The sequence below is a fragment of the Pseudescherichia sp. genome (genome assembly GCF_031979925.1).
GTDB lineage: Bacteria > Pseudomonadota > Gammaproteobacteria > Enterobacterales > Enterobacteriaceae > Pseudescherichia.
Window position 1 is genome coordinate 1 of record NZ_DALZFB010000005.1, and the last position, 227,255, is coordinate 227,255.

General features: G+C 56.0%; 213 protein-coding genes, 4 tRNA genes, 1 other RNA gene, 1 pseudogene and 1 riboswitch. Of the genes and pseudogenes, 123 read left to right on the top strand and 96 right to left on the bottom strand.

The window, feature by feature from the left end; genetic code table 11:
- The first annotated feature begins 206 nt into the window (after positions 1–206).
- Together RTM13_RS10250 and RTM13_RS10255 are read left to right on the top strand one after the other, a co-directional pair.
- Positions 207–1,661, top strand: coding sequence for an NAD-dependent succinate-semialdehyde dehydrogenase (locus RTM13_RS10250; protein WP_312211942.1), 1,455 nt, complete (start codon positions 207–209; stop codon positions 1,659–1,661).
- A 45-nt stretch (positions 1,662–1,706) separates the two neighbouring features.
- Positions 1,707–1,985, top strand: a complete 279-nt coding sequence (locus RTM13_RS10255; RefSeq protein ID WP_312211943.1) for a barstar family protein — start codon at positions 1,707–1,709, stop codon at positions 1,983–1,985.
- A 67-nt stretch (positions 1,986–2,052) separates the two neighbouring features.
- On the opposite strand, the gene yhcN is transcribed toward RTM13_RS10255, so the two are convergent.
- Both yhcN and argR read right to left on the bottom strand, forming a co-directional pair.
- Complete coding sequence (gene yhcN, locus RTM13_RS10260; protein ID WP_312211944.1) at positions 2,053–2,316, bottom strand: peroxide/acid stress response protein YhcN; 264 nt, start codon at positions 2,314–2,316, stop codon at positions 2,053–2,055.
- Positions 2,317–2,694: 378 nt separating this feature from the next.
- Positions 2,695–3,165 (bottom strand): transcriptional regulator ArgR, encoded by a 471-nt coding sequence (gene argR / locus RTM13_RS10265; protein ID WP_103821383.1) that lies wholly within the window; start codon positions 3,163–3,165, stop codon positions 2,695–2,697.
- Between the two features lie 423 nt (positions 3,166–3,588).
- Between argR and mdh the strand changes: the two genes are divergently transcribed.
- Entirely contained in the window at positions 3,589–4,527 is a 939-nt protein-coding gene (gene mdh, locus RTM13_RS10270) for a malate dehydrogenase (protein WP_312211945.1), read from the top strand.
- A gap of 66 nt (positions 4,528–4,593) precedes the next feature.
- Here mdh and degS read toward each other — a convergent pair whose 3' ends face one another.
- From degS to zapG, 3 genes are all read right to left on the bottom strand, one after another.
- Entirely contained in the window at positions 4,594–5,661 is a 1,068-nt protein-coding gene (gene degS / locus RTM13_RS10275) for an outer membrane-stress sensor serine endopeptidase DegS (protein ID WP_312211946.1), read from the bottom strand.
- 88 nt (positions 5,662–5,749) lie between these two features.
- Positions 5,750–7,120: a serine endoprotease DegQ gene (gene degQ, locus RTM13_RS10280; RefSeq protein WP_312211947.1), complete on the bottom strand. Its 1,371-nt coding sequence runs from the start codon at positions 7,118–7,120 to the stop codon at positions 5,750–5,752.
- A 171-nt stretch (positions 7,121–7,291) separates the two neighbouring features.
- Positions 7,292–7,690 carry a Z-ring associated protein ZapG gene (zapG, locus tag RTM13_RS10285; protein WP_312211948.1) on the bottom strand — a complete coding sequence of 133 codons (399 nt, stop codon included), beginning with the start codon at positions 7,688–7,690 and terminating at the stop codon, positions 7,292–7,294.
- Between the two features lie 193 nt (positions 7,691–7,883).
- Here zapG and zapE point away from each other — a divergent pair, with 193 nt between their 5' ends.
- From zapE to sspB, 5 genes are all read left to right on the top strand, one after another.
- The gene (gene zapE / locus RTM13_RS10290; RefSeq protein WP_312211949.1) at positions 7,884–9,011 is read left to right on the top strand and encodes a cell division protein ZapE; all 1,128 of its coding nucleotides are present in this window, start codon (positions 7,884–7,886) and stop codon (positions 9,009–9,011) included.
- Positions 9,012–9,237: 226 nt separating this feature from the next.
- Complete coding sequence (rplM, locus tag RTM13_RS10295) at positions 9,238–9,666, top strand: 50S ribosomal protein L13 (RefSeq protein WP_024551131.1); 429 nt, start codon at positions 9,238–9,240, stop codon at positions 9,664–9,666.
- A 14-nt stretch (positions 9,667–9,680) separates the two neighbouring features.
- Positions 9,681–10,073 (top strand): 30S ribosomal protein S9, encoded by a 393-nt coding sequence (gene rpsI / locus RTM13_RS10300; protein ID WP_003025138.1) that lies wholly within the window; start codon positions 9,681–9,683, stop codon positions 10,071–10,073.
- Positions 10,074–10,385: 312 nt separating this feature from the next.
- Entirely contained in the window at positions 10,386–11,024 is a 639-nt protein-coding gene (sspA, locus tag RTM13_RS10305) for a stringent starvation protein SspA (protein WP_312211950.1), read from the top strand.
- A gap of 5 nt (positions 11,025–11,029) precedes the next feature.
- Positions 11,030–11,530 (top strand): ClpXP protease specificity-enhancing factor, encoded by a 501-nt coding sequence (gene sspB, locus RTM13_RS10310; protein ID WP_312211951.1) that lies wholly within the window; start codon positions 11,030–11,032, stop codon positions 11,528–11,530.
- 42 nt (positions 11,531–11,572) lie between these two features.
- On the opposite strand, the gene RTM13_RS10315 is transcribed toward sspB, so the two are convergent.
- A complete protein-coding gene (locus RTM13_RS10315; protein ID WP_312211952.1) occupies positions 11,573–12,211 on the bottom strand; it encodes a TetR/AcrR family transcriptional regulator in 639 nt (212 codons plus the stop codon).
- Positions 12,212–12,376: 165 nt separating this feature from the next.
- Between RTM13_RS10315 and RTM13_RS10320 the strand changes: the two genes are divergently transcribed.
- From RTM13_RS10320 to RTM13_RS10340, 5 genes are read left to right on the top strand one after another with little or no spacing between them, the layout of a single operon-like run.
- Positions 12,377–13,165 carry a 3-ketoacyl-ACP reductase gene (locus RTM13_RS10320; RefSeq protein WP_312211953.1) on the top strand — a complete coding sequence of 263 codons (789 nt, stop codon included), beginning with the start codon at positions 12,377–12,379 and terminating at the stop codon, positions 13,163–13,165.
- Positions 13,166–13,181: 16 nt separating this feature from the next.
- The gene (locus RTM13_RS10325) at positions 13,182–14,333 is read left to right on the top strand and encodes a Gfo/Idh/MocA family oxidoreductase (RefSeq protein WP_312211954.1); all 1,152 of its coding nucleotides are present in this window, start codon (positions 13,182–13,184) and stop codon (positions 14,331–14,333) included.
- 9 nt (positions 14,334–14,342) lie between these two features.
- The gene (locus RTM13_RS10330) at positions 14,343–15,176 is read left to right on the top strand and encodes a sugar phosphate isomerase/epimerase family protein (RefSeq protein WP_312211955.1); all 834 of its coding nucleotides are present in this window, start codon (positions 14,343–14,345) and stop codon (positions 15,174–15,176) included.
- Between the two features lie 57 nt (positions 15,177–15,233).
- Complete coding sequence (locus RTM13_RS10335) at positions 15,234–16,475, top strand: MFS transporter (RefSeq protein ID WP_312211956.1); 1,242 nt, start codon at positions 15,234–15,236, stop codon at positions 16,473–16,475.
- 9 nt (positions 16,476–16,484) lie between these two features.
- Positions 16,485–18,563, top strand: coding sequence for an FAD-binding protein (locus RTM13_RS10340; RefSeq protein ID WP_312211957.1), 2,079 nt, complete (start codon positions 16,485–16,487; stop codon positions 18,561–18,563).
- Positions 18,564–19,384: 821 nt separating this feature from the next.
- Here the strand turns inward: RTM13_RS10340 and gltD are convergent.
- A complete protein-coding gene (gene gltD, locus RTM13_RS10345; RefSeq protein WP_312211958.1) occupies positions 19,385–20,803 on the bottom strand; it encodes a glutamate synthase subunit GltD in 1,419 nt (472 codons plus the stop codon).
- 9 nt (positions 20,804–20,812) lie between these two features.
- Positions 20,813–25,273: a glutamate synthase large subunit gene (gltB, locus tag RTM13_RS10350; protein WP_312211959.1), complete on the bottom strand. Its 4,461-nt coding sequence runs from the start codon at positions 25,271–25,273 to the stop codon at positions 20,813–20,815.
- A gap of 671 nt (positions 25,274–25,944) precedes the next feature.
- On the opposite strand from gltB, the gene RTM13_RS10355 reads away from it, so the two are divergent.
- The 4 genes from RTM13_RS10355 (at position 25,945) to mtgA (ending at position 30,943) form a co-directional block, all read left to right on the top strand.
- Positions 25,945–26,868, top strand: coding sequence for a TIGR01212 family radical SAM protein (locus RTM13_RS10355; protein ID WP_312211960.1), 924 nt, complete (start codon positions 25,945–25,947; stop codon positions 26,866–26,868).
- A gap of 124 nt (positions 26,869–26,992) precedes the next feature.
- A complete protein-coding gene (arcB, locus tag RTM13_RS10360; protein ID WP_312211961.1) occupies positions 26,993–29,332 on the top strand; it encodes an aerobic respiration two-component sensor histidine kinase ArcB in 2,340 nt (779 codons plus the stop codon).
- A gap of 232 nt (positions 29,333–29,564) precedes the next feature.
- Entirely contained in the window at positions 29,565–30,215 is a 651-nt protein-coding gene (gene elbB, locus RTM13_RS10365) for an isoprenoid biosynthesis glyoxalase ElbB (protein ID WP_312211962.1), read from the top strand.
- Positions 30,215–30,943, top strand: a complete 729-nt coding sequence (mtgA, locus tag RTM13_RS10370) for a monofunctional biosynthetic peptidoglycan transglycosylase (RefSeq protein WP_312211963.1) — start codon at positions 30,215–30,217, stop codon at positions 30,941–30,943. The genes elbB and mtgA overlap by 1 nt, the downstream gene beginning before the upstream one ends.
- Here the strand turns inward: mtgA and yrbL are convergent.
- The 12 genes from yrbL to RTM13_RS10430 all read right to left on the bottom strand — a co-directional run bounded on the left by yrbL (position 30,918) and on the right by RTM13_RS10430 (position 39,589).
- Positions 30,918–31,514, bottom strand: coding sequence for a PhoP regulatory network protein YrbL (yrbL, locus tag RTM13_RS10375; protein WP_312211964.1), 597 nt, complete (start codon positions 31,512–31,514; stop codon positions 30,918–30,920). The two genes, mtgA and yrbL, sit on opposite strands and share 26 nt — an antisense overlap.
- A 174-nt stretch (positions 31,515–31,688) precedes the next feature.
- Positions 31,689–31,961 carry a PTS phosphocarrier protein NPr gene (gene npr / locus RTM13_RS10380; protein ID WP_103821363.1) on the bottom strand — a complete coding sequence of 91 codons (273 nt, stop codon included), beginning with the start codon at positions 31,959–31,961 and terminating at the stop codon, positions 31,689–31,691.
- Positions 31,958–32,812 (bottom strand): RNase adapter RapZ, encoded by an 855-nt coding sequence (gene rapZ, locus RTM13_RS10385; protein ID WP_312211965.1) that lies wholly within the window; start codon positions 32,810–32,812, stop codon positions 31,958–31,960. Before rapZ ends, npr begins: the two co-directional genes overlap by 4 nt.
- Positions 32,813–32,857: 45 nt before the next feature.
- Entirely contained in the window at positions 32,858–33,349 is a 492-nt protein-coding gene (ptsN, locus tag RTM13_RS10390; RefSeq protein WP_144817462.1) for a PTS IIA-like nitrogen regulatory protein PtsN, read from the bottom strand.
- 82 nt (positions 33,350–33,431) lie between these two features.
- Entirely contained in the window at positions 33,432–33,719 is a 288-nt protein-coding gene (gene hpf, locus RTM13_RS10395) for a ribosome hibernation promoting factor (protein ID WP_312211966.1), read from the bottom strand.
- A gap of 22 nt (positions 33,720–33,741) precedes the next feature.
- Positions 33,742–35,175, bottom strand: a complete 1,434-nt coding sequence (gene rpoN, locus RTM13_RS10400) for an RNA polymerase factor sigma-54 (protein ID WP_312211967.1) — start codon at positions 35,173–35,175, stop codon at positions 33,742–33,744.
- 47 nt (positions 35,176–35,222) lie between these two features.
- Positions 35,223–35,948, bottom strand: a complete 726-nt coding sequence (lptB, locus tag RTM13_RS10405; protein WP_103821359.1) for an LPS export ABC transporter ATP-binding protein — start codon at positions 35,946–35,948, stop codon at positions 35,223–35,225.
- A gap of 6 nt (positions 35,949–35,954) precedes the next feature.
- Positions 35,955–36,503 (bottom strand): lipopolysaccharide ABC transporter substrate-binding protein LptA, encoded by a 549-nt coding sequence (gene lptA, locus RTM13_RS10410; RefSeq protein ID WP_312211968.1) that lies wholly within the window; start codon positions 36,501–36,503, stop codon positions 35,955–35,957.
- On the bottom strand, positions 36,472–37,047 hold the full coding sequence (lptC, locus tag RTM13_RS10415; protein WP_312211969.1) for an LPS export ABC transporter periplasmic protein LptC: 576 nt from the start codon (positions 37,045–37,047) through the stop codon (positions 36,472–36,474). Before lptC ends, lptA begins: the two co-directional genes overlap by 32 nt.
- A complete protein-coding gene (gene kdsC / locus RTM13_RS10420; protein WP_312211970.1) occupies positions 37,044–37,610 on the bottom strand; it encodes a 3-deoxy-manno-octulosonate-8-phosphatase KdsC in 567 nt (188 codons plus the stop codon). The genes lptC and kdsC overlap by 4 nt, the downstream gene beginning before the upstream one ends.
- Positions 37,611–37,623: 13 nt before the next feature.
- On the bottom strand, positions 37,624–38,610 hold the full coding sequence (kdsD, locus tag RTM13_RS10425; protein ID WP_312211971.1) for an arabinose-5-phosphate isomerase KdsD: 987 nt from the start codon (positions 38,608–38,610) through the stop codon (positions 37,624–37,626).
- Between the two features lie 13 nt (positions 38,611–38,623).
- The gene (locus RTM13_RS10430) at positions 38,624–39,589 is read right to left on the bottom strand and encodes a calcium/sodium antiporter (protein ID WP_312211972.1); all 966 of its coding nucleotides are present in this window, start codon (positions 39,587–39,589) and stop codon (positions 38,624–38,626) included.
- Between the two features lie 223 nt (positions 39,590–39,812).
- On the opposite strand from RTM13_RS10430, the gene mlaF reads away from it, so the two are divergent.
- The 7 genes from mlaF to murA all read left to right on the top strand — a co-directional run bounded on the left by mlaF (position 39,813) and on the right by murA (position 44,609).
- Positions 39,813–40,625 (top strand): phospholipid ABC transporter ATP-binding protein MlaF, encoded by an 813-nt coding sequence (gene mlaF / locus RTM13_RS10435; RefSeq protein ID WP_312211973.1) that lies wholly within the window; start codon positions 39,813–39,815, stop codon positions 40,623–40,625.
- Positions 40,626–40,632: 7 nt separating this feature from the next.
- A complete protein-coding gene (mlaE, locus tag RTM13_RS10440) occupies positions 40,633–41,415 on the top strand; it encodes a lipid asymmetry maintenance ABC transporter permease subunit MlaE (RefSeq protein WP_312211974.1) in 783 nt (260 codons plus the stop codon).
- A 4-nt stretch (positions 41,416–41,419) separates the two neighbouring features.
- Complete coding sequence (mlaD, locus tag RTM13_RS10445; protein WP_312211975.1) at positions 41,420–41,974, top strand: outer membrane lipid asymmetry maintenance protein MlaD; 555 nt, start codon at positions 41,420–41,422, stop codon at positions 41,972–41,974.
- A gap of 13 nt (positions 41,975–41,987) precedes the next feature.
- Positions 41,988–42,623: a phospholipid-binding protein MlaC gene (gene mlaC, locus RTM13_RS10450; protein WP_312211976.1), complete on the top strand. Its 636-nt coding sequence runs from the start codon at positions 41,988–41,990 to the stop codon at positions 42,621–42,623.
- Positions 42,623–42,916, top strand: a complete 294-nt coding sequence (mlaB, locus tag RTM13_RS10455; protein ID WP_312211977.1) for a lipid asymmetry maintenance protein MlaB — start codon at positions 42,623–42,625, stop codon at positions 42,914–42,916. The genes mlaC and mlaB overlap by 1 nt, the downstream gene beginning before the upstream one ends.
- Positions 42,917–43,041: 125 nt before the next feature.
- Complete coding sequence (gene ibaG / locus RTM13_RS10460; RefSeq protein ID WP_042390090.1) at positions 43,042–43,296, top strand: BolA family iron metabolism protein IbaG; 255 nt, start codon at positions 43,042–43,044, stop codon at positions 43,294–43,296.
- A 53-nt stretch (positions 43,297–43,349) separates the two neighbouring features.
- Entirely contained in the window at positions 43,350–44,609 is a 1,260-nt protein-coding gene (murA, locus tag RTM13_RS10465; RefSeq protein WP_312211978.1) for a UDP-N-acetylglucosamine 1-carboxyvinyltransferase, read from the top strand.
- A gap of 72 nt (positions 44,610–44,681) precedes the next feature.
- On the opposite strand, the gene sfsB is transcribed toward murA, so the two are convergent.
- Both sfsB and ispB read right to left on the bottom strand, forming a co-directional pair.
- Positions 44,682–44,966: a DNA-binding transcriptional regulator SfsB gene (gene sfsB, locus RTM13_RS10470; protein WP_312211979.1), complete on the bottom strand. Its 285-nt coding sequence runs from the start codon at positions 44,964–44,966 to the stop codon at positions 44,682–44,684.
- Between the two features lie 211 nt (positions 44,967–45,177).
- On the bottom strand, positions 45,178–46,149 hold the full coding sequence (ispB, locus tag RTM13_RS10475) for an octaprenyl diphosphate synthase (RefSeq protein ID WP_312211980.1): 972 nt from the start codon (positions 46,147–46,149) through the stop codon (positions 45,178–45,180).
- A 260-nt stretch (positions 46,150–46,409) separates the two neighbouring features.
- Between ispB and rplU the strand changes: the two genes are divergently transcribed.
- The 4 genes from rplU (at position 46,410) to cgtA (ending at position 49,243) form a co-directional block, all read left to right on the top strand.
- The gene (rplU, locus tag RTM13_RS10480) at positions 46,410–46,721 is read left to right on the top strand and encodes a 50S ribosomal protein L21 (protein WP_042390095.1); all 312 of its coding nucleotides are present in this window, start codon (positions 46,410–46,412) and stop codon (positions 46,719–46,721) included.
- Positions 46,722–46,741: 20 nt separating this feature from the next.
- On the top strand, positions 46,742–46,999 hold the full coding sequence (rpmA, locus tag RTM13_RS10485) for a 50S ribosomal protein L27 (RefSeq protein ID WP_017457338.1): 258 nt from the start codon (positions 46,742–46,744) through the stop codon (positions 46,997–46,999).
- Between the two features lie 93 nt (positions 47,000–47,092).
- Complete coding sequence (locus RTM13_RS10490) at positions 47,093–48,058, top strand: DMT family transporter (RefSeq protein ID WP_312211981.1); 966 nt, start codon at positions 47,093–47,095, stop codon at positions 48,056–48,058.
- Between the two features lie 15 nt (positions 48,059–48,073).
- On the top strand, positions 48,074–49,243 hold the full coding sequence (gene cgtA, locus RTM13_RS10495) for an Obg family GTPase CgtA (RefSeq protein WP_312211982.1): 1,170 nt from the start codon (positions 48,074–48,076) through the stop codon (positions 49,241–49,243).
- Positions 49,244–49,339: 96 nt separating this feature from the next.
- Here cgtA and dacB read toward each other — a convergent pair whose 3' ends face one another.
- Positions 49,340–50,773, bottom strand: a complete 1,434-nt coding sequence (gene dacB, locus RTM13_RS10500) for a serine-type D-Ala-D-Ala carboxypeptidase (RefSeq protein ID WP_312211983.1) — start codon at positions 50,771–50,773, stop codon at positions 49,340–49,342.
- Positions 50,774–51,022: 249 nt separating this feature from the next.
- Between dacB and greA the strand changes: the two genes are divergently transcribed.
- Positions 51,023–51,499, top strand: a complete 477-nt coding sequence (gene greA / locus RTM13_RS10505; RefSeq protein WP_042390099.1) for a transcription elongation factor GreA — start codon at positions 51,023–51,025, stop codon at positions 51,497–51,499.
- A gap of 154 nt (positions 51,500–51,653) precedes the next feature.
- Here the strand turns inward: greA and yhbY are convergent, their stop codons facing one another.
- Complete coding sequence (gene yhbY, locus RTM13_RS10510) at positions 51,654–51,947, bottom strand: ribosome assembly RNA-binding protein YhbY (protein ID WP_042390674.1); 294 nt, start codon at positions 51,945–51,947, stop codon at positions 51,654–51,656.
- A gap of 125 nt (positions 51,948–52,072) precedes the next feature.
- On the opposite strand from yhbY, the gene rlmE reads away from it, so the two are divergent.
- From rlmE to RTM13_RS10605, 19 genes are all read left to right on the top strand, one after another.
- Complete coding sequence (gene rlmE / locus RTM13_RS10515; RefSeq protein WP_042390101.1) at positions 52,073–52,699, top strand: 23S rRNA (uridine(2552)-2'-O)-methyltransferase RlmE; 627 nt, start codon at positions 52,073–52,075, stop codon at positions 52,697–52,699.
- 102 nt (positions 52,700–52,801) lie between these two features.
- Positions 52,802–54,733, top strand: coding sequence for an ATP-dependent zinc metalloprotease FtsH (ftsH, locus tag RTM13_RS10520; protein ID WP_312211984.1), 1,932 nt, complete (start codon positions 52,802–52,804; stop codon positions 54,731–54,733).
- 95 nt (positions 54,734–54,828) lie between these two features.
- On the top strand, positions 54,829–55,677 hold the full coding sequence (gene folP, locus RTM13_RS10525) for a dihydropteroate synthase (protein ID WP_312211985.1): 849 nt from the start codon (positions 54,829–54,831) through the stop codon (positions 55,675–55,677).
- Positions 55,670–57,007, top strand: a complete 1,338-nt coding sequence (gene glmM / locus RTM13_RS10530; protein ID WP_312211986.1) for a phosphoglucosamine mutase — start codon at positions 55,670–55,672, stop codon at positions 57,005–57,007. The genes folP and glmM overlap by 8 nt, the downstream gene beginning before the upstream one ends.
- A 156-nt stretch (positions 57,008–57,163) precedes the next feature.
- On the top strand, positions 57,164–57,865 hold the full coding sequence (locus tag RTM13_RS10535) for a type IV pilus major pilin (RefSeq protein WP_312211987.1): 702 nt from the start codon (positions 57,164–57,166) through the stop codon (positions 57,863–57,865).
- 66 nt (positions 57,866–57,931) lie between these two features.
- Positions 57,932–59,833 carry a type II secretion system protein gene (locus RTM13_RS10540; protein ID WP_312211988.1) on the top strand — a complete coding sequence of 634 codons (1,902 nt, stop codon included), beginning with the start codon at positions 57,932–57,934 and terminating at the stop codon, positions 59,831–59,833.
- 31 nt (positions 59,834–59,864) lie between these two features.
- Positions 59,865–60,227: a TcpQ domain-containing protein gene (locus RTM13_RS10545; RefSeq protein WP_312211989.1), complete on the top strand. Its 363-nt coding sequence runs from the start codon at positions 59,865–59,867 to the stop codon at positions 60,225–60,227.
- Positions 60,228–60,242: 15 nt separating this feature from the next.
- Positions 60,243–61,697, top strand: coding sequence for a type II and III secretion system protein (locus tag RTM13_RS10550; RefSeq protein WP_312211990.1), 1,455 nt, complete (start codon positions 60,243–60,245; stop codon positions 61,695–61,697).
- A 16-nt stretch (positions 61,698–61,713) separates the two neighbouring features.
- Positions 61,714–62,256 carry a pilus assembly protein gene (locus RTM13_RS10555; RefSeq protein WP_312211991.1) on the top strand — a complete coding sequence of 181 codons (543 nt, stop codon included), beginning with the start codon at positions 61,714–61,716 and terminating at the stop codon, positions 62,254–62,256.
- 3 nt (positions 62,257–62,259) lie between these two features.
- Positions 62,260–63,168, top strand: a complete 909-nt coding sequence (locus RTM13_RS10560) for a hypothetical protein (RefSeq protein WP_312211992.1) — start codon at positions 62,260–62,262, stop codon at positions 63,166–63,168.
- Complete coding sequence (locus RTM13_RS10565; RefSeq protein ID WP_312211993.1) at positions 63,156–63,644, top strand: hypothetical protein; 489 nt, start codon at positions 63,156–63,158, stop codon at positions 63,642–63,644. The genes RTM13_RS10560 and RTM13_RS10565 overlap by 13 nt, the downstream gene beginning before the upstream one ends.
- A gap of 38 nt (positions 63,645–63,682) precedes the next feature.
- A complete protein-coding gene (locus RTM13_RS10570; RefSeq protein ID WP_312211994.1) occupies positions 63,683–65,179 on the top strand; it encodes an ATPase, T2SS/T4P/T4SS family in 1,497 nt (498 codons plus the stop codon).
- Positions 65,163–66,188, top strand: a complete 1,026-nt coding sequence (locus RTM13_RS10575) for a type II secretion system F family protein (protein ID WP_312211995.1) — start codon at positions 65,163–65,165, stop codon at positions 66,186–66,188. Before RTM13_RS10570 ends, RTM13_RS10575 begins: the two co-directional genes overlap by 17 nt.
- A 14-nt stretch (positions 66,189–66,202) precedes the next feature.
- On the top strand, positions 66,203–67,072 hold the full coding sequence (locus RTM13_RS10580; RefSeq protein WP_312211996.1) for a hypothetical protein: 870 nt from the start codon (positions 66,203–66,205) through the stop codon (positions 67,070–67,072).
- Positions 67,073–67,078: 6 nt separating this feature from the next.
- Complete coding sequence (locus RTM13_RS10585; protein ID WP_312211997.1) at positions 67,079–67,909, top strand: A24 family peptidase; 831 nt, start codon at positions 67,079–67,081, stop codon at positions 67,907–67,909.
- 71 nt (positions 67,910–67,980) lie between these two features.
- Positions 67,981–68,661, top strand: coding sequence for a M23 family metallopeptidase (locus tag RTM13_RS10590; RefSeq protein ID WP_312211998.1), 681 nt, complete (start codon positions 67,981–67,983; stop codon positions 68,659–68,661).
- A 232-nt stretch (positions 68,662–68,893) separates the two neighbouring features.
- Complete coding sequence (secG, locus tag RTM13_RS10595) at positions 68,894–69,229, top strand: preprotein translocase subunit SecG (protein ID WP_312211999.1); 336 nt, start codon at positions 68,894–68,896, stop codon at positions 69,227–69,229.
- A gap of 9 nt (positions 69,230–69,238) precedes the next feature.
- Positions 69,239–69,325: transfer RNA gene (locus tag RTM13_RS10600), tRNA-Leu, on the top strand.
- Between the two features lie 132 nt (positions 69,326–69,457).
- Positions 69,458–70,117 (top strand): metallophosphoesterase, encoded by a 660-nt coding sequence (locus RTM13_RS10605; protein WP_312212214.1) that lies wholly within the window; start codon positions 69,458–69,460, stop codon positions 70,115–70,117.
- Positions 70,118–70,142: 25 nt separating this feature from the next.
- On the opposite strand, the gene RTM13_RS10610 is transcribed toward RTM13_RS10605, so the two are convergent.
- Complete coding sequence (locus tag RTM13_RS10610; RefSeq protein WP_312212000.1) at positions 70,143–70,892, bottom strand: SDR family oxidoreductase; 750 nt, start codon at positions 70,890–70,892, stop codon at positions 70,143–70,145.
- Between the two features lie 100 nt (positions 70,893–70,992).
- Between RTM13_RS10610 and RTM13_RS10615 the strand changes: the two genes are divergently transcribed.
- Complete coding sequence (locus RTM13_RS10615) at positions 70,993–71,352, top strand: helix-turn-helix domain-containing protein (RefSeq protein ID WP_312212001.1); 360 nt, start codon at positions 70,993–70,995, stop codon at positions 71,350–71,352.
- A gap of 89 nt (positions 71,353–71,441) precedes the next feature.
- Positions 71,442–72,683 (top strand): bifunctional glucose-1-phosphatase/inositol phosphatase, encoded by a 1,242-nt coding sequence (agp, locus tag RTM13_RS10620; RefSeq protein ID WP_312212002.1) that lies wholly within the window; start codon positions 71,442–71,444, stop codon positions 72,681–72,683.
- A 133-nt stretch (positions 72,684–72,816) separates the two neighbouring features.
- Here the strand turns inward: agp and argG are convergent, their stop codons facing one another.
- The gene (argG, locus tag RTM13_RS10625) at positions 72,817–74,163 is read right to left on the bottom strand and encodes an argininosuccinate synthase (RefSeq protein WP_312212003.1); all 1,347 of its coding nucleotides are present in this window, start codon (positions 74,161–74,163) and stop codon (positions 72,817–72,819) included.
- A 353-nt stretch (positions 74,164–74,516) separates the two neighbouring features.
- Between argG and RTM13_RS10630 the strand changes: the two genes are divergently transcribed.
- The 12 genes from RTM13_RS10630 to mtr all read left to right on the top strand — a co-directional run bounded on the left by RTM13_RS10630 (position 74,517) and on the right by mtr (position 88,228).
- A tRNA-Met gene (locus RTM13_RS10630) sits at positions 74,517–74,593 on the top strand.
- Between the two features lie 207 nt (positions 74,594–74,800).
- Positions 74,801–75,253, top strand: a complete 453-nt coding sequence (gene rimP / locus RTM13_RS10635) for a ribosome maturation factor RimP (RefSeq protein ID WP_312212004.1) — start codon at positions 74,801–74,803, stop codon at positions 75,251–75,253.
- A 28-nt stretch (positions 75,254–75,281) separates the two neighbouring features.
- The gene (gene nusA / locus RTM13_RS10640; protein WP_312212005.1) at positions 75,282–76,769 is read left to right on the top strand and encodes a transcription termination factor NusA; all 1,488 of its coding nucleotides are present in this window, start codon (positions 75,282–75,284) and stop codon (positions 76,767–76,769) included.
- Positions 76,770–76,793: 24 nt separating this feature from the next.
- Positions 76,794–79,511, top strand: a complete 2,718-nt coding sequence (gene infB, locus RTM13_RS10645; protein WP_312212006.1) for a translation initiation factor IF-2 — start codon at positions 76,794–76,796, stop codon at positions 79,509–79,511.
- Positions 79,512–79,593: 82 nt separating this feature from the next.
- On the top strand, positions 79,594–79,995 hold the full coding sequence (rbfA, locus tag RTM13_RS10650) for a 30S ribosome-binding factor RbfA (protein ID WP_103821331.1): 402 nt from the start codon (positions 79,594–79,596) through the stop codon (positions 79,993–79,995).
- A complete protein-coding gene (truB, locus tag RTM13_RS10655; protein WP_312212007.1) occupies positions 79,995–80,942 on the top strand; it encodes a tRNA pseudouridine(55) synthase TruB in 948 nt (315 codons plus the stop codon). The genes rbfA and truB overlap by 1 nt, the downstream gene beginning before the upstream one ends.
- Before the next feature lie 152 nt (positions 80,943–81,094).
- The gene (gene rpsO, locus RTM13_RS10660; protein ID WP_004385056.1) at positions 81,095–81,364 is read left to right on the top strand and encodes a 30S ribosomal protein S15; all 270 of its coding nucleotides are present in this window, start codon (positions 81,095–81,097) and stop codon (positions 81,362–81,364) included.
- 242 nt (positions 81,365–81,606) lie between these two features.
- The gene (gene pnp / locus RTM13_RS10665) at positions 81,607–83,742 is read left to right on the top strand and encodes a polyribonucleotide nucleotidyltransferase (protein WP_103821329.1); all 2,136 of its coding nucleotides are present in this window, start codon (positions 81,607–81,609) and stop codon (positions 83,740–83,742) included.
- Positions 83,743–83,854: 112 nt separating this feature from the next.
- Positions 83,855–84,739: a lipoprotein NlpI gene (nlpI, locus tag RTM13_RS10670; RefSeq protein WP_042390165.1), complete on the top strand. Its 885-nt coding sequence runs from the start codon at positions 83,855–83,857 to the stop codon at positions 84,737–84,739.
- 108 nt (positions 84,740–84,847) lie between these two features.
- Positions 84,848–84,928 (top strand): protein YrbN, encoded by an 81-nt coding sequence (gene yrbN / locus RTM13_RS10675; RefSeq protein WP_131406004.1) that lies wholly within the window; start codon positions 84,848–84,850, stop codon positions 84,926–84,928.
- A complete protein-coding gene (locus RTM13_RS10680; protein WP_312212008.1) occupies positions 84,921–86,849 on the top strand; it encodes a DEAD/DEAH family ATP-dependent RNA helicase in 1,929 nt (642 codons plus the stop codon). The genes yrbN and RTM13_RS10680 overlap by 8 nt, the downstream gene beginning before the upstream one ends.
- Positions 86,850–86,983: 134 nt before the next feature.
- Positions 86,984–88,228 (top strand): tryptophan permease, encoded by a 1,245-nt coding sequence (gene mtr / locus RTM13_RS10685; RefSeq protein ID WP_312212009.1) that lies wholly within the window; start codon positions 86,984–86,986, stop codon positions 88,226–88,228.
- A gap of 45 nt (positions 88,229–88,273) precedes the next feature.
- Here the strand turns inward: mtr and RTM13_RS10690 are convergent, their stop codons facing one another.
- The 3 genes from RTM13_RS10690 to RTM13_RS10700 all read right to left on the bottom strand — a co-directional run bounded on the left by RTM13_RS10690 (position 88,274) and on the right by RTM13_RS10700 (position 91,241).
- The gene (locus RTM13_RS10690) at positions 88,274–89,281 is read right to left on the bottom strand and encodes a luciferase-like monooxygenase (protein WP_312212215.1); all 1,008 of its coding nucleotides are present in this window, start codon (positions 89,279–89,281) and stop codon (positions 88,274–88,276) included.
- A gap of 80 nt (positions 89,282–89,361) precedes the next feature.
- The gene (locus RTM13_RS10695; protein WP_312212010.1) at positions 89,362–90,255 is read right to left on the bottom strand and encodes a U32 family peptidase; all 894 of its coding nucleotides are present in this window, start codon (positions 90,253–90,255) and stop codon (positions 89,362–89,364) included.
- Positions 90,246–91,241 carry a peptidase U32 family protein gene (locus RTM13_RS10700; RefSeq protein ID WP_312212011.1) on the bottom strand — a complete coding sequence of 332 codons (996 nt, stop codon included), beginning with the start codon at positions 91,239–91,241 and terminating at the stop codon, positions 90,246–90,248. The genes RTM13_RS10695 and RTM13_RS10700 overlap by 10 nt, the downstream gene beginning before the upstream one ends.
- A 236-nt stretch (positions 91,242–91,477) precedes the next feature.
- Here RTM13_RS10700 and RTM13_RS10705 point away from each other — a divergent pair, with 236 nt between their 5' ends.
- Both RTM13_RS10705 and RTM13_RS10710 read left to right on the top strand, forming a co-directional pair.
- A complete protein-coding gene (locus tag RTM13_RS10705) occupies positions 91,478–92,002 on the top strand; it encodes an SCP2 domain-containing protein (RefSeq protein ID WP_312212012.1) in 525 nt (174 codons plus the stop codon).
- Complete coding sequence (locus tag RTM13_RS10710) at positions 91,996–92,499, top strand: N-acetyltransferase (protein WP_312212013.1); 504 nt, start codon at positions 91,996–91,998, stop codon at positions 92,497–92,499. The genes RTM13_RS10705 and RTM13_RS10710 overlap by 7 nt, the downstream gene beginning before the upstream one ends.
- Here RTM13_RS10710 and RTM13_RS10715 read toward each other — a convergent pair.
- Complete coding sequence (locus RTM13_RS10715) at positions 92,486–92,788, bottom strand: GIY-YIG nuclease family protein (protein WP_312212014.1); 303 nt, start codon at positions 92,786–92,788, stop codon at positions 92,486–92,488. The two genes, RTM13_RS10710 and RTM13_RS10715, sit on opposite strands and share 14 nt — an antisense overlap.
- 53 nt (positions 92,789–92,841) lie before the next feature.
- On the opposite strand from RTM13_RS10715, the gene RTM13_RS10720 reads away from it, so the two are divergent.
- The gene (locus RTM13_RS10720) at positions 92,842–93,279 is read left to right on the top strand and encodes a YhbP family protein (protein WP_312212015.1); all 438 of its coding nucleotides are present in this window, start codon (positions 92,842–92,844) and stop codon (positions 93,277–93,279) included.
- Here the strand turns inward: RTM13_RS10720 and RTM13_RS10725 are convergent.
- Positions 93,265–93,783: a type 1 glutamine amidotransferase domain-containing protein gene (locus RTM13_RS10725; protein ID WP_312212016.1), complete on the bottom strand. Its 519-nt coding sequence runs from the start codon at positions 93,781–93,783 to the stop codon at positions 93,265–93,267. The two genes, RTM13_RS10720 and RTM13_RS10725, sit on opposite strands and share 15 nt — an antisense overlap.
- A 124-nt stretch (positions 93,784–93,907) precedes the next feature.
- Here RTM13_RS10725 and RTM13_RS10730 point away from each other — a divergent pair, with 124 nt between their 5' ends.
- Positions 93,908–94,555: an NAD-dependent epimerase/dehydratase family protein gene (locus tag RTM13_RS10730; protein WP_312212017.1), complete on the top strand. Its 648-nt coding sequence runs from the start codon at positions 93,908–93,910 to the stop codon at positions 94,553–94,555.
- A 75-nt stretch (positions 94,556–94,630) separates the two neighbouring features.
- The gene (locus RTM13_RS10735; protein ID WP_312212018.1) at positions 94,631–95,671 is read left to right on the top strand and encodes a permease; all 1,041 of its coding nucleotides are present in this window, start codon (positions 94,631–94,633) and stop codon (positions 95,669–95,671) included.
- 86 nt (positions 95,672–95,757) lie between these two features.
- Here RTM13_RS10735 and dolP read toward each other — a convergent pair whose 3' ends face one another.
- The 4 genes from dolP to RTM13_RS10755 are packed head-to-tail and all read right to left on the bottom strand — an operon-like array spanning position 95,758 to position 99,402.
- Entirely contained in the window at positions 95,758–96,333 is a 576-nt protein-coding gene (gene dolP, locus RTM13_RS10740; RefSeq protein WP_312212019.1) for a division/outer membrane stress-associated lipid-binding lipoprotein, read from the bottom strand.
- 9 nt (positions 96,334–96,342) lie between these two features.
- The gene (gene diaA / locus RTM13_RS10745; RefSeq protein WP_103821315.1) at positions 96,343–96,933 is read right to left on the bottom strand and encodes a DnaA initiator-associating protein DiaA; all 591 of its coding nucleotides are present in this window, start codon (positions 96,931–96,933) and stop codon (positions 96,343–96,345) included.
- Positions 96,934–96,952: 19 nt separating this feature from the next.
- A complete protein-coding gene (locus tag RTM13_RS10750) occupies positions 96,953–97,351 on the bottom strand; it encodes a YraN family protein (protein ID WP_312212020.1) in 399 nt (132 codons plus the stop codon).
- On the bottom strand, positions 97,309–99,402 hold the full coding sequence (locus RTM13_RS10755) for a penicillin-binding protein activator (protein WP_312212021.1): 2,094 nt from the start codon (positions 99,400–99,402) through the stop codon (positions 97,309–97,311). The genes RTM13_RS10750 and RTM13_RS10755 overlap by 43 nt, the downstream gene beginning before the upstream one ends.
- Positions 99,403–99,464: 62 nt before the next feature.
- Here RTM13_RS10755 and rsmI point away from each other — a divergent pair, with 62 nt between their 5' ends.
- Positions 99,465–100,325: a 16S rRNA (cytidine(1402)-2'-O)-methyltransferase gene (rsmI, locus tag RTM13_RS10760; RefSeq protein WP_312212022.1), complete on the top strand. Its 861-nt coding sequence runs from the start codon at positions 99,465–99,467 to the stop codon at positions 100,323–100,325.
- Between the two features lie 91 nt (positions 100,326–100,416).
- Here rsmI and garD read toward each other — a convergent pair whose 3' ends face one another.
- A complete protein-coding gene (gene garD / locus RTM13_RS10765; RefSeq protein ID WP_312212023.1) occupies positions 100,417–101,988 on the bottom strand; it encodes a galactarate dehydratase in 1,572 nt (523 codons plus the stop codon).
- Positions 101,989–102,397: 409 nt separating this feature from the next.
- On the opposite strand from garD, the gene RTM13_RS10770 reads away from it, so the two are divergent.
- The 7 genes and pseudogenes from RTM13_RS10770 (at position 102,398) to RTM13_RS10800 (ending at position 110,003) form a co-directional block, all read left to right on the top strand.
- Complete coding sequence (locus RTM13_RS10770) at positions 102,398–103,729, top strand: MFS transporter (RefSeq protein WP_312212024.1); 1,332 nt, start codon at positions 102,398–102,400, stop codon at positions 103,727–103,729.
- Between the two features lie 26 nt (positions 103,730–103,755).
- Positions 103,756–104,526 carry a 2-dehydro-3-deoxyglucarate aldolase gene (gene garL, locus RTM13_RS10775; RefSeq protein WP_042390201.1) on the top strand — a complete coding sequence of 257 codons (771 nt, stop codon included), beginning with the start codon at positions 103,756–103,758 and terminating at the stop codon, positions 104,524–104,526.
- 30 nt (positions 104,527–104,556) lie between these two features.
- Positions 104,557–105,447, top strand: coding sequence for a 2-hydroxy-3-oxopropionate reductase (gene garR / locus RTM13_RS10780; protein ID WP_312212025.1), 891 nt, complete (start codon positions 104,557–104,559; stop codon positions 105,445–105,447).
- 61 nt (positions 105,448–105,508) lie between these two features.
- On the top strand, positions 105,509–106,654 hold the full coding sequence (gene garK / locus RTM13_RS10785; protein ID WP_312212026.1) for a glycerate 2-kinase: 1,146 nt from the start codon (positions 105,509–105,511) through the stop codon (positions 106,652–106,654).
- Positions 106,655–106,686: 32 nt separating this feature from the next.
- An RNA gene (gene rnpB / locus RTM13_RS10790) (RNase P RNA component class A) lies at positions 106,687–107,069 on the top strand.
- Between the two features lie 267 nt (positions 107,070–107,336).
- Positions 107,337–108,664, top strand: a pseudogene (locus RTM13_RS10795) (hypothetical protein).
- A gap of 34 nt (positions 108,665–108,698) precedes the next feature.
- Positions 108,699–110,003: a serine dehydratase subunit alpha family protein gene (locus RTM13_RS10800; RefSeq protein WP_312212027.1), complete on the top strand. Its 1,305-nt coding sequence runs from the start codon at positions 108,699–108,701 to the stop codon at positions 110,001–110,003.
- Between the two features lie 43 nt (positions 110,004–110,046).
- On the opposite strand, the gene RTM13_RS10805 is transcribed toward RTM13_RS10800, so the two are convergent.
- The gene (locus RTM13_RS10805; RefSeq protein WP_312212028.1) at positions 110,047–110,745 is read right to left on the bottom strand and encodes a pirin family protein; all 699 of its coding nucleotides are present in this window, start codon (positions 110,743–110,745) and stop codon (positions 110,047–110,049) included.
- Between the two features lie 104 nt (positions 110,746–110,849).
- Between RTM13_RS10805 and yhaJ the strand changes: the two genes are divergently transcribed.
- A complete protein-coding gene (gene yhaJ / locus RTM13_RS10810; RefSeq protein WP_312212029.1) occupies positions 110,850–111,746 on the top strand; it encodes a DNA-binding transcriptional regulator YhaJ in 897 nt (298 codons plus the stop codon).
- A gap of 36 nt (positions 111,747–111,782) precedes the next feature.
- Here the strand turns inward: yhaJ and RTM13_RS10815 are convergent, their stop codons facing one another.
- From RTM13_RS10815 to RTM13_RS10860, 10 genes are all read right to left on the bottom strand, one after another.
- Complete coding sequence (locus tag RTM13_RS10815; protein ID WP_312212030.1) at positions 111,783–112,769, bottom strand: glutathione S-transferase family protein; 987 nt, start codon at positions 112,767–112,769, stop codon at positions 111,783–111,785.
- A gap of 81 nt (positions 112,770–112,850) precedes the next feature.
- Positions 112,851–113,243, bottom strand: coding sequence for a DoxX family protein (locus RTM13_RS10820; RefSeq protein WP_312212031.1), 393 nt, complete (start codon positions 113,241–113,243; stop codon positions 112,851–112,853).
- A 232-nt stretch (positions 113,244–113,475) separates the two neighbouring features.
- Positions 113,476–113,736: a YqjK-like family protein gene (locus tag RTM13_RS10825; RefSeq protein ID WP_103821416.1), complete on the bottom strand. Its 261-nt coding sequence runs from the start codon at positions 113,734–113,736 to the stop codon at positions 113,476–113,478.
- Positions 113,737–113,771: 35 nt separating this feature from the next.
- A complete protein-coding gene (locus RTM13_RS10830; RefSeq protein WP_312212032.1) occupies positions 113,772–114,170 on the bottom strand; it encodes a phage holin family protein in 399 nt (132 codons plus the stop codon).
- A 2-nt stretch (positions 114,171–114,172) separates the two neighbouring features.
- Positions 114,173–114,484 (bottom strand): YqjD family protein, encoded by a 312-nt coding sequence (locus RTM13_RS10835; protein WP_042390221.1) that lies wholly within the window; start codon positions 114,482–114,484, stop codon positions 114,173–114,175.
- A gap of 32 nt (positions 114,485–114,516) precedes the next feature.
- Positions 114,517–114,885: a DUF1090 domain-containing protein gene (locus tag RTM13_RS10840; RefSeq protein ID WP_312212033.1), complete on the bottom strand. Its 369-nt coding sequence runs from the start codon at positions 114,883–114,885 to the stop codon at positions 114,517–114,519.
- A gap of 151 nt (positions 114,886–115,036) precedes the next feature.
- A complete protein-coding gene (gene mzrA / locus RTM13_RS10845; RefSeq protein ID WP_312212216.1) occupies positions 115,037–115,399 on the bottom strand; it encodes an EnvZ/OmpR regulon moderator MzrA in 363 nt (120 codons plus the stop codon).
- A gap of 22 nt (positions 115,400–115,421) precedes the next feature.
- On the bottom strand, positions 115,422–116,084 hold the full coding sequence (yqjA, locus tag RTM13_RS10850) for a DedA family general envelope maintenance protein YqjA (protein WP_312212034.1): 663 nt from the start codon (positions 116,082–116,084) through the stop codon (positions 115,422–115,424).
- Positions 116,085–116,335: 251 nt separating this feature from the next.
- A complete protein-coding gene (exuR, locus tag RTM13_RS10855) occupies positions 116,336–117,112 on the bottom strand; it encodes a transcriptional regulator ExuR (RefSeq protein WP_312212035.1) in 777 nt (258 codons plus the stop codon).
- A gap of 135 nt (positions 117,113–117,247) precedes the next feature.
- On the bottom strand, positions 117,248–118,552 hold the full coding sequence (locus RTM13_RS10860; protein ID WP_312212036.1) for an MFS transporter: 1,305 nt from the start codon (positions 118,550–118,552) through the stop codon (positions 117,248–117,250).
- A gap of 468 nt (positions 118,553–119,020) precedes the next feature.
- On the opposite strand from RTM13_RS10860, the gene uxaC reads away from it, so the two are divergent.
- Together uxaC and RTM13_RS10870 are read left to right on the top strand one after the other, a co-directional pair.
- The gene (gene uxaC / locus RTM13_RS10865; RefSeq protein ID WP_312212037.1) at positions 119,021–120,433 is read left to right on the top strand and encodes a glucuronate isomerase; all 1,413 of its coding nucleotides are present in this window, start codon (positions 119,021–119,023) and stop codon (positions 120,431–120,433) included.
- Positions 120,434–120,450: 17 nt separating this feature from the next.
- Positions 120,451–121,938, top strand: coding sequence for an altronate dehydratase family protein (locus tag RTM13_RS10870; protein ID WP_312212038.1), 1,488 nt, complete (start codon positions 120,451–120,453; stop codon positions 121,936–121,938).
- A gap of 119 nt (positions 121,939–122,057) precedes the next feature.
- On the opposite strand, the gene sstT is transcribed toward RTM13_RS10870, so the two are convergent.
- The 4 genes from sstT to RTM13_RS10890 all read right to left on the bottom strand — a co-directional run bounded on the left by sstT (position 122,058) and on the right by RTM13_RS10890 (position 126,298).
- Entirely contained in the window at positions 122,058–123,299 is a 1,242-nt protein-coding gene (gene sstT / locus RTM13_RS10875; RefSeq protein WP_312212039.1) for a serine/threonine transporter SstT, read from the bottom strand.
- Between the two features lie 208 nt (positions 123,300–123,507).
- A complete protein-coding gene (locus tag RTM13_RS10880; RefSeq protein ID WP_312212040.1) occupies positions 123,508–124,476 on the bottom strand; it encodes a TerC family protein in 969 nt (322 codons plus the stop codon).
- A 249-nt stretch (positions 124,477–124,725) separates the two neighbouring features.
- Positions 124,726–125,727 (bottom strand): Gfo/Idh/MocA family oxidoreductase, encoded by a 1,002-nt coding sequence (locus RTM13_RS10885; RefSeq protein ID WP_312212041.1) that lies wholly within the window; start codon positions 125,725–125,727, stop codon positions 124,726–124,728.
- A gap of 67 nt (positions 125,728–125,794) precedes the next feature.
- Positions 125,795–126,298 (bottom strand): YgjP-like metallopeptidase domain-containing protein, encoded by a 504-nt coding sequence (locus tag RTM13_RS10890; protein WP_268109169.1) that lies wholly within the window; start codon positions 126,296–126,298, stop codon positions 125,795–125,797.
- An 86-nt stretch (positions 126,299–126,384) separates the two neighbouring features.
- On the opposite strand from RTM13_RS10890, the gene rlmG reads away from it, so the two are divergent.
- Complete coding sequence (gene rlmG, locus RTM13_RS10895) at positions 126,385–127,521, top strand: 23S rRNA (guanine(1835)-N(2))-methyltransferase RlmG (RefSeq protein WP_312212042.1); 1,137 nt, start codon at positions 126,385–126,387, stop codon at positions 127,519–127,521.
- Between the two features lie 101 nt (positions 127,522–127,622).
- Here rlmG and RTM13_RS10900 read toward each other — a convergent pair whose 3' ends face one another.
- Positions 127,623–129,641 (bottom strand): NADPH-dependent 2,4-dienoyl-CoA reductase, encoded by a 2,019-nt coding sequence (locus tag RTM13_RS10900; protein WP_312212043.1) that lies wholly within the window; start codon positions 129,639–129,641, stop codon positions 127,623–127,625.
- A gap of 148 nt (positions 129,642–129,789) precedes the next feature.
- The gene (ygjG, locus tag RTM13_RS10905) at positions 129,790–131,169 is read right to left on the bottom strand and encodes a putrescine aminotransferase (protein WP_312212044.1); all 1,380 of its coding nucleotides are present in this window, start codon (positions 131,167–131,169) and stop codon (positions 129,790–129,792) included.
- A gap of 433 nt (positions 131,170–131,602) precedes the next feature.
- Between ygjG and RTM13_RS10910 the strand changes: the two genes are divergently transcribed.
- On the top strand, positions 131,603–133,123 hold the full coding sequence (locus tag RTM13_RS10910) for a methyl-accepting chemotaxis protein (protein ID WP_312212045.1): 1,521 nt from the start codon (positions 131,603–131,605) through the stop codon (positions 133,121–133,123).
- 254 nt (positions 133,124–133,377) lie between these two features.
- On the top strand, positions 133,378–134,940 hold the full coding sequence (locus RTM13_RS10915) for a methyl-accepting chemotaxis protein (protein ID WP_312212046.1): 1,563 nt from the start codon (positions 133,378–133,380) through the stop codon (positions 134,938–134,940).
- Here RTM13_RS10915 and RTM13_RS10920 read toward each other — a convergent pair.
- Positions 134,937–135,452: a PadR family transcriptional regulator gene (locus RTM13_RS10920; protein ID WP_312212047.1), complete on the bottom strand. Its 516-nt coding sequence runs from the start codon at positions 135,450–135,452 to the stop codon at positions 134,937–134,939. The two genes, RTM13_RS10915 and RTM13_RS10920, sit on opposite strands and share 4 nt — an antisense overlap.
- A gap of 173 nt (positions 135,453–135,625) precedes the next feature.
- Between RTM13_RS10920 and RTM13_RS10925 the strand changes: the two genes are divergently transcribed.
- Entirely contained in the window at positions 135,626–136,396 is a 771-nt protein-coding gene (locus RTM13_RS10925) for a siderophore-interacting protein (RefSeq protein ID WP_312212048.1), read from the top strand.
- A gap of 5 nt (positions 136,397–136,401) precedes the next feature.
- On the opposite strand, the gene RTM13_RS10930 is transcribed toward RTM13_RS10925, so the two are convergent.
- From RTM13_RS10930 to RTM13_RS10940, 3 genes are all read right to left on the bottom strand, one after another.
- On the bottom strand, positions 136,402–137,571 hold the full coding sequence (locus RTM13_RS10930) for a DNA repair protein (protein WP_312212049.1): 1,170 nt from the start codon (positions 137,569–137,571) through the stop codon (positions 136,402–136,404).
- A 75-nt stretch (positions 137,572–137,646) separates the two neighbouring features.
- Positions 137,647–138,285, bottom strand: coding sequence for a hypothetical protein (locus RTM13_RS10935; protein ID WP_312212050.1), 639 nt, complete (start codon positions 138,283–138,285; stop codon positions 137,647–137,649).
- Between the two features lie 11 nt (positions 138,286–138,296).
- The gene (locus RTM13_RS10940; RefSeq protein WP_312212051.1) at positions 138,297–139,049 is read right to left on the bottom strand and encodes a PD-(D/E)XK nuclease family protein; all 753 of its coding nucleotides are present in this window, start codon (positions 139,047–139,049) and stop codon (positions 138,297–138,299) included.
- Between the two features lie 130 nt (positions 139,050–139,179).
- Here RTM13_RS10940 and RTM13_RS10945 point away from each other — a divergent pair, with 130 nt between their 5' ends.
- A complete protein-coding gene (locus RTM13_RS10945) occupies positions 139,180–140,229 on the top strand; it encodes an NAD(P)-dependent alcohol dehydrogenase (protein ID WP_312212052.1) in 1,050 nt (349 codons plus the stop codon).
- A gap of 89 nt (positions 140,230–140,318) precedes the next feature.
- On the opposite strand, the gene RTM13_RS10950 is transcribed toward RTM13_RS10945, so the two are convergent.
- From RTM13_RS10950 to RTM13_RS10960, 3 genes are all read right to left on the bottom strand, one after another.
- A complete protein-coding gene (locus RTM13_RS10950) occupies positions 140,319–140,678 on the bottom strand; it encodes a glycosyl transferase family 1 (RefSeq protein WP_312212053.1) in 360 nt (119 codons plus the stop codon).
- A gap of 1 nt (position 140,679) precedes the next feature.
- Positions 140,680–140,970 carry a DUF6516 family protein gene (locus RTM13_RS10955; RefSeq protein WP_312212054.1) on the bottom strand — a complete coding sequence of 97 codons (291 nt, stop codon included), beginning with the start codon at positions 140,968–140,970 and terminating at the stop codon, positions 140,680–140,682.
- Positions 140,971–141,081: 111 nt separating this feature from the next.
- Complete coding sequence (locus RTM13_RS10960) at positions 141,082–142,131, bottom strand: NAD(P)-dependent alcohol dehydrogenase (RefSeq protein WP_312212055.1); 1,050 nt, start codon at positions 142,129–142,131, stop codon at positions 141,082–141,084.
- A gap of 111 nt (positions 142,132–142,242) precedes the next feature.
- Between RTM13_RS10960 and RTM13_RS10965 the strand changes: the two genes are divergently transcribed.
- Entirely contained in the window at positions 142,243–142,623 is a 381-nt protein-coding gene (locus RTM13_RS10965) for a helix-turn-helix domain-containing protein (RefSeq protein WP_312212056.1), read from the top strand.
- On the opposite strand, the gene RTM13_RS10970 is transcribed toward RTM13_RS10965, so the two are convergent.
- Positions 142,620–143,021 carry a hypothetical protein gene (locus RTM13_RS10970; protein ID WP_312212057.1) on the bottom strand — a complete coding sequence of 134 codons (402 nt, stop codon included), beginning with the start codon at positions 143,019–143,021 and terminating at the stop codon, positions 142,620–142,622. The two genes, RTM13_RS10965 and RTM13_RS10970, sit on opposite strands and share 4 nt — an antisense overlap.
- Positions 143,022–143,259: 238 nt before the next feature.
- Between RTM13_RS10970 and RTM13_RS10975 the strand changes: the two genes are divergently transcribed.
- From RTM13_RS10975 to RTM13_RS10990, 4 genes are all read left to right on the top strand, one after another.
- On the top strand, positions 143,260–143,523 hold the full coding sequence (locus RTM13_RS10975) for a hypothetical protein (protein ID WP_312212058.1): 264 nt from the start codon (positions 143,260–143,262) through the stop codon (positions 143,521–143,523).
- A gap of 382 nt (positions 143,524–143,905) precedes the next feature.
- Positions 143,906–146,266 carry a class I SAM-dependent DNA methyltransferase gene (locus tag RTM13_RS10980; protein ID WP_312212059.1) on the top strand — a complete coding sequence of 787 codons (2,361 nt, stop codon included), beginning with the start codon at positions 143,906–143,908 and terminating at the stop codon, positions 146,264–146,266.
- Positions 146,266–147,660 carry a restriction endonuclease subunit S gene (locus RTM13_RS10985; RefSeq protein WP_312212060.1) on the top strand — a complete coding sequence of 465 codons (1,395 nt, stop codon included), beginning with the start codon at positions 146,266–146,268 and terminating at the stop codon, positions 147,658–147,660. The genes RTM13_RS10980 and RTM13_RS10985 overlap by 1 nt, the downstream gene beginning before the upstream one ends.
- Positions 147,657–150,905: a DEAD/DEAH box helicase family protein gene (locus RTM13_RS10990; protein WP_312212061.1), complete on the top strand. Its 3,249-nt coding sequence runs from the start codon at positions 147,657–147,659 to the stop codon at positions 150,903–150,905. The genes RTM13_RS10985 and RTM13_RS10990 overlap by 4 nt, the downstream gene beginning before the upstream one ends.
- Before the next feature lie 71 nt (positions 150,906–150,976).
- Here RTM13_RS10990 and RTM13_RS10995 read toward each other — a convergent pair.
- Positions 150,977–151,052, bottom strand: a tRNA-Ile gene (locus RTM13_RS10995).
- Positions 151,053–151,177: 125 nt separating this feature from the next.
- Between RTM13_RS10995 and mug the strand changes: the two genes are divergently transcribed.
- Positions 151,178–151,684: a G/U mismatch-specific DNA glycosylase gene (mug, locus tag RTM13_RS11000; protein ID WP_312212217.1), complete on the top strand. Its 507-nt coding sequence runs from the start codon at positions 151,178–151,180 to the stop codon at positions 151,682–151,684.
- Positions 151,685–151,768: 84 nt separating this feature from the next.
- On the opposite strand, the gene rpoD is transcribed toward mug, so the two are convergent.
- The 3 genes from rpoD to rpsU form a co-directional block, all read right to left on the bottom strand.
- Complete coding sequence (rpoD, locus tag RTM13_RS11005; protein WP_312212062.1) at positions 151,769–153,616, bottom strand: RNA polymerase sigma factor RpoD; 1,848 nt, start codon at positions 153,614–153,616, stop codon at positions 151,769–151,771.
- A gap of 149 nt (positions 153,617–153,765) precedes the next feature.
- Positions 153,766–155,511, bottom strand: a complete 1,746-nt coding sequence (gene dnaG / locus RTM13_RS11010; protein WP_312212063.1) for a DNA primase — start codon at positions 155,509–155,511, stop codon at positions 153,766–153,768.
- Positions 155,512–155,647: 136 nt separating this feature from the next.
- Positions 155,648–155,863: a 30S ribosomal protein S21 gene (rpsU, locus tag RTM13_RS11015; protein WP_001144069.1), complete on the bottom strand. Its 216-nt coding sequence runs from the start codon at positions 155,861–155,863 to the stop codon at positions 155,648–155,650.
- 240 nt (positions 155,864–156,103) lie between these two features.
- Here rpsU and tsaD point away from each other — a divergent pair, with 240 nt between their 5' ends.
- Positions 156,104–157,117, top strand: coding sequence for a tRNA (adenosine(37)-N6)-threonylcarbamoyltransferase complex transferase subunit TsaD (gene tsaD / locus RTM13_RS11020; RefSeq protein ID WP_312212064.1), 1,014 nt, complete (start codon positions 156,104–156,106; stop codon positions 157,115–157,117).
- Positions 157,118–157,157: 40 nt separating this feature from the next.
- On the opposite strand, the gene plsY is transcribed toward tsaD, so the two are convergent.
- Positions 157,158–157,790 (bottom strand): glycerol-3-phosphate 1-O-acyltransferase PlsY, encoded by a 633-nt coding sequence (plsY, locus tag RTM13_RS11025; RefSeq protein WP_312212065.1) that lies wholly within the window; start codon positions 157,788–157,790, stop codon positions 157,158–157,160.
- A gap of 107 nt (positions 157,791–157,897) precedes the next feature.
- Between plsY and folB the strand changes: the two genes are divergently transcribed.
- Together folB and bacA are read left to right on the top strand one after the other, a co-directional pair.
- Positions 157,898–158,266 (top strand): bifunctional dihydroneopterin aldolase/7,8-dihydroneopterin epimerase, encoded by a 369-nt coding sequence (gene folB, locus RTM13_RS11030; RefSeq protein WP_312212066.1) that lies wholly within the window; start codon positions 157,898–157,900, stop codon positions 158,264–158,266.
- Between the two features lie 107 nt (positions 158,267–158,373).
- A complete protein-coding gene (gene bacA, locus RTM13_RS11035; RefSeq protein ID WP_312212067.1) occupies positions 158,374–159,192 on the top strand; it encodes an undecaprenyl-diphosphate phosphatase in 819 nt (272 codons plus the stop codon).
- An 18-nt stretch (positions 159,193–159,210) separates the two neighbouring features.
- Here bacA and RTM13_RS11040 read toward each other — a convergent pair whose 3' ends face one another.
- Together RTM13_RS11040 and RTM13_RS11045 are read right to left on the bottom strand one after the other, a co-directional pair.
- Positions 159,211–160,452 (bottom strand): multifunctional CCA addition/repair protein, encoded by a 1,242-nt coding sequence (locus RTM13_RS11040; protein WP_312212068.1) that lies wholly within the window; start codon positions 160,450–160,452, stop codon positions 159,211–159,213.
- 67 nt (positions 160,453–160,519) lie between these two features.
- The gene (locus tag RTM13_RS11045; protein ID WP_312212069.1) at positions 160,520–161,137 is read right to left on the bottom strand and encodes a TIGR04211 family SH3 domain-containing protein; all 618 of its coding nucleotides are present in this window, start codon (positions 161,135–161,137) and stop codon (positions 160,520–160,522) included.
- A gap of 209 nt (positions 161,138–161,346) precedes the next feature.
- On the opposite strand from RTM13_RS11045, the gene RTM13_RS11050 reads away from it, so the two are divergent.
- Genes RTM13_RS11050 through hldE form a run of 3 tightly spaced genes read left to right on the top strand, consistent with a single transcriptional unit; the run spans position 161,347 to position 166,992 of the window.
- Positions 161,347–162,648 (top strand): inorganic triphosphatase, encoded by a 1,302-nt coding sequence (locus RTM13_RS11050; protein ID WP_312212070.1) that lies wholly within the window; start codon positions 161,347–161,349, stop codon positions 162,646–162,648.
- Positions 162,649–162,672: 24 nt separating this feature from the next.
- A complete protein-coding gene (gene glnE / locus RTM13_RS11055; protein ID WP_312212218.1) occupies positions 162,673–165,522 on the top strand; it encodes a bifunctional [glutamate--ammonia ligase]-adenylyl-L-tyrosine phosphorylase/[glutamate--ammonia-ligase] adenylyltransferase in 2,850 nt (949 codons plus the stop codon).
- A gap of 45 nt (positions 165,523–165,567) precedes the next feature.
- Positions 165,568–166,992, top strand: a complete 1,425-nt coding sequence (gene hldE, locus RTM13_RS11060; protein ID WP_312212071.1) for a bifunctional D-glycero-beta-D-manno-heptose-7-phosphate kinase/D-glycero-beta-D-manno-heptose 1-phosphate adenylyltransferase HldE — start codon at positions 165,568–165,570, stop codon at positions 166,990–166,992.
- 51 nt (positions 166,993–167,043) lie between these two features.
- On the opposite strand, the gene ubiK is transcribed toward hldE, so the two are convergent.
- Complete coding sequence (ubiK, locus tag RTM13_RS11065; protein WP_312212072.1) at positions 167,044–167,376, bottom strand: ubiquinone biosynthesis accessory factor UbiK; 333 nt, start codon at positions 167,374–167,376, stop codon at positions 167,044–167,046.
- 134 nt (positions 167,377–167,510) lie between these two features.
- Positions 167,511–167,671: riboswitch (FMN riboswitch) on the top strand.
- A 106-nt stretch (positions 167,672–167,777) separates the two neighbouring features.
- Here ubiK and ribB point away from each other — a divergent pair.
- Positions 167,778–168,431 carry a 3,4-dihydroxy-2-butanone-4-phosphate synthase gene (ribB, locus tag RTM13_RS11070; protein WP_312212073.1) on the top strand — a complete coding sequence of 218 codons (654 nt, stop codon included), beginning with the start codon at positions 167,778–167,780 and terminating at the stop codon, positions 168,429–168,431.
- 53 nt (positions 168,432–168,484) lie between these two features.
- Here the strand turns inward: ribB and zupT are convergent, their stop codons facing one another.
- Positions 168,485–169,261: a zinc transporter ZupT gene (gene zupT / locus RTM13_RS11075; RefSeq protein ID WP_312212074.1), complete on the bottom strand. Its 777-nt coding sequence runs from the start codon at positions 169,259–169,261 to the stop codon at positions 168,485–168,487.
- Positions 169,262–169,457: 196 nt separating this feature from the next.
- On the opposite strand from zupT, the gene ygiD reads away from it, so the two are divergent.
- Positions 169,458–170,246, top strand: a complete 789-nt coding sequence (gene ygiD / locus RTM13_RS11080) for a 4,5-DOPA dioxygenase extradiol (RefSeq protein WP_312212075.1) — start codon at positions 169,458–169,460, stop codon at positions 170,244–170,246.
- A 47-nt stretch (positions 170,247–170,293) separates the two neighbouring features.
- On the opposite strand, the gene RTM13_RS11085 is transcribed toward ygiD, so the two are convergent.
- The 3 genes from RTM13_RS11085 to tolC all read right to left on the bottom strand — a co-directional run bounded on the left by RTM13_RS11085 (position 170,294) and on the right by tolC (position 173,779).
- Positions 170,294–171,454, bottom strand: coding sequence for a glutathionylspermidine synthase family protein (locus tag RTM13_RS11085; protein WP_312212076.1), 1,161 nt, complete (start codon positions 171,452–171,454; stop codon positions 170,294–170,296).
- 5 nt (positions 171,455–171,459) lie between these two features.
- Positions 171,460–172,134 carry a DUF1190 family protein gene (locus RTM13_RS11090; RefSeq protein WP_312212077.1) on the bottom strand — a complete coding sequence of 225 codons (675 nt, stop codon included), beginning with the start codon at positions 172,132–172,134 and terminating at the stop codon, positions 171,460–171,462.
- Positions 172,135–172,315: 181 nt separating this feature from the next.
- The gene (gene tolC / locus RTM13_RS11095) at positions 172,316–173,779 is read right to left on the bottom strand and encodes an outer membrane channel protein TolC (protein WP_312212078.1); all 1,464 of its coding nucleotides are present in this window, start codon (positions 173,777–173,779) and stop codon (positions 172,316–172,318) included.
- Between the two features lie 204 nt (positions 173,780–173,983).
- Here tolC and nudF point away from each other — a divergent pair, with 204 nt between their 5' ends.
- The 7 genes from nudF (at position 173,984) to RTM13_RS11130 (ending at position 179,215) form a co-directional block, all read left to right on the top strand.
- Complete coding sequence (gene nudF, locus RTM13_RS11100) at positions 173,984–174,616, top strand: ADP-ribose diphosphatase (protein WP_312212079.1); 633 nt, start codon at positions 173,984–173,986, stop codon at positions 174,614–174,616.
- The gene (locus RTM13_RS11105) at positions 174,613–175,035 is read left to right on the top strand and encodes a DUF1249 family protein (RefSeq protein ID WP_312212219.1); all 423 of its coding nucleotides are present in this window, start codon (positions 174,613–174,615) and stop codon (positions 175,033–175,035) included. The genes nudF and RTM13_RS11105 overlap by 4 nt, the downstream gene beginning before the upstream one ends.
- A gap of 28 nt (positions 175,036–175,063) precedes the next feature.
- Positions 175,064–175,891, top strand: coding sequence for a 3',5'-cyclic-AMP phosphodiesterase (cpdA, locus tag RTM13_RS11110; protein ID WP_312212080.1), 828 nt, complete (start codon positions 175,064–175,066; stop codon positions 175,889–175,891).
- Positions 175,891–176,466, top strand: coding sequence for an esterase YqiA (gene yqiA, locus RTM13_RS11115; protein WP_312212081.1), 576 nt, complete (start codon positions 175,891–175,893; stop codon positions 176,464–176,466). Before cpdA ends, yqiA begins: the two co-directional genes overlap by 1 nt.
- A 41-nt stretch (positions 176,467–176,507) precedes the next feature.
- Positions 176,508–178,400 (top strand): DNA topoisomerase IV subunit B, encoded by a 1,893-nt coding sequence (gene parE, locus RTM13_RS11120; RefSeq protein ID WP_312212082.1) that lies wholly within the window; start codon positions 176,508–176,510, stop codon positions 178,398–178,400.
- Between the two features lie 133 nt (positions 178,401–178,533).
- Positions 178,534–178,866: a DUF1971 domain-containing protein gene (locus RTM13_RS11125; protein WP_312212083.1), complete on the top strand. Its 333-nt coding sequence runs from the start codon at positions 178,534–178,536 to the stop codon at positions 178,864–178,866.
- A gap of 10 nt (positions 178,867–178,876) precedes the next feature.
- On the top strand, positions 178,877–179,215 hold the full coding sequence (locus tag RTM13_RS11130) for a DUF1869 domain-containing protein (protein WP_312212084.1): 339 nt from the start codon (positions 178,877–178,879) through the stop codon (positions 179,213–179,215).
- Between the two features lie 5 nt (positions 179,216–179,220).
- On the opposite strand, the gene RTM13_RS11135 is transcribed toward RTM13_RS11130, so the two are convergent.
- Entirely contained in the window at positions 179,221–180,060 is an 840-nt protein-coding gene (locus RTM13_RS11135) for a helix-turn-helix domain-containing protein (protein ID WP_312212085.1), read from the bottom strand.
- 168 nt (positions 180,061–180,228) lie between these two features.
- Between RTM13_RS11135 and RTM13_RS11140 the strand changes: the two genes are divergently transcribed.
- The 3 genes from RTM13_RS11140 to RTM13_RS11150 are packed head-to-tail and all read left to right on the top strand — an operon-like array spanning position 180,229 to position 184,559.
- The gene (locus tag RTM13_RS11140; RefSeq protein WP_312212086.1) at positions 180,229–182,040 is read left to right on the top strand and encodes a DUF2264 domain-containing protein; all 1,812 of its coding nucleotides are present in this window, start codon (positions 180,229–180,231) and stop codon (positions 182,038–182,040) included.
- A 45-nt stretch (positions 182,041–182,085) separates the two neighbouring features.
- On the top strand, positions 182,086–183,339 hold the full coding sequence (locus tag RTM13_RS11145; RefSeq protein WP_312212087.1) for an oligosaccharide MFS transporter: 1,254 nt from the start codon (positions 182,086–182,088) through the stop codon (positions 183,337–183,339).
- 32 nt (positions 183,340–183,371) lie between these two features.
- Positions 183,372–184,559, top strand: a complete 1,188-nt coding sequence (locus RTM13_RS11150; RefSeq protein ID WP_312212088.1) for a glycoside hydrolase family 88 protein — start codon at positions 183,372–183,374, stop codon at positions 184,557–184,559.
- A 42-nt stretch (positions 184,560–184,601) separates the two neighbouring features.
- Here RTM13_RS11150 and RTM13_RS11155 read toward each other — a convergent pair whose 3' ends face one another.
- The 4 genes from RTM13_RS11155 to qseB all read right to left on the bottom strand — a co-directional run bounded on the left by RTM13_RS11155 (position 184,602) and on the right by qseB (position 187,641).
- A complete protein-coding gene (locus tag RTM13_RS11155; protein ID WP_312212089.1) occupies positions 184,602–184,916 on the bottom strand; it encodes a putative quinol monooxygenase in 315 nt (104 codons plus the stop codon).
- A 30-nt stretch (positions 184,917–184,946) separates the two neighbouring features.
- Positions 184,947–185,528 (bottom strand): NAD(P)H-dependent oxidoreductase, encoded by a 582-nt coding sequence (locus RTM13_RS11160; protein ID WP_312212090.1) that lies wholly within the window; start codon positions 185,526–185,528, stop codon positions 184,947–184,949.
- A gap of 107 nt (positions 185,529–185,635) precedes the next feature.
- Positions 185,636–186,985 carry a quorum sensing histidine kinase QseC gene (gene qseC / locus RTM13_RS11165; RefSeq protein WP_312212091.1) on the bottom strand — a complete coding sequence of 450 codons (1,350 nt, stop codon included), beginning with the start codon at positions 186,983–186,985 and terminating at the stop codon, positions 185,636–185,638.
- Positions 186,982–187,641: a quorum sensing response regulator transcription factor QseB gene (gene qseB / locus RTM13_RS11170; RefSeq protein ID WP_312212092.1), complete on the bottom strand. Its 660-nt coding sequence runs from the start codon at positions 187,639–187,641 to the stop codon at positions 186,982–186,984. Before qseB ends, qseC begins: the two co-directional genes overlap by 4 nt.
- Before the next feature lie 150 nt (positions 187,642–187,791).
- On the opposite strand from qseB, the gene RTM13_RS11175 reads away from it, so the two are divergent.
- From RTM13_RS11175 to RTM13_RS11195, 5 genes are all read left to right on the top strand, one after another.
- Positions 187,792–188,199: a NirD/YgiW/YdeI family stress tolerance protein gene (locus tag RTM13_RS11175; protein ID WP_312212093.1), complete on the top strand. Its 408-nt coding sequence runs from the start codon at positions 187,792–187,794 to the stop codon at positions 188,197–188,199.
- A gap of 118 nt (positions 188,200–188,317) precedes the next feature.
- A complete protein-coding gene (parC, locus tag RTM13_RS11180) occupies positions 188,318–190,576 on the top strand; it encodes a DNA topoisomerase IV subunit A (RefSeq protein WP_312212094.1) in 2,259 nt (752 codons plus the stop codon).
- Between the two features lie 182 nt (positions 190,577–190,758).
- On the top strand, positions 190,759–191,496 hold the full coding sequence (locus RTM13_RS11185) for a 1-acylglycerol-3-phosphate O-acyltransferase (RefSeq protein WP_312212095.1): 738 nt from the start codon (positions 190,759–190,761) through the stop codon (positions 191,494–191,496).
- Between the two features lie 51 nt (positions 191,497–191,547).
- Positions 191,548–192,960, top strand: coding sequence for a cell division protein FtsP (gene ftsP / locus RTM13_RS11190; RefSeq protein WP_312212096.1), 1,413 nt, complete (start codon positions 191,548–191,550; stop codon positions 192,958–192,960).
- A gap of 147 nt (positions 192,961–193,107) precedes the next feature.
- Entirely contained in the window at positions 193,108–195,282 is a 2,175-nt protein-coding gene (locus tag RTM13_RS11195) for a YgiQ family radical SAM protein (protein WP_312212097.1), read from the top strand.
- Here the strand turns inward: RTM13_RS11195 and RTM13_RS11200 are convergent.
- The 3 genes from RTM13_RS11200 to yqhD form a co-directional block, all read right to left on the bottom strand.
- Complete coding sequence (locus tag RTM13_RS11200) at positions 195,279–196,751, bottom strand: DASS family sodium-coupled anion symporter (RefSeq protein ID WP_312212098.1); 1,473 nt, start codon at positions 196,749–196,751, stop codon at positions 195,279–195,281. The genes RTM13_RS11195 and RTM13_RS11200 overlap by 4 nt on opposite strands.
- A gap of 190 nt (positions 196,752–196,941) precedes the next feature.
- On the bottom strand, positions 196,942–197,769 hold the full coding sequence (gene dkgA, locus RTM13_RS11205; protein ID WP_312212099.1) for a 2,5-didehydrogluconate reductase DkgA: 828 nt from the start codon (positions 197,767–197,769) through the stop codon (positions 196,942–196,944).
- 104 nt (positions 197,770–197,873) lie between these two features.
- The gene (gene yqhD / locus RTM13_RS11210) at positions 197,874–199,037 is read right to left on the bottom strand and encodes an alcohol dehydrogenase (protein ID WP_312212100.1); all 1,164 of its coding nucleotides are present in this window, start codon (positions 199,035–199,037) and stop codon (positions 197,874–197,876) included.
- Positions 199,038–199,229: 192 nt separating this feature from the next.
- On the opposite strand from yqhD, the gene RTM13_RS11215 reads away from it, so the two are divergent.
- Positions 199,230–200,120: an AraC family transcriptional regulator gene (locus tag RTM13_RS11215; protein ID WP_312212101.1), complete on the top strand. Its 891-nt coding sequence runs from the start codon at positions 199,230–199,232 to the stop codon at positions 200,118–200,120.
- 55 nt (positions 200,121–200,175) lie between these two features.
- Here the strand turns inward: RTM13_RS11215 and yghB are convergent, their stop codons facing one another.
- Both yghB and metC read right to left on the bottom strand, forming a co-directional pair.
- Positions 200,176–200,835: a DedA family general envelope maintenance protein YghB gene (yghB, locus tag RTM13_RS11220; RefSeq protein WP_312212102.1), complete on the bottom strand. Its 660-nt coding sequence runs from the start codon at positions 200,833–200,835 to the stop codon at positions 200,176–200,178.
- Positions 200,836–200,966: 131 nt separating this feature from the next.
- Positions 200,967–202,154 carry a cystathionine beta-lyase gene (gene metC, locus RTM13_RS11225; RefSeq protein WP_312212103.1) on the bottom strand — a complete coding sequence of 396 codons (1,188 nt, stop codon included), beginning with the start codon at positions 202,152–202,154 and terminating at the stop codon, positions 200,967–200,969.
- A gap of 331 nt (positions 202,155–202,485) precedes the next feature.
- Between metC and RTM13_RS11230 the strand changes: the two genes are divergently transcribed.
- The 5 genes from RTM13_RS11230 to RTM13_RS11250 all read left to right on the top strand — a co-directional run bounded on the left by RTM13_RS11230 (position 202,486) and on the right by RTM13_RS11250 (position 207,449).
- Entirely contained in the window at positions 202,486–203,865 is a 1,380-nt protein-coding gene (locus RTM13_RS11230; RefSeq protein WP_409456036.1) for a glycoside-pentoside-hexuronide (GPH):cation symporter, read from the top strand.
- 12 nt (positions 203,866–203,877) lie between these two features.
- The gene (locus tag RTM13_RS11235; protein ID WP_312212105.1) at positions 203,878–205,407 is read left to right on the top strand and encodes a family 43 glycosylhydrolase; all 1,530 of its coding nucleotides are present in this window, start codon (positions 203,878–203,880) and stop codon (positions 205,405–205,407) included.
- Positions 205,408–205,568: 161 nt separating this feature from the next.
- Positions 205,569–206,303: a tol-pal system-associated acyl-CoA thioesterase gene (gene exbB / locus RTM13_RS11240; RefSeq protein ID WP_312212106.1), complete on the top strand. Its 735-nt coding sequence runs from the start codon at positions 205,569–205,571 to the stop codon at positions 206,301–206,303.
- 6 nt (positions 206,304–206,309) lie between these two features.
- Entirely contained in the window at positions 206,310–206,735 is a 426-nt protein-coding gene (exbD, locus tag RTM13_RS11245; RefSeq protein WP_312212107.1) for a TonB system transport protein ExbD, read from the top strand.
- A 180-nt stretch (positions 206,736–206,915) separates the two neighbouring features.
- Positions 206,916–207,449, top strand: coding sequence for a hypothetical protein (locus RTM13_RS11250; RefSeq protein ID WP_312212108.1), 534 nt, complete (start codon positions 206,916–206,918; stop codon positions 207,447–207,449).
- Between the two features lie 64 nt (positions 207,450–207,513).
- Here the strand turns inward: RTM13_RS11250 and RTM13_RS11255 are convergent, their stop codons facing one another.
- Genes RTM13_RS11255 through RTM13_RS11265 form a run of 3 tightly spaced genes read right to left on the bottom strand, consistent with a single transcriptional unit; the run spans position 207,514 to position 209,312 of the window.
- Entirely contained in the window at positions 207,514–208,410 is an 897-nt protein-coding gene (locus RTM13_RS11255; protein ID WP_312212109.1) for an SDR family oxidoreductase, read from the bottom strand.
- A gap of 43 nt (positions 208,411–208,453) precedes the next feature.
- Complete coding sequence (locus RTM13_RS11260) at positions 208,454–208,906, bottom strand: cytoplasmic protein (RefSeq protein WP_312212110.1); 453 nt, start codon at positions 208,904–208,906, stop codon at positions 208,454–208,456.
- Positions 208,899–209,312, bottom strand: a complete 414-nt coding sequence (locus tag RTM13_RS11265; protein WP_312212111.1) for a hypothetical protein — start codon at positions 209,310–209,312, stop codon at positions 208,899–208,901. The genes RTM13_RS11260 and RTM13_RS11265 overlap by 8 nt, the downstream gene beginning before the upstream one ends.
- Positions 209,313–209,415: 103 nt before the next feature.
- Here RTM13_RS11265 and RTM13_RS11270 point away from each other — a divergent pair, with 103 nt between their 5' ends.
- The 3 genes from RTM13_RS11270 to RTM13_RS11280 all read left to right on the top strand — a co-directional run bounded on the left by RTM13_RS11270 (position 209,416) and on the right by RTM13_RS11280 (position 213,235).
- Positions 209,416–209,937 (top strand): ESA_00282 family adhesion-associated protein, encoded by a 522-nt coding sequence (locus RTM13_RS11270; protein ID WP_312212112.1) that lies wholly within the window; start codon positions 209,416–209,418, stop codon positions 209,935–209,937.
- A gap of 71 nt (positions 209,938–210,008) precedes the next feature.
- Positions 210,009–210,905, top strand: a complete 897-nt coding sequence (gene yghX, locus RTM13_RS11275; RefSeq protein WP_312212113.1) for a YghX family hydrolase — start codon at positions 210,009–210,011, stop codon at positions 210,903–210,905.
- 689 nt (positions 210,906–211,594) lie between these two features.
- Positions 211,595–213,235: a methyl-accepting chemotaxis protein gene (locus RTM13_RS11280; protein WP_312212114.1), complete on the top strand. Its 1,641-nt coding sequence runs from the start codon at positions 211,595–211,597 to the stop codon at positions 213,233–213,235.
- Here the strand turns inward: RTM13_RS11280 and RTM13_RS11285 are convergent.
- From RTM13_RS11285 to RTM13_RS11295, 3 genes are all read right to left on the bottom strand, one after another.
- A complete protein-coding gene (locus RTM13_RS11285; RefSeq protein ID WP_312212115.1) occupies positions 213,232–214,209 on the bottom strand; it encodes a sensor domain-containing diguanylate cyclase in 978 nt (325 codons plus the stop codon). The two genes, RTM13_RS11280 and RTM13_RS11285, sit on opposite strands and share 4 nt — an antisense overlap.
- 131 nt (positions 214,210–214,340) lie before the next feature.
- Positions 214,341–215,207, bottom strand: coding sequence for a glutathione-dependent disulfide-bond oxidoreductase (gene yghU / locus RTM13_RS11290; RefSeq protein ID WP_312212116.1), 867 nt, complete (start codon positions 215,205–215,207; stop codon positions 214,341–214,343).
- Between the two features lie 61 nt (positions 215,208–215,268).
- Positions 215,269–215,829, bottom strand: a complete 561-nt coding sequence (locus RTM13_RS11295; RefSeq protein ID WP_312212117.1) for a thioredoxin domain-containing protein — start codon at positions 215,827–215,829, stop codon at positions 215,269–215,271.
- Between the two features lie 475 nt (positions 215,830–216,304).
- On the opposite strand from RTM13_RS11295, the gene RTM13_RS11300 reads away from it, so the two are divergent.
- The gene (locus tag RTM13_RS11300) at positions 216,305–216,541 is read left to right on the top strand and encodes a hypothetical protein (protein ID WP_312212118.1); all 237 of its coding nucleotides are present in this window, start codon (positions 216,305–216,307) and stop codon (positions 216,539–216,541) included.
- Between the two features lie 749 nt (positions 216,542–217,290).
- Here the strand turns inward: RTM13_RS11300 and RTM13_RS11305 are convergent.
- The 4 genes from RTM13_RS11305 to RTM13_RS11320 form a co-directional block, all read right to left on the bottom strand.
- Positions 217,291–219,282 carry a DUF262 domain-containing HNH endonuclease family protein gene (locus tag RTM13_RS11305; RefSeq protein ID WP_312212119.1) on the bottom strand — a complete coding sequence of 664 codons (1,992 nt, stop codon included), beginning with the start codon at positions 219,280–219,282 and terminating at the stop codon, positions 217,291–217,293.
- On the bottom strand, positions 219,275–220,774 hold the full coding sequence (locus RTM13_RS11310) for a DUF262 domain-containing protein (protein ID WP_312212120.1): 1,500 nt from the start codon (positions 220,772–220,774) through the stop codon (positions 219,275–219,277). Before RTM13_RS11310 ends, RTM13_RS11305 begins: the two co-directional genes overlap by 8 nt.
- A 366-nt stretch (positions 220,775–221,140) precedes the next feature.
- Positions 221,141–221,216: transfer RNA gene (locus tag RTM13_RS11315), tRNA-Phe, on the bottom strand.
- Between the two features lie 105 nt (positions 221,217–221,321).
- Positions 221,322–222,038, bottom strand: coding sequence for a DUF554 domain-containing protein (locus RTM13_RS11320; protein WP_312212121.1), 717 nt, complete (start codon positions 222,036–222,038; stop codon positions 221,322–221,324).
- Between the two features lie 407 nt (positions 222,039–222,445).
- Here RTM13_RS11320 and RTM13_RS11325 point away from each other — a divergent pair, with 407 nt between their 5' ends.
- Entirely contained in the window at positions 222,446–224,581 is a 2,136-nt protein-coding gene (locus RTM13_RS11325; protein WP_312212122.1) for an ornithine decarboxylase, read from the top strand.
- Between the two features lie 46 nt (positions 224,582–224,627).
- Here RTM13_RS11325 and mltC read toward each other — a convergent pair whose 3' ends face one another.
- The 3 genes from mltC to mutY are packed head-to-tail and all read right to left on the bottom strand — an operon-like array spanning position 224,628 to position 227,123.
- A complete protein-coding gene (gene mltC, locus RTM13_RS11330; RefSeq protein ID WP_312212123.1) occupies positions 224,628–225,716 on the bottom strand; it encodes a membrane-bound lytic murein transglycosylase MltC in 1,089 nt (362 codons plus the stop codon).
- Between the two features lie 59 nt (positions 225,717–225,775).
- A complete protein-coding gene (locus RTM13_RS11335; protein ID WP_042390388.1) occupies positions 225,776–226,045 on the bottom strand; it encodes an oxidative damage protection protein in 270 nt (89 codons plus the stop codon).
- A gap of 25 nt (positions 226,046–226,070) precedes the next feature.
- Positions 226,071–227,123 carry an A/G-specific adenine glycosylase gene (gene mutY / locus RTM13_RS11340; protein ID WP_312212220.1) on the bottom strand — a complete coding sequence of 351 codons (1,053 nt, stop codon included), beginning with the start codon at positions 227,121–227,123 and terminating at the stop codon, positions 226,071–226,073.
- Positions 227,124–227,255: the final 132 nt, after the last annotated feature.

Below are 227,255 nucleotides of genomic sequence, written 5' to 3' on the forward strand. Positions count from 1 at the left end.
CGCGGGGATCGATAAGGGGGCCGCGGTGGCCCCCTTATCCCGTTCACGTGTGACGACCATTATATGTGGTGCCCGGCATGAGGTGAACGGAACAGATTCACTGGAGCCATATACTTCCCTTTTCCCCCAGCTAACGACGCCAGAAGCGTCGGTTTTTTTGTAGCTATACTTAGCGGAGTCATTCATTAACGGGGATCGGAGGACGCATGGCAACCCAGGCACTTCAGGACAATGCGCTTTTTCAGACAGGCTATTTTGTAGACGGCGTATGGAAAACGCTGGAAAACACCTTTGACGTCACTAACCCGGCAACCGGCGAGGTGATTGCGAAGGTTGCTAAAGCAGGCAAAAAAGAGACCGAGGAGGCAATTGCCGCTGCCGCGCGAGCGTTCCCTGCCTGGCGGGCTAAAACCGCGAAAGAGCGCTCCACTATTCTCTACCGCTGGTACTCGCTGATTATTGAGAACAAAACCTGGCTGGGGCAGCTGATGACCAGCGAGCAGGGCAAGCCGCTGAAAGAGGCAGAGGGAGAGGTTGAGTACGCCGCCAGCTTCATTCAGTGGTTCGCCGAAGAGGCCAAGCGTGCCAACGGTGAGATCATCCCACAAATTAAACCCGGATCGCGCATTCTGGCGACCCGCGAGCCAATTGGCGTGGTTGCGGCTATAACGCCGTGGAACTTCCCGATGGCGATGCTTACCCGCAAGCTCGGTCCGGCGCTGGCCGCAGGCTGTACCGGCGTCATCAAGCCTGCCAACAACACCCCGCTTAGCGCGTTTGCTCTGGTACAGCTGGCGAAAAAAGCGGGCGTTCCGGACGGGGTACTCAACGCCGTAGCAGGCACTACCGCTGAGATCAGCGATGCGATCATGGCCAGCCCGCAGGTGCGTAAAATCTCCTTCACCGGCTCGACGGCGGTCGGTAAAACGCTGGTGCGTAACGCCGCTGAAACCATGAAAAAGGTATCGATGGAGCTGGGAGGCAATGCGCCCTATATCGTCTTTGACGATGCGGACATCGATGCCGCCGTCGAGGGGGCGATTGCCAATAAATTCCGCAACGCCGGGCAGGTGTGCGTCAGCGTTAACCGTTTCTATATCCATGAAGCCGTCTATGACGCGTTCGTGAACAAGCTTGCCGAGCGGGTTAACGCCCTGAAAGTGGGTAACGGCATGGAGGAGGGCGTCGTTGTCGGGCCGCTTATCGAGTCGGCGGCGGTGGATAAGGTGCGCGAACATGTTGAGGATGCTATAGCGAAAGGCGCAACGGCGCTGGCAGGCGGTAAAACTCACGCGCTGGGGGGCAACTTCTGGCAGCCAACGGTGCTGACTAACTGTAGCGACAGCATGAAGCTGGCGTCAGAGGAGACCTTCGGTCCAGTAGCCGCCTGCTTCCGCTTTACTACCGAGGATGAAGTCATTCATCGCGCCAATGATACGCCGTTTGGCCTGGCAGCCTACTTCTATACGCAAAACCTACAGCGCGTCTTCCGCGTCTCACAGGCGCTGGAGGCCGGGATGATTGGGGTTAATGAATGTGCGGTATCTACCGAACTGGGGCCGTTTGGCGGGGTGAAAGAGTCTGGCCTGGGCCGCGAAGGATCGGTGCTGGGGCTGGAAGAGTACCTGGAGGTTAAAACTCTTCATCTCGGAGGATTATAAACGCTGGGGCGGCACAGGCCGCCCATCCGGGCAGGGTGGCGAATAATGAATATCTACACGTTTGATTTCGACGAGATTGACGATCAGAACGCCTTTTATCGCGAATTTTGCCGTACGTTTACTATCGATCGGACAAAGGTGAATAATCTGGACTCGCTGTGGGAGGTGGTAACCGGTGAGGATAATGCTCTGCCGATGCCGCTTGAGATCGAGTTTGTGCACCTTCATGAAAAACAGCGTCGCCGTTTTGGTGCGTTGATCCTGCTCTTTGATGAAGCCGAAGAGGAGCTGGGAGGTATGCTGCGCTTTAACGTGCGCGCCTGAGGTCATCAGCAGGCATAAAAAAGCCCCCGACAGGCGGGGGCAAGTCGTAGGTTATACGACGAGGGATTTATTTGTAGAGTTCGGCAGTGGCGTGCCAGTGATCGCCGGTACGTGCTTCGATAATACGGTATGAAGATGCGCCGTTGGCCTGCGCTTTTTCATTCAGCGCGTCGCGCATGTCCATTGGTGAGGAGCTGATTGCACCTACAGAAACCGTACCGATTGCCTGACGGCCTTGAGCCTGGTCAGCGCTGATAGAGTCGGCGGCAAAGGCACCGAAAGAGAGTGCGGAAAGGATGCTCAGAGCGGCTACAGTTGTTTTGATTTTCATGATATCTACCTCGTCAAATTCTTATTCACTGGGGTCTTATTTCGTGACCCTCATCACAAAATCAAGTATACACTAATCACCGCAAAAATTAATACCATGCTAATGGTTTCACAGGTTATTACGTCACATAAATTTAACTTCTTATAACGCAGGAGAATAAAAACGGGGTTTTAAGAGGGGTGGATGACAGTTATGTCTAAGAAAATCATATGGATATGCATTTTTAACGTTTTGTGCGATCTACAAGGTTAGATCAACTGGATGACAAGGGTATGACAGAGGATCGCACATTCTGTTAAAGAGACAGGCAGTGGTTTATGGGGGTAAGCGGGTTAACAGAGGAAGATTCCCCTCGGCAACGCGCGAGGGGAGAGAGGATCACAGCTCCTGTTCGAACAGGACCAGAATGGCGTCGTAGAGATCCTTCACGGTAAAGCCGCTGGCAGGCGTAGTGAAGATGGTATCATCCCCGGCGATGGTGCCGAGAATGCCTTCCGATTTCCCTAACGAGTCCAGCAGACGCGCGATCAGCTGCGCTGCACCCGGGCTGGTATGGATAACCACCACCGCATCGTTATAGTCGATGTCCAGCACCAGGTTCTTCAGCGGGCTGGAGGTAGTCGGCACGCCAAGCTCTGCAGGCAGGCAGTAGACCATCTCCATTTTAGCGTTGCGCGTACGTACCGCACCGAACTTGGTCAGCATCCGGGAGACTTTGGATTGATTAATGTTATCAAACCCTTGTTCCTGAAGGGCCAGAACGATTTCGCCCTGGGAGCTGAACTTCTCTTCTTTAAGTAGCGCTTTAAACGCCTTAACTAATTCTTCTTGTTTTGCCGAGCTTCGCATAAGTCACCCGTGGAATGGCGATTGAAACAACATTATTATGCATATATATGAATTTTTATGCAAATAGTCTGCCATTATTAAGGCTGAAATAATGTTATGAAAGCCGCGGATTTTATCAAAATAACTTATCGAGAAACATGCCTGTGTCACGAGTCACAAATAAGATTAAAAGTAAAATAAATGTTATTAAAGTGCTGTTGTTTTGCTAGCTTTACAGGGTGTATTGTACCGCCTGCGCGGGCATTGCTGGTGTTATGAAGGAAATGTTCATGCTGCCGGAAAGGGCAACATAAAGTAGATGATGCTAAACGCGTGTTGAAGCGCGTTTTTTCTGCAGGAAGATCGCTATCATTTACCCTATGTTGTAATGTCCTTAGCAACGGAGTAACGGTATATTTCGCTAACCATAATAAGGAGTTTAGGATGAAAGTTGCAGTCCTCGGCGCGGCAGGCGGTATCGGCCAGGCGCTAGCCCTTCTTCTCAAGACCCAACTGCCTTCAGGCTCAGAACTCTCTCTGTACGATATCGCGCCGGTCACCCCTGGCGTAGCGGTTGATCTTAGTCATATCCCTACTGCAGTAAAAATAGAGGGCTTCGCCGGTGAAGATGCCACCCCAGCGCTGAAAGGTGCGGATGTGGTACTGATCTCCGCAGGCGTGGCGCGTAAGCCAGGTATGGATCGCTCCGATCTCTTTAACGTCAACGCCGGCATTGTCAAAAATCTGGTAAATCAGGTAGCGAAAACCTGTCCGCAGGCGTGCATCGGTATCATCACTAACCCGGTCAACACCACCGTCGCTATCGCCGCTGAAGTGCTGAAAAATGCCGGCGTCTACGACAAGAACAAGCTGTTCGGCGTCACCACGCTGGACATCATCCGCTCAAACACCTTTGTGGCTGAGCTGAAAGGCAAGCAGCCTGACGAGGTTGAAGTCCCGGTTATCGGCGGCCACTCTGGCGTCACTATTCTGCCGCTGCTGTCGCAGATCCCAGGCGTTAGCTTCTCCGAGCAGGAAGTGGCCGATCTCACCAAACGTATCCAGAACGCGGGCACGGAAGTGGTCGAGGCGAAGGCCGGTGGCGGGTCTGCAACCCTGTCAATGGGCCAGGCAGCGGCGCGCTTTGGTCTCTCGCTGGTACGCGCCCTCCAGGGTGAGCAGGGCATCGTTGAGTGCGCCTACGTCGAAGGCGATGGCGAACATGCTCGCTTCTTCTCCCAGCCGCTGCTGCTGGGTAAAAACGGCGTTGCTGAGCGCCAGCCTATCGGCACCCTGAGCGCTTTCGAGCAGCAGGCAATGGAAGGGATGCTGGAGACGCTGAAAAAAGATATTCAGCTCGGTGAAGAGTTCGTAAATAAGTAATACAGAACCGTAGGCCCGGTAAGCGTAGCGCCACCGGGCATTATCACAATGCCCGGTGGTGCCGTATTAGTTCGTAGCCGGGTACTCCTGAATCGTCACGTGCAGCAGCAGTTTTTTCTCCTCACGCATCACCTCTACCGGGATCTCTGAACCCGGACGGATCTCCGCCACCTGATCCATCGTCTCCAGCGCCGAAATGGCTGGCTTACCGTTCACCGAGACAATCACGTCGTTGACCTGAATACCTGCGCGCGCCGCCGGGCCGTCCGGAGCGACCTCATTAACTACGATCCCCTGAATCTGATCGATACCGCCACCCTGAGCATGCAGGGGGGCGATCTCTCTGCCGCCAATACCGATATAGCCGCGGATCACCCGGCCATCGCGGATCAGCTTATCCATAATCTTGGTTGCCAGCTGAAAGGGGATAGCGAAACCGATCCCCTCCGGCGTCTCGCCATCATTGCTCTTATCAAACGAGAGGGTGTTGATGCCCATCAACTCGCCGAGAGAGTTAACCAGCGCCCCGCCGGAGTTACCGTGGTTGATAGAGGCGTCGGTTTGCAAGAAATTCTGCCGCCCGGACGGATTGAGGCCGATACGGCCGGTGGCGCTGATGATCCCCTGGGTGATGGTCTGCCCAAGATTATAGGGGTTGCCGATCGCCATCACTACATCGCCGATGTGCGGCGTGCGTTGGCGGTTGATGGGGATCACCGGCAGGCCGCCGGTGGCATTGACCTTTAGCACAGCCAGATCCGTTAGCGTATCGGAGCCGACCAGCAGCGCCTCAAAAACGCGGCCATCCTGCAGGGCGACGATGATCTGATCCGCATCGTTAATCACGTGCTTGTTGGTAATGATGTACCCGCGCTGGTCCATTATCACCCCCGAGCCAAGGGTGCGGATCTCCAGCTGGTTATTCGTCGAGCTGGCGGCGCTGCGGTTATAGACGTTTACCACCGCAGGCGCAGCCCGGCGCACCGCCTGGTTATAGCTCACCGGCGTTTCGTCGGTGCTGTCAAACTGTGGGGTGGAAGAGGCGCCCAGCTGACGTAGCGAGGGCAGGGCAGCCAGCAGCAGGCTACCTACAATTAGGCCAATACCGACAGATCGTAATAGCTTCACTAACATGATGCGGACGTCGTTAAACAGGGTGCGGGCAGCATAGCACGACTTATCCGGACATCACACAGGGGCGGTGATGTCCGGCAGGCTGGGACTAGCGCAGTAATAAATAGAGCGTATCGTTGCCGCGTACCACGTGCAGAGCGATGATATTTGGCTTGGTCTCCAGGACCTTACGCATCTCGGCGATGGACTGTACCCGCTCGCGGTTAACGCCGATAATCACGTCGTCTTTGTGCAGGCCAGCCTGGGCGGCGGGACTGTCTTTGGCCACCTCCTCAATCGTGATGCCTTTGGTACCATCTTTCAGCTGACCGTCGGCCAGGCTTGCGCCCTGTAATGCCGGGGAGAGGCTCTCCGCGCTGGCGGAGGAGGCGGTGCTCTTATCCAGCGTGACTTCCACTTCCTGGCCTTTGCCATCGCGCAGCAGGCCAAGCTTCACCTTCGTGCCGGGCGCGGTGGTGGCGATGCGCGAGCGCAGTTCAGCAAAGCTGTTCAGCGGTTTGCCGTTGAGGCTGACGATCACGTCGCCCGATTTAATTCCGGCCTTGGCTGACCCGGAGCCAGGCAACACTTCGCTCACGAAGGCTCCGCGCTGCACGTTGAGGTTAAATGCTTTGGCAATATCGGCGCTCATCTCCATGCCTTTGATACCCAGCAGGCCGCGCTGAATTTCACCGGACTGGATCAGCTGCTGGGCGAGGGTTTGCGCCATGTTGCTGGGGATAGCAAAGCCGATGCCGATGCTGCCGCCGGTGGGCGCAAGGATAGCGGTGTTGATGCCGATCAGCTCGCCGTTGAGGTTGAGCAGCGCCCCGCCGGAGTTGCCGCGGTTAATGGAGGCGTCGGTCTGGATAAAGTTTTCTAACCCTTCGAGATTCAGCCCGCTGCGTCCGAGCGCCGAGATGATCCCGGAGGTAGCGGTCTGGCCGAGGCCGAACGGGTTACCCACCGCGACGGCAAAATCACCTACCCGCAGCTTATCGGAGTCGGCAACGGCAATCTGCGTCAGCCCGGTGGCATTCTGCAGCTGCAACAGGGCGATGTCGCTCTGGTCATCGCCGCCGATCAGCTTCGCTTCAAACTCACGGCCGTCATTAAGCTGGACGTTGATCTTCTGCGCCTGGTTAATGACGTGGTTATTGGTCAGCACATAGCCTTTAGCGGCATCGATAATCACCCCGGAGCCCAGTCCTTCAAACGGCTGCGCCTGACCCTCTGGCAGCTCGTCGCCGAAATATTTCTTCAGCTCCTCAGGGATTTTCTGCTCAGGAGCGACTGCCGTTCCCTCTACCTGCACGCTTACCACTGCAGGCAGCACCTTCTCCAGCATTGGCGCAAGGCTAGGCAGCGCGGGCTGGCCGGGGATCTTGGCGGGCAGCGAGGCCGTCGCCGGGAACGGTGCCGAGAGAGATAATCCGACACTTAACGCTAATGCACTCAACAGCGGGTTTCGTTTCTTCATCGATGCATGCTCTCGTGACCTGAAGTGTAAGGAAAAAAATGCCCCAAAACGGATCGATGTTATTGAATTTTCAACCGGGTAACAATGAGGTGAATGATTAAATAATAGCTGGGATGGTGAAAGAAGAGGCGGGCGTACCCTGTACGCCCGTAAAAAAAGTGGCTGTGGCGGTCAGCCGCGCTTCGGCGCACCGCGCAGCAGGCCCGACGCGCTGTCAGAGTAGTCGCGTGGCATCTGAACCGGTGCCTGATCGTTGCCGGCTTCGGATTCAGCAAGGCGGTTGCGGAACGGATTATCTTCCGCTGACATCTCCGGCAGCAGCTGGCTGGAACTTTTTGCCATGTGCTGATAAAGCTGGCGATAGTCGTGGGCCATGTTATCAAGCAGCTCAGCGCTGCGGGCAAAGTGGCCGGTAAGCTCTTCGCGATACTCTTCCAGCTCGGCTTTGTTCTTCTCTAACTCATACTGTAAGGCCTGCTGCTGGCGAAGCTTGCGGTTTCCAAAGCGCATGCCCACAGCACCAATGATAATGCCGACGACTAATCCAATTAGCGCATATTCCCAGGTCATGAACATCTCCCGTTGTGTTGTAGGTCCGTAGGGTGTAGGCGGCGAGGCTCCTTGCCTGTACCTCATTATGCCACTATAACCGCTAAATCCGTATAAGTGGAATCCTGGCACAGCATCGCGTAGTGTAGAACGGCCTTTTTTTCACCAGCCAGGACCTGCGGCAAATAAATTATCAAGGAATAACAATAGCATCATGCAGAGCCTTACCCCCACATCGCGTTATCAACTGGCCCTGAAAGAGGGCAGCCATCAGCCTGACGATGTCCAGCGCGAAGCCGTTAACCGGCTGGAAAACATCTATCAGGCGCTAACAAATCGTACAGAGACGCCCGCTCCCGGCGGCGGTCTACGGGCAGCGTTTGGCAAGCTGCTGGGCAAGCGGGAGGCACGCCCCGCTGCGCCGGTGCGAGGTCTGTACATGTGGGGCGGGGTCGGGCGGGGGAAAACCTGGCTGATGGATCTCTTCTACCATAGCCTGCCAGGCACGCGTAAACAGCGGCTGCATTTTCACCGCTTTATGCTGCGGGTCCATGAGGAGCTGACCCAGCTGCAGGGGCAGAGCGATCCGCTGGAGATTGTGGCTGACCGCTTTAAAGCCGAGACCGACGTGCTCTGCTTTGATGAGTTTTTTGTCTCGGATATCACTGACGCTATGCTGCTGGGCGGCCTGATGCAGGCGCTGTTTGCCCGCGGCATTACGCTGGTGGCAACGTCGAATATTCCGCCGGAGAATCTCTACCGCAACGGTCTGCAGCGCGCGCGTTTCCTGCCCGCTATCGAGGCGATCAAACAGCACTGCGACGTGATGAACGTTGATGCCGGGATTGATTACCGCCTGCGTACCCTGACCCAGGCGCACCTCTGGTTGTCGCCGCTCAATGACGAGACGGCGCAGCAGATGGAGACGCTGTGGCAGGCGCTGGCAGGAGCGAAGCGGGAAAACCACCCGCAGTTGGAGATAAACCATCGTCAGCTGCCGACGCTGGGGGTAGAGAACCAGACGCTGGCGGTCTCCTTTAGTACGCTGTGCGTGGATGCCCGCAGCCAGCATGACTATATCGCCCTCTCGCAGATGTTTCATACCGTGCTGCTGTTTGACGTCCCGGTGATGACCCCGCTGATGGAGAGCGAGGCCCGGCGCTTTATCGCGCTGGTGGATGAGTTTTACGAGCGCCACGTCAAGCTGGTGGTCAGTGCCGAGGCGGTGCTACATGAGATCTACCGGGGCGAGCGGCTGAAGTTTGAGTTCCAGCGCTGCCTGTCGCGTTTGCAGGAGATGCAGAGCGAGGACTATTTAGCCCGCGAGCACCTGGCCGGGTAAAGGCGAAAACCTCGTCGAGAAGTATAAAAAGGGGTCGATCTTTGACCCTGACTTCTCTATAATCTTGCGACCCCACGTTACGAGAAGGTTTTTTTCCCAAAACTTTCTATGTGCTGGCATTTGCTATTCGAAGGGGTAGGTTTGCCGGACTTTGTCGTGTGAGCCTCAACTGACTAAACGTTTGGGTGTTCACCAACGTGTAACTTATTACTTGGGTAAGCTTTTAATGAAAACTTTTACAGCTAAACCAGAAACCGTAAAACGCGACTGGTATGTTGTTGACGCGACCGGTAAAACTCTGGGCCGTCTGGCTACCGAACTGGCTCGTCGCCTGCGCGGTAAGCACAAAGCGGAATACACTCCGCACGTAGATACCGGTGATTACATCATCGTTCTGAACGCTGACAAAGTTGCCGTAACCGGTAACAAGCGTACTGACAAAGTGTACTATCACCACACTGGCCACATCGGTGGTATCAAACAAGCGACCTTTGAAGAGATGATTGCCCGCCGTCCTGAGCGTGTGATTGAAATCGCGGTTAAAGGCATGCTGCCAAAAGGCCCGCTGGGTCGTGCTATGTACCGTAAACTGAAAGTTTACGCGGGTAACGAGCACAACCACGCGGCACAGCAACCGCAAGTTCTGGACATCTAATCGGGATTATGGCAATGGCTGAAAATCAATACTACGGCACTGGTCGCCGCAAAAGTTCTGCAGCTCGCGTTTTCATCAAACCGGGCAGCGGTAAAATCGTTATCAACCAACGTTCTCTGGAACAGTACTTCGGTCGTGAAACTGCCCGCATGGTAGTTCGTCAGCCGCTGGAACTGGTGGACATGGTTGAGAAACTGGATCTGTACATCACTGTTAAAGGTGGTGGTATCTCTGGTCAGGCTGGTGCGATCCGTCACGGTATCACCCGCGCTCTGATGGAGTACGACGAGTCCCTGCGTGGCGAACTGCGTAAAGCAGGCTTCGTTACTCGTGACGCTCGTCAGGTTGAACGTAAGAAAGTCGGTCTGCGTAAAGCACGTCGTCGTCCGCAGTTCTCCAAACGTTAATTTGTCTCTGCTTACGCAGAACGAACGGCGCAAAAACCCGGTTTATGCCGGGTTTTTTTATGGACAAAAAATAAGATATCCACAGTAACCGTTGATTTTTTCCTGATTTACAGCATTTCCGGAATCCCCTCACCACAAAGCCCGCAAAATCTGGTAAACTATCATCCAATTTTCTGCCCAAATGCCGGGGATTGCTCATTTTTTGCTGCTTTTTGCACAAATGTGTCTCTTCGGGTGGATGGGTCACCTTACATCTGGCTGGTCACTCTGTGGCTCGCAGCAGTAATATTCTGAATATACCTGGAGGTTTTCATGGCTGTCGCTGCCAACAAACGTTCGGTAATGACGCTGTTTTCTGGTCCTACTGACATCTATAGCCACCAAGTCCGCATCGTGCTGGCCGAAAAAGGTGTGAGTTTCGAAATCGAACACGTGGAAAAGGATAATCCGCCTCAGGATCTGATTGACCTCAACCCGAATCAAAGCGTACCGACGCTGGTGGATCGCGAGCTGACCCTATGGGAGTCTCGCATCATTATGGAGTACCTGGACGAGCGCTTCCCACACCCGCCGCTGATGCCGGTCTATCCGGTTGCGCGTGGTGAGAGCCGCCTCTATATGCACCGTATCGAAAAAGACTGGTACACGCTGATGAACGTCATCGTCACCAGCTCCGGTGCCCAGGCGGATGCCGCCCGTAAGCAGCTGCGTGAAGAGCTGCTGGGTATCGCCCCGGTCTTTACCCAGAAACCTTACTTCCTGAGCGATGAGTTCAGCCTGGTAGACTGCTACCTGGCACCGCTGCTGTGGCGTTTACCGCAGCTGGGCATTGAGCTGAGCGGTACCGGCTCGAAAGAGCTTAAGGGCTACATGACCCGCGTTTTCGAACGCGACTCCTTCCTCGCTTCTCTGACAGAAGCCGAACGCGAAATGCGCCTCGGCCGGGGTTAATACGCATGGATTTGTCACAGCTCTCTCCACGCCGTCCGTATCTGCTGCGCGCATTCTATGAATGGCTGCTGGATAACCAGCTCACGCCGCACCTGGTGGTAGACGTGACCTTGCCTGGCGTGCGTGTGCCGATGGAGTATGCCCGTGACGGGCAGATCGTTCTCAACATCGCCCCGCGCGCGGTAGGCAACCTTGAGCTGGCGAACGACGAGGTGCGTTTCAACGCGCGCTTCGGCGGCGTTCCGCGCCAGGTTTACGTGCCGCTGGCCGCCGTGCTGGCGATCTACGCCCGTGAAAACGGCGCAGGTACCATGTTTGAGCCGGAAGCGGCCTACGATGGCGACGCGGTTACCGTTAACGACGATGACGAAACGGCAACGGCTGAAAGCGAAACCGTGATGTCGGTGATCGACGGCGACAAGCCTGACCACGTTGACGATGACAACGATCCAGATAACGATCCGCCGCCGCGCGGTGGTCGTCCGGCGCTACGCGTCGTGAAGTAATCTCACAGGCCCCTCGGGGCCTGTTTTTTTTGCCCGTTTACCTCATTTCGCCGCCAGCCAACAGGCGATGGTCTCCCGCATCACCGCCAGCCGGGCGTCGAGGGCGGCGGGCTGCTTGAGATCCTGCTGATAGAGGATCGACAGCGTCGACTGGTTAATCAGATAGAAAAAGCCCAGCGCGGAGATGCTGATATTGAGCTGCATCGCATCGATGCCCGGGCGAATCGAGCCATCCTGCTCGCCGCGATCGAGGATCTGCTGGGTGATGGTTATCCAGCTGCGGTTAATCGGCACGATACTGTCCAGCTCCTTCAGGTGACGGCCTTTAAGCTGGTTCTCGCTGTTCAGCAGACGAATAAATTCCGGGTTCGCCAGGTAGTAGTGCCAGGTAAAGTCCACCAGCGCCAGGATAGCCTCCCGGCCGCTCAGATGATCCAGCTTCAGTGCCGCCTCTTTGGCGCGAATATCCTGGTACGCCGCCTGCAGCACATGGGTAAACAGGGTGTCTTTATTGTCGAAATAGTAATAAAGCATCTGCTTATTCACCTGCGCCACGGCGGCAATCTGGTCAACTCTGGCCCCGTCAAAACCCTTCTCAGCAAACTCTCTTTTCGCCGCCGCCAGGATCAGCCCACGGGTCAATTCCGGATCGTGTCTCCGCTTCCCCTTGATATCATTCATTATTTCTCCATTAAAATCATCGCGTTACCGGCTGCTACTTAATTATTAACTAATTAGTTGATTTTGAGAAGTCGATCATTATTTTCTTTTTGCTCGCTTCCTATACTGCTTAACGGTTATCAACCATCTAGTTGAAATCTACTATTCAGCCTTTGGGAGTCGTCTATGAGCCATTCACAACGCCCGGTCGCCCTCGTTACAGGATCCACGCGCGGCATAGGCAAAGCCTGCGCACAGGCGCTGGCGCAGCAGGGATTTAACGTTGCCATTAACGGGCGCGATAGCGAAGAGGGCCGTGCACGCCAGCAGAGCATGGTGGCTGAACTGCAACAGTTTGACATTGAAGCACTTGCGGTGCCAGGGGACGTTGCCGATCTTGCGGTCCAGCAGCAGATGCTCGACCAGGTGATGGCGAAGTGGGGGCGGCTGGACTGCGTGGTTAACAACGCGGGGACGGCGGCAAAGCAGCGTGGCGATCTGCTGGAGGTTACGGCGGAAAACTATGACTACTGCCAGGAGGTGAACACCCGCGCTATGTTCTTCTTCTGCCAGCGTGCCGCCCGGATCATGCTCCAGCAGGGAGAGCGGGATGCTCACCACCGCTCCATTATTAATATCACCTCCTGTAGCGCCCACAGCCTCTCTATCTCCCGGGGCGAATACTGCGTCTCGAAAGCGGCAGCCAGCATGGTCACTCAGCTCTTCGCGCTGCGTCTGGCCGAGGAGGGGATCGGCGTCTACGAGATCCGTCCCGGCATTATCGAAACCGATATGACCAGCACCGTGAAGCCAAAATATGACCAGCTGATTGGCGATGGGCTGGTGCCGATGAAGCGCTGGGGGCAGCCGAAAGATATCGCCACCACCGTCAACGCGCTGGCTTGCGGGCAGCTTCCCTTTACCGTCGGCCAGATTATCGATATCGACGGCGGCCTGAATAAATCCCACTTTTAACCTCTAAGGAAAAGATATGGCGACTCAATCTGTTGGCATTATCATGCATGGCGTAACCGGGCGGATGGGGAAAAATCAGCATCTGATCCGCTCGATCGTGGCGATCCGCGAGCAGGGCGGCGTTGAGCTGGCAAACGGCGATCGTTTGATGCCGGATCCGATCCTCATTGGACGTAACGAAGAGAAGATCGCGGCGCTGGCGAAGAGCTACGGCATCACCCGCTGGGGAACCGATCTCGATGCGGCGCTGACCAACCCGAACGACACCATCTTTTTCGATGCGGCCACCACCCAGGCGCGTCCGGCGCTGCTGAAAAAAGCCATTGCGGCGGGTAAGCACATCTACAGTGAGAAACCGGTAGCGGTGAGCCTCGACGAGGCGATGGAGCTTTACTACTTTGCCGAGCAGCACGGCGTCTGCCACGGCGTAGTGCAGGATAAGCTCTGGCTGCCGGGGCTGCAAAAACTCCAGATGCTCAACCAGTCCGGCTTCTTCGGTAAGGTGCTCTCAGTGCGCGGCGAGTTTGGCTACTGGGTCTTTGAAGGCGATCTGCAACCGACCCAGCGTCCATCGTGGAACTACCGCGCCGAGGACGGCGGCGGCATCATCCTCGACATGATCTGCCACTGGCGCTACGTGATCGACAACCTGTTCGGCGAGATCAAAAGCCTCAGCTGCCTGGGTGCTACCCATATTCCTGAGCGCTTCGACGAGCAGGGCAACGCCTACCAGGCCACCGCCGACGACGCTGCTTACGCCACCTTCGAACTGCATAACGGCACCATCGTGCAGATCAACAGCTCGTGGTGCGTGCGCGTGCGCCGCGACGATCTGGTGACCTTCCAGGTGGACGGCGTCAACGGATCGGCAGTAGCGGGCCTTACCGACTGTCTCACCCAGTCCCGGGTCAATACGCCGAAGCCGGTATGGAACCCGGACGTGCGTCAGACCCATAACTTCTTTAACGACTGGGTGCCGGTGCCGGACACCACAACCTATGACAACGCCTTCAAGGTGCAGTGGGAGCTGTTCTTACGCCACGTTCATGGTGAGGGCGAATTCCGCTGGAACCTGCTGGAAGGAGCAAAAGGGGTACAGCTGGTGGAGCTGGCCCTGCAAAGCTGGAAAGAGCGCCGCTGGCTCGATGTTCCGTCCCTGTTACGTTAAGGAGCCATGATGCAAAAGCCTGATGCACAACGTCTGTCGCTCAACACCGCCACGGTGCGTAAGCAGTGGACGCTAGACCAGATTATAGAGGGCTGCGCCCGCCACCAGATACGGGGGATCTCTCCCTGGCGTGACCAGGTGCAGGCCCTCGGCTTGCAGAAGACCGCTCAGCTGATCCGCAGCAACGAGCTGGCGGTCAGCGGCTACTGCCGTGGCGGCATGTTCCCCGGCATTGACGACGCGGCCCGCCGGGCTGCCGACGACGACAACCGCCGGGCGGTGGATGAGGCGCTGGCGCTCAACGCCGCCTGCCTGGTGCTGGTGGTCGGCGGCCTGCCGGGAGAGTCCAAAGACATTGCCGGGGCCCGCAGCCAGGTACGCGACGGTCTTGGTCGCCTGCTGGAGTACTCCCGGAAGGCGGGTATGCCGCTGGCAATCGAGCCGCTGCACCCGATGTACGCTGCGGATCGCGCCTGCGTAAACACCCTGGAGCAGGCGAACGATCTCTGCGACGAGCTGGGGGACAATGGCCTCGGGATCGCCGTCGATCTCTACCACACCTGGTGGGATCCGAAGTTTTATACCGAGATTGAGCGGGCGGGTCGCAAGCGCATTTTAGGGTTTCATATCTGTGACTGGCTGGTGCCCACCCGGGATCTGCTCCTCGATCGCGGCATGATGGGCGACGGGGTGATCGATATCCGCGCCGCGCGCCAGGCCGTTGAGGCTTTGGGCTATGAGGGGGCGCATGAGGTAGAGATCTTCTCCGAGCACCACTGGTGGCAACGCGACCCGGATTCGGTTCTGGAGACGTGCAAGGCTCGTCATCAAAGTCACTGTTAGTCAGATTTTAGCGGTATCTGGTTTCTCGTCACACTTATCAGGTTAGTCGAGGGAATTATGCAGACAGATACAAAAAAGATGGTGTTGGTATCGGTGCTGTGCGGCCTCGGGTACATGATGTACTCCGTGGATCGCATGACCGTCTCATCGGCAATCGGGCTGATCGCTAACGACTTCGGCCTTGAAAAAGGCCAGTCCGGCATTCTGCTCAGCTCGTTCTTTTACGGCTTCATTGGCTTTCTCTTTCTCTCCGGCATCATTGCCGACAAGCTCAGCGGTAAACCGGTCCTCATCCTGGGGCTGATGATGTTCTCCGTGGCGACCATGCTTACCGGCATCGCGGGCAGCATGACCTCGCTGATCTTCTACCGGGTCATGACCGGCATCGGCGAGGGGGTCTTCTGGCCCGCGGCCTCGCTGGAGGTGGCCAACGTCACTACCGAGAAGCAGCGCACCACCGTGATGTCGCTCTACTGGATGGGCTACCCCATCGGCGGCTTCTTCGGCACCTGGCTGGGGGCGATGCTGGGTCCGCTATATGGCTGGCGGGTGGTCTTCTACGTCGCGGGCGGGCTGGGGATCCTGGTGGCGCTGGCCTACGCGGTGCTGGTCAAGTCCGAGCCGAAAAAAGTCGTAGCGGCTACCACGGTGAAAGAGAAGGTTCCGTTGGGCCAGCTGTTTCGTAATAGAGCCGTCATGCTGATCGCCTTCTACTACTTCCTGCTGCTGAGCGGCTGGTGGATTGTCCTGCTCTGGGCACCGACCTTCCTGATGAACATGAAGCAGCTCTCCATCGGTATGGCGGGTACCATCGCCAGTCTGTTAGGGCTGACCGGCGCGCTGGGCGGATTCCTGCTGGGCCGCTACTGCGACGGTGGGGACTTTACCCGCAAACGCAAAGTGCTGATTGGCGTCACGCTGCTGAGCAGCCTGCTGATGGCGGCGATGGTGATGGATCTGCCGGTGTTTGCCGTGGTGATCCTCGTGCTGTTCCTCGGCCTGCTGGGCTACCCCATTACGCCGATGGTGCTCTCCTTTACCTCCGAGCTGGTGCCGCCTCAGCTGCGCGGTGCGGCCATTGGCCTGGTGATGAACATCGGCATGACCGCCGGGGGCATTTCGCCGGTGCTGGCGGGATATTTTGCCGATCGCTACTCCATGAGCACGGTATGGTTCTTTGCCGCCTGCGTCATGCTGGTCAGCAGCGTCCTGCTGCTGGGCGTGCGCAAAAGCACCCAGCCCGTGACGCACCGGCGGGTTGCCGGGCTGGCGTCAGATATTTCAACGAGTAAACAGTAGAGGTTAACAATGACAGCAGCGATCCCGCAGGCCATTCTGGAGAGCCTGACCAATGTTGCCATGCCCCATCACGTTGCCGAGGCGCAGCCGCAGCAGATGTTGACCCTCGGTGAGTATCGCATCCCTGTCTATGACAGCGAGGCGCTGGTGGTGGGCAGCGGAGCGGCGGGGTTACGTGCAGCCGTCGAGCTAAAGCGTCGGCGGCTTAACGTGCTGGTGGCGACCCAGACGCTGTTCTGGGGAACCTCCGCCTGCTCCGGCTCCGACAAGCAGACCCTGCACACGGCCTCCACCAGCTTTCGCGGAGATGACTTCACCCGCCTCGCCGGAGCGCTGGGGGCAGGGGGCGCAATGGATGGTGACACTGCCTACGTTGAGGCGGTCGGCTCCGTTGAGGCCTTTATCGGGCTGAAAAGCATGGGACTGCCGCTGCCGGAGGATCGCTATGGCGCGGTGCTGCGTTATCAAACCGATCATGATGAGGTTGGCAGGGCGACCAGCTGCGGGCCGCGTACCTCCCGCCTGATGGTTAAGGTGCTGGCGGAGGAGGCGGCGCTGGTGAGCGTTCCCTTCCTCGATCACGCGACGGTGATCCGCCTCCTGACCTCTGGCGAGGGAGCCGGGCGGCGAATCAGTGGGGCGATTGCGGTCGTTAAAGGGGCGAAGAGTGCGGAGAATCCCTGGGGACTCTGCCTGCTGCGCAGTCCGGCGGTGGTGCTGGCCTCCGGCGGGCCGGGCGAGCTGTTTCGCGACAGCGTTTACCCTAAGCGCTGCTTTGGCGCGCTGGGGCTGGCGCTGGAGACGGGTATCGATACGGTCAACCTCACCGAACACCAGTTTGGTATTGGCACACGGCGGGATGAGTTCCCGTGGAACCTCTCCGGCACCTACGTGCAGAGCATGCCCTATATCTACTCGGTAGATGCTGAGGGGCAGGAGCACAACTTTCTGGCCCGCTACTACCGCACCACCCGTGAGCTGGCCTCCAATATTTTCCGCAAGGGCTACCAGTGGCCGATCCATGCCACCCGGACGCTCGATTTTGGCTCCAGCCTGGTGGACCTGGCGATCTATAACGAATCGCAGGCCGGGCACGCCATCTATATGGATTTCAACCGCAACCCGCTGCCGGTTCCAGGGGACGAACCGTTTTCGGTGCGTAACCTGGACGAGGATGTCTACCAGTACCTGCGCAACAACGATGCCTGCCTGGAGCAGCCCATCGATCGTCTGCGGCATATGAACCCGCTGGCTATTGAACTGTATAAGCACCACGGGCATGACCTGACCCAGCAGCCGCTGGCCTTCAACGTCAACCATCAGCATATGAACGGCGGCATCGCCGTGGATATCTGGGGTCACACCTCGCTGGAGGGGTGCTACGCGGTGGGCGAGGCGGCGGGTACCCACGGGGTAACGCGTCCCGGCGGCGCGGCGCTGAACGCGGGGCAGGTATTCGGCCTGCGCTGCGCCAAGCACATTGCGGCAGCGGCGCGCACACCAGGCGAGCCGCAGGGTGAGGCGGAGCTGAAGAGCGTGATTGCCCAGATCCAGCGGGACAGTGCCAATCCAGCGGCGCTGGAGATCGAGCAGGTCCGGATGGAGATCCAGCAGCGGATGAGCGATCGCGCCGGGTTTATCTGTGAGGCGGAGAGCGTCAACGAGGCCCGGGAGGCGGCGCGCCAGCTCAATCAGCGCATTGCCGCCTCGGGGATCGCTATCAATCACCCAAACCGGACGGCATTTAGCTTCCAGTGGCGGCAGATGGCGTTGGCTTCAGAAGCGATCCTTACCGCGCTGCAAACCTACGTGGCTGAGGGCGGAGGAAGCCGGGGCGCACGCATGATCTGTTCCCCTGAGGGAGACGCGGTACCGCAGACCCGAGAGGGAGCATTAACGCGTTTCCGTTTTCTTTCGGAAAAGCCAGAGCATAAGGCGGAGCAGCTGCATGTTCGCTGGCAAAACGGTGCGTTTAGCATCGAGGCGAAGCCGCTTCGGGCATGTGGAGATCTTACCGCGCTCTACTTTGAGAAAAACTGGCCGGACTATCTGACGGGGGAGATATATAAAACGCCGCGGGAGGAGTAAAAAAGCCCCTTTGCTAGCAACGCTGGACAGATAAAAGAAATATGTGGCTCAAGCACATGTGTTCCGTTCACCTTATGCCGGGGAGAACTTGTAACGCACGTCACACGTGAACGGGATAAGGGGGCCACCGCGGCCCCCTTATCGATCCCCGCGGCCCCGCAGGGAAACCGGTGCTGCGCACTGCGCTCACCTCCCGTCCGGCTGACCGACGGCCGGCTCGACTCGACGTCGTGTCTCGTTTCGCCTCTGGCCGCCCTCCCTGGCGTCCAGTCCTTGTCATCCGGTCTCCGGTTCGCCGGTTTCAGCGGGGACTCAACACCTCGCTGTGAGACCTTACTCCACAGCAACAAAGAAATCGCTGTAGGCTCGGTGTTAAAGCGAGGTGTTGGGTCCGGCTGAAAATCGCCGAGGCGTTCACTTCTGGCCGGGGCAGCCCGCATGGATGCGGGCTGAGGGCGTGCCTTACAGGGAAGTTACCTCACGCCCGACCCGGAAGCCGGAAGGGATAAGCCGAGGACAAAATTGCCGGGAGCAATTTTGGACAGCGCTTGCGCTGGCCCCGAAGGGGTGAGCCCCAGGGATGGGGCGAGCAATCCGCAAAGCGGCGATTTTCCCTGCCGGGAGCCCGGGTCGCCAGGGTGGTGGCGGCGAGCCACCCTGGCACGTTCACGTGTGCAAGTTTTCCAGAGAGGCACAATCCATGAGGTGAACGGAAAGCATCGCGGGCCTGCATATCCTTACCGCACTTTCCATAACGAAATGCCAGTCAGCGTTAACTGACTGGCATTATTATTTATCCGGCGAGATAAAGGGGCGGATGATTACACTTCGAGGTAATTCATAATGCCGTCGGCGGCTTTACGCCCTTCAGCAATCGCCGTCACTACCAGGTCTGAACCGCGCACGATGTCACCACCGGCGAAGATTTTTGGGTTGCTGGTCTGGAAGGCATTTTCGTTGCCTTCCGGGGCGATGATCCGGCCCTGAGAGTCCAGCTCAACGCTGTGCTGTGCCAGCCAGGACATGCTGTGCGGACGGAAACCAAACGCCATCACCACCGCATCAGCCGGTACCACGTGCTCGGAGCCAGCGACGATCTCAGCCCGGCGGCGGCCGTGCGCATCCGGTGCGCCCATCTCGGTACGCGCCATCTTCACGCCGCTCACTTTGCCGTTAGCGTTCACTTCGATACCCAGCGGCTGGACGTTGAACTGGAACTCCACGCCCTCTTCACGCGCGTTTTTCACTTCGCGGCGGGAGCCTGGCATGTTCTCTTCGTCACGGCGATAGGCACAGGTCACATGCGTTGCGCCCTGGCGGATGGAGGTGCGTACGCAGTCCATCGCGGTATCACCGCCGCCCAGCACCACTACGCGCTTGCCTTCCATGCTGACGTAGGGTTCGTCAGCAGTCTCACCAAAGCCCATGATCTGCTTAGTGTTAGCAATCAGGAACGGCAGAGCGTCAAATACGCCGGAAGCGTCTTCGTTCTCCAGGCCGCCGCGCATGGACTGATAGGTACCGACCCCGAGGAACACCGCATCGTAATCCTTCAGCAGATCGTCGAGCTGCACGTCACGGCCCACTTCAGTATTGAGTTTGAACTCAATGCCCATGCCGGTGAAGATCTCCCGACGGCGGGTCATTACCTCTTTCTCCAGCTTGAAGGCCGGAATACCGAAGGTCAGCAGGCCGCCGATCTCCGGATGGCGATCGAATACCACCGCCTTCACGCCGTTGCGGGTCAGCACGTCGGCGCACGCCAGGCCAGCCGGGCCAGCGCCGATAATGGCGACGCGCTTGTCGGTCTGCTTCACGCCGGTCAGGTCCGGACGCCAGCCCATCTCAAACGCTTTATCGTTGATATAGCGCTCAATGTTACCGATGGTCACCGCGCCGAACTCGTCGTTCAGGGTGCAGGAGCCTTCACAAAGGCGATCCTGCGGACAGACACGGCCGCACACTTCCGGCAGGGTGTTGGTCTGGTGCGACAGCTCGGCGGCTTCAAAAATACGCCCCTCGTTGGCCAGCTTCAGCCAGTTCGGGATGTAGTTATGCACCGGGCACTTCCATTCACAGTATGGGTTGCCGCAGGAGAGGCAGCGATCTGCCTGTGCCTTGGCCTGGCCCTCTGAGAACGGCTCATAGATCTCAACAAATTCGATTTTACGGATCTTCAGCGCTTTCTTAGGCGGATCCACGCGCTGTAAGTCGATAAATTGGTACACGTTTTGGCTCATTGCTACCTCTTACTGCGCCTGCACGCGCAACTCTGCGGCGCTGCGACTACGGTGACCCAACAGGGCTTTAACATCGCTGGACTTCGGCTTAACCAGCGCAAACTTCGCCGCGAAGGCAGGCCAGTGGGCCAGAATCTCTTCCCCACGCGAGGAGCCGGTATGCTGTACATGCTCGGTAATGAGACCGCGCAGGTGCTCTTCGTGGATCGCAAGGTCGTCAACGCTCAGCACTTCCACCAGCTCCGGGTTCACGCGGTTGCGGAACTCGCCATCTTCATCCAGCACGTAGGCGAAGCCGCCGGTCATGCCCGCGCCAAAGTTGACGCCCGTCTTGCCGAGAATACAGACGATGCCGCCGGTCATGTACTCACAGCCGTTGTCGCCAATACCTTCCACCACGGTGATTGCCCCGGAGTTACGCACCCCGAAACGTTCGCCCGCGCGGCCTGCGGCGTACAGACGACCACCGGTCGCGCCGTACAGGCAGGTGTTACCGATAATGCTCGCCTCGTGGCTGCGGAAGGCCGAGCCGACCGGCGGACGCACCGCCAGCAGACCGCCCGCCATGCCTTTACCGACGTAGTCGTTGGCATCCCCGGTCAGGTACAGCTCAACGCCGCCTGCGTTCCACACGCCGAAGCTCTGGCCTGCGGTGCCGCTGAAGTGGGCTTTAATCGGATCCGACGCCAGGCCCTGATCGCCATGCGTCTGGGCAATGTAGCCGGAGAGCGATGCGCCCACCGAACGGTCAGTGTTGCGAATATCAAACCAGAAGGTTTTGCTCTGGCGATCGTCGACAAACGGCTTGGCCTGGTTCAGCAGCTGGGCGTTAAGCACCCCGTTATCAAACGGCGGGTTGTGCTCGGTGCAGTGGAGCGCTTTGCCCGGATGCGGCTCGGCGGTCTCCAGCAGCTTCGACAGATCCAGCTTCTGCTGTTTGGCGGTGAAGCCCTCCAGCGCGGTAAGCAGATCGGTACGGCCAATCAGGTCCACCAGGCGGGTCACGCCCAGCTGCGCCATCAGCTCCCGGGTCTCACGGGCGATAAATTCAAAGTAGTTGGTCACTTTGAACGGCAGGCCGTGATAGTGGTTCTTACGCAGCTTGTCATCCTGAGTTGCAACACCGGTTGCGCAGTTGTTCAGGTGGCAAATGCGCAGGTATTTACAGCCCAGCGCCACCATCGGGCCGGTGCCGAAGCCGAAGCTCTCTGCACCCAGAATCGCCGCTTTGATGATGTCCACGCCGGTTTTCAGGCCACCGTCCACCTGCAGACGGATCTTGTGACGCAGGCCGTTAGCCACCAGCGCCTGCTGGGTCTCAACCAGCCCCAGCTCCCACGGGCAGCCCGCGTATTTCACTGAGGAGAGCGGGCTTGCACCGGTGCCGCCGTCGTAGCCAGCAATGGTGATCAGATCCGCATAGGCTTTTGCCACGCCGGTAGCGATGGTGCCTACGCCCGGCTCGGAGACCAGCTTCACGGAGATCATCGCCTTCGGATTGACCTGTTTCAGGTCAAAGATCAGCTGGGCCAGATCCTCGATGGAGTAGATATCGTGGTGCGGCGGCGGGGAGATCAGCGTCACGCCCGGGACCGAGTAACGCAGCTTAGCAATGTACGGGGTGACTTTATCCCCCGGCAGCTGGCCGCCTTCCCCAGGCTTCGCGCCCTGGGCCACTTTGATCTGGATAACGTCCGCGTTTACCAGGTAGGCCGGAGTCACGCCGAAGCGGCCGGAGGCAACCTGTTTGATACGCGATACTTTATTGGTGCCGTAGCGAGCCGGATCTTCTCCGCCTTCGCCGGAGTTAGAGTTGCCGCCGATGCTGTTCATCGCTTCGGCCAGCGCCTCGTGGGCCTCCGGGCTCAGCGCGCCGATAGACATCGCTGCGGTATCAAAGCGTTTAAACAGCTCGCTGGCTGGCTCCACGTCGTCAACGTTTACCGCGTCCGCAGGCGGGTTGATGCGCAGCAGATCGCGCAGCGTGGCCGCCGGGCGCTCGTTGACCAGCTTAGCGTACTGCTGATAGTCGCTGTACTCGCCGCTCTGTACCGCCTGTTGCAGGGTGCGCACCACGTCCGGGTTGTAGGCGTGGTATTCACCGCCGTGAACGTACTTCAGCAGGCCGCCCTGTTCCAGTGGTTTACGCGCCAGCCAGGCACGTTTCGACAGGTTCAACAGATCCTGCTGGAAGTCGGCAAAGCCTGCGCCGCCGATGCGGCTGATCACGCCCTGGAAGCAGAGATCGGCAACCTCATCATGCAGGCCAACCGCTTCAAACAGCTTCGAGCAGCGGTAGGAGGCGATGGTAGAGATGCCCATTTTGGACATGATCTTGTACAGGCCTTTGTTGATGCCGTTACGGTAGTTCAGCATCACAGTACGGTAGTTCTTATCGATGGCGTGCGTATCTACCAGCTTCGCCAGCGTCTCATAGGCGAGGTACGGGTAGACGGCCGTCGCGCCGAAGCCCAGCAGCACGGCGAAGTGGTGCGGATCGCGGGCGCTGGCGGTCTCAACGATGATGTTGGCGTCGCAGCGCAGGCTCTTCTCCACGAGGCGGGTCTGGATAGCCCCCACCGCCATCGGAGCCGGAACCGGCAGGCGATCTTTAGCGATGTTGCGGTCAGAGAGCACCAGCAGCACCGTGCCGTCGCGCACCATCTGCTCTGCTTTATCACAGAGCGCGCTCACCGTGTCTTCCAGCGAGGCTTCGTTGACGTCAAAGGTGATATCCAGCGTGTCGGCGCGGTAGTGGTGCTCCGACATAGTAGTCAGCTGTTTAAAGTCCGAATAGAGCAGGATCGGTGACTTAAAGGTCAGGCGATGCGCCTGGCCTTCGGCTTCACAGAAGACGTTCATCTCCCGGCCGATGCTGGTGGCCAGCGACATGACGTGCGCTTCACGCAGCGGATCGATTGGCGGGTTGGTCACCTGCGCAAACTGCTGGCGGAAGTAGTCATAAATAATACGCGGCTGGCTGGAGAGCACGGCGAACGGGGTATCGTCACCCATTGAGCCGACCGCCTCCTGACCGTTTTCACCCAGCACGCGGATCACTGAATCCAGCTCTTCGGCGCTGTAGTTAAACTGCTTCTGGAAGCTGGCGAGCAGATCGTCGCCCATCTCACGGCTGCCCACTGCGTCATCCGGCAGATCTTCAAACGGCACCAGACGGCGCACGTTCTTCTCCATCCACTCTTTATAGGGGTGGCGGCTCTTCAGATCGTTATCGGTTTCACCGGAGTGCAGAATGCGGCCGCCGCGGGTGTCGATCACCATCAGCTCGCCCGGTCCGACGCGGCCTTTTTCCACCACTTCGTCCGGCTGGTAGTCCCAGATCCCCACTTCGGAGGCGCAGGTGATCAGCTTATCTTTGGTGATGACGTAGCGCGCCGGACGCAGGCCGTTACGGTCCAGGTTACAGGCGGCAAAGCGGCCGTCGGACATGACGATGCCCGCCGGGCCATCCCACGGCTCCATGTGCATGGAGTTGAAGTCAAAGAAGGCGCGCAGCTCGGGATCCATATCCGGGTTGTTCTGCCAGGCTGGCGGCACCAGCAGGCGCATGGCACGGACGATGTCCATCCCGCCCGCCAGCAGCAGCTCGAGCATATTATCCAGCGAGCTGGAGTCGGAGCCGGTTTCGTTAACAAACGGCGCGGCGTCGTGCAGATCCGGGATCAACGGCGTCTTGAATTTATAGGTACGCGCGCGCGCCCACTGGCGGTTACCGGTGATGGTATTGATCTCACCGTTGTGGGCCAGGTAGCGGAACGGCTGGGCCAGCGGCCAGCGCGGTACGGTGTTGGTGGAGAAGCGCTGGTGGAACAGGCAGATGGCCGATTCCAGACGCAGGTCCGCGAGGTCCAGGTAGAAGCGCGGCAGATCCGCCGGCATACAGAGACCTTTATAGATGTTCACCAGGTTGGAGAGGCTACAGACGTAGAACTCTTTGTCCTCCTGGAGGCGTTTTTCGATACGGCGGCGCGCAATAAACAGACGGCGCTCCATATCACGCGGACGCCAGCCCGCAGGGGCGTTAACAAAAATTTGCTCAATACGTGGCAGCGAGGAGAGGGCGATTTCACCGAGCACCCCTTCGTTGGTCGGCACATCGCGCCAGCCCACGATAGACAGGGTCTCTTGCTGAAGTTCTTCTTCGACGATGCGGCGCGCAACGGCGGCCTTTTCAGCGTCCTGGTTCAGGAACAGCATGCCCACGGCATAATTTTTGGCTAAGCGCCAGCCGCGCTCTTCGGCAACCAGGCGGAAGAAACGGTCAGGTTTTTGCAGCAGCAGGCCGCAACCGTCGCCGGTTTTACCATCGGCAAGGATCGCACCACGGTGCTGCATTCGGGCCAGTGCGTGAATAGCGGTACGCACTACCTTGTGGCTAGGTTCGCCTTCTATGTGGGCGATCAGGCCGAAACCACAGTTATCTCTCTCAAGAGATTTATCGTACAACATATCAGTGAACCTCCCCAGGCTCTACGTGACTCTCTCATGACCGTGGCGCACAGGCGCAGAAAGGGCGTGGCGACGGAGCCTACAGGCCTCGCATGTCGCCCTCTATCATCCTTTTCGCGTAGGTCAAACAAGTGTTGAGGACTTGCTTCAGAGGGAATCTAAATTACTGCATAAATATGGTGAGCAGACTGCTCACCCAGAAAGCTTCCAGCGGATATCCAACTTATCGGGAATCGACACACAGGTCAAATCACAATCTTATTTATGCAAAAATGTGCTAACACAGAGTTAACTTTCTGATTTTTAAGTGTAATTAGCTATTTTACAGGCGTGTGACAGCGACGGCAGGCGGTGGCAGAGTGTGATCTCTCTCACTATAAGAAAGCGCTATTGTTATTGGTATTATCTGTTTTTTCACATTTAGGCGCTATTTTTCGCTGGTTGCGAAGAGTAACCCGCATAAAGACACTGTTTTACGCATGAGCAAAAATAGTAGAAAAACAGGACAGCAATATAAGGAAAAGTAATCAACCCAGTGGTGAATGAAATAGCGATAATTGTGCGTGGTTATGCAATGGGTGTGGCCCCGCTATGACGATTGATCCAGGTCATCGCCGACGGAGATTAAAAATGGCAGGCTTAGCCCTTTCTTCAGGGCGGCCTTTCAGATTATGCAGTTACAAAAATTAGTCAACATGTTTGGTGGCGATCTTGCCCGCCGCTATGGTGAAAAAGTCCATAAGCTCACCCTGCACGGTGGCTTTAGCTGCCCGAATCGCGATGGCACAATTGGTCGCGGCGGCTGCACCTTCTGTAACGTTGCCTCCTTTGCCGACGAGACCCAACAGAATCACTCCATTGCCGAGCAGCTCGCTTACCAGGCTAAGTTAGTCAACCGCGCCCGGCGCTACCTGGCTTATTTCCAGGCCTATACCAGCACCTGGGCCGAGGTACAGGTGCTGCGCGCCATGTACCAGCAGGCGGTGAGCCAGGCCAATATTGTCGGGCTGTGCGTCGGGACGCGCCCGGACTGCGTCCCGGAGGCGGTGCTGGATCTGCTTAGCGAATACCAGCAGCAGGGGTATGAGGTCTGGCTGGAGCTGGGCCTGCAACCGGCACACGATAAAACCCTGCACCGCATCAATCGCGGCCACGACTTCGCCTGCTATCAGCGTACCACCCGGCAGGCCCGCCAGCGTGGGCTGAAGGTTTGCAGCCACCTGATCGTTGGCCTGCCGGGGGAGGGGGAGGCGGAGTGCCTCACGACGCTTCAGCGAGTGGTAGAGACCGGCGTTGACGGCATCAAGCTGCATCCGCTGCATATTGTTACCGGCAGCACGATGGCAAAGGCCTGGCAGGCCGGGCGGCTGACCGGTATCGAGCTGGATGCCTACACCCTGGCCGCCGGAGAGATGATCCGCCATACGCCGCCGGAGGTGATCTACCACCGCATCTCCGCCAGTGCCCGCCGGCCAACCCTGCTCGCGCCGCTGTGGTGCGAAAACCGCTGGACCGGCATGGTCGCGCTGGATACCTACCTCAACGCCCACGGGGCGCAAGGCTCCGCGCTGGGTAACCCCTGGGTAGTCGCATAACGTCGGATGGCGGCGCATGCCTTATCCGGCCTACAGGTTAAATCCCACACTTTTTTGCACAACCTTCAACGCTTTGCTCAGAATTGAGTATTATTGTGCGACGTTGTGGTGAAGGAACTCGTTAATGAAGCAAATCCGCTTACTCGCGCAGTACTATGTCAATCTGATGATGAAGCTTGGCCTGGTGCGCTTCTCCATGCTGCTGGCCCTCGCGCTGGTGGTGCTGGCGATTGTCGTCCAGATGGCCGTTACCATGGTGCTGCATGGCCGGGTTGAGAGCATCGACGTGATCCGCTCAATCTTCTTCGGGCTGCTGATCACCCCCTGGGCGGTCTATTTCCTGTCGGTAGTGGTTGAGCAGCTGGAGGAGTCCCGCCAGCGGCTGTCGAAGCTGGTGGAGAAGCTCGAGGAGATGCGCGAGCGCGATCTCAAGCTCAACGTCCAGCTTAAAGAGAATATCTCCACGCTCAATCAGGTGATCAACGATCGCGCTATCGCCGAGGCCGAGCGCCAGGCCACCTTTGAGCAGCTTAAAATTGAGATGAAAGAGCGCGAGCAGACGCAGATCCAGCTGGAGCAGCAGTCCTCGTTTTTGCGCTCGTTCCTCGACGCCTCGCCGGATCTGGTCTTCTACCGCAACGAAGATAGAGAGTTCTCCGGCTGCAACCGGGCCATGGAGCTGCTGACGGGCAAAAGCGAGAAGCAGCTGGTTAACCTGAAGCCGGACGACGTCTACTCGCCGGAGGCGGCGCAGAAGGTCAACGAAACCGATGAGAAGGTGTTTCGGCACAACGTCTCCCTGACCTACGAGCAGTGGCTGGAGTACCCTGACGGGCGCAAAGCCTGCTTTGAGATCCGCAAGGTTCCCTACTACGACCGGGTGGGTAAACGCCACGGGCTGATGGGCTTTGGCCGGGATATTACCGAGCGCAAGCGTTATCAGGATGCGCTGGAACGCGCCAGCCGGGACAAAACCACCTTTATCTCTACCATCAGCCACGAGCTGCGTACGCCGCTTAACGGCATCGTCGGCCTGAGCCGTATTCTGCTCGACACCGAGCTGAGCGACGAACAGGAGAAGTACCTGAAGACCATCCACGTCTCTGCGGTAACGCTGGGTAATATCTTCAATGATATTATCGACATGGACAAGATGGAGCGCCATAAGGTGCAGCTGGACAACCAGCCGGTGGATTTCACCAGCTTCCGGGCCGATCTTGAAACGCTCTCCGGTCTCCAGGCGCAGCAGAAGGGACTGAGCTTTGTCGTCGAGCCGACGTTACCCCTGCCGCATAAGGTGATCACCGACGGCACCCGGCTGCGGCAGATCCTGTGGAACCTGATCAGCAATGCGGTGAAGTTTACCCAGCAGGGCCAGGTAACGGTGCGCATTCGCTATGACGATAACGAGATGCTGCGCTTCGAGGTAGAGGACTCCGGTATCGGCATCCCGCCGGCGGAGCTGGATAAAATTTTCGCCATGTACTATCAGGTCAAGGACAAGCACGGCGGCAAACCGGCTACCGGGACGGGGATTGGCCTCGCGGTCTCGCGGCGGCTGGCGAAAAGCATGGGCGGCGATATCACGGTCAGCAGCCAGCCGGGCAAAGGCTCGCGCTTTGTGCTGACGGTGCACGCCCCTGCCGTGGCAGAAGAGGTGGAAGATGGCTTCGAAGATGACGATATGCCGCTTCCGGCTCTCAACGTGCTGCTGGTTGAGGATATCGAACTGAACGTAATCGTAGCCCGCTCGGTGCTGGAGAAACTGGGCTGTAGCGTCGATGTTGCCATGACCGGGACAGAGGCGCTGGCGATGTTTACGCCAGGGGAATATGACCTGCTGCTGCTGGATATCCAGCTTCCGGACATGACCGGGCTGGATATCTCTCGTCAGCTGACGCAGAACTACGCCCGGGAGGATCTGCCTCCGCTGGTGGCCTTGACCGCCAACGTGCTGAAAGATAAAAAAGAGTACCTTGACGCGGGGATGGATGACGTCCTGAGCAAACCGCTGGCCGTCCCGGCGCTGACCGCGATGATCAAGAAGTTTTGGGATACTTGCGACGACGAAGAGGAGAGTGCGATGGAACCTGTCGATAACGATAAGGCACAGACGCTGTTAGATATTCCGATGCTGGAGCAGTACCTTGAAATTATCGGTCCAAAGGTGATCGTCGACGGCATCGCCATGTTCGAGAAGATGATGCCAGGCTATATCGCTATTCTCGAATCAAACCTCACCGCGCGTGACCAGAAGGGGATCGCGGAGGAGGGGCATAAGATCAAAGGCGCGGCGGGATCGATTGGTCTGCGTCGCCTGCAACAGCTGGGCAAGCAGATCCAGTCTTCAGATCTACCGGCGTGGTGGGATAACGTGGGCGAATGGATTGAAGAGATGCGCCTGGTCTGGCAGGACGATATTGCGGTGCTTAAGGCGTGGGTAGCGGGGGCCGGGAAAAAATGACCCCGGATAGACCGGGGTGCGCGAATACTGCGCCAACACCAGGGAAACTGTGGCTGTGCCGATATTTTTGTGTTGGTTAGTCAATGGGCACATGCGGAAAGTTGGTCAAGCCCGCACATAAGATAGCAAATCTTAACTTATTTGTTATATGAATCGACGAAATGTGTGAGGCATAGCGCCCTTATCAAAATTTTTAATAATCGTCAGCACCTTGCAGGAAAGGATCATCAAAATGAAAAAAGTGGGAGTGGTACTGAGCGGCTGCGGCGTTAACGATGGAACTGAAATTCATGAGGCCGTCATTACGCTGTTAGCCATCGCCCGTGGCGGCGCGGAGGCGGTCTGTTTTGCCCCGGATAAGCCCCAGGCCGACGTGATCAACCATTTGACCGGCGATGCGATGGCGGAGAGCCGTAACGTGCTCATTGAAGCGGCACGTATTGCTCGTGGTGCGATCCAGCCGCTCAGCCAGGCCTCTGCCGACGCGCTGGATGCGCTCATCGTTCCCGGTGGCTTTGGCGCGGCCAAAAACCTCAGCAATTTCGCCAGTCAGGGCGCGGAGTGCAGCGTTGATAACGGACTGAAGCAGCTGACGCTGGCGATGCACGCCGCCGGGAAACCGCTGGGGTTCATCTGTATTGCCCCGGCCATGCTGCCGAAAATCTTTGATTTCCCACTGCGCCTGACCATCGGTACAGACGTCGACACCGCTGAGGTGCTGGACGAGATGGGGGCGGAGCATGTGACCTGCCCGGTAGACGACATCGTGGTGGATGAAGAGAACAGGGTGGTGACGACCCCCGCCTATATGTTGGCGCAAAATATCGCCGAAGCCGCCAGCGGCATTGAGAAACTGGTCACGCGCGTGCTGGTGCTGGCGTAATGGCGTTACGCAGTAACTCATTGAAGAAAAAAATAAAGCGCCTGCTGCTGCGTACTCTGCTGGGGCTGGCGCTGCTCTGGGGCGGCGGCATTCTGCTGTTCAGCTTTATGCCGGTTCCCTTCTCGGCGGTGATGGCGGAGCGCCAGATATCGGCCTGGCTGGGCGGCAATTTCGGCTATGTGGCCCACTCGGACTGGGTGGGTATGGATGACATCTCGCCGTGGATGGGACTGGCGGTGATTGCCGCTGAGGATCAGACCTTCCCGGCGCACTGGGGCTTTGACGTCGACGCCATTCAGAAAGCGGTCTCCCATAACGAGCGTAATGCCAGCCGGATCCGCGGTGCATCTACGCTCTCCCAGCAGACGGCGAAAAATCTTTTCCTCTGGGACGGACGCAGCTGGCTGCGTAAAGGGCTGGAGGCCGGGCTGACGCTGGGAATGGAGACGGTGTGGAGCAAGCGGCGGATCCTGACGGTCTACCTTAATATTGCCGAGTTTGGCGAGGGGGTATTTGGCGTCGAGGCGGCGGCACAGCGCTATTTTAATAAGCCCGCCAGCCGCCTGACGATGTCAGAGGCCGCGCTACTGGCGGCCGTGCTGCCCAATCCTATCCGCTTTAAGGCCGGCGCACCCTCCGGCTATGTGCGCAATCGTCAGGCATGGATTATGCGCCAGATGCGCCAGCTGGGCGGTGAGGGATTTATGACCCGGCATTCGCTGCACTAAGCCCATTGGCGAGCGCGGGCTGAGCGATAAAGCGCTGCCACAGGCGGGCCTGCTTACGGGCACAGGCCCAGCCTGACCAGGTCGCCAGCGGGATCAGCGTGCCTTCGCCAATGTTGTCGCACACAACCGGCACCACTTCATTCGGGCTGATGCGGCGGCACAGCACATTCTGCGGCTTCAGGTTCATGGTGACGATGCGGTTTTTGTGCAGGTAGCTTTTCAGCGTCCTGAGCAGCGGGTAGAGCGCCTTGCTATTGCCTGCTTCACGGCACTGGGCGGCATACTCCGTCAGCGTTTTTGATGGAGAGCCGTCAAAGTCGGTAATGATGTCATAGACGTACCCGGTCCCAAGATCGGTCTCCACCGTGCCGTAGTAGCGTGGTAGTCCGCTCCAGTCTGTTAAACGGCGTGACAGATGGGCGTAGTAGCTCAGCTCGCGCTTGATCTCTTTATCGCCACCGCTCTCGTAGTTGTAGATAATCTTAATACAGCGCTGGGCATTGTCCGGATGCGCATAGCATTGACGGTGCCGACCGGTGCCCAACGGCGTGAGATGGGATAAGCGAATCATAAGTTGTCCTGCTTGTTCTGAGAATTGTTCTGGAAACAATTCAAGTATGGCCAGGCAACTTAAATGAAAAATAAACGGCTAGCTTAAGGTTATCTTAAGGGAACGTCGGTAGGGGTTAAGCGCACAAATTGTGCAATTTCCCGGAGGCGCGGCGCTTACCGGGACGACATGCAATTAATCTTCATCAAAACCAGCGTTGAACAGGGCGATGACGGCGGCAAGTGCCTCCTGCTCCTGCGGGCCGCTGGCTTCGATCTCTATCTGGCGGCCTTTGGCGGAGTCGAGCATTAGCAGCGCAATCACGCTGCTGGCTTCCGCCTCGGTGCCTTCATCATTACGCAGCAGCACTTCCGCATCAAACCCCTGAACCAGCTCGAACAGCTTCATCGCCGGGCGAGCGTGCATGCCCAGCGTGTTGGTGATCTCAACGGTCTGCTTGACGGTCATGTTTTGCGTTTTTCCAGGGTGCGGTGACGGGACTGCACGTTTTTACCCCGCGAGCGGAAGTAGTCTGCCAGCTGCTCGGCAATGTAGACCGAACGGTGCTTACCCCCGGTACAACCAATGGCAACGGTCAGGTAGCTGCGGTTGTTGGTCTCCAGCATCGGCAGCCACAGTTCCAGATAGCTGCGGGTCTGGTAGATAAAGTTGTGCACTTCAGTATGCCGATCCAGGAACGCCGCTACCGGTTTATCAAGGCCGGTCATCGGACGCAGCTTCGGATCCCAGTGCGGGTTCGGCAGGAAGCGAACGTCAAAGACGTAATCGGCATCAATGGGAATACCATGCTTGAAGCCGAACGACTCAAAGACCATAGTCAGCTCGCGCTCGCGCTTGCCCAACAGGCGGGTTCGCAGCATCTCCGCCAGCTCGTGCACCGACATCTCTGAGGTATCAACGATCAGATCCGCCCGCGAGCGCAGCGGCTCCAGCAGGTCGCTCTCTTCGTCAATGGCGCTCTCCAGCGACAGGTTCTTGCTGGAGAGAGGATGCAGGCGTCGGGTGTCGCTGTAGCGACGGATCAGCGTATTGCGATCGGCATCAAGGAACAGCAGCTGCGGCGAAAAGGCCGTCGGCAGGTTGTTCATCGCCTGTTCAAAAATTTCCGGCGACTCCGGCATGTTGCGCACGTCAATGCTGACGGCCGCAGAGATGTGGCGGTCGACCAACGATTTTGCCAGTTCGGGCAGCAGCACAACCGGCAGGTTATCCACGCAGTAGAAGCCCATGTCTTCCAGCGCTCGCAGGGCAACTGATTTCCCCGAGCCCGAGCGACCGCTGACGATCATCAGTACCATGTACCGTTTCTCCTCAGGAGAGCAAATAGAAAAGCGTTTTCCCGGTTACGCATCATCGTGGCTGCCTTCGCTATCCGTGATGATTTGATACAGCTCTTCATCGCTCTGTGCGGCGCGCAGGCGTCGACAAATAGTTTTATCTGCCAGGCGGCGAGCAACGAGGGAGAGCGTGTGCAGATGCGTCTTTGTCTGATCGGCAGGAACCAGCAGAGCGAAGAGCAGATCGACCGGCTGATTGTCGATAGCATCAAAGGCGATAGGCGTCTCCAGCTGCACAAAAACGCCGACGGCGCGCAGGGTGTCTTCCTCGACCTTGCCGTGGGGGATCGCGATACCGTTGCCAATACCGGTACTGCCCATTTTCTCACGGGTCAGGATGGCTTCAAAGACCACCTGCGGCGGCAGGCTGAGCTGCTTTGCAGCCAGCTCACTGATAATTTCCAGCGCACGCTTTTTACTCTGGCAGTGCACGCCGCTACGGGTACATTCCTGGTTAAGGACATTGCTCAGTTGAAGAGCGGAATCGTTGTTCATCATAAATTCACCTAAGCGTTTTTCGCGCAGACAACCTGCTGCGTCGCCACAGCAGGCTGCTAACTGCCGTCGAACGCCCGGACAATTAGTATTGTTTCAGTTTATCTTTATGTTTGGTTAACTGCCGCGCCAGTTTATCAATTAAACCGTCAATGGCCGCATACATGTCTTGCCCTTCCGCACTGGCATGGAGTTCGCCACCGTTTACGTGCAGTGTGGCATCCGCGACGTGCGTCACTTTCTCCACTTTTAACACAATGTAGACCTGATTGATCCGCTCGAAGTACTGCTCCAGCTTAGCAAATTTTGTACTGACAAAATCGCGCAGTGCTTCAGTAATTTCGACATTGTGCCCTGTAATGTTGAGCTGCATAGTGTCTTCCTTATCGGTTGGGTCACACCAGCTGCTTGCGCTGGTTAGACGGCGGGATGGATAAAGACTCTCGATACTTCGCAACGGTGCGGCGAGCCACCATGATACCCTGGTCGGACAGCAGGGTGGTCAGTTTACTGTCGCTCAGTGGTTTCGCAGGGTTTTCTGCGGCTATCAGCTTCTTCACCAGCGCCCGGATCGCCGTCGACGAGGCTTCGCCGCCGCCTTCGGTGTTCACATGGCTGGAGAAAAAGTATTTAAGCTCAAAAATGCCTCTCGGGCTGTGCAGGTACTTCTGGGTTGTCACACGTGAAATAGTGGATTCGTGCATCTCGACGGCCTGGGCGATATCCGCCAGCACCATCGGTTTCATAAACTCTTCGCCCTTGTCGAAAAAGGCCTGCTGCTGTTCAACGATGCAGCGGCTGACGCGTAGCAGGGTATCGTTGCGGCTCTCCAGGCTCTTAATCAGCCACTTGGCCTCCTGAAGATTGCTGCGAATATACTGGCTGTCGGCGTCGTTGCGCGTGCCGCTGCACATGCCAGCGTAGTGCTGGTTGATCTGCAGGCGCGGAATGCTGTCAGCGTTCAGCTCCACCGTCCAGCGGCCGTTATGCTTACGCACCAGCACGTCAGGGATCACATACTCCGGCTCGCCGGTCTGGATCGACTGGCCTGGACGCGGATCCAGAGACTGGATCAGATTCACCGCCTCTTTCAGCACCTCTTCCTTCAGGCGGGTAACGCGCATCAGGGTGCGGAAATCGTGGTTGGCCAGCAGATCGAGGTGCTCGCTGATGATCAGTTTCGCTTCGGCCCGCCACGGCGTATCGCTGGCGAACTGGGAGAGCTGGATCAGCAGGCAGTCACGCAGATCCCGTGCCGCCACGCCCACCGGATCAAAACGCTGGACGCGTTTCAGCACCGCCTCGACCTCGTCCAGCCCAACGTTGCTGTCACCCATGCTGTCGAGGATATCCTCAAGGGAGACGGTCAGATAGCCGGTCTCATCCACGGCGTCGACAATGGAGGTGGCAATAGCGCGATCGGTATCGGAGAAGGGCGTCAGCTCCACCTGCCACATCAGGTAGTCCTGCAGCGACTGGGTGGTTTCGCCCTGGTAGACGGGAAGCTCGTCGTCCTGATAGTCCACGCCGTTGCCCGACGGCGTACCGGCGGTGTAAATCTCATCCCAGCTGGCGTCCAGCGGCAGCTCCTCGGGCATATCTTTCTGCTCCAGGGCGTCGGCGGAGTCTAACGTTTCGGTATCCTGAGACTGCTGGGCGTCTATCTCATCGTGAAGATCGGTCTGCTCCAACAGCGGGTTGCTATCCAGCGCCTGCTGAAGTTCTTGCTGAAGTTCCAGCGTAGAGAGCTGCAACAGACGAATAGCCTGCTGCAGTTGGGGCGTCATGGCGAGCTGTTGGCTTAGCCGCAGTTGCAAACCTTGCTTCATGTTCAGAGCACTTCTCTCCCGCTAAAACATTACAGTTACTAACCCTATCAGAGTCTGAAGTCTTCCCCAAGATATACGCGTTTAACCTGTTCGTCTTCAAGGATTTGCTGCGGCGTGCCGTGGGCAATCAAATGACCCTGGCTAACGATATAGGCGCGCTCGCATACGGCCAGCGTTTCACGCACGTTGTGGTCGGTGATCAGCACGCCCAGTCCGCTGTCGCGCAGGTGCTCAATGATGCGTTTAATGTCGATAACGGAGATGGGGTCAACGCCGGCAAATGGTTCATCCAGCAGGATAAATTTAGGGTTGGCGGCCAGTGCGCGGGCGATCTCAACGCGGCGGCGTTCACCACCGGAGAGAGCCTGGCCGAGGCTGTCGCGCAGGTGCTCAATGTGAAACTCTTCCATTAGCTCATTGGCGCGGTCTTCGCGCTGCTCAGAGGAGAGATCGTCACGGATCTGCAGTACGGCCATCAAGTTATCATACACGCTCAGGCGGCGGAAAATAGAGGCCTCCTGCGGCAGGTAGCCGATACCGCGACGTGCGCGGGCGTGCAGCGGCAGCAGGCTGATATCTTCATCATCAATGATAATATTGCCCGCATCGCGAGAGACAATGCCTACAACCATGTAGAAGGTGGTGGTTTTACCCGCCCCGTTAGGACCAAGCAGGCCCACAATTTCGCCAGAGTTAACGGTCAGGCTGACATCCTCGACCACGCGGCGGCCTTTATAGGCTTTAGCAAGATTTTTTGCAGTTAACGTTGCCATAACGAATTAGTTACTCTTCTTCGGTGCCGGTTTATTGCCTTTGTCCTGCAGCTGAGATGGTACCAGGACGGTGGTCACGCGCTTGCCTTTTTCGCTAAACGCCTGCATTTTTTGCTCTTTGACCAGATAAGTAATTTTGTCGCCGTTGATATTGCTATCCTGCTGCTTAAGGAAGGCGTTGCCGGTCAGCACCACGAAATCATTCTGCAGCTCGTAATGGAGCTGGCCAGCGTGACCCTGCACCGGCTTGCCGTTATCCTGCATCTGGTAGAAGGTGGCCGGGTTGCCGTAGCCGTCAATGATCTCTTTGCCCTGTTCGCCGCCCGGACGGGTGACGACCACCTTATCGGCGTTGATCTTGATCGTGCCCTGGGTCACTACTACGTTGCCGGTGAAGGTCACCACGTTGCCCTGCATATCCAGCGACTGTTGGTCGGATTCAATATGGATCGGCTGATCGGTATCGCCGGTCACGGCCAGCGCCGGGACTGAGGCGGCCAGAAGCACGCTGGCAAGCGCAAGATTAAGGCTGAGTTTGTTTATTTTGAATTTCATAGGAGGTTCTAACCTTTTCAATCAGCTCGGCGTTTTTGCTGCGTAAGTTGCCGCGCATTTTCAGGCCGCTGGAATTAAATGTTGTACCGTATAACGTGACCAGATCGTTCGAGGTAACATCCTGAGTAATCAGGTTGATCTGCGCGTTATCCGTCGTAATTTTCCGCAGTTGGGACTCTGCTGTCAGGGCATTGACCTCTACGTTTCCATAAAGATACAGCATACGGTCATCAGTCAGTTTGGCTTTATCTGATCTAATCGACCAGGTCGGCACTTTATTTTCGTCAAAAGTAGTTAATACCGGCTGCGTAAACCAGGAGACCGCCTGATCGGAGAAGTACTCCACGTGCTGCGCAATCAGGCGATAGTTCAGCGCCCCTTCCGGGCTATAGACCACGGTATCGGTATGTTCGCTGCGGTAGGTTGGATCGCTATTGTTGATCGTGACCTGGCCGTCATCATCACGGTCGGTCAAATTGACGCCAATCAATACCAGCACCGCCAGCGATAGCAGAATGATAACCCAACGTCTGGTTTTACTCATATCGATTGCCCTTTGGCCTCTTCCAGTTTGCCCTGCGCCAGCAGCAACAGATCGCAGACTTCACGTACCGCGCCGCGTCCGCCCTGAATCCGTGTCACGTAGTCCGCGCGCGGCAGCAGCAGCGGGTGCGCATCGGCAACGGCCACGCTTAACCCCACTTCCGCCATCACCGGCCAGTCGATCAGGTCATCACCCACGTAGGCGACCTCATCGGCGCTGACGCCAAGGGTGGTGAGCAGCTCCCGGTAGGCGATCAGCTTGTCCGACTGCCCCTGGTAGAGGTGCGTGATACCCAGCGTAGCGCAGCGGTCTTCCAGCAGTTTAGCCTTGCGGCCGGTAATAATCGCCACCTCGATGCCCGAGGTCAACGCACAGCGGATGCCATAGCCGTCGCGCACGTTGAACGCTTTCAGCTCTTCACCATTATTACCCATAAAAATCAGGCCGTCAGACATTACGCCGTCGACGTCCAGGATCAGCAGGCGGATCTTCTCCGCCTTAGCCATCACTTGCGTACTGACCGGCCCGTAGCAGGTCGCCAGTGACGCACCAGCATTACTCATTCTCGTATCCTTTTTACACCACGCCTGCGCGCAGCAGATCGTGCATATGTACCACACCCAGCAGCTGGTCGCCATCGGCAACCATCACCGCCGTAATGTGGCGGGACTGCATCAGGTTCAGGACGTCAACCGCCAGCGTGCCTGCGCGGACGCGAATGCCGCCGGGGGTCATGACGTCTGCAATACCTAAGCTTCTGACGTCGGCACCCATATCAAACACGCGGCGCAGGTCGCCGTCGGTAAAGATGCCTTCAATTTTCATCAGATCGTCGCATACCACCGTCATACCCAGGTTTTTACGGGTGATCTCCAGCAGCGCATCGCGCAGGGAGGCCTCTTTGCTGACGTGAGGGATCTCATCCCCGGTGTGCATAATATCGTTTACCCGCAGCAGTAGCTTGCGTCCGAGCGCGCCGCCGGGGTGGGAGAGGGCAAAGTCCTCTGCGGTAAAACCGCGCGCCTTCAGGAGCGCCACCGCCAGCGCGTCACCCATCACCAGCGCCGCCGTGGTGCTGGAGGTAGGCGCCAGCCCCAGAGGGCAGGCTTCACGGGGCACCTTCACGCACAGATGGATATCCGCCGCCCGCGCCATGCTGCTCTCCGGACGGCTGGTGATGCAGATCAACGGCACCTGTAACCGCTTCAGCACCGGAATAAGCGCGAGGATCTCATTAGATTCGCCGGAGTTTGACAGGGCGATAACGATATCCTGTGGTGCAACCATGCCGAGATCGCCGTGGGCGGCCTCGCCTGGGTGAACGAAAAATGCCGGCGTGCCGGTGCTGGCGAAGGTGGCCGCCATCTTACGCCCAATATGACCAGATTTGCCCATACCCATTACCACGACTTTACCGGCGCAGTAGAACATCTTTTCACAGGCTTCGGTAAAATCCTGGTTGATATAGCGGTCAAGCTCGGCCAGGCCTTCACGTTCAATGGTCAGTACATCTCTGCCTGCCTGTTGAAAGTCAAAGCCCGGCGGCAAATCTATGTGCGACATAATAGGTTTCCGATTATCCAGTGATATACGGCGATAGCCAGTAGAGCATCGCCATCCATATGATAAAACCGCCAAGTAACAGCATGCCTGCGCCTCTGCCCGTCTGGCGCTGACGACGCCAGCATAGCAGGGCAAAGATAACGCTGACCGCCAGCATCACGCCGTAGTCACGCGTGAAGGCCAGCGGGTTAAAGGAGCCGGGTACAATCAGCGCGGGCAGGCCCAGAACAATGGCGATATTAATAATGCTGGAGCCAATAATATTGCCGATAGCGATGTCATCTTCACCTTTGCGTGCCCCGGCAATAGCGGTAGCCAGCTCCGGCAGGCTGGTACCTATGGCAATCACCGTCAGGCCGATGGTCAGCTCGCTCATCCCCAATACGTTAGCCAGCACCGTGGCGTTATCAATCACCATCCGGGTCGCCATCGGCATCACGATCAGCGCGACCCCCAGCCAGAGAAACGCCACTGACAGACTGCCCTCGCGGGGCAGCTCCGCCAGCTGCTCCCGGGTCAGGCTATCGTTGCCCTGGCGGCCAATCTTAACAATGAATACCAGCCAGAGCACGGCTAACAGCAGTAAAAAGAGGCCGTCCGCCCGCGTAAGCTGGCCATCGTACAGCACCACGCCAGCGAGGGCGCTAACGATCAACATTAGCGGGATTTCGCGGCGCAGAATATCAGAATGCACGGTAAATGGATGAAACAGAGCGGCTAAGCCGAGGATTAACAGAATGTTTACGATGTTAGATCCCAGCGCTGTACCGATAGCCAGATCCATCTGCCCGTGCAGGGAGGCGGCCATCGAGACAATGATTTCGGGCAGGGAGGTGCCGATGGTGACTACCGTCATGCCGATGATCAGCGGCGGGATCCCCATGCTACGGCAGAGAATAGATGCGGCAAACACCAGACGATCGGCACTGTAGACCACCAAAAATAAACCAATAATTAACAGCGCCATCGCTAAAAGCATCTAAAGTCCTTTCTTCAGGTATAATCGCCGGTCCGCAGTCAGCGATCGCCAGGCGAAGAGAGGATCGGTAGACACAGCGAGTCCTGATTTTGACTTTAAGCGGCTTAAAAGTAAAACAAATGCCAGCTTTAGCTAACCTATGCACACAATATTCTGTAAAAATATCGTGACCAGGCGTAATGACGCGCCCTGGTTACACCTAACAAGGCAGAAGGAAAAGTAAATGAGCCAGACGATGGCGAATTTAGTCGATGTCCGTGGCGTCAGCTTCTCCCGTGGCAATCGGTGTATCTTCGACAATATTACGCTGACGGTACCGCGCGGAAAGATCACCGCGATCATGGGGCCGTCAGGGATCGGTAAAACCACACTGCTGCGCCTGATCGGTGGGCAGATCCCACCGGATGCCGGTGAGATCCTCTTCGATGGCGAAAACGTGCCGGCGATGTCGCGCTCCCGCCTCTACACCGTGCGCAAGCGTATGAGCATGCTGTTCCAGTCCGGGGCGCTGTTCACCGACATGACCGTGTTTGATAACGTGGCCTATCCGCTGCGCGAGCACACGCATCTGCCGCCCGCGCTGCTGAAGAGCACGGTAATGATGAAGCTGGAGGCCGTTGGCCTGCGCGGCGCGGCAAAGCTGATGCCGTCTGAGCTATCCGGCGGTATGGCCCGGCGGGCGGCGCTGGCGAGGGCGATTGCCCTTGAGCCGGATCTGATCATGTTTGATGAGCCGTTTGTCGGCCAGGATCCCATCACTATGGGGGTGCTGGTCAAGCTCATCTCTGAACTGAACAGCGCGCTGGGGGTGACCTGCATTGTGGTCTCCCACGACGTGCCCGAGGTATTGAGTATTGCCGATTACGCCTATATCGTGGCCGACAAAAAGATCGTCGCCCACGGCAGCGCCCAGGGCTTACAAGAGAATGCTGACCCCCGGGTCCGCCAGTTCCTTGACGGCATTGCGGATGGCCCGGTGCCGTTCCGCTATCCGGCGGGTGACTATCTTCACGATTTATTAGGAACAGGGAGCTAAGCCACTCATGCTGTTAAATGCACTGGCATCGCTTGGGCATCGCGGGATCAAAACGATCGCGACGTTCGGGCGCGCCGGGTTAATGTTATTCAATGCGCTGATCGGCAAGCCCGAGTTTCGCAAGCATGCCCCGCTGCTGGTTCGCCAGCTCTATAATGTGGGCGTGCTCTCGATGCTCATCATCCTCGTCTCCGGGGTGTTCATCGGCATGGTGCTGGGGCTACAGGGTTATCTGGTGCTCACCACCTACAGCGCCGAAACCAGCCTCGGCATGCTGGTGGCGCTGTCGCTGCTGCGTGAGCTAGGGCCGGTGGTTGCTGCTCTGCTGTTCGCCGGACGGGCAGGATCGGCGCTGACCGCTGAAATCGGCCTGATGCGTGCCACCGAACAGATCTCCAGCATGGAGATGATGGCGGTCGATCCACTGCGCCGGGTCATTTCGCCGCGCTTCTGGGCGGGGGTGATCTCACTGCCGCTGCTGACGACGATGTTTGTCGCGGTCGGGATCTGGGGCGGCTCGCTGGTGGGCGTGAACTGGAAAGGCATCGATGCCGGTTTCTTCTGGACGGCGATGCAAAACGCCGTCGATCTGCGCCTCGATCTGGTGAACTGCCTGATCAAAAGCGTCGTGTTCGCTATTACCGTTACCTGGATCGCGCTGTTTAATGGTTATGACGCGATCCCCACTTCGGCAGGGATTAGCCGGGCCACCACACGTACCGTTGTGCACTCATCGTTGACCATTCTCGGCCTCGATTTTGTGCTCACCGCTCTGATGTTTGGGAACTGAGTAGATGCAAACGAAAAAAACAGAAATTTGGGTGGGTATTTTTCTTCTGATCGCCCTGCTGGCGGCGCTCTTTATCTGCCTGAAGGCGGCGGACGTCGCCTCTATGCGGACTGAGCCGACCTACCGGATCACCGCCACCTTCGACAACATTGGCGGCGTGAAGGTCCACTCGCCGGTGCGTATTGGCGGCGTCGTGGTTGGGCGCGTGGCCGATATCGAACTCGATCCGAAGACCTATCTGCCGCGCGTGTCGCTGGATATCGAAGAGCGCTATAACCAGATCCCGGATACCAGCTCGCTGGCTATTCGTACCTCCGGCCTGCTGGGCGAGCAGTACCTGGCGCTCAACGTCGGGTTTGACGATCCTGAGCTGGGAAGTTCTATGCTTAAAGACGGCAGCACCATTCAGGATACCAAGTCCGCAATGGTACTTGAGGACCTGATCGGACAATTCCTTTACAACAGCAAAGGTAGCGACAATAAGAGTTCAGGCGATGCGCCAGCGCCGGGCGCTGCCAATACTGAAGTTGCACCGTCCGCCACACCGACGAATCCATGAGGAGAAGTGACGCATGTTTAAACGACTGTTAATGATTGCCGTACTGGCTATCGCTCCGCTGACGGCAGCCACCGCCGCCGACCAGAGCAACCCGTACAAGCTGATGCAGGAAGCGGCGCAAAAGACCTTTGATCGCCTTAAAACCGAGCAGCCGAAAATCCGCGCTAACCCTGACTACCTGCGCGACGTTGTTGATCAAGAGCTGCTGCCCTATGTGCAGGTAAAATATGCCGGCGCGCTGGTGCTGGGCCGTTACTACAAAGACGCGACCCCGGCACAGCGTGATGCTTATTTCGCTGCATTTCGTGAATACCTGAAACAGGCCTACGGCCAGGCGCTGGCGATGTATAACGGCCAGACCTACCAGATTGCGCCAGAGAAGCCGTTGGGCAGCGCCTCTATCGTGCCGATCCGCGTCACCATTAACGATCCAAACGGCCGTCCACCGGTACGCCTGGACTTCCAGTGGCGTAAGAACAGCCAGACCGGTAACTGGCAGGCCTATGACATGATTGCCGAAGGCATCAGCATGATCACCACCAAACAGAACGAGTGGAGCGACCTGCTGCGTACCAAAGGCATCGACGGTCTGACTGCACAGCTGAAGTCGATCTCCCAGCAGAAAATTACCCTGGACGAGAAGAAATAATGGCTGACCAGCTACGCTGGACGCGCAATGGCGAGCGGCTGGCTCTCGAAGGCGAGCTGGATCAGGACGTGCTGAACGGCCTGTGGGAGGCGAGGGCAGAGGCGCTGAACGGCGTTGACGTGATCGACCTGACCGGGGTAGCCCGCGTTGATACCGCCGGGGTTGCCCTGCTGGTTCACCTGGTGGCACTTGCCAGAAAACAGGGGCGCTCGATAGTGCTTGAGGGCGTTAGCGATAAGGTTCGCACCCTGGCCCAGCTCTATAATCTGCCGGGCGATGCGCTGCCACACTAATATTTTCAGTACGTTACTACTCATAGCCTCGCTTGATTGACAAGCGAGGCTTTTTGCTTATTTAAGACAGCGCCACTTTCCTCTAAGATGTTGGACTGTTTTCACTACCAGATGAATTAAAGCCCATGGAAAATCATGAAATCCAGACCGTGCTGATGAACGCACTCTCCCTTCAGGAAGCCCACGTTAGCGGCGATGGCAGTCACTTTCAGGTTATTGCGGTGGGTGAAATTTTTGCCGACATGAGTCGCGTGAAGAAGCAGCAGGCCGTCTATGCGCCGCTGATGGAGTATATTGCGGACAACCGCATCCACGCCCTGTCGATCAAAGCCTACACGCCTGCCGAGTGGGCACGCGATCGTAAACTCAACGGTTTTTGAGCTGGCGGTCGCTGACCGGCAGTACGTATGAATTCTTAACAGAGAAGAGATGAATGGATAAGTTTCGTGTACAGGGGCCGACCCGGCTTCAGGGCGAAGTGACAATTTCAGGAGCGAAAAACGCAGCGTTGCCAATTCTTTTTGCCGCCCTGCTGGCAGAAGAGCCCGTCGAAATTCGTAACGTTCCGAAACTGAAAGATATCGATACCACCATGAAGCTGCTGAGCCAGCTCGGCATGAAGGTAGAGCGTAATGGTTCCGTCTGGATGGACGGCAGCGCGGTAAATATCTATCGCGCACCTTATGAGCTGGTGAAGACCATGCGCGCCTCGATCTGGGCGCTGGGTCCGCTGGTGGCGCGTTTTGGTAAGGGTGAAGTCTCCCTGCCGGGCGGCTGCGCTATCGGCGCACGTCCGGTGGATCTGCATATTAGCGGCCTGGAGCAGCTGGGTGCAGAGATCAAGCTGGAAGAGGGCTACGTTAAAGCTTCCGTTAACGGTCGCCTGAAAGGGGCGCATATCGTGATGGATAAGGTCAGCGTTGGCGCGACCGTCACCATCATGTCGGCGGCAACGCTGGCCGAAGGCACAACCATTATCGAAAACGCCGCCCGTGAGCCGGAGATTGTCGATACGGCAAACTTCCTTAACACCCTTGGGGCGAAGATCACCGGCATGGGTACCGACAGCATTACCATTCAGGGCGTTGAGCGCCTGGGCGGCGGTGTCTATAGCGTGCTGCCTGACCGTATCGAAACCGGGACCTTCCTGGTGGCGGCAGCCATCTCCGGCGGTAAAATTGTTTGCCGCAAGGCCCAGCCGGACACCCTGGATGCGGTGCTGGCCAAGCTGCGCGAAGCGGGCGCGGATATTGAGCTGGGCGAAGATTGGATTAGCCTGGATATGCACGGCAAGCGCCCGAAAGCGGTTAACGTGCGCACCGCGCCGCACCCGGCGTTCCCGACGGACATGCAGGCGCAGTTTACCCTGCTGAACCTGGTGGCAGAAGGCACCGGCGTCGTGACGGAAACCATCTTTGAAAACCGCTTCATGCATATTCCGGAGCTGATCCGTATGGGCGCGCATGCGGAGATCGAGAGCAATACTGCGATCTGCCACGGCGTGGAAAAACTCTCCGGTGCCCAGGTGATGGCAACCGATCTGCGTGCCTCTGCAAGCCTGGTGCTGGCGGGCTGTATCGCGGAAGGAACCACTATCGTTGAGCGTATCTACCATATCGATCGTGGGTATGAAACCATTGAGAACAAGCTGAGGGCGCTGGGCGCGAATATCGAGCGCGTGAAAGGCGAGTAAAGCTTAAGGCTTAATGGAAGGCAGCCCCCTTGCCGTCAGGAGAAGGGGGTTGGCTTGCCGGGTTAACGATCGTTACGCTTTAGGCTGTTTCGCTCTCTCCTTGCGGATCAGCTTAGCGCGATCGATAAACTCATGAGTGATAGGGTCGTGATAGCGCGACGGCCAGATCACCCACGGATCTGTGCCAATCGCTCTGGCAATGATCTGCTCTCCCTTTGGCCACGGACGCGTTAGCACGTTCGCTAGCGTTGAAGAGCAGAGGCCACTCCTGCGCGACTCTGCCGCCATCGAGGTCCCTTTTTTCCGTAGCGCGGCGATGATATCGGCCGGGTGCCAGTCAGTCAGTTTCTGTTCCATTTTTCCTCCCTGTGATTGCGATAAGCCCTGCGCTAAAACGGTGCGCGGATCTATCATATCCCTTAGGGAGTGTAAGCTCTAATATGTTCTCATAAAGGGAGGCGAATTTAGGAATTTGCCAGGAGTAATCCCATGGTATTACTTAATTTAAAAGAAACTTTTTATTGGAGCTTTTTGGAGCATTCCCGCGCCGTAGCGCGGGGGGTAGGGATTAGCGATCGCGCTGAACGGCGATGTGCGCCAGGCCAATCAACGCTTCTCGCCATAGGGAGTCCGGCAGCACCTGAAGCGCAGCGATGGCTTTGTCCGCCTCCTCTTCTGCCCGCTGCCGCGTCCACTCCAGCGAGCCGCAGTCGGCCATCGCCTGTAGCACGGGTGCTAGCAGATGGCGACCGTTACCCTGCTCGATAGCTTCACGGATCATCTGTGCCTGCTCTGGCGTACCGTGACGCATGGCATGCAGCAGCGGCAGGGTAGGTTTGCCTTCGTTGAGATCGTCTCCCACGTTTTTACCCAGCGTTTCGCCATCGGCGCTGTAGTCCAGCAGATCGTCGATCAGCTGGAAGGCGGTCCCCAGATAACGTCCGTAATCCTGCAGACCCTTCTCCTGTGCCTCGCTGCAACCCGCCAGAATGCCTGAGCACTGGGAGGCCGCCTCGAACAGACGCGCGGTTTTGCTGTAGATGACCCGCATGTAGTTCTCTTCGGTGATATTCGGGTCGTTCACGTTCATCAGCTGCAGCACTTCACCTTCAGCGATCACGTTTACAGCCTCCGACATGACCTCCAGCACCTTGAGCGAGCCGAGGCTGGTCATCATCTGGAAGGAGCGGGTATAGATAAAATCGCCCACCAGCACGCTGGCAGCGTTGCCAAACGCCGCATTCGCGGTGGCTTTGCCCCGACGCATATCGGATTCATCCACCACGTCGTCATGGAGCAGCGTCGCGGTGTGGATAAATTCGATTAGCGCCGCGATTGTAACGTGGGCATTTCCCTCATAGCCGACGGCGCGTGCGGCCAGCACGGCGATCATCGGACGGATACGTTTGCCGCCGCCGCTGACAATGTAATACCCCAGCTGGTTGATCAGCTGTACGTCCGAGTTGAGCTGTTGCAGGATTGTCGCATTGACACCCGCCATATCTTGCGCGGTTAACTGATTGATTTTTTCTAAATTCATCGCAAAAGCCGGGCTTAAAGTCCTGTTTATCACCTGTCAAAATGGGATAATAAAGGGTTACGGGTTAGCTATAGTATTGTTGATTGTACTGAAAAAACGCGCCAGATAAACGTCACCATGCACGTTGTGTTTTTTTTCTTCGTCTATTGACGATCGCACTTGTCAAAGGCTCGCGTTTTGCGTAATATTCGCGCCCTATTGTGAATATTTATAGCGCACTCTGAATCACTCAAAAGATGTGCGCGGAAGCGGAGTTTTTTATGTACGCGGTTTTCCAAAGTGGTGGTAAACAACACCGAGTAAGCGAAGGTCAGACCATTCGCCTGGAAAAGCTGGACATCGCAACTGGCGAAACTATTGAGTTCGCTGAAGTTCTGATGGTCGCAAACGGTGAAGAAGTCAAAATCGGCGTTCCTTTCGTTGATGGCGGCGTTATCAAAGCTGAAGTTGTTGCTCACGGTCGTGGCGAGAAAGTTAAAATTGTTAAGTTTCGTCGTCGTAAACACTACCGTAAGCAGCAGGGCCATCGTCAGTGGTTCACTGATGTTAAAATCACTGGCATCAGCGCTTAAGACTAGGGGAGCAGATTTAAATGGCACACAAAAAGGCTGGCGGCTCAACTCGTAACGGTCGCGATTCAGAAGCTAAACGTCTGGGCGTAAAACGCTTTGGCGGAGAAGCAGTACTGGCAGGTAGCATCATCGTTCGTCAACGTGGTACCAAATTCCACGCTGGCTCTAACGTAGGTTGCGGCCGTGACCACACTCTGTTCGCTTTGACTGACGGTAAAGTTAAGTTCGAAGTTAAAGGCCCGAAAAACCGTAAGTTCATCAGCATCGTTGCTGAATAAGTTTTTCGCGTCCCGGTAACGGATGAAAGCCCCGCAACACGTTGCGGGGCTTTTTACATTCTGTCCCGGTAAATTATTTGCAGGGAATAGGGCATGAAGCAGCAGGCAGGCATTGGGATCCTTTTGGCGCTAACGACAGCCATGTGCTGGGGTGCATTACCCATTGCCATGAAGCAGGTGCTGGAGGTGATGGAACCGCCCACAATCGTGTTCTATCGCTTTTTAATGGCGGCGATAGGTCTCGGCGCTATTCTGGCCATCAAAGGCAAGCTGCCACCGATGCGTATTTTCCGTCAACGCCGCTGGCTGGTCTTGCTTGCTATTGCCACCGGAGGCCTGTTCGGGAATTTCATTCTCTTTAGCTCCTCTCTGCAATATTTGACCCCAACAGCCTCACAGGTGATTGGACAGCTTTCACCGGTGGGCATGATGGTCGCCAGCGTCTTTATCCTCAAGGAGAAGATGCGGGGAACTCAGATAATTGGGGCAACAATGCTGCTTTGCGGGCTGGTGATGTTTTTCAACACCAGCCTGATTGAGATTTTTACCAGACTAACCGATTACACCTGGGGTGTGATCTTCGGCGTCAGCGCCGCCGCAGTCTGGGTGAGCTACGGGGTCGCGCAAAAGGTGTTATTACGCCGGTTGGCCTCGCAGCAGATCCTCTTTTTGCTGTACACTTTATGCACAATAGCGTTACTGCCGCTGGCAGAGCCAGGCACAATAGCCCAGCTAAGCCACTGGCAGCTGGCCTGCCTGATCTTCTGCGGCCTCAATACGCTGGTAGGATACGGCGCGCTCGCTGAGGCGATGGCGCGCTGGCAGGCGGCGCAGGTGAGCGCATTAATCACGCTCACTCCGCTGTTTACGCTGTTGTTTTCAGATTTATTATCACAGGCCTGGCCCGATGTTTTCGCCAGACCGATGTTAAACCTTTTAGGTTATCTCGGTGCGTTTGTCGTGGTTGCGGGCGCTATGTATTCCGCCATAGGCCACCGCCTCTGGGGACGCTGGCGCAAGCGTGAAGTGATTGTCACTTTACCCCGCTCAGGCGAATGAGTAACGGAGAGTAAAATGAAGTTTGTTGATGAAGCTACGATTCTGGTCGTGGCAGGTGACGGCGGTAACGGCTGCGTAAGCTTTCGTCGTGAAAAATATATTCCGCGTGGCGGCCCTGACGGCGGCGACGGTGGTGACGGCGGTGATGTCTGGCTGGAAGCGGACGAGAACCTCAACACCCTGATCGACTACCGCTTCGAGAAATCTTTCCGCGCCGAGCGTGGGCAGAACGGCCAGAGCCGTGACTGTACCGGCAAGCGTGGTAAAGATGTCACCGTTAAGGTGCCGGTAGGGACGCGCATCATTGACCAGGGTACTGGCGAGACCATGGGCGATATGACTAAACACGGTCAGCGCCTGATGGTGGCGAAAGGCGGCTGGCACGGTCTGGGCAACACGCGCTTTAAATCCTCCGTCAACCGTACTCCGCGTCAGAAAACGATGGGTACGCCGGGCGACAAGCGCGATCTGCAGCTGGAGCTGATGCTGCTGGCCGACGTCGGGATGCTGGGCATGCCTAACGCCGGTAAATCGACGTTTATCCGTGCCGTATCCGCAGCGAAACCGAAAGTGGCGGACTATCCGTTCACCACCCTGGTACCGAGTCTCGGCGTAGTGCGTATGGACACCGAGAAGAGCTTTGTCGTTGCCGACATTCCGGGCCTGATTGAGGGCGCGGCAGAGGGCGCAGGGCTGGGTATTCGCTTCCTGAAGCACCTTGAGCGCTGTCGCGTCCTGCTGCACCTGATCGACATCGATCCTATCGACGGTTCCGATCCGGTTGAGAACGCGCGCATCATCATTGGTGAGCTGGAGAAGTACAGCGAGAAGCTGGCTGCCAAGCCGCGCTGGCTGGTCTTCAACAAGATCGACCTGATGGATAAGGCTGAGGCCGAAGAGAAGGCGCAGGCGATTGCTACGGCGCTGGGCTGGGAAGATAAACACTATCTCATCTCTGCGGCCAGCCAGCAGGGCGTAAAAGAGCTCTGCTGGGACGTCATGACCTTCATCATCGAGAACCCGCTGGTTCAGGCTGAAGAAGCGAAGCAGCCTGAGAAAGTCGAATTCATGTGGGATGACTACCACCGTCAGCAGCTTGAAGAAGCTGACGTCGAAGAAGACGATGAAGACGACGACTGGGATGAAGAGGACGACGAAGGTATCGAGTTTATCTACAAGCGTTAACCCAGTAAAAACCCCGGCCATAAGCCGGGGTTTTTGTATACATGGGGCTGAGGAAACGTGTAGGCCCGGCAAGCAGAGCGCCGCCGGGCGTTTTGGCTAATTATTCTGATAAACGTCTTTGTACAGTCGACTCTCGAAGCGCACCAGCGGGATGCGGCGGTTACGCTGGTCGGCAGGCTCTACCGCATAGCCGGAGAGATACTGCACAAAGGCCATGCGCTGGCCGCTGGCAGTGGTAATAAAGCCCGCCAGGTTATACACCCCTTGCAGGGAGCCTGTCTTCGCCGACACCTTGCCGTCGACCCCTGCCGCATGCAGACCGGCACGATACTGTAACGAGCCGTCATAGCCCGCCAGCGGCAGCATTGAGATGAAGTTCAGCTCGGTGTCATGCTGGGCGATATACTGCAGCACCTGCATCATGGTAGCCGGAGAGATCAGGTTATGGCGCGACAGGCCGGAGCCATCCACCACAATGCTGTTACCCAGATCGACTCCCGCCTGCTGACGTAGGATCTGCCGTACGGCATCCGCCCCCGCACGCCACGTGCCCGGCACGCCAAAGCGCGCATGGCCGATGGTGCGAAACACGGTATCAGCGATCATGTTGTCCGACTTTTTCAGCATGATCTTTAAGAGATCGTGCAGCGGCGCGGACTGCTTGCTGGCAATCACCGTTCCCGGCTCGTTAACCAGCGTCTGGCGCAGCAGCGTGCCGCTGTAGGTAATCCCGGCCTGCTTAAGCTCATCTTTCAGCACCGCCCCGGCGTAGCTCGCTCCGTCCTGGATGGCAAAGGCCAGCGGCAACGGGTCGGCGCGCTGGGTCAGGCAGCCGGTCAGCGTAAAGCGGTTGAGGTCGCCAGGGACGACGTCCAGCTCGCAGTACTGGGCATCAGGGGAGCCTTTGGCCAGCGTACGCACCTGGCTGAACATGGTGACGGGGTAGTAGGAGGCGATGCGGATAAACGCCAGATCGTTAGCCTTCTGGGCGCTGTAGAGCGATACCGAGAAGCAGTTGCGATCGATAATCGCGGCGGCGGGTGGGGCGCTGAAGCACTGGGTCATGTCATTCCACGGCCAGCCGGGAGCTTTATCGTGGCTGGCAAAAACCGAGGTGTCGATCAGCACATTGCCATCGATCTGCTGCACGCCGGACTTTTTGAGTACCGCGACCATATTGCGGATATCCTGACGTTTTAGCGTCGGATCGCCGCCAAATCGCGCCACCAAATCCCCTTTTAGCACCCCGTTCGCAACGTTACCTTTACTCTCAAGCGTGGTGGTAAAACGGAAATCTGGGCCGAGCTGCAACAGGGCGGCCAGCCCGGTGATCACTTTTTGGGTACTGGCAGGCAGGGCCATCTGCTGGCTGTGGTAATCAATATCGGGAGCCTGGGCACCAACCTTCTGCACCATCAGGGCGAGGTTTGCGCCAGCAGGCAGCTGGTTAATGTACTCATCAACATTCGCAGCCTGCACATTCAACGCTATACTGGTGGTCAATCCGATGACATATCTGGAAAATCGCATAATCTCGCGCTAGAAACCTGGAAACAGGCCGTCATACTACGGTGCATCGCACCGGAAAGTAAACGATGACCCATAAGGAACTTCCGGGTAAAATGCGTATCAAATTGAAAAATTGCTGCTGACCTGGAGCCTTGTCTCCGGGTCGGTTTTCTTTTGCTTTTGTCTCCCCCTCCTTTGCGCGGTATGCGGGGGGTAAAGCGACCGGGGCGGGGCCACCGCTCCCTACAGGAATGTTTAAGAGGTATAACAATGCAAGCTATTCCGATGACCTTACGTGGTGCTGAAAAATTACGCGAAGAGCTGGATTTCCTGAAGTCCGTGCGTCGTCCTGAAATCATCGCTGCGATTGCCGATGCCCGCGAGCATGGCGACCTGAAAGAGAATGCTGAGTACCATGCTGCCCGCGAGCAGCAGGGGTTCTGCGAAGGGCGTATCAAAGACATTGAAGCCAAGCTCTCTAATGCGCAGGTGATCGACATCACAAAAATGCCTAATAATGGCCGCGTGATTTTTGGCTCGACCGTTACCGTGCTGAACCTCGATAACGACGAAGAGCAGACCTACCGTATCGTGGGTGATGACGAGGCGGATTTTAAGCAGAATCTGATCTCGGTAAACTCGCCGATTGCCCGTGGTCTGGTCGGCAAAGAGCAGGACGATGTGGTCGTCATTCGCACGCCGGGTGGCGAAGTGGAGTATGAGATCCTTAAGGTAGAATATCTTTAATTACGCGCCAACCTGTAATATGTTGACGTAATGTAAAGATAAGAAAAAGGCCGCATAGCGGCCTTTTAACAACGTCAAGAGCGTGGCATTTTGCTTGTCAGCTTGCGGAAAACCCCTCGTTTTACACAGATTTTGTGTTCTATCCAGGATATTCTTAGCGTGGCAGCGAAATTTTACGCTCCTTCGATGGGCGGTACAGCACCAGCGTTTTACCGATGACCTGTACGTTAGAGGCGCCGGTTTCACGAACAATCGCTTCCACGATCAGCGTCTTAGTTTCGCGGTCTTCGGTAGCGATCTTGACCTTGATTAGCTCATGGTGCTCTAGCGCTTGTTCAATCTCGGCCAGTACCCCTTCGGTCAAACCATTGTTGCCAAGCATAACTACCGGCTTGAGCGGATGTGCCAGACCTTTAAGGTGCTGTTTTTGTTTAGTACTCAGATTCATCGTATATTTTTGCTTACGTTGGGATTGAAAACGGTTCATTCTACCGCCATCTCCAGTGTATCGCCAAATCGGCTGTGCTGATAGTTGATAGCCTGCTACTCACGATGAACAACTTGGATATAGAGATGACAGGTAAAAAGCGTTCTGCCAGTTCAAGCCGCTGGCTTCAGGAACACTTTAGCGATAAATATGTGCAGCAGGCGCAGAAAAAAGGGTTACGTTCCCGCGCCTGGTTTAAACTTGATGAAATACAGCAAAGTGACAAACTTTTTAAGCCAGGCATGACGGTTGTCGACCTGGGAGCAGCGCCGGGCGGCTGGTCACAGTATGTGGTCACGCAGATTGGCGGCAAGGGGCGAATCATCGCATGCGATCTTCTTCCTATGGATCCCATCGTTGGTGTCGACTTCCTTCAGGGCGATTTTCGTGATGAATTAGTCGTAAAGGCGCTGTTGGAACGCGTTGGCGACGAAAAAGTTCAGGTGGTCATGTCTGACATGGCCCCCAACATGAGCGGAACACCGGCGGTGGATATTCCCCGCGCCATGTACCTGGTGGAGTTGGCGCTGCAGATGTGCCGCGACGTTCTCGCACCGGGCGGAAATTTTGTAGTGAAGGTGTTTCAGGGCGAAGGTTTCGATGAGTACCTAAGAGAAATTCGCTCTCTGTTTACGAAGGTAAAAGTGCGTAAACCTGACTCTTCGCGTGCACGTTCACGCGAAGTGTACATTGTAGCGACCGGGCGAAAATGATAAACCGTTGATATCAAACCCAGGTTTGAATGAGACGGGATACAGAGTATCCTGACGCTGTTTTTAACACAGTTGTAATATGAGGTTAATCCCTTGAGTGACATGGCGAAAAACCTAATACTCTGGCTGGTCATTGCCGTTGTGCTGATGTCAGTATTCCAGAGCTTTGGGCCCAGCGAGTCGAGTGGCCGTAAGGTGGATTACTCTACCTTCCTGCAAGAGGTCAATCAGGACCAGGTTCGCGAAGCGCGTATCAACGGACGTGAGATCAACGTTACCAAGAAAGATAGTAACCGTTACACGACTTACATCCCGGTCAACGATCCGAAACTGCTTGATAACCTGCTGACGAAAAACGTCAAAGTGGTTGGCGAGCCGCCGGAAGAGCCGAGCCTGCTGGCTTCTATCTTCATTTCGTGGTTCCCGATGCTGCTGTTAATCGGCGTCTGGATATTCTTTATGCGCCAGATGCAGGGCGGCGGTGGCAAAGGTGCCATGTCGTTCGGTAAGAGCAAGGCGCGTATGCTGACCGAAGACCAGATCAAGACCACCTTTGCTGATGTTGCAGGCTGCGACGAAGCCAAAGAAGAGGTGGGTGAGCTGGTTGAGTACCTGCGTGAGCCGAGCCGCTTCCAGAAACTGGGTGGTAAGATCCCGAAAGGCGTCTTGATGGTGGGACCGCCGGGTACCGGTAAAACGCTGCTGGCAAAAGCGATTGCTGGCGAAGCAAAAGTTCCTTTCTTCACTATTTCCGGTTCTGACTTCGTGGAGATGTTCGTGGGTGTCGGTGCATCCCGTGTGCGTGACATGTTCGAACAGGCCAAGAAAGCCGCACCGTGCATCATCTTTATCGATGAGATCGACGCCGTTGGCCGCCAGCGTGGCGCAGGCCTGGGCGGTGGTCACGATGAGCGTGAGCAGACCCTGAACCAGATGCTGGTTGAGATGGACGGCTTTGAAGGCAACGAAGGCATTATCGTTATCGCCGCGACTAACCGTCCGGACGTGCTTGACCCGGCGCTGCTGCGTCCAGGCCGTTTTGACCGTCAGGTTGTGGTTGGTCTGCCGGACGTGCGTGGCCGTGAGCAGATCCTGAAAGTGCATATGCGTCGCGTACCGCTGTCGCCGGATATCGATGCGGCAATCATTGCCCGCGGTACCCCAGGCTTCTCCGGTGCGGATCTCGCTAACCTGGTCAACGAAGCGGCCCTGTTTGCTGCCCGTGGCAACAAGCGCGTTGTCTCGATGGTTGAGTTTGAGAAAGCGAAAGATAAGATCATGATGGGTGCGGAACGTCGCTCCATGGTGATGACTGAAGCACAGAAAGAGTCTACCGCTTATCACGAAGCGGGCCACGCGATTATCGGTCGCCTGGTGCCGGAACACGATCCGGTCCACAAAGTGACGATTATTCCGCGCGGCCGTGCGCTGGGTGTGACCTTCTTCCTGCCTGAGGGCGACGCGATTAGCGCCAGCCGTCAGAAGCTGGAGAGCCAGATTTCGACCCTGTACGGCGGTCGTCTGGCAGAAGAGATCATCTACGGCGTTGAGCATGTTTCTACCGGAGCGTCGAACGACATCAAAGTTGCGACCAACCTGGCGCGTAACATGGTGACCCAGTGGGGCTTCTCCGACAAACTCGGTCCGCTGCTCTATGCAGAGGAAGAGGGCGAAGTGTTCCTGGGCCGCAGCGTGGCGAAAGCGAAACACATGTCCGATGAAACGGCACGTATTATCGACCAGGAAGTGAAATCGCTGATTGAGCGTAACTACAACCGCGCTCGTCAGATCCTGAACGATAACATGGACATCCTGCATTCAATGAAAGATGCGCTCATGAAGTATGAGACCATCGATGCACCGCAGATTGATGACCTGATGGCCCGTCGCGATGTGCGTCCGCCAGCGGGCTGGGAAGATCCTGGCTCAAACAGCTCTGACAGTAATGGTACGCCGCGTGCGCCGCGTCCGGTCGATGAACCGCGTACGCCGAACCCGGGCAACACCATGTCAGAACGGTTTGGTGACAAATAAGCCCTTGCGGCACCTGCATTAGCAATATTTAAAACCCCGGGGCGTGCTCCGGGGTTTTTTCTTATCTACCACCCACACAGTACAAGGGATGCTCTATGAAACTCTTCGCTCAGGGAACCACGCTCGATCTCTCACACCCGCACGTGATGGGAATACTCAACGTTACCCCGGACTCCTTTTCTGACGGCGGCGCACACCATACGCTGATCGACGCGGTTAAACATGCCAACCTGATGATCAACGCCGGGGCGACCATCATCGACGTCGGCGGCGAGTCAACCCGGCCGGGCGCGGCCGAAGTGAGCGTCGATGAGGAGCTCTCCCGCGTCGTACCGGTTGTGGAAGCGCTGGCGCAGCGTTTTGAGGTCTGGATCTCAGTGGATACCTCTAAGCCGGAGGTTATTCGGGAGATTGCCCGCGTGGGTGCGCATCTGATTAACGATATCCGCTCCCTGAGCGAGCCGGGCGCGCTGGAAGCGGCGGCGGAAACGGGTCTGCCGGTCTGCCTGATGCATATGCAGGGCGATCCAAAGACCATGCAGGACGCGCCAAAATATACCGATGTCTTTGCCGACGTTAACCGTTATTTCCACGAACAGATTGAAAGGTGTGAGAAAGCAGGCATTACAAAGGATAAATTGGTACTCGACCCCGGCTTCGGTTTCGGTAAGAATCTCTCTCATAACTATGCGCTTCTGGCTCGCCTGGCAGAATTTCACCATTTTGGTCTGCCGTTACTGGTCGGCATGTCCCGTAAATCGATGATTGGCCAGCTGCTGAACGTTGGCCCATCAGAGCGCCTGAGCGGCAGCCTGGCGTGCGCAACGATAGCGGCCATGCAGGGAGCGCACATAATTCGCGTTCATGACGTGAAAGAGACAACAGAAGCCATGCGGGTGGTCGAGGCCACGCTATCAGCGAAGGAAAACAAACGCTATGAGTAGTCGCAAATATTTTGGTACAGATGGTATTCGTGGGCGCGTCGGCGATGCGCCTATCACGCCTGATTTCGTTCTTAAGCTGGGCTGGGCAGCAGGTAAAGTACTGGCGCGTCATGGCTCGCGCAAAATCATTATCGGTAAAGATACGCGTATCTCTGGCTACATGCTGGAGTCGGCGCTGGAAGCAGGCCTGGCCGCTGCCGGTATCTCTGCCTCCTTCACCGGGCCGATGCCGACGCCGGCGGTGGCCTACCTGACCCGCGCATTCCGCGCCGAAGCGGGGATCGTCATCTCTGCTTCCCATAACCCGTTCTACGACAATGGTATAAAATTCTTCTCAACCGACGGCACCAAGCTGCCGGACGAGGTGGAAGAGGCCATTGAAGCCGAGCTGGAGAAGGAGATCAGCTGCGTTGACTCTGCGCTGTTGGGTAAAGCCAGCCGCATCGTAGACGCCGCTGGACGTTATATCGAGTTCTGTAAAGGCACCTTCCCGAACGAGCTTAGCCTGAAGGGGCTGAAAATCGTCGTCGACTGTGCTCATGGCGCAACCTACCACATCGCCCCTAGCGTCTTCCGCGAGCTGGGTGCGGATGTTATCACCCTCGGCTGCGAGCCGAACGGCGTGAATATCAACGAAGAGGTGGGTGCCACTGACGTGCGTGCGCTACAGGCTCGCGTGCTTGCCGACAAGGCCGATCTCGGTATCGCCTTTGACGGCGACGGCGACCGCGTCATCATGGTTGACCACGAAGGCAACAAGGTCGACGGGGATCAGATCCTCTACATTATCGCTCGCGAAGGCCTGCGTCAGGGTCAGCTGCGCGGCGGTGCGGTCGGCACGCTGATGAGCAACATGGGGCTGGAGCTGGCGCTGAAGCAGCTGGGTATTCCTTTCGCCCGGGCTAAGGTTGGCGACCGCTACGTGTTGGAGAAGCTGCAGGAGAAGGGCTGGCGCATTGGCGCGGAAAACTCCGGGCACATCATCCTGCTGGACAAAACCACCACTGGCGACGGCATTGTTGCCGGTCTGCAGGTGGTTGCCGCTATGGTGCGTAACAACATGACCCTGCACGATCTCTGCAGCGGCATGAAGCTCTTCCCGCAGATCCTGGTCAACGTGCGCTTTACCGCCGGAAAAGGCGACCCGCTGGAAAACGAAACCGTTAAATCGGTGACGGCAGAGGTTGAAGCGGCGCTGGGCAGCCGTGGACGCGTCCTGCTGCGTAAATCCGGGACCGAGCCGCTGATTCGTGTGATGGTAGAGGGCGAGAACGAAGCTCAGGTCACCGAGTTCGCTCATCGCATTGCCGACGCGGTAAAACAAGCCTAATTTTGAACTGGCACCGCTCCATAATTGGAGTGGTGCCAAATAATAATGCTCTTCTTAACCCTTCCTTAATAACTTAAAATTGCAGGATTAAAATATAACCTAATGCAATTGGCTGCATTAATTCAATTAATTCAATTAATGTAAGTAAGGAATGTTATGGAAAGGACAGCGTTTAATTTACCTGAGGAAAAATCTCATAATCGCCTAATAAAACAGCGAGGCGTGACGCTACTTGAAATCATTATCGTGCTGGGTATTATTGGCGTTATTGCCGCTGGCGTCGTGGTATTAGCGCAGCGCGCATTTACCGCTCAGGATATCTCAGATATCCAGAATAATACCAACAGTATTCGTACATCCATGACCGAAGCGTTTAAGGATGAAGGTGAATATCCTCCGGCTACAACAGAAGCCGTTACGCTGACAAAATCAGAGATCGCGACGTCGGACGATCTTGCGCCTATCGTTACGCTTAATAAACTCGGTAAGATCTCTCCCTCTGAGTCCTTTAACGGTATTTCAGGCGATGCTTTCCAGATTGGTCAGGCGCTGGTGGATTCTGAAAGCACCGTGCATAAAGGGTTCGTGGTTCTGGTGAGTGGCCTTGACCAGCAGACATGTCGAAATCTACTTTCGCAAATGGGTAACCAATGGGATTACGTTGGCATCATCTCTGCGCCTGCAGGTGAAGATGAATCGACAGAGCTTAACGGAACCGAATTGGATGCCGATAAAAAAGCGGGTACCGTACTGAAATCTCTGTCCGTTGCTGAAGATATTACCAGCACCGATATTGTCGATGAGGCTACCTGTAATATTGGTGGTGCTAATAACGGCATCGTCTTTGGCAGTAAATAATTAGTAAATAACAACCAATATCCGCTTTCGGGCGGATATTGCTGTCGCCGGAACGTGGAGCTTTTAATGATTAAGCGCAGGGAGAGCGGGTTTTCATTGCTTGAGATTATCATCGTCATGGCCATTGCCGGTGGCCTACTGACTATGTACACCCGTTATGTACGTAAACAAGCCGATCGCTCCTCTCAGCACACTATTTCTGCAGCATTAGTACAGGAGATGAAGGGCGTTATTAATTTTGTCAGAGATCGTGACGTTGTCGTAAAAAGCGAAGAGTCAAATACGGTCGAAGAGGTGCCCAACCCGCTCTATAATACCGAGACGCCGGATGCCAATTATCAGGTGCGCTTAAGCAACGACATTAATGATGTTGATACCGGAGATAAAAGCGAATATTACCTATGGGGCGACGGCAGCGATGCCAGCCAGCAACAGCGCTATCGCTTTATCAGCAGCAGCTGCAAGGAGACGTTGAAATCAGAGTATGCCTTTGAAAAGGAGTACCTTCCCTGCTGGATGAGCGGTGCGGCTAAGAATAACGCTGCACATATTGAGCGAGTCGGCTTTCGCGGTAGCGAGCTGGAAAGCCAGTCGGGCAGCATTAACCAGATTGATGCTATCGTTGAGTTTAGCGCTGACACCCGGGACGACCTGTTAGCATTTGCCCGTTTCCAGCCCGCTCTGGCGCAGGCGTTTTCCGATGCGGGCAATGTGCCCTCGCACGCCTGGATAGTGCATCGTGACTCCTCCAGCGCTGACTGGCAGCTGGTAACCAAAAATAACGATGGCAAAACGCCCGTTGAATTTGGTGCCGTGGCGAGCAGCATAGGCAGCTTGAACAGCTATACCTCCGGTGAGTTTGGCGTGCGCTTTACCTTTGATCTGAATGATAACGACAGCGATATTGCCGCCAGCGGTGGTGGCGGAGATATGTGCTGGAACTCGGAAGATAGCCAGATAGAGATGTGTTATGAGCAGCGCAGCGGCACGGGCACGCATGGTGAAAATACGGTACTCGCGCTGAATATGAAAGATGCCAGCAACAATAATGGCGATCAAAAGCTCGGCACGCTGCAGACAAACGTGGTGATGGAGAATACGGCGCGTAAGGTCTATCTGTTTCAGCGCAGCTACGGCGGCAATTTAGTGTTGGACTCGGCGGGCAACCCTGCATTTTATCAGTATAAGGACAGTAATTCACAATCGTTTATTGGTGATTATTATATGAACGATCTTGAAGCAGCTGAAATGAACAACGGGATGGATTATAACCTTTACCTCTATGTGCCTTACACCTATGATGCATTTGAGCTGGTGACGCCTGCGATCGTTGATTATATTTCCCATGGTGGTATGAATGGCGGCCCAGTAGAACGATCTGATGACGATCGTCCCTTTTATGATGACAGCCAAGCTGCCCAGAATAATAATAACGATTCAGGTAACGTGCGTTACCCAGTGCAAACTTGCCCGCAGGTGGAGCAGGAAATTACTCTGCGTGATAGTAGTGGTGAAGCACTTCTGAATAATGGCAAGCCGCGTACGGTTAAGGTATTACGTAGGCTGTATCCCCGCTTAAGCGTCGCTATTTCTTCTGTGTCTGCCTATCGTGCAGCTCAGGCAACTAACTTATACAACGATCCTGCAAATAACCGCAATAAGCTGTCTCCTTATAACTCAGTAGGCCAGCTGGGAGGCATCTCAATTCAGACTGAATTTGCCAAGCAGGATCTCACCGAAAAAGGGGGAGGGAGTCCGGGGCGTAACCGGGGAGACCATGCCATCTATGTTAATTCAAAGTACATATGGATTATCGGTGCAACCCTTGCCATGTTTGATGGCGATACCGGGGAGGGCGTTAACGTTGCCGAGCCTGGATCTGTCTCCTATACCATTAGCCGCTGGTGCAGCACGATACCCCAGCCGGGTACGCCAGCGGACCTCTTAGATTCATATCAGTACCAATAATATAATCAGGATACGTTTTAAAGGAATAGATATGCGTTATGTAAACTATGTATTGGGGGCGCTGCTTTTTACGGCCTGTATGTCCCTAAATACCTGGGCGGCACAGCAAGCGAAAAACCCATTTCATGATCCTGTATCTACGGTAATCAGCCCGATGGTTATTCAGGAGAATGAACTCTTAAGCCAGGGAGTAAAGGATTGGGTTTCCGCCAACGGCTACAAGCTTTTCTGGAACAGCAAAAAGGATTATCTGGTCTATAACGACATTACGCTGGCGGGTAAAACCGATGACGATATTTTACAGGCCCTGGGTGAGCTTTTCTTTTCTGAAAACTATGGGCTAGTGGTGAAGAAGTACGAAAAAAACCGCGTTATTGTCATCGACGAAATGTAATCATACGGAAATATCATGAGAATTAAAGCAGGAGCACTGCTGCTGGCCCTATTGGCACAGGGCTGCGTCAGCGATTTCGAAAAAAAATTTGATGCCAACGAAGATGTTAAAAAAACCTTTTCAGATACAACTTCTATGGAGGCATCTAAAGCCAAGCCCTATATCAAATATGACAGCGCTTTCTTAGGGCAGAAGGTTGAGTACAGCGTTGAGCAGCAGAAGCTGTTAAGCAAGCACGTTAAAATCTCGTCCTATGAGCCAGCTACCCTGTCCATTATTTTGGACGCGGTTGCCGCCCAGACCGGTATCAGCTATCGCATTAATGATAAAGCCATGGGCGATACCAAGCCGAGCGAGGAGGATAACGGCTGGGATAAGCCTCATAGCGTAAAGTTTGACGGCACATTTGAGGAGTTTATGCGCTATATCGCCTCGCTGTATGACGTCAGCCCTAAACTTGACGGCAATAACGTATTAAAAATAAACGTGTATGAAACCTACGTTATTAAGCTGGACTTCTACGGTGAGAACAACAAGTCGGAGACAACCCTCGACCTCTCCGGTAATGAGGCGACGTCAAACGGTGGATTAACCGGTAAAACGGAGACCAAGTTTGAGTCCTCCTTCTGGGATGACGTCGAGGATATGGCGAAAAACTATGTCACCTCCGGGAACTATAACCTCTTTAAAGATACCTCTATTCTGATGGTTAACTCCCGGCCATCCGAGTATGAGGCGTTGAGTAAGGCGTTAGATAAATATAAAGCGGATAACAGCCGTCAGTTTATCGTGACCTATAAGATTTTCACGCTTGATAAATCGAAGGTGAAACAGCTGGAGGCGGGGCTTGGATTCACCTTTGATGATGGAACAAGCTCAATGAAGATCACTTCATCCATGCTGGACTCCCTGACTAGCGGGGTCTCTGTCGGCTGGAAAAACAGCAACGTTGATATTAACAGCGGGCTGGATGCACTCTACAAGCTCACCGGCAGTCGCTCTCTGCAAAGTGGTTCGTTTATTACCCGCAACAATATGCCGGTGCCGCTGAATATGACCCGCTCAAAAAACTACGTCTCCAGCCGGACGCGCACGGTTGATGATAACGGTGAAGAGAACGTCGACGTTGAGACCGCCACCGTCGTAACCGGTACTAGCTTTATTATCACGCCCCGCGTACTTTCTGACGGCCGTATAGAAGTAGTGAATGGCTTCACCAAACGCTACCTGGAAGGCATTGAAGAGTATGACGACGTGCAGCTGCCTTCTGTTAGCACTACCGAGTCCTTTAACTCGTCGATCATTATGCCTGGCGATCTGCTGATGGTAGCCAAGTATGACATCAAAGATGAAAACGGCGGACTTGAGTATCAGGTGCTGGGGGTAAATGACAATAGTGATGATGCTTCAGCTACGGTGGTGATGGTTATTGGCATTGACTACTACCGTCAGCCAATTACCTCTCGTTAATGAAGAGAGGTAGCCGATGAGAGATGCATTGCTCAAAGAGAATATCCTGACCGGACTGCTGTGGGAGGCTGAAGATATGTCTTATCTTGGCCTGCCGACTCAGGCGTCTTTTCGTGGCATGGTCAAAGCAAACCGAAAGCTTATCTACCGCGACGATGAAGGCAAGACCGCAGTGGGTTACTGCAGCAGAGTATCTACCGCGTATGAACCTTTTGCTCTCTATATCAAAAATTTGTTTGGCGATGGAATTTATTTTTCACATGAAAGTAATGATGTGACCTATCTATTAATTATTAAGAGCGGACGGATAGTGAGCGGCACGGACTGCTTTATGGCTCGCAGCCTCTTTGATGAATTGATAACGCATCTGGGTGTCTATGAGCATCTTGAGTTTACGCCTCTCACCCCTGTACAGCTCGAGGCGGTTACTGAACGGTGCCGCATGCATCAGCTGTCTCTTAAGCGGAGGCGGCGATTTATTATGACTATTAGTACATGCGCGGGCGCTATTTTACTCGCTCTGATAGGAATCATACTTCATTTATATATAAACGGATAATCTATGCTGGAGAAGATTTATTTCTGGAAAGTGAAGAGAGGGTATAATGCGCCGGTCATTGCTACCGCTGCGATCGTTGCCAGCCTGTTTATCATTACTATTGGCACGTTTGCATGGTGGTACTATGGGCTAAAAGTCCCTGCTGATGAAAAACGCGCTGCGCAGCAGCAGGCGTTACGTAAACGGCAGACCGATCTGGCCGCTATTGCTTCCTTTTATAAGAAATCCCTTGCGGGTACAGATATTCTTCAGGCTATTAACGTTCTGGGGGAAATTCGTCAGAATACGTTAACCCTGTCAGCACTGGGCGTTGCCATTAAAAATAGACGTTTTATCTGTGATACCAGGTTCTGTGCAGTAGGTTTTAAAATTGAGCCGGGCACTATCCTGACCCTGCCCGTCATTAATTTTTTTGGCAAGGCGTACTCGGCTTCCGTACCGGTTAGGCGAGAAAAGGAGCGAACTCCAGCAAACGACTTTGAATATAGCAAGCTGGCGCTGCCCGTTACAGAAAATAAGCTGTTTATCCAATGGAGCAGGAAACAGGCGTTAAGTCTGCACAGCTGCAGTGAAATGATAGCCTACGTTAATACCTATAACTCGCTGTTCAATATAGAGAAAGGTAATAAGGCACAGCGCGACGGCATCATTCTTTTCAAAAGCTACCCGGCTTCGGCGGTAAAAGATAAAGAGGCGGCGCTGGCAGGTCATTTACCCTTTCGCGGCTTGATGAGCGCAAACTGGGAAATGCAGATCGATAACGGTAGCGATCGTTTTTCTGCGGGCGCGCCCGAAATTAAGGCCCAGCTTGCGCTCTATAAACAGGCCTGGCGTGATGCTTTTTTAATTAAAAAAATAGAGTCCACTGATAAAGGCATCAAAATTTCCGGAGGATTAATATGCAAAGCGTAAAAATGCGTTTAACAGCAGGTCTGTTTTTGCTGGGTTCAGCGATCGCTCAGGCTGCACCGACAACCGATCTGCCACCTGCGCCACCGGTTCCAGAGAGCGCAATGCAGCAGCATATTCAGAAAATGGTGGAGGAGGATTATGCCTGGGAGGCCAAAAAGCGCGACGTCGCCAACGAGCTTGAACTTGAAAGGATGAAAAGCGAGATCCGTAAGCTTCGTGGTGAAGACAAAATGCCCCTAATGGCGCAGCCGGTGTCAATTCCTGCGGAGATCGGCGCTACGCAGTCCAACAATATCTCGCCTCATATATTGTTAGAGTCCAACATTGGTGGCCTGTCACGTATTGCGGTAAGCAACGCTGACGGTAGCGCTCTGCGCTACGTAAGCCCCGGTGAGCACTTCACGCTCGATGGTCGTCAGTATCAGTTAGTAAGAGATAAGACATCAGGCCTGGCTATCAGGGAAACGGGCCGGTGAGTTTAGACTATGTGCGCATCGCTCCCGAGGAACTCTTAATGGGAGGGTGGGATTTCCATGAGTTTGACGGTATCGGCATTACTGCTGCGCATGCGGGTAAGGAGTATCTCCTGATCAACGCGGTAGATATCGACAGACTCTTTGAATACCAAATCCAGATAGCGCGTCTGGGAACTCTGCACAAGCGTTCAGTATCCGGCCTGGCGCAGGTGACGGAGGAGCAATACTACAAGGTCATTGAGTTTATCTCGCTGAAACAGATGACCGCTGCGCAAAGCGCTATCGATATCACTGATACCCAGCGACGGCTGGGAAAAGTTCTTCAGCGCGTGGTCAATATGGGAGCCAGCGATCTGCATATCACGCGTAACGATGTATTAGCCGTCTTCGAAGCGCGTGTTAACGGCGTGCTGACCCCCTTTATGCAGGTGAAAGCTGCCCAGTGCGATGAGATGGTCTTCGTGCTGTATAACGTAGAGGCGACTACCCGTGATACGACCTGGAACCGAGCCATTCCCCAGAACGCCAACATTCTCTATAACCTGGAGGGCAAATCCTACCGGTTTCGCTACGCTCATTTTCCCATCTTTGGCGAGTCACCGGACTGCTATCACGCGGTGCTGCGTATTATTCCCTCGGGGCTACAAAAAGAGGGGCTGGGGTCGCTGGATAAAATTGGCGTTTCGCCCAGTGAAATTGACGACCTGAAGAAGATCCTTAGTAACCCCTATGGCGCATATGTGATTGCTGGCACCACCGGCTCAGGCAAATCAACCACCCTGAAAAACCTCATGGAGTGGCTGCAGATCAACCGCTATGAGGACCGAGGCTGCTTCCTGACGGTTGAGGATCCTGTGGAGTACCAAATCTACGGTGCGAAACAGAGCTCGGTCGTTAGCGGCGAAGATGGTGGTTTTCACGCTGCGATAAAATCGGCGCTGCGCCGCGATCCTGACGTCCTGATGGTAGGGGAGATCCGCGACAGCGTTTCGGCCAACGCCCTGGCCGGAGCGGTAGAGAGCGGTCACTACTGCTTCACCACCGTTCATGCCGGCAGCATTGTCTCGCTGCTACAGCGCATGTCGGCGCTGGGCATCGGTAGCGATAAGCTCTCCACGCCGGGTTTTATTGCTGGTTTGCAGTGTCAAAAACTTATCCCGATGCTGTGCGACAACTGTAAAAAAGAGTGCGGACCACAGGTCATCGCTGGCAAAAAATTCACGCTCTATACTGCCGATGCAGGGGGATGTAGCGAGTGCAAGCAGAGCGGTATTAAAGGACGGCAGATTGCGATGGAGTACTTTATTCCCGGCTATGAGGAGTTAGCCGCTATCGCTGACCAGGCATGGCTACAGGTTTACACGCTCTGGCGCAAAAAGCGCTATACGGCTAATGGCCTGGCCGAAGGCTTTGAGATTCGGGAAAAGGTGATGGCAAAGGTATTACAGGGTCAGGTGGATGCCCGCTGGTTTGCCATGGAGTTTGGCACGATATCCCCTAACGATCTGGAGCTCATCGTTGAAAAAGTTCAGTAAAAAACAGCGCATCTACATCTATCAGTTCTGCGGCGATATGATCAAAGCCGGACTACCGCTCTATGACTCACTTAATAAATTGCAGACCGAGGGTCAGACGCTGTTGGGTAAAGGATTTAGTCAGAAGCTGCTGCTATTGATTACCCAGATGAAGCAGGAAACGTCCGTGTCTGCCGTCTTTACCGGTGCGGTACCGACTACCGAGCTGAGCTTAATTACCGCTGCGGAAAAAAGTGGCAGCCTGGCGGAGGGCTTTTTTACCCTTGTCTCAATCATCAAATATAACGATGATCTGCGTAAGAAAATCATCAGTGCCCTGACGTTTCCGCTAATTATGATTGCGCTGTCGCTAGTGGTGATTGCCGGCTATGCGGAGAAGGTCTTTCCGGCGTTTGCCTCGGTTCTTTCTGTCGATAAGTGGCCGGGCATTACCCAGAGCCTCTATCACTTCGGGATAGCGCTCTATCAGGGGCTATGGTTAAAGATCCTAATCGGCTTTGTCTGTTGTGTTTTGCTGGCAAGGTTTGCCATGGCAAATCTTAGCGGTACGCTACGAAATAGGGCTCTCGATAAAATATTACCGTTTTCAACTTATCGGCAGTTAACTTCATCGGTCTTCTTAAATAACCTGTCGCTGATGTTGAGTAATAATATTCCATTGACCGATGCCATTGTTATTGTCCAGTCTAATGCTAACCGCTGGCTAACCTGGCATCTTGACGTCATGCTGGGAAAAATGGCGCAGGGGATGAACTACGGCAAAGCGCTGGATTCAGGACTGCTGGGTGCAGAAGAGCTGCTTAATATCAGCCTCTATGCCGATCTGCCCTCGTTTAATGAGGTGCTGCTTTCGGTATCCGAACGCTCCCGTGAGCGTATACATGAGTACATTAAAAAGCTCGCTGCCTTCTTAAAAAACATGGCAACGCTGACGTTAGGCGGCTGCGTCGTATGGGTCTTTCTCGGGCTCTTTGCACTCATGGATACGCTATCTAAAGCCACTGGGTAATTCAAGGAAGAGACATGTTACATAATTTAAAAAATATATTGCTTGTGACGAGCCTGATTTCGATAGGTGCAGCGGGCAGTGCCATTGCGGGATATCATTTTGCCCCCCCACGCTGTGACTATTTGTCACGATCTTTTCCCATTGTCTTAAAAGCGAACGAAGCAGGAAAAGCCGCTTTTCTCTATAACATTATTTATGTGTTAAATGAAAAAGAGGAGGTGTTTCCTGTATTACCTACACCGGCTACGGCACCCGTTATCTATACCAACGACAGCAGCCAGATAAAGTGCCTGGATACGACCTGCTATGAGGCAGATTACTGGTCAAAGCCGGGACACATGGGCAAGTTGTCGCAGTATAATGCTATCGCCAGAGACGCAGACTACAGGAACAGCCATATCTATTCGGTCTCCGGTGAGCTAAACCCCGGACGTTCCAGTAGCGATGCCATAGTCTGGATACCCTCCCGCAACCTTCGTTTATTGACGATAGAGGTCTTTAACAAGGATGCCCAGGGCGGTCATAACGTCAATGACGACTATACGCGGCCGCTGTTAATTCAGTACGCACGTAACCTCCGCGAAACCGTCGCCGGGGATATGGTGGGCAGCTTGCGTTACCGTGGTGTGGCCACGCCGGTTATCACCTCTCAGCCGCATCGCGATGTTGGCCCAGCTTACTTGCCTGAAAATATCAATATGATCGATTTTGCCAGCCTGACCGTCACGCTTAACGGCAATAAACACGCGGCTTCTAACCCCAGCGGCGTAGAGCCACGAGCTGAGGTTGTTTCTTACACTCAGGCACCGCGATCCTCACGTTTTTCGTCGGCAGATATCAGGACGGTTAAAGCGTATATCTCTCGTTGCTCCATTAAGCGTTAATCCCCAATGCGTATTGAAGAGATAGTAACAGCGTGGTATCCGTGGCTTGCGCTGGGCCTGGGGTTATTAATCGGCAGCTTTCTTAACGTTGTGATCTATCGCTTGCCCATTATGCTGATGCGCAGCGCGGCAGATGAGGCTGCGCAAAGCGCGTTTCCTGCTGTCAATCTGTGCTGGCCGCCATCGCACTGTCCACGCTGCCAGCATGCTGTCATGCCGTGGGATAACATTCCTCTGTTTAGCTGGTTGCTGCTGAGAGGCCGTTGCCGATACTGCAAAGGCGCTATTCCGGTTATCTATCCGCTTAGCGAGATACTTACCGGTGCCGTTTTCTTTGCTCTGGTCGCTGGCTATTTCCCGCATTTTACCCTTATGCAGATCCTCTTTCTGGCCTGCTTTTTTTGCCTGGTTTATACGCTCGCCATTATTGATATCAATACGTTTCTGCTGCCGGATTGCCTGGTTTACCCCTTACTTTGGCTTGGGCTTTCCGCCTCGGTGCTGAATATCATTCCGGTATCACCACGGGATAGCGTGATGGGGGCCATCCTTATCTGGTGTTTCACCTGGCTCATTGCGCAAGGGTATATCTGGTTTTGCAAGCGGGAGGGGATGGGCAGCGGCGACGTTAAGCTCTATGCCGCCTGTGCGGCCTGGGTTGGGCTAGACCATATTGCCGAACTGATAGTGGGATCGGCAGTGCTGGGTGTGCTTGCATTTATCTTCCGCGGCCTGCTGCGTTTTCGTCGTCTATCCGCAACCGATCCCTATATGCCGTTCGGACCTGCTATCGCGGTTACCGCACTGCTGATTCTGCACATGGAGGTGCTCCGCTAATGCCGATACTCTCGTTTTTACTTTTTCTTCTGGTAAGCCTCTTTTCTCCGTTGAGCTATGCAACTCTCCCTTTGCAAAAGGCTGTCGCTCTGGCCTCCCTGCAGCCGGCCCCTCTGTTTAGCTGGCCGCTCTCCGGATCGCTTCGCGTCACCTCACCGTTTGGCATGCGCTTTCATCCGCTTGAGCATACCTTTCTTAACCATGAAGGGGTGGATCTTCGCGCACCGCCAGGCAGCGAGGTGGGGGCGATAGCCGACGGCAGGGTTGCAGAGACCGGTTATGGGCCGCTCACAGGTTTTTTTATCACCATTGATCATGCCGACGGCTGGCGTAGCCGCTATCTTCATCTCAGCAAAATTCAAGTGCATAAAGGTGAGCAGCTTAAGCAGGGGACGGTTATTGCGCTGTCGGGCGCAACGGGGCGGGCTACCGGCCCGCATCTGCATCTGGAGTTGAGCCACAACCACCAGGCTATCGATCCTGTGAGTATGTTAGCCGCTTCGCCAGGCAGCCCGATAGCGTCAGCGACGGCCGAAAAGCCAGCGGTAATACCCGACATAGACATGACACCGACTATTACGCTAATCAGCGGGGAAGGGGATACGCTACAGGTTGGCGTGCGGATAGGTAACAAAACAACTTTTTACAGCCTGAAGGAGCCGGTTGAGCAGGGGGATGACGTCTGGCGAATTGTACACAAGTACGATAAGTACAAATTAGTGAAGGTGAACGCCAAAAGCGGGTATCGTTAAGCGACTGTTTTATGCGCATTTAGTACAGCAGATAGCCTTAGAATGCGGCTTTTGCTCTTTTTTTCCGCAGTTGATACAATGCAGCGAAATTGCCCTTGCGCAGGGCATCCGCTTTGGTTAGTATTCACACCCGCTCAAGTGGGAAATAACATTAACTCCCGCTTTTGGTTTGAAACCCATTCAGGGTTTGAAGCTTATGTTATGCGGCAACTCCGCAAGGAACAGGTTGATTATGTACGAAGCTCTTTTAGTAGTTTTCCTTATTGTGGCGATTGGCCTTGTAGGTCTGATCATGCTGCAGCAAGGTAAAGGCGCTGATATGGGAGCCTCCTTTGGTGCAGGCGCTTCCGGTACGCTGTTCGGTTCAAGTGGTTCTGGTAACTTCATGACCCGTATGACGGCTGTATTGGCAACCCTGTTCTTCATTATCAGCCTGGTGCTGGGTAACATTAACAGCAACAAAACCAACAAAGGGAGCGAGTGGGAAAACCTGAGTGCGCCAGCGAAATCTGAGCAGACTCAACCCGCAGCGCCGGCTAACAAGCCGACCAGCGATATCCCACAGTAAGTATTCCGTACCGAGGTGGTGGAATTGGTAGACACGCTACCTTGAGGTGGTAGTGCCCTAACGGGCTTGTGGGTTCGAGTCCCATCCTCGGTACCAATATTCCAGAAAAAAGAGATCGCAAGATCTCTTTTTTTTCGTCTGTACGTCATGAAAACGGCGGCGCTCTCTTTCTCTTATTCTCTCCCGGCTATACTGCTTAAAAACAGCAACCTCTCCTTTACGGTAAGTATCATGACCTGGCAGCGGCTCAACGGTGCGACATGGCGCAATATCTGGGTTACCGGCGACCTTCACGGCTGCTACAGCCTGCTGTTGAATAAACTTAGCTTCGTTGGCTTTGATACCTCGCAGGATCTGCTGATTTCCGTAGGCGATCTCACCGACCGCGGCGTCGAGAACGTGGAGTGCATGACGCTGGTGACCTGCCCCTGGTGCCGGGCGGTGCGCGGCAACCACGAGCAGATGATGTTGAACTGCCTGCTTCATAACGGCAGCGCCAGCCACTGGATGATGAACGGCGGCAGCTGGTTTTTCAATCTGGATGAAGAGCAGGAGCAGCAGGCCAGAGCGTTGTTGCCACATATCGCTGCGCTGCCGCTGGTCATTGAAGTTACCACGCAGGGTAAAAAAGTGATCGTTTGTCATGCCGATTACCCTGACGATAGCTACGTTTACGGTAAGCCGGTAGAGGAGGATCAGCTTCTCTGGAATCGGGATCGGCTTGCGGCCTCTCTGGCGGGCAGGGTGAAAGAGATCCACGGCGCAGATCTCTTTATCTTCGGCCACACGCCACTGCGTAAGGCGCAACGCTTTGCCAATCAGTACTACATTGATACCGGCGCGGTAATGAGCGGCAATTTAACCCTGATGCAGATCCAGACCGGGTAAGCCTTTAAACAGGATCCGCAGGCCGTTACAGGCTGCCCACGCCGCCATCGACCAGCAGATCGGTGCCCACCGTATAGCTTGAGTCATCCGACGCGAGATAGAGCGCGGCCTTCGCCAGCTCCCGCACCGTACCCATCCGTCCGAGCGGCACCAGCTTGATAATCTCCTCCTGCATAGCCCGCAGCGCCTCTTCGTCAAGGCCAAGCTTGTTCAGCGCCGGAGTCTCTACCGGGCCGGGACTCAGGCCGTTGACGCGAATGCCGCGCGGCAACAGCTCGGCCGACAGCGTGCGTGCCAGCGAAAGCAGACCGGCCTTGCTGGCGGCGTAGACGCTGCTGGTAGGCAGACCGATGCGCGCGCTGACTGAGCCACAGAGGATTACCGAAGAGGGATTATTCAACAGCGGCAGCAGGGCCTGAATAAGAAAGAAAGGCCCTTTAAGGTTAATCCCCATCAGGCGATCCCATTTGGCCTCGTCCCATGTCTCAATCTCACCGTGGGTGACATCCCCCGCGTTGATGAAGACCGCATCCAGACGCGGCCAGCGGGTGGCAATCGTCCCGGCAAGCTGCTTTTGCGCGGCGATATCGCCTGCGTCGGTGGGGATCACCCAGGCGTTATCTCCCAGAATGCGCTTCGCGTCGGCGAGCGTCTCAGGGTTACGGCCCGTCACCGCTACGTGCGCCCCTTCGGCGATAAATTCCTGTGCCGTCGCCAGGCCAATGCCCGTTGTACCGCCGGTAATCAGCGTATATTTATCTGCTAAACGACCCATTTGCTTCTCCTGATTGAAGAGTGGAGAAAGCACTATAGAAACGTTAGTATCTAAAAGAAACCAGGTACCAAATGGATACTAAAGAGGCGAGAGGTGTGCAATGGCGGAATTATTCAGTTGCGCAGAAGAAAAAAATTGTCAGCACGAGCCCTGCCCGATGACCAGCTTTATCGGGTTGATCTCCGGGAAGTGGGCCATCCCGATTATCTATCGTCTGATCGTCATCAACGAGCCGGTGCGATTTGGCGATCTGCTGCGGGCCGCCGCGCCCATCACGCAAAAAGAGCTGACTAAACAGCTGCGGCTGTTCGAACAGCGCGGACTCGTCACGCGTACCGTCTACCCTGAAATTCCGCCCCGCGTGGAGTATCAAATCACCGCCCTTGGCCTCACTCTGCAAAATGCTCTCGCGCCGCTGGCCGACTGGATGCGTGAATACGGTCAACAGCTTAAGCATTAGCTGCTTGCCCACTTTGCGAAACGGCTCCGGGAAATTTGTCATCAATCTGTCACACTTAGCGCGACGATGACAAAGGTGAGGAGTTAGGGATGAAAAGAGCACTACTCGCAGCTGCGCTGGCCGGAGCATTAACGCTGACCGCAGGGGCGCAGGCGCAAACGACGCCGGAGGGCTATCAGCTACAGCAGGTGTTGATCATGAGCCGCCATAATTTGCGCGCGCCGCTGGCAGATAACGGTAGCGTGCTGCAACAGTCAACGCCGAACAAATGGCCCGAGTGGGATGTGCCGGGCGGACAGCTCACCACTAAAGGCGGTGTGCTCGAAGTCTATATGGGGCACTATATGCGTGAATGGCTGGCGGAGCAGGGACTGGTGAAGTCAGGGGAATGCCCGACGCCTGACGCCGTTTATGCCTACGCCAACAGCCTGCAACGCACCGTAGCCACCGCGCAGTTCTTTATCACCGGCGCGTTCCCCGGCTGCGACGTGCCGGTTCACCATCAGGAAGCGATGGGCACAATGGATCCCACCTTCAACCCGGTTATCACCGATAAGGATACGGCGTTTCGCGACAGGGCGGTGCAGGCAATGCAGACCGAACGTCAGGCGATGCAGCTGGATGAAAGCTATAAGCTGTTGGCGCAGATAACAAACTATGACAACTCCCCCTCCTGTAAAGAGAAGCAGGTCTGCTCCCTGACCGACCCGAAAGATACCTTCAGCGCCGGGTATGAGAAAGAGCCGGGCGTCTCCGGGCCGCTAAAGGTCGGCAACTCGCTGGTGGATGCCTTCACTCTACAGTATTACGAAGGCTTCCCGATGGATCAGGTCGCCTGGGGTGAGATCAAAACCGACCAGCAGTGGCGTGTGCTGTCGAAGCTGAAAAACGGCTACCAGGATTCGCTCTTCACCTCCACGGCGGTGGCGCAGAACGTGGCCAAACCGCTGGTGAAGTATATCGATAAGGCGCTGGTGACGGACCAGGCCAGCGCGCCGAAAGTCACGCTGCTGGTGGGGCATGACTCCAATATCGCCTCGCTGCTGACGGCGCTGGATTTCAAACCCTACCAGCTGCATGACCAGTATGAGCGTACGCCAATCGGCGGAAAAATCGTCTTCCAGCGCTGGCACGACCAGAGCGCCAGCCGCGACCTGATGAAGATTGAGTATGTGTATCAGAGCGCAGAGCAGCTGCGCAATGCGGACGTGCTGACTCTGCAGGCACCGGCGCAGCGCGTAACGCTGGAGCTGAAGGGCTGTCCGGTAGACGCGAACGGTTTCTGCCCGCTGGATAAATTCAATGCGGTACTGAACGACGCGGCGAAGTAGGGCCTGTACGACCACACTGCTTTTTCGCCCGGTGGCGCTACGCTAACCGGGCCTACAAACACGCTTTGCTAACCGTAATTTGCCCTGCTAATAAAAAAGGGCGCTTATGCGCCCTTAGTGTTTAAACCCGATATTACTGCTTGTCGGTGTGCTCAAGGCTATCCATCTGCGGCAGGCCGGTGCTGGCCGAAGAGGAGAGCAGGCCCGTCTCCACATAGTTGAACAGCTTCTCGCGGGTGTCAGTGATGTCCAGGTTACGCATGGTCAGCTGACCGATACGATCGTCCGGAGAGAAGACAGAGTCGCCTTTCTCCATGGTCAGACGCTCTGCCTTGTAGGTCAGGTTATCAGAGACCGTATTCAGGATGGAGTAGTCGTTGCCACGACGCAGCTCCAGGGTCACTTCGCCGGTGATGGCGCTCGCCACCCAGCGCTGCAGGGCATCACGCAGCATCAGCGCCTGCGGATCGAACCAGCGGCCCTGATAGAGCAGTTTGCCGAGCTGGCGACCATGAGAGTGATACTGCTCAATGGTATCTTCGTTGTGAATACCGGTCAGCAGACGCTCGTAGGCGATGTGCAGCAGCGCCATCCCCGGTGCTTCATAGATGCCACGGCTCTTCGCTTCGATAATACGGTTCTCAATTTGATCGCTCATGCCCAGGCCGTGACGGCCACCGATGCGGTTAGCTTCCAGCATCAGCTCAACGTCGTCAGAGAAGGTTTTGCCGTTCAGCGCTACCGGATAGCCACGCTCGAAGCGGATGGTCACCTCTTCCGCCGGGATCTTCACGCTCTCATCCCAGAACTTGACGCCCATGATCGGGTTAACGATCTTCACGCTGGAGTTGAGGAACTCAAGATCCTTCGCTTCATGGGTCGCGCCCAGCATGTTGGAGTCGGTGGAGTAGGCTTTCTCTACCGACATTTTGTAGTCAAAGCCGCAGGCGATCATAAATTCGGACATCTCCTGGCGACCGCCCAGCTCGTCGATAAAGTCGGTATCGAGCCACGGCTTATAGATCTTCAGCTCGGCGTTGGTCAGCAGGCCGTAGCGGTAGAAGCGTTCAATATCGTTGCCCTTATAGGTGCTGCCGTCGCCCCAGATGTTTACGCCATCCTCTTTCATGGCGGCAACCAGCATGGTACCGGTTACGGCACGGCCCAGCGGCGTGGTGTTGAAATAGGTCAGCCCGCCGGTGGTGTTATGAAACGCACCGCACTGAATAGCGGCGATGCCTTCGGCAACCAGCTGCTTACGGCAGTCGATCAGGCGTGCGTTTTCCGCACCGTACTCTTTTGCACGGCGTGGGATAGCCTCATAGTCATCCTCATCTGGCTGACCCAGATTCGCCGTGTAGGCATAAGGAACCGCGCCCTTTTGGCGCATCCACAGCAGGGCTGCGCTGGTGTCGAGGCCGCCGGAGAAAGCGATGCCAATACGTTGTCCAACCGGAAGATGCTTGAGAATCGTCGTCATAAAATAAATCCCTGCTAACTATACCTATGGTGAGAGACTTAACAGCCACGCCATGATGATAGGCTAAACATTACCGCAAAAAGCGCTTCGGCACCCTGCAGTAATGCATGATTATGCAAAATAAGTGAGTTTTCATTTAATCATCTTTTCGCGGAGACCGGAAGGGTTGCATGGCAAAATCATTAAAAAAAATGAATGGATAATAGTGAAGCAGATGAGAAGGGCGCGTTTTTTTGTTGCAATGAATAAAATCAATTGATTATAATGTCTGTCTAATCAGTCGTTCCCGGTGTTTACACCTGTCTTAACTTGCATTTAGTGCAATATCGGCGTAGTATTTGCCACGATTCAGGCGCGGGGTGGAGCAGCCTGGTAGCTCGTCGGGCTCATAACCCGAAGGTCGTCGGTTCAAATCCGGCCCCCGCAACCACTTTCCCTTAGTGTTCTTTTTCAAATATACTATGAAGACCTTGTGCCTTCGGCGTCGCATTTGAAAAAAACAGTAGCGAAAGGTTCTCCAGGCCGTTGTTACGGCTATAGGGTTCAGTTATCTAAAGCCTCGATTTATCGGGGTTTTTTGTTATCTGACTACAGAATAACTGGGCTTACGCCCTTTTTTTATGTCTTGGGGGTGGGTTTGTCCACATTAGAGCAAAAATTAACAGAGATGATTACCGCACCGGTCGAAGCGCTGGGCTACGAACTGGTTGGTATTGAATTTATCCGTGGTCGCACATCTACGCTGCGCATCTATATTGATAGTGAAGATGGCATCAATGTTGATGATTGTGCTGATGTCAGCCATCAGGTTAGCGCCGTGATGGACGTCGAAGATCCCATTACCGTCGCTTACAACCTGGAAGTCTCCTCACCTGGTCTTGATCGTCCGTTGTTCACCGCCGAACACTACACGCGCTATTTAGGCGAAGAGGTCACGCTGGTGCTGCGTATGGCGGTTCAGAATCGTCGCAAATGGCAGGGCATTATCAAAGGTGTCGATGGCGAGATGATCACCGTTACGGTCGAAGGTAAAGATGAAGTGTTCGCCCTGAGCAACGTTCAGAAAGCGAACCTGGTCCCCCACTTTTAACAGTCTGGATTGAGGTGAAAGGCCCCCAATGAATAAAGAAATTTTGGCTGTTGTTGAAGCTGTTTCCAATGAGAAAGCGCTGCCGCGCGAGAAAATTTTTGAAGCGCTGGAAAGTGCGCTGGCTACAGCAACAAAGAAAAAATATGAGCAAGAGATCGATGTCCGCGTTGAGATCGATCGTAAGAGCGGTGACTTTGATACCTTCCGCCGTTGGGTAGTCGTAGAAGAAGTCACCATGCCGACGCGTGAAATCACGCTGGAAGCCGCACGCTACGAAGATGAGAGCCTGAACCCGGGTGACTACGTTGAAGATCAGATTGAGTCTGTTACCTTTGACCGTATCACTACCCAAACGGCGAAGCAGGTTATCGTGCAGAAGGTACGTGAAGCCGAGCGCGCGCTGGTTGTCGATCAGTTCCGCGAGCACGAAGGTGAGATCATCACCGGCGTGGTGAAGAAAGTGAACCGCGACAACATCACGCTGGATCTGGGCAGCAACGCTGAAGCCGTGATCCTGCGTGAAGATATGCTGCCGCGTGAAAACTTCCGTCCAGGCGACCGTATTCGCGGTGTGCTCTACGCGGTGCGCCCTGAAGCGCGCGGTGCGCAGCTGTTCGTGACCCGTTCCAAACCGGAAATGCTGGTGGAACTGTTCCGCATCGAAGTGCCAGAGATCGGTGAAGAAGTTATCGAGATCAAAGCGGCAGCCCGCGATCCGGGTTCCCGTGCGAAAATCGCGGTGAAGACCAACGATAAGCGTATCGATCCGGTCGGAGCCTGTGTCGGTATGCGCGGCGCACGTGTTCAGGCGGTCTCTACCGAGCTGGGCGGCGAGCGTATCGATATCGTTCTGTGGGATGACAACCCGGCGCAGTTCGTGATCAACGCGATGGCACCGGCAGACGTTGCTTCTATCGTGGTGGATGAAGACAAGCACACCATGGATATCGCCGTTGAAGCCGGTAACCTGGCGCAGGCGATTGGCCGTAACGGCCAGAACGTCCGTCTGGCATCGCAGCTGAGCGGCTGGGAACTCAACGTCATGACCGTTGACGACCTGCAGTCTAAGCATCAGGCGGAAGCCCATGCGGCGATTGATACCTTCACTAAGCACCTGGACATTGACGAAGAGTTCGCCACCGTGTTGGTTGAAGAGGGTTTCTCAACCCTGGAAGAGCTGGCCTATGTGCCAATTAAAGAGCTGCTGGAAATTGAGGGTCTGGACGAAGAGACCGTTGAGGCCCTGCGCGAACGCGCGAAAAATGCCCTGACGACCCTGGCCCTGGCGCAGGAAGAGAGCCTTGGTAATAACAAACCGGCTGACGACCTGCTTAACCTTGAAGGCCTCGATCGCGAGCTGGCGTTTAAACTGGCTGCTCGTGGTGTTTGTACGCTGGAAGACCTCGCTGACCAGGGCGTTGATGACCTAAGCGATATCGAAGGATTAACCGACGAGAAAGCGGGTGAGCTCATCATGGCCGCACGTAATATTTGCTGGTTCGGCGACGAAGCGTAATAAACTGTAGCAGGAAGGAACAGCATGACAGATGTAACCGTAAAAGCGCTGGCCGCTGAGATTCAGACCTCCGTGGACCGCCTGGTACAGCAATTTGCTGATGCAGGGATCCCGAAGGCTGCTGAAGACTCAGTAACAGCACAAGAGAAACAGACGCTGCTGGCGCACCTGAACCGTGAACACGGTTCCGCGCCGGACAAGCTGACGCTGCAGCGCAAAACGCGCAGCACGCTGAATATCCCTGGCACCGGCGGGAAGAGTAAATCGGTGCAGATCGAAGTCCGTAAAAAGCGCACCTTTGTGAAACGCGATCCGCAAGAGGCTGAACGTCTCGCCGCGGAAGAAGAGGCGAAGCGCGAAGCGGAAGAGAAGGCAACGCGTGAAGCAGAGGAAGCTGCGAAGCGTGAAGCTGAGGACAAAGCCAAGCGTGACGCACAAGAGAAAGCGAAGCGCGAAGCCGAAGAAAAAGCGAAACGCGACACCGCTGATACGGCGAAGCGCGACGCTGCGGAAACGAGCAAAGTGAGCAATCAACCATCTGACGAAATGACCAAAGCTGCCCAGGCTGAAAAAGCGCGTCGTGAAGCCGAAGCGCAAGAGCTGAAGCGTAAAGCTGAAGAAGAGGCGCGTCGTAAGCTTGAAGAAGAAGCACGTCGCGTAGCAGAAGAAGCACGCCGTATGGCGGAAGAAAATGAGAGGAACGGGGTTATCGAACCTGCAGAAACCGAAGACACCAGCGATTATCACGTGACAACCTCTCAGCATGCTCGCCAGGCTGAAGATGAAAACGATCGTGAAGTAGAAGGCGGCCGTGGCCGTACCCGTACCGCTGCGAAAGCTGCCCGTCCTCAGAAGAAGGGCAATAAACACGCTGAATCCAAAGCTGACCGTGAAGAAGCGCGTGCAGCGGGCCGTGGCGGTAAAGGCGGTAAGCAACGTAAAGGTTCTTCCCTGCAGCAGGGCTTCCAGAAGCCAGCTCAGGCTGTTAACCGTGACGTTGTGATCGGTGAAACCATCACCGTTGGCGATCTGGCGAACAAGATGGCCGTTAAAGGCTCTCAGGTCATCAAAGCGATGATGAAACTGGGCGCAATGGCGACCATCAACCAGGTCATCGATCAGGAAACCGCACAGCTGGTTGCCGAAGAGATGGGCCACAAGGTTATCCTGCGTCGTGAAAACGAGCTGGAAGAAGCAGTAATGAGCGACCGTGATACGGGCGCAGCGGCCGAGCCGCGTGCACCGGTTGTGACCATCATGGGTCACGTTGACCACGGTAAAACCTCGCTGCTTGACTATATTCGTTCTACTAAAGTGGCGTCCGGCGAAGCGGGTGGTATTACCCAGCACATCGGTGCTTACCACGTAGAAACCGAAAACGGCATGATCACCTTCCTGGATACCCCGGGCCACGCCGCGTTTACCTCCATGCGTGCTCGTGGTGCGCAGGCAACGGATATCGTTGTACTGGTGGTAGCGGCTGACGACGGCGTGATGCCGCAGACCATCGAAGCGATCCAGCACGCGAAAGCGGCGCAGGTACCGCTGGTAGTTGCGGTCAACAAAATCGATAAGCCAGAAGCTGACATGGACCGCGTGAAGAACGAACTCTCCCAGTACGGCGTTATGCCGGAAGAGTGGGGCGGTGAATCTCAGTTCATCCCTGTGTCTGCGAAAGCGGGTACCGGTATCGACGATCTGCTGAACGCTATCCTGCTGCAGGCTGAAGTTCTTGAGCTGAAAGCGGTACGTAAAGGCATGGCGAGCGGTGCGGTCATCGAATCCTTCCTTGATAAAGGTCGTGGTCCGGTTGCTACCGTGCTGGTGCGTGAAGGTACGCTGAACAAAGGCGATATCGTTCTGTGTGGCTTCGAATATGGCCGCGTGCGTGCGATGCGTAACGAACTGGGTCAGGAAGTGCTGGAAGCGGGTCCGTCCATTCCGGTGGAAATCCTGGGTCTGTCCGGTGTTCCGGCTGCCGGTGATGAAGTCACCGTTGTTCGTGACGAGAAGAAAGCGCGTGAAGTTGCGCTGTACCGTCAGGGCAAATTCCGTGAAGTTAAACTGGCGCGCCAGCAGAAATCTAAACTCGAGAACATGTTTGCTAACATGACCGAGGGCGAAGTTCACGAAGTGAACGTCGTACTGAAAGCTGACGTACAGGGCTCTGTGGAAGCGATCTCCGACTCCTTGCTGAAACTCTCTACTGACGAAGTTAAAGTGAAGATCATCGGTTCTGGCGTAGGTGGTATCACCGAAACCGACGCAACCCTGGCTGCGGCGTCCAACGCCATCCTGGTTGGCTTCAACGTGCGTGCTGATGCCTCTGCGCGTAAAGTTATCGATGCTGAGAGCCTGGATCTGCGCTACTACTCCGTCATCTACCATCTGATCGACGAAGTGAAAGCAGCGATGAGCGGCATGCTGTCGCCTGAGCTGAAACAGCAGATTATCGGTCTGGCTGAAGTGCGTGACGTGTTCAAATCACCGAAATTCGGTGCGATCGCGGGCTGTATGGTTACCGAAGGTACCATTAAGCGCCACAACCCAATCCGCGTTCTGCGCGATAACGTGGTTATCTACGAAGGCGAGCTGGAGTCCCTGCGCCGCTTCAAAGATGACGTTAACGAAGTCCGTAACGGCATGGAGTGTGGTATCGGCGTGAAGAACTACAACGACGTTCGCGTTGGCGATATGATCGAAGTGTTCGAGATCATTGAGATCAAACGCAGTATCGACTAAGTGTAGGCCGGGATCGCCTCGCGTCACCCGGCAATCATATTAAAAGGGGCTAATAGCCCCTTTTTTGTCTGGAGAATTTATTATGGCGAAAGAATTTGGTCGCCCGCAGCGCGTGGCCCAGGAGATGCAGAAAGAGATTGCGATGATCCTGCAGCGCGAAATCAAAGATCCGCGTCTGGGCATGATGACCACCGTTTCCGGTGTCGAAATGTCCCGCGATCTGGCCTATGCCAAAGTGTTTGTCACCTTCCTGAACGACAAAGATGAGGACGCCGTGAAAGCGGGCCTCAAAGCGTTGCAGGAAGCGTCTGGCTTTATCCGTACGCTGCTGGGCAAAGCCATGCGCCTGCGCATCGTGCCGGAGCTGACCTTCTTCTACGACAACTCGCTGGTCGAGGGGATGCGCATGTCTAACCTGGTGACCAACGTGGTGCGACAGGACGATGAGCGTCGCGTCAACCCGGACGACAGCAAGGAGGACTAATGAGTCGTCCTCGTCGTCGCGGTCGCGACGTGCACGGCGTGCTGCTGCTGGATAAGTCTCAGGGGATGTCCAGCAACGACGTGCTGCAAAAAGTAAAGCGCCTCTATAATGCCAACCGTGCCGGGCACACCGGCGCGCTGGATCCGCTGGCAACCGGCATGCTGCCGATCTGCCTGGGCGAGGCGACAAAGTTTTCCCAGTACCTGCTGGACTCGGATAAGCGCTACCGGGTCGTTGCTCGCCTCGGCCAGCGCACCGACACCTCCGATGCGGATGGTGAGATCGTGGAGGAGCGTCCGGTGACCTTCAGTGCGGAACAGCTTGCTGACGCGCTGGAAAGTTTTCGTGGCGACACGATGCAGGTTCCGTCGATGTACTCGGCGCTCAAGTATCAGGGCAAAAAGCTCTATGAGTACGCGCGCCAGGGCATTGAGGTGCCGCGTGAAGCACGGCCGATTACCGTCTATGAGCTGCTCTTTATTCGCCACGAAGGCAACGAGCTGGAGCTGGAAGTGCACTGCTCGAAAGGCACCTATATCCGGACTATCATTGACGATCTCGGTGAGAAGCTGGGCTGCGGGGCGCACGTGACCTTCTTGCGTCGGCTGGCCGTCAGCACCTATCCGGTCGATCGCATGGTGACCCTGGAGCAGCTGCACGCACTGGTCGCCCAGGCGGAGCAGCAGGAGAGGCCAGCCGCGCAGCTGCTGGATCCGCTGCTGATGCCGATGGACAGTCCGGCTGCGGACTTCCCGGTAGTTAACCTGCCGCTGACGTCGTCGGTCTACTTCAAGAACGGTAACCCGGTACGAACCACGGGCGCGCCGCTCGACGGGCTGGTGCGCGTGACGGAAGGTGACGAAGGTAAGTTTATCGGCATGGGCGAGATGGACGATGAGGGCCGCGTCGCCCCGCGTCGACTTGTCGTAGAGTATCCGGCGGCATAAGCTTATGCAGCTACCTTGCGATAACAGGGTACTGCGAGTAGAATATTGCCGCTTAACGTCGCGTTGGCTGGGTAACAGTGAACGGGCGTTATATCTGGGATCGCTGAATTAGAGATCGGCATCCTTTCATTCTTTTAATTCTGGAGTTCAAAATGTCTCTAAGCGTTGAAGCTAAAGCAAAAATCGTTTCCGAGTTCGGTCGTGGCGAAAATGACAGCGGTTCTACCGAAGTACAGGTTGCCCTGCTGACTGCTCAGATCAACCACCTGCAGGGTCACTTTGCAGAGCACAAAAAAGATCACCACAGCCGTCGTGGTCTGCTGCGTATGGTTTCTCAGCGTCGTAAACTGCTCGACTACCTGAAACGTAAAGATGTTGCACGCTACACTGCGCTGATCGAGCGTCTGGGTCTGCGTCGCTAAGTCTGGCGAGTTTCAGAGAAAGGGGCCTTATGGCCCCTTTTTTCAACCAGACGGCAGCAATTCACTCTAAACTATTGTATTGTTGCTTTGAATGATCTTCGTTGCAGAGGTTCGCGCGGCTAATGAGAGGCTTCACCCAGGGGGGTGTCGGTTGTCATTAGTCGCGAGGATGCACTGAGGATCGGGTTTAACGTCAGCACGCCGCAAGGTGTGCTGTCAAACATTTAAGAAAGGGTAAAATTTTGCTTAATCCGATCATTCGTAAGTTCCAGTACGGTCAGCATACCGTAACCCTGGAAACCGGCATGATGGCGCGTCAGGCGACAGCAGCCGTTATGGTAAGCATGGACGACACCGCGGTATTCGTAACCGTAGTAGGCCAGAAAAAAGCCAAACCGGGCCAGGACTTCTTCCCGCTGACCGTTAACTACCAGGAGCGTACCTACGCTGCCGGTAAAATCCCAGGTGGCTTCTTCCGTCGTGAAGGCCGTCCAAGCGAAGGCGAAACCCTGATCGCGCGCCTGATTGACCGCCCGGTTCGTCCGCTGTTCCCGGAAGGCTTCGTAAACGAAGTTCAGGTTATCGCTACCGTTGTATCCGTTAACCCGCAGGTTAACCCGGACATCGTGGCCATGATTGGTGCTTCCGCAGCCCTCTCTCTGTCCGGTATTCCGTTCAACGGCCCGATCGGCTCTGCGCGTGTTGGTTACATCAACGACCAGTACGTTCTGAACCCGACTCAGGACGAGCTGAAAGAGAGCAAGCTGGACCTGGTGGTTGCCGGTACCGAAGCAGCTGTGCTGATGGTTGAATCCGAAGCAGAACTGCTGAGCGAAGACCAGATGCTGGGCGCGGTGGTGTTTGGCCACGAGCAGCAGCAGATCGTTATCCAGAACATCAACGACCTGGTGAAAGAAGCCGGTAAACCGCGTTGGGACTGGCAGCCGGAAGCGGCAAACGACGCGCTGAATGCACGCGTTGCTGCCCTGGCAGAATCCCGTCTGAGCGATGCTTACCGCATCACCGACAAGCAGGAACGTTACACTCAGGTTGACGCGATCAAATCTGAAACTATCGCTACCCTGGTTGCCGAAGACGAATCTCTGGACGCTAACGAGCTGGGCGACATCCTGCACGCCATCGAGAAAAACGTGGTGCGTAGCCGCGTACTGGCTGGCGAGCCGCGTATCGACGGCCGTGAAAAAGATATGATCCGTGGTCTGGACGTGCGTACTGGCGTGCTGCCGCGTACTCACGGCTCCGCGCTGTTCACCCGTGGCGAAACGCAGGCGCTGGTTACCGCGACCCTGGGTACCGCACGTGACGCGCAGAACATCGACGAGCTGATGGGCGATCGCACCGACAGCTTCCTGTTCCACTATAACTTCCCTCCATACTCCGTGGGTGAAACCGGTATGGTTGGCTCGCCGAAGCGTCGTGAGATTGGTCACGGTCGTCTGGCGAAGCGCGGCGTACTGGCTGTTATGCCGGACATCGAGAAGTTCCCGTACACCGTGCGTGTGGTGTCTGAGATCACCGAATCCAACGGCTCCTCCTCCATGGCTTCCGTGTGCGGCGCGTCGCTGGCACTGATGGACGCCGGTGTGCCGATCAAAGCCGCCGTTGCGGGTATCGCGATGGGTCTGGTGAAAGAGGGCGACAACTTTGTCGTGCTGTCTGACATTCTGGGCGATGAAGATCACCTCGGCGATATGGACTTCAAAGTAGCGGGTTCCCGTGAAGGTATCTCTGCTCTGCAGATGGATATCAAAATTGAAGGTATCACCAAAGAGATCATGCATGCTGCGCTGAACCAGGCGAAAGGTGCACGTCTGCATATCCTGGGCGTGATGGAGCAGGCGATCAACGCGCCGCGTGGCGACATCTCTCAGTTCGCACCGCGTATCCACACTATTAAGATCAGCCCGGACAAGATCAAAGACGTGATCGGTAAAGGCGGCTCTGTGATTCGTGCGCTGACCGAAGAGACCGGCACCACCATCGAAATCGAAGATGACGGTACCGTGAAGATCGCAGCGACCGACGGTGAGAAGGCGAAATATGCTATCCGCCGTATCGAAGAGATCACTGCCGAGATCGAAGTTGGCCGTATCTACAATGGTAAAGTGACCCGTATCGTTGACTTTGGCGCGTTCGTTGCCATCGGCGGCGGTAAAGAGGGTCTGGTACACATCTCTCAGATCGCTGACAAGCGCGTTGAGAAAGTGACCGACTACCTGCAGATGGGTCAGGAAGTACCGGTGAAAGTTCTGGAAGTTGACCGCCAGGGCCGTGTCCGTCTGAGCATCAAAGAAGCAACCGAGCAGTCTCCGTCCGCTGATGCGCCGCAGGCGCCGGCAGCAGACCAGGGCGAGTAACGTTGCCATTAGCTCCTCGCCGCTGGCGGGGAGCTTTTACAACCGGGCAGGATGCCAGCATTGCAGCCGGGGGACAGGACGTTCAACCTTTTGTTGTCTTCGGGAGTAGGAAATGAAGCCTTTTTTGCGCTGGTGTTTCGTTGCGACAGCTCTAACGCTGGCAGGATGCAGCAACTCTGCCTGGCGTAAGAACGAAGTCCTCGCAGTGCCACTGCAACCGACTTTGCAGCAGGAAGTGATTCTGGCACGTATGGAACAAATTCTTGCCAGTCGGGCTTTAACCGATGATGAACGCGCACAGCTTTTATATGAGCGCGGAGTGTTGTATGATAGTCTCGGTCTGAGGGCACTAGCGCGAAATGATTTTTCACAAGCGCTGGCAATCCGACCCGATATGCCTGAGGTGTTTAACTACCTCGGCATTTACTTAACGCAGGCAGGCAATTTTGATGCTGCCTATGAAGCGTTTGATTCTGTACTTGAGCTTGATCCAACTTACAACTACGCGCACTTGAATCGCGGTATCGCTCTCTACTACGGCGGTCGTGACAAGTTAGCGCAAGATGATCTGCTGGCGTTTTATCAAGACGATCCCAACGATCCTTTCCGCAGCCTGTGGCTTTATCTCGCCGAGCAGAAGCTCGATGAGAAGCAGGCGAAAGAAGCACTGGAACAGCGCTTCGAGAAATCGGACAAGGAGCAATGGGGATGGAACATTGTCGAGTTCTACCTGGGCAACATTGACGAAAAAACGTTAATGGAACGCCTGAAGGCGGACGCAACGGATAACACCTCGCTCGCTGAGCATCTCAGTGAAACCAACTTCTATTTAGGTAAGTACTACCTAAGTCTGGGGGAAAAGGACAGCGCTACGGCACTGTTCAAATTAGCGGTTGCTAACAACGTACACAACTATGTTGAGCACCGTTATGCATTGTTGGAATTATCGCTCTTGGGCCAGGAGCAAGACGACCTGGCAGAATCGGACCAGCAATAGCTGACGACATAAACATCAGCCCACAATCTTTTTGATTGCCATCATCTTCACGGGTGAGGGCGTTGTTGTTCGTCAATACACCTACTTTGAGCCGGTTCACACTTTTCAATGAAAATTGCAGATCAATTTCATGATGAGTTATGTAGACTGGCCGCCAATGACATTGAGGCACTCGTACTACATGGCTGAATTCGAAACCACTTTTTCCGATCTTGGGCTGAAACCTTCTATTATTGAGGCGCTTAACGATCTCGGTTACGAAAAACCTTCTCCGATCCAGGCTGAGTGCATCCCGCACCTGCTCTCTGGTCGTGACGTGCTGGGTATGGCCCAGACCGGCAGCGGTAAAACCGCAGCGTTCTCGCTGCCGCTGCTGAACAACATCGATCCGGACCTGCGCGCGCCGCAGATCCTCGTGCTCGCTCCAACCCGTGAACTGGCCGTTCAGGTTGCTGAAGCGATGACTGACTTCTCTAAACATATGCACGGCGTAAACGTGGTTGCCCTTTACGGCGGCCAGCGCTATGACGTGCAGCTGCGCGCCCTGCGCCAGGGCCCACAGATTGTTGTGGGTACGCCGGGCCGTCTGCTCGATCACTTAAAACGTGGCACGCTGAACCTCTCCGGCCTGAAAGGCCTGGTGCTGGACGAAGCGGACGAAATGCTGCGTATGGGCTTCATCGAAGACGTTGAAACCATCATGGCGCAGATCCCGGCTGAACATCAGACCGCGCTCTTCTCCGCCACCATGCCGGAAGCGATCCGCCGCATCACCCGCCGCTTTATGAACGAGCCGCAGGAAGTGCGCATTCAGTCCAGCGTAACTACTCGCCCGGACATCAGCCAGAGCTACTGGTCTGTTTACGGCATGCGTAAAAACGAAGCGCTGGTGCGTTTCCTGGAAGCGGAAGATTTTGATGCGGCGATTATCTTCGTCCGTACCAAAAACGCGACCCTGGAAGTGGCTGAAGCGCTGGAACGTAGCGGCTATAACAGCGCCGCGCTGAACGGTGACATGAACCAGGCGCTGCGTGAGCAGACCCTGGAGCGTCTGAAAGATGGTCGTCTGGACATCCTGATCGCCACCGACGTTGCGGCCCGTGGCCTCGACGTGGAGCGTATCAGCCTGGTTGTTAACTACGACATCCCGATGGACTCCGAGTCTTACGTTCACCGTATCGGCCGTACCGGTCGTGCGGGCCGTGCAGGCCGTGCGCTGCTGTTCGTTGAGAACCGCGAGCGTCGTCTGCTGCGTAACATCGAACGCACCATGAAGCTGACCATTCCAGAAGCCGATCTGCCGAACGCAGAGCTGCTGGGCAAACGCCGTCTGGAAAAATTCGCCGCTAAAGTTCAGCAGCAGCTGGAGAGCAGCGATCTGGATCAGTACCGTGGCCTGCTGGCGCAGATCAAGCCAACGGCAGAAGGTGAAGAGCTGGATCTCGAAACGCTGGCCGCAGCGCTGCTGAAAATGGCTCAGGGCGAACGTTCGCTGATCGTACCGCCAGACGCACCGATGCGTCCGAAGCGTGAGTTCCGCGACCGTGATGACCGTTTCGAGCGCCGTGGCGACCGTAACGATCGTGGCCCGCGTGGCGACCGTCCGGAGCGTGGTGGTGAAGACCGTCCGCGTCGCGAGCGTCGTGATGCTGGCGATATGCAGCTGTATCGCATTGAAGTGGGCCGTGATGACGGCGTGGAAGTTCGTCACATCGTTGGTGCTATTGCTAACGAAGGCGACATCAGCAGCCGTTACATTGGTAACATCAAGCTGTTCGCTTCCCACTCCACCATCGAGCTGCCGAAAGGCATGCCGGGTGAAGTTCTGCAGCACTTCACCCGCACGCGTATTCTGAACAAGCCGATGAATATGCAGCTGCTGGGCGATGCACAGCCGCACGAACGTGGTGAGCGCCGTGGCGGTGACCGTCCGGCTGGCGAACGTCGTAGCTTCGGCGGCGGCGAGCGTCGTGAAGGCGGTCGTGGCCCGCGTCGCGAAGGTTCTGCACCAGCCGGTGCAGGTCGCTTCAGCGGTGAGCGTCGTGAAAGCCGCGGTCCGCGCCGTGATGACGCTTCCACACCGCGCCGTCGTTTCAACAACGATGCCTAAGCGTGTAAGCATAGCAACGTTACTGTAAAGTAAATGTTCCAGCCCCGATCTCAACAATCGGGGCTTTTTTTATCGGTAATGTACTCATGTACTGGTACAATGCGCAGCGAACCGCATTTTAGAGAGAAGAGAGAATGGCTACGCTTTCCACCACCCATACGACCCCGTCGCTGCTTGGCGGCGTGGTGATCATCGCAGGAACCATTATTGGCGCAGGGATGTTCTCTCTGCCGGTGGTGATGTCAGGCGCCTGGTTCTTCTGGTCGCTTGCGGCGCTGGTCTTTACCTGGTTCTGTATGCTGCACTCAGGGTTGATGATCCTGGAGGCCAACCTCAACTACCGCATCGGATCCAGCTTTGACACTATCACCCGTGACCTGCTGGGCAGAGGCTGGAACCTGATCAACGGCGTCTCTATCGCCTTTGTGCTCTATATTCTGACTTACGCCTATATCTCGGCGAGCGGCTCGATTCTGCACCACACTTTTTCCGAGATGTCGCTGAACGTTTCGCCGCGTCTGGCGGGGCTGGGCTTCGCATTAATCGTCGCGTTTATTGTCTGGCTCTCAACCCGCGCGGTTAGCCGCATGACCGCCATCGTGCTGGGCGCTAAGGTCATCACCTTCTTCCTCACCTTTGGCAGCCTGCTGGGGCACGTCGAGCCTGCCACGCTGTTTAACGTGGCCGAAAGCAACGCCTCCTACACGCCGTACCTGTTGATGACCCTGCCGTTCTGTCTCGCCTCGTTTGGCTATCACGGTAACGTGCCGAGCCTGATGAAGTACTACGGCAAGGATCCGCGCACCATCACGCGCTGCATCGCCTACGGCTCGCTGCTGGCGCTGGGTCTGTATACCATCTGGTTGCTGGTGACGATGGGGAATATCACCCGTCCGGCGTTTATCGGCATTGCTCAGCAGGGAGGGAATATAGACGTGCTGGTGCAGGCTCTGAGCGGCGTGCTGAACAGCCGCAGTCTGGATCTGCTTCTGGTCGTCTTCTCTAACTTTGCGGTGGCCAGTTCGTTTCTGGGGGTGACGCTGGGGCTGTTTGATTACCTGGCCGATCTTTTCAAGTTTGACGACTCCGCCAGCGGCCGCTTTAAAACCGCGCTGCTGACCTTCCTGCCGCCGATTGTCGGTGGGCTGCTGTGGCCGAACGGTTTCCTCTACGCCATTGGCTATGCCGGGCTGGCGGCCACCATCTGGGCAGCCATCGTTCCGGCGCTGCTGGCGCGTGCATCACGTAAGCGCTTCGGTAGCCCTACGTTCCGCGTCTGGGGCGGCAAGCCGATGATTGCGCTGATCCTGCTGTTCGGGGTAGGCAACGCCGTGGTGCACCTGCTCTCCAGCTTTAACCTGTTACCCGTGTACCAATAGCACCCGTAGGCCCGGTAAGCGTAGCGCCACCGGGCAATTAAAAAACTACCCTAATAGTTCCTCTTTCACCTGCATCGCCAGCTCGAACGAATGCAGCCGCGCCTGATGATCGAAAATCTGGCCGTTGACCATGATCTCATCGGCCTGAGTTTCACGAAGAATCGACTCCAGCCCGTGACGCACTTTAGTTTTATCTCCTACCAGCGACATGCTCAGCGCCTGCTGGACGCCATACTGCTCGGACGGCGACCAGAAGGATCCCATATCGGCAATCGGCGCTGGCAGCTGGCCGGTTTCGCCCCGGCGCAGCTTCACAAACGCCTGCTGCATTGAGGTAAACAGAAACTCGGCGTCGCGGTTGCTATCGGCGGCAACAATGTTAATGCACACCATCGCATAGGGTTTCTCCAGCCGCGCGGAGGGCTTGAAGTTGGTGCGGTAGAGGTGCAGAGCCTGGAAGAGCATATCCGGGGCAAAGTGCGAGGCAAAGGCAAACGGCAGCCCCAGCTGGGCAGCAAGCTGGGCGCTATAGAGGCTGGAGCCAAGCAGCCACACCGGGATCTTCTCCCCGTAGCCCGGGACCGGACGGACGTGCGGATTCGGATCGCGGGCGTCAAACCAGTCCACCAGCTCCGCCACGTCGCGCGGGAAGTTATCGATATCGCCGCTCATGTGGCGGCGCAGAGCCATCATGGTCCGCTGGTCGCTGCCCGGCGCACGGCCCAGGCCCAGATCGATACGTCCCGGATAGAGCGTATTCAACGTGCCAAACTGCTCGGCGATCACCAGCGGGGCGTGGTTAGGCAGCATCACGCCGCCGGAGCCAAGGTGCAGCGTCTGGGTATTGGCGGCCAGGTAGCCAATCAGCACCGACGTCGCCGCGCTGGCGATGCCGGTCATATTGTGGTGCTCGGCCAGCCAGAAGCGGCGATAGCCGCGCTTCTCTGCCAGCTGGGCTAAATCCAGGGAGCGGTGGAACGCATCACGGGCCGTAGCGCCCTGCGGGATCGGGGCTAAGTCCAGCACCGAGAAGGAAACGGTTTTGTCAGTCATCATATGCTCACTTTGTCGACGGCAATCTTTTAATACTGCATTAAAAATTGATTACCGTAGTTAACAAAGTGAGCTTTTTTTCATACCAGCTCGAGGCCAGCGAGGCGCTTCCAGTAGCCGTTGCAGTCGCTGTTTGCCGTCAGCGGCAACGGCGCAGCACCGTTTTCATTGGCGCGGAAGGCGTCGAGCATGGCAAAGGTCTCCGTCCCCAGCGGTGAGAGGCGCACCATATCCACCAGCCCCTGCATTGAGGTCAGCTCGTTGCCGAGGTTGTAGATATAGCCGCTCATGGTCTGGATGCCGTTCAGGACAAACACCTGTTGGTTCTCCTGGGTGAGCACGTTGCGCCCGGTGGGATACTTAATGCAGCAGGTTTCGCACTCGTCCTTAGGGCGATCCTCGGAGCGGGCGGTAAAGCAGCGGGCGGAGTAGGCCAGCGGCAGATGGCCGTAGCTCAATACCTCCACCTCAAACTGCTCGCGGATGCCTAGCTCGTCGCACTGATTAAGCAGGTTCGCCAGCCAGTCGCGGGACAGCTCCACCGGCATACACCAGCGCACCATGCCCTGCTTCAGCAGCAGGCGCAGGGTGACCGCGTTATAGCAGTTCAGGGCGTGCCCAGCGACAAACGGCAGCTTACGTTCGGCGCACATGTTCACTACGCCCAGATCGCTCGCCTCCAGCAGGAAATCACCGTTCTCCACGTAGCGCTTAAGCTCGCCCAGCTCCGAGGCGGCCTGCACCAGCGCCAGAGTAGAGAGCACGACCTGTTTACCGCTCCCGGCGAGGGATTTAGCCATTGCCAGCCAGTCGCCTACTTTTGTAGCTCGCCGCTTGCTGCATACCGCTTCGCCCAGATAGATGGTATCGGCGCTGCTGCTGGCCGCCTGCCGGTAGAAATCCTCCAGCGTCTCTTTTGACCAGTAGTAGAGAACCGGTCCTAATGAATATTTCATTTTATCTCTCACTGCCATTTACGGTGATACGCGCCAAGAGTTGTCTGCGTTCCTTCAGACATTGCGCCGAGGGTCTCCATCCATGCCGGCTGTGGGGCATAGCTTTCCGGTGAGGCCATGCAGCGGTCGATGGCCTGACGCCACACCTTTGCCACCTGGCTGACGTAGGCCGGGCTGCGCTGGCGTCCCTCGATCTTCACCGAGGCGATATTTGCCTTCAACAGCTCGGGCAGCAGCTCCAGCGTATTCAGGCTGGTTGGCTCTTCCAGCACGTGGTAGCGCTCGTCGTCGACGTGGTAGCGGCCTTTGCACAGCGTCGGATAGCCTGCGTTCTCACCCTCCTGATAGCGGTCAATTAGCACCTCATTAAGGCGCGACTCCAGCCCCTGCGGCGTCTGCTGCCAGCGGACAAAGCGGGCAGGGGAGCAGGCCCCTACGGTATTAGGCGATTCACCGGTTAACCATGAGGAGAGGTAGCAGCGTCCCTCGGCCATAATGCACAGGCTGCCGAAGGCAAACACCTCCAGCGGCACCGGCGAGGTGCGGGCCAGCTGTTTCACCTGATGGATCGACAGCACGCGCGGCAGCACTACGCGGGCAACGTCAAAGTGGCGGTGGTAGAAGCGGATCGCCTCGTCGTTGGTGGCGGAGGCCTGCACCGAGACGTGGCGTTCAATGTGCGGATAGCGCTCGGCGGCGTACTCCAGCATCGCCAGATCGGCGAGGATCAGCGCGTCAGCCCCCAGCTGGGCGGCCATATCCACCGCCCGCTGCCAGCGAACGTAGCCGTCGGGGTGGGCAAAAGTATTGATCGCAATATGCAGCTTTTTACGCCGCTGGTGGACGAAATTGACTGCTTCCTGCAGCTTCTTCTCAGTGAAGTTGAGACCCGCAAAATGACGGGCGTTGGTATCATCCTTCAGGCCTATATAGACAGCGTCGGCACCGTTTTCGATAGCCGCCTTCAATGCCGGTAGGTTTCCGGCCGGGCAGAGCAACTCCATAGTGTATCCCAGGTCAGGGGCCGGGTGGCCCGCATGCACCGTAAGGTGCAAAAATTGTTAACGAACTGGGATTTTAGTTAACCCTTCGGCGACAATTTTTGATTTAAGGCAGCTAATCGCGTATTGATGGGGGGAATAGGGGGTAGTTTCATCTGCGCAATTGTTGATTTATGCCGCTATGTGAGTTCGGGGTTATGGCAGAATAGCCAGACTTTTCATATCAGGGAGTAAAGCTTGTGTTGGATATACTGCGCTCACGTCTCGTTCATGCCGCGCCGTCTCTGCTGCGCGTGCCGGTGAAGCTCGCGCCTTTTACGCTTAAACGTCAGGTGCTGGAGCAGCTTCTGCGCTGGCAGTTTCAGCAGGCGCTGGCAGATGGCGAGCTGGAGTTCCTGGAGGGTCGCTGGTTGAGCATTGAAGTACGCGATATTGGCCTCAGGTGGTTTACTTCCGTTGAGAATGAGCAGTTAATTGTGCGTGAGTCTGCCGCTGCCGACGTTAGCTTTAGCGCCGATGCCAGCGATCTGCTGATGATTGCCGCACGCAAGCAGGATCCGGACACGCTGTTCTTCCAGCGCCGGCTGGTGATTGAAGGCGATACCGAACTGGGGTTATACGTTAAGAACCTGATGGACGCCATTGAGCTGGAGCAGATGCCTAAACCGCTGCGCATCATGCTGCTGCAACTGGCGGAGTTCGTCGAGGCTGGCCTGCAAGCGCCGCCTGCGACTAAACCAACTTCTGTAGGTGAGCCATGCTAATTCGAGTCGAAATACCTATCGATGCGCCAGGCATTGATGCACTTCTCCGCCGCGCGTTCGACGGGGATAGCGAAGCTAACCTGGTCCACTCCCTGCGGGAAGACGGCTTGATTACCCTGGGGCTTGTCGCCACCGATGATGAAGGTCAGGTTGTCGGCTACGTTGCCTTTAGCCCGGTGGACGTTGAGGGTGAAGATCTGCAGTGGGTCGGCCTTGCGCCGCTGGCGGTAGATGAGCACTATCGTGGCCAGGGGCTGGCACGCCAGCTGGTTTATGAAGGGCTGGATTCGCTCAACGAGTTCGGTTACGCCGCCGTGGTTGCGCTGGGTGAGGCCGGCTTCTATCAGCGTCTCGGCTTTGAGCGGGCGGCACACTACGATCTCCACTGCCGCTGGCCGGGCACGGAGAGCGCCTTCCAGGTACATCGCCTGGCGGATGATGCCTTAAACGGCGTGCATGGCCTGGTGGAGTATCACGAACACTTCAATCGTGTTTAAGCGGCTGGGGCAGCAAGGCCGCCAGCAGCGTATCAAACGATCCATCCCCGGCAACGAGGCGCTCTTTCTGGCGCTTCGTTAGCTGTTTGATCCGGTACTCAATTTTCAAAGCTAGTGAGCGCTCACCTACTGGTGCTGAAAAGGCCAGTTGCAGCGCCCCTTTGCCGCGCAGCGCCTTTGCCCCTTTCCCTGTCTGATGCTGGGTGAAACGGCGGGCAACGTCAGTGGTGATGCCAGTATAGAGGGCATCATCGGCGGTACGGATAAGATATAAAAACCAGGGCGTCATAGCGTGATTTAACAGGATAAGGTGATCGCACCTTAGCATGAGGTAGATAAAAAATGGAAACTCTCCCCGCCATTCATCGCTGGCTGGCCAAACAGCACGTGGTCACCTGGTGCGTCGCCAGCGAAGGCGATCTATGGTGCGCCAACGCTTTTTACTACTACGATCCGCAGCGGATTGCTTTCTACGTAATGAGTGAGGATCGCACCCGCCATGCGCAGATGAGTGGTCATCACGCCCCGGTTGCGGGCACGGTTAACGGCCAGCCGAAGACGGTCGCCCTCATTCGCGGCGTACAGTTTAAAGGCGAGATTAGGCGTCTGGAGGGGGCGGAAAGCGAGGCCGCGCGTGAGCGCTATAACCGTCGCTTTCCGGTTGCCAGAGCGATGTCGGCCCCGGTATGGGAGATCTTACTGGACGAAATAAAGTTTACCGACAACACCCTGGGTTTTGGCAAAAAGCTTCACTGGCTACGGGGATCAGTTCCCCAGTAGACGCAGAGTTTCCCGGTTAAATGCGGGCAGATCGTCAGGCGTACGGCTGGTGATCAGCTGATCGTTATCATTCACCACTTCCTGATCGTAGAACTCCACGCCGGCGTTTTTCAGATCGATAACGATCGGCTTAACCGCCGTCAGCTTACGTCCGCGAACCACTTCAGCGCTGATCAGCAGCTGCGGGCCGTGGCAAATAGCAAATACTGGCTTGCCGGAGTTCACAAAATCGCGGGTAAAGGAGACAAAGCGCTCGTCGCCGCGCAGGGAGTCCGGAGAGTGACCGCCTGGCAGCAGCAGGGCATCAAACTCTGCTGGGGTTACCTCATCAATCGACTTATCAATGGTGACGCTGGCTTCGCCCTGTTTCCCCTTCACGGTTTTCCCGGCTTCCTTCTCAATGGTGATAACCTCGTGGCCCGCTTTACGGTACGCTTCGGCCGGGGAAGTAAATTCTGAATCTTCAAAGTCGTCAGTGATCAAGACTGCGATTTTCTTGCCCATGTTTCCTCCATTGTTTTAGCTCTGGATGGGTTATTTCGCCATCTATCGTTAATAATGACGTATATACAAGTGTGGTTCAGCGACCTCACATTGCAAGGCGGACTAATCTGCAAAAGGAGGCGAGATGAGTCAGGTACTGATTACCGGAGCGACCGGGCTGGTTGGCTCCCACCTGCTGCGTATGCTGATTCAGGAGCGGCGGGTCAACTATATTGCCGCCCCGACACGGCGGCCTCTGCTGGGCATGCCGGGGGTATTTAACCCCTGCGATCGCCAGCTCACCGATGCGCTGGCCCAGGTCACCGATCCTATCGACATGGTCTTCTGCTGCCTCGGCACGACCCGCCGGGAAGCAGGCAGCAAAGAGGCGTTTATTCATGCTGACTACACGCTGGTAGTGGATACCGCGCTGGCCGGACTGCGGCTCGGGGCCAAGCATATGCTGGTGGTTAGCGCGATGGGTGCCAATGCCAGCTCGCCCTTTTTCTATAACCGGGTGAAAGGGAAGATGGAAGAAGCCTTGATCGCCCAGGATTGGCCGCGCCTGACCTTTGCCCGTCCGGCAATGCTGCTGGGCCGCCGGGCGAAACAGCGGTTTGGTGAATCCCTGCTGGGGCCGATGCTGCACCTGCTGCCCGGCAAGTGGAAATCCATTGAGGCACGCGACGTAGCCCGTGCGATGCTCTTGACGGCGTTCTCCCCCTGCCGCGAGAGGGTCACTTTTTTGACCTCCGAGCAGCTGCATGCGATTGCCATCGGGGAGGAGAATTAACTGTTTCCAAAAGTGTCCAGTCAGGCGTAGTATCTTCCGGCCAATAATAATCCATACATCTTTCCGGGGAATGCAATGACTGGTCAGTCTTCATCTCAGGCGGTAACACCTGTCCAATGGTGGAAGCCCGCACTCTTTTTTCTCGTCGTTATCGTTGGGCTCTGGTATGTAAAGTGGCAGCCCTACTACGGTAAGGCCTTTACCGCCGCCGAAACCCACAGCATCGGCAAATCCATTCTTGCTAACGCCGAAGCCAATCCGCTGCGAGCCGCACTCGATTACGCGATGGTCTACTTCCTCGCGGTCTGGAAAGCAGCGGTGCTGGGCGTCCTTCTCGGCTCGCTAGTGCAGGTGCTTATTCCCCGCGACTGGCTGCTGCGTACTCTCGGCCAGAAGCGCGTTGGCGGCACGCTGTTTGGCACGCTCTTCTCTCTGCCGGGCATGATGTGCTCCTGCTGTGCCGCACCGGTTACCGCCGGGCTGCGTCGCCAACAGGTGTCGATGGGCGGCGCGCTGGCGTTCTGGATGGGTAACCCGCTGCTGAACCCGGCGACGCTGGTATTTATGGGCTTTGTGCTGGGCTGGCACTTCGCTCTGATTCGCTTGCTAGCCGGTCTGGCGATTGTGCCGGGCGTGGCCCTGCTGGTGCAGCGCTGGGTGAAGGAGAGCAACCGTCCCTCGCCGTTGCCTGAAACGGTCATCGCCGCCGAGCCGCAGGGCGGATTTATGGCGCGCTGGGGCCGGGCACTGTGGACGCTGTTCTGGAGCACCATCCCGGTCTACATTCTGGCGGTTCTGCTGCTGGGTGCGGCGCGGGTCTGGCTCTTCCCCCATGCCGATGGCGCTATCGACAACTCACTGCTGTGGGTAATGGGGATGGCTATCGTTGGCTGCCTGTTTGTCATCCCGACGGCGGCGGAAATTCCTATCGTGCAGACCATGATGATGGCTGGGATGGGCGTGGCTCCCGCGCTGGCGCTGCTCATCACGCTGCCTGCGGTAAGCCTGCCGTCGCTGATTATGCTGCGCAAATCCTTCCCGGCGAAGGCGCTGTGGCTAACCGGTGGACTGGTGGCTGTGGGGGGAATGATTGTGGGAGCGCTGGCTTTACTGTAAGAAAAACGCCGGATGGCGCTGCGCTTATCCGGCCTACGGAACGTGTAGGCCCGGTAAGCTTCGCGCCACCGGGCGTTATTAACTCACTACTTAATAAACGTAAACGCCGTAGTGACGTGCTTGACGCCCGACACGCGGCTGGCGGTATCGGCGGCGGCGGCGGCTTCACGCTCCGTCACCAGTCCCAGCAGGAACACCTCGCCGTTTTCGGTGGTCACCTTCACGTTCGACGATTTCACCTGATCGCTACCCAGCAGCTGAGAGCGCACCTTGGTGGTGATCCAGGTGTCTGACGAGGCGGTGCCGAGGCTAATCGGCTGACCCTGGCGGATCTCGTTATAGACCTCCGTTGCCCCCTCGACCCCCATCGCAATCTGCTTCGCACGCGAGGCCAGTTCGGTATTCGGTGCCTGGCCGACCAGCAGGACTTTACCCTGGTAAGCGGTCACGTTGATGCGTGCGCTCTTCTTAATCTGCTCGTCTTTAGCCAGCGCGCTGTTAACGCGCAGCTCCAGCGTTCCGTCATCAACCTGCGTGCCCACGGTACGCGGATCGGTGGCTGCTTTGGTGCCTACGGCAGCGCTGCCGACCACGGCCGCTGCGACACATCCCTGAAGCAGCAGCGCGGAGAGTATTACCGCAAGGGGCGTAAATGCCTTCATGTCTACTCCTTAATCATCCTGGTGAGGAAAAAGCGTGTTATCAATCAGATCGCAAAGGCAGTTCACCGTCAGCATATGCATCTCGTGAATGCGTGCGCTGCGGTGGGAAGGAATACGAATTTCGACATCCTGTGGTCCCAGAAGACCCGCCAGCTCGCCGCCGTCGTAGCCGGTGAGGGCAACGATGGTCATATCGCGCGTGACGGCTGCCTCAACGGCCTTTACGATATCCCGGCTGTTACCCCGGGCGGAGATCGCCAGCAGCACGTCGCCGGCATGACCGAGTGCGCGCACCTGTTTGGCATAGATCTCATCATGCAGCCGATCGTTGGCGATCGCGGTTAAGACCACGTTATCAGTATTTAGTGCAATCGCCGGCAGGCTCGGACGCTCGGTTTCGAAGCGATTGATCATGCTGGCAGCAAAATGCTGGGCGTTGGCGGCAGAGGTACCGTTGCCACAGCAGAGGATTTTGTTACCGTTAAGCAGGGAGTGAACCAGGGTCATGGCTGCACGGGAGATCGCATCCGGCAGGGCTTCCGCCGCCGCAATCTGGGTTTGAATACTTTCCGTAAAGCAGACTTTAATTCTTTCGAGCACGGTGATCCCTATTTGTCAGCTAGTATGAGTGGTCATTAAAGGCGTCTTGTATCCACTCCACGTCGTTTCCGGTGAAGGCTACCACATCGAACCGGCAATCCACAGTGTCAAAACTCCCATTGTGCCGGGCAAGCCAAAAACGCGCCGCCGACAGAAGTTTCAACTGTTTACTGCGGGTAATGCTGGCCGCTGCGCCACCGTAGCGGGCCGTTTTACGGTAGCGAACCTCAACGAAGACGGTTGTTGGACCCTGGCGCATAATCAGGTCAATCTCGCCGCCACGTGAACGCACGTTGGCGGCGATAAAACGCAGTCCTTTGCCCTCCAGCCAGCGGCGCGCCGTTGCTTCCCACGCGTCGCCGGCCTGTTTACGGCTTAACTGGCCGGGACGATCTGCCCCTGCTGGTATTTGAGCCATGATAACTTCCTGTTAATCACGCAGTCTGGAGTAGCCGAGAGATCGCCGGTATTGCCGCTGATCTCAAAGCCAGGAACCTGGCGCATCTGGGCGAAGTGGTTAGCCAGCGCCCACGCATCAACGCCCATGGCATACAGGCGTGCCAGCGAGTAGTCGTTGTTGACGCTGCCCAGCGCCTGCTGCATCAGCGCAGGGTTGCTGCCTGCCAGCATCGGGATTTCGCTAAACTGTAATCCCTCCATCTCGAGACGGAAGTCGGGGCCAGCGCCGCCCTGAGCGCTGCGCGAGCTGGCGTAGAGAGCCGCACCGCTGTGGCTGCCGGTGCGCATAGCGATCATCGGCTTGATGAGCGCGATCTCGTTCGGCGTTGCCAGGATATAGGCCGCATCGACGTTGCCACCGCCGGTGATCTGCGCTTCGGTCGGCGGAGCAGGGATGGTCAGGCCGCCGATAGTCACCCCCTGCTGCTGCGGCAGGCTGGAGGTCACCGGCGTGCCGGTCAGAGCGATACCGGACCCGCCGTTAATACCCATCTTCAGTTCAGCCGTGGAGCCGAACTTCTGCTGCAGCACGGTGCCGCCGCCCAGTTTCTGCCACTCATCGGCAAAGGCGGTGGTGACCCGATCACCCAGCGAGCTGCGCGGAACCAGCAGCAGCGGTGCGCGGCGGCCCTGATCCCACATATGGTGGGCGGCGTCGCGGGCCTCATCTTCCGGCGAGAGGGCGAAGTAGCAGATGTTCGCCCGGCTCTGCACCGACTCTGGCTGGTTCAGGGCCAGCACGTTAAGGGCGGTGTTGCTGCGCATCAGCTCTTCAACGTTACCCTTTAACAGCGGCCCCACTACGATACTGGCACCATCCTGCTGGACCTGGTTGAGGATCTGATCGAGCGGCTGCGAGCTGGTGTCGTAAATTTTCAGCTCGGCAGAGGGATTCGCCGGCGCGCTGGCTACCGCTGGGGTCGCGGCTGGCGGTGCCTGTGTTTCAGGGGCACTCACTGGCGCGGCTGTGTCCGCGGGTGCTGGGGCCTGAGTCGCTTCAGGGGCGGTCACCGGGGCCTCTACCGGTGCGGCAGGCTGCGTTTGGGTCAGCTCATCCACCGGTGCCTGGGAGGGGCTAACCACGTCAGCGTCTCCCGTTGTCGCCGCCTGGGCAACCTGGACAGGCGTTGCCGGGCCGCTCACGGCAGGTGCGCCGTTCTTCGCCGCTTCAAAACCCTGCTGGATAGCACGGCCATAAACCGCGGCCTGGCCGTTCAGCGGCAGCAGCAGAGCAATTTTGTTGGTAGAAGCCGGTTTAAAATTTTGCACGTTGGTTAACGCGGTCGGCAGCATCTTCGCACCGGGGTTTTGCGGATAGCGGGTCTGCCAGTCGCTGATCCCTGCCTTCAGCATGTTTGGATCGGTACGGTTATCGAACCAGACGCGCTGGAGATCAAGCCAGCCCTGCAGTACGTTCTCATCGGCGTTGATCACCAGCGCCTGCGCCTGCTCCGGCGTCATAGAGGAGAGTGCCTGCCAGGTCGCGTCGATATTTTTCTGCTTATCCTTCGCTGCCAGCAGCGGCTCCTGGGCAATTAAGGCCCGCAGCAGCGTCAGCGACGGACGGCCCTGGCTGGCGTCGATCTGCGCCTGCCAGTAGCGTGCCAGCTGGTTACCCTCGAAATCGGCGGGCTTCAGCTTATCCAGCAGCGCCTGCGCGCCAGCAAAATCCTTCTGCACCAGCTTAAGCTCAACGGCCAGCAGCGACTGCTCTTTACGCTGGGTATCGGTCAGCTCCTGCGGCAGCTGGCTAAACAGCTCACCCGCCTGCTGGCTTTTGCCCTCTTTCAGCAGGGCACGAATGGCGAGTAATTGCCAGTTGGTCTTGGTATCATCAGTGCTTTGCTGCATCTGGCTGAGATAAAAGCCAGAATCAGCCTGCGCCGTGCCCTGCATGTGCGCGCTGCTCTGGTCTGGCGTCTGTGTACCACAGCCGGCAAAAAGCAGGGCGGCGAGTACGACGGGCAGACAACGCGCTGCTTTTAAACGGAAAAATGTTGACTGTACCATTCTGTATCCAGTGATATTTTTTTCGCAATGCTCAATATTAAATCGGCAATACGGATGAAACAATGAAACAACACGAATCGGCGGAGAATTCTCAAGGTCAGCTCTATATTGTACCCACGCCAATCGGGAATTTGGCTGATATCACCCAGCGCGCGCTGACCGTGTTGCAAAGCGTTGATTTAGTTGCCGCAGAGGATACCCGCCACACTGGCCTGCTGTTGCAGCATTTCGCCATTAGCGCCCGCCTGTTTGCGCTTCACGACCACAACGAGCAGCAGAAGGCGGAGACGCTGGTGGCGAAGCTTAAAGAGGGGCAGAACATCGCCCTCGTTTCCGACGCCGGAACGCCGCTGATCAACGATCCCGGCTATCACCTGGTACGCTCCTGCCGCGAGGCGGGGATCCGCGTGGTGCCGCTCCCTGGCCCCTGCGCCGCTATCGCCGCCCTCAGCGCCGCCGGGCTGCCGTCGGATCGCTTCTGCTATGAAGGCTTCCTGCCTGCCAAATCCAAAGGTCGCCGCGACACGCTAAAAGCGCTGGAGGCCGAGCCGCGCACCCTGATCTTCTATGAATCTACCCACCGCCTGCTGGATAGCCTGGAGGACATCTGTACCGTGCTGGGCGAATCCCGCTACGTGGTGCTGGCCCGTGAGCTGACCAAAACCTGGGAGTCGATCCACGGCGCGCCTATCGGCGAGCTGCTGGCGTGGGTGAAGGAAGACGAAAACCGCCGTAAAGGGGAGATGGTGCTGATCGTCGAAGGGCATAAGGCTCAGGAGGAGGATCTGCCTGCCGACGCGCTGCGCACCCTGGCGCTGCTGCAGGCTGAGCTGCCGCTGAAAAAAGCCGCCGCGCTGGCCGCGGAGATCCACGGCGTGAAGAAGAACGCCCTCTATAAGTACGCCCTGGAGCAGCAGGAATAAGGTTACCGACATTCAGCGTGTCGGAAGAATGTCGGAAGAAATTGCTGATGTACCGTAGGCCGGGCAAGCGCAGCGCCGCCCGGCAAAAACATCACGTCACCGGAGCCGGGTTAAACACCGCCAGCTGGTTGTGTAGGCCCCACTGATCCGAGAAGGTTTTCTTGCGGCCGCTGGCCACGTCAAGGATGAAGCGGAACAGCTTCCAGCCGACGTCCTCAATGCTCTCTTCGCCGGTCGCAATCGTTCCGGCGTTGATATCCATCAGATCGTACCAGCGGTTAGCCAGCTCGGTACGGGTCGCCATCTTGATTACCGGCACCGCCACCAGGCCGTACGGCGTACCGCGCCCGGTGGTGAATACCTGGACGGTGATCCCGGAAGCTACCTGCTGAGTGCCGCAAACGAAGTCGCTGGCAGGGGTAGCCGCGTAGATCAGGCCACGCTTCGTTGGGCGCTGGCCCGGGGAGAGCACTTCCACGATGGCGCTCTGACCGGATTTAGCGATAGAGCCAAGCGCTTTCTCAACCACGTTAGCCAGGCCGCCTTTCTTGTTACCTGGCGAGGGGTTGGCGCTGCGGTCGGTTTTACCCATGTCGAGATAGTTATCGTACCAGGCCATCTCCTCCAGCAGGCGTTTACCCACCTCCTCGTTGATCGCGCGCGGGGTGAGAAGATGGATAGCATCACGCACCTCGGTCACTTCAGAGAACATCACTGTCGCACCGCAGCGGACCAGCAGGTCAGAGGCATAGCCTACCGCCGGGTTAGCGGTTACGCCGGAGAAGGCGTCGCTGCCGCCGCACTGCATACCCACTACCAGCTCGGAAGCCGGGCAGGTTTCACGCTGGCGAGCGTTGAGCTTGATGAGGTGGCGCTCGGCAACCTGAAGAATATCGTCAACCATCGAGCGGAAGCCGACGTGCTGCTCATCCTGCAGGCGCACGATGCTGGCGCTGTCGACCGCGATAGCCTGCACGTCTTCCGTCCCCTGCAGCAGGCGCTCCGGCTGGAGCTTCTCACAGCCGAGGCCTACCACCATCACTTCGCCGCCGAAGTTGGGGTTCAGGGCGATGTTATGGATGGTGCGGATAGGCACCACCGCTGCCGGGGCATTGATCGCCACGCCACAGCCGTAGAGGTGGTTCAGACCGACCACGCCGTCAACGTTCGGGTATTTCGGCAGCAGGTCGCGCTCGATAATTTTAACCACGTAGTCCACCACGCCCGCGACGCAGTGTACGCTGGTGGTGATACCCAGCAGGTTTTTCGTCCCGACGCTGCCGTCGGCGTTGCGATAGCCTTCAAAGGTGTAACCCTCAAGGGCGGGCAGCGGCTCCGGCACCTTAGTTGCCAGCGGCAGGGTGTTTAGCGGCGGTGCTGTCGGCAACTCCACGGTGGACTCATCGATCCAGCTGCCCCGGGCAATATCGCGCACCGCGTAGCCGATCACTTCACCGTAGCGGACAATGTCACCGTGCGCGGGAATATCCACCAGCGCCACTTTATGCCCCTGTGGGATATGCTCAATGAGTTCAAGCCCATCCGGGAAACGCGTCCCGGCTCTTAAGCCATTGTCATTGACAATAATCGCCACGTTATCGGTTTCATGAACCTTAATATAAAACGCCGTTGGCGATTCTTGTCTAATTTCGATGTCGGCCATTGTCCAGTATTCTCCGCCAGGTATGGGATAACAAAAACGGGAAAATGCGTATCATGTTTCTTGTTATCGGAAATAAACAACATTGCTATGGAATAAATAGTGTCAGGAGTTTCCGGTGAAGAATGTGATCCAGATCACTCATTATTGCTGTAACAGGCCCGGCGGCAGGGCGAATGCCTAAATCTGTGGATCAGCGCCCAGCGACTTGTGCATATGCTCAATATAATCGCTTAAAGTCATTTATTAATTGAGCAAAGCAACAATGCGTGATGTTTGTGGCCTGATTATACTGATTCACGATTTCATTGCATCTGGTTAGTTACCTGATATTACCTGCTATCGATAAATAATCAGGAAAATACACCTCATATAACGATAAGAATAGAGTACCGTGCCCGAGGATAAATAAATGATACTGGATACTGCCGTTGAATCAAAAAAGGGTATGCCTACCCGCTATTTAATCTTGCTCATTATCTTTATCGTTACGGCGATTAACTATGCGGACCGCGCAACGCTCTCCATTGCCGGGACCGAAGTCGCCAAAGAGTTACAGCTCAGCGCCGTCTCTATGGGCTACATCTTCTCCGCCTTCGGCTGGGCCTACCTGCTGATGCAGATCCCCGGCGGCTGGCTGCTGGACCGCTACGGTTCGAAAAAAGTATACACTTACAGCCTCTTTTTCTGGTCGCTGTTCACCTTCCTGCAAGGGTTTGTGGATGTCTTCCCGCTGGCCTGGGCTGGCGTTTCGATGTTCATCATGCGCTTTATGCTCGGCTTCTCTGAAGCGCCTTCGTTCCCGGCGAACGCCCGTATTGTTGCCGCCTGGTTTCCGACCAAAGAGCGCGGCACGGCGTCGGCGATTTTCAACTCTGCCCAGTACTTCTCTCTGGCGCTCTTCTCCCCGCTGCTGGGCTGGCTGACCTTCGCCTGGGGTTGGGAACATGTGTTTACGGTGATGGGCGTGATTGGCTTTGTGCTGACCGGTATGTGGGTGAAATTTATCCATAACCCAACCGACCATCCGAACATGTCCGCCAGCGAGCTGGAGTACATCACCAAAGGCGGTGCGGTGGTTGATATGGATCACAAAAAGCCGGGTGCGGCGGCTGGCGGTCCGAAAATGCACTACATCAAGCAATTATTGACCAACCGCATGATGCTGGGCGTGTTCTTCGGTCAGTATTTTATCAACACCATCACGTGGTTCTTCCTCACCTGGTTCCCTATCTACCTGGTGCAGGAGAAGGGGATGTCGATTCTGAAAGTGGGCCTGGTGGCCTCTATCCCGGCGCTGTGCGGTTTTGCTGGTGGCGTGCTGGGCGGGGTCTTCTCGGATCACCTGATCAAACGTGGCGCAACCATCACCCTGGCGCGTAAGCTACCTATCGTTCTGGGCATGCTGTTGGCGTCGAGCATCATTCTGTGTAACTACACCGATAACACTACCCTGGTGGTCACGCTGATGGCGCTGGCATTCTTCGGGAAAGGGTTTGGTGCTCTTGGCTGGCCGGTCATCTCCGACACCGCGCCAAAAGAGATTGTTGGACTGTGCGGCGGGGTATTTAACGTGTTTGGCAACGTGGCCTCCATTGTCACTCCGCTGGTAATTGGTTACCTGGTCAGCGAGCTGCACTCCTTTAACGCTGCACTGGTGTTCGTCGGCTGTTCAGCACTGATGGCGATGTTCTGCTACCTGTTCGTGGTGGGCGACATCAAGCGTATGGAACTGCGGAATTAAGCAACGGTTACTTCAAGGTATAGATGATGACTAACGATATCTTCCCTAACAAATTCAAGGCTGCGCTGGCAGCGCATCAGATTCAGATTGGCTGCTGGTCCGCGCTGGCAAGCCCAATCAGCACCGAAGTGCTGGGCCTGGCGGGCTTTGACTGGCTGGTGCTGGACGGCGAACATGCGCCGAACGATGTTACGACCTTTATCCCGCAGCTGATGGCCCTGAAGGGCAGCAGCAGCGCACCGGTGGTTCGCGCCCCGGCTAACGATCCAATTGCTATTAAGCGCCTGCTGGATATCGGCTTCTACAACTTCCTGATCCCGTTTGTCGAGAGCGAAGAGGAGGCCGTACTGGCAGTCGCCTCTACCCGCTATCCGCCAGAGGGCATTCGCGGCGTATCGGTCTCCCACCGCGCCAACATGTTTGGCACCGTGCCGGACTACTTCGGCCAGGCAAACAAGAACATCACTATTCTGGTACAGATTGAGAGCCAGCAGGGCGTGGATAACGTCGATGCCATCGCCGCTACCGACGGCGTGGACGGGATCTTCGTTGGTCCAAGCGACCTTGCTGCCGCGCTGGGCCACTTAGGCAATGCATCGCACCCGGAAGTACAGCGCTGCATCCAGCACATTTTTGCCCGTGCGAAAGCGCACGGTAAGCCAAGCGGCATCCTCGCGCCGGTAGAGGCCGATGCGCGCCGCTACCTGGAGTGGGGCGCAACCTTCGTTGCCGTTGGCAGTGACCTGGGCGTATTCCGCGCCGGAACCCAGCGCTTAGCTGATTCATTTAAGAAATAACCACCACCGAACTGAAGAGAGAGACGCACTATGACACTGAAAGTTGGTTTCATTGGCCTGGGCATTATGGGTAAACCAATGAGTAAAAACCTCATTAAAGCCGGTTACTCGCTGGTGGTTTCTGACCGTAATCATGAGGCGGTTGCTGAAGTGATTGCTGCCGGTGCAGAAACTGCCTCTACGGCAAAAGAGATTGCCGAGCAGTGTGATGTGATCATCACCATGCTGCCGAACTCCCCGCATGTGAAAGAGGTGGCGCTGGGTGAAGGCGGCATTATCGAAGGCGCGAAAGCGGGTACCGTGCTGATCGATATGAGCTCCATTGCACCGCTGGCCAGCCGTGAAATCAGCGACGCGCTGCAGGCGAAAGGCGTACAGATGCTGGACGCACCGGTGAGCGGCGGGGAACCGAAAGCGATCGACGGCACACTCTCCGTGATGGTTGGCGGCGACAAGGCGCTGTTCGATAAGTACTACGATCTGTTGAAAGCGATGGCTGGCTCAGTGGTGCACACCGGTGATATCGGCGCGGGCAACGTGACCAAGCTGGCAAACCAGGTGATCGTGGCGCTGAATATTGCCGCCATGTCTGAGGCTCTGAGTCTGGCAACCAAAGCAGGCGTGAACCCGGATCTGGTATTCCAGGCTATCCGCGGCGGCCTGGCGGGCAGCACCGTGCTGGAGGCGAAAGCGCCGATGGTACTGGATCGCAACTTCAAGCCAGGTTTCCGTATCGATCTGCACATCAAAGATCTGGCGAACGCGCTGGATACCTCCCACGGCGTGGGCGCGCAGCTGCCGCTGACCGCGGCGGTGATGGAGATGATGCAGGCGCTGCGTGCTGACGGTCACGGCAACGACGACCATAGCGCCCTTGCGTGCTACTACGAAAAACTGGCGAAGGTAGAAATCGCTCGCTAACAAAAAACGGGCGCGGCGACGCGCCCGGAATCTATGCCGCGTGCAGTAACAGGCTACTGATATGAAAATCGTAATCGCCCCAGACTCTTATAAAGAAAGCCTCTCTGCTACCGAGGTAGCCCAGGCGATAGAAAAAGGCTTCCGGGAAATTTTTCCGGACGCGCAGTACGTCTCCGTTCCGGTCGCCGACGGTGGGGAAGGAACGGTCGAGGCGATGATTGCCGCCACCCAGGGTGCGGAGCATACGGCATCGGTGACCGGCCCGCTGGGGGAGCGCGTTGACGCCCGCTGGGGGATGTCCGGCGACGGTAACACCGCCTTTATCGAGATGGCCGCTGCCAGCGGACTGGCCCTCGTGCCACCTGAACAACGTAACCCGTTGATTACCACCTCGCGCGGCACCGGGGAGCTGATCCTGCACGCGCTGGAGCACGGCGCACGGCATATCATTATTGGCATTGGCGGCAGCGCCACTAACGACGGCGGCGCAGGCATGGTGCAGGCGCTGGGCGCGAAGCTGTGTGATGCGAACGGCACTGAGATTGGCCACGGCGGCGGCAGCCTGATGAGCCTCAACACCATCGACATCAGCGGGCTGGATCCGCGTCTGGCAGCGTGCACCATCCGTGTCGCCTGCGATGTGACGAACCCGCTGACGGGGGAGCAGGGCGCATCGCGCATCTTTGGCCCGCAGAAAGGGGCCACCGAAGCGCAGATCGTTGAGCTGGACAGCAACCTCAATCACTACGCCGACGTGATTAAAAGATCCCTGCGCGTGGACGTAAAGAACGTACCTGGCGCAGGCGCGGCGGGCGGTATGGGCGCGGCGCTGATGGCTTTCCTGGGCGCTGAACTACGCAGCGGCATTGAGATCGTCACCCAGGCGCTGAACCTGGAAGAGCATATTCACGACTGCACGCTGGTGGTCACCGGCGAAGGTCGAATCGATAGCCAGAGCATTCACGGCAAGGTGCCTGTGGGCGTGGCGAACGTTGCCAAGAAATACCATAAGCCGGTGATCGGCATTGCGGGCAGCCTGACGCGCGACGTAGGCGTCGTGCATCAGTACGGTATCGATGCGGTATTTAGCGTGCTGACCAGCATCGGCACGCTGGAAGAGGCCTTCCGTGGCGCATTCGACAATATCTACCGCGCTTCACGCAACATTGCCGCCACCCTACGGGTCGGGATGTTGACGGAGGGGTGACAGCGGGGCGTAAACCCTCTATACTGCGCGCCGAAGCTGACCAGACAGTCGCCGCTTCGTCGTCGTCCTCTTTCGGGGGAGACGGGCGGAGGGGAGGAAAGTCCGGGCTCCATAGGGCAAGGTGCCAGGTAACGCCTGGGGGGTGTCACAGCCCACGACCAGTGCAACAGAGAGCAAACCGCCGATGGCCCACGCAAGTGGGATCAGGTAAGGGTGAAAGGGTGCGGTAAGAGCGCACCGCGCGGCTGGTAACAGTCCGTGGCACGGTAAACTCCACCCGGAGCAAGGCCAAATAGGGGTTCATAAGGTACGGCCCGTACTGAACCCGGGTAGGCTGCTTGAGCCAGTGAGCGATTGCTGGCCTAGATGAATGACTGTCCAACGACAGAACCCGGCTTATCGGTCAGTTTCACTCTTTACACAGAACCCCGCCTCGGCGGGGTTTTTTGTTTTTTACGGTAAGTCATTCTGCGTGATCCCTTTCACACATACACCCGCGTTAGAATATTTTTATTTATTCAGATGGAAGCGCAGCGGTGGTTTCTCTCACTCTCTCATTCAAGTTACTCAATAGCGAAGTTTTTCTCCCGCTTCCTGATTACGATTAATCGATACCAATATAGCCGCGCTATTAGCGGCATCAATAATAAAATCTGTCCCTACACTAATAAGCGAGAACGTTATGAGCACGAATAATATTGATGTGATGCAAGGCACATCTACGGCGGCCCGAAAGGCAGGCATGACGGAGCAGGCGTGGCGCGAAGCAATTAAATTCGACAGCACCGACACGGGCTGGGTCATTATGAGTATCGGCATGGCCATCGGCGCGGGAATTGTTTTTTTGCCGGTGCAGGTGGGGCTAATGGGGCTGTGGGTATTTTTGCTCTCCTCTATTATTGGCTACCCGGCAATGTATCTCTTTCAGCGGCTATTTATTAATACCCTGGCGGAGTCGCCGGAGTGCAAGGACTATCCCAGCGTCATTAGCGGCTATTTAGGTAAAAACTGGGGCGTCTTATTAGGCGTGCTCTATTTTGTTATGCTGGTGATCTGGATGTTCGTCTACTCTACCGCCATCACCAACGACAGCGCCTCCTACCTGCACACCTTTGGCGTTACCCAGGGGCTGCTCTCCGATAACCCTTTTTACGGCCTGGTGCTAATCTGCATTTTGGTCGCCATCTCCTCGCGCGGCGAGAAGCTGCTGTTTAAAGTCTCGAGCCTGATGGTGCTGACCAAGCTGCTGGTGGTCGCAGCGTTGGGGTTGAGCATGGTGGGGCTATGGCACCTCTACAATGCCGGGACGCTTCCGCCCGCAGGCCTGCTGATTAAGAACGCGATCATTACGCTGCCCTTTACCCTGACCTCCATTCTTTTTATCCAGACCCTCAGCCCGATGGTGATCTCCTACCGCGCCAAAGAGAAGTCCGTCGAGGTTGCTCGCTATAAAGCCCTGCGGGCGATGAATATCGCTTTTGCCATTCTGTTTGTTACCGTCTTTTTCTACGCCGTCTCATTCACCCTGGCTATGGGCCACGATGAAGCGGTGAAAGCGTATGAGCAAAATATCTCCGCGCTGGCCATTGCCGCGCAGTTTATTAGCGGCGAGGGTGCAGGCTGGGTAAAAGTGGTCAGCGTTATTTTAAATATCTTTGCCGTGATGACCGCTTTCTTTGGTGTTTATCTCGGCTTTCGTGAGGCGACCCAGGGCATTGTTATGAACCTGCTGCGGCGTAAATTCCCGACCCGGCAGTTTGACGAGAAATATGTCCAGGGTGGATCATGATCTTCGCTATTCTGCTGGCCTGGAGCGCCATTGTCCTTAATGCCCCGGTGCTGAGCTTCACCTCAATCTGTAGTCCTATATTCGGTCTGATCGGCTGCTTAATTCCCGCCTGGCTGGTCTATAAGGTGCCGGCGCTGCACAAGTACAAAGGCCTGTCGCTGAAGATCATTATTATTACCGGCCTGCTGCTCTGTATTTCACCGCTGCTGGCCTTCGCCTGATGCTATTAATCTCATGAAACAGATGGACGTTATTATGTCAGATGCAAAATGGAACCCGGAATGGGATCGGTTTATTCAGATCGTACGCCAGGAGGTTAAACCTGCGCTGGGCTGTACCGAACCGGTATCACTGGCGCTGGCCAGCGCTACCGCCGCCGCGCAGCTCTCCGGCAGGGTTGAACGCGTAGAGTGCTACGTTTCGCCTAACCTGCTGAAAAACGGTATGGGCGTCACCGTACCGGGAACGGGCATGGTGGGGCTACCGATTGCCGCCGCCCTCGGCGCGCTCGGAGGCGATGCCACCGCTGGGCTGGAGGTGCTTAAAGCCGCGTCGCCACAGGCGATAGAGGATGCCAAAGCGATGCTTGCCGAGGGGCGAGTATGCGTCAGGCTACAGAAGCCGTGCAGTGAGATCCTCTACGCCCGCGCCTGCGTCTTTACGGCGGACAGCCAGGCCAGCGTGACGATCGAGGGCGATCATACTCGCATCGTGCGGATCGAAAAGCAGGGCGAGACGGTTTTCCAGCGCAGCAGTGAGGCGGAAGAGCGCAACGAGGATCCGCTGGCCGTGCTGTCACAGACCACGCTGCGCGGCATTTTGGCCTTCATTGAGCAGGCCCCGTTTGAGCGTATCCGCTTCATCCTCGAGGCAGCCCGGATAAACGATGCGCTCTCCCGGGAGGGCTTAGCCAGGGAGTGGGGCCTGCACATTGGTGCCACGCTGCAAAAGCAGTGCAATCGCGGCCTGCTGGCAAAGGATCTCTCTTCGACAATTGTGATCCGTACCAGTGCCGCCTCGGACGCAAGGATGGGTGGGGCGTCGCTGCCAGCGATGAGCAACTCAGGTTCCGGCAACCAGGGGATCGCCGCCACGCTGCCGGTTGTAGTATTAGCTGAGTTTTTAGGTGAGGATGACGAGCGGCTGGCCCGCGCGCTGATGCTTTCCCACCTCAGCGCAATCTACATTCACAACCAGCTTCCGCGTCTGTCAGCACTCTGCGCCGCGACGACGGCGGCCATGGGAGCGGCGGCAGGGATGGCATGGCTGATGGACGGACGCTATGACACCCTCGCCAGAGCTATCAGCAGCATGATCGGGGACGTCAGCGGGATGATCTGCGATGGCGCATCTAATAGCTGCGCGATGAAGGTGTCGACCAGCGTCTCGTCAGCGTGGAAAGCCGTGCTGATGGCGTTGGATGAGACTGCGGTGACCGGCAATGAGGGGATCGTGGCGCACGACGTTGAACAGTCAATCGCAAACCTCTGTGCGCTGGCCTGCCATGCTATGCAGATCACCGACCGGCAGATCATCGACATCATGGCACACAAAGTCTAAGACCGTAGGCCGGGCAAGCGCAGCGCCGCCCGGCGTTTCAGGGTCAAACAGGTAAATCAACCAGCAGCGCCCGCAGCGGCGTGTCCGCCACCAGCGTGATATGCGCCTCGTCGCGAATAAACGCCCCGTCGCCGCAGGTCAGCGCCTTCTGCTCCTCCTGCGGCGTCAGAGCATGAAATCTGCCATGAATCGATTGCAGGTAAGCGCGGGGGCCATGCAGCTGGAAACTGAGCTGTTCACCCTTATCCAGTTCAATATGGTGCAGCCAGACCTGCTGGCGGAGCTGTAAACTTTCATCGTTTCCATCAGGGGAGGCTAGCAGCTGCTGTTTGCCCGCGATGGCAATTTTTTGCACTGGCGGGTTCTCCCGCTCCGGGCAGGCGTCCAGCCAGAGCTGCATCCGCGTCAGGGATTTATCTTTGCTCAGATTGTGTTCGCTATAGCTGATCCCCGGCTGGGTCGCGATCAGCAGCGCTTCACCCGCCTTCGCCTGTACATGGTGACCATCGCTATCGCGGTACTCGGCTTCTCCCTCAAGGATCAGGTTAAGAATATCCACCTTAGGGTAGGTACGCGGCTGGAATGACGCGCCGGGAGCCAGAACCTCCTGGTTCAGCACCCGCAGGGAGGCGTAGCCCAGCAGTTTAGGGTCAAAGTAGTGTCCAAAGGAGAAGGTGTAACGGGCCTGCAGCCATCCGAAATCTGCCTGTCCGCACTGTTTGGCTGTTCTGGTAGTAATCATAATTCTGACCTCTCTTTACACTAAATCAATGGTAAAGGTATGGACGCTGCAATGTTAGCCAGATATTCTGCCCGGTATGTTCAAATTTCCTGAATGAGAACGAAATGGCTAAAGAGAGAGCGCTGACGCTCGAAGCATTACGCGTCATGGACGCCATCGACAGGCGCGGCAGCTTTGCCGCAGCGGCGGATGAGCTGGGCCGGGTGCCTTCCGCGCTGAGCTATACCATGCAGAAGCTGGAGGAAGAGCTGGACGTGGTGCTCTTCGACCGTTCCGGGCACCGGACAAAATTTACCAACGTCGGGCGCATGCTGCTGGAGCGAGGACGCGTGCTGCTGGAGGCCGCCGACAAGCTCACCACCGATGCCGAAGCGCTGGCCAGGGGCTGGGAGACGCACCTGACGCTGGTGAGCGAAGCGCTGGTACCAACGCCTTCCTTTTTCCCGCTGGTGGAGAGGCTGGCGACGAAAGCCAATACCCAGCTCTCCATTATTACCGAAGTCCTGGCGGGGGCGTGGGAGCGCTTGGAGCAGGGCCGGGCGGATATCGTCATCGCCCCGGATATGCACTTCCGCTCGTCGTCAGAGATCAACTCGCGCAAGCTCTACACGCTCCTCAACGTCTACGTCGCCGCGCCGGATCATCCTATTCACCAGGAGCCGGAGCCACTCTCTGAGGTGACGCGGGTGAAATATCGCGGCGTCGCGGTAGCCGATACCGCCCGCGAGCGCCCGGTGCTTACCGTACAGCTGTTGGACAAGCAGCCGCGCCTGACGGTGAGCAGCCTGGAGGATAAGCGCAACGCGCTGCTGGCCGGGCTAGGCGTAGCCACCATGCCTTACCCGCTGGTTGAAAAGGATATCGCCGAAGGGCGTCTGCGGGTGGTCAGTCCGGAATCCACCAGCGAGGTGGATATCATTATGGCCTGGCGGCGCGACAGCATGGGCGAGGCGAAGGCCTGGTGCCTGCGGGAGATCCCCAAGCTTTTTGCAGGGAAATAGGCAATAAAAAGGGCACCCTGGAGGTGCCCTGATAGCTTAGCCGAAGCGAATATCGCGCCCGTGCGGCTCATCCAGATCCTGCCACGGTCCGATGGAGATAATCCCCGTCGGGTTGATGGTCTTATGGCTGCGGTAGTAGTGGTTGCGAATGTGGGCAAAGTCGACGGTTTCAGCAATGCCCGGCATCTGGTAGATATCACGCAGAAAGCCGTACAGGTTCAGGTAGTCGCTGATCCGATGCTTATCACACTTGAAGTGCGTAACGTAGACCGGATCAAAGCGTACCAGCGTCGTCCACAGGCGAATATCTGCTTCCGTCAGGTGATTGCCGGTCAGGTAGCGGTGCTGGCCGAGGATCTGCTCCAGCCGTGACAGAGAAGAGAATACGTTCTCTACCGCTTCGTCGTAGGCCTCCTGGCTGGTAGCAAACCCAGCTTTGTAGACGCCGTTATTGACGTTATCGTAGATCCAGCTGTTCAGCTCATCAATCTGCCCCCGCAGCGCTGGCGGATAGTAGTCGCCCGCTTTCGCACCGTGCGCGTCAAAGGCGGTATTGAACATGCGAATAATATCCGCAGACTCATTGCTGACGATGGTGTGGTTTTTCTTATCCCACAGCACCGGCACGGTGACACGCCCGGTATAGTGTGGGTCAGCGTGGAGATAGAGCTGATAGAGAAAATCGTGCTGATAGAGCTTGTCGCCGGTGGCAGCAGGGAAGCTATCATCAAAGGTCCAGCCGCTCTCCAGCATCAGCGGGTTAACCACGGAGACGTCGATAAACGGCTCAAGGCCTTTCAGAGTGCGAAGGATCAGTGTCCGGTGCGCCCACGGGCAGGCGAGGGAGACATAGAGATGGTAGCGATCTTTCTCAGGTGCAAAACCGCCTTCGCCCGTTGGGCCTGCTTCACCGTCTGCGTTCAGCCAGTTACGGAACGCGGACTCCGAGCGTTTAAAGCGTCCGCCGGTTGACTTCGTATCGTACCAGACGTCATGCCAGACGCCGTCAATAAGCTGTCCCATGGTGCTCTCCTTACTGCCGGAAAAAGGTTAAGCGGGAAGAGATGGCTCTCCCCGCCTTGAATTGCTATCAGTATAGAAGCCTTACCACTTTTTATTCAGCACGCGGTCGATGCTAAATGCGCCCGGACCGGTAATACCCAGCAGCAGGAAACCGCCCGCGATGGTCAGGTTTTTCATGAACATGATGGAGTTCATGCCTTCCGCAAAGTTGCTGTGGAAGAGGAACGCGGTGAGCAGCGTAAAGACGGCGGTAATCAACGCGGTGGTACGGGTCAGGAAACCAAACAGAATTGCCAAACCGCCGCCGAACTCAAGCAGAATAACCAGCGGCAACATGAAGCCGGGTACGCTCATCGCTTCCATATACTGCTGGGTGCCTGCATAACCGGAAATTTTGCCCCAGCCAGCGGTAATAAACAGAATTGGCATCAGAATACGCGCTACCAGAATACCAATATCTTCTAATTTTTTCATTTTACTCTCCATGAGGCCGCAGAGGCCGCTAATGTCATTTTTCCAGCGCTGACGGGCGTTTGCTGCCTGTTTGCTGTCGATGGAGAGGATAATAAACGCGGCGGAGAGGGATTGTTAGCAAGGAAAACTGTTAATCTTTATCAAATAATATGATTGATAACTATGAGGTCACGCCGGGCGGCGCTACGCTTGCACCGGCCTACACACTGCGTGGGCCGGTGCATAATGGTAATTAACGCAGGCGTTGCTGCTTGATGGTGGACTGCACCAGACGCCAGGTGCTCCACGCGGCAAACCCGCGCTTCGCCCAGCGCAGCAGCATGTTGGGGTGACGAACGGTACGCACCGCCATCAAACTGCTGCCCACCAGCAGCCACGATCGCATACTAAGAAAAGTATTCCAGCCGCGATCGTAAGCGCCCGTCGTCTCCAGCCAGTCGCGACGGCTGGCGGTGAGATCGAGGCGCTGCTGCTGGATCTGGCTTAGCAGCATCGCTTTGCGTTTGAGACGCTCCGCTTTACTACTGCTCACTTTTTATCCTCCTCCAGCAGAGAACGATCGTTAGCCAGCTCACCGCGCGTATGGCGCAGGAATGTTGATTGTCGAGCCTTATGCAGCGTCCAGAAACCGCCGATGATAGCGCCTACCAGCAGAACCACAGTGGTAGCGATCATCGCGTTAAGACGGTATTGAGGGTCGATAGCCCAGATGATGAGAACCATCAGGCTCATCAGGCCAAAGGCAGCCAGCAGCATGGTGAGCCCCAACATCAGGAGCATCTGGATGACGTTTGCTTTCTCTTCTTCCAGTTCCACCACGACCAGACGCAAACGCGTTTCCACCATCTCAACGAGGATGGTCATAATGCGTTGCCCAATACCCAGGACGCTTTTTCCTGGCCCGCTTGTTTGACGTAAGTCAGCCATAATCAGCGTCGCGTCAGCAGCACGCCCAGCACCACACCGGCGGCAGCTGCAATCCCTACACCAGTCCACGGGTTCTCGCGCACATATTCATCGGCGCGCGTGGCGGCTTCACGGGTTTGCTTGGCAATAACATCGCTGGTTTCACCCAGGCGATAGCGGCTTTCGTGCAGAGCACGTTCTGCTTTGGTACGCAGTTTACTCAGCTCTTCTTTCGATTTGTCCCCGGAGTTGCTTAACACCTCTTCCAGGGTATCCGTCAGGGATTTCAACTCAGCGCGCAGATGATCGGCAGTAGTATCTTTAGACTTAGACATAGTTCTCTCCAGTGAGCGAGTGGTAACTTCCTTTAATAATCACGGGCCTCAAGCGTACGCAGCTCTTCCTGCGCCTCTCTCAGCTTGTGTTCACGTTTGGTCACTTTATCCGCATCGCCTTTTTGCTGTGCTTCAGTCAGATCCTGCTGGCGTTCAGCAATCTCTTCCTTCTGCTCAGCAATTTTTTTCTGGTGGTCTGCGCGCAGCTTGCTGTCAGTGCAGTTAGCTTTTACTTCCGTAAGCGCCTTGTTCAGGCCGTCAACGCGGCGCTGATTGTTATGCTTCTCGGCGTAGCTAATTTCGCGCAGGATATCCTGTTCTTTCTCCTGGCAAAGCGATACGGCCTGCGAAGCGGCGCTCAAAGAAAAAAGGCTTAACGCCAGTACGATGCGGTATCTCATTCTTATAACTTTCCCTTGTTTAAGCGGCATATCACCATGAAATGCCGATAATGTAGTCAGTAAAAGAGTGACACTGTTCCCGTCTACTCAAGCATAGTAAGTAAACGCGAAGATCACCAAAGTAAGTGAAAAGATTCGGATTAGTAGAAGGTTAGCCCAGACGGTGAGGGGTATCCCGCAGGCGGGTGAGCCATGCGGAGGTCTGGTCGTCGTCGTCCTGAAGGGCAATGATATATCCCTGCGGCAGGGTGCGGTCTAAGACCACTTTCGCCGCAGCGCTTTGCGCGCTGGAATCAAAGGTAATCACCAGGGTGTCATTTTTCGGCGTAATGCTTTTAAAGCGGATGCCGTTGGCGTCAAGGTGATGCCAGATGGAGAAGCCATCCGGCACGCTGACGCTCTGATTGCCGGGGCGAATGGCCAGCGTTGACTCACGCTGCTGCAGCGTAGCCCAGGCAGAGAAGAGTAGGGTAAAGAGCATTATGGTTGCCAGCGCAAAGGCGCACTGGTGCATCAGCGCGCGTCGCGAGCGTGATTTACTGCCGATTTCCATATTTTTTCTTCCATAAAACGAACAGCGAGCCAACCAGCCCAACTACCAGCAGAACCACCGGCAGCAGCATCAGGCAGGACATGAGCGCATCTTCATATTTGAGAAACACGGGCGTCTTGCCCAGCAGATAACCAAAGGTGGTGAGGATCACTACCCACAGCAGGCCGCTCATCCAGTTAAAGAACTGAAAGCGGGCATTGTTCAGGCCAGAGAGACCGGCAATCGTTGGCAGCAGCGTACGCACAAAGGCAATAAAGCGGCCAACCAGCAGCGCGGAGAGTCCGTGCTTATGGAACATATGGTGCGCCCGCTGATGGTAGTGTGCGGGCAAGTGTGACAGCCAGTTCTGCACGATGCGCGTATTGCCCAGCCATCGCCCCTGAATGTAGCTCACCCAGCAGCCGAGGCTGGCGGCAGCGGTCAGCAGCAGAATGGTTTGCGGATAGCCCATCGCCCCCTTCGCAATCAGCACGCCTACCAGCACCAGCAGGCTATCACCCGGTAAAAATGCCGCTGGCAGCAGGCCGTTTTCCAGAAACAGAATCATAAACAAAACAAAATAGAGCATGCCGATCATGGAAGGATTCGCCAGCGTTTCGAAATCCTGGTGCCATAAAGCGTTCAGTAACTGGGTAAGTAGTTCCATTCAGTGTTCCTGGTACATCGGTTAACGAATATCGGGGTTAACGCCGCTGGAGAGAAATTGCATCTAATTGTAACAAACGCCAGAGATCTGCGTCACTGAAAATACGTATTTTAGGAATTGATTTTGCTTGCCGGGGAGAGGGGTGACAAAGGTATTTACAAAGGCTGACACTCTATACGGTTTCTGACCGCATTATGTCATTGATTGCACAGCGCAGGCGAACCTGCGCCTACGCTGCAACAGGAAGAGTGTTATTTCACCGCGCTTGCGGCGGTATCGAGGTGGACCACCGGGTTTTCAGCAAAAAGATAGCGGTCAGCGTTAAACTCAAAGTCATCACTGGTTTCATTAAACAGCATCAGCTTGGTATTCTCGAGATGCTGCCACATTGCCAGCTTGGCCGCATGCGGATCCTTACGAATCAGCGCCTTAAGAATTTGGTCATGATCGTCGCACCAGTTATCTACCGTACGCGCATCGATGTGATCGTGCAGTTTTTTCCAGTACGGGTTGTGCGTACGCTGAGTCCACATTTTTTCCACGATTGCTGCCAGGGCGGTATTCTGTGTGGCCAGCGCCACCTGAACGTGGAACTGGAGATCCCACTCAGAGTCGCGGAAGCATTTCTCCTGACGCGCCTTGTCCTGGATCTCCATCAGCTTCATGATGTCCTGCTTGGTCACCTGGGTAGCGGCAAACTCGGCAATGTTGCTCTCGATTAGCTGACGGGCCTGTAGCAGCTCGAACGGGCCGTAGTTGGCAAACTCCATGGATTCGTCGGGGATCTGCTGATATTTCGCCTGGTTGGAGATGACATGGATACCGGAGCCTTTACGCACCTCGACGTAGCCCTCAACCTCCAGCATGATGATCGCTTCGCGCACCACGGTGCGGCTAACGCTCTTCTCATCGGCAATAAAGCGCTCGGCGGGCAGTTTGTCACCGACAAGGTACACGCCGTCCTCAATGCGGCTCTTTAGCTCAGCGGCCAGCTGCTGATATAAACGGCGTGATTCGGTGATTTCCATTTGTGCTCCAGGCGAGACAGGATAGATAGATTTGTTATACCACTTTTCCTAAATTCCCACCATACCAGTAACGAAAAAGCCGCCCGAATAGTGCAGGCGGCTTGTGGTAAATGTGTGATGCGTTATTGAAGGTTGCTAGTGCTGGGTGGCAGGACCACCGACGGCTCGCTTCTCTTCTTCGAGTTCCGCTGCGGACTTGCTCTTCAGCACGGTCCAGATAACGATAGCCCCCAGCACGTCGAACACTGCCAGCACGGCGAACAGCGGGCTGAAGCCGATGGTGTCAGCCAGCGCACCGACCACCAGAGCAAACATAGTGCTCGCTGTCCAGGCCGCCATACCGGTCAGACCGTTGGCGGTAGCCACTTCGTTACGGCCAAACACGTCAGAGGAGAGGGTGATCAGCGCACCAGACAGAGACTGGTGAGCAAAACCGCCGACGCACAGCAGGGCGATAGCGGCATACGGACTGGTGAACAGGCCGATCATGCCTGGGCCGATCATCAGCACCGCACCCATGGTCACCACCATTTTACGGGAGACGATCAGGTTCACGCCAAACCAGCGCTGGAACAGCGGCGGCAGATACCCCCCAACGATACAGCCGAGGTCTGCGAACAGCATGGGCATCCAGGCAAACATGGCGATCTCTTTCAGGTTAAAGCCGTAGACTTTAAACATGAACAGCGGGATCCAGGCGTTGAAGGTACCCCAGGCTGGCTCTGCCAGGAAACGCGGCAGGGCGATACCCCAGAACTGACGAGTGCCCAGAATCTGCCAGACAGACATCTTCTTACCGTTGTTGGTCTGATGCTGTGCTTCCTGACCGCCAATGATATAGCCACGCTCTTCTTCGGTTAATTTTTTCTGATCGCGCGGGTGTTTGTAGAAGATCAGCCAGGCCATCGCCCAGGCGAAGCTCAGCACGCCGGAGATGATGAAAGCCAGCTGCCAGCTGTGCATGACGATAGCCCATACCACCAGCGGCGGCGCAATCATCGCACCAATAGAGGAACCGACGTTAAAGTAGCCTACAGCGATAGAGCGCTCTTTCGCCGGGAACCACTCGGACGCAGCTTTCAGGCCGGCCGGGATCATGGCGGCTTCAGCGGCACCGACTGCACCACGTGCCAGCGCTAAACCACCCCAGCTGCCTGCCAGCGCTGTCGCACCACAGAAGATCGCCCAGGTCACCGCAAAGACGGCGTAGCCCACTTTGGTACCCAGAATATCCAGCACATAGCCCGCAACCGGCTGCATGATGGTGTAGGCGGCGGAATAGGCCGCGATGATATATGAGTACTGCTGCGTGGAGATGTGCAGCTCTTCCATTAGCGTTGGCGCAGCCGCGGCTATGGTGTTACGGGTCAGGTAGCCCAGCACGGTGCCCAGCGTCACCAGCGCTATCATGTACCAACGTAAACCTTTAATTTTACGCATGTAAAACCTCATCGTTATGTTATTTCCGCCTTGGGCGGCCCCTCCTCCGGATCGAGCCGGGGGAGGTGTAACGGGGGGCGTAGCCGGGAATAACTCCCGAAACGGCCCGGACCTTGCCATCAGTGTGCGTGCACAAATCGGTATCCGTACCGGTAAACTCAGTGATTAATCACCTGTAATGCATTCCGTCGGTGTATGTTCTGCGACGGCAGGAAAGATAACTTGTCATACAACTTTAAAAGGTGAGTGACATCACAAAAGTGCTTTTCTCTGTGTGGGCATTATGCCGCGTCAGCAAAGCCAGAGCTGGCGCGGGCTGGCGGCGAGTTTACTCCCTTAAGGGTAAATTTTTTGTCAGCGTTTATTGATCTAACTCACGAAAATATCTTCGGTCTATAGAAATTGGTGTGATAACTTTGTCAGCATTGAACGTACGCATCTAACGCTCTCGTTTAGAGGAAGACGATAATGACCGCTTTTATGACCGAAGATTTCCTGCTGGATACTGAATTTGCTCGCCGTCTGTACCATGATTACGCGAAAGATCAGCCGATTTTCGACTATCATTGCCACCTGCCGCCGCAGCAGATTGCGGACAACTACCGTTTCAAAAACCTGTATGACATCTGGTTAAAAGGCGATCACTATAAGTGGCGTGCGATGCGCACTAACGGTGTGCCTGAGCGCCTGTGTACCGGCGACGCCTCTGACCGCGAAAAGTTTGACGCGTGGGCAGCCACCGTGCCGCACACTATTGGTAACCCGTTATACCACTGGACGCACCTCGAGCTGCGCCGCCCGTTTGGTATTACAGGTAAGCTGCTCTCTCCGGCGACCGCCGATGAGATCTGGGAGCAGGGCAACGCGCTGCTGGCCCAGGACAAATTCTCCGCCCGCGGCATCATGCAGCAGATGAATGTGAAGATGGTCGGCACCACTGACGATCCGATCGACTCTCTTGAGCACCACGCCAGCGTGGCGAAAGACACCTCCTTCAGCATCAAAGTGCTGCCGAGCTGGCGTCCGGATAAGGCGTTCAACATCGAGCTGGCGACCTTTAACGACTATATGGCGAAGCTGGGTGAAGTCTCCGATACCGATATCCGCCGCTTTAGCGATCTGCAAACCGCGCTGACTAAACGTCTGGATCACTTTGCCGCCCACGGCTGTAAAGTTTCTGACCATGCGCTGGACGTGGTGCTGTTTGCCGAGGCGAGCGAAGCCGAGCTGGATAGTATCCTTGCCCGTCGTCTGGCGGGTGAGACCCTGAGCGAGCGCGAAGTAGCGCAGTTTAAGACCGCCGTGCTGGTTTGGCTGGGTGCAGAATATGCCCGCCGCGAATGGGTACAGCAGTACCACATTGGCGCGCTGCGTAATAACAACCTGCGCCAGTTCAAACTGCTGGGGCCGGACGTTGGCTTCGACTCCATCAACGACCGTCCGCTGGCGGAAGAGCTCTCTAAGCTGCTCAGCAAGCAGAACGAAGAGAACCTGTTGCCGAAAACCATTCTTTACTGCCTGAACCCGCGCGATAACGAAGTGCTGGGTACCATGATCGGTAACTTCCAGGGTGAAGGTATGCCGGGCAAGATGCAGTTCGGTTCCGGCTGGTGGTTTAACGACCAGAAAGATGGCATGGAGCGTCAGATGACCCAGCTGGCACAGCTTGGCCTGTTAAGCCGCTTCGTAGGGATGCTGACCGATAGCCGCAGCTTCCTCTCCTATACCCGTCACGAGTATTTCCGTCGCATCCTGTGCCAGATGATTGGCCGCTGGGTCGCCGCCGGGGAAGCACCGGCAGATATCCAGCTGCTGGGCGAGATGGTGAGAAATATCTGCTTTAACAATGCGCGTGACTACTTCGCGATTGAACTGAACTAAGGCCGTTTGAGGTTGATATGCAATACATCAAGATCCATTCGCTAGATAACGTCGCAGTCGCGCTGGCTGACCTGGCGGAAGGCGCGGAAATTTCTGTCGATAACCACACCGTACGGCTGCGCCAGCCGGTGGGACGCGGGCACAAGTTTGCTCTGCAGACCATCCCGCAGGGGCAAAACGTGGTGAAATACGGTCTGCCTATTGGTCATGCCACGGCAGATATCGCGGAGGGTGAATACATTCACTCTCACAATGCGCGCACCAATCTGAGCGATCTGGACGAGTATAGCTATCAACCCGATCTTCAGGCTGTGCAGGCGCAGGCGGCGGATCGCGACGTTGAGATCTACCGTCGGGCCAACGGTGAGGTAGGTATCCGCAACGAGCTGTGGATCCTGCCAACCGTTGGCTGCGTCAACGGCATTGCCCGCCAGATCCAGACCCGTTTCTTAAAAGAGACGCAGAATGCTGAAGGCACCGACGGCGTCTTCCTGTTCAGCCACACCTACGGCTGCTCGCAGCTCGGGGATGATCACGTCAACACCCGCACCATGCTGCAAAACATGGTGCGTCATCCGAATGCGGGTGCGGTGCTGGTGATTGGCCTCGGCTGTGAGAACAACCAGGTTGATGCCTTCCGCGAAACGCTGGGCGACTTCGACCCGGACCGCGTCCACTTTATGGTCTGCCAACACCAGGAAGATGAAGTGGAAGCGGGCCTTGAGCATATGCACCAGCTCTATAACGCGATGCGTAACGATAAACGCGAACCGGGCAAGCTGAGCGAGCTGAAGTTTGGCCTTGAGTGCGGCGGCTCTGATGGCCTCTCCGGCATCACCGCCAACCCGATGTTGGGTCGCTTCTCGGACTACGTGATCGGCAACGGTGGCACCACCGTGCTGACCGAAGTACCAGAGATGTTTGGCGCCGAGCAGATCCTGATGAGCCACTGCCGCGATGAGTCCACGTTTGAAAAAACCGTCACCATGGTGAACGACTTCAAACAGTACTTTATCGCCCACAACCAGCCGATCTATGAGAACCCATCGCCAGGCAACAAAGCGGGTGGCATTACCACTCTGGAAGAGAAGTCGCTGGGCTGTACCCAGAAAGCGGGGGCCAGCCAGGTGGTTGACGTGCTGCGCTATGGCGAGCGTCTGAAAACCCACGGGTTGAACTTGCTGAGCGCGCCGGGTAACGATGCCGTTGCTACCAGCGCCCTGGCCGGGGCGGGCTGCCATATGGTGCTCTTCTCTACCGGTCGCGGTACGCCTTACGGCGGTTTTGTGCCGACGGTGAAAATCGCCACCAACAGCGAGCTGGCAGCGAAGAAAAAGCACTGGATCGACTTTGACGCCGGTCAGCTGATCCACGGCAAACTGATGCCGCAGGTGCTGACCGAGTTCGTGGATACCATCGTTGAGATCGCTAACGGCAAACAGACCTGCAACGAGCGCAACGAGTTCCGCGAGCTGGCTATCTTCAAAAGTGGCGTTACGCTGTAAGCGTTTTGTCGGGTGGCGCTAACGCTTACCCGACCTACGCGCAATAAAAACGGTCACCCGAAGGTGACCGTTTGACTTTGTAGGCCCGGTAAGGCGTAGCCGCCACCGGGCTTTTGTTTTTAACTACGCAGCGCGTTTTTCGCCAGGCGCTCGTCTTCTGCCATACAGGCCGCGGCAGTAAAGAGCACGTCGGTAGAGGAGTTCAGTGCCGTCTCGCAGGAGTCCTGCAGAACGCCGATGATAAAGCCCACCGCCACTACCTGCATGGCGATATCGTTCGGAATACCGAACATATTACAGGCCAGCGGGATCAGCAGCAGCGAGCCGCCCGCCACGCCGGAGGCACCGCAGGCGCACAGGGAGGCAACCACGCTCAGCAGCAGCGCCGTAGGCAGATCCACCGGGATGCCCAGCGTTGTTACCGCCGCCAGGGTCAGCACCGTGATGGTGATGGCCGCCCCTGCCATGTTGATGGTTGCGCCCAGCGGCACGGAGACGGAGTAGGTGTCGCGATCCAGGTTCAGCTTTTCGCACAGCGCCATGTTAACCGGAATATTGGCCGCCGAGCTGCGGGTAAAGAAGGCGTAGACCCCGCTCTCGCGCAGGCACATGAACACCAGCGGATAGGGGTTACGGCGGATCTTCCAGAACACCAGCAGCGGGTTGATGATCAGCGCTACCAGCAGCATGCAGCCGATCAGCACCACCAGCAGTTGGGCATAGCCAAACAGGGTATCGAAACCGGTAGTGGCAAGAGTAGAGGCGACCAGGCCGAAGATACCGATTGGGGCGAAACGGATCACCAGCTGGACGATAAAGGTCACCGCGCTGGAAACATCATTCAGCAGATTTTTGGTCGTCTCGTTACCATGGCGCAGGGCAAAGCCCAGACCGACGGCCCAGACCAGAATGCCGATGTAGTTGGCGTTCAGCAGGGCATCGATCGGGTTAGAGACCATGCTCATCAGCAGACCGCGCAGCACCTCAACGATGCCTGACGGCGGCGTAATCTCCGTTGCGCCGGTAACCAGATGCAGCGTTGAAGGGAACAGGAAGCTGAACACTACCGCTGTCAGCGCGGCGGAGAAGGTGCCCAGCAGATAGAGAAAGAGAATAGGGCGAATACTGGTTTTCTGCCCGTGCTGGTGGTTAGCGATAGAGGCCATCACCAGCATCAGGACCAGAACCGGCGCGACGGCTTTCAGTGCGCCTACAAAGAGAGTACCCAGCAGACCCACGGCAATCGCCGCAGGTTTGGAGATCCACGCCAGCAGAATACCGAGCACCAGCCCGACAAGGATCTGTTTAACAAGACTGCCCTGCATAATATGCTTGAGCAGGCCAGACGGTTGTGTAGCCATGATAGTTCCTTAAGTGAAATTGCGTTCCAGCCGGAATGTGCTCTATGTCACGTTTATGTCCGGATGTAACTGAATGTTTGCCTGGTTGAGTATATGGAAAGAACTATCGAGGGGAAGTGCAACGTGCTGGATTTTACGTGTTGCGTCATATTTTTTAACTAACTATTTACATTTTTCCGGGCGGCGCTCACGCCGCCCGGCGTAATCATTATGAGACTCGCTGCTTCTTGTCGTTCTGATGGTTAACCCAGGCGTTGATCAGCAGGGTCACCGCCAGGATCCCACCCACTACGCCCAGTGAGATGGCGATTGGGATGTGGTAGAAATCGACAATCAGCATTTTGATACCGATAAACACCAGAATCACCGACAGACCATACTTCAGCATCGCAAAGCGCTCCGCCACGCCTGCCAGCAGGAAGTACATCGCACGCAGGCCGAGGATCGCGAACAGGTTCGAGGTCAGCACGATAAAAGGGTCGGTGGTGACGGCAAAGATCGCCGGGATGCTATCAACGGCGAAGATCACGTCGCTCAGCTCGACGAGGATCAGCACCAGCAGCAGCGGCGTGGCATACAGCAGGCCGTTGTGCCGCACAAAAAAGTGCTCGTTCTCAATGGTATCGGTCATGCGCAGATGACCGCGCAGCCAGCGCACCATCGGCTTGTCGCCAATCCCGGCCTCGTCCTCTTTCGCCAGCGCCATTTTGACCCCAGTGAAGAGCAGGAAGGCACCGAAGACGTAAAGCAGCCACTCGAACTGGGAGATCAGCCAGCTACCGGCAAAGATCATGATGGTACGCAGCACAATTGCGCCCAGCACGCCGTAGATCAGCACCCGGCGTTGCAGGGCAGGCGGAATAGAGAAGTAGCTAAACAGCATCAGCCAGACAAAGACGTTATCCACCGCCAGCGCCTTTTCAATCAGATAGCCGGTGAGGAAGGCGAGCGCCTGTGGATCGGCTACCGCCCGACCTTCGGTCGAAGCGAGATACCACCAGAAAGCAGCGTTAAACAGCAGCGAGAGGGTGACCCACAGGATCGACCAACCGGCCGCCTGTTTCATGGTCATGGTATGGGTGCCACGACGGCCATGAAGCAGAAGGTCGATAGCCAGCATGATCACAACGACTACAGCGAATCCGCCCCACAGGAGCGGTGTGCCGACACTATTCATAGAGAGTTCCTTGCAGTAAAAACAAAAACGGCTAACGTCGAAAGACGGCAGCCGCTTGTTTTTAGATGCACAGGGCCTCGCCTTTCGGCAAGGTCTCACTTACACCCTTCTCAGGATGCCCGGCGACCGGATGCGTAAACGCATCGTAATGACGACCTGCCGGCGAAGAAGTTACTCCCCTTTGCTAGTAACAAAATATGTCAGAGTAGAGAGGGCGTCAACGTCAGCCCCCTCCAGTTTTACATACCTTTACGCCGGTAGGTCAAGCTGAGCGGCGGCGTCCGCCGGGAAAACCACGCCGGTCTGGCGACGGATCTCGGTGAGCAGCTTCGCAGTAATGCGGCTCACCTCAAGGCCTGCGTGGTTAACCGCGTTCTCATCCACCAGTTGGGCAAACAGCTCCGCTTCATAGAGCATGGTGTTGATATGCTGTGGTTGGGTGATCTCCTGCGGCTTACCGCCGCGTGGCACAAACGATACCCGCTGGCATTCGGAAAGCTGTTCAATCACCAGCGCGCCATCTTCCCCCTGGATCTCGCTTGCCAGCGAGGAGTCGCTGACCTTCGAGTGCTGTAGGGTCACGCTGAAGTCGCCGTAGTTCAGCACCGCTACGCCGTGGCCGTCCACGCCGCTCGGCAGCAGGCTGGCGGTGGACTGCACACTTTGCGGCTCGCCCCACAGCGCGACCGCCGATGCCAGGCAGTAGAAGCCGATATCCATGATCGATCCGTTAGAGAAAGCCGGATTAAAGGTATTGGGATTCTCACCGTTGAGGTAGCGCGGATAGCGTGAGGAGTACTGGCAGTAGTTAAAGAACACCTTCCGCAGCTTGCCTACCTTCGGCAGCGACTGCTGCACCAGCTGGAAGTTGGGCAGCGCGCCGGTCTTAAAGGCTTCAAACAGCACCACGCCGTTGGCTTGCGCTACGGCAATGGCCGCCTCGGCCTCCTGCAAGTTTGAGGCCAGCGGCTTCTCGCAGATTACATGCTTTTTATGGCGCAAAAAAAGCTCGGTTTGTGAAAAGTGCAGAGAGTTTGGGCTGGCGACATAGACCGCATCAATAGCGTCACTCTGAGCCAGGGCGTCGAGGGAGGTAAAGAGGTGCTCGACGGGGTAATCGCTGGCAAAGTGCTCGGCCTGCTCAAGGCTGCGGGAGTAAACGCCGGTCAGCTTTAGCTTGCCGGTCTCATGGGCGGCATCAACGAACTGGCGGGTGATCCAGTTGGTGCCAACGACTGCGAAACGTATCATAAATCCTTTATGCTCCATCGGGGACAGTCCACCCAATGTAGCATGTCAGGATGACAAAACGAGTGCTCTATTGCGCAAAATCGCTAAGCGAGCGGTGCGTCAGCCACAGGCGAGTGTCGAACTCCAGCTGGTGGTACTGCGGCTCCATATAGCAGCAGAGCTGATAGAAAGCTTTGTCATGCTCCTTCTCCTTCAGGTGCGCCAGCTCGTGGACAGCGATCATGCGCAAGAACGGCTCCGGCGCGCTGCGAAACACGGTGGCGATGCGGATCTCCGCCTTGGCCTTCAGCTTGCCGCCCTGTACCCTGGAGACGGCGGTATGCAGACCCAGAGCGTTCTTGAGAACGTGGATCTTGTTGTCGTAGGCCACCTTATTGATCGGCGGCGCGTTGCGCAGGAACTCGCTTTTGAGATCCTGAATATAGCTATAGAGCGCCTTGTCGGTGGTGACGCTGTGCTGGCCTGGATAGCGCTTCTCCAGCACCTCACCGAGACGGTTTTGCGCAATGAGCGACTGCACCTGGGCCAGCAGATTTTCCGGATAGCCCTGAAGATAGAGAAGATTGCTCAATATTGCCCCGCGATAAGAGTTAAAAAAGGGTATACTCACGCCCCCGCTCAGGGGAGAACACCGAATTTTACCATCCAGGAGGGCCGATGAGCCATTCAGACAACGGTTTCCGTTCACTAAACTTAAAGCGTTTTCCGGAAACGGACGACGTCAACCCGCTGCAGGCGTGGGAAGCGGCCGATGAGTATCTGCTGCAGCAGCTGGACGAAACCGAAATCAGCGGCCCGGTCCTGATTTTTAACGATCACTTTGGTGCGCTGGCCTGCGCGCTGGTGGAGCATAAGCCTTTCAGCATTGGCGACTCCTATTTAAGTGAGCTGGCGACCCGGGAGAACCTGCGTCACAACGAGCTGGATGAGGGCAGCGTCACCTTTCTCGACAGCACGGCCGCTTATCCGGCCGCGCCGGGCGTGGTGCTGATCAAGATCCCGAAAACCCTCGCGCTGCTGGAGCAGCAGCTGCGCGCCCTGCGGCAGGTCGTGACGCCCGAGACGCGGATTATCGCTGGCACTAAGGCTCGCGATATCCACAACTCGACGCTGGAGCTGTTCGAGAAGATCCTCGGCCCGACCACCACCACGCTGGCGTGGAAAAAGGCGCGACTGGTGAACTGTACCTTTAACGCGCCTGCGCTAACCGATGAGCCGCAAACTCTGAGCTGGAAGCTGGACGGCACACCGTGGACTATCCATAACCACGCTAACGTCTTCTCCCGTACCGGGCTGGATATTGGCGCGCGCTTCTTCCTTCAGCACCTGCCTGAAAACCTGGAGGGGGAGATTGTCGATCTCGGCTGCGGTAACGGCGTGATTGGCCTGACTCTGCTGGAGAAGAACCCTGAGGCGCAGGTGGTGTTTGTGGATGAATCCCCGATGGCGGTGGCTTCCAGCCGCCTGAACGTCGAGACCAACCTGCCCGAGGCGCAGGATCGCTGCGAGTTTATGATCAACAACGCGCTCTCCGGCGTGGAGCCGTACCGCTTCAACGCGGTGTTCTGCAACCCGCCGTTCCACCAGAAGCATGCCCTGACGGACAACATCGCCTGGGAGATGTTCCACCACGCTCGCCGCTGCCTGAAAACTAACGGCGAGCTGTATATTGTCGCCAACCGTCACCTCGACTACTTCCACAAGCTGAAGAAGATCTTTGGTAACTGCACCACTATCGCTACTAACAACAAGTTCGTGGTGCTGAAGGCGGTCAAGCTGGCGCGCAGGCGTTAATTTTTGGAAGTTAGCCCGGTAAGCGCAGCGCCACCGGGCATGACTGAACTTCCGCCGGGCGGCGCTACGCTTGCACCGGCCTATGTTAATTCGGCGATGTCTTAAATTTCGAGAGCCAATTTTGTCCCCTGGGCGATGGCGCGGCGGGCGTCCAGCTCCATCGCCACGTCACAGCCGCCAATCAGATGCACCGTTTTCCCCGCCGCGTATAGCGGATCGGCCAGATCCCGGCGCGGCTCCTGACCTGCGCAGAGTACCACGTGATCCACAGCCAGCAGCTGCGGTTCACCGTCGATCATTACGTGCAGCCCCTCGTCGTCGATCTTCTGGTAGCTCACCGCCGGGATCATCTTCACCCCACGCGACAGCAGCGTGGCGCGGTGGATCCAGCCGGTGGTTTTCCCCAGCCCCTCGCCGGGTTTACCCGACTTACGCTGAAGCATCACGATTTGCCTTGGACTTTTAGGCTGGAGCGCCCCCTCGGGACGCAGCCCGCCCACCTGTTGCAGACTGGTATCAATTCCCCACTCCACGCAAAACTCGGCAATGTTCTGGCTGGATGGCTCTCCCGGCTGGCTCAGGTACATGGCAGTATCGAAACCGATGCCGCCGCAGCCGATGATTGCCACCTTCGCACCCACCGGCACCTTGTCGCGCAGCACTGCCAGGTAGGTCAGCACCTTCCGATGATCGATCCCCTCGATCGGCGGGATCCGTGGCTCAATGCCGCAGGCGAGGATCGTCTCGTCAAAGTCGATAAGATCCTCTGCGCCCACCAGCTGGTTGAGCTGCAAGCGGACGCCGGTCATATCGATCATCCGCCGGTAGTAGCGCAGCGTTTCGTAGAACTCCTCTTTGCCAGGGATCTGTTTGGCGATATTAAACTGGCCGCCGATCTCTGCTCCAGCATCAAACAGCGTCACCTGATGGCCGCGCTGGGCAGCGTTCACCGCAAAGGCCAGACCCGCAGGACCTGCGCCGACCACCGCCAGCTTTTTCGCTTTTACTGCCGGAACGATCGGCATCAACGTCTCGTGACAGGCGCGGGGATTGACGAGGCAGGAGGTGACCTCGCCGACAAAAATCTGATCGAGGCAGGCCTGGTTGCAGCCGATGCAGGTATTGATCTCCGCCTCGCGACCGCTCTGCGCCTTCGACAGGATCTCGGCATCGGCCAGGAAGGGGCGGGCCATCGAGACCATATCCGCATCGCCGCGCGCCAGCACCTCGTCGGCAACGCCGGGATCGTTAATGCGGTTGGTGGTAATCAGCGGCACCGAGACGTGGCCCTTCAGCTTGCGCGTTACCCAGCTAAAGGCAGCGCGCGGCACCGGCGTGGCGATGGTAGGAATGCGCGCTTCGTGCCAGCCGATCCCGGTGTTGATGAGGGTTGCGCCTGCGGCCTCTACTGCCCTGGCCAGCTGCACCGTCTCCTCGAAGGTGCCGCCGTCCTCGACTAAATCGAGCATCGACAGGCGGTAGATAATAATAAAATCGCTGCCTACGCGCTGGCGTACGGTGCGTACTACCTCGGTCGCAAAACGCATTCGACGGGTGTAATCACCTCCCCACTCGTCTTGGCGCTGGTTGGTACGGGCCGCGAGAAACTCGTTAATCAGGTATCCCTCAGAACCCATGATCTCCACCCCGTCGTAGCCCGCTTCCCGGGCAAGCAGGGCGCAGCGGGCAAAATCGTTGATCAGGGCGAGGATCTCATCGTGGGTCAGAGCATGGGGCGTAAAGCGGTTGATAGGTGCCCGAATAGCGGAGGGAGCCACCAGCTGCGGCTGATAGCTGTAGCGCCCGGTGTGTAGGATCTGCAGGGCGATTTTACCTCCCTCCTGATGTACCGCGCCGGTGACCAGCTGGTGATGTGGGAGCTGGCTGGCATCGCACAGCGCCGCGCCGCCCGCCATCGTTACGCCGGAGAGCGCCGGGGCCACGCCGCCGGTCACAATCAACGCCACGCCGTGACGGGCGCGTTCAGCGTAAAAAGCCGCAAGGCGTTCAGGGCCGTCAGGACGCTCTTCAAGGCCGGTATGCATCGAGCCCATCAGCACGCGGTTTTTCAGGGTAGTAAAGCCCAGATCGAGGGGGGCAAACAGCGACGAATAGCGCATTGTCTCTTCCAGTATAAAATTATTGTTATGTGGTCGGATGAGTTCTAATTTAGCCGTCGCAGAATAAAAGGGAAAAGGAGCGTGAAACAGTTGTGATGAGATTCAAAGAATGGCGTTGGCCCCTCTCCGCAGGGAGGGGCCAACGTAGTTAGGCTTTTTCAGTCGAGACGCTCAGCGCCGCCAGCGCCAGCCCGGCCGCTTTCAGCACCTGCTCGCACTGCTCAACCGTCAGGGTTAACGGCGGTTCGATACGAATCGTTTTTGCATTGTTCAGCGTGCCCGCTACCAGCACACGCTGGCGGAACATCTCGCTGGCAAAGTTATATCCGCTCTCGTTATCGACAAACTCAATCGCCATCAGCATTCCCTTGCCGCGCACGTCGTACACCAGCTCGGGGTACTGACGCGCCAGCAGGCGGAAGCCATCCAGCAGCATGTCTCCTTTCTGCTCGGCCTGCGCCGGCAGGTTCTCCTCCAGCAGCACGTTGATGGTCGCCAGCGCCGCGGCACAGGCCAGCGGGTTGCCGCCAAAGGTGGTAGTGTGCAGGAAGGGGTTGTCGAACAGCACCGAGAAGACCTCCTCGGTAGCAATCGTCGCGCCGATAGGCATTACGCCGCCGCCAAGCGCCTTAGCAAGGCAGAGGATATCAGGCTGCACGTTCTCATGCTCGCAGGCAAACATCCTGCCGGTGCGACCCATGCCGGTCTGGACTTCATCAAAGATCAGCAGAGCGCCAAACTCATCGCACAGCTTACGCACGGCAGGCAGGTATCCCGTTGGCGGCAGGATCACGCCGCCTTCGCCCTGAATCGGCTCGAGGATCACCGCCGCCACGTCATCACCGGTTTTATGGCACTCGGAGAGCAGGGTGCGCATGGCCTCGATATCACCAAAGGGAACATGGCGGAAGCCCGGCAGCAGCGGCATAAAGGGTTTACGGAAGGCAGATTTCGCCGTCGCTGACAGCGCCCCGAGGGACTTGCCGTGGAATGCGCCGCTGGTGGCGACGAAGGTAAACTTCCCGCGCGGCGACTGATACGCCTTCGCCAACTTGAGGGCAGCCTCCACGGACTCGGTGCCGCTATTGCTAAAGAAGCTGTACTTGAGTTTGCCCGGTGCAAGGGCAGCGAGGGTTTTTGCCAGCATGGCCCGGAGCGGATCGAGCAGCTCCTGACTGTGAAGCGGTTGTTTCGCGAGCTGATTCTGTACGGCGGAAACCACAACTGGATTACGGTGCCCCACGTTAAAGATGCCAAATCCACCCAGACAATCTAAAAACTCCTGTCCCTGGGTGTCGACAAGCGTATTCAAACTTCCTGCTTGCCACTCTACGGCTCCGTAATCCCCGCCAGCAGTAACAGACTTGCGGTACTCTAAGAATCCAGGATTTACATGCTCTTTAAAGTAATCAATCACCTCTCGGTTAAGTTCTTTCATCTCCTCATGATCAAGCGTTCGCTTCTCAATGAGATTCAGGGCGTGTGCGCTGCAGGCGAGGGCCGATGCGCTGGAAGGTAACCTGTTCAAAATGAGCTCCCGGGGATGGCGTATCACGCGATACTGCATAAATTATTGCAGGGATTACGCCACTTCGGCACGGGTAGCAAAAATCGGGATAAACGCCAGGTCAAAACAGGGCTGCACAAAATTTAATCATGCCAAATTATGTCAACCGTAGATAACCGCTGGGCTTTTTACGAGGTATTTTGCGGGCTTACGTGATTATATGCACCAGATTAGTGCAGAAGATGCCGCAAAAGCGGGCAGGTCGAATAAGCCTTTTTAGGTAGTTTCTCAGCGAAAGTATTCTAAATCAATATATTAGAAAAGCGTATAAAAAGTGCGGTTTAGCATCATTTTGCGATCGCGATCGGTTTTAACAACTAAAGATAAATTTTTTACCGCCGAAAAAAGATTAGTCCAAAAAATTAACATATAACACCTGCAAGGAATGCCCGCCATGTCCTCTCAACGTAATGTCACCCAGAACGAATATCTGCTGGATGATGACACCACCCTGATGTCGACCACCGATCTGCAAAGCTACATGACCCATACTAACGATACCTTTGTCCAGGTGAGCGGCTACACGCTCAACGAGCTGCTGGGTCAGCCGCACAACATAGTACGCCATCCGGACATGCCGAAAGCGGCCTTTGCTGATATGTGGTACACGCTCCAGCAGGGGGAGCCGTGGAGCGGCATCGTGAAAAACCGCCGTAAAAATGGCGATCACTACTGGGTGCGGGCTAACGCGGTGCCGGTGGTGCGTAACGGCAAAACAACGGGCTATATGTCGATCCGTAACCGGGCAACGCCGGAAGAGATTGCTGCAGTTGAGCCGCTCTACAAGGCGCTGAATGAAGGGCGTTGCAGCAAGCGCATCCACAAAGGTCTGGTGGTGCGTAAGTGCTGGCTCGGCAGACTGCCAGCCATGCCGCTGCGCTGGCGGGTCCGTGGCGTGATGGCGGTGCTGTTTGCGCTGATGGCGGCCTCGCTCACCCTAAGTCATGCCGGATGGAGCGCGCTGGCGGCCAGCGCGGTGGTGATGCTGCTCGGCACATGGTTGTTTGAACAGCAGATTGTTCGTCCAGTAGAGAACGTGGCGCGTCAGGCGCTGAAGGTCGCCACCGGCGAGCGGAACAGCGTCGATCATCTGAACCGCAGCGACGAGCTGGGTCTCACCCTGCGCGCGGTCGGCCAGCTGGGCCTGATGTGCCGCTGGTTAATTAATGATATTTCCAGTCAGGTAGCCAGCGTGCGTAACGGCAGCGATCGCCTGGCACAGGGCAATGAAGATCTCAACGACCGCACCCGCCAGACGGTCATCAACGTTCAGCAGACCGTGACAACCATGAACCAGATGGCAGCCTCGGTACAGAGCAACTCTGAAACCGCTGCCGAAGTCGATAAGCTATCGATGGAGGCCAGCACGGCCGCGAGCGAAGGCGGGGAGGCGATGCAGACGGTGGTGAAAACCATGGATGACATTGCCGACAGCACGCAGCGTATCGGCTCTATCACCTCGCTTATTAATGATATCGCTTTTCAGACCAATATCCTGGCGCTCAACGCAGCGGTTGAGGCGGCCCGCGCCGGGGAGCAGGGCAAAGGCTTTGCCGTGGTGGCCGGGGAGGTTCGTCATCTGGCAAACCGCAGCGCCAACGCGGCGAATGATATCCGCAAGCTGATTGATGCCAGCGCCAGTAAGGTGCAGTCCGGCGCGGATCAGGTTCACGCCGCCGGGCGTACCATGGATGATATCGTGGAGCAGGTGAAAAACGTGACGCGTCTGATTGCCCAGATCAGCCACTCTACCTCTGAGCAGGCTACCGGGCTGTCGGAGCTAACCCGGGCGGTGGCCGAGCTGGACGGCATCACGCAAAAAAATGCCGAGCTGGTAGAGGAGAGCGCACAGATCTCTGCGATGGTTAAGCATCGCGCTAACCGCCTGGAAGATGCCGTTACCGTCCTGCATTAATTAGCTGCTTTTATTTGAAGCCGCCTGGTTGTTATCAATCAGGCGGTTTTTTTTGCGATGGTGTAATTAATTTTTAATCTATTTGTTAAATCGTGCTACTTGCGGTCATATAACGATCGATGATCCACAATTAATAGCCTGCGCCTATCCATCATCGGAATTATCCAGTATAAAAACGATCAAAGTCATAAAGTTAGCGGAACCGTTACCGATAACGTGATCGTCATAGAGATAATCACCTTGATGGAGTATATATGTTCTTACATGACGTAAAGATCGGCACAAAGTTATTTCTGGCGTTCGGGTTCTTTATTCTCTTAATGGTTGCAAGTTCCTGCCTCTCACTATTTAGCCTGAATCGTGCAAATAACGGCATGCAGACTATCGTGAACAGTGATTATCCCACCACGGTAAAAGCCAACCACCTTATCGAAAGATTTCAGACCTTCGTCAGCACCCAACAGCTGATGCTGCTGGATAGCGAAGGGAAGTGGAGTGAAAGCATGCAGCAGCAGCTGACCGCCATCAGCGGCGAAATCACGGTGCTGCTGGACTTGCTGACGAAACAGCTCGACGAGCCGCAGGCGCAGAAGATCCTCACCGAGCTGCGCGGAATACGGCAGCAGTACCTCGACTCCCGCTTTCGTATTTTAGAGGCGGTAAAAGTCGGCAACCGGGAAGCGGCCGTTCAGGAGATGATGAACACCACCGTGCCTATCCAGAACGCCTATACGCAGAAGGTTCTGGAGCTGATCGCGATTCAGGATGCGCGAATGCGTGAAGCAGGTAACCGGGTCGACAACGACTTCAACACTAACCGCCTGATGCTGATCCTGCTGGCGGTATTTAGCATCGGTATTGCCGTGCTGATGGGGACCTTGATTGTACGTGCCATTACCCGTCCGCTGCGGCAGGCGGTGGATCTGGCGGAGGCGATTGCCGCCGGGGATCTCACCCACTCAATTGACGTTAAACATCGGGACGAGACCGGCGTGCTGCTGAATGCCCTGATGGCCATGAAGACCCGCCTGCTGGAAATTGTGCAGGAGGTGCAGTTTGGGTCAGAGAATATCTCCAGCGCCGCCGCGCAGATCGTTGCCGGTAATCAGGATCTGGCGGCCCGTACCGAAGAGCAGGCCAGTTCCGTGGAGCAGACCGCAGCCTCGATGGAGCAGATCACCGCCACGGTGAAAAATACCGCCAGCCATACTACCGAAGCGACTCAGCTCTCCGCTGACGCGGCGACGGTGGTAAAAAACAACGGCGCGATGATGAAGCAGGTGACGGAGAAGATGCGCGTCATCAATGACACCTCCAGCCGCATGTCCGACATCATCAACCTGATTGACGCTATCGCATTCCAGACCAATATTCTGGCGCTCAACGCGGCGGTTGAAGCCGCACGCGCAGGCGAACACGGGCGCGGTTTTGCGGTGGTCGCCGGGGAAGTCCGTCAGCTGGCACAGAAAAGCGCCTCGTCAGCGAATGATATCCGCCAGCTAATCGAGGACTCCACGACCCAGGCGCGGGAAGGCATGGCGCTGGTGGAAAAAGCGGGTGGGCTGATCAACGGTATGGTGAGCAACGTCGAGGAGATGGACACCATCCTGCGGCAGATCGGCCATGCCAGCCATGAGCAGACAGAGGGCATTTCGCAGATTAACAGCGCCATCGGCCTGATCGACGCCACTACCCAGCAGAACTCCAGCCTGGTGGAGGAGTCCGTGGCGGCAGCGGCGTCGCTGAACGAGCAGGCGCAGCACCTGAAGGGTCTAATCAAGGTATTCCGCATCAATCGCGCAGAGGCGACCGCTTAATCCATCTGGGAGATCTCCAACGCCGCCCGGTCGATCACGCCGATGATCTGCTTCAGCTGGGCGGCGCTAATCTCTTCATGGTTCACCTTCAGATCCAGCACGGCCTTGAAGTTATCCAGGGCGCGTTTCATCTGCGGATTTTTACGCAGCTGGTGCCCGACGCCACGTGCTTTGATCCGCTCCTGAATATGCAGGAGATGCTCCTGATTCTCCTCCAGCCACTGCTGGCCTGCCTCGGTAATGGCAATCTTCTTACGCCCGCTCTCCTCTTCGCTAATCTCAATGAACGCCTGCTCCTGCAGGAAGTCGAGGGTCGGGTAGATCACGCCGGGGCTGGGGGTGTAGTGACCCTGGGTCAAGTTTTCGATCTCTTTGATCAGTTCATAGCCGTGGCTGGCGTTGCGGGTCAGGATATCTAACACCACCAGCCGCAGCTCGCCGTGGCCAAAGAAGCGCTGACGGCGTCCGCCGTGGCTGTGATGGTGGGGACGATCTTCATGGGTATGGCGCATGGTTAGAGTCTTCCATAAATTGATATATCTAAATTATGTCTAAAGTAAGTCTACATGGCGGAATGGCTGCTTGTCTAACGCTATCAAAAAAATTCTTGCATTCTGGCTAAGTAGCAATCATTATCATTTAAAATTTATTTAGATATATCGTATTCTACTTTTGGATGGCTAACATGACGAAACAAGATCGACGTTATCCGCAGCGCGTACGCAACGAGCTGCGCTTTCGCGAGCTGACGGTGCTGCGCGTGGAGCGCATCGGCGCAGGTTTCCAGCGCATCGTGCTGGGGGGAGAGACGTTGGCGGGCTTTAGCAGCCGGGGCTTTGACGATCACACTAAGGTATTCTTCCCCGAACCGGGCCAGCCATTTGTGCCGCCGACGGTAACGGAAGAGGGCATTGTCTGGGGGGACGGCGTGCGCCCGGCCTCGCGGGACTATACGCCGCTCTACGACGAAGCCCGTCGCGAGCTGAGCCTCGACTTTTTCATCCACGACGGCGGCGTCGCCAGCAGCTGGGCCGAGAACGCGCAGGTGGGTGATACCCTGACCATCGGCGGGCCGCGTGGTTCACTGGTGGTGCCGGAAGATTACGCCTGGCAGCTCTACGCCTGCGACGAGAGCGGCATGCCGGCCCTGCGCCGCCGCCTGGAAACGCTGCGCCAGCTGGCGGTACGTCCACAGGTGACGGCCATCGTTACCATCGGCGACGAGCGCTATAAGGATTATCTGGCGCATCTGGATGAGTTTGCCATCGAGTGGATTGTTGGTCATAGCGAAGAGGTGCTGGACCAGCGTCTGGCGCAGGTTAGCGTCCCGCAGGATGACTACTTTATCTGGCTCACCGGAGAAGGAAAGGTCGTGAAAAACGTCAGCCGCCGGTTTGAGACTGACGCTATCGATCCGCAGCTGGTGCGCGCTGCCGCCTACTGGCACGATAAATAACGGCGTCAGGCCACCGCGTCATACTGCGCCTCGCTGACCTGTCGTTCCAGCGAGGTGCACACCTCCGCCAGGGCCTTCTCCTGCTGGACGAAGTACCCCTCCTGATCCTGTAGGGAAGAGACCAGCTGCCAGGCGCTTTCGCCCTCCAGCTTGCTAAGCTCCGCCAGCAACCCGGTGATGTGTGCCTTCACTTCGGCGATCCTTGCCCGCAGACGAGTCAGGTCGTTGAGCCTGTCGCTGGCCATCAGCGGCCCCAGCCCTTTCTGCAGGCGGGCAAAGAGCGAGCGGACGGCGGCTACGTCGCCGCGCTGCCGGGCCTGGTTAAGCTGAACCATCATCGCGTTAGCCTCGTCTTTCAGCTCGTCGTCCACCAGATCCGGATGGCACAGCTTGCTGGCCTGCCGCCATAGCTTTTTCAACTCCTGACGCTCGTCCTGCGAAAGCTTCTGCTCAAAGCTAAACCGCGCCTGGGCATCGTGCTGCTGCTCCTGGTACTCCTCATACTCCTGACGTGCCTCGTCCCGCGCCTGGCGGGCCGGCTCCTCCTCGCGGGTGAGTCCTTTTTCCAGCTCCTGGGCTTCGGCCAGCAGGGAGGCGATCAGGGCATTTTGCTGCTGCACGCGACGGCGAGTATCCGCTGCCTGCGACGAGCTGGCGGGCAGGCTGCGCCAGCGCTGGGTCAATGACGTTAACTCCTCAACGGCCTGGGCCATATACTGCTGGCAGCGCAGGTAGTCCGCCTCCCGCCGCCGGGCCTCCGCCTGCTGCCTGCGCAGCGTGGCTTCCGCCAGGGCCTGACGCAGGCGCAGGATCTGCGTCATCAGTGGCCCGAGACGCTTCATATAGCTGTCGTTAAAGTCGTCGAGGATCTGAATGCGGGCGTTGCGCTTATCGATCAGCTCCCGCATCTGCTCCTCCAGCGCCTTCAGCTCCAGCTTGCTGGCCGCTACCTGCGGATCGTGCCACTGGGTCACCGCCCGCTGACTCTGTAGCCAGGCGGCGATAGCCTGTAACGCCGCGGAGTAGTTTTTCTGCTCCAGCGCCGCAACGATAACCGCCAGCTCAGGATCCTGAGCGTTGCTTTGCAGCCAGCCAAGCTGGCTATGGATGATGACCTCATCCTCCAGCTCAATGGCGTTTTTTATGATCTCAAGCCGTTTGATAGGTTTGTTCATGGCGTTTCGCTGTGCGCCTGGGTAGTTGACTCAAGCGTAGTTGTTGTTAAGAGAACAGGAAATAGTACCGTTTCGCTAGAGATTATCATTCGCCGCGGCAAAAATAGCATCAAAAATCGGGACGGCTTCTTCCAGGGTCTCCAGCGCGCTGCGCAGCGGGGTAAAGAGTTCATGATCGGGTGGGAACTCGCCGTTCTCCTGCCAGCATTCGGCCATCATGCTGAGGTCGAGCGTGACCGGCAGGAAGAATGCGCCTGTACCTAAATCTTTAAAATTCAAATCGTTTAAGGCGATGCGAGAGGCCTGGTCAATATTGCTGGCCATCGCCCTAAGATTTTTGTAAGAGCCAAAAATGGTCTTTGAAGGATGAAAGCGAAAGCCGAACTGCGCCTCCTCTCCGCGACAACCGGTGAGCAGCGCCAGCTCATAGTCATCTTTATCGCTGCGAACACAGAAACTCTCGTAAAAATATTTGTAGTCTGTGTCGTTAATCTTCCATTCATCTGGCGCTAACCAGAAAACACCAGACCTGGCGTAGTCAGCTTCCCCGCCCCAGCTTTTTTTCTTGATGAATTCGCTGGCACAGAGGTCGATTCCTTTCCAAATGGCCGGGTCGATATGCTGCTCGAAGTAGACAGCGGCTTCGTTAAACATCTTAAACTGGGAAAGCAGGAGGGTGCCTGCCTGGCGCTCTTCGTTATTGAGGGGGGACATACCTATTCCTGTTAAAATTGACGCATACGTTCAAGGAAACAAAAAGCCGCATGGGCTGCCATCTGCCGCGTAGGGGAGGCCTCCATTGCGGCAAAAATTTGCCGTCGGGTGGGTTCCATCGCCTGAGTCAACACGCTAGCCAGATGATGCCAGGAGAGGCAGGGCACGTCGGTCTCTTCACCCGCGCTGAGCGGCACGCGCCCCTGCGGGGTTAAATAAACTACTGCCCAGGGCTGCTCACCAGCGCGTTTTTTCGCCTCGCCGATGTAGCGGCTAATTTGATCTTTTTGCTCGTAAGCGTCTATCTTCACTTCGATCAGCATGAAGAAGTTATCGGCATCGATCTCGATATCAACACGGTTGGTTGCATCCCCGGTGGGGTACTTCTCAACGTTTACGCGACAGTAGCGGGTGAAGTTCTCCGGGAAGTTTGCTTTGTCGCACTCCCGCACGGCGCTGAGCAGCGCTTTTAACGGCAAATCGCCAAAGCCGTGGTTGCCGTGTGGATCGAGCAGCCAGGCGAGCACGGCGCTGTTGCGTATCTCATTACGGCCAAGCTTCGCCACCTCCCACGGATCGAAGGTAAAAGTCCCATGCCGCAGGGCGGCAAAAGGCTGCTCCATCTCAGTCATAAGGGCGCTAAGCTGCTGGGCGTCTACTGCAACGGTGGGCAACGCCTTAGGCTGGGTATCCAGCGCCTGACGCGGCCACTGGGCAAAAAATTGCGGCAGCCACGCGGCGAGGGACAGGGGGCTATCATTCATGAATCGAACTCATAAGCGTATTAAGCGTGATTGACTGGCTAGATTATGCCAGCCGTGTAGAATTTTTAGCGACACAAATTCCTTAATTCACCTCATTCACCGCTGTCTACTTCCGTTAGAGGCTATTACCATGAAAATTAAAGCAATTGGTGCACTATCCGCCGCACAGGCGCTCGAGCCGATGGACATCAGTCGTCGCGAGCCAGGCCCGCACGACGTGCAGATTGCCATCGCGTACTGCGGGGTTTGCCACTCGGACGTACACCAGGCTCGCGCCGAGTGGGCCGGGACGCTGTTTCCCTGCGTGCCAGGTCATGAGATCGTTGGCCGCGTTGCTGCCGTCGGCTCAGAGGTCACCGGGCATAAAGAGGGCGATCTGGTGGGCGTAGGCTGTATCGTTGACAGCTGTAAGCACTGCGAAGATTGTGAGGAAGGGCTGGAGAACTACTGCGACCATATGGTAGGCACCTATAACGGTCCGACGGCAGATGCGCCAGGCCACACCCTTGGTGGTTATTCACAGCAGATCGTGGTTCATGAGCGCTACGTGCTGCGCATCCATCATCCTGAAGAGCAGCTGGCTGCCGTTGCGCCGCTGCTCTGCGCCGGGATCACCACCTATTCACCGCTGCGTCACTGGCAGGCTGGCCCAGGTAAAAAAGTGGGCGTGGTCGGCATCGGCGGGCTGGGTCATATGGGGATCAAGATTGCGCACGCGATGGGCGCACACGTGGTGGCATTCACCACCTCCGAGTCCAAGCGTGAAGCAGCAAAAGCGCTGGGTGCGGATGAAGTTGTCGTCTCCCGCAACCCGGAAGAGATGCAGGCCCATACCAAGAGCTTTGATTTTATCCTCAACACCGTGGCCGCGCCGCACAACCTCGACGCCTTCACCGCCTTACTGAAGCGTGACGGCACCATGACCCTGGTGGGCGCACCGGCTACCCCGCATCCGTCCCCGGAAGTCTTTAGCCTGATCATGAAGCGCCGCTCGATTGCCGGCTCGATGATCGGCGGTATCCCGGAAACTCAGGAGATGCTCGATTTCTGTGCCGAGCACGGGATCGTGGCCGATATTGAGATGATCCGCGCCGATGAGATCAACGAGGCCTGGGAGCGCATGATCAAAGGCGATGTGAAGTACCGCTTCGTCATCGACAGCGCTACGCTGGCCGGGTAACGCGCGGAACACGTAGGCCGGGTAAGCGCAGCGCCACCCGGCAGAGGTCGCCTTCTGAAGTGGTGGAGGGCGGCAGTACGTTTATCTCTTTAAGCAGCGGCGCTGATAGTAAAATCAAAATGGATCGCATCATAGGGAAACAGCGTGCCGCGAACGCCTTTCTCCAGTAAGCCATTATTCAGCAGGGCGGTAACATCCGTATGGACGCCTTTGATATCGCGACCTACCCGAGCAGCAATGTCGCGGATCGTCATTTCACCGAAGCCAGCCATAGCGAGTAATATTCCCATTCTGTTGGGCGATAATGTCTTATGCATCACCTCCCATGAAGGAAACGAAATCACATCATCACCCGCGCCTCGTTCCCCCGCTGCTGCTGCGTTCAAAGCAGACATCACGTCCGCCGAAAAATCTTTCATAGCTTCGATTTTAATCGTTACGGTTTTCATGTTATGCCTTCTCTTTACGGATGGTTTCGACGTCTGAAAGGAAATCAGCAAACAGCCCGTCGATACTTATAAAGGTCGTATTGAACTCATGAACGCCAATGTGTTTATGATCGCCTTTGCCGCGCTCGTTATCGTAACGCATCACACAAGTACCAGAGACTACATAGGCCATGCTGTACTTAAAACCATGTTTGCTTCCTAAAATGGCTGGATCGACTTCCCATATAAGCACTTGTATATATGCATTTTCATCCAGATAACGTGTAAATTTCTTATACAGTTTTGCTGACATTCAATCGCTCTCCATGCGTGTTGTAAATTATTACAACAAGAAGGTCTGTTGTCAATGATTACAACAGACTCTCATCAGCGCATCCTGCTTATCAAAATGCCAGGATAATCGTTACCAGCGGGTTCGCTGCATATCGATCACGAACCGGTACTTCACGTCGCCTTTCAGCATGCGTGCAAAGGCTGTTTCGATCTCTTCCCCTGCAATCATCTCTACATCGGCGGTAATATTGTGCTTGCCGCAGAAATCCAGCATCTCCTGAGTTTCCTTGATGCTACCGATCGACGAGCCGCTAATGCTCAAGCGGCGGAACACCATCGGCGTGACGTTAGGTGACAGGTGTGGACGATCGGGAATGCCCACCAGCACCAGCCGACCGTTGGTTTTCAACGTGGCCAGATAGGGATCGAGATCGTGCGGGGCAGCCACGCAGTCGATAATGAGATCCAGCGTGGTTTGGGCTGCTGCCATCTGTACGGCATCGCGGGAGACCACCACGTGACGCGCACCGAGGCGGCGGGCATCCTCACCTTTTTCCGGGGAGGTGGTAAACAGAGTTACTTCCGCACCCAGCGCGCTTGCCAGCTTAACGGCCATGTGACCCAGACCGCCAAGGCCGACGACGCCAACGCGCATGCCAGCCTGAACGTTGTAGTGACGCAGCGGAGACCAGACCGTCACGCCCGCGCAGAGCATCGGTGCCACGCCCGACAGGGGCAGGTGCTGCGGCACGGAGACCACGAAATCCTGGTCGACTACCACGTTCTGCGCATAGCCGCCCCAGGTGCTCTCCCCGGTATATTTATCGATGCCGTTATAGGTCGCCGTGAAGCCCGCCTCGCAGTACTGCTCCTCCTGCTGCTTGCAGAAGTGGCACTCGCGGCAGGAGTCAACCATCACGCCGACGCCAACGATATCACCCGCTTTAAACTTATCGACCCCTGTGCCGGTCTCGACGATGCGGCCAACGATCTCATGGCCCGGCACCAGCGGATAGCGGCTCACCGCCCACTCGTTACGTGCCATATGCAGATCGGAGTGGCAGACGCCGCAGTAGAGGATCTCAATCTTCACGTCCTGCTGTTGCAGCGGGCGCAGCGCAATCTGGCCGCTGGAGAGGGGTTGTGCCGCGTCCGTCGCGACTAATGCATTAATTTTCATCGTGCCTCTGAAATAGGGTGCTTTTATTCAAGGAAGGCGGCAGACTTTAATAAAGTTGGTTCTGTATTGATAGTAGTCACCAAATGGTGACCATAAACCGGAGAGTTCATTATGCCTGCATGGGTAGACGGCAAGCTGATGTTTTATGCGGACTCGCCTCCACGACGCCTGATGGATCTCTTCTCCGTCAAATGGAGCACGATGGTGCTGCATGCCCTTTATCACTGGCCTGGCGAGCGCGCCCGCACCGGGGAGCTACAGCGCAGCCTGGAGGGCATCTCCAAGAAGATGCTGTTTCAAACGCTGAAAGAGCTGGAGCAGCGCGGCCTCATCGCCCGGCATGTTTATGACGTTATTCCGCCGAAAGTGGATTACCGACTGACCGCGCTGGGCAAGACCTTTGCCGAGCCGATAGAGCAGATGTACCAGTGGGGGCTGGAGAATCAGGCGGCGCTGGATGAGATGGAGAAGAATTTGCAGTCTGACGCTTAGTAGGGTGAGGCATTGAGGTAAATCCCGACGCTATCACTCACGTTCCTGAATGAGTAGACGTTGCCATGCACGCGCAGGTAAAGCTGTCCATCTTTTACCTCCGTTATGGCTTTGTCATCATTGGTTACCATAAACGCAGTTTCACTTTTTACATGATCCATAAAATCGGCATCGCTCTTTTTGGCATCATACAGATAATAATGATAGGAAAACGATGTCATTGCACCTGCGCTAGCTTGGGTAACGTAAAGGTTTAGTGCGTTGTTAATTTTAACTTTTTTGTATAACTCATGCTCAACCGGGAAGGTCATGAAAAAAACAATCCATCCTAACCATATGAGGAACAATAAAATGGGTATGAGAATGTAACGTTTTTTAAAAACCCGCTGTTTTTGCATATTCAATTCCGGCCTTTATCCATGTTTTGACCTGTTACTGTTACAGCTTCTTCGTAATTATAAGTAAAAAACAATCATACTCTTACTTAGAAAAATATCTAAGCGGAAATAGCATTTTTAGTTTAATACAAAGCGCCATACAGGCGTAAAAATATAGAGAAACTAACTCACTCAAAGGAAAACAGAATACCTGTTTCTACGTATGTATGGCTCTCTAACGCTACCTACGATGTCAAGGATGACTAAGTGGACGTTGCGCCTGATGACGTTCTTAGCTATCACTTTCTTGTTGATATGCTCAGGGATATTCGACCCGCTTGCTGAAAGTGTGAAGTATACCGTTACAAACCTGATGAATTATATCCCGACAGAGAAATGGGAGCCTTACCCTGACCGCTTAGAAGATAATTATTTCACAATGTACATCGTGTTTAACGCGGTGGCAGCCGCTGCGGCTTTTTTTATCGGGAAGAAGGTGGTTTGGTTAGTCCGGAATACTTAAAGGGGAAAGGCGTACATGAGCTGCAGGATGACTCTTTTTTACCACTAATCGGGCCAGTACGCCCGTACTGGTGAACTACAGCGTAGCTTATCCCCAAGAAGACGTTTTTTCTAACGCTGACGGCTCTGGATGAAGTAGAAAAAAAATGTGTGGTAACTGAAGTGTAAAAGCCTAGCTCAAGAAACAATGAATTATGGTGGCTTTAACGAGCGGCTAGAACAAAAAATAGTCAAATTTTTGGTTTAAATAGTTGCCTAACTCTTTGCCCTTAAGCGTTTCCTGTAGGCTCCATTAGGGGTATTATTTTGCGCAATGCGTTCAAAAACTGAATTTTTGCCTGGGCACCTTTGCGCTTTGGCTGTGATCTCTTCCAAGGATTTCCATGTCTAACACTAACTTCTCTCAAACCGCAGCCTTCATCTGGGCGGTTGCCGATCTGCTTCGCGGTGATTTTAAGCAATCCCAGTATGGACGCGTGATCCTCCCCTTTACGCTGTTGCGCCGTCTTGAATGCGTGTTGGCGGATACCAAAGATGCCGTGGTGGCAAAAGCTGAAGAACTGAAAAGCAGTTCGTATTCTGAAGAAGCCAAAGAGAAGTTCCTGCTGCGTGCGAGCGGTCTGACGTTCTTCAACGCCTCCGCGATGGACCTTGGCAAGATGGGGCAGAACGACATTAAAGCCAACCTTGAGAGCTACGTGCAGTCTTTCTCAAAGGATGCGCGTGAAATCTTTGAACACTTCAAATTCAGCGAGTTTGTTGGCCTGCTGGAAGATGCCAACCTGCTCTATAAAGTAGTGCAGAAGTTCGCCACTACCGATTTGAGTCCTAAAGCCATTTCCAATCATGACATGGGCCTGGTATTCGAAGAGCTAATTCGTCGTTTTGCGGAAAGCTCCAACGAGACGGCGGGGGAGCACTTCACCCCACGCGATATTGTACGCTTAACCACCTCGCTGGTGTTTATGGAAGATGATGACGCGCTGACAAGAGATGGCATTATCCGCACCATTTACGACCCGACGGCCGGGACAGGCGGTTTCCTCTCTTCCGGTATGGAATATGTGCATGAGCTAAACCCCAAAGCGGTGATGCGTGCCTTCGGTCAGGAGCTGAACCCGGAGTCCTACGCTATCTGTAAAGCCGACATGCTGATTAAAGGCCAGGACGTCAGCCGCATTAAGCTGGGGAACACCCTTTCTAATGACCAGTTGCCGCAGGATCAATTCGACTACATGCTCTCTAACCCGCCGTTTGGCGTGGACTGGAAAAAGATTGAGGGTGAGATCAACGACGAGCATTCGCAGAAAGGGTTTAACGGTCGTTTTGGCCCGGGCCTGCCGCGCGTCTCCGACGGCTCGTTGCTGTTCCTGATGCATCTCATCAGTAAAATGCGCGACAGACACAATGTGGATGGCAGCGTGAATAGCGGTGGGCGTATCGGGATTATCCTCAACGGCTCGCCGTTATTTACTGGTGGAGCCGGCAGCGGTGAGAGTGAAATTCGTCGCTACATCCTTGAAGCCGATCTGCTGGAAGGCATCGTCGCGCTACCGACCGATATGTTCTACAACACAGGCATTGCAACCTACATCTGGATCCTGTCGAACAAGAAAGCACCCGCGCGTAAAGGTAAAGTCCAGCTGATTGATGGCACCAACCTGTGCGGCAAGATGCGTAAATCGCTGGGCTCTAAACGCAACCTGATGGGTGAGGATGATATCAAGCTCATTACCCAGACCTTCGGTGATTTTGAGGTGGTAGATGCTACTTCTCTGGAAGAGCTTGGTCTGGAAAAAGCCGCCGAGCAAAAATCTAACCGTGGCCGGCAGTCCGCCACTGCCAAAACCGAAGCGCCGAAAACCTTCGCCAGCAAAATCTTTAACAGCACTGACTTTGGCTATCGCCGCCTGACCGTTGAGCGCCCGCTGCGTTTATCTGCCCAGGTGACGGATGAAGCGATTGCGACTCTGCGCTTTGCGCCGAAGCCGTTTAACGCACCTATGGAACGTCTGTATGACGAGTTCGCTGCCCAGTGGCAGGAGGACACCTATGGTGATTTCTCCAAGCTGGAGGCAGAAGCGCGCGCCATCATCAAAGCTGAATTTGCTGAGCTGAAAGAGAAGCAGATTAAAGACCTGCTCGACAGCAAACTGTGGCTGGCGCAGCGCGAGTTAATAACGAAAGCGCAGCAGATTCAGACCGCGTTGGGTACACAGGCGGGTGGCAGAACGCTGGTGAGCAACGACTTCAATCAGTTCCAACTGACCCTGAAAGGGGCCATTAAAACCGCTGGCGTGAAGCTGGATGCGAAAGAGAACAAACAGTTTATCGATGCCATCACCACGAAAAACCCGGATGCCGAGCCGGTGGTGAAGAAGGTGCTCAAAGAAGCCGCTCAGCCGTTATACGGTGCGTTTGAATACAAAGGCAAGGTTGTTGAGTTCGAACAAGATGGAGACCTGCGTGATAACGAGAACGTGCCACTGAACCCGGCATTGTCTACCAGCGATCTGATTGAAAACTACTTCAAAGCGGAAGTGCTGCCGCATGTGGCTGACGCGTGGATTAACGCTGATAAGCGCGACGCGAAAGATAATGAAGTGGGGATTGTCGGTTACGAGATTCCGTTTAACCGCCACTTCTATGTCTATCAGCCACCGCGTTCGCTGGAAGAGATTGATGCCGACCTGGATGCGGTCAGCGCCGAGATTATGAAGCTGCTGCAGGAGGTACATTCCTGATGGCTAAGTATAAGGCGTATCCGGAGTATAAGGATTCTGGGGTTGAGTGGCTGGGAGAAATTCCAGATCATTGGCCTACGTTAGCAATAAAACATGTAGCTCAACTAAATCCTTCTAAATCATGCATTAGCATAGAACAAATGAAAGGGATGTGTAGCTTTATTCCGATGGAAAAGCTCAAGTTCAATTCGTTAATTTTAGATGAAGTAAAAGATGTTTCCGATATGTATAATGGATATACATATTTTGAAAATGAAGACATCCTAATTGCAAAGGTTACACCATGCTTCGAAAATAAAAACATGGTTGTTGCGCATGATTTGCATAATGGCATAGGCTTTGGTTCTTCTGAAATCTATGTTTTACGTTGCAATGATATCATAAACAATGATTTCTTATTTTATCGTCTCCAGGAAGATAACTTCATGTCCATAGCTGAAGGCGCTATGACCGGTGCTGGTGGATTGAAGAGGGTGCCTTCAGACATCCTAAATAATTTTAAATTTGGGCTCCCACGTGTAAAAGAGCAATCAATAATAGTAAATTTTCTCAAGCACGAAACCGCAAAAATCGATAGTCTGATCGAGAAGCAACAGCAACTGATTGAACTACTGAAAGAAAAACGTCAGGCAGTGATTAGCCATGCCGTTACCAAAGGGCTAAACCCTAATGTGCCGATGAAAGATTCTGGTGTAGAGTGGTTGGGGAAAGTACCGGAGAATTGGGATGTTATAAAGCTGAAATATTTAATTAATGTCTTCGAGCAAGGTTGGAGCCCGCAATGTGAGGCTCGATTATCTGAAGGTAATGAGTATGGTGTTCTCAAAGTAGGTTGCGTGAATACGGGAGATTTCAATCCTCTGGAACATAAGGCGTTGCCCTCAAACCTTGAACCACAAAAGCAATACTTGGTTAAGAAAGATGATTTGCTAATATCCAGAGCTAATACGAAGGAGTTAGTAGGCAGCAGTGCAGTTGTAGAAAAGGACTATGACAACCTTATTCTTTGCGATAAATTATACAGATTAAAATTTGAAGACCCTGTCAATCCATACTTTATATCTGAATTTATCAGAACACCTATGGTTCGAAAGCAAGTAGAACTATCTGCAAGTGGTGCGAGTCACTCTATGCAGAATATTGGGCAAGATACAATAAAAGAACTTTTTGTTGCATTACCTCCTGAAGATGAAACTCAGCAGCTGATTGCATTTATTAAAAATGAAACAAGTGTATTTGATTCATTGATGAATTTATCTAATAGGCAAGTTGCTCTTCTCCAGGAACGCCGTACCGCCCTTATCTCCGCCGCCGTCACCGGAAAAATCGACGTCCGCGATTGGATTGCGCCTGACACGCAGGACGTTGAGGAGTCACAGGAGGCCACCGCATGAGCATGGACAGCACTAAGGAGCTGATTTTTCAGGATGAGATGATCGCTCAGATGGTTGATAAAGGTTGGGTTTTTGGCAAAACTACCGGCTACGATCGCGAACGTGCGCTGTACTCGGAGGACGCGCTGACCTTTGTGCAAACCACGCAGCCGCAGGAGTGGGAGAAGTTTGCTAAAATTTATCCTACCGATACCGAGCGTCATTTCCTTAATGCGCTGGTGGCCCAGCTGAAAAAAGCGGATATCAACGCTACCGATATGCTGTCACGCACCTACGGCACGCTCGGCGTGCTGCGTCACGGTATTAAAAGCCATAATGCGCGTTTTAACCTGTGCCAGTTTAAGCCGGAACATAACCTCAATCCGGAAACTTTGACACGCTACAAACAGAATATCTGCCGCATCGTGCCGGAGCTGGTTTATAGTCCACACGCGTCAAAAGCCGCTTTTGAAGAAACGGGCGTCAAGGCGAAGAAATGGCGCATCGACCTGGTGCTGTTCGTCAACGGCCTGCCGATAGCGACTCTGGAGCTGAAGTCTGAATTTAAGCAGACGGTACAAAACGCCATATCTCAGTATAAGAAAACGCGTTTGCCAAAAGATCCCGGGACCAATAAACCCGAGCCGCTGCTGACCTTTAAACGCGGTGCGCTTGTGCACTTTGCCGTCAGCCAGTACGAAGTGTTTATGGCGACCAAACTCGACGGGGATAAAACTTTCTTCCTGCCGTTTAACAAAGGTATGCATGACGGTGGGGCAGGGAATGATATTCCGGAAGATGAAAACGACTATGCCACTAGTTACCTGTGGAATGAGGTACTGCTGCCGGACAACCTGCTAAAAATTCTTGCCAGCTTTGTGCATTTGAAAATCGAAGAGAAAGAAAACGCCCTTGGCCTGAAGTACAAAAGCGAGAGCCTGATCTTCCCACGCTATCACCAGTGGGATGTGGTGAACAAACTGGTCACGGCGGCGATTGAAGAGGGCACCGGTAATAAATATTTAATCCAGCACAGTGCAGGATCGGGCAAATCCAACTCCATCGCCTGGACGGCCCATCAGCTCTCCCGCCTGCACGATGAGAAGGGCGAGAAGCAGTTCCACTCGGTGATTGTGGTAACTGACCGCACCGTGCTCGACGATCAGCTCCAGGATACCATCTATCAGTTTGAACATCAGGATGGTGTCGTCGGTCGCATCAATAACAAAGAAGGTGAAGGTTCTAAATCGGAAAAGCTAGCCAGCGCGCTGGAAAACTCGCAGCCGATCATTATCGTCACTATTCAGACCTTCCCGTTTGTCCTGAAGGCGATTGAAAACAGCGTCAGCCTGAAGCAGCGTAAATACGCAGTGATTGCCGACGAAGCGCACTCCTCGCAGAGCGGCTCTACGGCACGACAGCTGAAAGAGGTGCTGATGACCGAAGAGGCAGATGATGATGCAGTAGTGTCTTCAGAAGATATTCTGGATGCTACCGTAGCGGCACGTAAAGGCAGCAACAATCTCAACTACTACGCCTTTACCGCCACGCCGAAAGCCAAAACTCTGGAGCTGTTTGGCCGTCGGCCTAATCCGCTGGAACCGGCCTCAAAAACCAATAAGCCAGAAGCGTTCCACGTTTACTCCATGCGTCAGGCCATCGAAGAGGGCTTTATTCTCGATGTCCTGAAGAACTACACCAACTACAAGGTGGCTTATAAGCTGCTGCAAAAGTTGGAGGATCCCGATCGGGAAGTAGACAGCAAAAAAGCCAAAATTAAACTGAATCAGTGGGTCACACTGCACGATCATAACGTGTCGCAGAAAGTGAAGGTGATTGTCGAGCACTTCCGTAAGCATGTAATGCACCTGCTGGGCGGGCAAGCTAAAGCAATGGTCGTCACCAGCTCACGTAAAGCTGCTGTGCGCTATAAGCTGGCTTTTGATAAATACATCAGTGAGAAAAAGTACGACAAGATCAGCGCCATGGTGGCGTTCTCCGGGGAAGTGGAGTTCCATGAAGACGATCACAACAGTCTTGCACTGCTCAACCAGAAGTTTACCGAGATCAATATGAACCCAGGCCTGAAAGGCCGGGATATGCGTAAAGCGTTCGACACCGATGACTATCAGGTAATGCTGGTGGCCAACAAATTCCAGACCGGTTTTGATCAGCCCAAGCTGTGCGCCATGTATGTCGATAAAGCGCTAGGGGGTGTGGAGTGCGTGCAGACGTTATCGCGCCTGAATCGCACCTATCCTGGGAAGGTGCAGTCAGGCACATTTGTGCTCGATTTCTACAACGAGCCAGACGATATTTTGGGTGCTTTTCAGCCGTATTATCAGACAGCGGAACTCACAGATGTCAGCGATCCACAGCTCGTCTTTGAACTGTTTGAAAAGCTGCGTACCAGCGGCATTTTCCTGTGGAGTGAAGTGGAGCAGTTCTGCGAGGCATTCTTCACCAAGACCAAGTCTAACGCGGCCATCAGCAATATATGCAAGCCTGCGGTTGAGCGCTGGAAGCAGCGTTACACTTCGGCAATTGATGCGTATGTGCTGGCCAAAGAGATGTTTGAGCGCACCAAGAAGACCGGTGATGTGGTGCTGATCACCAATGCGGAAAATACCTTCAAGGACTGCGAAAAAGAAAAAAGTAAGCTGGATATCTTCAAGAAAGATCTCGGCAGCTTTGTCCGTTTTTACGAATTTATGTCGCAGATCGTCGATTACGATGACAAAAACCTGGAAAAGCTGAGCCTGTTTGCCCGTCATCTGCGCCCGCTGCTGCATGAGCAGCGTATTGAAGAAGATGAGGTTGATTTAAGCAACGTGGAGATGAGCCATTACCGTTTGTCGAAGCTCCATGAGCAGCACCTTAAGCTGCAGGAAGATGCTGCGGAATACAAAATCAAACCGGGTAATGATGTTGGAACGGCGAAGCCCAAAGACAAGAAAGAAGAGTTTCTGTCGAATATTCTGGCTCGTTTAAACGACCTGTTTGTTACCGATAATCTTACTGACAAAGACATGATCAATTATGCTTTCGCAGTGCGCGATAAGCTTTCAGAAAACCAGGCAGTAATGACCCAAATCGCGAACAATACGCGTGAACAGGCGATGCTAGGCGATTTCCCGAAAGCCATTGATGATGCCGTCATGGACAGTAATGACGCTCATAAAGCGATGATGGATCAGTACCTGTCTAACCCTGTGCTGGCACAAGGTTTTGCACGAGTAGTGTTTGATATGTTGAAAGGGGCCTAATTTTTTATAGGCTTGATAATAAGACTAAAGAAAAAGGGCTTAGATAATATCTTATCTAAGCCCTTGATTTTTGGTGGCCCCTGTTGGGTTTGAACCAACGACCAAGCGATTATGAGTCGCCTGCTCTAACCACTGAGCTAAGGGGCCGTGGCGAGGGATTATAATGTAACTGGTGGCTGCAATCCAGTCATTCGGGTGTGCATGGTGCTTTTGTAAACAACCTATAATCAACCCGTTATAACTACATTTTGGACAATTCACCTGGAGCAATGATGATAAACGATATTCTCGCGCCGGGCCTGCGGGTGGTGTTTTGCGGCATCAATCCAGGCAAATCGTCGGCACATACGGGTTTCCACTTCGCGCATCCCGGTAACCGCTTCTGGAAGGTGATCTACCAGGCGGGCTTTACGGAGCAGCAGCTGAAACCGGAAGAGGAGCAGCGGCTGCTGGATACCCGCTGCGGCATCACCATGCTGGTGGAGCGCCCAACGGTGCAGGCCAGTGAGGTCGAGTTGCACGAGCTGCGTACCGGCGGACGGGACCTGATCAAGAAGATTGAGGACTACCAGCCGGACGCGCTGGCGATCCTCGGCAAGCAAGCTTTTGAGCAGGCATTCAGCCAGCGCGGCGTGGCGTGGGGGAAACAGAACATTACCATCGGTGCCACCGAGGTATGGGTCCTGCCGAACCCCAGCGGCTTAAACCGTGCAACGCTGGATAAGCTGGTGGAGTCATACAAGGAGTTGGATCAGGCGTTAGTGGCAAGGGGACTGTAGGCCGGGTCAGCGCAGCGCCACCCGGCGTAAATTGTAGCCAATAAAAAAGCCCTCCGGAGAGGGCTTTTCTTTTAACGGTAACGATTAATCGTCGAGGAAGCTACGCAGCACTTCAGAGCGGCTCGGGTGGCGCAGCTTACGCAGCGCTTTCGCTTCGATCTGACGGATACGTTCACGGGTAACGTCGAACTGCTTACCCACCTCTTCCAGAGTGTGGTCGGTGTTCATATCGATACCGAAACGCATACGCAGCACTTTCGCTTCACGGGCGGTCAGGCCAGCCAGAACGTCGTGCGTGGCAGCACGCAGGCTCTCGGTGGTGGCAGAGTCCAGCGGCAGCTCGAGGGTAGTATCCTCGATGAAGTCACCCAGATGTGAATCTTCGTCGTCACCAATCGGCGTCTCCATGGAGATCGGCTCTTTGGCGATTTTCAGCACCTTACGGATCTTATCTTCCGGCATCAGCATGCGCTCGGCCAGCTCTTCCGGCGTCGGCTCACGGCCCATCTCCTGCAGCATCTGACGGGAGATACGGTTGAGCTTGTTGATGGTCTCAATCATATGCACCGGGATACGGATGGTACGCGCCTGGTCCGCGATAGAGCGGGTAATCGCCTGACGGATCCACCAGGTGGCATAGGTCGAGAACTTATAGCCACGACGGTATTCGAACTTATCAACCGCTTTCATCAGGCCGATGTTACCTTCCTGAATCAGGTCGAGGAACTGCAGGCCACGGTTGGTGTACTTCTTAGCGATAGAGATAACCAGACGCAGGTTCGCCTCTACCATCTCTTTCTTCGCACGACGCGCTTTCGCTTCGCCGATAGACATACGACGGTTAATGTCCTTAACCTGTTCGATGGTCAGGCCGGTCTCTTCTTCAATCTGTTGCAGCTTCTGCAGGCCACGATGCACGTCTTCAGCTACGTCCTGCAGCTTCTCGGACCACGGCTTGTTCATCGCCAGCGCAGCATTGAACCAGGTCTCGCTGGTTTCGTTGCCGGTGAAGAGGGTGATGAAGTTCTTCTTCGGCATTTTGCACTGCTCAACGCACATCTTCATGATGATGCGCTCCTGAGTACGCACGCGGTCCATCATGACGCGCATGCTGTTTACCAGGTAGTCGAACTGTTTCGGCACCAGACGGAACTGCTTGAACACTTCGGAGAGCTTAAGGATCTCTTCCTGAGAGGCTGCGTGGCTGCGGCCTTTCGCTTTGATGGTGTCGCGGGTGACTTCGTACTGCGCACGCAGCTCGCCGAATTTTTCGCGAGCCAGCTCGGGATCGATGCTGTTATCGTCGTCGCTGTTGTCGTCGCTCTCTTCGTCTTCATCTTCGTCTTCGTCGTCATCCAGCTCTTCCTGAGAGAGCTCGGAGCCAACGTGCGTCGCGGTCGGGGCCAGATCTTCTTCGGCGTTCGGATCGACAAAGCCGGTGATCAGGTCAGAGAGACGCGCTTCTTCCGCTTCAACGCGATCGTACTGCTCCAGCAGATAGGTGATTGCTTCCGGATATTCGGCAACGGAGCACTGAACCTGGTTAATACCATCCTCAATGCGTTTTGCGATGTCGATTTCGCCTTCACGGGTCAGCAGCTCAACCGTACCCATTTCGCGCATGTACATACGGACCGGGTCAGTGGTGCGCCCGATTTCAGATTCAACACTCGACAGAACCTGAGCCGCTGCTTCTTCCGCATCTTCATCCGTGTTATTTGAGTTTTCAGCGAGCAGCAGATCGTCGGCATCAGGTGCTTCTTCCATCACCTGAATGCCCATGTCGTTGATCATTTGGATGATGTCTTCGATCTGGTCGGAGTCGACGATATCTTCCGGCAGATGGTCATTGACCTCGGCATAGGTCAAATAGCCTTGCTCCTTACCACGTTGGACAAGAAGTTTCAGCTGTGACTGCGGGTTTTGCTCCATAAGACGGTATCCACACTTAATTCGTTTGATTGGTGTCGGCGGTGGTGCTGCCAACCTTTAAAGCGAGGGCGTGCTTATATTTTTGCCGCTGCCCTCAAGGCGGCTGTCGGGATCTACCCGAGCGATATTCGGCACTTAAGCCGTTAAATTCATTTTCGGGCCCGTGCTTCGTTGATCACACGCACCTCTTCGCGCTCGGCGGCGGTTAACCCATGGGTCCGCGCCCGCGCGATCAATTCTGAGAGCCGTAGCTCAAGCACCGAGTCGAACATATGGTTCAACGCATCGGTGAAGGTCTTTTCTGCGATATCCTTATCTGCTATATCGTCCCACATGGACAGTTTTTCAAGGGTGGCGGCCTCATTTGTGCCGCGATACTGCTCTAAAAGCTGTCCGGTGGTCAGACCTGGCTGTGACAGACAAGTGTTAACCAATTGGACGAATAAGCCAAGTCCGGGTAGCTTCGCCGGATCCAGACCGTCCAGCGGTGGCACCAGCGGGGCCAGCTCCGGATTTTGCACCAGCAATCCTATCAGTATACGCATGGTAGTCCGTTTTAGCTGCGGTGCCGGGCGTGGCTGACCGCTTTCGGACTGCTTCGGCATTAAACGTTCAAGCTGGTTATCGTCAAGGATGCCTAATTTGTTACCCAATTCTTGTCGCAGGTAGATACGCAGCGTCTCGCCGGGCACCTGGCTTATCAGCGGTAGCGCCAGGGTGCTCAGCTGCGCGCGGCCATCCGGGGTGCTCAGGTCTACCTGCGGCATCAGGCTGTTAAACAGAAACGTGGAGAGCGGCTGAGCCTGCTCCATCCGCGCCTCAAACGCCGCTTTGCCCTCTTTACGCACCAGCGTATCCGGATCTTCGCCGTCGGGCAGAAACATAAAGCGTAGCTGACGTCCGTCAGTCATGTACGGTAGTGCCGTCTCCAGCGCGCGCCATGCGGCTTCACGACCTGCACGGTCGCCGTCGTAGCAGCAGATCACGCTGTTGGTGACGCGGAACAGCAGCTGGATATGCTCGGCGGTGGTGGAGGTGCCCAGCGAGGCGACGGCATAGTTAATGTCGTACTGCGCCAGCGCGACCACGTCCATATAGCCTTCAACCACCAGCAGACGCGGCGGTTCGGCGTTATCCTGCTGCGCTTCATAAAGGCCATACAGCTGGCGGCCCTTATGGAAAATATCGGTTTCCGGGGAGTTAAGGTATTTCGGCATGCCATCGCCCATGACACGACCACCAAAACCAATCACCCGGCCACGTTTGTCGCGGATAGGGAACATCACGCGTTCGCGGAATCGATCGTAGGTACGCCCGCGATCGTTAGTGACTAACATGCCCGCGTCGGTCAGCGACTGGCGATTTTCACCGTTGCCGCCAAAGCGCTTTAAAACGTTGTCCCAGCCGGGAGGAGCATAGCCAATGGCGAAGCGTGAAATCACCTCGCTACTTAAGCCGCGCTGGGCCAGATACTGGCGCGCAGGTTCAGCCGCTGGCTGGTTCAGAGATTGCTGATAAAAGGCGTTTAGCCCGTCCATCAACTGGTAGAGCGTCTGCCGCTGGTGGCGCTCAATCTGGCTTGGACCGTTGCCCGCTTCATACGGCACGTCGAGGTTGTGCATCGCCGCCAGCTCTTCAACGGTCTCGACGAACTCGAGCTTGTCGTAGTTCATCAGAAAGTCGATGGCGTTGCCGTGGGCGCCGCAGCCGAAGCAGTGGTAAAACTGTTTCTCACCGTTCACGGTGAAAGAGGGGGTTTTTTCGTTATGGAACGGACAGCACGCGTGAAAATTCTTGCCCTGCTTTTTCAGCTTCACCCGCGCGTCGATGAGATCGACGATGTCGGTGCGTGCCAGCAGGTCATTAATAAAGACTCGTGGGATTCGTCCAGCCATAGGCCCCGTCTACCTTTAGCGTGATGCGTTAAGGTATGTCAGATTATAAACGAAAATAAGCCGCGCATTCCTTTCGGAAGCACGGCCTTACAACTACAACTCTGTCTGTAAACTGAGGGTCAACACCCTCAGCTAATTAGTACAGACGAGTACGGCGTGCGTTTTCGCGAGCCAGTTTCTTCGCGTGACGTTTCACAGCGGAAGCTTTGGCGCGTTTACGTTCGGTAGTCGGTTTTTCATAGAACTCACGACGACGAACTTCCGCCAGAACACCTGCTTTCTCACAGGAACGCTTGAAGCGACGCAGAGCTACGTCGAACGGCTCGTTTTCACGTACTTTAATTACCGGCATGTGCCTCTCACCTTTGATTAATTCGGTTTGCCGCTGGCATCAACGCCAGCTTATTTCAAAATGGTGCGGAATTTTACTGCAAATGCTGCTGCTTTGTAAAGCACCGCAGCCCTTTTTACAAGGGCGCTCTCATAAGGAGGGGGAGTATACACGACCTCTGCACCTGGGTTGAACAATAGTTTTACAACCACCGCCCATGACCCTACACTGCGCGGTATTGCAAAGAGGTAAAGAATAGCCATGCGTGTACTGGGAATTGAAACATCCTGCGATGAAACCGGCATCGCCATCTACGACGATGAAAACGGGCTTTTAGCCAACCAACTGTATAGTCAGGTGAAACTGCACGCTGACTACGGCGGCGTGGTGCCGGAGCTGGCCTCCCGCGATCACGTACGTAAAACCGTGCCGCTGATCCAGGCCGCGCTGAAAGAGGCGAATCTGGCCGCCAGCGATATCGACGCGGTAGCCTACACCGCAGGCCCTGGGCTGGTCGGGGCGCTGCTGGTGGGGGCAACGGTAGGACGCTCGCTGGCGTTCGCCTGGAACGTGCCGGCCATCGCGGTTCACCATATGGAAGGGCATCTGCTGGCTCCCATGCTGGAAGAGAATCCGCCCGAGTTTCCGTTTGTAGCGCTGCTGGTCTCCGGCGGCCATACGCAGCTGATTAGCGTGACCGGTATCGGCCAGTATGAACTGCTGGGCGAATCGATTGACGATGCCGCCGGTGAAGCGTTCGATAAAACGGCGAAGCTGCTGGGACTGGACTATCCCGGCGGGCCGATGCTGTCGAAAATGGCTGCTGACGGCACGGAAGGGCGCTTTGTCTTCCCGCGTCCGATGACCGATCGTCCGGGGCTGGACTTTAGCTTCTCTGGCCTCAAGACCTTTGCCGCCAACACCATTCGTAACAACGGTAATGACGACCAGACCCGAGCAGATATCGCCCGCGCCTTTGAGGATGCGGTGGTGGATACCCTGATGATCAAGTGCAAGCGCGCGCTGGATCAGACCGGCTTTAAGCGGCTGGTGATGGCGGGTGGCGTGAGCGCCAACCGCACGCTGCGAGCGAAGCTGGCAGAGATGATGCAGAAGCGTCGGGGTGAAGTCTTCTATGCGCGACCGGAGTTTTGTACCGATAATGGGGCGATGATCGCCTATGCGGGCATGGTGCGTCTGAAAGCCGGTAGCCTGGCCGATCTTAGCGTGAGCGTGCGTCCGCGCTGGCCACTGGCAGAGCTGCCTGCGGCATAATGTCAGTCCGTAATGCCCGGCGGCGCGCAGCTTGCCGGGCCTACTCTTCTTCCTTCACTTCCTCATCTTTTTCGCGCTTTTTCTTCAGCTTGGTCCAGATTTTTGTCTCCTGATGCCGCCACAGGCGCTGGATGTTGTCGTGATGACGGAGCAGCACCAGGCAAGAGAGCATCGAAACCGGGAAGGTAAACTGCGGCTTGAACCACCAGACGTAGAACGGGGCGATCAGCGCGCTGATAATCGCGCCCAGCGACGAGTAGCCGCTCAGGAGAATGGTCAGCAGCCAGGTGCCGGCCATGACGCCGGTAAGATCCCAGCCAATTGGCGCAATCGCGCCAAAAGCGGTAGCAACGCCTTTCCCGCCTTTAAAACCAAAGAAAACCGGCCAGATGTGGCCCAGGCAGGCGGCGATAGCAATTAGCCCCAGCCAGAAGGGAGTGACGCCCAGCGCGTAAGCGCCCCACACCGGCAGCATGCCTTTCAGCACGTCAAAAATCAGTACCGCTACGGCTGCGCCCTTGCCGCCAATTCGCAGGACGTTGGTCGCTCCGGGGTTGCCGGAGCCACTCTCGCGAGGGTCAGGCAGACCCGCGATGCGGCAGACCAGAATGGCGCTGGAGATTGAGCCGCAAAGGTACGCGAGGAGGATCATTCCAGGCGCGATTGCACTCATAACGCTGTTCCGTTTTGAAAATGTCGTTTTATTCTCAGCATCCGTGGATAATACGCATAATTTTTTGAAAGTGGTATCCAGGTTAGCCAAAAAGCGGACGGTGCGTGATGGACATTGTATTTATAGAGCAACTTTCGGTAATCACCACGATCGGTGTTTACGACTGGGAACAGACTATCGAGCAGAAACTGGTGTTCGATATCGAAATGGCGTGGGATAACCGGGCAGCAGCGAAAAGCGATGACGTCAACGACTGCCTGAGCTATGCCGATATTGCCGACGCGGTGGTGAGCCACGTTGAGGGACAGCGCTTTGCGCTGGTGGAGCGGGTGGCGGAAGAGGTGGCGGATCTGCTCCTGAGCCGGTTCAACTCGCCCTGGCTGCGTATCAAAGTGAGCAAGCCGGGGGCGGTGGCTCGGGCGGCTAACGTCGGGGTTATTATTGAGCGTGGCAATAGTCTGAAAGAAAACATTTAAATTTATAATTATTAAACCAAACGGCACTATATGGGTCTTACGAGCGTGCCTTTTCGCGGCTTGTGGATGCAGAAGCCGTTTTTTTATGTCTTTTAGGGGTTTAAGTGATGAGCGATATGCACTCCCTGCTGGTGGCGGCCATTCTGGGCGTCGTCGAAGGGTTAACGGAGTTTTTGCCGGTCTCCAGTACCGGTCACATGATCATCGTCGGTCACCTGCTGGGGTTCGAGGGTGAGACCGCCAAAACCTTTGAGGTGGTGATCCAGCTGGGATCGATCCTCGCGGTGGTGGTGATGTTCTGGCGTCGCCTGTTTGGCCTGATCGGCATCCACTTTGGTCATCCGCCGCACGAGGGTGAGGGCAAAGGGCGCTTAACGCTGATCCACATCCTGCTGGGGATGATCCCGGCGGTGGTGCTGGGGCTGGTGTTCCATGACACGATCAAGAGCCTGTTCAACCCTATCAACGTGATGTATGCCCTGGTGGTCGGCGGCTTCCTGCTGATTGCCGCCGAGTGCCTGAAGCCGAAAACCCCGCGTGCGCCGGGGCTGGATGATATGACCTACCGTCAGGCCTTTATGATCGGCTGCTTCCAGTGCCTGGCCCTGTGGCCGGGCTTCTCTCGCTCCGGGGCGACTATCTCCGGCGGGATGCTGATGGGCGTAAGCCGCTATGCTGCCTCGGAGTTCTCGTTCCTGCTGGCGGTGCCAATGATGATGGGCGCCACCGCGCTGGACCTCTACAAGAGCTACCACTTCCTGACGGTTGCTGATATCCCGATGTTTGCCGTGGGCTTTATCACCGCCTTCATCGTGGCGCTGGTGGCGATCAAAACCTTCCTGCAGCTCATTAAGCGGATCTCGTTTATTCCGTTTGCTATCTACCGCTTTATTGTGGCGGCGGCGGTCTACGTCGTCTTCTTTTAAGCGTTAAGGCGGCTGCCCTCACGCCTGTGGCTGAGGGCAGCGCGTTGCTTTCCACTTCGCAACTGCATCAATTCGCCGCTGGGTCAGCTCCTCGCGGATCTCAGCCCCCTTAAAGCCTGCTGCCACCACCTCTTTAGTCGATACCGCCTTCGCCACTTCCCACGCTTCGCGCAGCAGTCGCCCCTGCGGATAGTCGCTGGCCTCAAAGTGGGTGCGCCCGCGCACGTCGGCTTCGCTGGTCAGGGCGATCTGCTCCACGCGCTGGGGCTTGCGCCAGGCGTCAATGGAGTCGAACAGCTTGACGATGGTCTGCGGTTTAAGGATCGGGAAGGTGTGGATCAGGTCGTGAAATTCCGCCACCAGCTTGGCCAGATCGCGTAGCTCGTTAGGCACGCGCAGGCGTTCGCACAGGTTGCTGACCAGCTTGACGCCCGCCAGGCCGTGCCCGTGGTGGCGCGGCCACAGCGCCGGTGGCGTCAGGCCCTTGCCAAGATCGTGGCAGAGCGTGGCGAAGCGTACGTCGATATCCGGGCTGAGCATCGCCGCCATCGAGACCGTCATCAGCACGTGGATGCCGGTATCGATCTCCGGATGCCACTTTGCCGGGGCAGGGATGCCAAACAGAACATCAAGCTCCGGGAACAGCACCTTTAGCGCACCGCACTCGCGCAGCGTCATAAAGTAGACCTGCGGGTTGCGGCTGACGAGGGCGTTTTCTGTCTCTTTCCAGACGCGCTCCGGCGTCAGGTGCTCCAGCTCGCCGGCGGCGGTCATCTCGCGCATCAGCGCCATGGTTTCGTCGGCAATACGGAAGCTAAGATGAGCATAGCGGGCGGCAAAGCGCGCCACGCGCAGCACGCGGAGGGGATCTTCGCCAAAGGCCGGAGAGACATGGCGCAAGGTGCGGCTCTTGAGATCCGCCAGGCCATGGTAGGGGTCGATAATCTTACCGTCAGCGTCCTGAGCCAAAGCGTTAACGGTCAGGTCGCGGCGGAGCAGATCCTGCTCAAGGGTGACGTCAGGCGCGGCATAGCAGGAGAAGCCGGTATAGCCAAAGCCGGATTTCCGTTCGGTACGCGCCAGGGCGTACTCTTCCCGGCTCTTTGGGTGGAGAAACACCGGAAAATCGCGGCCAACCTGCTGGTAGCCTGCATCCAGCATCTCCTGTGGAGTCGCCCCCACTACCACCCAGTCTTTATCTTTAACCGGTAGCCCTAACAACGCATCCCGAACAGCACCACCGACCAGATAACTCTTCACTACGCCACTCTCCTGACATACTTTTAACTGATGATACGTTAAGTGTAGAGAAAATGGCTAATCCGGTTCAGCTCATCCAGCGGTCTTTACGCTTGCGGCTAGGGATGATGTGCGGCAGTATCAGGCCTAAGAACAGCCCCGCGCCGAGCACGCCGCCGCCATACATAAACCACTGCATGATGATGGTGCGCTGCTTATCATCCAGCTGCAGGTTCGCGGCGCTCACTTTCTTCTGCGCGACGATCAGCTGGTTTTTAAGCTGCTGGTTCTCTTCTTTCAGGCCGTTGATCACGCTGTCGCTCTGGGCAACCTTCTGCTGCATATCGGCAGTGCGCTGGTTCCAGGTATTGTCGATGTTGGTCAGCTTATCGGTCAGGGTCTTAACCTGGTTCTCCAGATCCGGCACGCGGGTACGCAGGCTCGGTTCGCTGCTCAGCTCCTTCAGCGGGATCCAGGCGGTACGACCGCTGCTGTCACGCACCTGACCGTAGTTTGAGTCCCCGTTGGTTTGCAGCAGCGCAACTTCTTCGCCTGCGTTAACCGTACCCACGAGGCGATAGTTATCACCCGGGCCGCTACGAACCCAGGTATTCAATTCATCCGAAACGTAACGCTTTTCTTCGGCATGGGCCACGGCAGAAACGCATACAAGTAAAAACAGTCCGGTCAGGCGTAATTTAGGCATCAGCAGTCATTTGTTGTCGTAAAAAAAGTGGAACGATAGTAGTGGCATCAGTCTGACGACGCAAAGTATTCGGTATCAATCAGAATCATCTGGGTCGCAAACGATCCGCACCGTGGAAATTTGGCGCAAAATACTATCTACTGACAAACATCGAGGGCGTAAGTTCGCCGAAAATTCCGCTGATGTGACATAACCATAAGTACAAGACCATGACTCAAGAGATCGAACTGAAATTTATCGTTGACCCATCCCGCGTGGATGCCCTGCGCACCCACCTGCATACCCTTACGGATGAGCACGTTGCGCCTGCGACGCTGCTTAACATCTACTACGAGACGCCGGAAGGCTGGCTGCGCGGCCACGATATGGGCCTGCGCATTCGCGGCGCGCAGGATCGCTATGAGATGACGATTAAAACCGCCGGACGTACCGTGGGCGGCCTGCATCAGCGTCCCGAGTACAACGTGGCCATCGACAAGCCGGAGCTGGATCTTGCCCGCTTCCCGGCGGAGGCGTGGCCGGAGGGCGGTCTGCCAGCGGATCTTGCCGAGCGCGTTAGTCCGCTGTTCAGCACTCACTTCGATCGTGAGAAGTGGCTGGTTAACGTCGGCGACAGCCGGATTGAGATTGCGCTGGATCTTGGGGAGGTGAAGGCCGATGAGCTGGCTGAACCGATTTGCGAACTCGAGCTGGAGCTGCTGAGCGGCGCGGCGGAGGACGTATTAAAGCTGGCGCGCCAGCTGGTGACCCAGACCGGCCTGCGCCAGGGCAGCCTGAGCAAGGCCGCCCGGGGCTACCATCTGGCGAAAGGCAACCCGCCGCGCCTGCTGCGGGCGACGGAGATCCTGACCGTTGCACCGAAGGCGAGCGTGGAGCAGGGGCTGGAGGCGGCGCTGGAGCTGGCTCTCTCCCAGTGGCAGTACCACGAAGAGCTGTGGGTACGCGGTGAGAAACACGCCCAAGCGGAGACGCTGGCCGCTATCGCGCTGGTACGCCACACCCTGATGCTGTTTGGCGGCATTGTGCCGCGCAAAGCGAGCGCTCGTTTACGCGATCTGCTGACCCAGTCCGAGGCGACCATTACCTCAGCGGTCTCGGCCGCCACGGCGGTGTATAGCCCGGAGATCGCCACGGCGAAGCTGGCCCTGACCGAGTGGCTGGTGACCCGTGCCTGGCGGACCTTCCTTGATGATAAAGCGCAGGCCAAAATCAACGACTCGTTTAAGCGCTTTGCTGACATCAACCTGTCGCGCCACGCCGCCGAGCTGAAACGTAACTTTGCCCAGCCGCTGATGGATAAGTACCAGGACCAGCTCCCGCGCCTGGCGCGCGACATCGACAGCATGCTGTTGCTGGCGGGCTACTACAACGGCATCCGCGCCCAGGCGTGGCTGGAGAACTGGCAGGGGTTGCAGCACGCCATTAAAACCCGCCAGCGCATTGAAATTGAACACTTCCGTAACGAAGCCATTGTGCAGGAGCCGTTCTGGCTGCACAGCGGAAAACGCTAACTCAGGCAAAGGAACCCCCTTATGATGCCGCTCTCTTCGCCGCTTCAGCAGCACTGGCAGACCCTTGTTGAACGTCTGCCGGACACACTCTCCGCCTCCACGCTTAGCGCAGAGGCGAAGTCAGTGCTTACTTTCAGTGATTTTGTGCAGGGCAGCGTCGCCGCACATCCCGAGTGGCTGACGGCGCTGGAGAGCGAGCCGCCGCAGGCGGATGAGTGGCAGTCTTATTCGGTATGGCTCCAGCAAGCGCTGGCTGATGTCAGTGATGAAGCCTCGCTGATGCGCGAGCTGCGCCTGTTCCGCCGTCGTATCATGGTGCGTATCGCCTGGGCACAGGCCCTGCGGCTAATGCCAGAGGAGAGCACCCTCCAGCAGCTTAGCGTCCTGGCGGAGACGCTGATTGTCAGCGCCCGCGACTGGCTCTACACCGCCTGTTGTCGGGAGTGGGGCACGCCGAGCAGCGCCGACGGCACGCCGCAGCCGCTGCTGATCCTTGGCATGGGCAAGCTGGGGGGCTTTGAGCTGAACTTCTCCTCGGATATCGATCTCATCTTCTCCTGGCCGGAGAACGGCGTAACCCGCGGCGGCCGTCGCGAGCTGGACAACGCCCAGTTCTTTACCCGCCTTGGTCAAAGGCTGATTAAGGTGCTGGACCAGCCCACTCAGGACGGCTTTGTCTATCGGGTGGATATGCGCCTGCGCCCCTTTGGCGATAGCGGCCCGCTGGTGCTGAGTTTTGCCGCACTGGAGGATTATTACCAGGAGCAGGGGCGCGACTGGGAGCGCTACGCGATGGTCAAGGCGCGCATCATGGGCGACAACGACGGCGTCTATGCCAGCGAGCTGCGGACCATGCTGCGGCCCTTTATTTTCCGCCGCTATATCGATTTCAGCGTCATCCAGTCGCTGCGTAACATGAAAAGTATGATCGCCCGTGAGGTGCGGCGGCGTGGCCTGAAAGACAACATCAAGCTGGGGGCGGGCGGCATCCGCGAAGTGGAGTTTATCGTTCAGGTCTTCCAGCTGATCCGCGGTGGACGTGAGCCGTCGCTTCAGCAGCGCTCGCTGCTGCCGACGCTGGCCGCTATCGAGCAACTCCATCTCCTGCCGGCGGGAGACGCCGATACGCTGCGGGCTGCCTACCTCTGGCTGCGGCGGCTGGAGAACCTGCTGCAAAGCATTAACGATGAGCAGACCCAGACCCTGCCGGGGGACGAGCTTAATCGTGCCCGTTTGGCCTGGGGAATGGGCGTCGCCGACTGGCAGGCGCTCAGCGAAACCCTGGAACGGCACATGGCCGCCGTGCGGCGCGTCTTTAATGAGCTGATTGGCGATGACGATACCGACACCCAGGACGAGCAGCTGTCGGAGCAGTGGCGCGAGCTGTGGCAGGACACGCTGGAAGATGATGACGCCACACCGGTGCTGGCCCATCTCTCCGATGGCGACCGTATCCGGGTGGTGGCGCTGATCGCCGATTTTCGCCGGGAGCTGACTCGCCGGACCATTGGCCCACGTGGCCGCCAGGTGCTCGACCACCTGATGCCGCACCTGCTTAGCGAGGTCTGTCCCCGTGCCGACGCGCCGGTGCCGCTGGCGCGCCTGATGCCGCTTCTGACCGGGATTGTCACCCGTACCACCTATCTTGAACTGCTGAGCGAGTTCCCCGGCGCGCTCAAGCATCTGATCTCTCTCTGCGCCGCCTCACCGATGGTGGCCAGCCAGCTGGCGCGCTATCCGCTGCTGCTGGATGAGCTGCTGGATCCCAATACGCTCTATCAACCCACGGCGATGGACGCCTACCGGGACGAGCTGCGCCAGTATCTGCTCCGCGTGCCGGAGGAAGACGAAGAGCAGCAGCTGGAGGCCCTGCGCCAGTTTAAGCAGGCCCAGCTACTGCGCGTAGCGGCGGCGGATATTGCCGGTACGCTGCCGGTAATGAAAGTAAGCGATCATTTAACCTGGCTGGCGGAGGCGATGATCGACGCGGTGGTCCAGCAGGCGTGGACCCAGATGGTGGCGCGCTTTGGGCAGCCAAAGCACCTGCGTGACCGGGAGGGGCGCGGCTTTGCGGTGGTGGGCTACGGCAAGCTTGGCGGCTGGGAGCTGGGTTACAGCTCCGATCTCGATCTGGTCTTCCTGCACGACTGCCCGGCGGACGTGATGACCGACGGCGAGCGGGAGATCGATGGCCGTCAATTCTATCTGCGCCTCGCCCAGCGCATTATGCACCTCTTCAGCACCCGTACCTCGTCGGGCATTCTCTATGAGGTCGATGCCCGCCTGCGGCCTTCCGGCGCAGCGGGGATGCTCGTTACCACCGCCGACGCCTTTGCTGACTATCAGCAGAATGAGGCGTGGACGTGGGAGCACCAGGCGCTGGTTCGCGCCCGGGTGGTATACGGCGATCCGCAGCTGAAATCCCGCTTCGACGAGATTCGCCGCGCCATTCTGATGACGCCCCGCGACGGCGAGAAGCTGCAAACCGAGGTGCGGGAGATGCGCGAGAAGATGCGCGCCCATCTCGGCAACAAGCATCGCGAGCGTTTCGACCTGAAGGCTGACGCGGGGGGCATTACTGACATTGAATTTATCGCCCAGTACCTGGTACTGGGCCATGCTCACCAGAAACCAAAGCTGACACGCTGGTCCGATAACGTGCGTATCCTTGAGCTACTGGCGCAGAACGACATTATGGATGAGCAGGAGGCGCAGGCGCTGACTCACGCCTACACCACGCTGCGCGATGCGTTGCACCATCTGGCGCTGCAGGAGCAGCCCGGTCACGTGCCGGAAACGGAGTTTGCTGGCGAGCGGGAGCAGGTCAGCGCCAGCTGGCAGAAGTGGCTGCTAAAACCATGCGCGCAAAATTAAGTATGATATTATCGCGCGCAAATTTTGCATTTCGAGGGGACAGGAATGAAAGTAACGCTGCCAGAGTTTGAACGTGCAGGGGTGATGGTCGTCGGTGACGTGATGTTAGATCGCTACTGGTATGGCCCGACCAGCCGTATCTCACCGGAAGCGCCTGTACCGGTAGTCAAGGTCGATGCGATTGAAGAGCGGCCTGGCGGCGCGGCGAACGTGGCGATGAACATTGCTTCTCTCGGCGCACACTCGCGCCTGGTTGGCCTGACCGGCATCGATGACGCAGCGCGTGCGCTGAGCAAAACGCTGGCCGACGTCAACGTCAAGTGCGACTTCGTCTCTGTTCCGACCCATCCTACTATTACCAAGCTGCGCGTGCTGTCGCGCAACCAGCAGTTGATCCGCCTCGACTTCGAAGAGGGTTTTGAGGGCGTGGATCCCGAGCCGCTGCACGAGCGCATTAACCAGGCGCTGGGCAATATCGGCGCGCTGGTGCTCTCCGACTATGGCAAAGGAGCGCTGGCCAGCGTGCAGCAGATGATCGCCCTGGCGCGCAAGGCCAACGTGCCGGTGCTTATCGATCCGAAAGGCAACGATTTCGAACGCTATCGTGGGGCGACGCTGCTGACGCCGAACCTCTCCGAGTTCGAAGCGGTGGCCGGGAAGTGTAAAAACGAAGCGGAGATTGTCGAGCGCGGCATGAAGCTGATTGCCAATTTCGAGCTTTCTGCGCTGCTGGTGACCCGCTCCGAGCAGGGGATGACCCTGCTGCAGCCGGGCAAAGCGCCGCTGCATATGCCGACCCAGGCGCAGGAGGTCTATGACGTGACCGGCGCAGGCGACACGGTCATTGGCGTGCTGGCGGCAACGCTGGCGGCGGGCAACTCGCTGGAAGAGGCCTGCTACTTTGCTAACGCTGCGGCAGGCGTAGTGGTCGGCAAGCTGGGGACCTCTACCGTTTCGCCTATCGAGCTGGAGAATGCCGTACGCGGTCGTTCAGAGACCGGCTTCGGCGTGATGAATGAAGAGGAGCTGAAGCAGGCGGTGGCGGCTGCACGCAAGCGCGGCGAGAAAGTGGTGATGACCAACGGCGTGTTCGATATCCTGCACGCGGGCCACGTCTCCTACCTGGCTAACGCCCGCAAGCTGGGCGATCGCCTGATCGTGGCGGTGAATAGCGATGCTTCAACCAGCCGCCTGAAAGGGCCAACCCGTCCGGTTAACCCGCTTGAGCAGCGCATGGTCGTGCTCGGCGCGCTGGAAGCCGTGGACTGGGTGGTGTCGTTCGAAGAGGATACGCCGCAGCGCCTGATCGCCGGGATCCTGCCGGATCTGCTGGTGAAGGGCGGCGACTACAAGCCGGAAGATATCGCGGGTAGCAAAGAGGTGTGGGCTAACGGCGGCGACGTGCAGGTGCTGAACTTTGAAGACGGCTGCTCCACCACCAACATCATCAAGAAGATCCAGAAAAAGTGATCCCGTAGGCCCGGTAAGCGTTAGCGCCACCGGGCAATATCGCCTAAAAGGTCAGTCAATATTCTCCACCGGCGGAATAGCCGGTGCGGGCTTCACTTCGCTCGGCAGATCCTGCGGCTGAGCAGTTTCAGCCGACGCGGTCGCCGGGCGGTTCTCCAGATCGCTGATGCGCTGCTCCAGCGCGGTCAGTTTCTCACGGGTGCGCAGCAGAACCTGCGTCTGGACATCAAACTCTTCACGGCTCACCAGGTCGAGTCGCGCCAGCTGGGACTGCAACGTCTGGCGGATCTTCTTCTCTACATCCTCACCAAAGTCACGAATGCCTTTCGGCATTGACTCATGCACCTGGCGGGCGATCTGTTCAATTTTTTTCGGGTCAATCATAGTCGTTTCCCTGAACTGGTAAGTATTAACATTAGTGTAGCGTGGAATAGTGTAACGTGGATTATGCCGCGTGAAAGCAGAATTGTTACGGTGAATGGATTGCCGGGGATAATCAATAGCGTTATAGTTAATCTGCTTATTCTCAGGGCGGGGCGAAATTCCCCACCGGCGGTAAATCAGCCCAGGCTGAAAGCCCGCGAGCGCTCCGTGCGATGCATCATGTCATGCATGGAGGTCAGCAGATCCGGTGTAATTCCGGGGCCGACGGTTAAAGTCCGGATGGGAGAGAGTAACGATCCAGCCGGGTTTACGCCTGCTCACGTTATTTTTTTGCCGCTTGCGGTACTCCTAAGACTGCCCTGATTCTGGTAACCATAATTTTAATGAGGTTTTTTATTACCATGAATCAGACGCTACTTTCCTCTTTTGGCACGCCATTCGAACGTGTGGAACACGCTTTAGACGCACTGCGCAACGGGCGCGGAGTAATGGTGCTTGACGATGAAGACCGTGAAAACGAAGGCGATATGATCTTTGCCGCAGAGACCATGACCGTTGAGCAGATGGCACTGACCATTCGCCACGGCAGCGGCATTGTCTGCCTCTGCCTGACCGAAGATCGCCGTAAACAGCTCGACCTGCCGATGATGGTAGAGAACAACACCAGCGCCTACGGCACCGGCTTTACCGTGACCATCGAAGCCGCTACCGGTGTTTCAACCGGCGTATCTGCCGCTGACCGCGTGACCACCATACGTGCTGCCATTGCCGACGATGCCAAGCCGTCCGATCTGAACCGTCCTGGCCACGTCTTCCCGCTGCGTGCGCAGCCGGGTGGGGTGCTGACCCGTGGCGGCCACACCGAAGCGACCATTGACCTCGTGACCCTGGCAGGCTTCAAGCCAGCGGGCGTACTCTGCGAACTGACCAACGATGACGGCTCCATGGCGCGCGCGCCGGAGTGCATCGAATTTGCTAAAGCCCATGAGATGGCCGTTGTGACCATTGAAGACCTGGTGGCCTACCGCCGCGAGCAGGAACGTAAAGCCAGCTAAGCGCTGACGCAATATAAAACAGAGCCGGGCATGCCCGGCTCTGTTATTTCTGACTAGCCTGCAAAGCCGATGCTTTGCAGCAGCACCAGGCTGAGTCCCATCACCGACATGCCGCACAGCACGCCGTAGCTGGGGTTGTTGTTGGGATCGATCTCTTTCGCCAGCGGCATCAGCTCATCCACCGACAGCGCCACCATGATCCCGGCCACTGCCGCCATGATCGCCGCCATCACTACCGGCGAGACCAGGCTACCGAGGATCAGCCACGCCAGCACGCCGCCAAGAATTTCCGCCAGCCCTGAGATCCCTGCCCACATCACCGCCTTACGCTTTGAGCCCGTGGCGGCATAGACCGGGGCAGCCACCGCCAGCCCCTCGGGAATGTTGTGCAGGGCCACCGCCAGAGCGATGCCCAGCCCCAGCTCAAGGTTGCTGCTGGCCGTCACGTAGGTAGCCACACCTTCAGGGAAGTTGTGCAGACTGATGCCAAGCGTCAGCAGGATCGCCGTGCGCTTGATATTACGCGGCAGCGTTTTGACGCTGGCACGCATAAGATCCTGGGCATGGGCGTGCGGCAGCAGGCGATCGAGGCCGTAGTAGCCCAGCAGGCCGACGATAAACATGCCGTAGCCAAGCACCGGGGACATCCCCTCGGTGCCCAGCGCGGCGGGGAGCATCTCCATCAGCGAGATCAGCAGCATGATCCCGGCGGCAAATCCCAGCGAAAAGGCCAGTACGCGGTTAGAAGGCTTCTGGCCAAGCACGCCGAGAATAGCGCCAATAAAGGTGGCCGCGCCGGCTAATAAGGTCAGAATCAACGGGACCGACATTAAGAACTCCTTTTGATAATGATTCTCATTAATATTATTGATTATTGCCCCGCAAAGCGAGAGGGTAAAACGCTATTTACGCATTTCTTACATTCAAATTATCTGATGATCTTCATCATGCTTATCTGAGTTCATCCCCCCCGAAAAAAGCGTACTCTGGTTTTATCAAAATGACACTTTTTCTGAGGATATCATCATGTCTGCGTCTCGTATGCCAGCGCTGTTTTTGGGCCACGGCAGCCCGATGAATGTGCTGGAGGATAATATCTATACCCGCGCCTGGGGCGAGCTGGGACAGACGCTGCCGCGCCCAAAGGCGATCGTGGTGATCTCTGCCCACTGGTTTACCCGCGGTACTGGCGTGACGGCGATGGAGACGCCAAAAACCATTCATGACTTTGGCGGCTTCCCGCAGGCGTTATATGACACGCACTATCTAGCTCCCGGCTCTCCCGAGCTGGCCCAGCGGCTGGTGGATCTGCTGGCTCCGATCCCGGTCGCGCTGGACAAGGAGGCGTGGGGCTTTGATCACGGCTCCTGGGGCGTGTTAATCAAGATGTATCCGGATGCCGACGTGCCGATGGTGCAGCTGAGCATAGATAGCACTAAGCCCGCCGCCTGGCACCTTGAGATGGGCCGCAAGCTGGCGACGCTACGCGATGAGGGCATTATGCTGGTGGCGAGCGGCAACGTGGTGCATAACCTGCGTACTGCGCGCTGGCACGGGGAGAGCACGCCCTATGCATGGGCGGAGTCGTTCAATGACTACGTGAAGGCTAACCTGACCTGGCAAGGGCCAGCGGAGCAGCATCCGCTGGTTAACTATCTGCAACACGAGGGCGGCTCGCTGTCGAATCCGACGCCGGAACACTTTCTGCCGCTGCTCTACGTGCTCGGCGCGTGGGATGGCGTAGAGCCGGTGACGATCCCGGTTGAAGGTATGGAGATGGGCAGCATCAGCATGCTGTCGGTGCAGGTGGGTTAATCGTATAGACAGGCCGGGCAAGCGTACGCGCCGCCCGGCATAACGGCTTATTCTACAAAGACGTGCGGATAGAAGCGGGAGAGATCCTGGGTGATCAACGCCCGATCCTCGCGGATGCCGATCCCGGCGGGTTGATCATTGATCAGCCAGCTGCCGATCAGCACATAGCTGTCGCCAAATTTTGGCAGTTGGTGGAACTGCTGGACAATCATGCCCTCTTCACCGTAGGGACCCTCTACCTGTTCGATAGTCTGGCCATTTTCCACGATAGAGACGTTAGCCCCCTCGCGAGAGAAGATCGGCTTAACGACGTACTTCTCCAGCGGCGGATGATCGTCTTCGGCAAAGTAGGCGGGCAGCAGGTTCGGGTGATCCGGGAACATCTCCCACAGCATCGGCAGCAGCGCTTTGTTAGAGATAATGCTCTTCCAGGCCGGCTCCAGCCAGCGCACGCCAGCGTCTTCCAGCTTGGTGGAGAAGATCTCACGCAGCATATGCTCCCACGGATAGAGTTTGAACAGGTTGCTGATCACCTGATCCTGCAGATCGGTAAACTGGCCCTTTTCGCCCAGACCAATGTCTTCGATATAGAGAAACTCAGTGGCAACGCCCGCCTCGGCGGCGCAGTCCTGCAGATACTGCACCGTACCGCGGTCTTCAACGGTGTCGCGGCAGCAGGCCAGATGCAGCAGGTTGAAGCCGTGCTGCTCGCGCAGCTCGCCGAAGCGCTCGATTAGCTTCTCCTGCAGGCTGTTAAACTGATCGCTCTCCGGCGGCAGCTTGCCCGCATTCTGCTGGTCTTCCAGCCAGATCCACTGGAAGAACGCGGCTTCGTACAATGAGGTTGGGGTATCGGCGTTGTTCTCCAGCAGCTTGGGTTCACTCACGCCATCCCATGCCAGATCGAGGCGCGAGTAGAGCGACGGCTGCTGCGTCTGCCACGCCTGGCGCACAAAGCTCCAGGTGTGTTTTGGAATGCGGAATTTGGTCATCAGCTCATCGCTGGCAACGACCTTCTCTACCACCTTCAGGCACATCTGGTGCAGCTCGGCGGTAACTTCTTCCAGTTTCTCAATCTGCTCAAGGCTGAACTTATAGTAGGCCTCTTCACACCAGTACGGCTCGCCGTACATGGTGTGAAAATTAAAGCCGTACTCGGTCGCCTTTTCGCGCCAGTCCGGGCGCTCGGCAATGGTGACTCTTTCCATGAGGCTTAGCCACCCATTGAGCGCGAAGAGGAGGTACCGACGGCGCTACGCTGCATGGTGGACTGTTTGGCAACCGACTCACCAAAGCCGCCGCGTGTCACCGTGGAGGTGGTAGCCGGTTTCGGCGCCAGCGCAGTTTTAGGAACGGTCGCAGTACGGCCCGGCTGGGCTGCGCCGTAGCCTTTACCGGAAGCATCAGTGTACTGGCCGTAGGCCGGGCTGGCCGGGTTACGCGAGCTAAACAGCGGCTGCTGGGCGAAGCCTGCCCCGCCGCCCATCAGGCGTCCCATCATGTAGCCCGCCATCAGCGGCATCCAGAAGCTGCCGCTGCTCTGCTGGGCCTGAGCCTGGTTTTCCGGCGCGACGCCCGCCTGGGCAGGTGCCTGCTGGCACTGGCCTTCACCAAACTCGGCAACGCAGTCTTCACGCGTGGCGTATTTCGGCGCGGTGCGTTCGGCCTCTTTCAGGGCGTTGTTGTACGCGGTAGTACATTCGGCGCTTTTGCCCGGATTGGCAGCCGAGCAGTCGTCGGCGTTTTGATACATCGATACCGTCTCATCGCTCTGCTCACAGCCCGCCAGCATAAACGCGGCGGTAAGGGCGAAGGCGACGGGAGTCAGGTGGCGAGCGCCCCAGCTTTTGCGGAACGTCGCATGATTAATCGTTTTTGTCCGTTTCATATGTCTCTTTTAATACCCAGAGTTAAAGCGAGGTAGCTACTGCTCAGAATAGAGGATGAGTGGTCGAAATTGAAGCGGAACAGGCCGGAATGCAGGCCTGGAGCAGGGATCTTTACGTTGTCTTACGTTGAAACGGGGGCAGACGCCCCCATCTCGTTTTCTCAGCTATTCTACGCTGCGGTTAGCGTGGCAGGGCTGCGTTAAGCAGGCCGTTGCCGTTACCGTTATTACCGTTGCTGTCCGGGGCGCTGTTCTGCACGCGGGCATCCTGCTCCGGGGTCGATGGGGCAACCGCTTCTGGCGTAGTGGAGATCGGTTTACCCAGCGCACCGTTCAGGGCCATCAGATCCTGCTCGTTCAGCGTACCGAGAGCAGATTTAATGTTCAGCTGGTTAATCAGGTAGTTGTAGCGCGCACTGGAGAGCTGCTGCTTGGCGTTGTAGAGCGTAGTGGTCGCATCCAGCACATCAACGATGGTACGAGTACCCACCGAGTAGCCCGCTTCGGTTGCGTCCAGCGAGCTTTGCGCCGATACCACAGACTGTTTGTAAGCGTTAATGCTGCTGATAGAGGCGTTCACGTTGTTATAGGATGAACGTACGGTCTGCACCACGCTGCGGTGCGCGGTTTCCAGCTGCTCGCTTGCACCAACGAAGTTGTACTGCGCCTGTTTCACCTGGGAGTTCACCAGGCCACCCTGATAGAGCGGCAGGGAGAAGCTCAGGCCGACCTTGTTCTGGCCGATGTTGCTGTCATCATAGGCCGCACCCTGGGCACCGCTGGTGCGGGAGCCGCTGTAGGAGGTGTCAGAGACGCTGGAAGAGGCGGTTAAATCCAGAGTCGGCAGATGGCCATCCTGCGCCAGGCGAATCTGCTCGCGGGCCAGATCCTGAGAGAGGCGTGCCTGTAACAGAGAGAGGTTACGGCTTTCGGCCTCTTTCAGCAGGGCGTTAACCGGCTGCGGCTTGTCGGTCTGGAAGCGGTCGACGTTCAGGGACGCCAGCTCTGGATAGTAGTTGCCGGTCACCTGGCGCAGCTTCTCAACAGCGTTGTCCAGGTCATTACGGGCGGTCACTTCGTCCGCCAGTACGGTGTCATACTGGGAGCGGGCGTTCTGCACGTCGGTAATGGCAACCAGGCCCACGTTGAAGCGCTGGGTCGTTTGATCCAGCTGGCGATAGATAGCCTGTTTCTGTGCTTCGGTATAAGAGAGCGCATCAATGGCGCTTAATACGTTAAAATAGGCGGTAGCGGTGTTGAGGATCAGCGTCTGCTGATCGGTCTGGAACGTGACGTCCTGAATGCCTGCCGATTTCTCTTGCAGGGTCAGGGCACGCCATTTCGACATATCAAACAGGGTCTGCGTCAGCTGTAAAGAGGCGCTGGTAGCATTGCTATTGAGACCATTCTGGTCGCGGAAACCGTTGGAGTAGCTGTAGTCTGCGCCCAAACCGAGCTGGGGCAGTAAGGGGCTGCGCGCTTCGTTGATTTTCTCAAATGCGGCATCGCGATCCGCGGCAGATCTGCGCAGTTCAGGGTTGCTTAAACGCGCTTGCTGATAAACCTGAAGCAGGTTCTCTGCCTGACTCATCGTACTGAAAGCGGCCAGGCTCAGGCCGATAAGCATGGGGAGCAATTTCTTCATTTGCATTCCTTGTTACGAAGCTTTGTTAGCGCTAATGAAATTAAAAAAATAAGGCCGATTCTAGCAGAAAGTGTCGCTGCAAAAGGTTGGCGTTAAGTGCCATCCGGCGTTAATTTGCACCAATCTACCATATAGCATGGGAAACGGCAGTCTTATAGACTGGAAATCCATAATTTCGTCATTATTTGCCAGCAGGATGAAACCATGAAGAAACCCGAGCCATCAGCAGTGACTTTCACTAAAAATGATGTAGAAATTATTGCACGCGAAACACTCTATAACGGTTTTTTTTCGCTGGAGCGCTGGCGCTTCCGTCATCGGCTTTTTAATGGTGAGATGAGCGGGGAAGTGACCCGGGAAATTTTTGAGCGCGGCCATGCCGCCGTCTTGCTACCCTATGACCCGGTGCGCGACGAGGTTGTGCTGATTGAGCAGATCCGTATTCCGGCGTATGACACCAGTGAAACGCCCTGGCTGCTGGAGCTGGTTGCTGGCATGATCGAAGAGGGCGAGAGCGTTGAAGACGTTGCTCGTCGCGAAGCCGTCGAAGAGGCCGGCCTACAGGTTGGCCAGGTAAAAGCGTTTATGAGCTATCTGGCCAGCCCCGGCGGCACCAGCGAGCGCTTATCGTTAATGGTTGGCGAAGTGGATGCCACGCAGGCCAAAGGTATACATGGCCTGGTGGACGAAAACGAAGATATTCGTGTTCATGTGGTGAGCCGGGAGCAGGCTTACCAGTGGGTTGAAGAGGGGAAAATAGACAACGCCGCGTCGGTCATCGCCCTGCAATGGCTGCAGCTGCACTACGAAAAGTTGAGAACTGAGTGGAAAAAATGAAGCGTTACACACCTGACTTTCCTGAAATGATGCGCCTGTGCGAGACCAATTTCGCCCAGCTACGCCGCCTGCTGCCACGCAATGACGCACCCGGCGAAACAGTGAGCTATCAGGTGGCCAATGCGCAATACCGATTAACGATTACAGAATCAACCCGCTACACTACGCTGGTGGAAATTGTGCAGACTGCACCGGCGATCAGCTACTGGAGCATGCCGTCGTTAACGGTACGCCTCTATCACGATGCTATGGTCGCTGAAGTGTGTTCAAGCCAGCAGATCTTTCGCTTCAAAGCGCGGTATGATTACCCGAATAAAAAGTTGCACCAACGCGACGAAAAGCATCAAATTAATCAGTTTCTGGCCGACTGGCTTAGGTACTGTTTAGCACATGGAGCAATGGCGATTCCGGTTTGTTAGCATCGTGAAACCTACCTAAGGACACCATTTGGAAAGCCTGTTAAACCTGAATCTGGCGGGTGAGTCCAGTATCAGGATCTTACAAATAACCGATACTCACCTGTTTGCCGAAAAGCATGAAACGCTGTTAGGGGTCAATACCTGGGAGAGTTATCAGGCGGTACTGGAAGCCATCCGGGCCGAACGGCGTCACTGCGATTTGATCGTCGCCACCGGCGATCTGGCACAGGATCACACCGCTGCGGCCTATCAGCACTTCGCTGAGGGTATCGCCAGCTTTGATGTGCCCTGCGTCTGGCTGCCCGGCAACCATGACTTTCAGCCCGCCATGTACAGCGCATTGCAGGAGGCCGGTATTTCGGGTGCCAAGCGGGTCTTCGCCGGTGACAGCTGGCAGATACTGCTGCTCGACAGCCAGGTCTTTGGCGTACCGCACGGTGAACTGAGTGAGTTTCAGCTGGAGTGGCTGGAGAAAAAGCTGGCGGAGTCGCCGGAGCGCTACACGCTGCTGCTGCTGCATCACCACCCGCTGCCGGCGGGGTGCAGCTGGCTGGATCAGCACAGCCTGCGTAATTCGCAGGAGCTGGACAACGTGCTGGTGCGCTACCCACGGGTTAAGCACCTGCTGTGCGGCCATATTCATCAGGAGCAGGATCTCGACTGGAACGGCCGCCGCCTGCTGGCGACGCCCTCAACCTGCGTCCAGTTTAAGCCGCACTGCGCTAATTTTACCCTGGATACTATCGCCCCAGGCTGGCGCTGGCTGGAGCTGAACGCCGACGGCACGCTGCATACCGAAGTCAGCCGCCTGCAGAGCAGCCGCTTCAGCCCTGATACGGCATCAGAAGGCTACTGATGGCGACGCTTCTCTATCTACACGGGTTTAACAGCTCGCCGCGTTCGGCAAAGGCCGTGGCGCTACAGCAGTGGCTGGCAGAACATCATCCACACATAGAGATGATCGTGCCGCAGCTGCCGCCCTATCCAGCGGATGCCGCTGAACTGCTGGAGTCGCTGGTGCTGGGGCACGGCGGTGAGCCGCTTGGGCTGGTTGGCTCTTCGCTTGGCGGCTACTATGCCACCTGGCTCTCCCAGTGCTTTATGCTGCCCGCGGTGGTGGTGAATCCGGCGGTGCGTCCGTTTGAGCTGCTGGCCGATTATCTTGGCCGCAACGAGAACCCCTACACCGGACAGCAATATGTGCTAGAGTCACGCCATATTTACGATCTCAAAACCATGCAGATCGATCCGCTGGAGGCGGCAGATTTAATCTGGCTGCTTCAGCAAACGGGTGATGAAGTGCTGGATTACCGCCAGGCCGTTGCCTACTACGCCTCGTGCCGCCAGACGGTTGAAGAGGGCGGAAACCATGCCTTTGTGGGCTTTGACGATCACTTTTCACAGATTATCGATTTCCTCGGGCTGCACTGAGCCTCGCAGGGGACGATGCTGTCACTATCTACGAATACACCATGACGCAATCCTATAACGCTGATGCCATTGAGGTATTAACCGGGCTTGAGCCGGTCCGCCGCCGCCCGGGGATGTATACCGACACTACTCGTCCTAACCATCTTGGTCAGGAAGTTATCGATAACAGCGTGGACGAAGCGCTGGCCGGACACGCCAAACGCGTGGAGGTGATCCTCCATGCCGATCAGTCGCTGGAAGTCATCGACGACGGGCGCGGTATGCCGGTGGATATCCACCCGGAAGAGGGTGTTCCGGCAGTTGAGCTGATCCTCTGCCGCCTGCACGCGGGCGGTAAGTTCTCGAACAAAAACTACCAGTTCTCCGGTGGCCTGCACGGGGTGGGGATCTCGGTGGTTAACGCCCTGTCAAAACGCGTTGAAGTCAACGTCAAGCGCGACGGCAAGGTCTATAACATCGCCTTTGCCAACGGCGACAAAGTAAAAGATCTCTCCGTGGTCGGCAGCACGCCGAAGCGCACCACCGGAACCAGCGTTCACTTCTGGCCGGACGAAAGCTTTTTCGACAGCCCGCGCTTCTCCGTATCGCGCCTGACCCACGTGCTGAAGGCCAAAGCGGTGCTCTGCCCTGGGGTGGAGATTATCTTCAAGGATAAGGTCAACGACAGCGAGCAGCGCTGGTGCTACGCCGACGGTCTCAACGACTACCTTGCCGAAGCGGTTAACGGTTTGCCGACCCTGCCGGAGAAGCCCTTTATCGGCGCGTTTGCCGGTGATACTGAGGCGGTAGACTGGGCGCTACTGTGGTTACCGGAGGGCGGGGAGCTGCTCACCGAGAGCTATGTAAACCTGATCCCCACCATGCAGGGCGGAACGCACGTCAACGGCCTGCGCCAAGGGCTGCTGGATGCGATGCGCGAGTTTTGCGAATACCGCAACATTCTGCCGCGCGGCGTTAAGCTGTCGGCGGAGGATATCTGGGACCGCTGCGCCTACGTGCTGTCGGTGAAGATGCAGGATCCACAGTTTGCCGGACAGACCAAAGAGCGCCTGTCTTCGCGCCAGTGCGCCGCATTCGTTTCCGGCGTGGTGAAAGACGCCTTCAGCCTGTGGCTGAACCAGAACGTACAGGCGGCGGAGATGCTGGCCGAGATGGCGATCTCCAGCGCCCAGCGTCGTCTGCGGGCGGCGAAGAAGGTGGTGCGTAAAAAGCTCACCAGCGGCCCGGCGTTGCCCGGCAAGCTGGCAGACTGTACCGCGCAGGATCTCAACCGCACCGAGCTGTTCCTGGTAGAGGGTGACTCGGCGGGCGGCTCGGCCAAGCAGGCCCGCGACCGTGAGTTCCAGGCGATCATGCCGCTGAAGGGTAAGATCCTCAACACCTGGGAGGTCTCCTCTGACGAAGTGCTGGCCTCGCAGGAGGTGCATGACATTTCGGTGGCCATCGGCATCGATCCGGACAGTGAAGATCTGACTCAGCTGCGCTACGGCAAGATCTGCATCCTCGCCGATGCGGACTCCGACGGCCTGCACATCGCCACGCTGCTCTGCGCGCTGTTTGTGAAACACTTCCGCACGCTGGTGAAGCACGGTCACGTCTACGTGGCTCTGCCGCCGCTCTACCGTATCGATCTGGGCAAAGAGGTCTACTACGCCCTGACCGAAGAGGAGAAAGCGGGCGTGCTGGAGCAGCTGAAGCGTAAGAAGGGCAAGCCTAACGTCCAGCGCTTTAAAGGGCTGGGGGAGATGAACCCGATGCAGCTTCGCGAGACCACGCTCGATCCGAACACCCGCCGCCTGGTGCAGCTCACCATTAGCGACGATGACGATCAGCGCACCAACGCCATCATGGATATGCTGTTGGCCAAGAAGCGCTCGGAAGACCGCCGCAACTGGCTACAGGAAAAAGGCGATATGGCCGATATCGAAGCCTGATAAACCAGCCCCGCGGATGCGGGGCTTTTTTTACCCCCTCCGCTACCCCTTTAGGTGACTCACCTTCCCCTTTTAACAGGTATATGATCTGCAAAATAAGTTTCTCCAAAAACCCTTACCACGAGGATGAAACATGCAGCGCATTGTCATACCCACCCACTACGTTCACGTCCGCTCGACGCCCCTGTGGACCAAAGAGACTGCCCCGGCTTCTATCTGGCAACGGCACCTGGATGCGGGCACACGTCAGGGGGTTAACCCACGCCTCTGCGTGATGCAGGGAACGATCCGCTACTACGGGTACGCCGATGAGACCAGCCCGGAGCCAGTGGAGACCCTGACCATTGAGGCAGGGCAGTTTGGCGTCTTTCCGGCAGAGAAGTGGCACCGCATCGAAGCCCTGTCTGACGATACGGTATTTAACGTCGATTTTTGGGTCGATCCACAAGTGCTCATTGAAGGTTGAGGTAACTATTATGACCATGGAAAACAGAGGCTACTCTTTAGCGGTTACACACGGCAGCAGCAGCGCAACGGCAGAGAAAGTTTATTTGAAACCGATGTCGCTCTACGTCCCGGCTATCGCCCACGCGGCGGTGGCGGAGCTTATCAACACGCTGGCGGATAAAAGTGAAAGCGAGAAAGGTTTTACGTTGACGGTAACGAACAACAACAACGGCGTATCAGCCGATAAAGACTTTTCCCGCCTTGCTGAATTAGAAGACGCCACCACGGCGGCGGACACGGTGAAGGATCTGATTAATATCGTGCGCGGCTATGAATCAGACGAAGAGACCAACGTCTGCGGCTGGTAAATACCTTACCCCGCCGAGTGGTTCTTCCGGTACTGAAGCGGTGTCTCGCCGATGCCTCGCTTAAAAGAGCTGATAAACCAGGTTACGTCGGAAAAGCCTACCCGCGCGGCGATCTCGCGTACGCTCTCGTCGCTGTGCAGCAGGCACTCGCAGGCCTTGCGCAGCCGCAGGGTGTTCAGGTAGTCGTGGATCTTCTCGCCCGTTTCGGCATGAAATTTCCGCGACACGTAGCTGCGCGATTTCCCCAGCTCGTTGGCGAGGGCGTCGAGGCTAAACTTATGCTGGTAGTGCTCATCCAGCCAGAACATCGCCTGGCTGGCAATGCTGCGGCTGTCGCCGGGCGCGCCGTCGCGATCGGCAGGCAGCATGGCAAAGAGGCTGATGAGCAGGCTGGCGATGCTTTCGCTGTTCATCGGCTGCGGGTAGCAGCTAAACAGATAGTCGATATGGCTATGGCAGGCGGCAACGTCCGCCACCCACGCCGGGCCACCGCGCCGGGAGAGTTTGTATAATCGCTGCTGGGCCTGCGGAAAATCGCGCAGCGCCTTCAGCACCGCATGGTGATCGAGATGGATAATGGTGCGCCGGTAGATCGCCTCGGCCTGCTCATCCACCATCACCTTGTGCAGGGTAAAGGGCGGAAAGAAAAAGAGCCGCCCCGGACGCATGGTGTAGTGGCGATTATCAACAATAGCTACCCCGAAACCCTCCTCAACGTAGAGGATCTCCAGACACTGGTGCCAGTGATGATAGCGCACGGTATTGGCAAACAGGCGGCTGAACGACACCACGGTGTCGTTTAAGGTAATCAGCTCCAGATAGTCAGATTTTGGCTCATCGCGCATAGTGCAATAAAACTCAACTTTTACCCCTCTGCACGCCTTTATAAACCACCTTTTTAAATTTTCTCAACTGCGAGTTTAATGATCTTTCCCGGCTGTGACGTGGCTAACATTTCTGCGCGCCAGCGATTCACTATCCTTGAGCCACTTTGTTAAGAGGCTGATTCGGAAATGGAAACATCAAATATATTGTCATCCCGGCAGGACGTTGTTGATCTGGTCACGGAGATGCTGGGCGCGCTGGATAAGCAGTTTCCTGAGGGGCAGTCACGCTTCGCGCTAGGCAACACCTGCGCCCACTACAGCGTTGAGATTGCCAACATGGAGGGGCTGTCGCGAGCGCTGTGGGGCCTGTTTCCGCTGCTGGCCGCCGGGGAGGAGACGCCGCTCAGCGCGAAATACATTGCCGCAATCAAGCAGGGGACCGATCCGCACAGTGCAGGCTACTGGGGCGAAACCGGGCCTTACGATCAGCGGCTGGTGGAGATGGCGGCCTATGGCCTCGGTCTGGCGCTGATGCAGGACCGACTGCTGGCCTGGTTTACCCCGCGCGAGCAGGAGAACCTCCGCGCCTGGCTAAACCAAATCACCGATGCTGAAATGCCCGACAGCAACTGGAACTACTTCGCCATTATGGTGCAGCTCGGCTTTAAACGCGCCGGGCTGCCCTGGGATCGGCAGGCGGTAGAGCGGCGCTTTGCGATGATGGAGGCCTACTACCTCGGCAATGGCTGGTACTCCGACGGGCCGGGACGGCCAAAGGATTACTACATCTCGATGGCGTTTCACTTCTACGGCCTCATCTACGCCACGCTGAACGCCGAAGACGATCCCCGACGCGCTGCCACCCTGCGGGAGAGGGCGCAGCTGTTCGCCCAGGACTTTATCTACATGTCGGCGGCGGGGGGAGAGTCGGTGCCCTTTGGCCGCAGCCTGACCTACCGCTTTGCGATGGTGGCTTTCTGGAGCGCGGTAGCCTTTAGCGGGCTAGAGGTGTTCACGCCGGGCATAGTGAAGGGGATCGTTCTCCGCCACCTGCGCTGGTGGCTGGCTCAGCCTATCTTCGACCGGGACGGCATTCTGACCCTCGGCTTTGCCTATCCGAACCTCGCCATGTGCGAAGACTACAACTCTCCCGGCTCGCCCTACTGGGCACTGAAGGTGTTCCTGATCCTCGCTCTGCCTGAAACGCATCCGTTCTGGCAGGCAGAGGAGGAGAACTTGCCAGCGCTGGCGGCACGGCGGGCGCTCCCGCATGCTGGGCAGATCCTGATGCACAGCGAAGCCTCACGGCACGTCTGCATGCTCGCCTCTGGTCAACTTGAGCTGAACAACTACGTCAATACCGAGGCGAAATACACCAGGTTTGCCTACTCCAGCCGCTTCGGCTTCACCATCGAGCGGGGGCGTTACGGCATCAAGCACGCCGCCTGTGACAGCATGCTGCTGCTGGCAGAAGGGGATGAGTACTATCGGGGCCGCCGCGGCTGTGAGGAGACCGTCGTCAGCGAAGCGTACATCTTCTCGCGCTGGTCACCCTGGCACGACGTGCAGGTTGCCACCTGGCTGATCCCCTGCGGCGACGGCCATCTGCGGCTGCACTGTATCGACACTGTGCGTCATCTGAACAGCGTGGAGGGTGGCTTCGCAGTGATGAAAGCCGCGCATCAGACGCTGGCCTCCGGCTGTGTGGTTCACGCCGCCAACGGTAGTAGCGCTATCTACGATCTCTCGTTCGGCCTTGAGCGTCACGGCGACAGCGTCATTACTCCGCCCAACAGCAGCGTGATGTTTGCCGAGTGTGCGGCGATCCCGGTATTAACTGCCACCCTAACGCCGGGGCGTCACTGGCTCTGCTGTGCCGCTATCGCGGGCGATCCAGAGCAGAGCGATTTGTCTTCCGTTGCGGAGGTGCGCTTAGAGAGCGGGGCGCTGACGGTACGCCATCCCGCGATGAAAACCGATTTAGTCATCACGTTATAAATAAAAAAACCTCTCTTACCCTTACATACCTTCGTCGAGGATAGTATGGAAAAAATAATTAAAAACAGCCGGACTGAATATTACAAAATCAGCTCCTTTATCTTTCTCTACTTCTTTACCTGGTCGGCCAGTATTGGTCTGCTGGCCATCTGGCTCGGGCAAAAGGCTAACCTAAGCGGCACGGTGATCGGTACGGTATTTGCCGTCAACGGTATCTTCTCGGTGATCCTGAAACCGATCTACGGCTACATCTTAGATAAGATCGGCATGAGCAAATATCTGCTCTATTTCGTGGTCGCCGTGTCAGCCCTGATGGCCCCATTCTTTATCTACGTCTACCAGCCGCTGCTGCTCTCCAATACGCTGCTGGGGATCGTCGTTGGTGCAATCTATTTAAGCTTCGCCTGGTATGCAGGCGTCGCGGCCTGCGAATCCTATACCGATCGCTACAGCCGCCTGAACGGCATGGAGTTCGGCCAGATCCGCATGTGGGGATCGCTGGGCTGGGCGGTAGCTTCCTCCTTCTCCGGCCTGCTGTTTAACCTCTCTCCGGCCTACAACTTCATTATGGGCAGCGTCGCCTCTATCGTGATGCTGGTGGTGCTGGTTAGCCTGAAGGTCGATACGCGAACCGAGCGTGCGGGCGAGGTGCTGGCGAAGGAGAAGATTGTTCCTGCCGATGTCTACGCCCTGCTGAAAAACCGCAAGTTTTGGGCCTTCTGCCTCTACGTAGCGGGCGTGGCGTGGATGATGTTTATCGCCGAGCAGCAGTTCTCCCGCTACTTCGTTACCTTCTTTGACGATGTGCACCAGGGCAACGCCGTATTCGGCTATCTGGGCACCGTGCAGTCGGGGATGGAGTTTGTCATGTACATGATCATCCCGATGTTTGTGAACTACGTCGGGGCCAAGCGTGGGCTGCTGATCGTCGGGCTGGTGGTTGGCGCGCGGCTGATTATCTCCGGGCTATGTGATTCCCACCTCTTGATCTCCGTACTCAAGCCACTCTATGGCCTGGAGATCTGTCTCCTGCTGGTGTCGGTCTTTAAATATATCGCCGAGCATTTCGATAAGCGCGTGAACGCCACCATGTACCTGCTGGGCTACCAGGCGATGCTCTACGTCGGCAACGTGGTGGTCTCATCCCCGGCGGGGATCCTCTACGACAAAATTGGCTTTGAGCAGACCTATATCATTATGGGCGCGACGGCCCTGATCTTTACCCTTATCTCTGCCTTTACCCTGTCGGCCTGTCAGAGCAAGCGGCGCGGCGCGCCTGCGGTCAACGTCGCCGGGTAGATTATTCATTCATTAAGAAGAAGGACCGGAATATGTTAAATCGTATCGTTGAGGAGCGTCTGGGAGAGGTTCCCGCGCCGGTGGATGAGCGCGCCTTTCAGGATGAGCTGGTTACCGCCCGTCGTCAGACCCTTGAGCTGATAAGCCGTCATTTAACGGAGTTCGGTGAAAAGTTTCCAGCCGAAACCTGCGTCAAAGGCTACTACCCGTTAACCGATAACGTGGAGTGGACCACCAGCTTCTGGACCGGGCAGCTGTGGCTGGCGTGGGAGCTGAGTGGTGAAGCATCGTATCGTGCGTTGGCGGAGAAGCACGTGCGCTCCTTCGGGCTGCGCACTGCCGGACGCCAGGATACTAATACCCACGATCTCGGTTTCCTCTATACGCTCTCCTGTGTGGCAGCCTGGCGCTTGACCGGCAACCGCGACGCGCGCGGCTTTGCGATCCAGGCCGCCGAGGCGCTGCTGGAACGCTTCCATCAGAGGGCGCAGATTATTCAGGCGTGGGGCGATCTTACCGATCCGCAGCAGGCGGGAAGGATGATCATCGACTGTAACATGAACCTGCCGCTGCTCTACTGGGCCAGCGAGCAGACCGGCGATCCGCGCTTTGCCGAGGCAGCTAAGGCCCACGTTCAGCAGGCGGCGGAGTATCTGATCCGCGACGATGCATCGACCTTCCACACCTACTACATGGATGTGCAAACCGGTGCGCCGCGCTACGGCAATACCCAACAGGGCTACGCTGATGATTCATGCTGGTCGCGGGGGCAGGCGTGGGGGATCTACGGCTTCCTGCTGAGCTACCTCTACACCGGCGATAAAACGATGGTGGCGCTGTCAAAAAGGCTGGCGAACTACTTCCTCAACCGCCTGCCGGAGGATGGCGTCTGCCACTGGGATCTGGCCCTGGTGGGCAGCGATGCGCTGCGGGACTCCTCATCCGCTGCCATTGCCGTCTGCGGCCTGCTGGAGCTGGTGAAGCAGCTGCCGGTAAGCGATCCCGATCGCGCTCGCTATCAGCAGTGGGCGATGCACATTATGTCGTCGCTGAATAAGCACTATCTGATGGGGGTGAACGAACCCGGTAACGGGCTGCTGAAGCACTCGGTGTACCATCTCGCCAGTAACAAGGGGGTGGATGAGTGTGCCAGCTGGGGGGATTACTTCTACGTCGAGGCGCTGATGCGGTTTAGTGAGAGCTGGAAGCTGTACTGGTAATAATTATAAGCCCGGTAAGCAACGCGCCACCGGGCAACACAGCTAAACCCCTTGCTCCAGAATTCGGATATGGGTCTCTAACACGTCGCTTTTTACCGCCTCGCCCCACGCTTTCATGTGCGGGGTTTGCAGGTGTGCTTCAAGATGGGCCACGCTCTCCCACTGCTCCACCATCACGATAGAGTCCGGGTTGGTGGCCTGAAAGCTCACGTTGGCGGCGGTATCTACCATCGGCGCATAGCCGTGGCAGCCCGCTTCCTCTAACACGGTTGGGATAATTTTCGCAAACTCGTCCAGTACGGCCTGGCGATGATGCTGGCCCGGACGGGTGCGGATCTCTGCAATCACTGTCAACATGGTCAACTCCTTCTTTGTACCGTCTGACAGTTAAGCAAAAATTTCCGCAAGATGCTTGCGATATTCTGCGGTATAGCGAGGCACGTCCGGCATTTTAATCACGTCGTTAGCGATAAAGGTCGGCAGCGCGTCCATTCCGAGGAACTGGTTCGCCTTGTGGAACGGCAGGTAAACGCCGTCAACGCCCACGCCGTGGAAGAACTGCTCTTTGTCGGTGAACGCGTCCAGCGGGGCGTTCCAGGTCAGCGACAGCATGTAGGTTTTGCCCTGAATCAGACCGCCGGAGCCATATTTTTTCGCATCGTCAGAGCGTGTACGGCCATCGCTGGCGTACAGGGAGCCATGACCTTCAGTAAAGACGTCATCAATGTACTTTTTCACCGTCCACGGCGCGCCCATCCACCAGCCCGGCATCTGCCAGATCACGGTGTCGGCCCACAGGAAGTTCTGCACTTCCTCTTTCACGTCGTAGTCGCCATCGGTGCGGACGACTTTTACATCGTGCCCGCTATCGTGCAGGAAGCTGGCGGCAACGTCGGTCATGGTGTCATTCAGCTGGCCGTTAGAGTGACCAAATTTTTTAGCGCCGTTGATAATTAAGATGTTGCTCATTATTTGTCCCGGTAGAAAACGAATTTGCCGACTATTCTAACGACCTCGACTAGAGAGAAAAATGAGCAAAATGTGCAAAGACTTTTGCTTATACGACAATAATCCAGCTACCAGCTTACCCGGACTACCGCACCACCTTCCGTCGCATTGTCCACCGTCACCGTCATGTTGTGCAGCGTGGCGATACGTTTCACAATCGACAGCCCCAGACCGCTGCCGGTCTCTTCCTGCCCCGGCGGGCGGTAAAAGCGTTCACCGAGACGCGGCAGCGCCTGAGGCGCAATGCCCGGTCCGTTATCGCGCACGGTAAAGCAGCGCTGCTCCAGCGTGACGTCAATCCTGCTACCGCGCGGGCTGTAACGCACTGCGTTATCCAGCAGGTTACGCACCAGCAGGCTGAGCAGCAGCGGTTGTCCGGGGCGCGTCACCTCCGGCGCATCAATGGCAAGGTGGATCGCAATGCCTGCCCGATGCGCCAGGGCATCAATATCCATCACCGCCGATTGCAGAAGATCCGCCAGGGCGATCTGTTCGACATCGTTCAGGTTATCGAGCGAGTCGAGGCGCGAAAGGGTAAGCAGCTGATCCACCAGCCGTGTCGCACGGTCGATACCGGTATGCAGCTGGCTCAGCGCACGCCGTTGACCTTCAGCGTCATCCCATGAGAGCTGTGCCACTTCAGCCTGAACCTTGAGTGCGGCAAGAGGGGTACGCAGCTCGTGAGCCGCGTCGGAGGTAAAGCGCCGCTCGCGAGCCATCATCTGCTGGGTACGGGCAAACAGGCTGTTTAACGCATCCAGCAGAGGCCGTACCTCCGACGGAATAGCATGAGTAGAAAGCATATCGGTGGTATCCGGCGCACGCTGGTTTAGCGTCCGGGCCAGGTTTTTCAGCGGACGCAGTTCACGGCTGAGCAGTAGCACCAGGCAGAGCAGCATCAGCGGCAGCGCCACCAGCCAGGGGGTAAGCTGGGAGGTGACAATATCCATGGCCATCTCTTCGCGATACTCCCACTCCTGGCCTACCACGATGCGGTACTCCCCGTCAGGAGCTGTGAGCCAGAGAAGACGCCAGGCATCGTTATCATCTTTGAGCTGCCCATTACTAAAGCCGTCCCGGCGATAGTGATAGGGGATCTCCTGGCCGTTTTCGCCATCGTGCAGCAGCAGTTTGCCGTCGCGGGAGTAGATGGCAAAAGCCAGCGCGTCATCATCGAGATGACCGTGCCGGACCTTATCCGGCGTGCGAACCTGACGCAGCGGGGCAGGGATATTATCGAGATCCATCGCCAGCAGACGTTTGGCAAAGAGCATCTGCTGGGTATCGAAGAGCTTATCCAGCTTGTGGGTGGTCTGCTGCCACGCGGCCACGCTTGCGGCCAGCCAGGCGGCAAGTGCGAGCAGGCAAAAAAGCAGGGTGAGCCTAACCCGCAGGCTCAGGCGTTGCGTCAGCTTCATACGTTGTCCAGGGTATAACCAATGCCGTGCACGGTGCGGATAAACTCTGCGCCCAGCTTGCGACGCAGGTGATGGATATGCACCTCAACGGCGTTGCTCGATACCTCGTCATCCCAGCTGTAGAGCTTCTCCTCTATCGCTTTGCGCGGCAGCACGCGCCCGGCGTTGCGCATCAGCAGCTCCAGCAGGGCAAACTCTTTCGGCTTGAGGATCAGCGTCTCACCCTCAACGAGCGCCACCAGACGGGTGGGATCGAGCGTGACCTTGCCGTGGCGCAGCTCGCTGTGGGTTTGCCCATGGCTGCGGCGGATCAGCGCTTCAAGCCGCGCCGCAACCTCAATCAAGGCGAAGGGCTTACAGAGATAGTCATCCGCGCCGAGGCGTAAACCCTCGATGCGCTGGTTTAAGGCATCACGTGCGGTCAGGATCAGCACCGGTTCGCTGCGGCCCGCCTGACGCCAGTCGCGGAGGATGGCCAGTCCGTCGATCTCTGGCAGCGTCAGGTCGAGGATCACCGCATCGTAGGGGGCGCTATAGAGCGCCTCTCTCCCTACGCTGCCGGTGGTAAACCAGTCAACGGTGAAGCCCATTTTACCCAGCCCGGCTTTGATACCGTCACCTATCAGCTTGTCATCTTCCACCAGTAAAATTCGCATCTGCCTCTCCTTGCCGTTGCCCGCTTGTAAGCAGTAAACCTCCTGTAACACGCGGCTGTACAGTAAAAAAATTTAAATTTTCCGCTTAAGAACTCGTTAAGATCTACCCTGTTTAATGGAGCATGACACGAGACAAAAAGGAGATACACGATGAAAAAATTAGCTACTATTGCCGCCATCGCCATGATGGCCTCCGCCCCTGTTTTCGCCGCCGAGGGTGGCTTCAGCGGGCCATCCGCCACGCAACCCCAGACGCAAAGCCAGACTCAGCAGGGCGGCTTCGTGGATAAAAACGCCACCCCGACAACCGCAGTAAAAGCTAAAGATCTGAAAGATGACAGCTGGGTGACGCTGCGGGGTAACATCACCGAGCGCCTCTCTGACGATCGCTACGTCTTCCGCGATGCCAGCGGTACGGTAAACGTAGAAATCGATCAAAAACGCTGGAACGGCCAGAACGTGACGCCGCAGGATCAGGTTGAAATTCAGGGTAAAGTTGACAAGGACTGGAACGAGTTTGAGATCGAAGTGAAGCAAATCACTAAGCTCGCCAAGTAATTCCCTGAAGGGCCGGTTATCCGGCCTTTTTCTTGTGACTCAGGAGGGCAGATAAGGTAAAATCTGCGGCAATATTGCCCCTGAATAATTGGGTGCAAACGCTGAGGAATCACACGTAATGAGCGATATGGCAGAGCGCCTCGCGCTACATGAATTCACTGAAAACGCCTACCTGAACTACTCCATGTACGTCATCATGGACCGTGCGCTGCCGTTTATCGGCGACGGCCTGAAGCCGGTGCAGCGGCGTATCGTGTACGCCATGTCTGAACTGGGCCTCAATGCCAGCGCGAAGTTTAAAAAATCTGCCCGTACCGTGGGCGACGTGCTGGGTAAATACCATCCCCACGGCGATAGCGCCTGCTATGAAGCGATGGTGCTGATGGCCCAACCGTTCTCCTACCGCTATCCGCTGGTTGACGGCCAGGGTAACTGGGGCGCACCGGACGATCCGAAATCCTTCGCGGCGATGCGTTACACCGAGTCGCGCCTCTCCAAATATGCCGAGCTGCTGCTGGGCGAGCTGGGGCAGGGTACGGTTGAGTGGGTGCCTAACTTTGACGGCACGATGCAGGAGCCGAAGATGCTGCCTGCCCGCCTGCCAAACATTCTGCTGAACGGTACCACCGGCATCGCCGTTGGCATGGCGACGGACATTCCGCCGCACAACCTGCGCGAAGTGGCGCAGGCGGCAATCGCCCTCATCGACCAGCCGAAGACCACCCTCGATCAGCTGCTGGATATCGTTCAGGGGCCGGACTACCCGACCGAGGCGGAGATCATCACCTCCCGGGCAGAGATCCGCAAAATTTATCAGAACGGCCGCGGCTCCGTGCGCATGCGCGCGGTGTGGAAAAAAGAGGATGGCGCGGTGGTGATCACCGCCCTGCCGCACCAGGTCTCCGGAGCGCGCGTGCTGGAGCAGATTGCGGCCCAGATGCGCAATAAAAAGCTGCCGATGGTGGACGATCTGCGTGATGAGTCCGATCACGAGAACCCGACCCGTCTGGTGGTGGTGCCGCGCTCCAACCGGGTGGATATGGATCAGGTGATGAACCACCTGTTTGCCACCACCGATCTGGAGAAGAGCTACCGCATCAACCTGAACATGATCGGCCTCGACGGCCGTCCGGCGGTGAAAAACCTGCTGGAGATCCTCACCGAGTGGCTGGCGTTCCGCCGCGATACCGTGCGCCGCCGCCTGAACCATCGCCTGGAGAAGGTGCTCAGGCGCCTGCACATCCTTGAAGGCTTGCTGGTGGCGTTCCTCAACATCGACGAGGTGATTGAGATCATTCGCGGTGAAGATGAACCCAAGCCGGTGCTGATGTCGCGCTTTGGCATCAGTGAAACCCAGGCCGAAGCGATCCTCGAGCTGAAGCTGCGCCACCTTGCGAAGCTGGAAGAGATGAAGATCCGCGGCGAGCAGAGCGAGCTGGAAAAAGAGCGCGACCGTTTGCAGAGCACCCTCGCTTCAGAACGCAAGATGAGCACCCTGCTGAAGAAAGAGTTGCGGGCCGATGCCGATGCGTTCGGCGACGATCGCCGTTCACCGCTGCATGAGCGTGAAGAGGCGAAGGCGATGAGCGAGCATGACATGCTGCCATCCGAGCCGGTGACTATCGTGCTGTCGCAGATGGGCTGGGTACGCAGCGCCAAAGGTCATGATATCGATGCCCAGGGCCTGAGCTACAAGGCGGGCGACAGCTGGAAAGCGTCGGCGAAAGGCAAAACCAACCAGCCGGTGGTCTTTATTGACACTACCGGGCGCAGCTACGCCGTCGATCCGCTGACGCTGCCGTCGGCGCGCGGGCAGGGCGAACCGGTGACCGGCAAACTGACGCTGCCGCCGGGTGCCACCGTTGAGCATATGGTGATGGCCGGTGAGGAGCAGAAGCTGCTGATGGCCTCCGATGCAGGCTACGGCTTCGTCTGTACCTTCAACGATCTGATTGCCCGCAACCGTGCCGGTAAGGCGCTCATTACGTTGCCGGAAAACGCGCACGTGCTGCCGCCGCTGGAGATTGTAGATGACAGCGATATGCTGCTGGCGATTACCGCTGCCGGACGCATGCTGATGTTCCCAATTAGCGATCTGCCGCAGCTGTCGAAAGGTAAAGGGAATAAGATCATCAGTATTCCAGCAGCCGAAGCGGCTAAGGGAGAGGATAGCCTGGCGCACCTCTTTATTCTGCCGCCGCAGAGCACGCTGACCCTGCACTCTGGCAAGCGCAAAATCAAAATGCGCCCGGAAGAGTTGCAGAAAGTTCACGGCGAGCGTGGCCGTCGTGGGACGCTGATGCGCGGACTCCAGCGGATCGACAAGGTCGAGATCGACTCGCCGCGTCGGGCAACGGCTGGCGATAGCGAAGAGTAATCCCTGTGTGCTTCTCCCCCTTCCAGCTGAAGGGGGAGCTACCCATAAAATTTCCCGTAAAGTCATTGTTAAATCGCAGGTTACGATTGACAATACCTTTTTTCACGGACCCGATGGAACAAAGCCGTGCACCGTCAGCCGCTACACTATACTGGGCGGGTGTCCGGGTTTTCGAGGTAGCTATGCTATTCATTTTACGCGTAATCATTGTTGTAATTTACAGCATCCTGGTCTGTATCTTTGGCTGTATCTACTGCCTGTTTAGCCCACGGAATCCAAAGCACGTCGCCACCTTTGGCCATCTTTTTGGCCGTCTGGCTCCGGTCATGGGCATCAAAGTAGAGCTGCGCCTGCCGCCTGATGCGGCGACGTATGGCAATGCGATCTACATCGGCAACCATCAGAACAACTACGATATGGTCACCGCAGCCAGCATTGTGCAGCCGCGCACCGTTACCGTTGGCAAGAAAAGCCTGCTGTGGATCCCGTTCTTTGGCCAGCTCTACTGGCTGACCGGTAACCTGCTGATTGACCGCGATAACCGCGCCAAAGCGCACGGGACTATCGCTCAGGTGGTCAAGCATATCCAGAAGCGCAACATCTCTATCTGGATGTTCCCGGAAGGCACCCGCAGCCGCGGGCGTGGGCTGCTGCCGTTTAAAACCGGCGCGTTCCATGCGGCCATTGCGGCTGGCGTGCCCATTATCCCGGTATGTGTTTCCAACACCTCTAACAAAATTAACCTTAACCGTCTGAATAACGGCCTGGTGATTGTCGAGATGCTGCCGCCGGTGGACACCAGCCAGTTTGGTAAAGAACAGGTACGCGAACTGGCTACCCACTGCCGGACGCTGATGGCGGAGAAGATCGCCGAGCTTGATAGCGAAGTTGCCGCCCGCGAAGCCGCTGACAAGCGATAAGGGTAGCCGTACTTTTATACGCGCTTTAGTCCGTTTTACAGGGAGCAAGATATGTCACTCAGTCGGCGTCAGTTTATCCAGGCCTCCGGCGCTGCGCTTTGTGTAGGCGCGGTTCCGCTGCAGGCTAACGCCGCCGGGCAGCAGCAGCCGTTGCCCGTGCCGCCGCTCGTTGAATCCCGCCGTGGGCAGCCGCTGTTTTTAACCCTGCAGCGGGCGCACTGGTCCTTTACGCCAGGCACGCGTGCCCAGGTGTGGGGCATCAATGGCCGCTATCTGGGACCGACCATCCGCGTCTGGAGCGGCGACGACGTGAAGATGATCTACAGCAACCGGCTGCAAGAGAACGTCGCCATGACCATCAGCGGCCTGCAGGTTCCCGGCCCGCTAATCGGCGGTGCGGCGCGCATGATGTCTCCCAGCGCCGACTGGGCACCAGTGCTGCCGATCCGCCAGAGTGCGGCGACGCTCTGGTATCACGCCAACACGCCAAACCGCACCGCCGAGCAGGTCTATAACGGGCTGGCGGGCATGTGGCTGATTGAGGATGAGGTGAGTAAATCTCTGCCGATCCCCAACCACTACGGCGTGGATGACTTTCCCATTATTATTCAGGACAAGCGGCTGGATAACTTCGGCACGCCGGAGTACAGCGAGCCTGGCAGCGGCGGCTTCGTTGGCGATACGCTGCTGGTCAACGGCGCGCAGAGTCCCTATGTCGAGGTGTCACGCGGCTGGGTGCGTCTGCGCCTGCTGAATGCCTCTAACGCCCGCCGCTATCAATTGCAGATGAGCGATGGCCGGGCGCTGCACGTTATCTCCGGCGACCAGGGCTTTTTACCCGCGCCGGTGTCGGTGAAGCAGCTCTCGCTGGCCCCCGGCGAACGACGGGAAATCCTCGTCAATATGACCGACGGCGACGAGGTGTCGATCACCTGCGGCGAGGCGGCGGGGATTGTTGATCGCATCCGCGGCTTCTTTGAACCGTCGAGCATCCTGATCTCCACCCTGGTGCTGACGTTACGCCCTACCGGGCTGCTGCCGCTGGTGACCGATACGCTGCCGCTGCGGCTGCTGCCGACGGATTTGATGAGCGGCGCGGCGGTGCGCAGCCGTGATATCGCCCTCGGCGACGATCCAGGTATCAACGGTCAGCTGTGGGATATCAAGCGCATCGATATTACCGCCCAGCAGGGTACCTGGGAGCGCTGGACGGTGCGCGCCGACACGCCGCAGTCGTTCCATATTGAGGGCGTCAGCTTCCTGATCCGCAACGTCAACGGCGCAATGCCGTTCCCGGAGGATCGGGGCATGAAGGATACCGTCTGGGTGGATGGGCAGGTTGAGCTGCTGGTCTACTACGGGCAGCCCTCCTGGCCGCACTTCCCGTTCCAGTTCTTTAGCCAGACGCTGGAGATGTCGGATCGGGGATCCATCGGCCAACTGCTGGTCAACCCGGCACCGTAAATCGCCGGGTGGCGGCTTTGCCTTACCCGGCCTACGCAATATGTATGCCGGGTAAATATCCCGTACAAAATTCCTTCATTCTCCACACGGTTCAAGCGTATAATCGCCGCCCTTTGACGATCTTTTTTTTACCACCCCGGAAGCATTATGAGCGCTATCTCCCTGATCCAGCCGGATCGCGACCTCTTCTCATGGCCGCAGTATTGGGCTGCCTGTTTCGGCCCCGCGCCGTTTTTGCCTATGTCACGTGAAGAGATGGATCAGCTTGGCTGGGACAGCTGCGACATCATCCTGGTTACCGGAGATGCCTATGTGGATCATCCGAGCTTTGGCATGGCGATCTGCGGACGCATGCTGGAGGCGCAGGGCTTCCGCGTCGGCATCATTGCCCAGCCGGACTGGAACAGCAAAGAGGACTTTATGCGCCTCGGCAAGCCAAACCTGTTCTTCGGCGTAACCGCGGGCAATATGGACTCGATGATCAACCGCTACACCGCCGATCGCAAGCTGCGTCACGACGATGCTTACACGCCAGATAACGTGGCGGGCAAGCGCCCGGACCGTGCGACGCTGGCCTATACCCAGCGCTGTAAAGAGGCGTGGAGAGATGTGCCGGTGATCCTGGGCGGCATTGAGGCGAGCCTGCGCCGCACCGCCCACTACGACTACTGGTCTGATACCGTACGTCGTTCGGTGCTGGTGGATTCCAAAGCCGATATGCTGATCTTCGGCAACGGCGAACGTCCGCTGGTTGAGGTGGCCCATCGTCTGTCGCAGGGCGAGCCGGTGGCCAGCATCCGTGACGTACGCAATACCGCGATTATGGTTAAAGAGGCGCTGCCGGGCTGGAGCGGGGTAGATTCCCGCATCATCGATATGCCGGGCAAAATTGACCCGATCCCCCATCCCTACGGAGACGATCTACCGTGCGCGGACAACAAACCTGTTGAACCCAGGAAAGCCGAAGCGAAAGCCGTCGTCATTCAGCCGCCGCGTCCGAAGCCGTGGGAGAAGATCTACGTTCTGCTGCCCTCTTATGAGAAGGTGAAAGCCGACAAGGTGCTCTATGCCCACGCGTCGCGCATCCTGCACCATGAGACTAACCCGGGCTGCGCGCGGGCGCTGATGCAGAAGCATGGCGACCGCTACATCTGGATCAACCCGCCGGCGATCCCGCTCTCTACCGAAGAGATGGACAGCGTCTTTGCGCTGCCCTACAAGCGCGTGCCGCATCCGGCCTACGGCAACAGCCGCATTCCGGCCTACGAGATGATCCGCTTCTCGGTTAACATAATGCGCGGTTGCTTTGGCGGCTGCTCCTTCTGCTCGATCACCGAGCATGAAGGGCGGATTATCCAGAGCCGCTCCGAAGAGTCGATCATTAACGAGATCGAAGCGATTCGTGACACCGTGCCCGGCTTTACCGGCGTGATCTCCGATCTGGGTGGCCCGACGGCCAACATGTATATGCTGCGCTGCAAGTCGCCGCGTGCGGAGCAGACCTGCCGCCGCCTGTCGTGCGTCTACCCGGATATCTGCCCGCATATGGATACCAACCACGAGCCGACAATCAACCTCTACCGCCGCGCCCGCGATCTGAAGGGGATCAAGAAGATCCTTATCGCATCCGGGGTACGCTACGACATTGCCGTTGAGGATCCGCGCTACATCAAAGAGCTGGCGACCCATCACGTGGGTGGCTACCTGAAGATCGCCCCGGAGCATACCGAGGAAGGTCCGCTGTCGAAGATGATGAAGCCGGGAATGGGCAGCTACGACCGCTTCAAAGAACTTTTTGATACTTACTCAAAGCAGGCCGGCAAAGAGCAGTATCTGATCCCGTACTTCATCTCTGCCCATCCGGGAACGCGGGATGAAGATATGGTGAACATGGCTCTGTGGCTCAAAAAACACCGCTTCCGCCTCGATCAGGTGCAGAACTTCTATCCGTCGCCTCTCGCTAACTCGACGACCATGTACTACACCGGGAAGAACCCGCTTGGCAAGATTGGCTATAAGAGCGAGAACGTCGTGGTGCCGAAGGGTGATAAACAGCGCCGACTGCATAAGGCGCTGCTGCGCTATCACGATCCGAAAAACTGGCCGCTGATCCGTCAGGCGCTGGTAGATATGGGTAAGAAGCACCTGATCGGTAGCCGTCGCGACTGCCTGGTGCCTTCACCAACGCTGGACGAGATGCGTGAGGCAAAGCGTCAGAATCGCCATACCCGCCCGGCGCTCACCAAGCACACACCTATTGTCCACCAGCGTCAGACGCCGGCAGGCAATAAAGTGCGCAGCAAGGCAGGTGCGAAGGGTTAATACAGCCCAATCATTTTCCACCAGGCGAGTCCGACGCTAATAAAGACCGCCTGGTTGAAAAGGCTGACCAAAAACCCTGTGCGCCACCAGACCCCGGTAGGTACGTAGCCCGCACCGAACAGGATCGGACCACGAGCATGGGTGTACTGAGTCAGGGAGCAGTAGAGGCTGCTGGTAAACGCCAGCATTAGCGCGCAGGGCGCAGCAGGGATCCCCAGATGCAGCCCGACGCCGAGAAACACCGCGTAAAGGGCGGCTATCTGCGCATTGCCGCTGGCAAAAAAGTAGTGGGTATAGAAGTAGGCCGCGTTCAGCAGCAGTAAAACCACGACCCAGCTGGTACCGTGCAGCGAGCTGGCGAGACTGTCGCCAATCAGGTTGCCAAACCAGGTGGTAAACCCGAGCTTTTTCAGCTGGTTGGCCATCATCAGCAGCGCCGCAAACCAGATCAGCGTATCCCACGCCCCCTTTTCGCTCTTTACATCCTCCCAGCTCAGCACGCCGGAGAGCAGCAGGACAGAGAGGCCCACAAACGACGCCGTCGTTGGGTCAACGCCGAGCGTATCGCCGAAAATCCACAGCACCAGCAAAACCACCACCGTGCCGAGCATCAGCCACTCGCCGCGTGACATGCTACCCATCTGCGCCAGCTCCTGACGGGCCAGCGCTGGCGCATCCGGCGTATGGCGGATCTCCGGGCGGGTGAGCCAGTAGACCAGCAGCGGGACGATCAGCAGCGATACCAGGCAGGGCAGTAGGGCCGCCATAAACCAGCTGCCCCATGTCAGGGTCACGCCAGCGTTAGCGGCGAGCTTCACCGCCAGCAGGTTACCGGTGTAGCCGGTCATAAACAGCGCGGCGGTGACGTCGTTAACGTTGCCTATGCAGGTAATGAGAAAGGTGCCGATTTTACTGCGTGATTCGTCATCCGGGCGAGAGTCAAAGCTGCGTGCCAGCGAGTCAGCAATGGGATAGATCACGCCCCCACAGCGGGCGGTATTGCTGGGCATCGCCGGAGAGAGGATCAGATCGGCAAATGCCAGCCCGTAGGCCAGCCCGAGGGTGCGTTTACCCAGCAGGCGGATCATCTGCAGGGCGATCCGCCGCCCGAGACTGGTTTTGATGAAGCCGCGGGCGATCATAAAAGCAACGACGATCAGCCAGATCAGCGAGCTGTTCAGTTCGCTCAGCGCCGTGGTAATGGCCCCGCTGGCGGTGGTATCCCCGGCGGCGTAGGCCAGTGCAAAGACGGTGATGCCGATAATGCCTACCGCGCCAATCGGCAGCACCTTCGCCACAATAGCGGCGATGGTGGCCACAAAAATAATGGCCGAACGCCATGCCGCCACGCTCAGACCGGAAGGGGGAATCAGTTGCCAGAGAGCCGCCGCAGCGGCAACGATGATGATGAGTGGGAGCCATCGGACGCCCGAGGATTTTGTTTCCGCCACTGCCATGTCCTTATTCATCGTGCGGATGAAATATTAGTAAGAAATGGATTCTACGAATAATCAATGGGTTATATCAGGTCTATGCTGCGCCCGGGCGCGTAAAAAATACACCTAATAATGAAGTGGAATTGTTGCAGAATGTTTCTTTTTCAGGGAATAAGGCAAAAAAAACCCGGCGCATGGGCCGGGTTGGGGATTAAAGAGGTGCTTAGCCGCCAAACTGGTCCGGATCCGGGCCGAGGCGCTTGCTCTTATCAAGCTTCGCGATCTCGCTCAGCTCGTCTTTATCTAGGCGGAAATCCCACACCTTAAAGTTTTCCGCAATACGTGCCGGGGTGACCGATTTCGGGATCACCACCAGGCCCTGATCCAGATGCCAGCGGATCACGATCTGCGCCGGGGTTTTACCGTACTTGTCCGCCAGTTCGCGAATGATCTTCTGGTCGAAGACCCCTTCGCCGCCCTGGGCTAGCGGACTCCAGGACTCGGTCTGGATCTTATGGGTGGCGTTCCAGGCATGAAGCTGACGCTGCTGCAACAGCGGGTGCAGCTCAATCTGGTTGATCACCGGCGTCACGCCAGTTTCATCGATCAGACGCTGCAGGTGGCTAATCTGAAAGTTACAGACGCCGATGCTCTTCACCAGCCCCTGCTCCTGAAGCTTGATCATTCCTTTCCAGGCTTCAACATAATGATCGATAGCCGGAACCGGCCAGTGCATCAGGTAGAGATCAACATGATCGAGTTTCAGCTTGTCGAGGCTCGTCTGCAACGCTTCCTCAGGGCGGGTCTGATCATCATTCCACAGCTTCGTGGTGATAAACAGATCGCTACGCGGGATCCCCGCGCTTTCGATAGCCTTGCCGACGCCCTCTTCATTTTTGTAGGCCGCGGCGGTATCAATCGAGCGATAGCCCACCTCCAGCGCCTTATGAATGGCGGAGACGACCTCCTCGTTGCCCGCTTTCCATACGCCGAGGCCCAGTTGCGGCATTACGTTGCCGTCCTGAAGCTTAATCACGGTTGGATTTGCCATGCATTCCTCCTTATATGAATTCCACCCGGGCTGGCCCAGGTGGAGTTGAGTGACTTAAGTCTGGACGAAAAGCCCAAAAACGAAAGTCACAGAAGAAAAAACCTTTAGCGCGCGGCTTCATAGATGCGACGGCTAACGTCGAGGGTAATATCCTGATGTTCGCCTAATTGGGTCATACCGTGTTCGTTCAGCTTCTCAAGCAGGGCAGGGATGGAGCTGCCATCGAGGCCGTAGCCGGAGAGGCGGGTCGGGACACCCATCTGCTCAAAGAAATTGCGCGTAGCTGCGATGGCGGCGTCGATACGCTCATCGTCGCTGCCTTCGGTGATGTTCCAGACGCGCTCGGCATACTGCAGCAGCTTGCCGCGTTTGGCGTCGCGTTTTTCATTCCACAGCGCGGGCAGTACGACCGCCAGCGTCTGGGCATGATCCAGACCGTGCATCGCCGTCAGCTCGTGGCCCAGCATATGGGTGGCCCAGTCCTGCGGCACGCCTGCGCCAATCAGGCCATTAAGTGCCTGGGTTGCCGCCCACATCACGTTGGCACGCACGTTGTAGTTTTCCGGCTCCTGTAGCGCCTTCGGGCCATCTTCGATCAGCGTCAGCAGAATGCCTTCCGCGAAGCGATCCTGAATTTTGCCATCGACCGGGTAGGTCACGTACTGCTCAACGGTATGGACAAAGGCGTCAACCACGCCGTTCGCTACCTGGCGCGGCGGCAGGGTGTAGGTGTAGACCGGGTCGAGAATAGCAAATACCGGCTGGACGAACGGAGAGTGGAACGCCTGCTTATCACCGGTGGTTTTACGGGAAACAACCGCGCCCTTGTTAGACTCGGAGCCGGTGGCCGGCAGGGTCAGCACGGAGCCCATCGGGATCGCGCTTTTGATTTCGCTGCCGCGGGTTTGCAGAATGTGCCACGGATCGATGCCATCAGCATAGTGCGCAGCGGCGGCGATAAATTTCGTGCCGTCCAGCACCGAACCGCCGCCCACTGCCAGCAGGAAGGTGATCTTCTCTTCGCGGGCGATAGCCACGGCCTTCATCAGGGTTTCGTAAGAGGGGTTCGGCTCAATACCGCCAAATTCCAGCACGTCGAGGCCGTTGAGTGCGCTATAGACCTGATCCAGCACGCCGGTTTTTTTGACGCTGCCGCCGCCGTAGGTGATCAGCACGCGTGCGCCTGCCGGGATCTGATCGCGCAGATCGGCGATAGCGTTCTTACCAAACAGGATGCGGGTGGGGGTATGCAGATTAAAGTTATTCATGACGCTTTCCCTTGTATCGGTGAAAAGACAAACGGCAACGGGCTGCCTGCTGGGGACTATTGTGGTCTCCGCGCCCGGTGCTCTCAATGCATATTCCTGCCGATCTCTTGCCCATTCCTCTCGCATGCTGGAGAAAACGCAAAAAAAGCGTACACTGGGCATAGCTCTATATCGCCCTGGAGAAGTTAGAAAATGAACCGCGAAGCCATCTGCCGCCAGCTGACGCAGCAGATTAAGCAGCTGAAAGATAATGAAAACAGGCTTAGCGCGCTGCTGCCCGACGTACGCCTGCTCTACGGCACCCAGCCCGGGACACGTACGCCGGTGATGTATCAGCCTGGCATCGTGATCCTCTTTTCCGGGCATAAAATTGGTTATATCAACGATCGCGTTTTTCGCTACGACACCAATGAGTATCTGCTGCTCACCGTGCCGCTGCCCTTTGAGTGTGAGACCTTCGCCACGCCAGAGGTGCCGCTGGCGGGGATCCGCCTGAACGTTGATATTTTGCAGCTGCAGGAGCTGCTGATGGACATTGGCGAGGATGAGCACTTCCAACCCGCCATGGCGGCAAGCGGCATCAATTCGGCCACGCTGTCGGGGGAGATCCTCTGCGCCATTGAGCGGCTGCTGGACGTGATGGCGCGACCGCTGGATGCGCGGATTTTGGGTAAGCAGATCGTGCGCGAAATCCTTTACCACGTGCTGACCGGGCCGTGTGGCGGAGCGCTCTTAGCGCTGGTCAGTCGCCAGACCCACTTCAGCCTCATCAGCCGGGTGCTGAAACGTATCGAGAGCCAGTACACCGAGAACCTGAGCGTGGACCAGCTGGCCGCCGAAGCTAATATGAGCGTGTCGGCGTTTCACCATAACTTTAAATCGGTGACCAGCACCTCGCCGCTGCAGTATCTGAAGACCTATCGCCTGCACCGGGCGCGAATGCTGATGATCCACGACGGCATGAAGGCCAGCGCGGCGGCGATACGCGTCGGCTACGAAAGCCCTTCGCAGTTTAGCCGTGAGTTTAAACGCTACTTTGGCGTAACGCCGGGAGAGGATGCGGCACGGATTAGGGGAGTATAAATTTATGTGGGCCGGATAAGCGCAGCGCCATCCGGCATTTACCATAGCGAAGAGATCAGGCGTTGCAGTACTTCTTCTTAATCACCACTACCAGCGTACCCAGCAGCCCGGCCACCAGCAGGAAAACCGGCAGGATCATCAGGAAGGTCATGACCTGATCCTCATGGCGCTTCACGAAGGGGATCATGCTCAGGGCATAGCCGAGACCGGTGACAACGCCCACCCACAGCAGGGCGCTCAGCCAGTTAAAGAACTGGAAGCGGCGGTTCGACAGCCCGGAGATGCCAGCCATGGTTGGTAGCAGGGTGCGCACAAAGGCAAGGAAGCGTCCGGCCAGCAGCGCCAGCAGGCCATGCTTGTCAAACATGCAGGTTGCACGCTGGTGATACTTCGCCGGCAGCTGCGCCAGCCAGCCTTTAACCACCCGCGTATTTCCGAGCCAGCGGCCCTGGATATAGCTCAGCCAGCAGCCGAGGCTGGCGGCAGTCGTCAGAATGACCAGCGCCGGGATAAAGTCCATTACGCCACGGGCGATCAGCGCCCCGGTCAGCAGCAGCAGGCTGTCACCGGGCAGGAATGAGGCAGGAAGCAGTCCGTTTTCCAAAAACAGCGTTGCAAACATAACCAGGTAAACAACGCCAACAACGTGTGGATTCGCTAACGCTGCGAAATCGTGTTGCCAGAGCGCAGCGATAATTTCTTGAATAACAGCCATGGACATTCCTGTGGAACCGCATAATTAAGGCTTATTGTACTCCCGAAATGCCCGCAGCACCTTGATCGTTAACGCAAGAAATGCAGACAATTCCACTGGTTTTGTTTAAAACTGTACCAGCCTCATACACTCTACACGATCCGCTCAAATCCTGCCGCTAAATCAGCAATCAGATCGTCAACGTTTTCTAAACCGATATGCACACGGATCAGCGTCCCGGTGAAGTCAATTTCACCTTCAGGACGGATAGCGGCAATATGTTCCGGCTGGTTAGCGAGGATCAGCGATTCAAAGCCGCCCCAGGAGTAGGCCATGCTGAACAGGCTGAAGTTGTCGAGATAGGCCGCCAGCTCGTCGTTGCTCAGGCGTTTGTTGAGCACAAAGGAAAAGAGGCCGCTGCTGCCGGTAAAGTCCCGCTTCCAGTACTCGTGGCCCTTGCTGCCGGGCAGGGCAGGGTGGTTTACCTTCGCCACCTGCGGATGCGTCGCCAGCCACTCGGCAATGGCCAGGCTGCTCTCATGGTGCTGGCGCAGGCGCACGCCCAGGGTGCGCAGGCCGCGGCTGGTCATATAGGCAGTGTCCGCATCCAGCATCTGCCCCATCAGATAGGCATTCTCACGCAGCTGGTCCCAGCAGCGGGCATTGGAGACCGCCGTGCCGACCATCGCGTCCGAGTGACCAATCAGGTACTTGGTCCCGGCCTGGATAGAAATATCGATCCCAAACTCCAGCGCCTTAAACAGAATGCCCGCCGCCCAGGTATTGTCGATCATGATGATCGCCTCCGGCGCAACGCGTCGCACCGCCTCGACAATGGCCGGGACGTCGTGCACCTCCATGGTGATGGAGCCTGGCGCCTCAAGGAACACCACTTTAGTGTTGGGCTGGATCAGGTTGGCAATGTCCGCGCCGATCAGCGGGTCGAACCAGCCGGTAGTCACGCCGAGCTTAGCCAGAATTTTGCTACAGAAGTCCTGGGTAGGCTCATAGGCGGTATTGGTCACCAGGACATGGTCGCCCTGCTCAACAAAAGCGAGGATAGTGTTAGCCACGGCGGCAGCGCCACAGGGAAAGAGCGCGCAGCCTGCGCCACCCTCCAGCTCGCACATGGCCTCCTGCAGAGAGAAGTGGGTCAGCGTCCCGCGGCGGCCATAAAATAGCTCGCCCCTGGCGCGCCCGCGCGTCGCCTGCTTCTTGGCTTCAACCGTTTCAAAGACCAGCGACGAAGCGCGCTGGATCACGCTGTTCACCGAACCCTGAGTATATTTTTTGCTGCGCCCGGCATTCACCAGCGCGGTATCAATGTGCTTCGCTGTCATCTTCACACTATCCTGATTTTATACGTCTGGATGTCCAGACTACCACGGCCCGGCAGAAATTAACCCCGTCATTTGCCAGAAATGGGGGAAATTTTTTTTGCCTTCCCGTCAGTAAACGAGGCAGTGGTAGACAGCTTTGGCGCAACATGTAATACCAAAAGCAAAGATGTGTGATACCTGTATCAGTTATTAAAAAACATAAAAGGGGAGTGAAATTTAGCAATAGGCCGCAGTAGAAAAATAGCCTTAGATTGGCGCAGGCTAATTCTGTGGGAGATTGATTGTGGCAAATAATACAAAGTTGTCGATTGCAGAAAAATTAGGATTTGGGATGGGGGATGCCGCCTGCGGCATTGTTTACTCCTCCGTGACCATGTTTTTAACCTGGTTCTATACCGATATTTACGGCCTCTCTGCGGCAGCGGTGGGGGTGATGTTTTTAGTGACTCGTATCCTCGACGCTATTACCGATCCGCTAACCGGCATTGTTGCCGATCGGGTGAAAACCCGCTGGGGGCATTTCCGCCCCTGGCTTATTTGGTTTGCCGTGCCCTATGCGGTGCTGGCCGTCATGACGTTTACGACGCCAGACTTTGGCGCATCCGGAAAACTGATCTACGCCTATATTACCTACACCCTGTTAATGCTCTGCTACACCTTTATTAATATTCCCTACTGCGCGCTGGGCGGGGTCATTACCCGCGATGAGAAGGATCGCCTGTCGGCGCAGTCTTATCGCTTTACCATCTCATCCGCTGCCGGGCTGATGGTGTCGGTCGCTACCCTGTTTCTGGTGGACTGGCTGGGCAAAGAGGATAAACAGTTTGGCTTTCAGGCCACGATGGGCATTATGGGTGCGATTGCCATTGTCATGCTGCTGTTCTGTTTTTTCTCTACCAAAGAGCGCGTCGCTCCGGTAGTAGAGACCCAGAGCAGCGTGCGGGAGGATATTCGCTGCCTGCTGGCAAACGATCAGTGGCGCATTGTGGCAATTATCACTTTCTTTTCCAGTATGGCAGGGGTAATGCGAAGCGCGGCGACGCTCTATTATGCTACCTATTTAATGATGGGCGGCGTGCAGACAGCGGCAGGAACGATGATGAAATCGGCCTTTGTCTCCACCAGCGTGGTCGGCACCATTATTGGTAGCCTCGCGGCCGGTTATTTAGCTAAACGCTATCGTGCCGTCTCGCTGTTTAAAAATATTAACCTGCTGCTGGTATTTACCGGCGTGGTGATGTTTTTTATTCCGCCCACTTGGCTGGCGGTAGTCTTCCCGCTCTATTTCCTGGTCGGCTTTTTCCATCAAATGTACCAGCCTTTTAAATGGAATATGATGGCCAATGCGGCAGACTACGGTGAATGGAAATTCGGCCACCGCATTACCGGTTTATCCTATTCGGGTAATCTTTTTGCCTTAAAAATGGGTATGGCCGTAGCGGGTGCTGCCGTCGGGTTTGCGCTGGGGTTGTTTGGCTATCAGGCGGGCGTTGCCGAGCAGACGCCGCTGGCCACCGCCGGTATTGTCGGCCTGCTGACTCTGGGGCCATCGATCTCCTATCTGATCCTCTGGTGGCTGGCGCGCTTCTACAAGCTCGATGACACCATGATGGCCACCATCCAGCGCGATCTGGCCGCCCGTGAGCAGGCTGCTCGTCCCGCAGCAAGCGACCGCCCGGTGCTGGTGGGCGACGAACTGAAAAACGCATAAGGGAGCAGCATTATGTCTCAGGATACCTATCAAAACCCGATCCTCTGCGCTGACTATTCCGATCCGGACATCGTCCGTGTTGGGGGTGACTTCTTTATGGTCTCGTCGAGCTTTAACCATATGCCTGCCCTGCCCGTGCTGCACTCAACGGATCTGGTCAGCTGGCGGATCGTCAACCATGTCTTCACCTCATTCGATCTTCCCGGCTACGATGTCATGCAGCCCGGAAAAGGGGTATGGGCACCCTCGCTGCGCTGGCATGACGATCGCCTGTGGGTCTTTTTCAGCACCCCGGACGAAGGGATTTTTATGTGCCATACCCAGGATCCGTGGGGGGAGTGGAGCAAGCCGCACTGCGTTCAGCCCGCTAAAGGCTGGATCGATCCCTGTCCCTTCTGGGATGAGGACGGTAGCGCCTGGCTGGTTCACGCCTTTGCCCATAGCCGCAGCGGCATTAAGCATAAATTACAGCTTTTTTCGATGAAGCCAGACGGTACGGCGTTACAGGGAGAGGGGCGGATTATCTATGATGGCAGCTGCGATCTCCCGACGCTGGAGGGGCCGAAGGTCTATAAGCGCAACGGCCTCTACTATATCTTCGCGCCAGCGGGCGGGGTGGAGACCGGCTGGCAGGCGGTACTGCGCGCGCCAGAGATCACCGGGCCGTGGGAGGCACGAAACGTGCTCTTTCAGGGAGGTACTGCCGTGAACGGCCCTCATCAAGGGGGATGGGTAGAGCTGAAAAACGGTGAGTGCTGGTTTGTCCATTTTCAGGATGCACACCTCTACGGCCGCATTGTTCATCTCCAGCCGATGTCATGGGGCGAGGATGGCTGGCCGCGCATAGGTGAACTTTTTGGTGAGGCAGGTGCTGGTCAGCCGGTTTTGCGCTGGCAAAAGCCCGGCGGCTTGCCTGCGGTGACGTCTTATGCGCCCCAGACCAGCGACGATTTTGCCACCGGCAGGCCGGGGCTACAGTGGCAGTGGCAGGCCAATCCTCAGAGCAATTGGCTGGTTCCGGCCCCGAACGGTCTTCAACTGCGCTGTATCCCGCTGCCCGAGTTTGCAGGTCAGCGAACGCTCTACGCCGCCCCGCAGCTGCTGCTGCAAAAGTTTCCCGCTTTTGTCTTTGCGGCTCGCACGCGCGCAACGCTCAACGCCGCCGATCCTGAGAATTTCGGCGGGCTGATTATCTATGGCGAACGCTACGCGGCGCTGGTTATCGCCCGTCATGAGGAGAGCCATCAGCTCTGCTATATCCACGGCTGGATGAGCGATACGGGCGTGATTAGCGAGCAGCGGCAGGCTCTGCACACGCTCTCTGGCGCAACCTGTGAGCTTCAGGTGAGCGTAGGGGAGGGGGGCGTCTGCCAGTTTGCCTGGCGTGAAGATAGCGGGGCGTGGCAACCGGTACAGCGCACCTTTGCCGCAGGCAAGGGAAAATGGGTAGGGGCTAAGGTCGGGATCTTTGCCGCTGCCACGGCAAATGCGCAGGATCACGGTGAATGCCGCTTTGATAATTTTGTGCTGGAGGTTCGATAGTTTTCTGAAAATTGCGCTTACGGCATTTTTTACTGCGTAAGCGCAAGGAAACTTTGTCAAAATTACGCCACTATGTAAATACTAATGAGAACTACTATCAATTCGATGCTGTTTTGATATTATTACGCTCAGATTTTGTGATTTTCGTCCGGAGATACAGAGTGGGTAATAATTTGATGCAGACGGATCTCTCCGTTTGGGGTATGTATCACCATGCCGATATCGTCGTAAAGCTGGTGATGATTGGCTTGATTCTGGCGTCCATTGTCACCTGGGCGATCTTCTTCAGCAAAAGCGTGGAGATGTTCTCGCATAAGCGCCGTCTTAAGCGCGAGCAGAAGCTGTTAAGCGAAGCGCGCACCCTGGATCAGGCGAGCGAAATCGCAGCGGGCTTCCACGCTAACAGCCTCAGCACGCAGCTGCTGAACGAAGCGCAGAATGAGCTTGAGCTATCCGCTGGCTCTGAAGATAACGAAGGCATTAAGGAGCGTACCGGTTTCCGCCTGGAACGCCGCGTTGCTGCCGTTGGCCGTCATCTGGGCCGCGGTAATGGCTTCCTTGCGACCATCGGCGCAATCTCGCCGTTTATCGGTCTGTTCGGTACCGTATGGGGCATCATGAACAGCTTCATCGGCATCGCGCAGACGCAGACTACCAACCTTGCGGTTGTTGCACCCGGCATCGCCGAAGCGCTGCTGGCGACGGCAATCGGTCTGGTCGCCGCTATCCCGGCGGTAGTGATCTACAACATTTTTGCCCGCTCTATCGGCGGCTACAAAGCCATGCTGGGCGACGTTGCCGCGCAGGTGCTGCTGTTGCAGAGCCGCGATCTCGACCTGGCAGCCAGCCCGTCGGCTGCGCCGGTTCACTCCGCACAGAAATTACGTTTAGGTTAATTCCGTATGGCAATGCGTCTTAATGAAAATCTGGACGATAACGGCGAAATGCATGAGATCAACGTGACGCCGTTTATCGACGTCATGCTGGTGCTGCTGATTATCTTCATGGTGGCAGCGCCGCTCGCTACCGTTGACGTGAAGGTAAACTTACCGGCCTCCTCCAGCCAGCCGCAACCGCGTCCGGAAAAACCGGTCTACCTGTCGGTAAAAGCAGATAACAGCATGTTTATCGGCAACGATCCGGTGACCGACGAGACGATGGTTAATGCACTGAACGCCCTGACCGAAGGCAAGAAGGACACCACCATCTTCTTCCGTGCGGATAAAACCGTAGACTATGAGACGATGATGAAGGTGATGGACACCCTGCATCAGGCAGGCTATCTGAAGATTGGTCTGGTAGGTGAAGAGGTAACGCGCCCGAAATAAGCGCGGCGTATAGATAAAAAAAGGGGCCAGCGCGGCCCCTTTTTTACATCCTAAAAAACCGTAAGCGATTCATATATGGGCCGTTTGAGTCTTATATTCAACCAGCCTTTTTTTAGCGTATAGTTAAGTTCAGTAGTACAATGCTATGCCTTGCCGAGGGTGACGCTTATGGAGTCTATCGTGAAAATCCACCATTTACAGGCAGCAGTAGCGCTGGTTATTGCCAGTCTTCAACCACAGCCCAAAGCGGCTGCTTGCCAGCCTATGATTGTCGAACGGGTTTATGAGATGGGGGCCAGGGTCAATAAGCGTGACATTAAAGAATTAACTGAAGCGCTTAACCAGGTGACTGAAGAGCTGCGCTCTGGTCGTGCTGAACTTGCGCGCTACGCTGATAGCGACTTTAATGCAGCGATCAACGTGGGTGAAGAGATCAAGAACCAGGCTATTCACGTGGCGGGTATCGCTGAGTCCTTTGTCCTCATGCTGCCTGAAAAAGAGATCGTTCTCTCTTACGATAAGGACTCGGTTGAGTTCGCGTTTGTGAAGGCGATAAAGATGCTCAGCATAGCAACCAAAAACTATCTCAACCTTATTGACCAGGTTACACGCACAACCGAAGTGCGTAAGTCTGGGGTCGATTTTGCAGCGATGCGCCAGCTGCTAATGACCGGCAACAAGGCCGCGGAAGATTTTCATGCTTCAGCACCCTAAAAAAGCGCGGCGTTTAGACAAAGAAAAGGGGCCATCGCGGCCCCTTTTTTGTTGGACGCAAGAACTAGCTTAAATGCATCCCGCCGGTGACGCCGTGTACTTCGGCGGTCACATAGCTCGACTCCTGGCTCGCCAGGTAGACGTAAATAGCGGCGACCTCAGCAGGCTGCCCGGCGCGTTTCAGCGGCGTTGACTGACCAAACTTCGGCAGTTTCTCCTGCGGCTGACCGCCGGAGATTTGCAGTGCTGTCCAGACAGGGCCTGGCGCAACGCTGTTCACGCGAATGCCTTTCTCTGCCACCTGCTTTGCCAGTCCGCGGGTAAAGTTGAGGATGGCCGCCTTGGTAGAGGCATAGTCCAGCAGGGTGGCGTTTGGCTGATAGGCTTCCACCGAAGAGGTGGTGATAATGCTGGCACCCGGCTGCAGGAATTTGAGCGCCTCCTGAGTGATCCAGAAAAGCGAGAAGACATTGGTTTTATAGGTCTGCTCAAACTGCTCCGAGGTGAGATCGGCAATATCTTCTACGGCAGTCTGTTTACCGGCAACCAGCGCCAGAATATCTAAGCCGCCCAAAGCATCGCGCGCCTGGTTAACCAGCGAGCGGGTAAAGGCTTCATCAGTCAGGTCGCCTGGGATCAGCACCGCTTTGCGCCCTTCGGCTTCAATCAGCGCTTTAACCTCCTGCGCATCCTCTTCCTCTGCGGGCAGGTAGTTGATAGCGACATCAGCGCCTTCACGCGCGTAAGCGATGGCGGCAGCGCGCCCGATACCGGAATCACCCCCTGTCACCAGTGCCTTACGATCCTTAAGGCGGCCGCTACCGACATAGCTTTTCTCGCCACAGTCTGGGACGGGATCCATTTTAGCCTGCACCCCTGGCGCGGGCTGTAACTGTTTCGGGTATCCCTCAGTGTAATACTGGGTAGTAGGGTCCTGGATTTTCGTCTGATCGTTTGCCATAAGTCGTCTCCATCTGTGATACATCCAGATTAAGGATAGAAGCTTATGCGGGAAATGCAGGCGAACCGGACGATTCCGTATGGTTGTCCTGCTCCTCCTGAAGCGCGACTCTGTTGACGCTGCCGGTGCGGTATTCGCCATCGGCGAGTTTGCGGGTGAGCCGCAGCGTAGCGACTTCACGTTCCAGCGTATGCTGGTAGTGGCTTTCCAGTTTTGCCATGATCTTTTCCCGTAGATCGGGATGTAGCGCGATGATTTCATCAATTGCTGCCCCGTAGATCTCCTCTTTAACCTGCAGGGCGTAAATCTCACGGCGGTTCTGCCACTTCAGCCTGATCAATGCTGCGGGGATAGAGATCGACTCCCTGGCGATACGCTGGATCGTCTCATTTTTATTTTGAATTAACGCATCCAGGTTTTGCTTTAAGATAAATTCATCGCTCTTTGTCTCATCCAAAGTCAAATAGACATTGTTATTATCAATATCTTTATTCACGAGAATCGTCCTGTAGCGTATAAAATATAGGCGTATCTTTTTCGTGGGTTATGAGATTAAGCCAAATTTCATTTCCCGCGTCATTTATCTCAGTGGTTTTTTTTGCGATTATTTGACTTAAAAGTTGGGGATCGATTTCACCTGCAGCCTGAAGTTCGTTCAGCAAGCGGCTAAAGGATTCAATTTTTACCACCCGGTATAATCTGTCTTTTATATGACGATCGCGCTCTTCCAGTAGCATATTACGCGATTGCCGGGTACGGCTAACGTTGGTTAATATATCGCTTTCATAATCGACGAGCGTTCTTTTTCCCTGGGTTAAATTGACATCTTTTTCTGCTTCTCCTGTGTCCGTTTTCACCGTAGAAACGTGAAAACGTGCCGGGACAAGATTCTCGGGCAACATCGCTAATATCCTGTGATTTCAACGGGGTGGAGGTAGGGCAGGCGTGAGTTGCGTTGACAATATCATGGCGCAATTTTAAAATCAAAAAAAATGGAGCCTGCTAATGAACAGTATTTTCTATTCTGTTATCGTCCTGCTGCTGCTTACCGGTGGCGTACTTTTAATGATGCGTGGGTTCAATAACAGCTCGCCAGAGAGAGAGATAAGCCCCTCTTCCGACCCAACCCCCTTAACGAAAGAGGAGGGCGAAGATCACTTTTCCATACTGATGAATGCCATTACGCCGGTATGGTACTGGCGGGTAAATCATGAATATATTGATTTTCTGCATACCACCATTAAGCGAATGAACATGGCAGAACTAAATCGTACGCCGGGATTATTTGAGGCGCAGCGCCGCTGCAGCGATCTCAATTCAGCGGTGTACCGCTATTACGACAATATTAAAAAGCGCTGCCTTAATGGGGAAAAGGTTTCCCATGCCGATCTGGAGGTGCTCAATTTACGCCAGTGCTTTCGTGAGTTTAGCCTCGAGGCCTACCCGGCGCTGGTGGTGCTGGTATGGCCGGAGTATCAACGGCCGGAAATCGATCCCGGCGAGGTAAAAACCTTTCCTGCTGAGTAACCTTTCTGGTGACTGACAAACGCGTTGCGTTATGCTTTGCTTAAAAAGTATTCACTTTCCGGAGAGTAACAATGACGCGTCTGACCGCCAAAGACTTCCCACAGGAACTGCTTGATTACTACGACTACTACGCCCACGGTAAAATTTCCAAACGCGAGTTTTTACAACTGGCAACACGTTATGCAGTAGGCGGCATGACCGCGCTGGCGCTGTTCGATCTGCTCAAGCCGAACTATGCCCTTGCTACCCAGGTAGAGTTTACCGATCCGGATATTCTGCCGGAGTATATTCACTACCCCTCACCAAACGGTCATGGTGAAGTGCGTGGGTATCTGGTCAAACCGACCAAAGTAGAGGGTAAAGTACCTGCCGTGGTGGTGGTGCATGAGAACCGGGGTCTGAATCCCTATATTGAGGACGTAGCGCGTCGTGTTGCCAAGGCGGGGTATATTGCTCTGGCTCCGGATGGCTTAAGCTCGGTGGGTGGCTATCCGGGTAACGATGATGAAGGCCGGACGCTTCAGCAGAAAGTGGATCCCACTAAGCTGATGAATGACTTTTTCGCGGCAGTCGAGTTTATGCAGCGGCACCCTGACGCTACCGGCAAGGTCGGCATTACCGGTTTCTGCTATGGCGGTGGCGTAGCAAACGCGGCGGCGGTGGCCTATCCGGAGCTGGCCTGCGCCGTACCTTTCTATGGACGCCAGGCCCCCATCGCCGATGTGCCAAAAATCAATGCGCCCATTCTGCTGCACTACGCCCAGCTGGATACGCGTATCAATGAGGGCTGGCCCGCCTATGAACAGGCGCTGAAGGCGAACAATAAGGTCTATAAGGCCTATATCTACCCTGGCGTTAATCATGGATTTCATAACGACTCGACGCCGCGCTATGACCAGGCCGCGGCAGAGTTGGCGTGGCAGCGTACCCTCGACTGGTTTAAATTATATCTTTCCGATAATAGTTAACTTACGTAATAGTTTAGCAGCGCTAAAATAGTACGCTTTGTGATCGCTACTAGCCTCGCCAGTAGACCCTTCTGCTGGCGTAAATAGCATTTATAAGATGCTTGTTTCTGGCATGAATAGGTTCCTGATGGTTTGCGAGACAAGGTGCCTGCTGGCTCAAAGCCAGGTTTGGCGCGGCTTGCTGGCAAGAGCTGCTTCTTTTTGATATAGCGGATAAAAAGACAAGGCCAATGTTTTTGTTTCTACAAAAATATAAAAAAAGTAACTAACTTTCTATTCTAATTAATAGAAGTGCTTTTTGTATATACTTTAAATGTTATTTTAAAGCGTGCCATTAATTCCTTATTTCAGCTACTATCATTGAATTTTCTTTCATTGTAAAAGTAAACGTTAATATTAAATAGATTGAAGAGAAGCCCGCAAAGGCATTCTTTTTTTGTGCTTATTTTTCAGTATGTTGCACTTAGGATTAATCTTAATGGTGTTGTTTTTTCTATTGAATTTGTATGCATAAATGCTGAGTGCACACTATTATAGTTCATCCAACCTTTTTTTAAGCAAGGCAGACCATAGCGCGTTTTTTGATCAAAAAAATCACGCGTCACCATACATATTGTCATTAACATGCCGATAACTCTGCTACGTCGCTTGCGACAATAAGTATCCCCCTTATCGGCAAGGAATAAATTATGCGCGTGCTGCAAAACTTCACCATTCGTTTGGTGTTGCTAGTTATCCTCGGCGTCTTTTGCCTGATGTGGTCCGGCGTTGGGCTGTATAGCGTCTTCTCGCTCTCTAAAGTGGCAGAAGGAAATGAGATCGATCGCCAGCTGGTTACCCAGATGACGCTGTTAAGCCAGGGCAACGATCAATACTTCCGTGTTGTCACACGGCTGTCACGCGTGCTGGAGACCAAAGCCGCCGGTGGCAGCGCGGATTTCTCACAGGTCCAGCTGGCGCTGGATAATATGAAAACGAAGCTGGAGGCGCTGAAAGCCATCTCGCCAGGGCCAATGGATCCGAAGGCTTCTGCCCAGGCGATTGCCAGCTGGCAGACGCTGCTGGATCAGGGCGTGACGCCGCAGGTGCAGCTGGCACAGCAGGGGGCGCTGGAGGCGTATCGCCAGCAGTCGAGTAACGTGACGCCAGCGCTAAGTCGCGCGTTTGGTGCGGCGGCAGAAGCCTTTAACGCTGCCGCCAGCGCAAGACTGGATGACACCCGCGTCATGGTGGATGGGCAGACTAACGTGACCCGCACCCTGATTCTGGCAGCGGTGATCCTCGGCCTGCTGATCCTGCTCTTCACCGATCGCTATCTGGTCGCCATGCTGGTGAAACCGCTGGCAACCATCCGTGAGCACTTCCGCACTATTGCCCAGGGCGATCTCAGCCAGCCGGTACAGGATCTGGGCCGCAACTGTGTGGGTCAGCTGGTACCACTGTTGCGCGCGATGCAGGATAGTCTGCGTGAGGCTGTCAGCTCTATTCGCCAGGGCAGCGACAATATCTGGCGTGGTGCTACTGAGATTTCCAGCGGCAATAACGATCTCTCTTCCCGTACGGAAGAGCAGGCGGCGGCCCTGGAGGAGACGGCAGCCAGCATGGAGCAGCTTACCGCGACGGTTAAGCTGAATGCGGACCACGCGCATCAGGCCAGCGAGCTGGCGGACGTAGCCTCGACGCGAGCGAGCAAAGGCGGCGAGCTGGTCGAGGCGGTGATCGGCACCATGAACGGTATCTCTGACAGTTCGAAAAAGATCGCTGAGATCACTACGGTCATTAACAGTATCGCTTTCCAGACCAATATTCTGGCGCTCAACGCGGCGGTAGAGGCGGCACGAGCGGGCGAGCAGGGGCGTGGGTTTGCGGTTGTAGCGGGCGAAGTGCGTAACCTTGCCAGCCGTAGCGCCGATGCCGCGAAGCAGATTGAGTCGCTGATAACCGACTCCGTCAGCCGGGTCGATAAAGGGGCGCAGCTGGTGAACGACGCTGGCACCACCATGGAGGGCATTCTGCAGGCGGTAACGGAAGTGACCACCATTATGAAGCAGATTGCCGGCGCGTCTGCCGAGCAGAGTAAAGGTATCTCCCAGGTGGGTGTCGCCATTACCCAGATGGATAGCGTGACGCAGCAAAATGCCTCGCTGGTTGAGGAAGTTTCCGCAGCGGCGGCGGCCCTTGAGCGTCAGACCGAGGAGCTACAGCGTTCAGTGCAGCGGTTCCGCCTCTCTGCTAACGATCGAAAAATGGAGGCAGCACCGGTTAGCACGCCTGTAGCACGCCGTGCAGCAGTGGCAGCCCCGGCTGATGATGAGTGGGTCGCGTTCTAAACGCTTTTGATAGATCCCGCTAGCGGTGTGGCACCCAGTGCCGCACCGTTTTTACCGGCATGCTTAATTTGATACATCGCCTGGTCAGCGCGAACCAGCGCGCTAACAAAATCATCCTGCGGTAATGCCTGCTCAATGCCGATGGAGGCACCGACGCTTGCCGTGCCGTTATCCAGTTCAAACGGCGTCAGTGCAGCCTGTAAACAGTCGCGTGCGGCGTTGCTCACCTGCATGTCACTCAGCGTAAAGGGCAACAGCAGCACAAACTCATCCCCGCCGAGCCGGCCGACAATCGTTCCCGGTGGACAGGTCTCACGCAGACGCTGGCTAAGCTGCATCAGCAGCTCATCCCCGCTACGGTGGCCGAAGGTATCATTCACGTTTTTAAAATCATCGAGATCGATAAACGCCACGCAGAGCGCCCCCACCATTTTTAACGCCTCGAAATGCTGGATCAGAGCATGACGGTTGGCAAGGCCGGTGAGAGGATCGTGGTTCGCCAGCAGGGCAAGCTGCTCCTCATACTGCTTCTCTTTGGTCATATCGATATGCGTGCCGGTAACCTTCAGCGGCTGGCCACTGTCGTCCCACTCGCTGACGCGTCCCCGATCCAACACCCAGGTTACGGTGCCATTTTTATGCTGCATCCGGTGTAGCGCTTCATAGAAGGGTGTTTTGCCGTGCAGATGGCCATAGAAGGCATCCAGCACCCGCTCTTTATCATCGGGGTGAAGATGCTCTTTCCAGACCTCAAAGCGCGCGCTGAGCTCTTTTGGCTGGTAGCCCAACATCGAGCCCCAGCGGCGGTTGTAGATGATCAGCTTGCCGCTGGGCACGTCCAGCTGCCACAGACAGAGGCCGGTGCCGTCCAGCGCTGCACTGAGCTTGCTGCGGGCGTCACGCGCCAGCCGCACCAGACGGGCATTGTGCTTCTTCAGATTCTGGATCTGCTGCTTAAGCGCGAGTTCAGACATACCGACCGATTAGGTATAAATAAAAAGCATTCTTACTAGTTATTTTTTGGTTGTAAATACAACAGGAGAAAAAGAGGAGGCGTAATCGATTTTAAAAAGTGACCGGGCGGGAGAGGCCCGGTCGATAAGCGTTAGCTCTGGCGTTTATCTTCCGTATTATTGGCGAAGTCGCTGGCATCATGGCGCTCGTGCAGCTGCTCGTTAAGCGGTCCGTTGGCGCGGTTAACGATGCGGCCGCGCTGCACTCCGGGGCGTTCAGCAATCTCTTTCGCCCAGCGCAGCACGTTCTTATAGCTGTTAGCGTCGAGGAACTCTGCCGCGTCATAAACGTTGCCGAGCACGACGTTGCCGTACCACGGCCAGATGGCCATATCGGCAATGGTATACTCGTCGCCTGCAATAAACTTATGCTGGGCAAGCTGCTTATCGAGCACGTCAAGCTGGCGTTTGGCTTCCATAGTGAAGCGGTTGATGGCGTATTCAATTTTTACCGGCGCATAGCTATAGAAGTGGCCGAAACCGCCGCCGAGGAAGGGCGCAGAGCCTTGCAGCCAGAAGAGCCAGTTCAGGGTTTCGGTGCGGCCAGCCGGATCTTTTGGCAGGAAGTGACCGAATTTTTCTGCCAGGTAGAGCAGAATTGAACCGGACTCAAAGACGCGGGTCGGCGGCGTAGTGCTGTGATCGCGCAGGGCCGGAATTTTTGAGTTCGGGTTCACCTCAACGAAGCCGCTGGAGAACTGGTCGCCCTCACCGATGCGAATCAGCCAGGCATCATACTCCGCCTCGCTGACGCCTCTCTCCAGTAGCTCTTCCAGCAGAATGGTAACCTTCTGGCCGTTCGGCGTGCCGAGGGAGTAAAGTTGCAGAGGGTGTTTGCCCACCGGCAGCGTTTTTTCATGCGTCGCGCCGGAGACCGGACGGTTGATATTGGCAAACGCGCCGCCGCCGGATTGATCCCACGTCCACACTTTAGGTAGTTGATAGCTGTTGTCTGACATAGCGATTCCCCTTTCATTTATCTGATAAGCAGTGTAGCAGGAGCGTGATATTCATCGTGCTTCAGGCAAGAATTCGCTTTGCCCAAAAGCTAATGTCGTCGCCGCTGCCCAGATCGGCCTGTACCAGTCCGTTGACCATAAAGGTTGGCGAGACGTGAATACCGTTCTGACGGGCATATTTGCAGTGCCACTTAATGACGTTTTGCAGATCGGCGCGGGCAAACGGCTCGCTAACGTCGACACCACTATATTCATTAAGGCGTACCATTATCTGCCGCGGCGTGGCATCCAGGTTTGGGCCTCCGTAGTGATCGGTAAATTCAAACTCCTCTCGACGATCTGCCACAGCCTGCATAACTTTATGTGCGGCTTCTCTGCCGTTTGGTAGCGTTGAGGCGGCAAGGATATAGCGGACAATCAACCCGGAGTACATATGCCACGGCTGCGACTGTAGGCGAATTTTTACCGTGACCTTGTCCTCCCCGACATGCTTGAGCAGGGCAGGGAGTTTGTTAAAGGCTTTTACCGAGTAGGGACAGGTGGGTTCCAGAAAAACCTCGAAGGTGCGTGGACCGTATCCCCACTCCAGTGGCTGCGGTTGTAACGTTGTTTGCTGGTTCATCTCTTTTCCTTTTTTATCGATGTCGAATGGCAGTCTACCCCACTTTTTTTGAGATGGGGTTAGCCAAAAAATGCACTTATTTAACAAGCGTAATGCGCAAAGATTATCGCTACAATTTTATGATGTATGGCCCCGACGTCAGTGAGGAAAATATGAAGTTAACGCTAATGCTCCTTTCCCATTTTAACCCCTGCGCATGTTCTGCTTTGCTTACTTCAAAAAGCTGCATAATAATGGAGGTGCTTAATGACTTACCCATAACTCAAACTTTCATAGAGGTATTGTGCTATGCATTTTTCTTTGTTTATGTGTAAAAAATTAAATATATGATAATGGCTTGGCGGAAAGAGGAAATGGCTGACTGCTATCTGGTAAATGGATATTGATATCATAATCCCAAAAGTGTTATCACCATCATATCTTTCTGCCGATTTGAACGCCTATCCTGACCGTTGTAATATGCTGAGGAGGGAATATGAAACATCATTTGGATCCAAACCTAGTAGCCGTCTGGCAGTTAAATTTTCGCTTTTCTACAGCAGAGGTTCCTTGCGGGCAAGGTATACATTTTGTAAAAGCACTAGATGATGAGCAGATTGAGCACCTATATGACCGAATCTTTGCCGAAGTCGACGCTGAACTGCGTGAAGAATATGGCGATTATCAATTTCGAAGCTGTAATGTCAGGCCTGCAATAATGAAAAGTAATTAAAGCCTTGTTTTGCAAAAGGACTTGATTGGCAGGTTTATAATTAAATGATTTCTACTGATGTTAGTTGCGTTTATTATATACATAACATGATTTTTATAAGCCATCATAAAAAATTTATGTTCCTTTTATATTTCGCCTAAATAATTATTCAGATGTTTTGTGGGGTTGCACTAATCAGTGAAACGAGACGGAAAAAAATTCTCGAATTTTAATTATTTAAAAGGAGAGGCCGTTTTTCTTTTTGCAATACTTCTCTAAGAAAGATGAACCCCAAGTCTTCTTTATAAATGCAACTAGTGATGATTTTTTAGCTGCTATTGCTCTATGATCGGAGTGCCGGTATTTATTACTAAGTCATTACGTGTAATAAAATTTATAGAGCCGTATTATATTATTGATTGGGCATTTGATAGGGAGTGTTCTTAAAGAATTTCAATACCCTATCTTGTTCCGTTAAGCTACTTTTTTAAACAATAGATTTCATTTGGCAATTCCTTTTAATGTAGTCAGGCTCACGAATCTCATATAAAAGGTTGCAAAATTCTAAAAATAGGTCAATTTTTAACCATGTGCTCTTGCGTATAACTGATTAGGGCTTTCGTAATGGAATCTAACCTCCTGAAAACTAATGTTTGCCAAGAGGATAGCAAGCCATGAATCAAGCATGCAATCAGGTCGAGCTGTTACCAGATTTTAATCTGATGAACAGCCCCGTTCAGGTAAATGTTCCTGACCTGTATTTAGGCATGCTATTCAGAATTTTTTCGGTAATGCTCTGTTAGCAACTTAATCATCGCATTTTTATGAGTTTTAATATTTTTTTCAGTCCAACCCTCATCAAAGTTAGTCTTGGAGCGGAATATAGCTCTCAATTTCAAAGAGTCAAATCGAGGTTTGGCTTCAAAGTCTGCTTTTTTCTTTGCGACTGATTGATTGCTATAAGATGAATTATCTCCAGGGCTTAATAGCACTAAATTACCAAAAGAATTTAAAGGCGTTTCAGTGAGTCTATTACCATACTCTTCTTGCTGTGGATGAACATGTTCTATGGAGTTTTTAGAAGTAATACGATATTGTTCAAATTTTATTAGATCTTTTTCTGGCAGACTGGAATTATTTAATGATTTCCATAGTATATATTCTAGTTTTTGGAACCAATAGTGTTCAAATCCGATACCATGCGATTCGTTAAAATATGTTACCAGCTCATCCCAAGGGTTGGTCTTAGGTTTTAACCATTTAGCCTGTTTAAAACTTGCCTCTTTTTGGCTGTCTAATGCAAGAGACATTCGATTATCAATGCGTTCAAGTATCCGACATGCGCGTTTATCTTCTGTGCCGCCAACTTCTCTGCGAATCAGTGATGCAATAAATGGTGTTAACCAATATTGCGCACTGCGTTCACCAGTAAAATTACGAACACTTTGCAACATTACCAAGTCACTTAATGGCTTAGGAGACCGGTTTAAGTAGTATTTCCCTTTGGAGATGCTACGAGAAACATTAGCTAATGCAAGATGCGAATCTAGGTTATCATCCTTTTCGACCCATTTAACAACCCATGTATCAAACTGGTAGCGTACTTGCCAAAGCATTTCTATGAAATCTTTTATTGTGCATTCATCGGAATTAATAAGTGGCTCAAAGATTTCAAGTAACCTATCACTATGCAGTCTTGGAATGATATCTTCTTTTTCATTCAATGCAAGAAATACACGGTAAGCATGAATAAGTAACAAAGGAAAACCAATGATTGAACGACAATATACTGTCTCGATATCCAACTCATCTGTTTCGAATTGTTCTATCACTGTGTCCTCTGGAGTAAATTGACTCTCAATCTGTTCAGCAAGTTGAGCAATAGATAATCCTGAGTCATTTTTTTTCGTTGGTTCTTCAGTAATAGTGAGTTTATTTAAACTAAATGTAGAGAGCTCTTGCGGTTGAATATTGTTCCAGTCAGCTTTTTTAAATGTTTTTCTAACATTCCTTTCAAAGTAGTTTTCCATATGTTCACAGGAAACCCAAATTGCTTCATATTGCGATTTATGTGTTTTAATTCGCTTTAGTAATTTTGCCTTTAAAATGTCTGTTTGTTCTAACTGAATGCCGGTTGTATTCATCGTGGCAAACAAGCGATTTAAATCCATTTGGACGGGAACAACATTATTTACCCATTGTACTTGGCTAAAAATATAGTTTCCCAACAACTCAAATTTTTGCGCTGATTGCTGTTTAAGCTTAGCGATTTCTTTGGTTAAAACAGTTAGTGCTATATCTAGTTGCTTAAGATAGTCGTTTTGTGCAATCGATTCATCAGACGGTTTTTCAAAGGATTTTAGTCCAGCAAGACTTCCCAATAAATTCTGGACTTGCTCTCGAATTGCAAACTGCAACCTGGGTTTATTCTCATATACAATCACATCAACCAAAAGTGTCTTGCTACCAGCAGTCTTAAAAGCAATAGCAATTAGCATCAAAGTTGTTGTGCGTTGCTGACCATCAATCAGTTCATATATTTTATGAGTATTTTGCTCCAGCAAGGATGAAAGAACAGTGCCAATGAAGTAAATTTGGTCGCCAGCAAAGCAAGCATCTTTAATATCATTAAAGAGCAGTAATACGTCATCATCACTCCAAACATAAGGGCGTTGATAGCTTGGGATTGAAAACTGATAGCCTTTATTAAGCACAGTTTCTAGTGTTAGAATCTCCGTTTTAACACCTTGTTCCTTATCCATTTCTGACCTCCAGGTTTTTTATATATTTATCAAAATTAGGGCCGAATTGTGTTTTAAAATTAATTTGGCTGATTGATAGGTCAAAATGTTCTACCACGCGTATAACAAAGCGTTTTTTGACAGTATTGTCATCCTCGCCGAGTCCATTGCTATTCACCTTTAAGTCAAAGCCATCCAGCTTTAAAAAAAGTTGTTCGACCGTAAAACTTGTTGCAATCCAGTCAAGTACTGGTGTTTCTTGTATAAAAGCAGGTATTGACCTTTCTTTCACGGCGGTTTGGTTCTCAATACGACGAGAATAAATAACCCTAAATAGTTTTTTTGCAGCCACTTCTAAATTCATTTGACCAAACTGACTTATATAAAGCAATAGCGCAGTATCCAGTAGCTGCTTGAGATAACTACAGCCTTCTAGTTTGCAAATGAAATGATTATAAAAATCACTGAACCCTTTTAGTGTTGAGCTCTTTTCACTGTGCAGTAGATAAATTTGACGAAGTTTTTCAAAATACTGGAGGTAGTGAATAGTATTTACACCACTATTGAGTGGTTGCCTTAAATCATATCCCACTTGTGCTTGAGATAAATTTTCTGTGCCGCTAGCAGAATAAGTACGAGTGATGCGACCAAAGGCAGTATCTTCTCCCTTACCAGTGTTTTCTGCCAACTCATTGACAATGCAGTTTCTAATTAGCGCCTTCTGGTTATGCTGCGGATATTCTCTAAAATGCAAATACTGCCAGTAGCGCCCTCTAAGCAGTAAATCAACAATGTTAGACAAATCACCGAGTGCTTCCCAACACCTGGCAAAGTGATCAACGGATAGTTTATCTTTTTCGCCAATTGCTCGCAGATGGTGTGCTTTGATGATTTGATCGCCATTAAGACGTACACCTCCAGTATTTTGAGTTTCAAAAAATTGGTAGGCTTGATCTTCAGAACGAGTGATGACTAGTGAGAACTGCAATAGATTAAAATCAATCAATTCTAGCCACTCGCCAGAATGTTGTTTTAGCCAGGCAAGATTATGCACTATCTGCCGTTGACTAATTGGTGAGCTATAATGCAGAGAAAAATCAGTAAATTGCCCATTAAGATGAGCCATTAATGCTAAAGTGGTCAAGCGTTGCTGACCGTCGATGATATTAAGACTCTCACCATCAGCATGCAAAATGACACTACCTAGATAATAGGGCATAGTGCTTGAATGGGCTTGGTGTTCCGCTATATCCTTTAACAATCTCGCGATTTGCCTATCTTGCCATATATAAGGGCGTTGATACTCTGGTATTGAAAAATTGCTGCTGATTGTGTCACATGTACCGGTTTTAATCTGTTTACCTGTAAGCAGGTCAGTTACAGAGCATATTGCTACACTAACAGTCACATAAATTCCTTCTGAATGTAGATCTAAGACATCGCCCCGATGTCTTAGCTGAAGCTTTATGCAGGTAAAGCGCCAGAGATAGTCCACAAGTTCTCTATCTGCCATGGGCAGATTCGATTTTTTAATTCATATTTGTTGGTATCATGATACTAAGCATGTGAAATCTCAAGCATTATAGGGCCACACAAAAGAAAGTAATGATGCTTCACTCTCCCTGACCGGACAAAGACCGGATGCTGCCTTGCTGTGATCAATTCACCAGCAGGTATACCGGCTGGAAATAATGTTTATTGGCAGCGTGAAGACCAGCAGAGGTTGGTACAGTGACCGGAAGGGTAGGGATTCGCTAAAGGGAGATGCTCAGGTCGGACTCAAGAGGTAAAGCAGCGAAATCTGTGATCAGAATTACCAGAAATCTACCGGAACCCCAGAAAGCAAAAAACCAGCCCGTAGGCTGGTTTCTTTAAATAGTGGTGCCCGGACTCGGAATCGAACCAAGGACACGGGGATTTTCAATCCCCTGCTCTACCGACTGAGCTATCCGGGCAACGGGGCGCATTAAAACCGATTCGCCTCGTGTCGTCAACGAAATTTATCTAAATCGTTGCAGACTGCACAATCTATCACCAATTTGCCGTTTCTACACTCGTTTTCAGGCAAAAAAAGCGGTCCAGGCGGCGGAGAGCGGCATGGCGATAACCAGCGCGGGCAGCATATTGGCGACAGCAAACATCTTGATGCCGCAAATCCGCAGCCCGGTAGCCAGCAGCAGGATCCCGCCGACAGCGGTGAAGTCATCCATCATCGCGGGCGTCGTCAGCGGCATCACCAGCGTGGCGCAGGCTCCAAGGCTGAGTTGAATAAGCAGCATCGGCACAGAGATCGCCGCGACCGCAATGCCCAGCGAGGTGGCAAAAATTACGGCGGTAAAGAAATCGAGAAAGGCTTTGGCGATCAGAATGCTGGCGTCGCCGGTCATGCCTTCGCGCATCGCGCCGAAAATCCCCGTGCCGCTGGCACAGAACAGGATGATGATCGCGACCAGGCTCTGGATAAAGGTCTCATGAGCAGCAACAGCATCGTGTTTGCCGCCGCGCTGCACCAGCCGACGCAGGCCATTAACTGCGCCGCCAATCCCGCGCTCGACGTAGCATAGCTCGCCAATCAGCGTGCCGAGCAGCGTGGCTAAAACCATCACCGGCAGGTTAACGCACTTCACCACCAGCAGAATACCAATGCCGAGCGAGCAGAGGCCAAAGATAGCGGGCATAGAGGTGCGCACACGCTCCGGCAGCCGCTGGCTTAGCACTGCGCCAATCGTCCCGCCAATCAGCACGGCGGCGGCATTTATAAAGGGTCCGGTCAGCACGCTATTTCTCCTGCAATTTCAATTTATATAGCCGCATAGTATGCCGAAAAACGGCAGATTTTAAGCACCGATTGTAGGTTGCATGGGCAGATTAAAAGTGACATGATTGCGCGAAATTTCTCCTTTCCACTTCTCATTAAACTACAGGGGCTACTGGATGACAGATCGATTTGCTCGCCAGATGCGTCGCATAGTTATGCGATCCTCCGCCCGTGTGTTACCGATCCCGACGCTTCTCACCATGCGGTGAGGCTAACGCAGGCTCACTGTAGATATCAGTAAGAACAGATACGATCTGCTTTTACTGATGTCTGGCGGTCGGAGCTGGCTCCAGTCAGACACGTTCACAGGGTGGGGCAGAGGCCTCGCCCGGGGCATTTACTCCCCTGAAACGGGTACTTTAGCTTATGAAAACGATGAAAATTGCCGCCGGCCGCGAGCTGGTCTCTGCGCTCTCCACGCACCGTGAAATAGTGACGCTGGACAACACGGACTTTACCGATGTGGCGGCAGTCGTCATTACGCGGGCGGAGAGCCAGAGCGGCATCCTTACGCTGCTCAAGCGCACGGGCTTTAACCTGCCGGTATTTATGTTTGCCGATGAAGGGGCAGATACGCCCTCAGGCGTCGACGCGGTAATTAACGGCAAAGAGCAGGCGATGCTGGAGCTGGAAGCCGCCGCCTGCCGCTATGAAGAGAATTTGCTGCCGCCGTTTTTCGACACCCTGAGCCAGTATGTGGCGATGGATAACAGCACCTTCGCCTGCCCGGGCCATCAGCATGGCGCGTTCTTCAAAAAGCATCCGGCGGGCCGTCAGTTCTTCGACTTCTTTGGCGAAAACGTCTTTCGTGCCGATATGTGCAACGCTGACGTTAAGCTGGGAGATCTGCTGATCCACGAAGGCTCCGCCAAGCATGCGCAAAAATTTGCCGCCAAAGTGTTTAACGCCGACAAAACCTACTTCGTGCTCAACGGCACCTCGGCGGCCAACAAGGTGGTGACTAACGCCCTGCTGACGCGCGGCGACCTGGTGCTGTTCGATCGCAACAACCATAAGTCGAACCACCACGGTGCGCTTATTCAGGCGGGAGCCACGCCGGTCTACCTGGAGGCGGCCCGCAACCCATTTGGCTTTATTGGCGGGATTGACGCTCACTGTTTCGATGAAAAGTATCTGCGCGAGCAGATCCGCGCCGTGGCTGCGGAAAAAGCCGACGCCCCGCGTCCGTTCCGCCTGGCGGTGATCCAGCTCGGCACCTACGACGGCACGATCTATAACGCTCGCCAGGTGATCGATAAGATCGGCGCGCTGTGCGACTACGTGCTGTTCGACTCTGCGTGGGTAGGCTACGAGCAATTTATCCCGATGATGGCGGACTGCTCGCCGCTGCTGCTCGATCTTAACGAGAACGATCCGGGGATTTTTGTGACCCAGTCGGTGCATAAGCAGCAGGCAGGTTTCTCCCAGACCTCGCAGATCCACAAAAAAGATAACCACCTGCGCGGCCAGGCGCGCTTCTGCCCGCACAAGCGGCTGAACAACGCTTTTATGCTCCACGCTTCCACCAGCCCGTTTTATCCGCTGTTCGCCGCCCTGGATGTGAACGCCAAAATTCATGAAGGGGAGAGCGGTCGTCGTCTGTGGGCCGAGTGCGTGGCGGTAGGCATTGAGGCGCGCAAGGCGATCATTGCCAACTGCAAGATGATCAAACCCTTTGTGCCGCCGGAGGTGGCGGGGCGTCCGTGGCAGGATCATCCCACCCATGCCATCGCCAGCGAGCGCCGCTTCTTCAGCTTTGAGCCGGGCGCGGCGTGGCACGGCTTTGAGGGTTACGCCCGCGATCAGTACTTTGTCGATCCCTGCAAGCTGCTGCTGACCACGCCGGGCATTGATGCACAAACCGGCGAGTACAGCGAGTTTGGTATTCCGGCTACGATTCTGGCCCACTACCTGCGTGAGAACGGCATCGTGCCGGAGAAGTGCGATCTCAACTCGATCCTCTTCCTGCTGACGCCCGCCGAAAGCGAAGAGAAGCTCAAACAGCTGGTAGCGATGCTGGCGCAGTTTGAGCAGCATATTGAGGATGATACGCCGCTGGCCGACGTGCTGCCGACCATCTTCAATAAGTATCCGGTGCGCTACCGCGACTACACCCTGCGCGAGCTGTGCCAGGAGATGCACGATCTCTATGTTAGCTTTGGCGTGAAGGATCTGCAGAAGGCGATGTTCCGCCAGCAGAGTCTGCCGCCGGTGGCGATGAATCCGCAGGATGCCAACAGCGAATTTATTCGCGGCAACGTGGAGCTGGTGCGCATCAGCGAGGCGGAGGGACGTATTGCCGCCGAAGGAGCGCTGCCGTATCCGCCGGGCGTGCTCTGCGTGGTGCCGGGTGAGATCTGGGGTGGGGCAGTACAGCGCTATTTCCTGGCGCTAGAGGAGGGGGTCAACCTGTTGCCGGGCTTCTCTCCGGAGCTGCAAGGGGTCTATAGCGAAACCGACCCCGACGGGATCAAACGTTTATACGGATACGTCATACAGTAGGCGTTGGCCGGGTAAGCGCAGCGCCACCCGGCGTTTTTATTACGGCTTAAATCCTGCCCCCGCGATACCCCTTCTGCGCCGTATTCACCTTGTAAAGGTAGCGGCGCGACTCTGCCGACGGGTGGCGGGTGGTGAGCGTCTCATACACATCGCCCGGCGACATGTTGTTAATGATGTTCGCCGCCTGCACCTTGTCATTAGAAAAGACCCGCAGCACGCTGCCTGCGCCGCCGTTATAGGCGGTGATCACCGCATAGCGGCGTGAGGTCGGGTTGCTGATGCCTGAGAGGTAGATATTGTTTAGCATCGCCAGATAGGCGGTGCCAGTATCGATATTGCTGGCGGGATCGAACAGGAAGCCGCGATCCGGCATCCCGGAACGCCCCTGCGCCCGGAATACATCCTTACCGGCACTGTGCTGCACCACCTGCATCAGGCCTAGCGCGTCAGAACGGCTGACCGCGTAGGGGTTAAACGAGGATTCGGTCTGCATAATCGCCAGGATCAGCGACTCGTCCACGCCATACTTACGTGCCGACTGGCGCACCATGCCCACGTACTTATGCGCACGCTTATCAAGGTGGTTCGCCACCAGATTGATGGTCACGCTGTAGATGATCTTCAGGCCGTTGGTGCGGCTCTTCATCTGGTTTTGCAGCAGGTAGTCGGCATATTTCTCGGCGCGCCACTGCCAGCGGATCGCCTCGCCGTTGTTATCCACCACCTGACCATAGAGGAATGGTTGCTTAGAAATCTGGATATCGTCAACGTCGGAGTAGAGATCGATAGATCCGGGATCGTCGCCCATCAGCAGGGTTTTGATAATCGCCTGGCGCAGGTGCGCCGCCGGCTCGGTACCTGCAATGGTCTCGATGGTGATCGTACCGGCATCAAAGTTGATGTGGCTACGGGTCTGGTACTGGTCGGTATACTTAACGTAATCCTTCGGCCCGGCAATCAGGACTTCGTTAAATCCCCAGATGTTTTCGATGTTATGGGCAAACTGACCCATCAGGATATCAAAACCGTTGGTGTCCTTTACCCAGGCTTCGTTATAGCTATCGCCCTTTTTATTGGAACTGGAACACGAGATGAGCAACGGCGCAATAAGGGCTAGCGCTAAATATTTTTTCATCATTCCTGGATGTATGTTGTGTTAGGTCGTTATTCTTTCCAAAAAAAGGGCCGAGGCCCTTAATCTTGTGGCTTATAGCCTTCGATGTGCACGTCTTTCCCTTCGAACAGGAAGTTCACCATCTCCTCTTCCAGCAGCTTGCGGTGTTCCACGTTCATCATGTTGAGCTTCTTCTCATTGATGAGCATGGTCTGCTTCTGCTGCCATTGGGACCAGGCTTCTTTGGAGATCTCGTTGTAGATCCGCTTGCCCAGATCGCCCGGATAGAGCTGGAAATCCTGGCCTTCCGCTTCGCGGCCCAGGAAGGTACAAAAAATAGTTCTGCTCATGGTCACTCCTCGTGATGTCGCGGCGCTAAACGGGTGCGCCCGCGCGTAATTGTTGTAACAGGCGCTCTACCGGCGCGGCCAGGCCCACCGACGGCGGCTGGGCTAAGTTATACCAGAGACCTGTTCCCTCATCCATGCATGACGTGAAGGAGGACACGGGAAGCCACATCGGCACAATATCCAGATGGAAATGGCTGAATGTATGGCGAAATCCGTTCAGCTCGGTAAGAGTATCGGCCTGAATCTGCCGTTGCGCCAGCCAGTCACGCAGGGCCGCTTCATCGCTAAACTGCGGGAAGCAGTAGAGGCCGCCCCACAGGCCGCTTGGCGGACGGCGTGCAAGATACACCGTCTCGCCGTGCTGCATCAGCAGTAGAAAACCGGTGCGCTCCGGCAGCGTCTGCTTCGGCTTTTTGCCCGGGTACTGCGCCCAGCTTTCGTTGGCATAAGCGATACAGCCACTGTTCAGCGGGCAGAGCGTACACTTCGGCTTCGAGCGGGTGCAGACCGTTGCGCCCAGATCCATCATCGCCTGGTTGAACTGCGCCACGCCTTTGGCAGGCGTCACGTTCTCGCTGATCTCCCACAGGCGCTTCTCCACCTCTTTGCGGCCCGGCCAGCCGTCAACGGCGTAGCAGCGGGCCAGCACGCGCTTCACGTTACCATCAAGAATAGGAAAGTGTTTGCCGAGCGCAAGGGAGAGCACCGCCCCCGCCGTGGAGCGTCCGACGCCCGGCAGGGCAGCAACCTTATCAAAGGTATCGGGGAACACGCCGCCGTGCTGCTCAGCGACCTGCTGCGCGGCCTTGTGCAGGTTGCGCGCCCGGGCGTAGTAGCCCAGTCCGGTCCACAGATGCAGCACCTCGTCGATGGGCGCATGGGCCAGATCGGTGACGGTGGGGAAGCGCGCCATAAAGCGCTCAAAGTAGGGGATAACCGTCGCCACCTGCGTTTGTTGCAACATCACCTCAGAGAGCCATACTTTGTAGGGCGTTTTTTCGATTTGCCAGGGCAGGGTTTTGCGCCCGAATTTGTCGTACCACTCCAGCACCTGGGCTGAAAACTGAGACGCGTGCATGGTCAAAGCAGGAGTTCCGAATTGCATGATTAAGGGGCCAGATTGCAGCACAGCGGCATCGGGCTGTAAACCGGAACTTTCCGGTGCTTGCATCCGGCTATTAACTTTGGATAATGCCCGTTTCCCGAACAC

Excerpts from the sequence above, each read along its gene's own strand:
- RTM13_RS10250 (WP_312211942.1), top strand. The coding sequence starts at position 207 with ATGGCAACCCAGGCACTTCAGGACAATGCGCTTTTTCAGACAGGCTAT.
- RTM13_RS10255 (WP_312211943.1), top strand. The coding sequence starts at position 1,707 with ATGAATATCTACACGTTTGATTTCGACGAGATTGACGATCAGAACGCC.
- yhcN (WP_312211944.1), bottom strand. The coding sequence starts at position 2,316 with ATGAAAATCAAAACAACTGTAGCCGCTCTGAGCATCCTTTCCGCACTC.
- argR (WP_103821383.1), bottom strand. The coding sequence starts at position 3,165 with ATGCGAAGCTCGGCAAAACAAGAAGAATTAGTTAAGGCGTTTAAAGCG.
- mdh (WP_312211945.1), top strand. The coding sequence starts at position 3,589 with ATGAAAGTTGCAGTCCTCGGCGCGGCAGGCGGTATCGGCCAGGCGCTA.
- degS (WP_312211946.1), bottom strand. The coding sequence starts at position 5,661 with ATGTTAGTGAAGCTATTACGATCTGTCGGTATTGGCCTAATTGTAGGT.
- degQ (WP_312211947.1), bottom strand. The coding sequence starts at position 7,120 with ATGAAGAAACGAAACCCGCTGTTGAGTGCATTAGCGTTAAGTGTCGGA.
- zapG (WP_312211948.1), bottom strand. The coding sequence starts at position 7,690 with ATGACCTGGGAATATGCGCTAATTGGATTAGTCGTCGGCATTATCATT.
- zapE (WP_312211949.1), top strand. The coding sequence starts at position 7,884 with ATGCAGAGCCTTACCCCCACATCGCGTTATCAACTGGCCCTGAAAGAG.
- rplM (WP_024551131.1), top strand. The coding sequence starts at position 9,238 with ATGAAAACTTTTACAGCTAAACCAGAAACCGTAAAACGCGACTGGTAT.
- rpsI (WP_003025138.1), top strand. The coding sequence starts at position 9,681 with ATGGCTGAAAATCAATACTACGGCACTGGTCGCCGCAAAAGTTCTGCA.
- sspA (WP_312211950.1), top strand. The coding sequence starts at position 10,386 with ATGGCTGTCGCTGCCAACAAACGTTCGGTAATGACGCTGTTTTCTGGT.
- sspB (WP_312211951.1), top strand. The coding sequence starts at position 11,030 with ATGGATTTGTCACAGCTCTCTCCACGCCGTCCGTATCTGCTGCGCGCA.
- RTM13_RS10315 (WP_312211952.1), bottom strand. The coding sequence starts at position 12,211 with ATGAATGATATCAAGGGGAAGCGGAGACACGATCCGGAATTGACCCGT.
- RTM13_RS10320 (WP_312211953.1), top strand. The coding sequence starts at position 12,377 with ATGAGCCATTCACAACGCCCGGTCGCCCTCGTTACAGGATCCACGCGC.
- RTM13_RS10325 (WP_312211954.1), top strand. The coding sequence starts at position 13,182 with ATGGCGACTCAATCTGTTGGCATTATCATGCATGGCGTAACCGGGCGG.
- RTM13_RS10330 (WP_312211955.1), top strand. The coding sequence starts at position 14,343 with ATGCAAAAGCCTGATGCACAACGTCTGTCGCTCAACACCGCCACGGTG.
- RTM13_RS10335 (WP_312211956.1), top strand. The coding sequence starts at position 15,234 with ATGCAGACAGATACAAAAAAGATGGTGTTGGTATCGGTGCTGTGCGGC.
- RTM13_RS10340 (WP_312211957.1), top strand. The coding sequence starts at position 16,485 with ATGACAGCAGCGATCCCGCAGGCCATTCTGGAGAGCCTGACCAATGTT.
- gltD (WP_312211958.1), bottom strand. The coding sequence starts at position 20,803 with ATGAGCCAAAACGTGTACCAATTTATCGACTTACAGCGCGTGGATCCG.
- gltB (WP_312211959.1), bottom strand. The coding sequence starts at position 25,273 with ATGTTGTACGATAAATCTCTTGAGAGAGATAACTGTGGTTTCGGCCTG.
- RTM13_RS10355 (WP_312211960.1), top strand. The coding sequence starts at position 25,945 with ATGCAGTTACAAAAATTAGTCAACATGTTTGGTGGCGATCTTGCCCGC.
- arcB (WP_312211961.1), top strand. The coding sequence starts at position 26,993 with ATGAAGCAAATCCGCTTACTCGCGCAGTACTATGTCAATCTGATGATG.
- elbB (WP_312211962.1), top strand. The coding sequence starts at position 29,565 with ATGAAAAAAGTGGGAGTGGTACTGAGCGGCTGCGGCGTTAACGATGGA.
- mtgA (WP_312211963.1), top strand. The coding sequence starts at position 30,215 with ATGGCGTTACGCAGTAACTCATTGAAGAAAAAAATAAAGCGCCTGCTG.
- yrbL (WP_312211964.1), bottom strand. The coding sequence starts at position 31,514 with ATGATTCGCTTATCCCATCTCACGCCGTTGGGCACCGGTCGGCACCGT.
- npr (WP_103821363.1), bottom strand. The coding sequence starts at position 31,961 with ATGACCGTCAAGCAGACCGTTGAGATCACCAACACGCTGGGCATGCAC.
- rapZ (WP_312211965.1), bottom strand. The coding sequence starts at position 32,812 with ATGGTACTGATGATCGTCAGCGGTCGCTCGGGCTCGGGGAAATCAGTT.
- ptsN (WP_144817462.1), bottom strand. The coding sequence starts at position 33,349 with ATGATGAACAACGATTCCGCTCTTCAACTGAGCAATGTCCTTAACCAG.
- hpf (WP_312211966.1), bottom strand. The coding sequence starts at position 33,719 with ATGCAGCTCAACATTACAGGGCACAATGTCGAAATTACTGAAGCACTG.
- rpoN (WP_312211967.1), bottom strand. The coding sequence starts at position 35,175 with ATGAAGCAAGGTTTGCAACTGCGGCTAAGCCAACAGCTCGCCATGACG.
- lptB (WP_103821359.1), bottom strand. The coding sequence starts at position 35,948 with ATGGCAACGTTAACTGCAAAAAATCTTGCTAAAGCCTATAAAGGCCGC.
- lptA (WP_312211968.1), bottom strand. The coding sequence starts at position 36,503 with ATGAAATTCAAAATAAACAAACTCAGCCTTAATCTTGCGCTTGCCAGC.
- lptC (WP_312211969.1), bottom strand. The coding sequence starts at position 37,047 with ATGAGTAAAACCAGACGTTGGGTTATCATTCTGCTATCGCTGGCGGTG.
- kdsC (WP_312211970.1), bottom strand. The coding sequence starts at position 37,610 with ATGAGTAATGCTGGTGCGTCACTGGCGACCTGCTACGGGCCGGTCAGT.
- kdsD (WP_312211971.1), bottom strand. The coding sequence starts at position 38,610 with ATGTCGCACATAGATTTGCCGCCGGGCTTTGACTTTCAACAGGCAGGC.
- RTM13_RS10430 (WP_312211972.1), bottom strand. The coding sequence starts at position 39,589 with ATGCTTTTAGCGATGGCGCTGTTAATTATTGGTTTATTTTTGGTGGTC.
- mlaF (WP_312211973.1), top strand. The coding sequence starts at position 39,813 with ATGAGCCAGACGATGGCGAATTTAGTCGATGTCCGTGGCGTCAGCTTC.
- mlaE (WP_312211974.1), top strand. The coding sequence starts at position 40,633 with ATGCTGTTAAATGCACTGGCATCGCTTGGGCATCGCGGGATCAAAACG.
- mlaD (WP_312211975.1), top strand. The coding sequence starts at position 41,420 with ATGCAAACGAAAAAAACAGAAATTTGGGTGGGTATTTTTCTTCTGATC.
- mlaC (WP_312211976.1), top strand. The coding sequence starts at position 41,988 with ATGTTTAAACGACTGTTAATGATTGCCGTACTGGCTATCGCTCCGCTG.
- mlaB (WP_312211977.1), top strand. The coding sequence starts at position 42,623 with ATGGCTGACCAGCTACGCTGGACGCGCAATGGCGAGCGGCTGGCTCTC.
- ibaG (WP_042390090.1), top strand. The coding sequence starts at position 43,042 with ATGGAAAATCATGAAATCCAGACCGTGCTGATGAACGCACTCTCCCTT.
- murA (WP_312211978.1), top strand. The coding sequence starts at position 43,350 with ATGGATAAGTTTCGTGTACAGGGGCCGACCCGGCTTCAGGGCGAAGTG.
- sfsB (WP_312211979.1), bottom strand. The coding sequence starts at position 44,966 with ATGGAACAGAAACTGACTGACTGGCACCCGGCCGATATCATCGCCGCG.
- ispB (WP_312211980.1), bottom strand. The coding sequence starts at position 46,149 with ATGAATTTAGAAAAAATCAATCAGTTAACCGCGCAAGATATGGCGGGT.
- rplU (WP_042390095.1), top strand. The coding sequence starts at position 46,410 with ATGTACGCGGTTTTCCAAAGTGGTGGTAAACAACACCGAGTAAGCGAA.
- rpmA (WP_017457338.1), top strand. The coding sequence starts at position 46,742 with ATGGCACACAAAAAGGCTGGCGGCTCAACTCGTAACGGTCGCGATTCA.
- RTM13_RS10490 (WP_312211981.1), top strand. The coding sequence starts at position 47,093 with ATGAAGCAGCAGGCAGGCATTGGGATCCTTTTGGCGCTAACGACAGCC.
- cgtA (WP_312211982.1), top strand. The coding sequence starts at position 48,074 with ATGAAGTTTGTTGATGAAGCTACGATTCTGGTCGTGGCAGGTGACGGC.
- dacB (WP_312211983.1), bottom strand. The coding sequence starts at position 50,773 with ATGCGATTTTCCAGATATGTCATCGGATTGACCACCAGTATAGCGTTG.
- greA (WP_042390099.1), top strand. The coding sequence starts at position 51,023 with ATGCAAGCTATTCCGATGACCTTACGTGGTGCTGAAAAATTACGCGAA.
- yhbY (WP_042390674.1), bottom strand. The coding sequence starts at position 51,947 with ATGAATCTGAGTACTAAACAAAAACAGCACCTTAAAGGTCTGGCACAT.
- rlmE (WP_042390101.1), top strand. The coding sequence starts at position 52,073 with ATGACAGGTAAAAAGCGTTCTGCCAGTTCAAGCCGCTGGCTTCAGGAA.
- ftsH (WP_312211984.1), top strand. The coding sequence starts at position 52,802 with ATGGCGAAAAACCTAATACTCTGGCTGGTCATTGCCGTTGTGCTGATG.
- folP (WP_312211985.1), top strand. The coding sequence starts at position 54,829 with ATGAAACTCTTCGCTCAGGGAACCACGCTCGATCTCTCACACCCGCAC.
- glmM (WP_312211986.1), top strand. The coding sequence starts at position 55,670 with ATGAGTAGTCGCAAATATTTTGGTACAGATGGTATTCGTGGGCGCGTC.
- RTM13_RS10535 (WP_312211987.1), top strand. The coding sequence starts at position 57,164 with ATGGAAAGGACAGCGTTTAATTTACCTGAGGAAAAATCTCATAATCGC.
- RTM13_RS10540 (WP_312211988.1), top strand. The coding sequence starts at position 57,932 with ATGATTAAGCGCAGGGAGAGCGGGTTTTCATTGCTTGAGATTATCATC.
- RTM13_RS10545 (WP_312211989.1), top strand. The coding sequence starts at position 59,865 with ATGCGTTATGTAAACTATGTATTGGGGGCGCTGCTTTTTACGGCCTGT.
- RTM13_RS10550 (WP_312211990.1), top strand. The coding sequence starts at position 60,243 with ATGAGAATTAAAGCAGGAGCACTGCTGCTGGCCCTATTGGCACAGGGC.
- RTM13_RS10555 (WP_312211991.1), top strand. The coding sequence starts at position 61,714 with ATGAGAGATGCATTGCTCAAAGAGAATATCCTGACCGGACTGCTGTGG.
- RTM13_RS10560 (WP_312211992.1), top strand. The coding sequence starts at position 62,260 with ATGCTGGAGAAGATTTATTTCTGGAAAGTGAAGAGAGGGTATAATGCG.
- RTM13_RS10565 (WP_312211993.1), top strand. The coding sequence starts at position 63,156 with ATGCAAAGCGTAAAAATGCGTTTAACAGCAGGTCTGTTTTTGCTGGGT.
- RTM13_RS10570 (WP_312211994.1), top strand. The coding sequence starts at position 63,683 with ATGGGAGGGTGGGATTTCCATGAGTTTGACGGTATCGGCATTACTGCT.
- RTM13_RS10580 (WP_312211996.1), top strand. The coding sequence starts at position 66,203 with ATGTTACATAATTTAAAAAATATATTGCTTGTGACGAGCCTGATTTCG.
- RTM13_RS10585 (WP_312211997.1), top strand. The coding sequence starts at position 67,079 with ATGCGTATTGAAGAGATAGTAACAGCGTGGTATCCGTGGCTTGCGCTG.
- secG (WP_312211999.1), top strand. The coding sequence starts at position 68,894 with ATGTACGAAGCTCTTTTAGTAGTTTTCCTTATTGTGGCGATTGGCCTT.
- RTM13_RS10610 (WP_312212000.1), bottom strand. The coding sequence starts at position 70,892 with ATGGGTCGTTTAGCAGATAAATATACGCTGATTACCGGCGGTACAACG.
- RTM13_RS10615 (WP_312212001.1), top strand. The coding sequence starts at position 70,993 with ATGGCGGAATTATTCAGTTGCGCAGAAGAAAAAAATTGTCAGCACGAG.
- agp (WP_312212002.1), top strand. The coding sequence starts at position 71,442 with ATGAAAAGAGCACTACTCGCAGCTGCGCTGGCCGGAGCATTAACGCTG.
- argG (WP_312212003.1), bottom strand. The coding sequence starts at position 74,163 with ATGACGACGATTCTCAAGCATCTTCCGGTTGGACAACGTATTGGCATC.
- nusA (WP_312212005.1), top strand. The coding sequence starts at position 75,282 with ATGAATAAAGAAATTTTGGCTGTTGTTGAAGCTGTTTCCAATGAGAAA.
- infB (WP_312212006.1), top strand. The coding sequence starts at position 76,794 with ATGACAGATGTAACCGTAAAAGCGCTGGCCGCTGAGATTCAGACCTCC.
- rbfA (WP_103821331.1), top strand. The coding sequence starts at position 79,594 with ATGGCGAAAGAATTTGGTCGCCCGCAGCGCGTGGCCCAGGAGATGCAG.
- truB (WP_312212007.1), top strand. The coding sequence starts at position 79,995 with ATGAGTCGTCCTCGTCGTCGCGGTCGCGACGTGCACGGCGTGCTGCTG.
- rpsO (WP_004385056.1), top strand. The coding sequence starts at position 81,095 with ATGTCTCTAAGCGTTGAAGCTAAAGCAAAAATCGTTTCCGAGTTCGGT.
- nlpI (WP_042390165.1), top strand. The coding sequence starts at position 83,855 with ATGAAGCCTTTTTTGCGCTGGTGTTTCGTTGCGACAGCTCTAACGCTG.
- yrbN (WP_131406004.1), top strand. The coding sequence starts at position 84,848 with ATGAAAATTGCAGATCAATTTCATGATGAGTTATGTAGACTGGCCGCC.
- RTM13_RS10680 (WP_312212008.1), top strand. The coding sequence starts at position 84,921 with ATGGCTGAATTCGAAACCACTTTTTCCGATCTTGGGCTGAAACCTTCT.
- mtr (WP_312212009.1), top strand. The coding sequence starts at position 86,984 with ATGGCTACGCTTTCCACCACCCATACGACCCCGTCGCTGCTTGGCGGC.
- RTM13_RS10690 (WP_312212215.1), bottom strand. The coding sequence starts at position 89,281 with ATGACTGACAAAACCGTTTCCTTCTCGGTGCTGGACTTAGCCCCGATC.
- RTM13_RS10695 (WP_312212010.1), bottom strand. The coding sequence starts at position 90,255 with ATGGCAGTGAGAGATAAAATGAAATATTCATTAGGACCGGTTCTCTAC.
- RTM13_RS10700 (WP_312212011.1), bottom strand. The coding sequence starts at position 91,241 with ATGGAGTTGCTCTGCCCGGCCGGAAACCTACCGGCATTGAAGGCGGCT.
- RTM13_RS10710 (WP_312212013.1), top strand. The coding sequence starts at position 91,996 with ATGCTAATTCGAGTCGAAATACCTATCGATGCGCCAGGCATTGATGCA.
- RTM13_RS10715 (WP_312212014.1), bottom strand. The coding sequence starts at position 92,788 with ATGACGCCCTGGTTTTTATATCTTATCCGTACCGCCGATGATGCCCTC.
- RTM13_RS10720 (WP_312212015.1), top strand. The coding sequence starts at position 92,842 with ATGGAAACTCTCCCCGCCATTCATCGCTGGCTGGCCAAACAGCACGTG.
- RTM13_RS10725 (WP_312212016.1), bottom strand. The coding sequence starts at position 93,783 with ATGGGCAAGAAAATCGCAGTCTTGATCACTGACGACTTTGAAGATTCA.
- RTM13_RS10730 (WP_312212017.1), top strand. The coding sequence starts at position 93,908 with ATGAGTCAGGTACTGATTACCGGAGCGACCGGGCTGGTTGGCTCCCAC.
- RTM13_RS10735 (WP_312212018.1), top strand. The coding sequence starts at position 94,631 with ATGACTGGTCAGTCTTCATCTCAGGCGGTAACACCTGTCCAATGGTGG.
- dolP (WP_312212019.1), bottom strand. The coding sequence starts at position 96,333 with ATGAAGGCATTTACGCCCCTTGCGGTAATACTCTCCGCGCTGCTGCTT.
- RTM13_RS10750 (WP_312212020.1), bottom strand. The coding sequence starts at position 97,351 with ATGGCTCAAATACCAGCAGGGGCAGATCGTCCCGGCCAGTTAAGCCGT.
- RTM13_RS10755 (WP_312212021.1), bottom strand. The coding sequence starts at position 99,402 with ATGGTACAGTCAACATTTTTCCGTTTAAAAGCAGCGCGTTGTCTGCCC.
- rsmI (WP_312212022.1), top strand. The coding sequence starts at position 99,465 with ATGAAACAACACGAATCGGCGGAGAATTCTCAAGGTCAGCTCTATATT.
- garD (WP_312212023.1), bottom strand. The coding sequence starts at position 101,988 with ATGGCCGACATCGAAATTAGACAAGAATCGCCAACGGCGTTTTATATT.
- RTM13_RS10770 (WP_312212024.1), top strand. The coding sequence starts at position 102,398 with ATGATACTGGATACTGCCGTTGAATCAAAAAAGGGTATGCCTACCCGC.
- garL (WP_042390201.1), top strand. The coding sequence starts at position 103,756 with ATGACTAACGATATCTTCCCTAACAAATTCAAGGCTGCGCTGGCAGCG.
- garR (WP_312212025.1), top strand. The coding sequence starts at position 104,557 with ATGACACTGAAAGTTGGTTTCATTGGCCTGGGCATTATGGGTAAACCA.
- garK (WP_312212026.1), top strand. The coding sequence starts at position 105,509 with ATGAAAATCGTAATCGCCCCAGACTCTTATAAAGAAAGCCTCTCTGCT.
- RTM13_RS10800 (WP_312212027.1), top strand. The coding sequence starts at position 108,699 with ATGTCAGATGCAAAATGGAACCCGGAATGGGATCGGTTTATTCAGATC.
- RTM13_RS10805 (WP_312212028.1), bottom strand. The coding sequence starts at position 110,745 with ATGATTACTACCAGAACAGCCAAACAGTGCGGACAGGCAGATTTCGGA.
- yhaJ (WP_312212029.1), top strand. The coding sequence starts at position 110,850 with ATGGCTAAAGAGAGAGCGCTGACGCTCGAAGCATTACGCGTCATGGAC.
- RTM13_RS10815 (WP_312212030.1), bottom strand. The coding sequence starts at position 112,769 with ATGGGACAGCTTATTGACGGCGTCTGGCATGACGTCTGGTACGATACG.
- RTM13_RS10820 (WP_312212031.1), bottom strand. The coding sequence starts at position 113,243 with ATGAAAAAATTAGAAGATATTGGTATTCTGGTAGCGCGTATTCTGATG.
- RTM13_RS10825 (WP_103821416.1), bottom strand. The coding sequence starts at position 113,736 with ATGCTGCTAAGCCAGATCCAGCAGCAGCGCCTCGATCTCACCGCCAGC.
- RTM13_RS10830 (WP_312212032.1), bottom strand. The coding sequence starts at position 114,170 with ATGGCTGACTTACGTCAAACAAGCGGGCCAGGAAAAAGCGTCCTGGGT.
- RTM13_RS10835 (WP_042390221.1), bottom strand. The coding sequence starts at position 114,484 with ATGTCTAAGTCTAAAGATACTACTGCCGATCATCTGCGCGCTGAGTTG.
- RTM13_RS10840 (WP_312212033.1), bottom strand. The coding sequence starts at position 114,885 with ATGAGATACCGCATCGTACTGGCGTTAAGCCTTTTTTCTTTGAGCGCC.
- mzrA (WP_312212216.1), bottom strand. The coding sequence starts at position 115,399 with ATGCACCAGTGCGCCTTTGCGCTGGCAACCATAATGCTCTTTACCCTA.
- yqjA (WP_312212034.1), bottom strand. The coding sequence starts at position 116,084 with ATGGAACTACTTACCCAGTTACTGAACGCTTTATGGCACCAGGATTTC.
- exuR (WP_312212035.1), bottom strand. The coding sequence starts at position 117,112 with ATGGAAATCACCGAATCACGCCGTTTATATCAGCAGCTGGCCGCTGAG.
- RTM13_RS10860 (WP_312212036.1), bottom strand. The coding sequence starts at position 118,552 with ATGCGTAAAATTAAAGGTTTACGTTGGTACATGATAGCGCTGGTGACG.
- uxaC (WP_312212037.1), top strand. The coding sequence starts at position 119,021 with ATGACCGCTTTTATGACCGAAGATTTCCTGCTGGATACTGAATTTGCT.
- RTM13_RS10870 (WP_312212038.1), top strand. The coding sequence starts at position 120,451 with ATGCAATACATCAAGATCCATTCGCTAGATAACGTCGCAGTCGCGCTG.
- sstT (WP_312212039.1), bottom strand. The coding sequence starts at position 123,299 with ATGGCTACACAACCGTCTGGCCTGCTCAAGCATATTATGCAGGGCAGT.
- RTM13_RS10880 (WP_312212040.1), bottom strand. The coding sequence starts at position 124,476 with ATGAATAGTGTCGGCACACCGCTCCTGTGGGGCGGATTCGCTGTAGTC.
- RTM13_RS10885 (WP_312212041.1), bottom strand. The coding sequence starts at position 125,727 with ATGATACGTTTCGCAGTCGTTGGCACCAACTGGATCACCCGCCAGTTC.
- rlmG (WP_312212042.1), top strand. The coding sequence starts at position 126,385 with ATGAGCCATTCAGACAACGGTTTCCGTTCACTAAACTTAAAGCGTTTT.
- RTM13_RS10900 (WP_312212043.1), bottom strand. The coding sequence starts at position 129,641 with ATGCGCTATTCGTCGCTGTTTGCCCCCCTCGATCTGGGCTTTACTACC.
- RTM13_RS10910 (WP_312212045.1), top strand. The coding sequence starts at position 131,603 with ATGTCCTCTCAACGTAATGTCACCCAGAACGAATATCTGCTGGATGAT.
- RTM13_RS10915 (WP_312212046.1), top strand. The coding sequence starts at position 133,378 with ATGTTCTTACATGACGTAAAGATCGGCACAAAGTTATTTCTGGCGTTC.
- RTM13_RS10920 (WP_312212047.1), bottom strand. The coding sequence starts at position 135,452 with ATGCGCCATACCCATGAAGATCGTCCCCACCATCACAGCCACGGCGGA.
- RTM13_RS10925 (WP_312212048.1), top strand. The coding sequence starts at position 135,626 with ATGACGAAACAAGATCGACGTTATCCGCAGCGCGTACGCAACGAGCTG.
- RTM13_RS10930 (WP_312212049.1), bottom strand. The coding sequence starts at position 137,571 with ATGAACAAACCTATCAAACGGCTTGAGATCATAAAAAACGCCATTGAG.
- RTM13_RS10935 (WP_312212050.1), bottom strand. The coding sequence starts at position 138,285 with ATGTCCCCCCTCAATAACGAAGAGCGCCAGGCAGGCACCCTCCTGCTT.
- RTM13_RS10940 (WP_312212051.1), bottom strand. The coding sequence starts at position 139,049 with ATGAATGATAGCCCCCTGTCCCTCGCCGCGTGGCTGCCGCAATTTTTT.
- RTM13_RS10945 (WP_312212052.1), top strand. The coding sequence starts at position 139,180 with ATGAAAATTAAAGCAATTGGTGCACTATCCGCCGCACAGGCGCTCGAG.
- RTM13_RS10950 (WP_312212053.1), bottom strand. The coding sequence starts at position 140,678 with ATGAAAACCGTAACGATTAAAATCGAAGCTATGAAAGATTTTTCGGCG.
- RTM13_RS10955 (WP_312212054.1), bottom strand. The coding sequence starts at position 140,970 with ATGTCAGCAAAACTGTATAAGAAATTTACACGTTATCTGGATGAAAAT.
- RTM13_RS10960 (WP_312212055.1), bottom strand. The coding sequence starts at position 142,131 with ATGAAAATTAATGCATTAGTCGCGACGGACGCGGCACAACCCCTCTCC.
- RTM13_RS10965 (WP_312212056.1), top strand. The coding sequence starts at position 142,243 with ATGCCTGCATGGGTAGACGGCAAGCTGATGTTTTATGCGGACTCGCCT.
- RTM13_RS10970 (WP_312212057.1), bottom strand. The coding sequence starts at position 143,021 with ATGCAAAAACAGCGGGTTTTTAAAAAACGTTACATTCTCATACCCATT.
- RTM13_RS10975 (WP_312212058.1), top strand. The coding sequence starts at position 143,260 with ATGACTAAGTGGACGTTGCGCCTGATGACGTTCTTAGCTATCACTTTC.
- RTM13_RS10980 (WP_312212059.1), top strand. The coding sequence starts at position 143,906 with ATGTCTAACACTAACTTCTCTCAAACCGCAGCCTTCATCTGGGCGGTT.
- RTM13_RS10985 (WP_312212060.1), top strand. The coding sequence starts at position 146,266 with ATGGCTAAGTATAAGGCGTATCCGGAGTATAAGGATTCTGGGGTTGAG.
- RTM13_RS10990 (WP_312212061.1), top strand. The coding sequence starts at position 147,657 with ATGAGCATGGACAGCACTAAGGAGCTGATTTTTCAGGATGAGATGATC.
- mug (WP_312212217.1), top strand. The coding sequence starts at position 151,178 with ATGATAAACGATATTCTCGCGCCGGGCCTGCGGGTGGTGTTTTGCGGC.
- rpoD (WP_312212062.1), bottom strand. The coding sequence starts at position 153,616 with ATGGAGCAAAACCCGCAGTCACAGCTGAAACTTCTTGTCCAACGTGGT.
- dnaG (WP_312212063.1), bottom strand. The coding sequence starts at position 155,511 with ATGGCTGGACGAATCCCACGAGTCTTTATTAATGACCTGCTGGCACGC.
- rpsU (WP_001144069.1), bottom strand. The coding sequence starts at position 155,863 with ATGCCGGTAATTAAAGTACGTGAAAACGAGCCGTTCGACGTAGCTCTG.
- tsaD (WP_312212064.1), top strand. The coding sequence starts at position 156,104 with ATGCGTGTACTGGGAATTGAAACATCCTGCGATGAAACCGGCATCGCC.
- plsY (WP_312212065.1), bottom strand. The coding sequence starts at position 157,790 with ATGAGTGCAATCGCGCCTGGAATGATCCTCCTCGCGTACCTTTGCGGC.
- folB (WP_312212066.1), top strand. The coding sequence starts at position 157,898 with ATGGACATTGTATTTATAGAGCAACTTTCGGTAATCACCACGATCGGT.
- bacA (WP_312212067.1), top strand. The coding sequence starts at position 158,374 with ATGAGCGATATGCACTCCCTGCTGGTGGCGGCCATTCTGGGCGTCGTC.
- RTM13_RS11045 (WP_312212069.1), bottom strand. The coding sequence starts at position 161,137 with ATGCCTAAATTACGCCTGACCGGACTGTTTTTACTTGTATGCGTTTCT.
- RTM13_RS11050 (WP_312212070.1), top strand. The coding sequence starts at position 161,347 with ATGACTCAAGAGATCGAACTGAAATTTATCGTTGACCCATCCCGCGTG.
- glnE (WP_312212218.1), top strand. The coding sequence starts at position 162,673 with ATGCCGCTCTCTTCGCCGCTTCAGCAGCACTGGCAGACCCTTGTTGAA.
- hldE (WP_312212071.1), top strand. The coding sequence starts at position 165,568 with ATGAAAGTAACGCTGCCAGAGTTTGAACGTGCAGGGGTGATGGTCGTC.
- ubiK (WP_312212072.1), bottom strand. The coding sequence starts at position 167,376 with ATGATTGACCCGAAAAAAATTGAACAGATCGCCCGCCAGGTGCATGAG.
- ribB (WP_312212073.1), top strand. The coding sequence starts at position 167,778 with ATGAATCAGACGCTACTTTCCTCTTTTGGCACGCCATTCGAACGTGTG.
- zupT (WP_312212074.1), bottom strand. The coding sequence starts at position 169,261 with ATGTCGGTCCCGTTGATTCTGACCTTATTAGCCGGCGCGGCCACCTTT.
- ygiD (WP_312212075.1), top strand. The coding sequence starts at position 169,458 with ATGTCTGCGTCTCGTATGCCAGCGCTGTTTTTGGGCCACGGCAGCCCG.
- RTM13_RS11085 (WP_312212076.1), bottom strand. The coding sequence starts at position 171,454 with ATGGAAAGAGTCACCATTGCCGAGCGCCCGGACTGGCGCGAAAAGGCG.
- RTM13_RS11090 (WP_312212077.1), bottom strand. The coding sequence starts at position 172,134 with ATGAAACGGACAAAAACGATTAATCATGCGACGTTCCGCAAAAGCTGG.
- tolC (WP_312212078.1), bottom strand. The coding sequence starts at position 173,779 with ATGAAGAAATTGCTCCCCATGCTTATCGGCCTGAGCCTGGCCGCTTTC.
- nudF (WP_312212079.1), top strand. The coding sequence starts at position 173,984 with ATGAAGAAACCCGAGCCATCAGCAGTGACTTTCACTAAAAATGATGTA.
- RTM13_RS11105 (WP_312212219.1), top strand. The coding sequence starts at position 174,613 with ATGAAGCGTTACACACCTGACTTTCCTGAAATGATGCGCCTGTGCGAG.
- yqiA (WP_312212081.1), top strand. The coding sequence starts at position 175,891 with ATGGCGACGCTTCTCTATCTACACGGGTTTAACAGCTCGCCGCGTTCG.
- parE (WP_312212082.1), top strand. The coding sequence starts at position 176,508 with ATGACGCAATCCTATAACGCTGATGCCATTGAGGTATTAACCGGGCTT.
- RTM13_RS11125 (WP_312212083.1), top strand. The coding sequence starts at position 178,534 with ATGCAGCGCATTGTCATACCCACCCACTACGTTCACGTCCGCTCGACG.
- RTM13_RS11130 (WP_312212084.1), top strand. The coding sequence starts at position 178,877 with ATGACCATGGAAAACAGAGGCTACTCTTTAGCGGTTACACACGGCAGC.
- RTM13_RS11135 (WP_312212085.1), bottom strand. The coding sequence starts at position 180,060 with ATGCGCGATGAGCCAAAATCTGACTATCTGGAGCTGATTACCTTAAAC.
- RTM13_RS11140 (WP_312212086.1), top strand. The coding sequence starts at position 180,229 with ATGGAAACATCAAATATATTGTCATCCCGGCAGGACGTTGTTGATCTG.
- RTM13_RS11145 (WP_312212087.1), top strand. The coding sequence starts at position 182,086 with ATGGAAAAAATAATTAAAAACAGCCGGACTGAATATTACAAAATCAGC.
- RTM13_RS11150 (WP_312212088.1), top strand. The coding sequence starts at position 183,372 with ATGTTAAATCGTATCGTTGAGGAGCGTCTGGGAGAGGTTCCCGCGCCG.
- RTM13_RS11155 (WP_312212089.1), bottom strand. The coding sequence starts at position 184,916 with ATGTTGACAGTGATTGCAGAGATCCGCACCCGTCCGGGCCAGCATCAT.
- RTM13_RS11160 (WP_312212090.1), bottom strand. The coding sequence starts at position 185,528 with ATGAGCAACATCTTAATTATCAACGGCGCTAAAAAATTTGGTCACTCT.
- qseC (WP_312212091.1), bottom strand. The coding sequence starts at position 186,985 with ATGAAGCTGACGCAACGCCTGAGCCTGCGGGTTAGGCTCACCCTGCTT.
- qseB (WP_312212092.1), bottom strand. The coding sequence starts at position 187,641 with ATGCGAATTTTACTGGTGGAAGATGACAAGCTGATAGGTGACGGTATC.
- RTM13_RS11175 (WP_312212093.1), top strand. The coding sequence starts at position 187,792 with ATGAAAAAATTAGCTACTATTGCCGCCATCGCCATGATGGCCTCCGCC.
- parC (WP_312212094.1), top strand. The coding sequence starts at position 188,318 with ATGAGCGATATGGCAGAGCGCCTCGCGCTACATGAATTCACTGAAAAC.
- RTM13_RS11185 (WP_312212095.1), top strand. The coding sequence starts at position 190,759 with ATGCTATTCATTTTACGCGTAATCATTGTTGTAATTTACAGCATCCTG.
- ftsP (WP_312212096.1), top strand. The coding sequence starts at position 191,548 with ATGTCACTCAGTCGGCGTCAGTTTATCCAGGCCTCCGGCGCTGCGCTT.
- RTM13_RS11195 (WP_312212097.1), top strand. The coding sequence starts at position 193,108 with ATGAGCGCTATCTCCCTGATCCAGCCGGATCGCGACCTCTTCTCATGG.
- RTM13_RS11200 (WP_312212098.1), bottom strand. The coding sequence starts at position 196,751 with ATGAATAAGGACATGGCAGTGGCGGAAACAAAATCCTCGGGCGTCCGA.
- dkgA (WP_312212099.1), bottom strand. The coding sequence starts at position 197,769 with ATGGCAAATCCAACCGTGATTAAGCTTCAGGACGGCAACGTAATGCCG.
- yqhD (WP_312212100.1), bottom strand. The coding sequence starts at position 199,037 with ATGAATAACTTTAATCTGCATACCCCCACCCGCATCCTGTTTGGTAAG.
- RTM13_RS11215 (WP_312212101.1), top strand. The coding sequence starts at position 199,230 with ATGAACCGCGAAGCCATCTGCCGCCAGCTGACGCAGCAGATTAAGCAG.
- yghB (WP_312212102.1), bottom strand. The coding sequence starts at position 200,835 with ATGGCTGTTATTCAAGAAATTATCGCTGCGCTCTGGCAACACGATTTC.
- metC (WP_312212103.1), bottom strand. The coding sequence starts at position 202,154 with ATGACAGCGAAGCACATTGATACCGCGCTGGTGAATGCCGGGCGCAGC.
- RTM13_RS11230 (WP_409456036.1), top strand. The coding sequence starts at position 202,486 with ATGGGGGATGCCGCCTGCGGCATTGTTTACTCCTCCGTGACCATGTTT.
- RTM13_RS11235 (WP_312212105.1), top strand. The coding sequence starts at position 203,878 with ATGTCTCAGGATACCTATCAAAACCCGATCCTCTGCGCTGACTATTCC.
- exbD (WP_312212107.1), top strand. The coding sequence starts at position 206,310 with ATGGCAATGCGTCTTAATGAAAATCTGGACGATAACGGCGAAATGCAT.
- RTM13_RS11255 (WP_312212109.1), bottom strand. The coding sequence starts at position 208,410 with ATGGCAAACGATCAGACGAAAATCCAGGACCCTACTACCCAGTATTAC.
- RTM13_RS11265 (WP_312212111.1), bottom strand. The coding sequence starts at position 209,312 with ATGTTGCCCGAGAATCTTGTCCCGGCACGTTTTCACGTTTCTACGGTG.
- RTM13_RS11270 (WP_312212112.1), top strand. The coding sequence starts at position 209,416 with ATGAACAGTATTTTCTATTCTGTTATCGTCCTGCTGCTGCTTACCGGT.
- yghX (WP_312212113.1), top strand. The coding sequence starts at position 210,009 with ATGACGCGTCTGACCGCCAAAGACTTCCCACAGGAACTGCTTGATTAC.
- RTM13_RS11280 (WP_312212114.1), top strand. The coding sequence starts at position 211,595 with ATGCGCGTGCTGCAAAACTTCACCATTCGTTTGGTGTTGCTAGTTATC.
- RTM13_RS11285 (WP_312212115.1), bottom strand. The coding sequence starts at position 214,209 with ATGTCTGAACTCGCGCTTAAGCAGCAGATCCAGAATCTGAAGAAGCAC.
- yghU (WP_312212116.1), bottom strand. The coding sequence starts at position 215,207 with ATGTCAGACAACAGCTATCAACTACCTAAAGTGTGGACGTGGGATCAA.
- RTM13_RS11295 (WP_312212117.1), bottom strand. The coding sequence starts at position 215,829 with ATGAACCAGCAAACAACGTTACAACCGCAGCCACTGGAGTGGGGATAC.
- RTM13_RS11300 (WP_312212118.1), top strand. The coding sequence starts at position 216,305 with ATGAAACATCATTTGGATCCAAACCTAGTAGCCGTCTGGCAGTTAAAT.
- RTM13_RS11305 (WP_312212119.1), bottom strand. The coding sequence starts at position 219,282 with ATGGATAAGGAACAAGGTGTTAAAACGGAGATTCTAACACTAGAAACT.
- RTM13_RS11310 (WP_312212120.1), bottom strand. The coding sequence starts at position 220,774 with ATGGCAGATAGAGAACTTGTGGACTATCTCTGGCGCTTTACCTGCATA.
- RTM13_RS11325 (WP_312212122.1), top strand. The coding sequence starts at position 222,446 with ATGAAAACGATGAAAATTGCCGCCGGCCGCGAGCTGGTCTCTGCGCTC.
- mltC (WP_312212123.1), bottom strand. The coding sequence starts at position 225,716 with ATGAAAAAATATTTAGCGCTAGCCCTTATTGCGCCGTTGCTCATCTCG.
- RTM13_RS11335 (WP_042390388.1), bottom strand. The coding sequence starts at position 226,045 with ATGAGCAGAACTATTTTTTGTACCTTCCTGGGCCGCGAAGCGGAAGGC.
- mutY (WP_312212220.1), bottom strand. The coding sequence starts at position 227,123 with ATGCACGCGTCTCAGTTTTCAGCCCAGGTGCTGGAGTGGTACGACAAA.